At 43.1% G+C, this 166880-nt stretch carries 124 protein-coding genes, 4 pseudogenes and 2 riboswitches; of the genes and pseudogenes, 20 read left to right on the top strand and 108 right to left on the bottom strand.

All coding sequences use genetic code 11. From position 1 onward, the window contains the following. Positions 1-66: 66 nt before the first annotated feature. Together A8708_RS23435 and A8708_RS23430 are read right to left on the bottom strand one after the other, a co-directional pair. A pseudogene (locus A8708_RS23435) lies at positions 67-543 on the bottom strand (alcohol dehydrogenase catalytic domain-containing protein); the annotation flags it as partial. 150 nt (positions 544-693) lie between these two features. Next, positions 694-2331: a putative bifunctional diguanylate cyclase/phosphodiesterase gene (locus A8708_RS23430; protein WP_068667722.1), complete on the bottom strand. Its 1638-nt coding sequence runs from the start codon at positions 2329-2331 to the stop codon at positions 694-696. A 265-nt stretch (positions 2332-2596) separates the two neighbouring features. Between A8708_RS23430 and A8708_RS23425 the strand changes: the two genes are divergently transcribed. Both A8708_RS23425 and A8708_RS23420 read left to right on the top strand, forming a co-directional pair. Further along, entirely contained in the window at positions 2597-3361 is a 765-nt protein-coding gene (locus A8708_RS23425; RefSeq protein WP_068667721.1) for a phytanoyl-CoA dioxygenase family protein, read from the top strand. Positions 3362-3443: 82 nt separating this feature from the next. Beyond that, positions 3444-4274 (top strand): helix-turn-helix domain-containing protein, encoded by an 831-nt coding sequence (locus tag A8708_RS23420; RefSeq protein ID WP_068667720.1) that lies wholly within the window; start codon positions 3444-3446, stop codon positions 4272-4274. Between the two features lie 217 nt (positions 4275-4491). Here A8708_RS23420 and A8708_RS23415 read toward each other — a convergent pair whose 3' ends face one another. Next, positions 4492-6309 carry a heparinase II/III family protein gene (locus A8708_RS23415; RefSeq protein WP_068667719.1) on the bottom strand — a complete coding sequence of 606 codons (1818 nt, stop codon included), beginning with the start codon at positions 6307-6309 and terminating at the stop codon, positions 4492-4494. Positions 6310-6478: 169 nt separating this feature from the next. Continuing rightward, a complete protein-coding gene (locus A8708_RS23410) occupies positions 6479-7111 on the bottom strand; it encodes an SGNH/GDSL hydrolase family protein (RefSeq protein WP_068667718.1) in 633 nt (210 codons plus the stop codon). A 155-nt stretch (positions 7112-7266) separates the two neighbouring features. Between A8708_RS23410 and A8708_RS23405 the strand changes: the two genes are divergently transcribed. Genes A8708_RS23405 through A8708_RS23385 form a run of 5 tightly spaced genes read left to right on the top strand, consistent with a single transcriptional unit; the run spans position 7267 to position 12504 of the window. Beyond that, positions 7267-8883 (top strand): spore germination protein, encoded by a 1617-nt coding sequence (locus A8708_RS23405; protein WP_338044229.1) that lies wholly within the window; start codon positions 7267-7269, stop codon positions 8881-8883. After that, positions 8867-9958, top strand: a complete 1092-nt coding sequence (locus A8708_RS23400; protein ID WP_167355917.1) for a GerAB/ArcD/ProY family transporter — start codon at positions 8867-8869, stop codon at positions 9956-9958. The genes A8708_RS23405 and A8708_RS23400 overlap by 17 nt, the downstream gene beginning before the upstream one ends. Then, on the top strand, positions 9955-11157 hold the full coding sequence (locus A8708_RS23395) for a Ger(x)C family spore germination protein (RefSeq protein ID WP_082927740.1): 1203 nt from the start codon (positions 9955-9957) through the stop codon (positions 11155-11157). Before A8708_RS23400 ends, A8708_RS23395 begins: the two co-directional genes overlap by 4 nt. Further along, positions 11154-11381, top strand: coding sequence for a hypothetical protein (locus A8708_RS23390; protein ID WP_068667717.1), 228 nt, complete (start codon positions 11154-11156; stop codon positions 11379-11381). The genes A8708_RS23395 and A8708_RS23390 overlap by 4 nt, the downstream gene beginning before the upstream one ends. 19 nt (positions 11382-11400) lie before the next feature. Beyond that, positions 11401-12504 (top strand): GerAB/ArcD/ProY family transporter, encoded by a 1104-nt coding sequence (locus A8708_RS23385; RefSeq protein WP_068667716.1) that lies wholly within the window; start codon positions 11401-11403, stop codon positions 12502-12504. Positions 12505-12535: 31 nt separating this feature from the next. Here the strand turns inward: A8708_RS23385 and A8708_RS34990 are convergent, their stop codons facing one another. The 7 genes from A8708_RS34990 to A8708_RS23355 all read right to left on the bottom strand — a co-directional run bounded on the left by A8708_RS34990 (position 12536) and on the right by A8708_RS23355 (position 19544). Beyond that, on the bottom strand, positions 12536-12706 hold the full coding sequence (locus A8708_RS34990; RefSeq protein WP_082927738.1) for a Spo0E family sporulation regulatory protein-aspartic acid phosphatase: 171 nt from the start codon (positions 12704-12706) through the stop codon (positions 12536-12538). Between the two features lie 128 nt (positions 12707-12834). Continuing rightward, complete coding sequence (locus A8708_RS23380) at positions 12835-13632, bottom strand: polysaccharide deacetylase family protein (protein WP_068667715.1); 798 nt, start codon at positions 13630-13632, stop codon at positions 12835-12837. A 78-nt stretch (positions 13633-13710) separates the two neighbouring features. Next, a complete protein-coding gene (locus A8708_RS23375) occupies positions 13711-14781 on the bottom strand; it encodes a dihydrodipicolinate synthase family protein (protein WP_068667714.1) in 1071 nt (356 codons plus the stop codon). Between the two features lie 2 nt (positions 14782-14783). Beyond that, positions 14784-15800, bottom strand: a complete 1017-nt coding sequence (locus A8708_RS23370) for an NAD-dependent epimerase/dehydratase family protein (protein ID WP_068667713.1) — start codon at positions 15798-15800, stop codon at positions 14784-14786. A gap of 156 nt (positions 15801-15956) precedes the next feature. After that, positions 15957-17309, bottom strand: a complete 1353-nt coding sequence (locus A8708_RS23365; RefSeq protein ID WP_068667712.1) for a hypothetical protein — start codon at positions 17307-17309, stop codon at positions 15957-15959. A 369-nt stretch (positions 17310-17678) separates the two neighbouring features. Then, positions 17679-18578 (bottom strand): ribokinase, encoded by a 900-nt coding sequence (gene rbsK / locus A8708_RS23360; protein WP_082927737.1) that lies wholly within the window; start codon positions 18576-18578, stop codon positions 17679-17681. Between the two features lie 45 nt (positions 18579-18623). After that, positions 18624-19544 carry a nucleoside hydrolase gene (locus A8708_RS23355; protein WP_068667711.1) on the bottom strand — a complete coding sequence of 307 codons (921 nt, stop codon included), beginning with the start codon at positions 19542-19544 and terminating at the stop codon, positions 18624-18626. An 85-nt stretch (positions 19545-19629) separates the two neighbouring features. Here A8708_RS23355 and A8708_RS23350 point away from each other — a divergent pair, with 85 nt between their 5' ends. Together A8708_RS23350 and A8708_RS23345 are read left to right on the top strand one after the other, a co-directional pair. Next, positions 19630-20466, top strand: a complete 837-nt coding sequence (locus A8708_RS23350; protein WP_082927736.1) for a helix-turn-helix domain-containing protein — start codon at positions 19630-19632, stop codon at positions 20464-20466. Positions 20467-20485: 19 nt separating this feature from the next. Beyond that, positions 20486-21409 (top strand): AraC family transcriptional regulator, encoded by a 924-nt coding sequence (locus A8708_RS23345; protein WP_068667709.1) that lies wholly within the window; start codon positions 20486-20488, stop codon positions 21407-21409. Positions 21410-21512: 103 nt separating this feature from the next. On the opposite strand, the gene A8708_RS23340 is transcribed toward A8708_RS23345, so the two are convergent. The 33 genes and pseudogenes from A8708_RS23340 to A8708_RS23185 form a co-directional block, all read right to left on the bottom strand. Then, complete coding sequence (locus A8708_RS23340; RefSeq protein ID WP_068667708.1) at positions 21513-22421, bottom strand: fumarylacetoacetate hydrolase family protein; 909 nt, start codon at positions 22419-22421, stop codon at positions 21513-21515. Positions 22422-22467: 46 nt separating this feature from the next. Next, on the bottom strand, positions 22468-23241 hold the full coding sequence (locus A8708_RS23335) for an SDR family NAD(P)-dependent oxidoreductase (RefSeq protein ID WP_068667707.1): 774 nt from the start codon (positions 23239-23241) through the stop codon (positions 22468-22470). Between the two features lie 149 nt (positions 23242-23390). Continuing rightward, positions 23391-24146: an IclR family transcriptional regulator gene (locus A8708_RS23330; protein ID WP_068667706.1), complete on the bottom strand. Its 756-nt coding sequence runs from the start codon at positions 24144-24146 to the stop codon at positions 23391-23393. A 53-nt stretch (positions 24147-24199) separates the two neighbouring features. After that, positions 24200-24928: an MOSC domain-containing protein gene (locus A8708_RS23325; RefSeq protein ID WP_239696813.1), complete on the bottom strand. Its 729-nt coding sequence runs from the start codon at positions 24926-24928 to the stop codon at positions 24200-24202. Positions 24929-25100: 172 nt separating this feature from the next. After that, positions 25101-26873, bottom strand: a complete 1773-nt coding sequence (locus A8708_RS23320; protein WP_082927734.1) for a MerR family transcriptional regulator — start codon at positions 26871-26873, stop codon at positions 25101-25103. 159 nt (positions 26874-27032) lie between these two features. Then, entirely contained in the window at positions 27033-29321 is a 2289-nt protein-coding gene (locus tag A8708_RS23315; RefSeq protein ID WP_082927733.1) for a chondroitinase-B domain-containing protein, read from the bottom strand. A 261-nt stretch (positions 29322-29582) separates the two neighbouring features. Then, complete coding sequence (bglB, locus tag A8708_RS23310; protein ID WP_157264987.1) at positions 29583-30644, bottom strand: beta-galactosidase BglB; 1062 nt, start codon at positions 30642-30644, stop codon at positions 29583-29585. 15 nt (positions 30645-30659) lie between these two features. After that, the gene (locus A8708_RS23305; protein ID WP_082927732.1) at positions 30660-33263 is read right to left on the bottom strand and encodes a discoidin domain-containing protein; all 2604 of its coding nucleotides are present in this window, start codon (positions 33261-33263) and stop codon (positions 30660-30662) included. Positions 33264-33292: 29 nt separating this feature from the next. Beyond that, positions 33293-34306 carry a glycoside hydrolase family protein gene (locus tag A8708_RS23300; RefSeq protein WP_068667704.1) on the bottom strand — a complete coding sequence of 338 codons (1014 nt, stop codon included), beginning with the start codon at positions 34304-34306 and terminating at the stop codon, positions 33293-33295. 33 nt (positions 34307-34339) lie between these two features. Continuing rightward, entirely contained in the window at positions 34340-36136 is a 1797-nt protein-coding gene (locus A8708_RS23295; RefSeq protein ID WP_068667703.1) for an alpha-L-fucosidase, read from the bottom strand. A gap of 26 nt (positions 36137-36162) precedes the next feature. After that, positions 36163-37113 carry an aldo/keto reductase family protein gene (locus A8708_RS23290; protein WP_068667702.1) on the bottom strand — a complete coding sequence of 317 codons (951 nt, stop codon included), beginning with the start codon at positions 37111-37113 and terminating at the stop codon, positions 36163-36165. A 194-nt stretch (positions 37114-37307) separates the two neighbouring features. After that, a complete protein-coding gene (locus tag A8708_RS23285; RefSeq protein ID WP_068667701.1) occupies positions 37308-40439 on the bottom strand; it encodes an OmpL47-type beta-barrel domain-containing protein in 3132 nt (1043 codons plus the stop codon). A gap of 201 nt (positions 40440-40640) precedes the next feature. Continuing rightward, a complete protein-coding gene (locus A8708_RS36585) occupies positions 40641-41285 on the bottom strand; it encodes a discoidin domain-containing protein (RefSeq protein ID WP_275667929.1) in 645 nt (214 codons plus the stop codon). Positions 41286-41330: 45 nt separating this feature from the next. Further along, positions 41331-42500, bottom strand: a pseudogene (locus A8708_RS36580) (glycosyl hydrolase family 8); the annotation flags it as partial. A 163-nt stretch (positions 42501-42663) separates the two neighbouring features. Continuing rightward, a complete protein-coding gene (locus tag A8708_RS23275) occupies positions 42664-45987 on the bottom strand; it encodes a discoidin domain-containing protein (RefSeq protein WP_068667699.1) in 3324 nt (1107 codons plus the stop codon). A 184-nt stretch (positions 45988-46171) separates the two neighbouring features. Next, on the bottom strand, positions 46172-47002 hold the full coding sequence (locus A8708_RS23270; protein WP_167355916.1) for an AraC family transcriptional regulator: 831 nt from the start codon (positions 47000-47002) through the stop codon (positions 46172-46174). A 90-nt stretch (positions 47003-47092) separates the two neighbouring features. Further along, complete coding sequence (locus A8708_RS23265) at positions 47093-48751, bottom strand: ABC transporter substrate-binding protein (protein ID WP_068667698.1); 1659 nt, start codon at positions 48749-48751, stop codon at positions 47093-47095. A gap of 42 nt (positions 48752-48793) precedes the next feature. Continuing rightward, complete coding sequence (locus A8708_RS23260; protein ID WP_068667697.1) at positions 48794-49690, bottom strand: carbohydrate ABC transporter permease; 897 nt, start codon at positions 49688-49690, stop codon at positions 48794-48796. An 18-nt stretch (positions 49691-49708) separates the two neighbouring features. Beyond that, on the bottom strand, positions 49709-50674 hold the full coding sequence (locus A8708_RS23255) for an ABC transporter permease (protein ID WP_235550468.1): 966 nt from the start codon (positions 50672-50674) through the stop codon (positions 49709-49711). 166 nt (positions 50675-50840) lie between these two features. Next, positions 50841-52670 carry a cache domain-containing sensor histidine kinase gene (locus A8708_RS23250; RefSeq protein ID WP_068667696.1) on the bottom strand — a complete coding sequence of 610 codons (1830 nt, stop codon included), beginning with the start codon at positions 52668-52670 and terminating at the stop codon, positions 50841-50843. Continuing rightward, complete coding sequence (locus A8708_RS23245) at positions 52670-53695, bottom strand: response regulator transcription factor (RefSeq protein ID WP_082927729.1); 1026 nt, start codon at positions 53693-53695, stop codon at positions 52670-52672. The genes A8708_RS23250 and A8708_RS23245 overlap by 1 nt, the downstream gene beginning before the upstream one ends. 173 nt (positions 53696-53868) lie before the next feature. Further along, a complete protein-coding gene (locus A8708_RS23240) occupies positions 53869-54696 on the bottom strand; it encodes a carbohydrate ABC transporter permease (protein WP_068667730.1) in 828 nt (275 codons plus the stop codon). 67 nt (positions 54697-54763) lie between these two features. Then, a complete protein-coding gene (locus A8708_RS23235; RefSeq protein WP_068667695.1) occupies positions 54764-55720 on the bottom strand; it encodes an ABC transporter permease in 957 nt (318 codons plus the stop codon). A gap of 14 nt (positions 55721-55734) precedes the next feature. Beyond that, positions 55735-57534, bottom strand: a complete 1800-nt coding sequence (locus A8708_RS23230) for a sensor histidine kinase (protein WP_068667694.1) — start codon at positions 57532-57534, stop codon at positions 55735-55737. Further along, positions 57531-58547, bottom strand: coding sequence for a response regulator (locus tag A8708_RS23225; RefSeq protein ID WP_068667693.1), 1017 nt, complete (start codon positions 58545-58547; stop codon positions 57531-57533). Before A8708_RS23225 ends, A8708_RS23230 begins: the two co-directional genes overlap by 4 nt. Positions 58548-58550: 3 nt before the next feature. Continuing rightward, a complete protein-coding gene (locus tag A8708_RS36575; RefSeq protein WP_420848601.1) occupies positions 58551-59588 on the bottom strand; it encodes a glycosyl hydrolase family 95 catalytic domain-containing protein in 1038 nt (345 codons plus the stop codon). Continuing rightward, the gene (locus tag A8708_RS36570) at positions 59477-60718 is read right to left on the bottom strand and encodes a glycoside hydrolase N-terminal domain-containing protein (protein WP_068667691.1); all 1242 of its coding nucleotides are present in this window, start codon (positions 60716-60718) and stop codon (positions 59477-59479) included. Before A8708_RS36570 ends, A8708_RS36575 begins: the two co-directional genes overlap by 112 nt. 85 nt (positions 60719-60803) lie before the next feature. After that, positions 60804-62366: a type 2 periplasmic-binding domain-containing protein gene (locus tag A8708_RS23210; protein ID WP_068667690.1), complete on the bottom strand. Its 1563-nt coding sequence runs from the start codon at positions 62364-62366 to the stop codon at positions 60804-60806. A 118-nt stretch (positions 62367-62484) separates the two neighbouring features. After that, entirely contained in the window at positions 62485-63669 is a 1185-nt protein-coding gene (locus A8708_RS23205; RefSeq protein WP_068667689.1) for an alpha/beta hydrolase family protein, read from the bottom strand. Positions 63670-63885: 216 nt separating this feature from the next. Beyond that, positions 63886-65925 carry an alpha-galactosidase gene (locus A8708_RS23200; protein WP_068667688.1) on the bottom strand — a complete coding sequence of 680 codons (2040 nt, stop codon included), beginning with the start codon at positions 65923-65925 and terminating at the stop codon, positions 63886-63888. Between the two features lie 77 nt (positions 65926-66002). Further along, positions 66003-67619: an extracellular solute-binding protein gene (locus A8708_RS23195; protein WP_068667687.1), complete on the bottom strand. Its 1617-nt coding sequence runs from the start codon at positions 67617-67619 to the stop codon at positions 66003-66005. A 123-nt stretch (positions 67620-67742) separates the two neighbouring features. After that, positions 67743-68633, bottom strand: coding sequence for a carbohydrate ABC transporter permease (locus A8708_RS23190; RefSeq protein ID WP_068667686.1), 891 nt, complete (start codon positions 68631-68633; stop codon positions 67743-67745). A 30-nt stretch (positions 68634-68663) separates the two neighbouring features. Next, positions 68664-69587, bottom strand: a complete 924-nt coding sequence (locus A8708_RS23185) for an ABC transporter permease (protein ID WP_068667685.1) — start codon at positions 69585-69587, stop codon at positions 68664-68666. Positions 69588-69816: 229 nt separating this feature from the next. Here A8708_RS23185 and A8708_RS23180 point away from each other — a divergent pair, with 229 nt between their 5' ends. Both A8708_RS23180 and A8708_RS23175 read left to right on the top strand, forming a co-directional pair. Further along, the gene (locus A8708_RS23180) at positions 69817-71361 is read left to right on the top strand and encodes a response regulator transcription factor (protein ID WP_068667684.1); all 1545 of its coding nucleotides are present in this window, start codon (positions 69817-69819) and stop codon (positions 71359-71361) included. After that, the gene (locus A8708_RS23175) at positions 71358-73139 is read left to right on the top strand and encodes a cache domain-containing sensor histidine kinase (protein WP_068667683.1); all 1782 of its coding nucleotides are present in this window, start codon (positions 71358-71360) and stop codon (positions 73137-73139) included. The genes A8708_RS23180 and A8708_RS23175 overlap by 4 nt, the downstream gene beginning before the upstream one ends. A gap of 48 nt (positions 73140-73187) precedes the next feature. Here A8708_RS23175 and A8708_RS23170 read toward each other — a convergent pair whose 3' ends face one another. From A8708_RS23170 to A8708_RS23070, 21 genes and pseudogenes are all read right to left on the bottom strand, one after another. Continuing rightward, positions 73188-76940: an OmpL47-type beta-barrel domain-containing protein gene (locus A8708_RS23170; protein WP_068667682.1), complete on the bottom strand. Its 3753-nt coding sequence runs from the start codon at positions 76938-76940 to the stop codon at positions 73188-73190. Positions 76941-77705: 765 nt separating this feature from the next. Next, on the bottom strand, positions 77706-78257 hold the full coding sequence (locus A8708_RS23165; protein WP_338044224.1) for a GNAT family N-acetyltransferase: 552 nt from the start codon (positions 78255-78257) through the stop codon (positions 77706-77708). A 69-nt stretch (positions 78258-78326) separates the two neighbouring features. Further along, positions 78327-80420: a glycosyl hydrolase 115 family protein gene (locus tag A8708_RS23160; RefSeq protein ID WP_157264985.1), complete on the bottom strand. Its 2094-nt coding sequence runs from the start codon at positions 80418-80420 to the stop codon at positions 78327-78329. A 72-nt stretch (positions 80421-80492) separates the two neighbouring features. Further along, entirely contained in the window at positions 80493-81818 is a 1326-nt protein-coding gene (locus A8708_RS23155; protein ID WP_068667680.1) for an ABC transporter substrate-binding protein, read from the bottom strand. Between the two features lie 122 nt (positions 81819-81940). Continuing rightward, the gene (locus tag A8708_RS23150; RefSeq protein ID WP_068667679.1) at positions 81941-83497 is read right to left on the bottom strand and encodes a response regulator transcription factor; all 1557 of its coding nucleotides are present in this window, start codon (positions 83495-83497) and stop codon (positions 81941-81943) included. Between the two features lie 30 nt (positions 83498-83527). Beyond that, on the bottom strand, positions 83528-85231 hold the full coding sequence (locus A8708_RS23145) for a cache domain-containing sensor histidine kinase (protein ID WP_068667678.1): 1704 nt from the start codon (positions 85229-85231) through the stop codon (positions 83528-83530). 86 nt (positions 85232-85317) lie between these two features. After that, positions 85318-86154, bottom strand: coding sequence for a carbohydrate ABC transporter permease (locus A8708_RS23140; protein ID WP_082927744.1), 837 nt, complete (start codon positions 86152-86154; stop codon positions 85318-85320). Beyond that, entirely contained in the window at positions 86154-87113 is a 960-nt protein-coding gene (locus A8708_RS23135; protein ID WP_068667676.1) for a carbohydrate ABC transporter permease, read from the bottom strand. Before A8708_RS23135 ends, A8708_RS23140 begins: the two co-directional genes overlap by 1 nt. 188 nt (positions 87114-87301) lie before the next feature. Then, positions 87302-92650, bottom strand: a complete 5349-nt coding sequence (locus A8708_RS23130) for a carboxypeptidase regulatory-like domain-containing protein (RefSeq protein WP_068667675.1) — start codon at positions 92648-92650, stop codon at positions 87302-87304. A gap of 169 nt (positions 92651-92819) precedes the next feature. Continuing rightward, complete coding sequence (locus A8708_RS23125; RefSeq protein WP_068667674.1) at positions 92820-95075, bottom strand: right-handed parallel beta-helix repeat-containing protein; 2256 nt, start codon at positions 95073-95075, stop codon at positions 92820-92822. A 338-nt stretch (positions 95076-95413) separates the two neighbouring features. Then, positions 95414-97588: an EAL domain-containing protein gene (locus tag A8708_RS23120; RefSeq protein ID WP_068667673.1), complete on the bottom strand. Its 2175-nt coding sequence runs from the start codon at positions 97586-97588 to the stop codon at positions 95414-95416. A 16-nt stretch (positions 97589-97604) separates the two neighbouring features. Continuing rightward, complete coding sequence (locus A8708_RS23115; protein ID WP_068667672.1) at positions 97605-100094, bottom strand: chemotaxis protein CheW; 2490 nt, start codon at positions 100092-100094, stop codon at positions 97605-97607. After that, the gene (locus tag A8708_RS23110; protein WP_068667671.1) at positions 100087-100530 is read right to left on the bottom strand and encodes a chemotaxis protein CheW; all 444 of its coding nucleotides are present in this window, start codon (positions 100528-100530) and stop codon (positions 100087-100089) included. Before A8708_RS23110 ends, A8708_RS23115 begins: the two co-directional genes overlap by 8 nt. Positions 100531-100546: 16 nt before the next feature. Then, entirely contained in the window at positions 100547-102118 is a 1572-nt protein-coding gene (locus A8708_RS23105; RefSeq protein ID WP_068667670.1) for a methyl-accepting chemotaxis protein, read from the bottom strand. Between the two features lie 23 nt (positions 102119-102141). Beyond that, positions 102142-102546, bottom strand: a complete 405-nt coding sequence (locus A8708_RS23100; protein ID WP_068667669.1) for a hypothetical protein — start codon at positions 102544-102546, stop codon at positions 102142-102144. 437 nt (positions 102547-102983) lie between these two features. Further along, complete coding sequence (locus A8708_RS23095; RefSeq protein ID WP_204787620.1) at positions 102984-103340, bottom strand: response regulator; 357 nt, start codon at positions 103338-103340, stop codon at positions 102984-102986. An 18-nt stretch (positions 103341-103358) separates the two neighbouring features. After that, positions 103359-103805, bottom strand: a complete 447-nt coding sequence (locus A8708_RS23090) for a chemotaxis protein CheX (RefSeq protein WP_068667667.1) — start codon at positions 103803-103805, stop codon at positions 103359-103361. A 158-nt stretch (positions 103806-103963) separates the two neighbouring features. Beyond that, positions 103964-105688 carry a sensor histidine kinase gene (locus A8708_RS23085; RefSeq protein ID WP_068667666.1) on the bottom strand — a complete coding sequence of 575 codons (1725 nt, stop codon included), beginning with the start codon at positions 105686-105688 and terminating at the stop codon, positions 103964-103966. A gap of 929 nt (positions 105689-106617) precedes the next feature. After that, positions 106618-106761, bottom strand: a complete 144-nt coding sequence (locus tag A8708_RS36220; RefSeq protein WP_204787619.1) for a hypothetical protein — start codon at positions 106759-106761, stop codon at positions 106618-106620. A 28-nt stretch (positions 106762-106789) separates the two neighbouring features. Beyond that, a complete protein-coding gene (locus A8708_RS23075; RefSeq protein WP_068667664.1) occupies positions 106790-107047 on the bottom strand; it encodes a hypothetical protein in 258 nt (85 codons plus the stop codon). A gap of 1 nt (position 107048) precedes the next feature. Continuing rightward, positions 107049-107727: pseudogene (locus A8708_RS23070) on the bottom strand (recombinase family protein). Positions 107728-107932: 205 nt separating this feature from the next. Here A8708_RS23070 and A8708_RS23065 point away from each other — a divergent pair. Then, on the top strand, positions 107933-108154 hold the full coding sequence (locus A8708_RS23065) for a helix-turn-helix domain-containing protein (RefSeq protein WP_068667663.1): 222 nt from the start codon (positions 107933-107935) through the stop codon (positions 108152-108154). A 110-nt stretch (positions 108155-108264) separates the two neighbouring features. On the opposite strand, the gene A8708_RS23060 is transcribed toward A8708_RS23065, so the two are convergent. The 14 genes from A8708_RS23060 to A8708_RS22995 all read right to left on the bottom strand — a co-directional run bounded on the left by A8708_RS23060 (position 108265) and on the right by A8708_RS22995 (position 128583). Beyond that, positions 108265-109092: a replication initiation factor family protein gene (locus tag A8708_RS23060; protein ID WP_239696811.1), complete on the bottom strand. Its 828-nt coding sequence runs from the start codon at positions 109090-109092 to the stop codon at positions 108265-108267. Between the two features lie 305 nt (positions 109093-109397). Continuing rightward, a complete protein-coding gene (locus A8708_RS23055; protein ID WP_275667928.1) occupies positions 109398-109871 on the bottom strand; it encodes an HGGxSTG domain-containing protein in 474 nt (157 codons plus the stop codon). A gap of 164 nt (positions 109872-110035) precedes the next feature. After that, positions 110036-110551, bottom strand: a complete 516-nt coding sequence (locus A8708_RS23050) for an RDD family protein (protein WP_068667661.1) — start codon at positions 110549-110551, stop codon at positions 110036-110038. 77 nt (positions 110552-110628) lie between these two features. Beyond that, positions 110629-111048, bottom strand: a complete 420-nt coding sequence (locus A8708_RS23045; protein ID WP_204787617.1) for a hypothetical protein — start codon at positions 111046-111048, stop codon at positions 110629-110631. 106 nt (positions 111049-111154) lie between these two features. Then, the gene (locus tag A8708_RS23040; protein WP_068667659.1) at positions 111155-118222 is read right to left on the bottom strand and encodes a polymorphic toxin-type HINT domain-containing protein; all 7068 of its coding nucleotides are present in this window, start codon (positions 118220-118222) and stop codon (positions 111155-111157) included. 43 nt (positions 118223-118265) lie between these two features. Beyond that, entirely contained in the window at positions 118266-122546 is a 4281-nt protein-coding gene (locus A8708_RS23035) for an OmpL47-type beta-barrel domain-containing protein (RefSeq protein ID WP_068667658.1), read from the bottom strand. 201 nt (positions 122547-122747) lie between these two features. After that, a complete protein-coding gene (locus tag A8708_RS23030; RefSeq protein ID WP_068667657.1) occupies positions 122748-122951 on the bottom strand; it encodes a hypothetical protein in 204 nt (67 codons plus the stop codon). Beyond that, complete coding sequence (locus A8708_RS23025) at positions 122948-124306, bottom strand: CpaF family protein (RefSeq protein WP_068667656.1); 1359 nt, start codon at positions 124304-124306, stop codon at positions 122948-122950. The genes A8708_RS23030 and A8708_RS23025 overlap by 4 nt, the downstream gene beginning before the upstream one ends. Continuing rightward, positions 124307-125071, bottom strand: coding sequence for an AAA family ATPase (locus A8708_RS23020; protein WP_068667655.1), 765 nt, complete (start codon positions 125069-125071; stop codon positions 124307-124309). An 11-nt stretch (positions 125072-125082) separates the two neighbouring features. Beyond that, positions 125083-125817, bottom strand: a complete 735-nt coding sequence (cpaB, locus tag A8708_RS23015; protein ID WP_068667654.1) for a Flp pilus assembly protein CpaB — start codon at positions 125815-125817, stop codon at positions 125083-125085. A gap of 13 nt (positions 125818-125830) precedes the next feature. Beyond that, a complete protein-coding gene (locus A8708_RS23010) occupies positions 125831-126751 on the bottom strand; it encodes a type II secretion system F family protein (protein ID WP_068667653.1) in 921 nt (306 codons plus the stop codon). 16 nt (positions 126752-126767) lie between these two features. Then, a complete protein-coding gene (locus tag A8708_RS23005; RefSeq protein ID WP_068667652.1) occupies positions 126768-127667 on the bottom strand; it encodes a type II secretion system F family protein in 900 nt (299 codons plus the stop codon). A 9-nt stretch (positions 127668-127676) separates the two neighbouring features. Beyond that, positions 127677-128114 (bottom strand): TadE/TadG family type IV pilus assembly protein, encoded by a 438-nt coding sequence (locus tag A8708_RS23000; RefSeq protein WP_068667651.1) that lies wholly within the window; start codon positions 128112-128114, stop codon positions 127677-127679. Between the two features lie 25 nt (positions 128115-128139). Beyond that, the gene (locus tag A8708_RS22995) at positions 128140-128583 is read right to left on the bottom strand and encodes a TadE/TadG family type IV pilus assembly protein (RefSeq protein ID WP_068667650.1); all 444 of its coding nucleotides are present in this window, start codon (positions 128581-128583) and stop codon (positions 128140-128142) included. Between the two features lie 76 nt (positions 128584-128659). Between A8708_RS22995 and A8708_RS22990 the strand changes: the two genes are divergently transcribed. Then, positions 128660-129001: a DUF192 domain-containing protein gene (locus A8708_RS22990; protein WP_068667649.1), complete on the top strand. Its 342-nt coding sequence runs from the start codon at positions 128660-128662 to the stop codon at positions 128999-129001. A gap of 211 nt (positions 129002-129212) precedes the next feature. Next, on the top strand, positions 129213-129944 hold the full coding sequence (locus tag A8708_RS22985; protein WP_068667648.1) for a LytR/AlgR family response regulator transcription factor: 732 nt from the start codon (positions 129213-129215) through the stop codon (positions 129942-129944). Positions 129945-130210: 266 nt separating this feature from the next. Here A8708_RS22985 and A8708_RS22980 read toward each other — a convergent pair whose 3' ends face one another. The 6 genes from A8708_RS22980 to A8708_RS22955 form a co-directional block, all read right to left on the bottom strand. Then, the gene (locus tag A8708_RS22980) at positions 130211-130852 is read right to left on the bottom strand and encodes a prepilin peptidase (RefSeq protein WP_068667647.1); all 642 of its coding nucleotides are present in this window, start codon (positions 130850-130852) and stop codon (positions 130211-130213) included. A gap of 67 nt (positions 130853-130919) precedes the next feature. Then, entirely contained in the window at positions 130920-131993 is a 1074-nt protein-coding gene (locus A8708_RS22975; protein ID WP_068667646.1) for a hypothetical protein, read from the bottom strand. Between the two features lie 585 nt (positions 131994-132578). Next, positions 132579-132863: a hypothetical protein gene (locus tag A8708_RS22970; RefSeq protein WP_068667645.1), complete on the bottom strand. Its 285-nt coding sequence runs from the start codon at positions 132861-132863 to the stop codon at positions 132579-132581. Between the two features lie 484 nt (positions 132864-133347). Beyond that, a complete protein-coding gene (locus A8708_RS22965) occupies positions 133348-134106 on the bottom strand; it encodes a sugar phosphate isomerase/epimerase family protein (RefSeq protein WP_068667644.1) in 759 nt (252 codons plus the stop codon). A 144-nt stretch (positions 134107-134250) separates the two neighbouring features. Next, positions 134251-134463, bottom strand: a complete 213-nt coding sequence (locus tag A8708_RS22960) for an alpha/beta-type small acid-soluble spore protein (protein WP_068667643.1) — start codon at positions 134461-134463, stop codon at positions 134251-134253. Between the two features lie 71 nt (positions 134464-134534). After that, entirely contained in the window at positions 134535-136289 is a 1755-nt protein-coding gene (locus tag A8708_RS22955) for a sensor histidine kinase (protein ID WP_068667642.1), read from the bottom strand. A 264-nt stretch (positions 136290-136553) separates the two neighbouring features. Between A8708_RS22955 and A8708_RS22950 the strand changes: the two genes are divergently transcribed. Next, a complete protein-coding gene (locus A8708_RS22950; protein ID WP_204787616.1) occupies positions 136554-136886 on the top strand; it encodes a hypothetical protein in 333 nt (110 codons plus the stop codon). 120 nt (positions 136887-137006) lie between these two features. Here A8708_RS22950 and A8708_RS22945 read toward each other — a convergent pair whose 3' ends face one another. From A8708_RS22945 to A8708_RS22900, 10 genes are all read right to left on the bottom strand, one after another. Next, positions 137007-137924 carry an aldo/keto reductase gene (locus tag A8708_RS22945; RefSeq protein ID WP_068667727.1) on the bottom strand — a complete coding sequence of 306 codons (918 nt, stop codon included), beginning with the start codon at positions 137922-137924 and terminating at the stop codon, positions 137007-137009. A gap of 362 nt (positions 137925-138286) precedes the next feature. Continuing rightward, entirely contained in the window at positions 138287-139300 is a 1014-nt protein-coding gene (locus tag A8708_RS22940; RefSeq protein ID WP_068667641.1) for a hydroxyacid dehydrogenase, read from the bottom strand. A gap of 24 nt (positions 139301-139324) precedes the next feature. Next, positions 139325-140164, bottom strand: coding sequence for a sugar phosphate isomerase/epimerase family protein (locus A8708_RS22935; protein WP_068667640.1), 840 nt, complete (start codon positions 140162-140164; stop codon positions 139325-139327). 94 nt (positions 140165-140258) lie between these two features. Further along, positions 140259-141113 carry an AraC family transcriptional regulator gene (locus tag A8708_RS22930; RefSeq protein WP_068667639.1) on the bottom strand — a complete coding sequence of 285 codons (855 nt, stop codon included), beginning with the start codon at positions 141111-141113 and terminating at the stop codon, positions 140259-140261. Between the two features lie 109 nt (positions 141114-141222). Then, entirely contained in the window at positions 141223-143157 is a 1935-nt protein-coding gene (locus tag A8708_RS22925; RefSeq protein WP_157264979.1) for a glycoside hydrolase 5 family protein, read from the bottom strand. Positions 143158-143338: 181 nt separating this feature from the next. Continuing rightward, positions 143339-144307 (bottom strand): formimidoylglutamase, encoded by a 969-nt coding sequence (hutG, locus tag A8708_RS22920; RefSeq protein WP_068667637.1) that lies wholly within the window; start codon positions 144305-144307, stop codon positions 143339-143341. Further along, positions 144304-145608 (bottom strand): imidazolonepropionase, encoded by a 1305-nt coding sequence (gene hutI, locus A8708_RS22915; RefSeq protein ID WP_068667636.1) that lies wholly within the window; start codon positions 145606-145608, stop codon positions 144304-144306. Before hutI ends, hutG begins: the two co-directional genes overlap by 4 nt. 15 nt (positions 145609-145623) lie before the next feature. Continuing rightward, positions 145624-147297, bottom strand: a complete 1674-nt coding sequence (gene hutU / locus A8708_RS22910) for a urocanate hydratase (RefSeq protein ID WP_420848599.1) — start codon at positions 147295-147297, stop codon at positions 145624-145626. 33 nt (positions 147298-147330) lie between these two features. Next, the gene (gene hutH, locus A8708_RS22905) at positions 147331-148893 is read right to left on the bottom strand and encodes a histidine ammonia-lyase (RefSeq protein WP_068667726.1); all 1563 of its coding nucleotides are present in this window, start codon (positions 148891-148893) and stop codon (positions 147331-147333) included. 277 nt (positions 148894-149170) lie between these two features. Continuing rightward, a complete protein-coding gene (locus tag A8708_RS22900) occupies positions 149171-150031 on the bottom strand; it encodes a DUF421 domain-containing protein (protein WP_157264977.1) in 861 nt (286 codons plus the stop codon). A 263-nt stretch (positions 150032-150294) separates the two neighbouring features. On the opposite strand from A8708_RS22900, the gene A8708_RS22895 reads away from it, so the two are divergent. Both A8708_RS22895 and A8708_RS22890 read left to right on the top strand, forming a co-directional pair. Then, the gene (locus tag A8708_RS22895) at positions 150295-151167 is read left to right on the top strand and encodes an NAD-dependent epimerase/dehydratase family protein (protein ID WP_068667634.1); all 873 of its coding nucleotides are present in this window, start codon (positions 150295-150297) and stop codon (positions 151165-151167) included. A gap of 414 nt (positions 151168-151581) precedes the next feature. Further along, positions 151582-153861 (top strand): helix-turn-helix transcriptional regulator, encoded by a 2280-nt coding sequence (locus A8708_RS22890; protein ID WP_068667633.1) that lies wholly within the window; start codon positions 151582-151584, stop codon positions 153859-153861. Positions 153862-154183: 322 nt separating this feature from the next. On the opposite strand, the gene A8708_RS22885 is transcribed toward A8708_RS22890, so the two are convergent. The 11 genes from A8708_RS22885 to ehuB all read right to left on the bottom strand — a co-directional run bounded on the left by A8708_RS22885 (position 154184) and on the right by ehuB (position 163435). Next, a complete protein-coding gene (locus tag A8708_RS22885; protein ID WP_068667632.1) occupies positions 154184-155713 on the bottom strand; it encodes a glycine betaine uptake BCCT transporter in 1530 nt (509 codons plus the stop codon). A 209-nt stretch (positions 155714-155922) separates the two neighbouring features. Continuing rightward, entirely contained in the window at positions 155923-156339 is a 417-nt protein-coding gene (locus A8708_RS22880; protein WP_068667631.1) for a hypothetical protein, read from the bottom strand. 66 nt (positions 156340-156405) lie between these two features. Further along, positions 156406-156566: riboswitch (cyclic di-AMP (ydaO/yuaA leader) on the bottom strand. A gap of 5 nt (positions 156567-156571) precedes the next feature. After that, positions 156572-157087 carry a DUF2179 domain-containing protein gene (locus A8708_RS22875; protein ID WP_068667630.1) on the bottom strand — a complete coding sequence of 172 codons (516 nt, stop codon included), beginning with the start codon at positions 157085-157087 and terminating at the stop codon, positions 156572-156574. 62 nt (positions 157088-157149) lie between these two features. After that, positions 157150-158061: an ectoine hydroxylase gene (gene thpD / locus A8708_RS22870; protein WP_275667927.1), complete on the bottom strand. Its 912-nt coding sequence runs from the start codon at positions 158059-158061 to the stop codon at positions 157150-157152. An 18-nt stretch (positions 158062-158079) separates the two neighbouring features. Next, complete coding sequence (locus A8708_RS22865; RefSeq protein ID WP_068667629.1) at positions 158080-158466, bottom strand: ectoine synthase; 387 nt, start codon at positions 158464-158466, stop codon at positions 158080-158082. 12 nt (positions 158467-158478) lie between these two features. Continuing rightward, positions 158479-159783 carry a diaminobutyrate--2-oxoglutarate transaminase gene (gene ectB, locus A8708_RS22860; RefSeq protein WP_068667628.1) on the bottom strand — a complete coding sequence of 435 codons (1305 nt, stop codon included), beginning with the start codon at positions 159781-159783 and terminating at the stop codon, positions 158479-158481. Further along, positions 159780-160304, bottom strand: coding sequence for a diaminobutyrate acetyltransferase (gene ectA, locus A8708_RS22855; protein WP_239696810.1), 525 nt, complete (start codon positions 160302-160304; stop codon positions 159780-159782). Before ectA ends, ectB begins: the two co-directional genes overlap by 4 nt. Before the next feature lie 15 nt (positions 160305-160319). Beyond that, a complete protein-coding gene (gene ehuA, locus A8708_RS22850) occupies positions 160320-161198 on the bottom strand; it encodes an ectoine/hydroxyectoine ABC transporter ATP-binding protein EhuA (protein WP_068667627.1) in 879 nt (292 codons plus the stop codon). A gap of 12 nt (positions 161199-161210) precedes the next feature. After that, entirely contained in the window at positions 161211-161864 is a 654-nt protein-coding gene (gene ehuD / locus A8708_RS22845) for an ectoine/hydroxyectoine ABC transporter permease subunit EhuD (protein WP_068667626.1), read from the bottom strand. Between the two features lies 1 nt (position 161865). Next, the gene (gene ehuC / locus A8708_RS22840; RefSeq protein ID WP_068667625.1) at positions 161866-162528 is read right to left on the bottom strand and encodes an ectoine/hydroxyectoine ABC transporter permease subunit EhuC; all 663 of its coding nucleotides are present in this window, start codon (positions 162526-162528) and stop codon (positions 161866-161868) included. Between the two features lie 4 nt (positions 162529-162532). Next, entirely contained in the window at positions 162533-163435 is a 903-nt protein-coding gene (ehuB, locus tag A8708_RS22835; protein WP_068667624.1) for an ectoine/hydroxyectoine ABC transporter substrate-binding protein EhuB, read from the bottom strand. Between the two features lie 342 nt (positions 163436-163777). Here ehuB and A8708_RS35595 point away from each other — a divergent pair, with 342 nt between their 5' ends. Both A8708_RS35595 and A8708_RS22830 read left to right on the top strand, forming a co-directional pair. After that, complete coding sequence (locus A8708_RS35595) at positions 163778-164095, top strand: TrkA C-terminal domain-containing protein (RefSeq protein WP_167355915.1); 318 nt, start codon at positions 163778-163780, stop codon at positions 164093-164095. A gap of 24 nt (positions 164096-164119) precedes the next feature. Further along, positions 164120-164446, top strand: a complete 327-nt coding sequence (locus tag A8708_RS22830; protein WP_068667623.1) for a hypothetical protein — start codon at positions 164120-164122, stop codon at positions 164444-164446. Positions 164447-164540: 94 nt separating this feature from the next. Here A8708_RS22830 and A8708_RS35590 read toward each other — a convergent pair whose 3' ends face one another. After that, complete coding sequence (locus A8708_RS35590; RefSeq protein ID WP_204787615.1) at positions 164541-164702, bottom strand: hypothetical protein; 162 nt, start codon at positions 164700-164702, stop codon at positions 164541-164543. A 30-nt stretch (positions 164703-164732) separates the two neighbouring features. Beyond that, positions 164733-165198: pseudogene (locus A8708_RS34980) on the bottom strand (hypothetical protein); the annotation flags it as partial. Between the two features lie 268 nt (positions 165199-165466). After that, positions 165467-165605, bottom strand: a riboswitch (cyclic di-AMP (ydaO/yuaA leader). 390 nt (positions 165606-165995) lie between these two features. On the opposite strand from A8708_RS34980, the gene A8708_RS22825 reads away from it, so the two are divergent. After that, positions 165996-166880, top strand: an 885-nt coding sequence (locus tag A8708_RS22825) for an ArsB/NhaD family transporter (RefSeq protein WP_068667622.1), incomplete at its 3' end; no start/stop codon positions are given.

The raw sequence follows: 166880 nt of genomic DNA, 5'->3' as shown, positions 1-166880 counted from the left end.
TCAACTATGTACTTCCGCCATCTCGCGGTGTACTCGGGACTTTCACCCGTTAGCACGATGCGCTGCCAAGCGCACCAAAAGCTGACCCACACCGCCAGCAGCGGCATGGATCAGAACTTCATCTCCAGCCTGAATTCGGTAGCTGTCGTTCACCAAGTAATGTGCAGTCATACCTTGAAGAAGCAGGGCCGCCGCGTGCTCAAACGAAACATCCGCAGGTAGCGGAATTGCTCGGTCAACTGGAACCGCGACTAATTCCGCATTAGCAAACGGAACGTCGGCGAACGCGATACGATCCCCGATTCGAATATGTTGGATATGCGTAGGCACTTTCTCGACGAGTCCGGCACCTTCATACCCTAGGATATAGGGCGGTTTCCCTGCCACATGATAATTCCCTTTACGACGATAGACGTCTGCGAAATTAAGACCAATCGCTTTCGTGCGAACCAGAATCTGCTCCCCATCCAAGATAGGATCTGGCAACTCTTTATATTGGAGAACTTCGGGACCACCGAATTGTTCGAAATTTAATGCTTTCATAAGCAACCTCCCACGCATAATTGACCGTGGTTATTTTAACATAGTCGAAGGTAGAACCAAAATAAACGGCCGCATCGCCATCGTAGAATAAAAAAGTGCCTCCAAACACGCTCTTCAGCGAATCGTGGAGACACTTGGTATGTAGAGGCTCTAAAACGTAGGATGAGTAGGTAAATCCTGATATGGCATAGGTTTATTAATGTAATATCCCTGAATGCCCCAGCACTGCATCTCAGCTAGCATATGGAAATGATCACTCGTTTCAATACCTTCTGCAACAACTTGCAACTGCAATGCTTTCGCCATAGCAAGAATTGCCGCGATTAAAGGCACATTGCCATCTGCAATGAAAATGCGATCGAGCTTCAACTTGTCAATCGGCAGCTGCGTTAACATACTAAGTGATGAATAACCCGTCCCAAAATCATCCAACGCGATGGTGAAACCTGTCTTCCGCAGCTTGCCCAGAATGATTTGTACATCTTGCAGCGAGTGCAAGGTTGTACTTTCTGTAATTTCAAGCTCCATGGCGGTTGGATCCACACCTTCCTCTTGCAGAATCTGCAAGATTTGGTCAACAAAATTCATTTCGTTGAGTTGGATGCGTGAAATGTTGACGGATATTTTGAACAAAGGACCGTATATTTCTTTCAACTGTTGCCAATCCTTGCAGGCCTGACGAACAACCCAATAGCCGATCGGCACGATTAGCCCTGTTTTCTCCGCAACAGGAATGAAATCGACAGGCGGGATATACCCCACATTCTCACAATGCCATCTTAGCAGCGCTTCCGCACCAATCGCCATCGCTGAAGCGGGATTATAAATAAGTTGATAATGCAACTGAAGTTCGTCCTTATCCAGTGCTTGTGAAAGGCCTAACTCATGGATGAAATTTTCGACATGATCATATTTAGAAGAGGCTTCGTACAAATGATAACGCTTACGACCTGCTCCTTTGGCTGTGTATAATGCGATATCAGCTTGTTTAAGCAGATCTTGAATCGTTTCATCATGCTTCCGCTCAGCAATCCCAATGCTCACATTCACTTTCACTGCATGCTCATCTACACGGAAAGGTTGATGGAATAAGGCGCTCAACCTCTCCGCCGTCTCTATAATTTGAGAAGAAGGTCCTAAATCCACAACCACGAATTCATCACCGCCTAAGCGAATCAGTGAGTAACGACTATCTCCAAATACTTCAATCAGCCGACAAGCGACTTCAACAAGCACCGAGTCTCCAGCTTGATGGCCGAAGGTATCATTTATATTTTTGAAATTGTCCAAGTCCATTAAATAAATCGTTGGCGGCTCCAACACATTCTCTAACAAATACCTGCGATTGAAGAGGTTGGATAAATCATCTTGATAAGCGTAATTGTACAGGATATTCTCATGTTGTTTGCGCTCTGTAATATCACGTGTCACCGAAAAAATAAAACTAGCCTTCCCATGTTCATCCAAGATTGGCGTTAAGATGCTCTCGCCGCTTAGCATCCCATTTGGTAATAGAAGCCCATCCTCGTAACGAATCGTCCGACATTCATTGACTGCTCTTGCATATTTTTTATATAAGTAGTCTGCCATATGGCCCGGATTCGATTCAAAAAAAGTAGTCCCCATCTGTTCCATCGTAATACCACTAAATTTTGTTGCGGCATTGTTAACGTAATAGTACGTGATCTCCGCACCCGTTACTTTCATAATGTAAATAGAGTCTTCAATATCATCCAGCATCATTTGCAGTAAATTCAAATCTAATGTTGTCGTTGCAGGAAATGTCATCGGTTGGACTCCTTTATCCGAATACCCTAAGCGTTAAGCCCGTCGTGGGCCGTTTGTACTATCAATTCGACATCCTGTTCGCTTATCCCTGCTAATGTAGTTCTACAAACTCCACACTTAGCCCTATCCCCCAAAATAAGAAGTGTCTACAAAACAATCGTTTTGTGCTATTCATAATCGTTTTCCCTCCTTATTCGAAAGTACCGCGTAGCTTACAATTACCTTAAGCAAGTAAATAAACTAGCACAAACGGGAGGTAACACCCATGATAACAAAAGGAAATCCGTTCTCACTCACCCAATATGTCGACGAAGGTTATAGCGGGCCAATGCAAGGACTTTCGCTTGAAGAGTCCGATATGTATTATAATCGTTTCTTTGAGGTCATTGAACAGAATAAATATGAGCCTCGTCCTACCAAAATGAATTTGTCCGCTTGGCATCAGCGCCATCAATGGGCCTATACACTAGCTACGCACCCCAGCATTGTTAACGCAATGAAACAGATTCTTGGGGATGACTTGGTCTTGTGGGCGATGCATTTCTGGTACAAAGAGCCTAATAACGATACATTCATTCCTTGGCATCAGGACATCAATTATTGGCCAATGGAGCCTGCGATCAATGCAACCGCATGGGTGAGCTTAGGATGGTCGATACGTGAAAATGGTTGTCTTCGTGTCATTCCTGGCACACACAAATCAATCGTAAAGCATGTTTCAACAGGAACAGATCAAAGTGCTTTCGAGCAAGGTTTGCCCCCAGAGTCGATTGATGAATCGTTAGCGATAGATCTTGAGATGTCTCCAGGTCAGATTGCCTTCTTCAATGAAGCAACCTTTCATGGTTCCGAAAATAACAAATCGAATATACCGCGTGTCGCCTTTTCGGTTCGCTATACAACACCGGAGGTCAAGTTCAAGATTGACGAATGGGGCGGCGATACCACGCGCATTCGAACTTTTCTTGTCCATGGTGAGGATCGCTTCAAACAAAACGAAGATATTCAGGGCATTGTGCCTCAGGATTAGATAGGAAATCGTTGCCCCCTCTGCATCCAGGCATGTTAGAATAATAGGAACAGAAGAGATCCGTGGTGCGGAGGGATGGGTATTGAATTCTTTTCAGATGATGATCGAGTCATTAGTAATTCGCTTTCTGCATATTACACAATATCAATTAGATTATCGTTGGCAAGCCAGTGGGCGCAAGCTACGGCACTACGTGATGTGGTATGCGCATAAGGGAAGCTTCCAACTTGAAATTGATCAAATCTCTTATCGCTGCCAAGAAGGACAGGTCATAATTCTGCCTGCTCATAGCGCAATTAGCTTTCATGCCATTTCGAATGAAATACTGCTAACGAGCATTAACTTCGATGCCGAGATCTCCCTAGTCAGTAATCGGAGTTGGTTACAGCTATTGAATCTTCCGAATCTATTGGATGATAGCACTAACCGCGTTGAACAAATCGTTCAAGACATGCTCCTTCATGAAAAAGAAGCAACAGCGTATGTGCATGTACGGCATCAATCTTCCTTGCTTCGAATTCTCTATGAACTGCTCCGCAATGGCGGTGTGCCGGAGGGGAACTCCACTTTTTCGCAGATGGATAAGCGGATTCATACGATCATTCATTATTTACACACGCATCCGAAACAAATGCCTGAAATCAAGGAGCTTGCTGAACTTGTTCAGCTGAGTGATTCCCATTTGCGCAAATTGTTCATCAAACAAACGGGACAGGCTCCGCTCCATTTCGTGCACAGCATCAAAATTGAACAAGCCAAAAAGCTTCTCGCTACTAGTGTGAAGCCCATCTCGCAAATATCCTATGAACTTGGCATCGAGAATGCGAATTATTTCTCTCGCATGTTTAAACTCAAAACCAACTTAACTCCCTTGCAATATAGGCAGCAGTTTAGTCTATGGTTGAATGATTAGGATATGTTATCAGATCGTGGAAAGTGCCTTGTATTGAAAAAACTGAAAACCTACAGCTAATACCGGCTGATCCCTGCATGTACAGTAGAGATTCGGTAACTAGCTGTAGGTTTTCATCTAAACATATTTTACGTGGGTGAACCTGATCAATTACCGCTATCATCTATAGCTAGTTCCAGCAAATTAGCTGCCATAGGTAATCTAGGATGGAGCTAATCTACGCCATCTCCAACGTAACCCCTATCTTCCCCTGAGCTCCTACCTCATCCGCTAATAGATCAATCAAGTAGACAACCTCTGTCCCGCCTTCATGATTCTGATGCTCTACGGTTTGAATCGAGGCCTTCAGTTGTTGCGCATCATAGCGTAATAATTGTTGGTGATCTGTCCCAGACAACCGAATCTCGCCGTTCTTCACGATAACTGGCTTGTACAGGGTAACGAAGCGTTCTGTTATCGAACCACCTGACTCACGGAATGCAAAGGAATCCGATATCGTCAGCTTGCCTTGCACCTTATCGAAATCGAAACTGCGCTCAAGCTTCTCTAGTGTAGGCATAGCATAGGCTTGACTTAGTTCAAGCTTAAATCCGTCCCTAGCGTCGGTACATTCCGCTGCAAGTACTTGTGCACGATGCTGGATGCCCGCTTCCTGATAGGTACCATTGATGATCGGAACGCTATGTCCTGCAGAACTGTTACAAAGGATGGAATACCGCTCGTCACCAAAGTATTGCTTCGTATATAATCCTGCCCCCAAATCTTCAAACCATCTGACCCCATCCACGATCCATATAAAGTGTCCGATGTCATTGTGATTATGAGGCTCGTCGTTATGTCCGCCCTTGGCTGCAAAGCTAACGAGCTTGCCCGCTATCTTCGCCCGGCTCACCATCCACTGTGCTTCTGGCAAGTAATCCGTTTGCAAGGGCATTTCTTCACGTTCACGAAGCAAATCCTCATTCAACCACACGACGTTCCGTATGGCTCCAGCGAAACGACCGCAATGATCAATCAAAGCTGGCCGATTGTCCAATGTGGGTATGCGTATCTCCGTAAACTTCTCGCACAAACGACTGAAGATACCCATTTGAATACCATTATTCCGCGAGCAATCAGAGAAATTAGCAATATGATTGCCTTGCAAGAAACAACTTTGTGGAAATTGGGCAACTTTACGTGCTTTGGCATTTGATTGAAGAATATCTATTTTACCGCCTGTACGCTGCTTGAGAAGTTCGCTGAAATACACGTAATAGCCGAACCCATAGTACCAATAACCCAAGCCTTCCAGACAGGCACCTTCTTCCGAAAAGCCTTCAAGAAAGCAATCCATCGATGCTAGCACTCGTGCAAGGATAGGCATGAGTGCTTTCGAATCCTGAATGAGATAAATGGCCGTCATACCGATATTCCCTGCACAAACAGCAGACCAATTGATATCACAAGTTTCCCACCAATAGGCTCTCTTAATTGCCATGTAAGGTTCGAGAACCCGCGTCATTATCTCGCGTTGCGCTCTTCTCACAACAAGACCATTTAACTGGCCTCGGAAGATATGACAAGTCTCGCTTAGCGCATGTGCGGTTTCTGAAGCAAATAAATCAATATGTTTATATTCTTCACCCTCTGTGGCCGCATCATGATTCATTAAGTGCGCAGGCAGACACCATGTGTATTCATCGCAAATTGCCCAAATCGTATCCTCTAATGCGGGCAAATACGATTCAACACCATCCTTCAATGCTGCCACAACCAAAGCAGCCAACCGTCTCCGTCGATCGAAATAAAGTGCCTCGAATTCGATTCGGGTTCCCTTGGAACGGAACAAATCCCACTCTCTGAACGGTAATGCCGCGATTGGCTTGCTCGCGAATTCCTTCACCAGTGGCGAAATCTCATTATAGACAGAAGTAAGGAGTGAACTCTCCGTCCGTTTAATTGGTGTTGTTACCACCGCCAAAGCTTCGTGGAACAATTGGCCATGCTCTTGTTCAGCATCAAGTAAAGCATTTAACATATAGCGACTATTCATGGTACTACCTCCCATACATACGAATTTGTTTACCTTTAAATATAACCGTAAATGCTGACAACGATCTAGTCATTATCTTTACCTATATCGGTCATAATTTGACCTCTTTGCGGCTAATAAAAAAAGCCTCACGCATTAAGCGGAAGCTTTCCTCTTGAAACCATATCAATTACTCTGCTGCCCCGACTGCTTTCAGCCATGCATTGGCAATTAAGGCATGTCCTGCTGCTGATGGATGTACCCCGTCTGGTGCCCAGAAAGCGCTGTCAGCTTGGGTTGATGCTTGCGCAAATAAGCCATCTAAACATAATAAACGCGCGCCGAATTCTCTTGCTAATTCACGCACTGCTGTAATCTTCGGATCCAAATCTTCTCTCCACAACTTACGGTCCTCTGGTACAGGTAGAACAAACGGCTCAATAAGTAGCAACTTCGCTCCTGTGCTTGCTGTCTGATCTAGTAATTGACGGTATCCGTCTTTGAATGCCTCTGTAGAAGTCCCATCATTCTGATCATATCTGCGCCAAGTATCATTAATGCCAATATAGATCGAAACGAGATTAGGCTTCAGGTCCAAACAATCTTCTTGCCAACGCCCCTGAAGATCAGGCACACGATTGCCAGATATCCCTCTGTTTAAGAATTTAACTTGTTTCTCTGGGTATTTCGCTGAGAATTGAGCAGCTGTCATAAGAGCGTAACCTCTGCCTAAATCATTACCATTGTCACGAATACGTCCAGCATCCGTAATACTATCTCCTTGAAATAGTACAATATCCCCTTGCTCTAACCACACTGCCATTCGAACGAATCCTCCTTTAATTCTCCACTTCTGCCTCTACTAACATACCTATAATTTCCACACAAATTATACCATGTCTGAGGAAGTGAGTGTACAACTAATATCATTCAAAGTTGTGATGCATTTTACGCACCTGCGTTTAAATACTGACAAATTTGGACAAAAAGATACGTATTACCAAATTAAACGACGATGCCTTCCGCTTCGGACAGGTGTTTCTGTTTGGACAAGGAGACTTGCTATTGGATGCCATGTCTGCAGTCCCACCCACATTGGTTTCTAACCAACTTGAAGATAACTTACATGAACTTAAACTCATTTATCATAATTGTCATGACATTCACATTCACACGTTCAACATCGGTCAGACTACCAAAGCTTTTGTTATTTATGTCGAAGGCTTAATTGATTTGGAAATATTAAATAAAGATGTCCTCACGCCATTAATCAATGAACCTGAGGCCGATTGGAACTACTCGGTCAAGGATTTGTCTGCTCTTGTTTCGATCTCGAATATCACTGAAATGGTACATATGGACGAATTAATTTCCCATTTGTCTTGCGGTTGTGTTGGGCTTTTCGTTCATGGTGTTCCCACTTGCTTTGCTCTTGGCATTGCGAAATGGGAGAAGCGTGCGATTAATGAGCCAAGCGCTGAATCTGTCGTTCGAGGACCGCGAGAAGGATTTACCGAAACACTTCTTGTGAATGCCTCGATGTTGCGCAGGAAAATCAAAAGCCCAGCTATGAAAATGATCTCTTATACAATAGGTACCCACACGCAAACTTATGTTTATGTCGTTTATATGGACGGAATCGCCAGAGAATCTCTTATTGCAGAAGTTCATCAGCGAATGAGCGACATTCAAATTGATGGTATTTTGGAGAGTGGTTACATTGAAGGCCTAATTGAAGATAGTCCTTTCTCACCGTTCCCGCAAATTCAAGTAACTGAGCGTCCAGACGTCGTTAGTGCAGCACTTCTAGAAGGTAAAATCTCCATTCTTGTCGATGGCACCCCCTTCGCCTTAATTGCACCTGCGACTCTATTTTCCATGTTGCAATCGCCAGAAGACTATTACCAACGGTTTATCATCGGCACCTTAATCAGGTGGATGCGCTATGTATTTTTCTTTACGACGCTTTTATTGCCATCTCTCTATATCGCTATCTTGACTTTTCATCAGGAGATGGTTCCTACTTCGTTATTGTTGAGCATCGCAAAGTCCCGTGAGGATATTCCGTTCCCTGCGCTTGTAGAAGCCTTGCTTATGGAAATTTCATTCGAAGCCCTGCGTGAGGCAGGTGTTAGACTGCCCAAACAAGTCGGAGCAGCCGTCAGTATCGTTGGTGCACTTGTTATTGGTCAAGCAGCGACTTCAGCCGGACTGGTTTCTGCACCGATGGTCATGGTTGTTGCGATTACAGGCGTCGCCTCCTTCATGATGCCGCAATATGCCACAGGCATTGCGCTGCGTATGCTTCGCTTCCCAATTATGTTCTTATCAGGCATTTTAGGTTTATTAGGACTGATGCTAGGATTTATTGTGATTGTCATTCATCTATGTTCATTGCGATCCCTAGGTGTACCTTATCTTCAGCCACTGGCTCCTATTAAAGGAAGTGAACTGAAAGATGTACTCGTTCGTGCTCCGATTTGGTCAATGAGACGCAGACCTTTATTTACGGCCAGCACGAACTCTATTCGGCAACCTAAGGGGCAAAAACCAGAGCATTCCGAAGGAAATGATGCCCATGATCGAAAAAGTTAGAATCTCTCCTATGCAGATGGCTCTCATCATGCACCCGACGATACTGGCTACAGCAGCGCTTTCTGTCCCTTCTATTACAATGAAAGTAGCAGGAACAGATATGTGGATGGCGCCAATCCTGTCCTCACTTGTCGGCTTATTAACGATCTATATTGTTTATCACTTGCATATGAAGTTTCCAGACGATACTTTCGTGCAATACGTGCCACGGATTGTGGGACGATTTGCAGGCGCGTTAGTTTCCTTTATGTATGTCCTAGCTTTTCTATATTCCGCAAGCATAACCGTAAGAGAGTACGGTGAGTTTATTTCGGGTAATTTCTTGCTGAATACCCCGATGCTCTTCGTTGTAACGCCCATCATTGCTGTATGTGCCTATGCACTATATGAAGGTATTGAAGTTCTTGCTAGATCTACACAAATCCTGATTCCGGTAGCGATTTTGATAATTTTCGCAATGGTCATTGCCTTAATTCCGGACTTTCAATTAAAACAAATGCATCCTATTTTGGGGAACGGTCCGTTGCCTCCACTACTAGGATCTATTGTCCCGGCCTCTTGGTTCTCCCAATTTTTCATTCTGTCATTCCTATATCCATACTTGAGTAAAAAGGAACTCGGAATGAAATGGAGCATCTACAGTGTGTTGGCCGTCATGATTACGATGTTAGCAATTAATCTTCCCATTTTGCTAACTTTCGGCGCACTTACGCCAGCGATGAATTATCCGTTTCTAGTCGCTGTACGATACATATCACTCTCTGATTTTGCGGAGCATCTTGAATCCCTGCTTATGGCCATATGGTTACTTGGCATTTTCGTGAAAATTGCCATGGTTTATTATTTGGTTTTGCAGGGGACAGCCCAATTGTTTAAACTCTCAGACTATCGCCCTCTAATCATACCTATGGGATTCCTCATCATACTTTGCAGCATTTGGATTGCTCCTGATTTCCAGCAAATGAATCATGCGCTTAGCACGAGCATCCCTTTCTTTTCACTGTTGATGCAAGTGGTCGTTCCGGCCTGTCTGCTTGTTACAGTCGTAGTCAAAGGGAGGATACTTCGGCGATGAGTGCTCCTACACGTCACCGCGGATTATTGTTAACGCTAGCCCTAAGCATGATCTTACTCACAGGATGTTGGGATCGCATTGAAGTTAATGATGTCGCTTTAATAACGGGCGCGGCTGTAGATAAGATTGGCCCAAATACCATTTTGCTATCTGTCCAAATTTTCGTTCCAAGAAGTTCCTCTAACAATGCAATGAGTGATCAAGGAGCTAATGTAGGCAACCAAGCTTCTATCGTCACTTCTGCCACAGGGGAAAATATTGCTGATGCACTATCCCATATTCAAGAGAAGCTGCCAAGGAAGCTATTTTGGGGACATTCGGAAGTGTTTCTTTTTAGCGAGGATATTGCTAAGGATGGTATTCGGGATGAAATTGACTATTTAATGCGCGCTCCCCAGCCGCGGGAACGTGCCTATATGTATGTAGTCAAAGGCATGGCAAGGCAAATGTTAACTACACAGTCCTTCCTTGAACGAAATTCAGCAGAGGTTATGAGGGAAATATCAAAAGGTAAACTCTCTCTGAGTACAACCCTAGCTGATCTTGCTCGAATGCTAGTCGATGAGACTGGCGCAGCAGCAACCCCATGGATCAAAATGCTGCCAGTATCCGCACCAAACAATTATAATAACATCCCTACTCCAGTAAATGGAACGGCTGTTTTCCTCCATGGCAAACTGGTTGGTGTCGTCGATGAATTTACAACCAGAGGTGTTCTCTGGATTCGCAATGAAATTAATCAAGCAGTCGTTACCGTGAATCCAGAAGAAAATAGCCCCAGCTCTGTTTCACTCCGATTAATATCAAGTAGTACCAAGATTAAACCTGTCATTAAGAACGGTATCTGGTCGTTGGATATCCAGATCCGAACAGAAAATAGCGCTCTGCAAAACTCAACATCACTAAAGATTAGTGCGGATCTCAAAGATGTTACAATTATTGAAGCTGCAATGAATAAAGATATCGAAGACCGTGTCCGTATCGCTTTGAACCGCATTCAAAAAGAGCTAAAAGCAGACATCTTCGATTTTGGCGGCGCTTTTCATCGCGCTTACCCCAAGGAATGGGAACAAAATAAAGCACATTGGGAAGAAATATTTCCAAAAATAGAAGTTACGATACATCCACATGCCACGATTCAACGGCCTGGACTTACGAATATCAAAGAAGTCGAATTAGAGGAGAAGCCGCGGAAATGACATCGGAATCTATTCTATGGGTTATGTCTCTTTGTTTAGTCATCACAGGGGTACAATGGCATTGGATTCATAAAAAAACACCATTTAAAGAAAAAGTGACCTATTGGTCTATTCTTTGCTTGTGTTGGATCTTGGCTGTGATGCTCTTCCTTCATCCAAGTCTCCCAGGTCCTACGGATTGGGTGAACGTTGTTTTTCAACCATTAGGGAAGATCATTGATTGATTAATGAAGGAGAATGGACATGCGGATTAGCGGCAAACAATTATTTTGGATGATAGCAACGATGCAAGTCAGCATGACCATTCTGCTTACCATTCATCCTGCGCTAATGACAGCCAAACAAGATTCTTGGCTCTCTATGTTAAGCGCAACACTCATTGGCATGTTCATCGCCTTCATTTGCACACGAATCAATCGGAAATATCCAGGTCAAACTTTTGTTAACTATCTTCCCCCTTTAGTTGGCAAATGGTTGGCAGGTTTCCTATTTGTCATCTACGGGGCATTCTGGTTTTCTGTACTTGCCATGGTCTTACGGCAATATGCCGACTTTATCCTCGCCACTATCTTGCCACGAACGCCAATTTTCGTTCCCGTAATTGCCATGCTGCTTGTTGCTATCTATGTCACTAAAACGGGTATTGAAGGGATTGGACGTTGCAGTGAAGTAATGGGTCCGTTCCTATTGTTCATAATTATCTTAAGTTTACTGCTCAGTGTCCAAGATATCCAACTAAAGCAAATCCTCCCCTTCTATGTGGACTCTGGTTGGAAAGTTATTTTGAAAGGCTCGCTGCCAACCAGTACATTTCTAGGAGATTGTGTCATGCTTGTTTTTTTGCTTGCTTTCTTACGCCATCCAGACCAGGGTACGAAGCCCGCGATATTGGGTGTTGCAACAACCGGCTTGCTCACTAGTGCAGCCTCTTTCGTACTCGTTACACTCTTCGGTAGTCAAATGGCTGCAGGACAAACCTATCCTTATTTCAATCTCGTTCGTTATATCTCGGTATACAACTTCTTCCAGAACCTAGACGCTATCCTTATTCCGATCTGGATTATAGGGGTTTTCATGAAGGTATCCCTGTACTTGTTTGTCTGTACCTACGGTACTGCACAAATATTCAAGATTGCGAAATGGACGCGAATGCTATGGATTGTAGCGCCTATCATTCTGCTGATTGCCATGGTGCCACGTAGTTATTTTGATAGTTCGGTATTTTTCCCACAAAAAATCGCTGTTCCCTACATCTTCCCAATCCATATGCTCGGAATCCCGCTTCTCCTTTGGGGAATTTCTTCGTTTAAACATAAAAAAAACCGAGACGCACACTCGAAAGTGTGAACTCGGTCATTCTAATCCAATCTACTTATGCTTATGCGATTGTTCTGAGAAAAAGAGAATGATAATAGGTATTCAACAGTTCATCCAATTCGATAGAAAGTTTCAATACCGTGTCAGACAATAGGCCGTATGTTTGACTAGCAAGATTCAGTTCATTGCGTAATGCCTCAATCTTTTCTTCCAACTCATAACGATGTCCCATATTGATCCCTCCGATTTTGAAATTCCTACTGTGGATAACTCACACGTTTTGTTACCTACATCATAATTGATTATTGTTAAGAAAATGTTAGCAAAGTACATGATTTTACGAATTTTTACAGAAATGCGCTAAATTTTGATCAATTGTCCGCCAGGAATCTCCACTATTTCTCCTTCAGCACTTAGCCAAACCGTGATCGCTGACGGATTATGGATGATATGACAGTCGGCAGAGAAACGCAGACTGTCTAACGCTTTCATATAAGCCACAATTTCAGCATTGGTGGCAAACCAAATGTCGGTTCTTCCCTTTACTTTCTCACCAAATTGCTCAAGGATCTCCCAGTTGTTATCGTTCTCAAACTCGTAGCTGTGTCCCCATACATAGAATAACGCCAAGCGTGAAAATCTTTGTTCTAACTGTACGAACGTATCAGCTAGCTCTAGCATATTCTTGTGGTGACACGTTGGATGCCATTGTAAGAAATCTTGGGGCATTTGAAAATTGCCGTGACTCGCAACCGTCCGAGCGTACTCAATACCTAGAGTAGGAAGCGCCTGGATGACGCGGTCTGAATAGCTTCCGAACGGATAGCTCATGCCGCGCACAGGATAGCCAACTAACGATTCCAATGCTTCGCGATCTAACGAGAGTTCACGAACGATTTGATCCATTGGCGACTGCTCCAAAAAGGGATGATCAATGGTATGCGCAGATACCTCATGACCTTCGAACAACGATGCCACCTCGGATGCCTCAATATAGCCTTCTTTTCCCAGAAAACTGCTATTCAAGTGAAACGTTCCCTTAAGCCCGTATTCATTCAAGATACGCACGAGTCTGCGATCATGGTCCTTCCCATCATCGAAACTAAGTGTTAAAGCTTTGGTGACTCCTTGTGGAAACCGATCTAATCGTATACGCATAGCAAACCTCCCAGAATATATGACTATTACATTCTATCAATGTAACAGAAACTACTCTACTCGGCTATCTTTTCCTCATTACTCGGCTAACCAATTCGATAGGTTCGCTTTCACAAATGCATCATCATTTAGATGAGGATAGTCATTGTACATACGATCAATTTCTTCCGATTGTCCTGGGGACAATTCTTCATGCGGATTCAAACACCATGTTCCCTTCATCAAGCCCTGTCGACGAAGTACTTCATGAATGCCTGGAATGCATCCGGCAAAGCCATTTGCGGGGTCGAAGAATGCCGCATTCGCTTCGGTTACTTCGATATTACGGGTAAGCCATTCCGATGCAAGCGTAGGGTTCATTCTTATTCCCTTAATTTCGTCTAAGAGTTCTACCGCTTTCTGCGTCCAGACTGCCCAATGTCCAAGTAAACCACCAACAATTCTTTTCTCTATGCTCTTACCCGCGACTTGGAATTTATAAACAGTTAATAGATCAGTAATAATGTTATCATCGTTCCCTGTGTACAGGGCAATCTCATCGCGTCGCTCCGAATAGCAGACCGCACGCACAACATCGATCGTTTGATAACGATTGAAAGGGGCCATTTTGATCGCAACAATGCCAGGGATGTTCGCGAATTGCTTCCAGAAATCAAAACTGTATACCTTACCGCCAACCGATGGCTGAAGATAGAATCCAATAACAGGCATTTTCTCGGCAATTCGAGCTGTCCGCTCCAAAATTTGCGCCTCTGTCCAGCCGCTCAAACCACCCATAGATAATAAGGCAGCATCATAGCCAAGCGAGATTGCAATATCTGTCTCTTTCTCCGCTTGTTCCGTAGGACCACAAATCCCAGCAACCTTGATAAACGGTCGTGTGAGACCAGCACGATCCACTTCTTCCGCAGCCATTCGAAGCACTTTCTCGTACAAATTGTACTTGGGATCGCGGATTTCAAACTGTGTGGAATGCACACCAACGGCAATTCCGCCAGAACCCGCAGCCATGTAATAACGTGTCAATGCCCGTTGACTTTGCTCATCCAACTGACGATCTGCGGTTAGGGCTAATGGATGTGCAGGAATGACGAGCCCCTCATGCAACGCGATACGTTGCTCATTACTTAATTCCCTACGTTGTGTCATCGTTAGAATTTCCCCTCTCGCTCTTGGAAATGAGTAGGTTTATTAATCATGCTGCCCCCATGAAGGGTCCACTCTGCAACCCAGTCGAACATTTGGAGTAAAGATACTTGCGGGTATCCAAATAACTGCATGCTCTTCGCTGCATTGCTAAGCAACGCCGTTTCTGACTCTTGCCCTTTGAAGATTGGTTCAATACCAAGTCTTAGGCCAATCTGCTGTGCCGCATATTTCACGGATACGGTCTCTGGACCCGTTACATTCAAGAAATTAGCTGGACTTTGTGTAGCTGCTAGCGAACGGATTGCAATTTCATTCGCATCCCCTTGCCAAATGCAATTGAAATGCCCCATGGAAAGATCGATAGCACGCCCTTCCTTCAAGGACTTCGCAATTTCCAACAGAACGCCATACCGCAAGTCAATGGCATAATTCAAGCGATAGATCAAGACTGGCGTGCCGTTCTTGTGACTGTAATGCTCGAACATCCGCTCGCGGCCAAGACAGGATTGACCATATTCCCCGATCGGAGCTGGACTAATCGCTTCATGAGCTCCACCGTACGTTACTGGTGTGAATGGATACACATTCCCTGTTGAGAAGACGACGATTCGGGATTTGCTAAATTTCTCAGCAACGCGACCTGGCAGATAGGCATTCATCACCCATGTGAAATGCTCCTTGCCCGTCGTTCCAAACTTGGTGCCCGCCATGTAAATGACATTTGGAACCTCTGGTAAAGCTTGAAGAGCCCCATCATTTAACAGATCACAAGCAATCGTTTCTACCCCGAATGATTGTAGTTCTTCTTGCAAACCACTTTCGGAAAATCTCGAAACCCCATACACCTTCTTATCTACGCCTGCTGCCTGAATGGCATTCATCGCTAACTTAGCTAGACTCGGGCCCATTTTCCCACCGACACCAAGCAGCATAATATCTCCCTCTAATTCTTGCATAAACTGTATTAATGCAGGGGAAGGTGTTGACATGACTTTATCCAAATCTTCTAATGTTCTCATACTCGCAATCTCCTCACATGATCTAAATTTAAGCTTCCTGACTGTAGTATACGGACTCTCAAACATAAAAGACAAATCTTTATATTGTCTTTAAATAAAAGAAGAAACCGTTCCATTTCGCTAAAGCCAGCGCTGGAACGGTTTCACTTATTGCAATTAGACTCGGCTAGGATCCGCAGCCAAATTCTCTAGAAAGTGAAGTCGGAACGTTTGTTTCGGCCTTCCTTTCGGCACTTTGACATAACCAACACTCGAAATCAAGTTGTGATCCATCCATTGCAGCAGAAGTCGATGTGTACTCCTGACCGTAATTCCCAGGATGCTCGCCAACTCGTGCACTTCATAGTCCAACTTGCTCGTGCGTGCCACGGTCGTCATTAGACGACTCAAATATGTCGATGTCATCCCTGCATCCTCCGCACTCTTCAGGAGTTCGGGATCTGTCATCGACAAGTCTCTGCTAAGAGGATCTGCCATCTCCAATGGGCCGATTAACGTCTTATCCTCCCGCACGATAAAGCACGTGTTACCTCCCGCTTCTTTGCATCTTCGAAGGGCAAGGCGAGCATGGGTACCGGCTTCATTCGCACTGCGACCGAAACCGATTCCCATACTAAGAGACAAGCCTAGTGATTTCCATACTTCCCGTGCAAGCGGGACTGATTTGTACCCCACCGTCTCCCGCTCGAAAATCCCTCGTGTCGTAAAAAACAAATACTCGTCCGCACCCAGATGTGTTAAGTACCCATCTAGTGATTCAACGTAGTCAATCAGTTTTCTATGTACTTCCAGCTTAAAGCGTTGAATATCATGCTCTGTGCTTTGCAACTGCAGTTTTTTGCCGAATTCATCCACATTAATCATGCCTACTAGAATTTGCGCTTCTTTACTACGCCGAGTTTCCGTGGATAGAAGGGCACGTTCCAATGCAACCGTAATATTCTGATCGGTCGGTGTAATCCATTCGCACAGAATCCCCAACCTATTCAGCGTGTCAGCGACCTGAATATCTGTGGTAAGTGCCGCTTTCGTCGCTCCCCTACGGAAGGCATCCTCATGGAATTGCGTCATCGTCTCGACTTGCGGGTATGGTACGCCATCATAGATCAGGAAGTTTGATGAGGTTTCACCAATCTCCTTGACATGTCTACTTAACGTAGAGGACGTAAACGAATCAATACTAAAGATCGCATCTACCGCTTGAAGCTCCGGCTTGCTGCGCAACCGATATAACGCACTAAATAACCCGGTGTCCGTCAACGGGATCATATGCACGGGCAAATGTGTTAATACATTCTCTTTGACGCGGCGATAAAGTGTCGGTCCTGTTACTAGCAGCACTTCGACCTCTTGGAGCAGCTCCTCAGCCATCTCTGGTGCTGTTTCTGCCGAACATGCCCGTGCGATAGGCTCGAAGGATGGGAAAGATGTCGCAATCACGCTCAGTACTTTATTCACCAGAGCCTCTGGCCCTAATATCCCAATGGCAATTCGATTCGGAATATCCATATGTGACGGCTCCTTTGCATCATCATCAATATGAACAAGTATACCCCTGTTCACGACTAAAAGACAAATCGTTATTATGTCTTTTAATCAGGATATCTACCCTTAACACCATTTAGTCCGAAATACCCGTCTTAAATCAACCCAAACACCCCTCCCACAAGGGAGAAGGGGTAAATAGTTCGGCGAAATCGGACTACTGCTCATTTCCGATCAGCGAATCTTCAATTAGTTCGGCCAAATGGGACTACATTGCTTTCGTGCAGGACTGGAAGTCCTTGCAGCTCAACAAGTAAGCCCGCTCCCCGCTGGCTCAAAGTAACGCACAGGAAAAAGCCCGACAGCAGAATCACATGCGTGCCGAGCTTTTATTTAGTTTAATTCCGAAAGCAGAGGCATCCCCGCTTGCGCGCCAAAGCGCGTCACTGACAACGAAGCGGCCTTAACCGCTATCGTTGCTGCTTCCAGCACCTCTTTGCCTTGAGCTAGAGCAACCGTAAACGCTGCATTACATGCATCGCCTGCGCCCGTTGTATCCACAACTTGGACACGCGGTGCTGGAATTGTGGCCAGTTCCCCGCGGGCCACCATGGCAACGCCTTGTTCACCTCGTGTAAGCAACAACCGAGGTCCTTCAGTTTCCCATTGCTGCATGCCGGCCAGCAGCTCCTGCTCGTTCGCGTAAGTTCCCCCGCTAATCAGCTCAAACTCCGTTTCATTCGGTGTAATGAAGTCAACGAGTTGTAGCAACTCGGCAGGAAGCGCTACTGCCGGAGCGGGATTAAGTACGGTACGAACGCCCGCTTCACGTGCAATCTCAAGTGCCGCCTGCACCGCAGGCAGCGGAATCTCGAGCTGTACGAGCAATGCATCTGCTTCGCGAATGAGATTTGCATGCTGACGTACTTGCTCCGGTGTCACTTTACCGTTTGCTCCTGACACAATGACAATGCAATTGTCATCCCTTGTATGTAAAATGGTTGCCGTTCCCGTAGAACAATCGTCTCTACGAACTATGGCATCTGTGTGAATACCATGAGAGGCCATTTGAGCAAGGAGCACATCACCGAAACCATCTTGGCCCACCGCGCCAATCATGGACACTTGTGCACCAAGCTTCGCACACCCGACGGCTTGATTGGCCCCTTTGCCTCCCGGGATTGTATGTAATTCATCGCCTTGCAAGGTTTCGCCAATCTTAGGCATTCGGTTCATGGATACGACTAAATCCATATTGAGGCTGCCCACTACGGCTATGCGTACTGTCTTCATATAGGATAGATCCTTTCTTGTATCATAGTGTGATAAATTCAAAAACTAATTTGCACCCTTACTCAACTTCTGGAACAAATCGCGAAATACACCATCACGATCAATATAGGTAACATATCGAATGAGGTGACGTGACGGATCTTGGCTCCATCTTGCCTCTTCAGATACGATTGGACTTGGTAGAAGCACACTCGGAGTGCTTCGTTCATTCACAAGATAGGCAATCGTTGAAATATCCCAAATCACACGAGAATACGCGTAATGATCGGGGTGAACTTGTCGATACGTCTCGTACAGATATTCGCCAATCACGCCGGATTCCTTCACAAAGTCTCTCATTTCGGATAAGGTTGTTTTCAAATGCGAAGCGACGCCCATACATGGAATTAATACTAAGGGGACACCACTATCCAAAATAATGCGCGCTGCCGGAATATCTTGCTCCAAATTAAATTCTTGCGTATTGTGCCAGTGGAGCGCATGCCCTCCTAACCATACGATAACAATGTTCGCGATAATGCGAGGCTCCATCAGAATGGCAGAAGCCACGTTCGTAATCGCACCAATGGCTACAACGTATAAGGGATCCTCCGGCGAGGAAGCCATTGCTCGTTCAACCAAATTGCGGGCTGCTTCACTCTCGACCGGTGCTTCTGAACCTGGCAGATACGCATCAGACCCTTTGTAAATAGGAATGTCGGTGCGACCCATCAGTTTCAGAATTTTGTGCAACTCGTGATAACTCTTCTCCATCCCATCCTTCGGCCCCGTTGACAAGTCGTTAAAGAATGGCGCTGCATAGAATGCTTCTACCTGAAGCCTTTCTGGCGATTGCAAGGCATATACAACAGCAAACTGGTCATCAATTTCATTAAAGGTATCTGTATCCAATACCATTCTTATCCTACCCGTTCTTGAAGTCAAACGTTCCATTCGTTGGGCTTCCGTTATTGTTGGGTACAGCATGGGGCAACTCCTCACATTTTATATCATGAATTGGCTTACCTATGAACTCAACACATGAGAATATAGAGCTATTTTACCCTCATTCATGATATATTTTTATCATAGATTGGCTTACTTTTTATACGATTCGGCTATCTATCTCAAATCATGTGTGGAAGGGCGTTCTCCAATGAATGGACATTTGGATTTTCTTTTTCGAACAACAAGGCCTCAGAACTCAACAATCCATCCCCATAGACACCAGTGTTATGAATTGGTTTACTATATGCAAGGAAGTGGCTCAACTCGAGTAGGCGAGTATACGCACCTCTTCCACCCTGACACTTTCACATTAATTAAGCCACACACCCTGCATGAAGAAACACATACGACTGACAGCGAAGTTCTATTTGTCGGATTTCAAGCCGACCTAGGCAGATATCCCCTACGAGAAGGCATCTATATCGATCATTCGGAAGGAGCTATTCTTGTATTGCTGCAAAGAATGATTATCGAGATGCAGAATAAGCGCTCGTTCTACACGGCTAAGCTGAATCATCTAATTGGGGAATTAATTATTGAACTTCTTCGTTATGATGAATTCACGACCTCTGAGCTATCTGTCAATAAGGTGATTTATGCTAAAAACTATATCGATGAGAATGTCGGGCAGAAAATCAGTGTTAACCTATTAGCAGATTTGGTTGGCTACAGCTATGATCGTTTCCGCCATCTATTCAAAGAAGAATACGGTCTCTCACCTATGCAATACGTGATGTCCAAGCGCTTTGAACTGGCTAAACGGCTGTTGAAACAAACGGATCTCTCTATCTCCGCCGTATCTCATGCAAGTGGTTTCTCCAACGATACCCAGTTCTGTTCCCTTTTCAAACAAGCAACAGGAAACTCTCCTCGTCGATATCGCCTGCAACAATTAACATGAAGGAGCTGCATGAACACCTATGTCACAACAGCCTTATTTTGAGCAAAATAAAAACCAAAGTCGCCTAACCGACATCGATAGACCCTTCTATGTGGGTTCCCAAACCACGGTTCATGAGGGCTACCAGATTGCTTCGCATTGGCATTACCATATGGAAATTATTTATATCGCATATGGTAAAGCCTCGATTACAGTCGGAAATCATAGCTTTGAAGCGGAACAAGGTGCTTTCATTCTCATCCATCCGTGTGAGGTGCATAGCGTTACGGTTCAGCCTCTTCAACCTTCCAAGCATTATGTCATTGGCTTTGATCCTGACATGTTAAGTCCCTTGCCGCAACTGGCCTTCGAACTCCAGTATTACTTACCTTATACAACGCCGCTTCATGGTTTGACGACTTGGTTGACGCCAGGGGAACAGGACGGAATTCTCCTTCACACTCTTATTGAAGAGATGTACGAAGAGTATCAGATCAGAGCTTTCGGTTTCGAGCTTGCGGTATCCTCTTCTCTATTTAAGTTGATTCTATGGTTGCTGCGCTATCAGCGAACACGCCTTTCGTCTACCTTTACCGATGATGCCGTTGAAGATACGAAGAAAATGGCCGCATTTCGCAAGCTCTTAGTTACCATTAATGAAGAGGGCATGCTATCCATGTCAGCAGAGGAAGCAGCCAAACTGTGCATGATGAGCTACAGCCGATTTGCGAGCTTCTTCAAAGGCGTCATGCATACCTCGTTCACGCAATATGTCTTGTTTATCAAAATACGAAGAGCCGAGCAATTACTGCTCGACCCGACGAAAAGTATCACGCAAATCACCTTGGAAACTGGTTTTAATCATACTAGCTATTTCATTAAACAATTCAAGCGTATCAAGGGGGTATCTCCCAAACGCTATCGCAGAGAACGATTACAGGTGACATCTGATTATGAAGAATAATGTCATCCTATCCTTTCGTTGAAAAAAAAGACAACCCGCAGGTTGTCTCTTGCTCTCACTAGAGAGGGTATGCTTTTATGATACCAACGATCACCGAAAGCTGCTATACTTGCTCATCCACCATGCGATTTGTCAACGCGCCTAATTTCTCAATCGCAATCGTGACGACGTCGCCATCCTTCAGATACACACGCTGATCTACAGGCTTACCAAGCACAACGCCTTCAGGCGTTCCTGTCAAAATAATATCACCAGGCGACAACGTCATATGCTGGGAAATATAGCTGACGATTTCATCACAGTGGAAAATCATATCCGATGTATGCGAATTCTGTCTCGTCTCACCATTCACCGTGCAACTGATCGTCAACTGATTGGGATCCCCAACTTCATCCGCCGTTACCAAATAGGGGCCGAGTGGACTGAACTTATCGCAGGATTTCCCCAGCAGCCATTGTTGCGTACGCATTTGAAGATCACGCGCGGATAAATCGTTCACATTGCAATAGCCAAACACATGGCTTAAAGCTTGCTCTTTGGACACATATTTCGCCTGTTTCCCAATGACAATTACAAGCTCTGCTTCGTAATCAACCTGACTCGTGACACGATTCGGAAGCGGAATATCATCCCCGTGCGAAGCAATTGTATTACTGAATTTGTTGAACAGGATAGGATACTGCGGAATTGCCGCATTCGTTTCTTCAGCGTGCTTGCGATAGTTCAAGCCCACGCAAATGATTTTACCTGGATGGGTGACACAAGGACCATAGTTTACTTGGGATTCATCAAGAAGGTACGGATTTTCCGCTGTTTCCCCTTCAAGAACCCTCGCCACATAACGCTCGATCGCTGGAATTAATGTTTCTGAATGAGCGATAACGGACATGATGTCGGTTGGAATCCCATCCTCAGGGAACGCTTTCAATGCTTCTGTAATATCGAATACGTTGTTCTCCAACTTCACACCAAGATGAATACTTCCTGGATGGTTAATTGTGACTAGTTTCAAAATGAACATCCTCTCTTATCAATACTTAGGAAAATTGGTTCTTTATTTACGCATTCTTACCGAACACAGCGCCACCATCAATATACAAAGGTGAGCCCATCATGAATTTGGATTCGTCTGATGCAAGGAATAAGGCAGCTTGTGCTACATCCTCCGGTGTTCCGAGTTCGTTGCTAAGTTGTCTGCTTTTCAGCGCAGCAATTGCGGCCTCAGGATCATCATAAGAGGTTTTCAAATAATTCTCAACAAAAGGTGTCAAAATCGTGCCAGGCAGCAGCGCATTCACTCGAATTTGGTAGGGGGCATAATCAACCTGCATCGATTTCGTCAATGCAAGCACTGCTCCTTTGGTAGCTGCATAGGAGGCACGTCTAGCTAACCCAATCTCCGCTATGCAGGAGGACATGTTGATAATGGAACCGCTGCGCTTCTCCATCATGTGCGGAATAACGTATTTGGACGGCAGGAAAACGCCGCGAATATTGACACGAATAACACGATCCCATTGGTCTGGCTCAAGCTCATGCAAAGCACCAACACCGCTAATCCCCGCATTATTAAAAAGAACATCAATTCGTCCACACGCTTCAATTGCTCGGTCGACCATCGTTTTCACAGAATCAGGATCCGTCACATCAGCTTGCAGGAAGAGCGCTTCTCCACCGTTAGCTCGAATTTCGGAGGCTGTTTCCTCACCTTTGACCGCATCCAAATCATTGACGATCACATGTGCGCCTTCTTGACCAAAAAGTAACGCTGTGCTTCGGCCAATGCCTGATCCAGCACCTGTAATTAGGATTACCTTATGTTGTAATCTCATTTGGTTTCACCTCATAGTTTATTATAATAAACTTAGTTTATAAATTAAGACAAACTAAGTCTATCATCCGCTAAAGCTTGCGTCAATGCCAAATAAACCAGAGACAACCCGATGGCCGGATGTTAACTGGTTTACCGCGATTATGATGACTACAGTGGCATTATTGCAGATAACCCCTGTGCGAGAATTTGAATCTCTTCCCTCGCTAGATCTTGTTTGTGCGGCCATTGATGTACCGGCATCGAGCAACTTACAGCCGCAATCCATTGACCGTTACGATCAACAATCGGCATAGCCAAGCAGCAGAAGCCAAGCACGATTTCTTCTTGATCCACCGCGTAGCCTTGTTTTCTTATCATGCGCAGCTGTTCCAGCAGCTCTTCTCCACTTCGAACGGTATTCGGCGTGAACGCCTGATAACTGCCCTCTTCGTATAGGGCAAGCACCTGTGAATCTTCCAGCGCTGACAGCAATACTTTACCCATAGCAGTTGCGTAAGCAAGCAATCGCATGCCAGGTTCAGAGATAAGACGAACTTGTGCTGGCGCCTCTTTTTTGGCCAAATACACAAGCTCCCCCTTCTCCAATCTTGCCAGTTGAAAAGTTTCACCAAGTCGTTCTACGGAACGAGCAACCTTTTCCTCAAATAACTTCACCAGCGACATGCCAGCGAAATAAGCGTTGCCAATAACACCGAAGAAGGAGCCGAGCACATAGGTATCTCCTTTTTCTCTGACAACCCAATCTAACGTCTCCATCGTATGTAAAAGCGAGAACATTGTACTCTTATTAATCCCCGTTGCACTGCTCAAGTCCATTAACCTAAGTACTGAAGGCTGTTCCGCAATAAGCTGTAGAACATCCTGTGCCCTTTCCAGTGCGGGAACCCAATATTTTCTTTCCATGTGTATACCTCACTTAACCTTAACTGTCTATAACCGCTACAACGGATGCAGGATCACAGTAACTTTACCGAATCCCCCAGTCGAATTTGACCTGTTTTCACAACTGATGCATAGACGCCAAACTGCAAGTCAAAGCCTTCGTTTACTTTTTTGAGCAGGGAAGGATCCTTCTCCAGCGTTTCTGGGTCAATCGTGATCATGACACATCGTTGACAGTAGCTATCTACCTGCAATTGTACTTCGCCTATGGCAATCTGTCGACCTATCCAATCTCCTTCGGTGCAAGACTCATCATCTAACGCGACTACGAAATTGCCACGGAACCGACGATAATCCAAGTCCTTGCCATGCATGCTCTCTAGTTTTCTTAGGCTAGCATCGGTGACAAGAAGAATACTGGCGCCATCTACTGAAAGCAGTTGCGGATGTTCAGGATGTTGTTCTTTTAACCGCGACATGGTAAGGGGAGTTTTCGTTTGGCTTTGGATCTCCTTCAACAGTGCATCGTCCCAGCTGAATACTCGCCCATCCCCTGCTGTTATTTGGATATCTCCATCGTGATATCTTGCTTGATAGGCTAACATATTAGGGATATTACGTGCCGTCACATACCGCCGCCAGCCCGATTTGGATTCATCATAGAAGGACACGAACCGATCCCCTACCATTCCATAGTCTTCAATCTCGCAAGATGCCAATTGCTCACCTGCGAATGACTTCACAGGATACCGATTAATTTCACTTATTTTACCAATGGTCACTTGCACAGATAGTTCCTCCATCAATCTTATATTCCGTACACGCAACCATTTTACCATTTCGTACTCTAGAGAGCTAGGAGCTAGGAGCTAGGACATGCCTGTCACTCACAAATTTCGAGCAAGAATCATGCTTACTCAGTTAGAAAAAAAGAACGCCACGATAGTTCGTGCAACGTTCTTATTCTAACCTTATTTATATTCCCAAAAATTTGGCGAGTTTATCAAGCAACCGTTGTTGGGAAGACAATTTTATGGATATATTGTCAAATTGATTGTTCAGCACTTCATCATTGGAAACAACTAGTTTGTTAACTGCTTCTTCGATTAGTCCATTTAGTTTCTCCGTGTTGATCGCATAATTATTACGCATTTCTAGCTCTAATTCCGTAATACTTTCCTTATGCTGTTTCCGCATTTCATAGGTCACTGCTTGCATTTCATTGTTGAGATGTTGCTCCAAAATTTCTATAATATTGGGTTGAATCGTTTGAATTTGTTGCTCCATCTTCGAGACATCTTCATGAAGTTGATTCTTGAGCTCACTTGTCGTTGTCTGTAGATCACCCCTGAGTGTTTGTTCCAACGCTTCCGTCAACTTGGGCTGAACGGTATGAATTTCTTGGAGCTCTTGTTCTAACTTAAGGACACTTGCATGAAGTTGCTGTTGTAACTCACTTGTTGAAGTAAGCAGTTCACTTCGGAGACTTTGTTCAAGAGATTCCCTCAACTTAGACTGAACCGTATTAAGTTCTTGTTGTTCTAATTCTAACTTCGAGACACTATCATGTAGTTGCGCTTGTAGCTCATTCGTCGATGCGAGTAGTTCATTCTTGAAATTGTGTTCCAATGCCTCCGTCGATTTCGATTGGACCGATGTAAGTCCTTGGAGCTCTTGTTCCAATCTTGCGACACTTTCATCAAGTTGCGTTTGTAATGCTGTTGTCGAAGAAAGCAGTTCGACCTTGAGATTTTGCTCCAGAACTTTGGCCAGCTTGGGCTGGACCGTAATGAGTTCTTGAAGCTCTTCTTCTAACTTCGCGACACTTTCAAGTTGCTGCTCTTGCAGTTCCCTTGTCAATGCAGCCATTTCAGTTCTGAGATCGTGCTCTAGAGATTCAATTAACTTAGGCTGAACGCTATAAAGCACATGCTGTAATTCATTCACCTGTTCGGCTACACCTTTGAATTGTATATTTAGTGTATCCACGTTAGCGGTAATTTCATTGCTAGTATCTTGTTCAATCACTTCGGTTAGCTTGCAAGTAAAAATCTTGATAATATTACGCAGCTCCGCAACTTCAACGGTAATACCATGAAATTGCTGGTTTACGGATTCAGCCATATTCGTATACTTATCATCTTGAATAGCATCCTTTGTGACAACAATCATTTTCTCCATAAAGGTAAGCACAATGTTTCGAAGCTCCGCGACTTCATTGGTAAGCTCGTCGAACAAGACGTTTACATAATTTTTAGTTGGTGCTACTTGTCTACCACTTGAAAGGGAAGCTATACTAACCAATTGACTATCATCTACTTGCTCGTTTAACCGTCTAGGTGTTTTATTTGCTTCTATTTTCTGCGTTAACAACTGTACCAGGTTCCATAATTCCAAGGTTTCATCACTTGCAAGCGGATTAGATTTAGTTTCTACAAGAGGTACGTTGGGTTCTGGCACAATTGCCGGAGAAGTAGCCGTGACAAGGTTCTCTTCACTACTAGTCGTACGATTTCCTTTCTGACTCAACTCCTGTAAATGTTCGTGAATCATCTTAAGTGATTTATTGGCATCTTTCATTTTTGAAATGACACGGAAGATCTCGATTGCTTCATCTGTATATCGTAAGCTTCCTCCAACCGTGATGGTCGGAAGAAATTGAGTGTATTGTTTGGTCCATTCTACGACTGTTGCTTGTGTTCTTCTAATCATACGTGCGATCTCATTGACCTTATATGTCCTTTTCATCTGTTAACGATCATATCCTCTCTTCTTATATCCAGTAGGCTTAGGCATCTATAACATGGTATTCAAGGCATTATATAATTGACAATGAATACATGAAATAGTTCAAATGAGAAAGAGGCCGCCCTAATCGGACAGCCTCACATGATAGTATGGTATTATTTACGGTGCATTCGGTCCAACTTCTGTTGCTACCAATGGATGCTTTCCAAAGGAAGTGCTCGAAGAGCGCTCATCCGCTCCAACGTCATTGGTGGAACGTGCTTCTCCATCCATATCTTCGGTCACATAGGCGTAGGAACCCACAGCAGCGTTAATCGCCGGACTAGTTGAAGACAACTTCTGCAATCCATTGACTGTTGTGAGCAACGGATTCGTGCTCCATATTTGGGCAGTCGTCCTTGAAGCATTGTTGCTAACTGTGCTGCCACTACCTATGTTCCCCTCGAATACTGTGTTCGTGGTGCCAACTTCATAGTACAAAGTGCCTGTGGAATTTTTCACGATATTATTAGCCACTCTGCTGTCTTGAGGAGCTAAGGGTTTACCAGAACCAACAATAATCCCCGTCGTGCTATTCACAATCGTATTGTTAACGACCTGTGCTCGGTAAATTTTCCATTGTTCTCTCAAGTCATCTGCTGAAGGGTTGGAAGGGTAACCACCTGTACCACCGTCATAATCAGCATTATCAAGAATAATCGCATTGGCTGTTAGATTTTCCATGTAATTGTTATAAATCTTGTGATCATTTCCATAAATGCGAATACCCGCTTGTTCCGATTCTACACCATCACCGAGGAAGTAGTTGCCGTAGAAGGAGTTGTTATGCCCATGTCTGGAAGTAAGTCCCCCCTTGGAAGTTTTGAAGGTATTATAACGAACCGTGTTGTTACTGCTTTTCACAGAAACGATTTCCGGCTCGCCATCGCAGTTCTCAAACAGATTGTACTGAATCGTATTGTACCCATTGGACAAGGAAATTCCGGACAAGCCCAGACGTATTGTTTCTTTGCCATTTGCCACCCATGGACCTACATCATGAAAATAGTTATATTCAATTACGTCGTACTGAGAAATATTGCCGTTCCCATCGCCTTGATAAGCAATAAGCGGATCCGTATCGCTTTTAGGACCAAAATCATTATGGTCAATGCGGTTATGATGACTATTTACGCCACTAACCTGAAGCCAAATGAGGGTGCTGCCTGTAGCTTGCAGTGCAAATCGGTTACGAGTTACACGAATGTTATTGGAACCATCCAACAGAAGTCCCGTATTTCCTGAATTTGTGAATTTCAACCCCTCGATTACAACGTTGGATGAATTCTGTATTTGGAGTGAAGCACCTCCAGATATGATCGCCTGGCCTAAATTCGCTGCCTTAATCGTGATAGGGTTGCTCGCAGTGCCATTTTTGTTACTTAAGACGAAAGGTCCTGTTTGGGAGTAAGTCCCGTTAGCTAGCACGATTGTCGTACCCGCACTTGCGTTGCTTAACGCAGTTGCTAACTGTGCGGAAGTCGAAACAGAAACACCCGGTACTACTGGTGCATCACCATAAATTTCGACCTCGGTATAACTGTTCCATAAGTTGGCTGAGTTACCATGGCCAACAATTCGCACATAACGTGCTGACGCTACATCCGTAAAGTCGAACGTTTGTAGGCTTGTATTTAAACTGCTCGTCACGTTGGACTGAACCGTCGTGAAATTAACATTATCCGTGGACGTTTGAATATCGAACGTAGAAGTTCTCGTATCCCCGCTTACAAATGCCATCTTGATATAACCAACCCTGACGTTTGTGCCTAAATCGTACTTGATCCATTGACCGTTGCCGCTAGCTGACCAACGAGTGGTTAAGTTGCCATCCACTGTGTTAGCAGGCACGTTGCCATCATCCGCGCTTGCCGTTACGGAAGCACCAGCTATGGAGAATTTCGTATTTACGGAAGCGCTTGCAGAATTGTCCCCGTAAATTTCTACCTCAGTGTAACTATTCCATAAGTTCGCAGAATTGCCATGGCCAACAATTCGCACATAACGAGCTGGATCTACATCAGGAAAATCAAAGGTTTGCAAACTTGTATTCAAACTGCTTGTCACATTGGACTGAACTGTCGTAAAGGTAACGTTGTCTGTCGATGTTTGAATATCAAAATTCGAGGTTCTTGTATCCCCACTAATAAAAGCTATTTTAATGAAAGATACTTTTTTCACCGCGCCTAGATCATATTTGATCCACTGCCCGTCTCCGCTTGCGGACCAACGAGTTGTTAAGCTTCCATCCACCGTATTGGCAGGCACATTCCCATCATCGCTACTTGCCGTCACCCCAGACGCCGCGACCGTGAACTTAGCGTCTGCCGCATAACCAGCGAAAGGAATCATCGTCAGAAACATACTAATTAATAGCATAACAATACCTACTTTTTTACCATTCCCCATAAATACATCCTCCCTTGATTTTCGTTTGAACCCATGAATCCTAGTTTAATCTTTGAACTCCTTTCATTCATTTCGAGTGCGTGCACTCTTCTCCAATTTAATACAAATCTCGGAAAATAAGCATCATCATAATCGTGAATGCATCTTCAAAATCGAAAATGATTACCCTCATTACCTAAACTCGCTATTCAAATATGGATGTCAAGGCATAGGAAGAGGCCCATGCTCAATTGCATGGACTTCTGATGGACATACGTATGATTACTTACATGCCTCCACCATGAGCATCAGTGCCATGGACTGCCCATACGGCATCGGACATTGTTTGATATTGCGGTAATAATCAAGATTATCTTTTAACCCTGTACCGTAAGAAACACCATGGACAATACCTTCATCATCAATTTTGCTCAGTACACCTTCCAGTGCTTTCAGACCCACAGCGCGATAACGCTCATCAATAAAACCTTTTCGTACTGCCTTCAGGATGCCATAGGCGAACGCAGAAGAAGCCGATGTTTCCAAATACGAATCAGGTTGATCCAATAGTGTATGCCATAGGCCGCTTTCATGCTGGAGGGTGGCAAGCGTTCTCACCTGTCGTTCAAGCGACGAGATCAGGAACTGGCTTACACCCACTGGTAGAGGAGCGATATCCAGATAATCGACCAGTCCGGCTGTATACCAAGAATTGCCACGTGCCCATAAGGCTTGCGCATAATGATGATGCCCGAGAAATGTCCACCCGTGAAAGAATAGCCCTGTCTTCACATCCGATAAATATTTGAGATGAATTAAGAACTGTCTAATGCTCTCTTGGAAATAGGCATCATCTTGTAACAGGACACCCATGCGTGCAACGAACAAAACGGTCATATACAACGTATCATCCCACAATTGTCCCTCGTTCAAATTCCGAGTAACGCAATGTTGAAGTCCGCCTTCATCTGTTCTAGGCATAGCTTCCATAACATAGGTGACCCATTCTTTACAAAGCGCCACATATATTGGATTCCTTGTTTCCTCAGCCAAATAGCTTAACGTCAACATAGGACACATCGTGTTTACATTCTTGTCAGGTAAACCTTCAGCGATTCGTTTATCAAACCATTGAATGAGCTCATCTCTGATCGCCATGTTGCCTGTTTCCTTGTAATAGGCGTATAAAGCAAACAACCCAACGCCTTGCGGCCACTCCCAATTGTCCATCGAAACAATACCAATCGCGACACTTTCTTGAAATGCTGGCTGTAAATTTTTCATTTGTCGGATCAGCTTCAAAATGATGGGATTATACTTGTCAATCATCGCAGCGTTTGTCATGCTTCATTTCACTCCTTAGGTGAGAGTAGGCTGTATGAGCCGATCCACTAACTGTTGTGTATAAAGACTGCGTGGACTTACATGGCTCCCGAAGCTTTCCCAGTACGCATCCTTACGCTGCCGTTGATCATAGGGACTCGGGAGGAGTGGCTTGCCTCGACTTCCGATATGTCCGATCGCATAGTTTTGAGCAGTTGGAGGCTGCTGGGAGACCAACTCATGCGTGGTATTCCAAGTGACATAGTTTGCTCCAGACCACCCATGGCCGCTCCCCAACCACCCGCGATCCTGAATATGGATGCGGCCGTTTACATTGTCATAGAGACAGCCCACTGACCACCGATGATGGGGTTCACTCGAGTTGTAATCTTTTTGCGACTCGCAGTCGAGGAATACATTTGGCCCTGCAACACGCGCATCAACGACAAAAGCATGTCTCGCGGTTTCTGTGTAGGCTCGCTGCACAAGCGTTAATTCACCCATAAGATGGAATGGATACCGACGTCCTCCCGTAATCACGCTGATAAAGGCGAATACGGAGCAATCTTGAATGGTGATCCATTTCGTATCGCGCCCAACTTGGACCAATGCGTGTTGGAAATGGAAGCCAACCACCTTGCGGACCCATGCGTTTTTGACAAGATCAAGATGAATACAAGTAATCGCATGCTGCTCATCAGCCATGTAGGTTTCAGTGCCCTCATTGCCGTCGATTCTCGTGTCACCAATACTAGGATCATACGAAACAACCACCCGTATATCCTCGATGCCGATCTGTTCGATACGGCCTTTATCCTCGTATTTCATAAGTGCTCCGCCTCCCCAGCGGCTTTCAATCGCATTCGCGATAGGCGCATCCAATGTGATGCAATTGCCAACCATGTGGGTGATCACTCTGTCGAACTCCAGTTGGAACGGAGACCATTGAATGGTTCCGCCTGCAACTGGCCTCAAGCGAATCGCATCCATGCCAATAGCATGAATCCAGCGTTCATTTCCGTAACGAATCACCTTAACAGTGTCTCCTACACGATAACCAGAAGCATCCTGCACATGGATTATGCGTGCACCTGATGGTACATACAGATCACTAATAGAGGTCAGCGTATCTGGCAAAAGACTAGGAGAGGCTTCACCTCTAATGTCGATGAGATTCCGTTGTTTCGTCCCTGTTGCATATAATAAGGTGCCACCTTCTTCCTGTCCCTCACCACGCAAAACAATGCCGCTAGTCATAATCTGCAATGAACCACTGATGGCGTATACACCTTTACATAGAAGAACGCTTCCACGATAACCTGACGAAGATCGAGGCAGATCAGCAACCCGATCAATCGCCGACTGAATGTGCGTCGTATTATCTCCCTCAACGGGCTGAAGTGAAATAACAGGCGCGATATCTGGGATCGCTACGCCGCCTCCACCATATCCGCAATTGGAGAAATCGATGATCTGATTCCCCTTAAAATCAGGTACATAGACCAGTTTCCCATTCTCACCAATATGAACAATGCGACTCTGTCCCTCGGTCGAAATCAGAGGATTCTGGACTGTAAAATAAAACGCATCAAAGTAAGAGAATCCAGCTTCTACTTCAATCTCAATGTTTATCCTGTATTGCCCGGGCTCCTTTACTTCACCAGGAAATGTAAGAACCGATGCCTCGCCTGCTGCAAATTTCGTTGCTGGATGTGCGCATATCACTTGATCCCCAGTTACATTCAATAGAGTTACTTGTAAAGTCACAGCTTCAGCCGTTCGCACATGCAGTATGGGGAATGGGCTGTCCCTATCCAAGAAAGCAGGTTGACCCGACTCGCAGACTAACGTAGGATGTTCTAACGCAAGATCCACCAACCACTCTGTTGGGTCGTACACATCTGCGAAGAAACTAGTTTCCTTGATCACGCCATGTAAAGTTACAACACCATGAATCTGGGTAATGCCTGATTGATGACTGGTCAGTTTGCCACTCTCATTAACTGACATCACATTTTCGTTGCGGCTGCTGATTATGACTTCCGCTTTCGTCAAATCAGCGTCCGAACCGTCTGTCAGAATCCCTCTCAGCGCCAATTGCGCATAGTTGTTCACTTGCATGGCTAACGTATCATCTTGACTGTATACCCTGCCACCAACATCGAATACCAAGTGATCTAACAAGGGACCCGAGGGAATAGATACCTGCTCATATAGGCCGAAATCGATGAGTTGAACATCCCTTTCCGCATCAAATAGTATTAAATCCAGTGATACGTACCGTCCATTAACTACCGGGAAAAGAGCTCTTTCAATCGTTCCGATTCCGCCTATATCCGTCTGCCGACTATACGCATCCTGCCAAGCTACACCGTCATCAGAATAATGGATATGGTAACTACTTATGAAGCCTGACGCCAGCTTTAATTGGATTGTATTGAACGAGAAGTTTCGGCCAAGATCAACCGTTAACCAGACGCGGTTATCATCCTTCTGATCAACACTTAATGGTTGCCAATAGGTACTCTCGGAACCATCTACCGCTTGACTTCCAGCGCCATTCGCACTTTCAGAACTACATGTTACCGGACATGCTAGTGCGAGATTGGCTTCGCATACAGCTTCCGTTCTTGACATCATTTCTCAACCTCCTTATGTTGATCCAGTTGCTATTCATCTTGGCCTATCGGAATGACCATATTCCACGTCTGCGACGCATCATGAAAGCCCTTGGTACCATCCGATGTTGCTGCAAACAGATGCGTCGGCTTCCCATCCTGAAAGAATAAAAAAGGTCGTTCCAAATTGCCCATTGTACGTGTAACCCCATTATCCCAAGTCACATTTCGGGAATAGGCGAGTGAGTGAAGAATTCGCCAATTCATGCCATCCGTCGAAGACGCGTGTACACCGCCATACTTTTCACCACACAAATTGCCGTCCATATCCTTCGCAATCAATTCATATCCATCCTCAGTTCGCCAAATGAAAGGGTCTTCCAAATGAACGTCTGGCGGGAATAACGGTTCTTCACTCATCACCAGGTAAGGACCCTCGTAATGAGCCGCACGCGCAACGCCAAATGTCATCTTCCCATGGCCGTGACCTTCATATTGTCTAGCTTTGTAAATCAATAACACAGAACCGTCTTCCTCTACGCATGGTGCAGGATTGGACGTTAAGAAGCTATCGAACTTCCCTGGCCTTGTGGATACAATGGGGACATCGCGTCTTTCCCACGGTCCGTTAACACTGTTCGCCAGGGCTAATCCAATACGCTTGTTCGCTCGCGCTACGATACATCGCGGATCTTGGAGGTCATATCCATCACCAGCAATCGGATCTGGAAAGGGATGCGTTGATCCCATATAGAACAATAGGTACTTGTCTTTATGCTTAACGATATGCGGATTATGTGTACTGCGGCCATCCCAATACTCGGCTCCACGTGCAGGTAAGACTACCTCCTGAAATGTAAAGGGTCCTTCGGGCTGATCGGCAACAGCACGTACAATTTCCGACTGGACAAGCCAGCCCGGATGCATCGGAAGTGACTTCGGCCATCTCGAGGCAAATAGGTGAAATCGGCCATCTTCGCCTTGCACTACGGATCCGCACCAGACCCAGTAATTTTCCATTTGGAAGCCCCCGTTCACAGGTGCAGGCATGAAATTGTAAAGCATACGATCGCTCTCCTTCTATTGTTTATTCGTCATCTAGACACTCATTAATCTAATTTCTTTTAAGTTCATTAATACCGCACCGCAAATAGCTTGAGGCCGGACAGTCAGTGTATATTCACCTAAATGTTCAAAATAAAAAGGCCCAATCTCAAAGTTCTGGAATTCGTATTCCCCACCTGTTTGCATGACGCTAGCAACTAACTTATTGTCACCCGCTGCAATTTCGAAGATGCCTCCAACGGATGCATCACCTGCCCCATACACAGCAGCAACCCGATATGCGCCAGCCTTTATCACGCGAAACTCCCATGAGATTGAGTCTTGCATGGAAGACCAGTTTTTAAGATTGTCTCTCCCTTTTTTCCCCGTATCATAACGCACTGTCTCTCCGGTTAGTTCACCATCGAATACTCCAAATACCTGAGACACACCATTGGCAACTACGACTTGTTTCGGATTTGTTGCTATTTCTCCTTGAAATTCCACAGCTACTACGGAACAGATTGAATCAAGCGCTTCTGTAGGCAGGTCGATGATATGATCACCACAATCATTCAATAATTGATGGGGTAAGTTTCGTTCCGGCGAATCTCCCAAGAGGTAACACTTCTGAATTGAATTAAGCAAACCAGGCAGCAATAGCTTCCCTCCAGCAGGCCATTCCCAAACGTGCAGATATAACGTATTTCCTTTCAACGTACAGCGGCCCCATGGTGTTCTGCCGATCGGACTTCCTTGAGAACCGTATATGCTTTCGCCATTCACATGCAACCAAGCGCCGATGACGCCAAGTAACTCCAATGATTTCGCGTCAATCTCTCCATCTCCCGTTGGCCCTACATTGATGACGTAATTCCCCCCCATACTAACGACATGGATCATATCATGGAGAATATCTTCGGAACTTCGCCACTTTTGGTCGGTTTGGTTATAACCCCAAGAATGATTCAACGTTGCGATCGACTCCCAGTCTCTCCTTGGCGTTCGCATATGGCGTTGATTATCGCCAGTATTCTCATAATCGCCGAAACCCTCACGACGAACTCGGCGATTGACTAAACAGCCTGGTTGCACGTCATGAACCAAATCCACAAATTGCTTACCCTGTTCATCCGTAATTTTATGACCACAATCAAACCAAAGAATGCCGATAGGACCGTACTGTGTTAGAAGCTCCTTTACTTGGGGAAACGCTTTTTCTTGTAAGTATCGCTCATAGCGGGTGCTTTTGTTATCATCCTTCTCCCATGTGTGGAGAGCATCATAAGCGCCAATATTAGCTGGATAATCCAATGTGTTTCCTTGGGAATCTGGGTGATGCCAATCCATTGCGTGCGAGTAGTACAAGCAAAGAACCATGTCTTCGCGCTGACAAGCAGCCGCTAATTCCGCCACAGGATCTCTGCCAAAAGGAGTTGCTTTAACAATCGAATAATCGCTGACTTGCGAATCGTACATAGCGAAACCTTCATGATGCTTAGCTGTAAAAATCATATATTTCAAACCAGAATCTTTCGCAGCCCGAACCCACGCAGAAGCGTCAAATCGTGAAGCATGAAAATGATCGGCTATCTGCTCGTATTCGTGAATCGGAATTTGAGCCCTCAACTGCAAATGCTCCGCGTAAGCCGCATTCACAGACTCACCTTTCCAAACACCGCCAGGCAATGAATATAATCCCCAGTGAATGAACAAACCTACCTTTGCTTCGCGCCACCACGCGATTCGCTGCTCGCGCTGTTCAACTGCCAGCACATCTTCCTCTTGGAAACGAATCTGTTGTAGATTATTCGCTTCTGCGTTATCCATGAGATGATCCTTCGTCGACATCGTAGTTCCCCCTTTTCTGCAACAGCCTAAGCCTGTAATATCCGTTCAATATCCAATAGATCCGTTTCGGAAAGTTTGACCCCCGACGCCCTAACATTCTCTTCCACTTGTTGGGGGCGAGAAGCACCAATAATACAGCTAGCAACATTCTCTAACCGCAGGATCCATGCCAATGCTAACTGTGCCAGAGTTAATTCATTACGCTCTGCGATGGGTATTAGCTTCTCCACCTTACTTAGCTGCTCATCCTTCATCAGTTGAAAAATAGCGCCATTCTGCTCGGGATCCCCTGCCCTTGAATCGCTTGGGAACGGCATTCCCGGTTTATATTTACCCGTCAATATCCCTTGAGCTAGCGGCGAAAAAACGATCTGCCCGATTCCTTCTCTTGCACTTAAGGAAACAATTTCCTTTTCGATGCCGCGCCGAAACATATGATATTGGGGTTGATTTGAGATGATTGGATGTAATCGCAGCGCCTTGGCCATATGAACGGCATCAAGCAGTTGCTCAGATTTCCACATGCTAACCCCCGTGTAAAGGACCTTACCTTGCGCGACCAGATCATCCAAGGCGCGAAGCGTCTCTTCAAGTGGCGTATCCGTGTCATACCTATGGCATTGATACAGGTCAATGTAATCCACACCGAGTCTTAGCAAGCTGGCATCGCATTGTTCCCTAATATGTTTACGGGACAATCCGCGGTCATTAGGCCCGTCCCCCATGGGCACACATACCTTGGACGCTAGCACGTAGGAATCCCTTAAATACTTGGACAGTGCCCTGCCCACCACACGTTCTGCCTCTCCCTTATGATACACATTCGCTGTATCGAACAGATTGATGCCTAACTCGTAGGCTTTATAAATAATCGATTCCGATTGTTTGGCATCGATCGCACCACCATAGGTTAACCAACTGCCTAGACTGAGTTCACTTACTTTTAAGCCACTGTTGCCTAATCGTCTGTACTGCATGCTAGGACCTCCTTATCAGAAATTGCCAAAGAGTGAGAATACTCGACCTTCGATTCGATGTTACTATCGCTGTTCCCCTTTGTCATTGTTCATACTTATACCCCTATGTCTTTTTTTATGATGGAGCGTCGTTTATGACACAAAGAACCGCCTAGGTCATCCACCCGGACGGTTCTTGTTCAGTATCTTTACTACTAATTCCGTAAAGCTCTTAACCAGTCCAGCAATTGGGCTGCCAACGTTTCCTCAATGAATTTACCTTTTTGTGCTTGAATAAGTGCTTGTAGTGCATCTAGCTTAGGATTAAGGTCTAGTTTCGATGCCTTCTGAATGAGGTTAACCAAGGTCATTAATCCTCGATAGATGCCTTCATTTTTGATCCAACCTTTTTGTTTCGCAATCGTTAATACTTCGTCCAAGTGATCTAAGTCCATTTGAACTTGCAGGTTAAATTGCTGCGTTGATGTATTGCCTGCCCGATCTATCGCAGTAACAGAAACCAGGTGGTTCCCCCGTGTAAGTGACATCGGTTCAATGACATATGGCGAATCGATCGGTTTGCCGTCCAGTTGAATCGTTTGATTCGCAACGCCACTTAGGGCATCCGTAATGCCAAAGTCCAAGTGAATGGTGTCTGTTACGTAAACAGCCATGGAGACTGATGAGGTGATACGAGGACCACTTCGATCCAATTGAATCGTTGTTGATCTCTGATCTTCCTCGTTGCCAGCCCCATCAACGCTGTAATACCTGAGTACCGTCGTACCTTCGCCATCGACCTGTAACGTAGTTCCTTCTGCGAAGAGGCCGCCATTTACACTGAAATACGTATGTGCAACGCCACTTCCGCCATCCGTTGCAGCAAGGTGAATCGTTTGTGCATCTTTGTGCCATCCGCTTCCCGCATCATCTTTCGTAGTTGGCGCGGTCACATCAGAATCTCCGCCAATATAAATTTCATTGATATTGTTCCACGTATCCTTTGAATTGCCTTTCCCGTTGTATTTGACATATCGCGCATTTTCTTTCCCGAACTGAAAAATCTCTAAGCCTGCTGTTTTTCCGCTGCTTTTGCCACTATACACAGTCTTCCAGTTCATTCCGTCTTCTGAAACCTGCAAATCAAAATTATATTTGTCGACATCCCCTTTCAGGAATGCAAGAAGCACTGATCGAATCGGCTTCACTTCGCCAAGATCGAATTGAATCCAATGGGTAATCCCCTTTGCCGCATAACGGGTCGTCAAATCACCATCGATGGCACTCGCAGGCGGGAAGCTAGCATGATAACCTGCGCTTGCCGACACAGCCTGGATCGGATAGGTAATAAAACGATCTGGTACCTCTCCATAGATCGGGTATCCGGTCATTTGCACCTCATATTTCGCTTGCAAATAGGGATCTTGTCGATCTTTCACAGTAATGACAGCTGTTCCGAACACCTGCTGCGGCTGTGCAATCTCCACAATATGATCGCTCTCAGCGCTGATTGTTGGTATGACTTTCGTACCCAGCGGCAGAGCTACAGCATAGGTATACGTCGATGGTGAGAAATTATCAATCGATACACCGTTGACTTGAATACCCGTTAATCTCGGCAATAATGATTCAAGTGGCGGTGTGGGGCTCTTAGACAAAACGAGCTTATCCAGCCGGGCACCGTTTCCTTGCGATTTTATGTTAATCTCATGGAATCCATCTGTTAATGCAAAAGGCAGTTCGGCCGTCGTCCATCCCCAAGTCGATCCCGCAGCTGCAGGTAAATGGACATCAGTCCCTTCATCCACGGATACCTGGAGGCTTCCTTCAGCTGCACCACTTGAGGAGCCTAATACATGTAGATACACACTGCCGCCATGAATAACGTTCAAGGCATACGTTAGAGAGCCTGATGCATCTTCAGGAGATTGCATGAAAGCGCCTTTGGAGCACGTGTCACAAGCCCCTCTTTTAAAATAACCTTCCCTGCTTGAGTAACTTTCCGCTTCCCACGTTGGCGATAACTCAGCATCAACCTGACGCGTCCAGCTCATATGGTCTTTCACCCACATGATGCGGGCAAAATAGATGGGACTGGTTAAAACCGTACTCATATAATAGGGATTTGCAAGCAATTTATATACCGTTGGATCTGGATTGTACGGTGAAATATGAAGGTACTCACTCCAGAGATTCGTTAACGTGCAGTTCGTTGGGAGTCCATCCACTTTACAATAGAAGTTGCCTGTACCCGTAGCGATCACATAACGAATGGTATTGGAAAGTTTAATTAATGTGTCTTGCGTAACGCCGTACTTCCCGCGATCATACGCCCTCGTCATGCCCATGATATCATTCGCCGCATGAACACCGTCGGCATCCTCGACTTTACCGAAGTAGTCGGCCACATACCACCATTTATACACATCATGACCTTGTACTTGATAGGGTTCTAAGGAAGCTGTAAACCAATCGATCGATGCTTGGACAATGCGGTCATAGAGGTCTACTCTTGTCGGATCGTCGGCTAGAAGTTCATGACATTCCGCCAAACGCATAAAACCGTTATTGATCATCATTTGCTGATTCCATGGAATCGCTGAATTAGGAGCTCCACTTCCCGTTGTACTCCAGCGTGCATCGTTCGGCCAATACTGGCGCAAGGTATCTGGCTTCACGAAATTCGGGATCATATAGGTATCTATGGATTTATCTAACTCGGTGATGTAAGATTTCGCACGTTGCAAATACGTCTCACCGTATAGAGAGCCATTGCCATAAGGAACAACTTGATTCCACAATGACTTGTTCTTAAGAATCAGTTCCGCACTGTAAGCAATGTGTCCAATCACATCGCCATTCTCGCTGCCTGAATAACCATCAATGAGCAAACCATCACTATTAACTTCGCCAACCTTTTTGTTTGGCCATGCCAGCTCCCTGTTTCCATTCCATAAAACACGGCCGGTAACTGAATTATTCCTAGCAGAAAGCATATTCTCGCTAAATGAAATCATCCGATCGAGTATAGCTTGATCTCCACTAATTTCGTACATATAGCCCATTGCTTCAACATTCTGACCGCTTGGACCATATACGAAATCATTGCCAATATTACTAACTGGCAGACCGACAGAAGTAGATAAAATATATTGCTTAAACGAATGAATCTCCTCTTGTGTGACAGGACCGTCTAGGCTGCTAACCACCATAGGCACCCCTGTGGCAGCAGATGCGTTTGGCATTAAAGGAGCCCATATTCCGGAGCAACTTATCGTAATCGCCAAGCATGAGACCAGTAATTTGCGCCATCCTTTCGTCATTTTCGCTGGATTTGCAGCTAACATTATGTACCCTCCTTATTTTCGCATTATTGTAATCGCTTTCATTATTAATCATAGTTTTTGTGTCACTTGCTCGCATACTAGTTTTTTAAGCACCTATTCAACAAAATTATGATTCTCCATTCATCGTGGATCGTAATTAAGTTCCTATGTAAAAAAACGACCACATAACCTATTACGGCTTTGTAGTCGTTCATGTCTATATTAATTATACACTTCCATCTCATTAATCGTCGGTACAGCACTTGCCGTGTTGATGTACAGCCTCAGGTACCTGGAAGTCACCTGGGAGAAGTTCACTGTTTGACTAGCACCGATTGCGGTTCCCGATGTTCCGGCAATGTCCGAATAGGATGTTCCATCGTTCGAGAACTGCAGCTTGTAAGAAGTTACCCTCTGGAACGTGATTTCTTTCATCACTACTTGATTGAACGTGGCGGCAGCACCGAAATCGATGCTGATCCATTGGTTATTCAGGGAACCATTTGATGCGGACCAACGGGACGTATTGGAAATGTCTCCATCGAATGCATTTGCGGCAGGATAAGACGCATTCCATATGGTTGAGGCACTATATGTTTTGCCCAATGCAAGATTACCCCCTGCTGCCAACGTCGTTGCGCTGATCGTATTGCTAGCAGCAGAAACATTGCTTGCAGCGTCCTTTGCTTTTACCGTATAGCTGTATGTGGTCGATGCAGTGAGTCCCGTATCGGTAAACGAAGTTGTCGTCGAAGATCCGACAAGCGCAGCTCCACGAAATACATCGTAGCCCGTTACGCCTACATTGTCTGTTGATGCCGCCCAGCTCAAATCGATTTGACTGCCTGAAACTGGTGATGCCGTCAAATTCGTTGGTGCCGTTGGCGACTGCGTATCCGTAGTGCCTCCTGCTACTGGCTTCCACCAGTTCCCTGAGATGAAAAGCATGTTTAACAACGTATAGCTTTCGTCATAGTAGCCTGTTTTATGACTTTTCATCCAATCCCATCCCGCATTAATCCAGGCTTGATGGCTGCTGTTCGTAACGGCTGCTGCAATGAAAGGAGAGACGAAAACGCCTGCTGGTCCGCTAGCAGAACCGGTCACGGTTCCATCCAACTTATAACCGTCTTTCACATTGTTCGGATTACCGCCTGTTTTCGCTTTAATCCAAACAGCCATTTTATCAGCAATTGTTTTACCTCTCACATCTCCATAGAGCGCGTAATCCATAACGATTCGGAGCGGTACACGTGCCGCATTATAGTTATACTCGTTCGTTTCAGGAAACTCATCCAAATAATTAGTGGGAGCCGGTTGAGGCGGATTGCCAACAACAAAATCCGAAATCAGGCCTGTGCTTGGTGAATAGGAAGTGCTGAACGAACTGTAAACACTATACAGATTATTAATGACATTCAACCAGGTTTGATCACCAGTAACGTCATAATAGGCTCTTAAATGAGAGAGCATCCAATCAGACGGTCTCGTATTCAAGACACTTTTACCATCCCAATCGCCAAGGTTCAATCGGTTATTAGTCGTTACGTTACTGACTTTAATACCATCTGTAATCATCTTTTGGGCTTCCGCTAAGTAATTGATCGTTCCAGCTGAACCCCATTGATAATGAGCAAGAATTAGGGAGTAAGCAATATCCATATCGCCGTCAGTCGCGGAGTCAAAATGTCCCTGTGCGCCTGTGTTATCCGCTACCACCCACCCCATGAGGTTGGCATTTTGCACACTTTTATAAGCTCTAGCTGTTTTAAAAAGACCGTCATAAATCGTTTTGGCATTCTCATCATAGCCTGCCATTAACGCCGTAATAACCATGCCATATCCTTGACCCTCGGAAGAGCCTAGAGGTACATACCCATCAGTGTCTCCGGTTATTTCCCCTTTCACATAGTATCCACCGGGCAAAGAGGACAAGTTGTTTTTCAAATAGCTTGATTTCCATGAGGTATAGTACGCTGCGACATCAGCATTCATTTGAGTCTGTGTAATATGATCCGGTTTAATAATCCCAGGATAGTTGACTTGTTGTGGGAAAGGCTTTTGCTCACCTGCCGCATGGGCACTCTGCTCGAAAGCCGGCGAAAGAAGGGGTGCCATAAAAAGGGTAACGCATATCACAGCAATTGACCACTTGTTCCTCCTGTTCTTGACAGGTCTTACTCGGATCTCATCCATGCTACTACCTCCACTTCAAGTTTGTTCGCAGATAAAAGAGACAATTGACCTACTGATTATACATTTCCATCTCGTTTATCGTCGGAGTATCGCTTGCCGTATTGATATAAAGTCGCATATATCTGGATGAAATGGAGGGAAAGTTGATCGTTTTATTGGTACCGATTGCCGTTCCCGATGTTCCAGCAATGTCCGTAAAGGTAGTGCCATCGCTCGATGACTGGAGCTTGTAAGATGTTACTCGCTGGAACGTGACTTCTTTGATTACTACCTGATTGTACGTGGTGGCGGCACCCAAATCGACGCTGATCCATTGGTTATTTAGGGAACCACTCGATGCTGACCAGCGGGACGCATTGGTGGTATCTCCATCGAACGCATTTGCGGCCGAATAAGAGGCATTCCATATCGTAGATGCATTATACGTTTTGCCTAAAGCGAGATTCCCAATGTTGTTGTATACCTCTATCTCGTCAATTGTCGGTACAGCGCTGGCAGTGGTTACATATAACCGCAAGTATCTGGCGTTCACACCGGTGAAGTTGATCGTCTTACTAGCGCCGATCGTTGTGCCCGATGTACCTGCAATATCTGTATAGGTTGTGCCGTCACTCGAGGACTGAAGCTTGAAAGCCGTCACCCTCTGGAAGGTAATTTCTTTGATAACAACTTGATTGAACGAGGTGGCGGCACCCAAATCGACGCTGACCCATTGGTTATTTAAGGAACCACTTGATGCTGACCAGCGGGTAGCTGAGCTGCCATCAAACGCATTTGCCGCAGGATAAGTGGCACTCCATATCGTAGATGCGTTGTACGTTCTGCCCAACGCGAGATTGCCCCCGCCCGATTGCGTCGTTGCGTTCGCTGTATTGCTTGCTGCGGACAAATTTGCAGCTGCATCCTCTGCTCTTACCGTGTAACTGTAAGCAGTCGAAGCAGTTAGCCCCGTATCGCTGTATGATGGCGATGTGGAAGACCCAACTAATGTACCGTCCCGGTATACATTGTATTCCGTTACGCCCACATTATCTGTCGAGGCTGTCCAGCTCAAATTAATTTGACTATTGGATGCTGCCGTTGCAGTCAAGCCCGTTGGTGTGGTTGGCGCTTGTGTATCTGAAGGCGCTTGTGTCGTTGCACTAGCTGTATTGCTTGCCCCTGATACATTAGCTGCCGCGTCCTTTGCTTTTACCGTATAACTGTAGGCAGTTGAAGCACTGAGTCCTGTATCATTGTAAGAGGTTGTCGTCGAAGTTCCGACCAAAGTGGTACCGCGATAGACATTATAGCCCGTTACCCCCACATTGTCTGTCGAAGCTGACCAACTCAAATTAATTTGAGAGCTGGATGCCGCATTTGCTATCAAATTGGACGGTGCCGAAGGTGCTATAGTATCTGTTCCGCTTGTGCCGTAAACTTCCATCTCTTCGATATTGGGTATGTTGCTGGCTGACGTGATATACAGTCTTACATACCTGGAGCTCACATTAGAGAAACTAATCGTTTTATTGGACCCAATCGTCGTTCCTGTCGTTCCGGCGATATCAGTATATGTGGTACCGTCGGTCGAGGACTGTAGCTTGTAAGCGGTCACCCTTGGGAACGAAATTTCTTTGATTACTATCTGATTGTAAGAAGTTGATGCACCGAAATCGACGCTTATCCATTGATTGTTGAAGGAACCGCTCGATGCAGACCAGCGAGTCGCAGCATCTCCATCAAAAGCTTTATCCCCCAAGTAGGATGTGCTCCATGTGGTGGAGGCACTGTAGGTTTTGCCCAATGCGAGATTCCCTGATGAAACCAAAGTGGTTGCACTAGCAGTGTTGCTTGCCCCTGATAAATTAGCTGCCGCATCCTTCGCTTTTACCGTATAGCTGTAGGCCGTCGAAGCACTGAGTCCAGTTTCGGTGAAGGATGTCGTTGTAGATGTACCCACTAATGTAGCACCACGATAGACGTTATACCCAGTAACGGCCACGTTATCTGTAGAAGCCGTCCAGCTCAAATTGATTTGACTGCTAGATAGCGCGGTTGCGGTCAAATTGGTCGGTGTAGTCGGTGCTTGCGTATCACTGCCCGTGTATCTTTGGTTTTTCACATACATAAGACGGGCGAATGAAGCCATCGTTGTACTTGTCATATTAGGCATGGTCGCATTGGCCAATGTGTAATAAACATCCGGGCGGAGCGCTGCTAATTGGAGATTGCCGCTGCGAGGATAAGTCGTCGGCGCACCATGCCCAGTTCCGTCCGTTCCGTCAACTCGACCCGCGTAATCACCAGGTCCCCTCATCATTACATCAGCATACATGTTGGCAAATGGCGTCATCATCGACGCTGTAATGCCATAACGACCGATCAGAAACGCTCGATAAAAACCCGATATGTCTAGAGCGCCGTGATTAGAATCTTCGCCTCCCAGTAAGGTCGGATTATAGCCCCAGTTGTATGCGGTGTTTCCTTTACTGTCTGTATAGGTTTGTTTGGCTGAATTGTCGCTGAAAAACCAATTGAGATTCGTCTGAACAATTCCGTCGTATTGCGAAACCAGAGAAGGATTATCGCCTTTGATCGCATGAGCAGCAGCCAGATTCTGCAGGCCGTAAGTGATCATCATCTGCTGATTCCACGGGAATACGCCTCCGGGCATGTAAGGAGATTGCGTTTGAAAATACAGTTTATTCCCTCTAGAAAGATCTAGCAGTTTCGGAAAGAGGAATTGGCTAACCACATAATCGGCCTCTGTAATAAAGGTATTGGCCCGTTGCAAATAGGTCGCGCCATGTCCATAAGCATCGCCGATGGGCACCATCGTGTTCGCAATTCCCGGTGTCTGCAGGATCAGCCTGCCGCAGTAGGCAAGATGGCCAATGGAGTCGCCATTGGCTGAATCTGCAGAAGCCGTACCGGCGTTATTCCCCGGCCATACTGGCGCAATCGTGTTGGTCCACACGGTGCGCTGCCCATATGGAGCAGGGAGGATATCGTTACGCTGCGAAAGCAGCACGTCACAGAAATAGATCATTCGATCGAGGATTTCTGTATCATACGTTAACTCATACATGAGACCCATCGCTTTGATGTTCTCACCGCTTTTACCCTGCGCATATTCGCTTTGCATGGAGCCGGTATTGGGCCAGACAACAGGCTCCACCGTCTGAATATAGGATTTGAAGGAGTTTATCTCGTTCTGTGTGATGGGTCCATCGAAACTGTCAACCACCATGGGCCCGGCGGCCGAGGCATGGTTTCCCTGGAACATGCCAATGAGAAAAGCGAACATGAGTCCAAATAAAATCAGTTGTTTTTGGGAGAAAGTAAAGCCATATGGCTTCTTCTTGTTGTAAGAAATGATGGAAGCTGACATTATACAACCCTCTTTACACATCCCCATCGGCTGGGGTATTTGCTGACAATCATGCTCGACTTCTTGTCATGCCATTCAACATCATAAGTTGGAGATATAGCACCTCCTTATTCATTCCCCCACTCATATTAAAGCGTTTTCATTAAAATAGGAATAAGTGCTGCTAACTTCTTTTTTTGTTAAACTAACCTAATTGATAGACCTGCCGATAATCGGATGGTGACATGCCTACATGTTTTTTAAAGGAGGTTGAGAAATAGGAACCATCTTGAAATCCTGTCATATATGCGACTTCGGTCACAGAGAAAGATGAGTACACGAGGAGTTCTTTGGCCTTCTCCATCCTTCGATCGTAAATATACCGCATTGGCGAGACGCCGAAATGTGTTTTAAAATAACGAATAAAATAATTGGGATGAAAGTGTGCCATTTGCGATAGCTCCCCAATGGTTAATTCTTTGTCCAAATTCTCATCAATGTATTTGATTGTGTGAACCAATTTGTTCACGGATGATAACTTGATATTTATTTTTGTTTCCTTCCATCCTTCGTCGATATAAAAAGCCATCATTTCAAGCAAGACTGCCTGGATTTTAATAGAAGATGTCAGTCCAACATGACCTCGATTGATAATCAATTCCTCGAAATAACCCAACAATCGCAAACTATTTCCCACAGTAATGATAGGGGGGATTCCGATCGATCGAAAGAGTTGACTGAAACGGATATTGGATGTGAAATGGCACCAGTACATGGTAAACGGTGGAGCGTTTGTTACCGAAAAGGATTGGTTAACCCCCGCTGGAGCGAAGAACAATTGCCCAGACTTCGGTTGATACACCTTTCCGTCAATCTGGATCCATCCATCGCCTTCACAAATATAATAGAATTTATTGTAAGCGGGAATAAAATTGAGATGTTTCCAGTCCCGGGTACATACGGAATGCTTCGCATAGAGTAATTTCACTCTTAAATCCGAAAGCTGAAGATACAACATGGGATTTGTTATGGGCACAGCTTCCACATCCTTTATCGAATTGAGAAAAGCCCCACCTGCCATAAGGCAGGCGAAGCATAGTTCCATTCGTTATGAATGGTCTTACCCTTATTTTTTTTTGGCATCGAATGCTTGTTGGTAGATTTGCAAGTACCTCGGCAGTTTCATATTATCCAAATTTTTCAAATATTCATCCCACTTTTTATCAATATCCAAGTCCCCGATAATCATTCTAGCGGTTGATTCTTTCCGATAATCATCAATCGTTTTACTAATATTAGCAATTTCATCCGTCTGCTCATTTGTGAAGTTTAAAGCCGGAATCATCTTCTTAGGGTCCGGTTTATAAGGCTCATATTTCGTCAGCGTTTCTTTATACAGGATGTCTTCCAGTGGATTTTTCGGATCAGCCGTTTGCGCTAAACGCCACTCATTCGTTCGGAGCGAAGGACCCACTTGTCCCCAAGTTGCATTCTTTGCTCCAGGGGAAGTATTACCGATTAACGTATATTTGGCAGGCTTGCCATTGATACCAATCTCATTAGGAGCAGCTACTTTCCATTCCATATCCGGTCTGCCCAGTATGGCGCGATTAGTAGCTTCCTCCGAGTACAGGAAATCTGCTAAGCGCAAGGCAATTTCCGGATTCTTGGCTTTGTTCGTAATCACAAATGATCCTGATGTAATACTTTGCGGAATATATTTGGAAGCTTGGACGCCATTAGGACCTTTTAAAGGTGGCACAGCAACGTAATCCAACCAACGTGTTCCTTCCAATGTGTTGAAGATCGTAGGATGTTGTGCCGCAACTACACCCAAGATCACATTGTCCGGATTTTCACCTAATTTTCTTAATTGATTCCGGTCCTGTGTTAATGATTGGGGATCAACCAAGCCTTCTTTGAACAACTTGTTGATATACTTAAGCCCTTCCTTATATTCCGGTTGCGTAAAGGCCGCGTTAATTTTGCCGTCTTTCATAAACTGCATATTACGATCGCTGTCAATAAATGCTTGCAAGAGGAAAGTATCAATGTAAGAGTTGGCAATGTTGGCTCCGATAAACGGAATTTCATCCGCTTTTTTATTGCCGTTCGGGTCTTTCTCCTTAAATGCTTTCAATACCTGATAAAACTCATCTGTCGTTGTTGGCATCTTCATACCAACCGCATTGAGCCACTTCTGATTAATCCATAATTTGGTAGGCTGCGTACAGTGAAAGCACTCGTTAACGGACGGTAGACCATAAATGTTGCCATCTGGTGAAGTAGAAAGTTCTTTCGTGTACGGGAGTGCTGTAAACATTTTTTTGGATTCAACGCCATATTTATCGATGAGTTTGTTCAGCGGGATAAACACACCGTCTTTGCCATATAAGGTTAATTGGATTTGATCAATGTTGAACCCTAGATAAACATCCGGATAATCACCGCTGGCAAGAGAAATATTTAACTTCTGTTTCGGATCGCTTGCCACTTCCCATTCGAGATGAATGTTCGTTTTTTCTTCCAGCCATTTGGTAAATTCGTTCGTCGCAAAATTTTCTACCGCTGGATTCGTTCGCGACAATACCTTGAGTGTCGTTTTCTCCTTGGTAATCGGAAGCACACCAGGTGGATTCACGACTTCGTTCTGTGCTGCTGCTGTTGAATCTGGCTGTTTCGTAGCCTCAGAGCTCGTATCCGATGTTGTACTACAACCGCTTAGCACCACTGTTGCACTTAAGATGAGACTGATCGCTGGGCCCCACAACTTTATTCTTTGCATGTGAAAATCCTCCCTTATTTATCTGTAAAAAAGTATATAAGCTTACCCTTTTAGTGAACCGATCATCATCCCTTTGACGAAATGACGTTGAATAAAAGGATAAACAACTAAAACCGGAATTGTCGCAATAACAATTAATGAATACTTGAGAAGTTCTCTCATACCTTCTCGTTGTGCTGCACCTACGACATCCGTGATGATTTCTTCATCGAATGTGTTCTTCACGAGCACTTCACGCAGAATGATTTGAAGAGGAAACAGATCCGGTGATTTCAAATAAAGCAGAGCGGCAAAATAGGTATTCCAATGTCCTACTGCGTAAAATAACGAGAGTACAGCAATGATAGGTCCTGATAAGGGTGCCACGATTTTCACTAGAAATTTATAATCACTGCACCCATCCAGATGTGCGGCTTCTAGGATTTCATCGGGAATCGTCGTTTGGAAGTACGTCCTTGCAATGATAACACTCATGACGCTCATGACACCTGGGATAATCAATGCCCAGCGGGTATCTAGCATGCCTAGTTCCTTAATTAAGAGATAGTTGGGAATTAATCCTCCGCCAAACATCATGGTGAATACAAAGAGCGCCATTACCCCATTGCGAATATAGAAGTCCTTACGTGACAGAGGGTAGGCCGCAATCAGCGTCATCATTACATTGATGATGGTACCAACAACCGCATAGAACAATGAATTGGCAAACCCAACCCAAACGCGATTGTTCTTGAATACGGCTTCGTATCCCTGCAACGTGATATCGACAGGCCACAACCATACTCTTCCTGAAATAACCGCCGTTGATGAGCTGAAGGAAGCGCTTAACACATAAATGAGCGGATATAAAACAGATAGTGTAAAGAGGCAAAGCACCGTGTAGTTCACGACATTAAATAGTTGATCGCCTCTGGATTCTTGAATTCGGGTCGACTTCATTCTTTTTTTTGCACCTCTCTACCACAGGCTGGTTTGCCCTAATTTTTTGGCTGCTTTGTTGACGGTGTACAATAAAATAAGATTAATGACAGAGGTGAACAATCCAATTGCGGAAGCGTAGGAATATTTAATTCCCGTAGAGAGCAACCCTACCTTGTACACGTAGGTGTCAATAACCTCTGATGAACTGAGATTAAGTGGATTTTGCATCAGCAGCACTTTTTCAAATCCAACATCCATTAAATTTCCAACACTAAGAATCAATAATATAACGGCAACCGGCAAAATCCCGGGAATATCCACATGCCTCATGCGTTGAACTTTACTCGCACCATCCATGACAGCGGCCTCATGCAGAGAAGGATCAATGGCTGCCAGAGCGGCTAAATAAATGATACAGCCAAATCCTACATTTTGCCAAATACCTGACCAGACATACAGTGACTTAAAATTATCCGGATTTCCGAAGAAATCGATTTTCTCAAAGCCCAATTGGGCAATAATCATGTTGACGATACCGGTTTTGGGATCGAGGAGTTGGATGATTATCCCCATCATCACGACCATCGAAATAAAATGCGGGGCGTAGGTAATTAACTGCACCGATTTTTTGACAAAAGACCGATTCACGTAGTTTAAGCAAAGTGCCAGAAGGATCGGAAACGGAAACCCTGCAAGCAAGCTGTAGAAGCTTAAGCCCAGCGTATTTTTAATCACCTTCCAGAATTCATAGGAATTAAAAAAGTTTTTGAAATGCTTCAATCCAACCCAATCACTCCCAAAAAAACCTTTATGAGGTACATAATCCTGAAAGGCAATAACTGCACCGTACATCGGTATATATTTAAAAATGAGTATGTACAAGATGGGCAGTATGGATAGTAAATACAATTGAGGCACTTTTCTAATGTTAGCCAATAACTTACTAGCGAAATTCGCTCTGACCTTATGTTGTGAGCTAGTCACTTTACTGACAATTTCCACTCCAGGCTTCCTCCTCTCTTTTGTTATCTTCATGATACGTTTTCAAGAGAAGGCCAACATACTAGTTTTTTAAGCACCTAGATAACTAATTTATGGTTTTCATGTACCCTGTACAAACAAAAAATAGGATGTTGCCCCCCCATAGAAGGAACTTCATCCCATTGCTCTAAATCGCTACAACCACTGGGGCACAGCTCCGTTCTTCTCGCTGACTAGGCATGCGCAACGTAAGCTGAGCACCTGTCGCTGTCTCATTGTTGCTAATACTTAACCCATATTGCTCGCCAAAAACAATTTGAATTCGACTATGCACATTGGCTAATCCGATTCCACCCTCGCGCTCTATACGAACTGGCAGCTGTGAGGTGCTCTCGTGCTGTTCTGCCATCTTAGTCTGCAGCTCCTCCAGTCTTTCTGGCGTAATACCCACACCATTATCCGTAACCGTTACGATGAAATCATCCTCTTCCATTCTGGCATCAATACGGATCTGATGGTGGCTCTCGATGCCATCGGGAAATGCATGCTTAAACACATTCTCGATCAAAGGCTGTAGGGTGAGGCGCACCATTTTTTTCAATAGAAGCTCTGGCGGAACCGTAACTTCAATTTCGAATTCGTGGCCTAATCGATAATTCATAATGTTCATAAAATGCAGCACATGCTTCAACTCATTGGCAAGCGTAATCTCCTCCAAGTCGGCACGCACTGAATAACGCAGCATATAGGACAGAGAGCGTACAATCTCTTTGATTTCTTGCGAATCCTGCACGACAGCGTAACAGACGATCGTTTCAAGCGTGTTGTAGAGAAAGTGAGGATTGATTTGCAATTGCAACGCTTGGAATTCGGCAGACTGCCTTTTCAGCAAATACTCCTTATTCTTCAGCTCCTCAGCATACACTTGCTCCATAAGCTCTTGAAGTCGCGAAACCATCATATTGTAGCTAATCGTAAGACGGTCCATTTCATCCGTTCTGCCACTAATGGCAACATGTGTCCAATTTCCTTTTTCCGTTTTGCGCATGCCGTTTTCCAGCATTTTGATGGGCCGAATGATGGATTGCCCGAATCGGTAGGCAAGAATCAAAGCGATTATTAACGCAATCGCACAAGTGTATACCGTCGTTTTACGAATATTTAATGCAGGTGCTCTAAGTTCATCTAGGGGCATGGAAGCTACCAATGTCAAGCCCGTATAGTCCGATCTTCGGTTAAAATGGACACGTTCAACATCATCTTTATAATCGAAAATCTGATTTTGATTTTCGCGGAGTTTGGTAAACAGCTTGATATCCAGCTGCTTGCCTATCATACCGGACATTGGATGATAGATAATTTTCCCCGTGTCATTCACAATATAGAAATAGCCGGTCTCCCCCAGACGGATACCCTTCCACAACGATGTCAGCTCTTCAATATTAAGTTCAATACCAAGTATCCCTTTAAAAATTTTGGATGTCTGGCGATCTGAGATTTTCCGTGTTAGTGCTAGCTTCCCATCTAGAAAACTCCAATCCATAATCGTTAACTTGCCGTCCTTATCTGTAATTTCCTTCAAGGAGTCCAGCTTATCCAACAGGAGCGAGTTGCTGAAATCTGACGTATCCGCATTATGATCATAGATGCTAAGCCCGTTATATCCGAGCAAATACACCATACTAATTTCAGGATTATTAATAAAAAGTGGCTGAAGGACCTTCTCTTTCATTGGCCTGATGGATAGAAAATAGGGGATGAAATTATTGCTGTCCAAATTCAAGAATTCTTTCACATTGGTGGAAGTCATCATTGATACGGTCGCTCGATCGTATTTCTTCAAATACATATCCGTATGATTCATGGCATTATCGACGATTTGAGTTAAGAGCTCATTGGTTTGCTTATCCACTTCCTTGGTGGATTGAACATACAGGACTAGGCCGACGATAGAGGAAGATATCACAATGACGATCACGAAATAAACGAACATACGCAATGCCAAGCTAGATCTCATTATTTAATCCCCAACATACTGCGGTATTCCGTCGGCGAGCAGCCGGTCATCTTCTTGAAAATCTTAGTGAAATACGGATAGTTCTGATAGCCAATCGTCACACCGACGTCAACAACTTTATAGTGTGGCATTTCGAGGAGTTTCTTAGCCATTTCGATCCGCTTCTTCATACGATATTGCACAAATGTTTCTTTCGTCATTTTCTTGAAAATATAACTGAAATACGTTGGCGCAAGTCCCATCTTCTCTGCCACTTCTTCGAGGCTCAACTCTTCGGAAATGTTATTGTCAATGTAAGTTTTCGCTTCTTCAAACAAGCTCTTCTGATTCCCACCCCGCCATTGAAATAACTGATGATACAAATAGACGAACTCGGACCGTAAATAGTCCATAGCCTCCGTCAAGCTATTTAATTGTACTGGCGAAGCCTGCGTCGTAAAGGTCACTAAGCCACGAGAGTTCAGTTTTTTCACTACACTCTTCAACCCATCTGCCATCATCTGATCCAACTGCTGAACTTGAATCCCTTTCAACATGTCGCTTTGTGTCCACTCATCTAGCAGGGCATGGAGGGCATCCAAATCCGCAGACCAAATCGTTGCTTCAACGCGTTCCAGCCACTCCTCTATTTGAAAGAAGGAGATTGGCTTCACCTGATCCTGTTGTACGAGCAATTTATTAAGCACCGGATACAACTCATGTTCCGTAAGCGGTTTCAGTAAGTATTCTTTAACGCCGAAAGTAAGGCATTTCTGCGCGTAAGAGAAATCATCATAACCAGAAATAACAACAACAGGGAAATTCACTTGCAGCTCTTGAATGGCTTTGCACAAGGCCAGACCATCCATCTTCGGCATACGAATGTCGGTGAGAAGCAAATCAGGGCGTTGCTTGTTGATTTGTTCAAGTGCCTCGATGCCATTCGCTGCGACAACCGTGCGAAACAAGGGGCTGCACTGTCTGACGAGTTGGGCCAGCCCCATCCGAACCATCGGTTCGTCATCCACTATGAGGATATATTTCACTTTGCAAGCACTCCCTCTGTACGCTAGGTTATAAAATCCTTGTGCATATTTTACCACAGTGATAATTCATAAGTAACTTTTTTTCTACACTATACGTCTCTCCGTCACCTCCGTGTATTATGTTTTCTTACGATCCTATTCCTTATTTTACTATATCCCATCCCCAGCTCAACCTACGATTTAATAGACCCAACCATCATTCCCTTCATGAAATGCTTTTGCAAGAACGGATACACCAACAGAATTGGTAATGTAGCAACGACGATAACAGCCATTTTCAATCCCTCGGGTGAGACCAAGAGCATCAAGTCTGAGGTTGTATCCGATGATCCCATATTATCTGTAATAACAATCTCGCGTAACCGCACTTGGAGCGTAATCAGCGAGCGTTTATCAATATAATAGAGGGCTTGTGAATACATATTCCAATTCGATACCGCATACATAATCCCCATTGTTGCCATGACCGGTTTGGACAGTGGCAGTACGACCTTCCATATCATCCGCATCTCGCCACATCCATCAATACGGGCAGAATCCAACAGCTCAATTGGAAGATGGATAAAAAAAGAGCGCATAACGAATAGATTAAAAGCGCTGATTGCGGATGGAATCATTAACACCCAGAGTGTATTCAGCATATGCAGATTTTTCAAGAGCAGATAATTCGGAATCAGAGGTGCATGGAATATCATGGTTATCAAAACAAACACCAAGGCAGGTTTCCGAAATACGTATTCTGAACGGGATAGCGGATACGCTAAACTTGATGTAGCGGCTAAGTTAATCAACGTTCCGAGTATCGTTATTGTCACACTATTCCGGAATGCCATCCAGATCGTGGAATCCTTCAATATCATATGATAATTCTCAAGTGTGAATCCCACCGGCCACAGACTGACCTGTCTGTTATTGATTGCAACAGCGTCGCTGAAGGATTGAGCGATCACATGAAGAAGTGGAAGCAGCATCGTAAGTCCAATCATCAACAGTAACATCATGTTAACTACCTGAAAAGCTCGCTGACTAGTTGTAGAAATCACATACCTGACCTCCTTTTGACGAATGTTAGTATAGGCTCTCTCCCGACGTTTTTTTACTCAGGGTATTACCGATCATGATCAATGCTAAACCAACAAAAGACTTAAAAAGTCCAATCGCGGTGGTGAAGCTATATTGTCGGTCAATCAGACCAGATCTGTACACATAGGTATCCAAAATTTCTCCGTTTTCGCTATTCAGAGGGTTCAAAAATAAATACACTCGTTCAAAACCGAAATCCATAAAATGTCCGATTTGGAGAAGCAGTAGAATGGTGATCGTAGGGAGAATGGAAGGTAAGGTAATCGACATCACCTGACGAAACCTACCCGCTCCATCGATCTCTGCCGCTTCATATAAATCTGGGTTAATGCCTGCAATGGCAGCAAGATATATAATGGTTCCCCATCCGCTGTCTTTCCATATCCCAGATCCTATTAGAATAGAGCGGATATAACTGCTCTCGCCCATAAAATAAATGGACTCGATATGAAACCAACCCATCACTTGATTTACAATCCCCGTTGTCGGAGACAACAACCCAATAATAATCCCACCGACAATGACCCATGACAGAAAGTGCGGCATGTAGATGACGGTTTGCACTAACCGCTTATATCCATTGAACCGAATTTCATTCAGCAATAATGCAAGAATGATAGGTACTGGAAAGGCAAATATCAGGTCATACATGCCGATTAACAGCGTATTTTTCAGAATGATCAGAAACTCTGGATACGTAAACAATCGTTTGAAATGTGCCATACCTACCCAAGGGCTGCCGGATACACCCTTGAAAATATTATAATTTTGAAAAGCAATGGAGGAACCGAACAAAGGGATATACTTAAACAAGGCAAAATACAAGAGTCCTGGAATGGAAAGCACATACAAAGGCCAATATTTCTGAACAAATGCCCGCTGAGCTCGCGCATTCGCAAACTGGAACTGTTTTTCGCCAGAGATGTCCGTTTTCGAAGCCATTCGATTAGCTCCTTTCATTTTTTTGGCATCAACATCATAATCTTCGTTCCTTGGCCTATCTCGCTGACGATCTGCAACCCATACTGCTCGCCGAACACCATCTGAATGCGACGGTGCACGTTAACGATACCAATACCACCGATCCCTTTCGTCCGCCCGCTCTCAGCAAGCCGGTTTTCACTAAGCTTTTCGCGCAATTCTCGCAGCCTCACTTCTTCAATCCCTACTCCGTTATCCTCTACGCTGATCCAAAAAAGCGCATCGTCTTCACCCGCGTGAACACGTATATAATGGTGGTCCTCCACTCCGTCCGCAAAAGCATGCTGAAACGTATTTTCTACTAACGGTTGAAGTGTTAACCGCACCATATGACGCAGCAAATACGCCGGATCAATGTCCACTTCCATATCAAACTCTCGTCCGATTCGATGTTTCATCACGAGTAAGTAGTGCAGGACATGTTTAAGTTCATTAGCTACCGTGATTTCTTCCAAATGGGTTTGTACAGAATAGCGAAGCATATAGGCCATTGCCTTCACGATCTCATAGATTTCCTTACTATCCTTAATAACCGCATAGCAAACAATCGTTTCTAACGTGTTATACAAAAAGTGAGGATTAATTTGAAGCTGCAGCGATTGTAACTCAGCTTTCTGACGTTCAATTCGATTTTCCTGATCCCTTAACTCGGCCTGATAGACTTCATCAACAAGCTCTGCTAGTCGACTGACCATCAGATTATAGCGATTAATTAGCTCTACAATTTCATCACGGTGATTGGGAAGCGGCAGCATGACCCAGTTTCCTTTCTCAGTTTCACGCATCGCACTTTTTAGTTTGCGTATCGGGCCCGTGATCGACTTGCCGAACCTGATGGCAAGCCATAGGGCGAGAATGAGTGTAAAACCACCAACGATAAGCGTTGTCGTACGTATCGTGTCTGTTGGTTTATGCAATTCATCTACGGACATGGATACGACAAGCCGCCAATTGCCATATTGGGAGCGTCGACTCATAAACATGCGTGATTTCCCATCAATCGTAGAGGTAAATGCATGAGCTCCAGCTTCGACAACCTGTTGATGAATCGCTTCCTGCATCCCTTTGCCGATCTGCGCAGCATTCGGATGGTAGACATAGTTCCCATTGCCATCGGTAATAAAGAAATAACCGTCGCTCTCTAAATCAATACCCTTCCATAACTCAGAAAGCTCCGAGGCTCTCAACTCAATGGCGAGAACACCCTTAAGTTCAGTCGAAGAAAGTCCGCGAATACGGCGAACCAGTGTCAGTGTCTGATTGGTTTGCTCCGGTAAAATACTATGATTAAGTACGACCAAACTCCCATCCGTCGTCGTATTATTTCGGAAATAGTCTAGCTGCTCTTTTACTTGCTCCTTCGTAAACGAACCCGCGTTAATCCCGTTGTAAACATACATGGCGTTACCATTGAAATTCATCAAAAAGATGTCAGTAATTTCTGGATTTCTTATAAAAATAGGTTCGATGCCAACTTCTTTAACCAGTTTACGAAGTTCGTAATACGGATATCCAATCTCCCCTTCTGGTAAATCAATGAATCGTTTGACATCATTATTGCTGAGGAGAGACACCATTGCGCGCTCATAGGCGCGAATATAATAGTCCGTATGATACACCGCATTACCTACGACTTGTGTTAACTGTTTCTCAACAATGTGTTCCAACTCACGCGAAGAGGCTATATACGAAAAGTAACCAACACTGGTTAACGAAATTAGAATAACGACGAGGTAGGATAGAAACAACTTTTGATATAAATTGAAATTTCTCATTTAATCCCCATGGAGCTACGGTATTCCGACGGAGACACGCCATAAATCTTCTTAAACGTTTTTGTAAAATGCGGATAATCTTCATAGCCAACTTCAATGGCAATATCAAACGTTCGTTTATGTGGGATGGACAACAAGTCCCTCGCTTTCTCCATCCTTTTATTCATCCGATAGCTAACAAACGTTTCGCCCGTCATCTTTCTAAACAACGTACTGAAATAGGAGGGAGAAATTCCGATCAAATCCGCTACCTCCGCTAGCGTGACCTCCACAGATAATCGCGTATCGATGTAGACCTTCGCTTCTTCCATCGGATCCTTGTAATTTCCTTGTCGTGAACATTGCAGTTCCTTCATCAACGCTCTCATGCGACACTCAAACAGGATATATAGATCCTCTCTTGTAGCAGCACTTAACGGTTCTTGCAAACCTGGCATGTTAAATTGTTTCTTTTCTTGAAAATAGTTATCCAAAAGATGCAATACTTCATCCAATAGATGTTTTATTTGATTGATAGTTAACAAGCTGCAGCTTTCTCGCCACTCCGCCAGGAGTCGAGACATTTCATCCATCTGCAGCGACCAAACGCTCCCTTTTATACGTTCAATCCACGCTACATATTTTGAAATCGATAGGCAGCTTTGCGCATGCAGCTTGAGAATCTGATCGAATATATCGTGTAAATCAGGCGGTGTAACTGGTTTCAACAAATAGTGCTTAACCCCGTAAGACAAACACTTCTGTGCATACTCAAAATCGTTATAGCCGGAAATGACAATCTTTAGTAAATTAGGATGACTAGTATGCAGGATTCGACAAAGCTCCAATCCGTCCATTTTGGGCATACGGATATCCGTAATGAGTAGGTCCGGCTCAAATTGGCTAAACCGATCGATTGCCTCGAGTCCGTTATTCGCTGTCTCAATCGTTTGAAACGGTTGCGTATATTGTTGTACCATTTTCATCATCCCGCTGCGAATTATCGGTTCATCATCCACAATCAGTACTTTCATCCTTCATGCCTCCACACGCTTAAGTATGACTGATAAATGAAGTGGAGCTTCCGAGACCGCTACTTGCCTCAGCTTCAATTCAAATGGGTCCGAGCTGTCTCTTAGTCCCTCAGCCGCTTCAGGCAATACTAGATCTATTGGTTTGCATCCATTGGTTGAGCGAAGCATGATATCGAGCCGCTGCTTCGAAACGTCCCACTCTAAGGTGCACTCGACTCCACCACGCGCAAGCAATGGACCCGCTTTTCCTTTTCTCCAACGAACAGGCAGCGCAGGCAAAATATGAAGCTCACCGGGAATCGAGAAGAGCAGCATCTCCTGAATCGCTGAAGTCCATCCCATATTGGCATCGAGCTGTACGGGTGCCCAATCCATGTCAACACCAATTCCCATACCGCGCCAGTCATTATGCAGGGTAATTAGATTGTTCATGACGCAGGATCGGGCTAATGTTTCCAAACATTCGAGTGCTGAATCGCCTTGACCCATTCGTGCATAATTGTTCGCCATATGCGCCAGTGACCAGCCCGATTGTTCTTTCAGTCCCAATCCTAAGCGTTTCTCAATAGATGTAACGAAAGCTTTGTAAAGAATAGGATCGCTCTCGCGCGTCACCTCTGTTCCCGGAAATACAGGGTATACATGCGATTCATGGCGGTGATGATCATTTTCCTCAAAATAAGGATGCATCCATTCTCTAACGGCGCCATCCTCTGTTAGCTGGTATGGTGGGATTCGTTCAAGCATTTGCCGCCAGGTCGAAATGTCTTCCAGATACATCCCAGTTAGCTGCGCCCCTTCGATGAGGTGTGTCAGAAGTTCCTTGGCAATGGCAAAGTCCATCGTCGCATTCATCGTGGTTCCCATTGAGCTGCCAGGGCCCTTCCAATAATTTCCCGGTGTATTTTCCGGTGAATTGGAAGGGGAACTCATCCAGTGTCCATCATCATCCATCGTAAAAAAGTCTTCATAGAACAAAGCCGCCTCCCGCATAAACGGAAGTGCCCTCTCTCGCAAAAATACCAAATCTCCCGTATGCAGGTAATAATCATAATAATGTTGGCTGACCCATCCCGCTCCACCGGTCCAATGAATAATGTGGCCCAAACAGCATCATAATCGCCAAACCATAAACCATATAAATGACAGGGTTGCCCTTCCGCACGTGAGCTAGAAATGAGCAAATATCGTCCATACGCCCACATTTTCTCAATAAGTGCATCTGGTGTTTCTCCTTGATAAGCTTGCATCAGCAACTCTTCGTTGGAGAGTTCCCTTCCTAAGGCTTCAATGTCAAACTCCATCGCGTGAAACAAGCGGCCATGTTCAAGCACATGCGCTGAAAGCAAGGTATCATAGCACATTGGAAGCTCGTTCAGCTCTTCATCCAATCTGCGCCATTCCTCTTGTCTATTTCCCCCAGTAAATAGCTTGATTACCACCAACACTGACTCCGCGTTCTTAACAGTTATACCTTCCTGACGATAATCTAGGCGTCCTCCCTGATGGATGACGCGGGCTACCCCTCCGAAATCACCCCCGTCCGGATGTTGAGCGGCATAATATAGGGTGTCACCCTCTGATTTCATTTCTTCTCCTTCGGGGAACACAATGCCTGACTTCCGATAATCTCGTTTATCATGAAGCTGCATGCGTAACCTTGCTTCAATCGAATGCGGCCCCCATTTGCGAATATCCATAACGACGGCATCCGCTGTTCGAGATACGAACAATCTTCGCTTATAACGGGTATCCCCATCTGTCCAACTAACGGACACTTCTCCGCTCTCCATTTGCAAGGTTCGTTTATACGAGCGAAATGCTCGTCGCGTGGGCATGAATATCTTAAGATCTCCAAGTGGCAGAGGGGAAGCTAGTTTGGGTTGGTAACCGAGATCTTTTAGCGAATTTGACAATAATTTGTCTGCCTCATGAGCCTGACCTTCATTTAGTAAGCGTCTTGTCTCAGCTAACCGTTCACAAACATCCGGCAGCGGCATCGTTACACCACCCCACCACAGGTCCTCATGATTCAGCAGAACTGTCTCTTCATGAACCCCTCCATAGACAGCCGCTCCAATCTTACCGTTACCGGAAGGCAGTGCTTCCCGCCATAATGAACGCCACCAGGAAGCCGGATAGTTCATTGAGATGAGATGTTTCGCGTTCATGATGTATCCTCCTTGTCTTTGGGCATTAAGAACGAAAAAGCACTTGCTCGGAAGACCAAACAAATACTTTCCATCATTTTGGCAGCTATTTTCGATTGCTTGAAACGATCACACCTGAACCCTTTTTATAACGCTCGTTAGCTTCTTTAAGAATCTCGTTTCCGCCTTTGCTCTTGTATTCTTCTATGACTTTCGGCCAGTCTGAAATCGGCTCTTTGCCATAAATCATTTTGATCATATGGTCAATGATCTGTTTAGGACCGACATCATCTCCGATTGGCGCCAAATCTGGATATCTGGAGAAGGTTTCAAGCCCCGGTACAAAACGAACTGATCCTAGACCTTCTTTGGAGACAACCGTATCTAAATATTGAATCATATCTCGACCTTCGGGCGTCAACTCTTCTCTTGCCTTATTGTATTTCGCGTCATGGACGAACCAGAACATGCTTCGGAATCCATCCTCATCGATCTCTTCTGGTTTGGTTGGCGGCGTAAACTTCACTTTGCCATTCTCCATCGTGTACGTTTCGCCTTCAATACCGAATGAGAAATATTTTTCAGCTTCCGGTGTCGTCATCCATTCAAAGAATTGAATGATTTTAATCGCTTTCTCCTTCGATACCTTACTATTCAAGTAGTAGGATGTGTTAATACTTGAATACAGCATGTGGCCTCCCCAATTCTCAGGTCCGCGCGGCGATGAAATAATGTCAATTTGAGCAGTCGGAACGGCCGTTTTCACTTTATTGCGATAATTGGATAGTCCCGCCGCGTTGGCGGACCACATCCCGACTTTTCCGGCATCAATGTTTTTGCCATAGTCCGTAGAGGAAATAGAGGCAAAATCCTTCGGTATTAATCCTTCATCGAACATGGCTTTGTACGCTTGAAGCGCTTTCGACATATTGTCTACATCAAAAAATTTGGGGACCACTTGGTCTCCCTGTACTTCGAATTGGGACGGTAAGACATCATAAGCTCCCAGTATGGTATCCGCATATTTGAAGTTCTCACGTAGTTGGTAGGGATTTTCAACCCCAATCTTTTTAAAAGCTCGCATGACATTCAAGAATTCATCAACCGTTTTCGGCGCCGCTAAACCCGTTTGGGCTAACAGATCAGCTCGAATGAATGTCGCACGCCTGGATGGATTGGATAGCCAAGAGGGTATGCCGTATATTTTCCCATTGAAGCTCGTTTCCTGCCACGCCTCTTTCGGTACCGCTTTCATAATATTCGGTGCATATTGTTTCAATAGATCATCAAGCGGCATGAACACACCGGCTTCCACAGAACCGGACATGCCTTTTGTGGTGGCACCTCCAACATTCTGGACGACATCAGGAATATCATTAGATGAAAACATCAAGGACATTTTGGAATCAAAATCTTTGAGTGGAATCATGCGAAGGTCTAAGTCCGCTTTGGTCAATTCTTCGAGCTTCATCACCCACTTTTCTTTATTGACATCTGCTGATTTCTCGGCGTATTTATTCCCAGATGTTGTTATTGACATGGAGAATTTCAACTTCTCATTAACCTTTGCAGTCTCTTCACTGCTCTTCTGTGTAACCTCACTACTGCATCCTGAAATAACGCTAATCGCCAAGACACCGAGCCCTACTTTACCCCATATTGGTTTCACATGCCCACCTCTTTTTCAAAATTTCTCAAGTTTCACTTGGTTATTCCCATCTTAATCTTCCAAATAACCGAAGGACATGTATTTTTTTACACTTAACTTGTGTTTGTTTTGAAAATGGTTAGTTGAGGTGTGTAAAGATATGCACAGGAGTACTCACGATGTAACCGCGTTCATCTGTAATTTGAATAAAATACGCAGACGTATTTTCCTCAAGATATGCGCGAATTTCATTGGGACCACATGCGATGTGTGCTTCCTTCGTAAGCCATTCCATCTCAAACCAGTCTGATTTCTCTGTCGCATATCGCAGCTCTGCCTTCACAATGGGAATCTCTGACCTAAATACGACTACTACTTCTCTCACGGTCACTTCTTCTCGTAGAATTTGTGGCAGTGCGCGCCCGCCCTTCGTTATGTGATCCGCAAAGGCATATATCTCAGCAGGTTTCCATCCCGCTGCATGCGAGTGTCTTAGTCCGAAATGAATGCTAAGGCTGGACTTCATGTTGCCATTACGAGATGCTTGATACGATTTGCTAAATAAGTGAAGCGGAAAATGAGGATCATGGCTCCAATTCACCCATAGCATGGGAATCTTAATACGATCGAAATATGCTGAAGGGTCCCACAGTTGCTTTATCTTCTGAGCATAAGAAAGCGGCATTTGCTGGAAGCTCTCCCCATACTTATTGCTCGATTCGAATAAATAACCGCACCCATAGACGGGAATAGCAAAAGAGAATCGTTCATCCACACCTGCAACAATACCGGTCACGATTCCTCCCCATGATATCCCATGCAAACCGATTCCATCCGTTGCTACGCTTTCGAAGGAACGCAGGATCGAATGGGCAAGAATCACGTTGGCAACGGCATGGAACATCCACTGATCCTCCACCGGGCTTTCATAATCGGCAAATTCGCCTTGCCGAGAGGGTCCGCTCCATGCGTGGACTGGCCTTACACCTTCCTCATCCTTGGATAATGGAAGGTGTCCTTCCAGATCCATGGCGATAGCGGCGTATCCCCGGTCGTTCCAAAGCTGTACCCATTCTTTGAATGCAGTACCCCCGCCTCCATGTACGAGAACTACGCCTGGTACCTTGGTCCCTGTTGGTGTATCGGGTATCCCGTAATATGCGAATACGCGTGTCTGCTTTCTTTGGTACGGCAGTGCTTCATACATGATGGCTTTAATCTTGTCCTCTTCCATTTCGGGCATGGAAACTTGAATCGGCACCTGATAGAGGGCAGCAAGGTCCCATGGGAGAGATGGCGGATTACTGACGTTCTGATAACTCATGTCTGTGTTTCTCCTTCCAAAGTAAAATACTTCCAACTAACTTTATTGAAATTATAGTACTGAATCTCAAAAAAGCGAAGACCTTCCAACAAATCATTTTGGAAAATACCTTGAAATTACGTAAAAAGACTGTATCTCTCGGTAAAACATCTACGAGAGATACAGCCTTGCCTGGCTTTCCATATATTATCTTTGCTAATGATGCAGCTCTATCCGCTACTGAACCAACTTAAAAATCTTCGACTCTGCCGGTTTCAAGCGCACGCTTATATCCCCTTTTGACTGAAGGACGGTTTCCTCCCAAAGATCATGCAGCCAATACGTTGTATTTCCAGGTAAACCCAAGCGCTCAATCGATATACGTTTCTCAACCGTTTCATCTTTATTAAAGTTAAACACGGCTATCCAACAATTCTTATCTGTCATTTGGTAAAACACATGGTCAGAACCAGCATCTGTATTTCCTTCAACCGGAACAAAACTTTTTCCTGTCTTGGCAATCGTAAGCAGCTCCGGACGGCTCAACCAGTCCCCTGCCCTCGTTCTCGCTTCCTCATGTCGGAAATCATCTCCCATGAGAAGAACCGTCCCGGCAATAAGCGAAGCGTTTAAACGACTCCTGCCTTCTGATAGCATCGTCGATGCCTGATTGAAGCTCTTGTAAAGCACGGTATGGTCAGGATCGTTGAAAGGAAATAGGGTGCCATTCATCCACCAACCATATGTGAGTGAATTCAACATATACGCCGTATCTTCGAGTGTACCAAAAGCATCGCATGACATGCGCCTGCTATGCGCGTATTGATGTGGAAACATCGGCGCAATGGACAGATTTATAAAGAATGGACGCCCAATAACCTTAGGATCAAGCCTAGTCTTGATCAACGCCATACCCAGATTGTACGCTTGTAGTCCTGTACGAATTCCTTTATCGAAGTGCATGCCTTCCAAAGCACCGTGTCCTAGAAAGTCGAGTTTAATGTATTCAAAGCCCCACCTGACAAAACGTTCAAGGTGCCATTCCGTCCGCATCAAATTGCCAGGGTGGGTAGGATCAATTGCAAGCCCGCCATCCAACTCGGGTAGAATGTGTCCCCGTTCATCGCGCAGCAGAAGATCTCGGTACGTATACTTGCCATCGGTGCCTTCCACAACCCCATCGAAATCTTTCCCCCAGAAAGCAAAAGGTGTCCAATAAATGCCGGGTTTTTGTCCATTGTCACGAACATGGCGCACCGCGTCTTGGAGCTGCTCCTGCGATAAGTTCGTCCAGAAGGAATCGAAGTTGATATAGACCGTACCCTGATGATGGAAACCGCCATCGTACAAACTTTTTAAGAAATCCGACGTATGGGTATAAAGCTCGTAGTCGAGCTCACCACCTGCCGCTGACCAGCTATTCCACCCGAAGGGAACACCGTGCTCCCATTGAAGTGGTGGCACGATTACAGCATTCGCTTTCCCGTATTCCTCCAGTCCAGTTCTGTAATCTTCATACATGCCCACAAAGATTCGCGGTGAAACAACTGTATGGCCGATCAGCGAACCATGAGGCAAGGAATCGCGTGTGTACTCCCCTGCCGCACCTCCGTATACCTCCAGCTGATGTACAGCAGCTCCTTCACATCCGACCACTTGCAGACCGGTTTTCCAAGTATCATGTGTAACAGAGCCAAGAACTAACCCTTTTCTCGATACTGGTTCAAAAATAGCCGTTACTTCGTAGCTTTCCAATTTATTCGGCATAGCCATTGATTGGTAACGTACCCACTTGTCATTATCGAAAGGGATCAACAAAGCACGTAGTTCATGTACCTCTCCGTCCAAATAAATCGCTGATGATCCGCTGGCTGGATTCACCGTTAATGGAGACAAATAGTTCGTCTCCAAAGCCTCCGATTTACTCTCCAACTCGACTTGAACGAAAAAATGGGGCGCTTCTTCATAGAGCCAGAACGTCTGCTTCATAATCGGAAGAGATTCAGCTGAATGAACCACAGAGAAGCGGCAGCCTGTGCCGAAATCATCATGGATCATGTGGGTGTCGCTTACGGCTAGTTTGTGCGCTGAATACTCGGTCGAGACAACGTATTGTTCTTTGAACCGGGCTGCACTGTATGCGCTGCTCAAGCGGCTTCCGGAATTCCATTCAAATTCGGTTAGTCCGCTTGCCAAATCGACGATTATTCGGCACAACCCATTATCTACAACCACTTGCCCATTCAGTTCTTGAAAGATAATTGTATTGGATATCATCAAGATTCTCTCCCTCATGCTTATTTCATAAAGAAGGAAGCCGAACAGTGCATCGGCTTCCTAATTTGCATCCTCTCTTACTTCCAGAGATCCATACGTTTCTTGTAGTTGTCGGTCATGATCTTCTCTACTTTCTCATCACCTGCTGCCTTCATATCGGCAAGCATTTTATCGAACAATGCTGAGGCATCCGCTTCAGTCTTGGAGATGATCACTTTCGTAATTGTTTGGCTCATGATATCTGAAATTTTCTGACTGACGAGCGCATCCGGGGTGCCGCCGGCAGGCCCGAGATTATCATAAGGAGCTGTTTCCCACACCGTGTCGGACAAGTTCTTCAGTGCCATCTGGTCGATCTCGTTACGTTGGTAACGTCCTGGCAAATCAAACGGTGTACCATCGGAGCCTTTACCGTTTTTTACGAACCAAGTCCATTTGCGAATGCCTGTTTTTTTCGCATAGTTGTCCCAATCATCTTTAAATCCTTGAAGAACCTCTGGACGCGGTGTATGCTTACCGTCCTTCTTATCCCAGTGCACACCCTCTATCCCCCACATGAGAAGGTATTGACCTTCTTCACTAGCAAGGAAGTCAATAAGTTTCATCGTTCTTTCTGGGTTCTTATTCGTTTTTGTGATCGCTATCGCATCCCAACCTAGCGAACTTTTAGGTCCTAATGTCGTTTTTGCAGGATCGACGCCAGGTCCTACAAGTTTATACGGATACAGCTGTTTTTCAGGTCCGCCTGCTTTCTTAAGCACACCGTTTGGCGTACCGAAATCCCAATAAGCGCCTGGCGATGCAAACACGAGTCCGTTAGAAATCTTTTGCTCCCACGTTTGCTTCTTGTTGACTGGCCATTCCGGATCAATCAATCCTTCGCGGTACAGTTTATTCAAGTACATAAGCATTTCCTTATATTTAGGGTCTTTCACATCATACTTCAAGCTTCCATTTTCTTCGAAGTACGTTCTCATTCCCCACATGCCTTTAAATGTTCCGAGTACAGCGCCCATGTTTTCACCGTTGAAACTCATCGGGAATACGTCTTTACCGTCCACTTTGCCAAGCTTTGTTTTAAAATCCTTCAGCAGCGCTTCGAACTCATCTGCCGTGAACGCTTTGCCGCCTTCAGCTTTGTCCGGAGCAATCTGCTTAAGCCAATCCTTGCGCATACTAATACCGAATACAGGCTCATTCTCCGGTCCGTACCAGTTCGACAGATAATAGTTTTTCCCGTCGGTAAACCGCGTCTGTTTTAACGTATCCCCATACATTTTCTGCACGTTGGAACCATATTTCGCAATGAGATCATTCAGGGGAATAATTGCCCCTGCAGCAATGTACTTACTTACAATATCTCCACGGTCCATGAGTACAAGATCCGGCAGATCGCTGCTGGCGAGCATTAGATTCAGCTTTTCCGAAGGATTACCCGTTGGCTGCTGAATTTCGATCGTAACACCCGTCCGTTTCGTAATTTCCTTCGCAACATCGTTCGTGAATGCATCTCCCGTATTTTTATCAAAGAATGTCATTTTAATCGGTGTCGTATCGTTTGCTTTGTTATCCGTTGCAGCAGCTGGCTTATCGCTTGTAGAGGCTGTGTTTTCCTTTGTAGAACAACCCGCGATGACTGAACCCATAAGGAGCGTTGAAAGCAGCACATGGAACGACTTCTTGGTTTTGAACATGGAATAAAATCCCCCTTGACTAATTGAATTAGATACATCTGATTACTTTAATTATTAGGGTATCGTCCTATCCCGTGTGGATTGGGTTCCCAACCACCGCCTTTCATGAGTGAACACGTTGGGTTAGGCCTTAACTGCTCCCACGGTCATGCCTTTGACGAAATACTTTTGCAAGAACGGATAGACGATGACAATAGGTAACGTTGCGACGATCGTTGCAGCCATACGGATCGAATCCGACGATACAGCGAGGCGTTTTGCTGAATCTGCCATTTGCTGCGCATCCGACACCATAGAGGAGGTCTGATATTGATTCAAAATTTTCACAAGAACAGCTTGCAGTGTCTTCAGCTCCGGCTTGTAGGTGAACACGTAAGAATCAAACCAAGAATTCCAATGGCCAATCGCCGTAAACAACCCGATCGTAGCAAGTACCGGAGTCGTCAATGGCAACACGATCTTGACGAAAATTTGCAGATCGTTCGCGCCGTCCATTTTCGCGGATTCATCTAATTCTCCAGGAAGCTGTTGAATAAATGTGCGAACGAGAATCATAAAAAATACATTCATCAGACCTGGTGCAATGTACACCCAAAAGGTATCTATTAGATGCAGACTCTTTAAGATCATATAGTAGGGGATTAACCCCCCGCCAAAGTACATCGTGAAGATGAAGAAAAGAGTGATGAATTTCCCACCGACCAAATCACGTTTGCTGAGCGGATAGGAAAGTAGACTGATGACCAGCACAGCGAGAGGTGTGCCGACCAGTGTGCGCGCTAGCGTCACTTTGACCCCATTAATAATCTCTTGATCGCCTAAAATTTGCACATAACTTGTTAAGGAAAACACTCTCGGCCAGAAATAAACACCGCCCCTTATCGTGTCTTCCGCACTATTCAGTGACAGCACTAATATGTTCCAAAAGGGATAAAACGTTGCAATGAACACCAGAAAGAGGAATGCATAAACGAACCCGGTGAAGGCAATATCACCACTCGATTTTCTTCTCATTCAAACCCACCTTTTCCTATTTAAATCGTATTAAAACAGTGATTGCTGATTCATTCGCTTGGAGAACGTGTTGACGCTGACCACTAGGATGAAAGCAATTACCGATTTGAACAACCCTACCGCAGCTCCATACGAAAACATGCCATTCTGCAGCCCATATCTGTACGTATACGTATCGATAACGTCTGAATATTTCAATATGGTGTTGTTTTGCAACAAATACTGCTGATCGAACCCTGCGTTCAAGATACCTCCTATGGATAAAATGGCCAGAATGACAATCGTGGGACGCAGAGACGGAAGTGTGACATGAAACATTTGGCGTAAGCGGTTAGCACCATCAACTCTCGCTGCTTCATATTGTTCGGGATTGATAGCGGATATGGCGGCCAAATACATGATTGCGTTAAACCCCATATCCTTCCACATATTAGATACGGCGATAATCCCCCAGAAATAATGGCCATTTTGGAAAAATTGTATCGGTTGTTCCGTGATGTTCATTAGCATTAACAACTTGTTAATTAGCCCTTGCGAAGATAGCAGCGTTATGATAATGTTTGCAGCGATTACCCATGATATAAAATGAGGTAAATACGATACCGTTTGTACCAATTTTCTGAAGACACCAGTTTTTACCTCATTGATCATAAGAGCCAATAGAATCGGTGCCGGAAATCCAACCAACAGCGATAAGATGCTTTGTGCAAGCGTATTGCGCATGATGATATAAAAATCACCGCTTGTGAAGAAGTACCGAAACCACTCGAAACCAACAAACTTGCTCGTAAAAAACTGGTGAAAAAAAGAACCTCCGCCGGGCGAGTAATTAATAAATGCCATGTACAGGCCGAACATTGGACCATATGAAAATAAGATGGTAGAGATGAAGGCCGGCAAGATCATGAGGTACAAATACTTTTGCCCCTTCATCCTTTTAAGTTGCGCTTCCATATGAATAACCCGCCTTTTCCAGGCTGCGGCGGCGTGTGCCACTCCGTCACAACCATAATCGTTTTGTATATTCTCATTATAGGAATGGGCAAAAGGAAATTCTATACAAGTTTCTTCAGAAACATATTCCAAAAGAACGATCCTTTTGCGAAGTCATTGTTTATTTGAGCTATACGTTTTACAATACATGGGGTAAGATTAAGCGTTCAGAAAGGTGGTAACGCTTTCTATGTACAGCATTCTACTTGTAGACGATGAAAAAATTGAGCTCGAAATGTTGGCCGATTACGTTCGTTGGGGAGACATGGGCATTCGTGTCGCTGGGACAGCGAAGAACGGCAGAGAAGCGCTTCAACGCATGGAAGAGCTGCGACCTGATATTATATTAACGGATGTCCGTATGCCAATTATGGACGGACTGGAATTCAGCAGGCGAGCTAAACAGATCAATCGCAATGTCCAAATCGCTTTCCTAAGTGGCCATGATGAGTTTCACTATATTAAAGCAGCACTATCTGTGGAAGCGATCGGCTATTTGTTAAAGCCTCTCGACATGGGAGAGCTCCAGCATTTAATGGAGAAAATCAAACAAAAGTGCGAGGAATTCCGGATTTCATCCCAGACTTCGGAAATCATAAAGGAATCCTATCTAAGGGAGCTGCTCCTGGAAAATAGTCCCTTGATTAGATCCCAATGGATCGAGAAACTGTTATTGCTGCCATCTCAGTTACCATCGAGCTCGAGCAGTCTGTATCAAATGATCTACATAACGGTTGACCCCGTTAGCCATTATGGCGTGGAACTCGTAACGCTTATCCGCAATTACGCGCAGGCGAAGATCCCCCATTCCTTCCTCTGTCCCATCAAAGAAGGAACATTCGTACTGCTCTGTCACAAGCTAGATGGATCGTCATCAGAGCTTTACCTTGCATCAGAGCAACTAATTCGGTATGTGAAAGACAGGAACGACGCCATCATTTCAATCGGTGTATCCGACGTTCGCATGGGATTGGATAGCCTGTACGAATTATCAATAGGCGCCAAACGAGCGAATGAAAGCAAATTTTATTATGGCTTGGGATCTTGCATAATGGCCGATCAAGCTGTGGAGTCGGTGTACAAAGAGGTGAATACTGAACCAGTCATCGCCTCACTATGTCATGCTATTTCCCATTTGCAGGAATCTACATGTATCTCCGTGATTCAAGACTTCTTTGAAGAAATGCGCAGCTCGAAAGTCGACCGGGATCTGGTTAGCTCTAGCTCGTTGCGCCTTATTACAGCTATAGAGCAGCATTTTGCCAATGTAATCGGAGGTGACTCCGTCAATTCCATGTATGTCGACGATTGGAAGCGTATAGCCAATTATTTAACCATAGATGAAATCAAAGATCATATCCTTGATGTCTGCCATTCCATCCTCTCCTTGATGAAGGACAAGGACAAAGACAAGAATCTTCATATCGTTCATCAAATCGTTAGTCTGATCGACCGCAGCTTCAGTAGACAGTTAACCATTGAGGATATCGCGAAACAAGTGTATCTGTCACCCAATTACGTACGAACCTTATTTAAGGAAAAAACAGGAGAAACGATATTGGAATATTTGACTCGTGTACGGATTCATCACGCCGCTGAATTGCTGAAAGATAAATCCAAAAAAATCCATGAGATTGCTGTATCCGTTGGATACGAAAACGTCTCTTATTTTTGCTCCGTGTTTCAGAAGTTCAAAGGAACCACCCCTAATGAATATAGGAAGAAACTTTTATGATACAAAGAAGATCGCCTTGGCCCTTCCGGTTTATAGCCAGAACGTTTCTTAATCTCAGTTTACACCGCAAATTATTCGCCGTCTTTTGCATCGTTTCGATCTTGCCATTATTATTCTTCGTCAAATATTCCTATGACACGACTAAACGGGAGTTAACGACACAAATCTACGCCAATATGATTGCAACAACCGATCAAATTAACACAAACTTGGAAACGAAGCTTGATTCCTATTCGAAAATATCAGCTTCCATTTATTTGGATAATACGTTACGCCTGCTCTTGATCAAAGATTACTCCGAAAACGAAACAGAGTACTTGGATTCCTACATATATTTCAATAATGTAATGAAAAATGTATTAGCAACGAATCCCGATATTCGAGCGGTATCCATCTACATAAGCAATACTACATTTCCTGCGGATAGCGTATTTATTAAACGAATTGATGCTGCAGCCAAAGCGACCAATTGGTACGCGTCTATTGCAAACTCTCATGGCAATGTGACGTACAGCGTTTCTGCACATACGGATGCCACTGAGCCTGTATTCACCCTGGCGCGATTGCTAAATAACAACAGCCTTAACTTTCCTTATGGTATCCTTACGTTCGATATTGCCGAAGCCGACATTTATCGGTTGATGGAGAAAGAAGATAAACACAAAGATATTTATATCGTCAATGAGAACGGCACTATTTTATCCAACCGCAATAAAGCCCTTCTGAATCAAAATATCACTACTTTAATCCCCGGTACTTTCGGTGAGAACCAATCAGGAAGCTTCGACAGCATTTACAATAGTCAGAAGTCGCTCGTCGTGTACAATACAATTAAAAATGGTTGGAAAACGATTTCCGTTATCCCCTACAAGAGCTTCATCACGAACGCTCAAAGGGCATCCAAGCGAGTTCTACTCATGGCTTTGAGCTCTATAGCGATTTCCGTGGTTTTGATTTATATCACCTCACGGTTCTTCACCAAACGCATCGAATCCCTGCTTCAAGTCATCCGGCGGGTCGAAAGAGAAGATTTCAATGTCAACATGACGTTTATGGGACATGACGAAATTGGGCAGCTATCTTTTGCCTTCCAGAAGATGATAGGTCGCCTCAAAGAATTGATCAATGAGGTCTACAAGAAGGAAATTGCCAAAAAAGAAGCGGAAATGAACATGTTGCAAGCCCAAATCAATCCTCACTTTTTATATAACACATTGGCTTCAATCTCTTCATTAGCCATTAAGCATGGGGATAACCGAATTAACGAAATGGTCTCGCACCTGGCTAAGTTTTATCGGATTTCATTAAACAAAGGAAAAATGATATTGCCCATTAGTGAAGAAATCAAACTCACGAAGTATTACATCGCCATTCAACAGAATAGGTTTGAGGGACTGCTTCGAATCCATTATGACATTGATGATGCTGTCCTTGTTTATCAGACGGTCAAGCTAGCCTTGCAGCCATTTGTAGAGAATGCCATTAATCATGCTGTTTGGGACGACGAAGTCGGCATCAATATCATCATTAAGGTGTATAGAGACGATTGCGATATTTATCTGCAAGTGATTGACGATGGGATGGGTATGCGGGCCGATACAATGGCATGTGCGCTAAATAAAACCGATAGCATCTCGGGGTATGGGATTACCAATGTTGACCAACGGATCAAATTAGCTTTTGGAGACGAATACGGCGTGACTCTGTATAGTAAGTTTGGGATCGGAACGAAGGCCCAGATACGTATTCCTCTGCATGGTGTTAGTTCTCAAGTATGATTGAAAATGTGAAACAAAGGGGCTCTCGCGAGAGCCCCTTTGCTATTCCTATTTACTGGCTTGTTGGATGAAGTAATCAATGTCGGCAATCAGAATGTCAGAGAATTCTTTGGTGATTTTCTTACCTACGGTTACAACTTGCACAAAGATTCGCAGCGCTTTTAATTGCAGCACAGTCGCTTCTTTATTATGGCTGCGCACAATCGCTTCCACTTTGGCAAGCAACTCCTTGCCTTTGTCTGAAATGGTGATTGAACCATTCGCAACACCGATGTTGATGAGATCCATGAAATGTTTGGTATCAATCTGTACTTGAAGCGTATACGTGCTCGCCGTCACATTGCCGGCCAAATCCGTCCCGACGATCTCGATAAGATGGTTTCCAACAGCTAAAGCGGCAGGAGCGACTTGAATGGGATTTCCTGTGTTTTTCTTATCCAGTTGAATGGAGCTGTTACTTACGCCGCTTAACGCATCCGTAATCTGAACTGATAGGTTCAAGGGATCTGTCTGCCACATGGTTAATGGCCCGTAGACTTGGACAGCGGGTGCTGTCCGATCGATACCTGCTGTCACTTGCTTGGCTGCCTCCACATTGCCGTATCGATCCCTTGAACGATAATGAATGGTGTAAACACCTTCCGTGGATAGCGTCACCGGTCCATTAACCGTTACCCAATTTCCGCCATTTAACTGGTATTCCGTCAACAGTATGCCAGTGCCTCTGGGTTGATCCGCTGCGTTAAAGGTCATCTTGATATCACTCTTGGTAAAAGTGCCTGACCCACTCAACCCATCCAAGATGATATTCGTCTTAGGAGGTACCGTATCTAGCTGAAGCTTGAATAGTTTAGACTCGGCAGGCTTCAGGGTTACGTTCAACATACCACTTACCTTATCTTCGGATCCTGTCCATAGATCCGTTCTTAGATAGGTACTGACACCATTCAAGCCAGCACGGGTCAGATCGATGGACTTCGTCGAAGAGGAAGATCCGCTGTAATTGAAGACAGCCACGTAGTAAGTGCCATTGTGATTCAGTACGAAAGTATCGGACGCATTCGCTCCCGTATTCCCTTCCACTGCTTGGAAGGCCTTACCTAGTAAAGCGACTTGGTTGACTGCCTCGTTGGTCAACAGTTCGTTCATGTAAGCTTGAGCAGTTTCATTATGAACATCATCCGAATTCAAGAAAACCGTGCCCGAAATAACGGCGGAATTAACTCTGCTCCGCGCCTCGTCCATGGAACTTGCCCTCGACAACGACATGTGATCTGGGTCGGTGTAAGGGTAAATCGTTCCATTCTGCCACCAACCATATGTGAGCGAGTTCAGCTCGTATTCGGTTTCACTGATTTTGCCATACACATCACAAGATATACGACGGCTGTGCGCATATTGACTAGGAAATAACGGCGCAATGGATTCGCTAATGAACATGCTGCCATTAATGACATGATTCACGTACGCCATCCCTTGATTATAAGCTTGAATACCCGTGGTGACCGTCGGATCGGCATGCTTTCCTTCCAACGAACCGTGCGTTAAGAAGTCCAATTTAATATACGTGAAGCCTAATCCTTTAAATTTGCCCAAAAAGTAATCCATTCGTGCCTTCGTGCCTGGATGAGTTGGATCAAGTGCATAAGCACCATCCAGCGTCGGCAAAATCTGCCCCGTGTTATCTCTCAATACGATGTCGCCGTATGTATATTGATTGTTCGTCCCCTCAACTATCTGACTCATATTCGTGCCCCAGTAGACGAAAGGTCCCCAATAAATACCGGCTTGCTGACCATTCTGGTTAATAGTTGTCACCGTGTTGTGCAGCTGAGTATCCGTTAAGTTATCCCAATAAGAGTCTAAGTTGATGTAGAGTGACCCCTTGTTGTTAAAAGATTTGTTCTGTAGGTGCTCCTTGAAGTAGTTCGACGTATCGATGACATCTTGGTAGGTGAGATCGCTTCCGTAGGCTCCCCAACTGTTCCAGCCTATCGGCACTTCTTGGGCAACAGAGCCCTGGAAGCTTAATGGCGGAGTAAACACGGCATTCGCACGCCCATATTCTTCGAGACCATCACGGTAATCCGCAAAGTAGCCAACAAACATAGTAGGTGAGGTTACTTCCGTACCCGAAATGCTTCCGTGAGGCTCAGTGTCGTGCGTAATGTTAGAAGATGCTCCGCCATACACGGCGAGGTTATTCAATTTATGGTTAGACCCGTTCCAAGTAATACCTGTCTTCCACGTATCATGCGTAGCGGAGCCGATCACAAGACCATTCCGATTCGCGTTATTATAAATAGCCGTTACTTCATAACCTGTATTCGAAGTGTTGATCGATTGAGCCTTATACCGAATCCAATTATCATTATCAAAAGGGACGAATAATGCTCGGTTATCCTCATAGCTTCCAATGTCCACCCCGCCAGTATTGTTCACAACGATAGGAGCTATCATATTCGTCGTCATAGATGAGGAATTAACGGCTTTTAACTGAGTCAGGAAGAAGCTCTTTCCTTCATACAAAGTATAGACTTGATGAAGCGTAGGTTTGCCTGGCGATTCATTACTAACGGTGAAACGAAGTCCTACACCGAAACCGTCATGAACGGGAACGATGGCTGCGTCCGATAAGAGATGCTGTGGATAACTCTTACTGGTGACGAGCTCGCCCACTTGTAGGCTGCCGTATACACCTTTTACAATTTTGGCACCCTTCCATGCATAGTCTGCCATGCCGCTATCCGTATGGTACGTAATGGTCGTGTCACCGTTCGAAAACGTCGCGCCATACGTATAATGCGTTACGGTAATGGTGCCGTACTGTTTGGACTCGCCGGCATCGCCAAGGTTGCTATCGACGTTCTCGTCGTCTCCAGGATTCGGTTCAACCTTAGGACTGACTTCGATTTTGTCCAAATCCGGGGAGTAGCCGTTGCCATCAGCAAACTGGATTGTGTTGTTGCCTGCTGTTAAATAAAGATCTACGTCATACGTGCCGATCGTATTCCAATCCGCCGTCTTCGGCAGATCATACAACTCAGACGTCCCTCCGTTCGCACTGACTTGAACAGATCTGGGATCACCTGAGATATAGTATAGTTTCACCGCGTAGATACCAGAAGCATTCACTTGAATCTGATTGAATTGTAAGGAGCTGCCTTCGTACAAATTACCGACTTTCTGGCCTCCTGAACACTTCCCGCAATTGGACACCGAAGCTTTGCCAGTAAGTATATTTACAGCAGACTCAGCTTCATAATTATGTGCCAATGGCGGTTCTGTTCCGCCTCCGTCACCGCCACCAGGATTTTGAATTACTTTGGAAGCGATTACTATTTTGTCAATGTCCGGCGAATACCAATTTCCATCATCAAACACGATCGTATTCGTACCGGCATTCAGCTGAAGCGTCACATCAAATGTGCCAACCGTGCTCCAGTCAGCCGTTTTGGGAAAATCGAAGTTTTCCGCACTACCTCCATTTACACGGATGTTTACCGAACGAGGATCGCCGGATATGTAAGAAACCGACACCTTATAACTTCCAGCTTCGTTCAAGGTAATGTCATTGAATTGCAGTGAGCTACCTTGATAGAGACCTCCTACCTTCTTTCCTCCCGAGCATACGGTGCATTCGGCTATTGAAGCGTTACCACTTACAACATTGCCCTGGGCTTCTGCTTCATAGCTTTGACCTTCCGCATACGCAGATTGAACGCCCATTCCCGCGTTGGCTGGTAGCGCCACTAATAAAAGCATGAACACAACGAGCCATTTCGCCATCCGATCTCGCATAAAATCTCTCCTTCTACAATGTAATTACATTCATATCCATTATAGGAATGAAATCAAGGAGATCTCTACACGATTATGTTCAGAAATATAACGTTAATTAACGATCTTTCTAAATCTTCAGCTCAAACAGATGTTGGCACTAAAAAAAGGATATCCAATTCCCTATCCAAATTTCAGTGTTTGCACACTTGTAATTGGTAGGGAAGATACCCTTTTCTACGATAAGCGGAACCATGTATCTACGGATTACAGAATCGGATTCGAATTTCCTACTAAATCCATCCCTTTAGAAGCTCGCTGGTCCCGTATTGGAGCGGCGGCGGCGACTTCCTTCTGTTATGTACTTACCCATTACGAGCCGTCTCACTTGTGCATATGCGAAAATTCAGATTGCCTAGCCGATTTGTTTAGCGTAGTAATGTGAAGTGAGAGCTTGTATGGTTGCATAAGGGCTATGGGGCTGTCAGAGTGTTAAACGGAAAATATACAGTTATTTCCAATAAATCCCCTCTAATTCTCAATTTAACTGGAAAAACTGATATTAATTCTGCCTATTTTGATTAAATCAGGTAAAATGGATAAAATTAACTGTACATTTTCCATCTATTCTTCATTAAGTCGGAGTTTTCAACAATTTAACTACAGAAAATCCATCTATTCTCCATGAATACTTTTACGGCTTTCACGGCTTTTCCTATGCTGCTTTTTCAGCTCTAGACTTTGTAGAAGTCTAGAGCTACCGCTATATCGCTTAAGTATTATCTTTTACTTCCCCAAATAATCCTCAGCCAACATCGCGAACACGACGTGATCCTCACGCACGCCATTAATTTCCAATAACTTACGAGCGAGTCCTTCACGCTGGAAGCCAGCCTTTTCCAAGACGCGCATCGATCCCACATTTCGTGGCATGACACCTGCTTCTACGCGCAGTAAGCCGACTTCTTCAAAAGCAAACTTCATAACCAGTTGAATTGCTTCTGACATGTACCCCTTTCCATTATGCGCCTGGTCCATGCTATAGCCTAGAATACACTTCTGGTGCGGCCCTCGTTGCACCTCAAAAAGTGAAATATCACCAATGAGTTGCCCTGTTGCATTCAGAAAAATTCCGAAAGCGTATCGTTTATCTTCTTCCTTTTGCCGGACACCATTCTCAATACTCTTCGCTTGTACTTCTCTTGTATAATAAGATTCATTCCGGGCAGGACTAACGCCCTCAAATAATTCACGGTTGCGCAGCATGAGGTTCAGCATATCCTCTGTGTCACCAACATCCAGGAATCGGATTGAAACTCTTCCATTAATGTCGCTCATCATTATCATCATCCTTTAATCTAGAAGTCCTGTTATTATACGTCGGATGAAAGAATGGATCAAACTACACTATTTTTGTTTTTGAAAATAGTGCTGCAATTGGTTAGCAAGCTCATCATCCGAAAGTGGATTCCGATGTGTATTTTCCAAGTAAATATATTTCTCTGTTTCTGGCATGAGGTATTCTTTGTACCAGTGGAAAAAGTCGGGACTGTCCCCCTGCATGCGCAGGAAGCGTCGCAGCGTGTCTACATTATTAACGGTACTTGCGATGTTCGTTAGCCAGTCGGCTCGATAGAAATCTGCCCATTTGCCGTGCTCAGCCAAGCGAAGTGCTTGTAATCCTCGGTCATAGCACCACATAGATCGGGAAGCAAATACGAAGGCTTGCGCATACTCCTTACTACGAGCAGCTGCATAGGAACGACAGAGCCAGAGCAAGCCTTCCGAACCCGTCTGGTGAATGACGCCTGGCAGCCACAAATGGTCTAGAACACGTTGCTTGTCATCTCCATCCAGCTTGCCCAGCAGCTCCTCACATTTCTGAACCCATTTCGACCAAGATGCATGACCCTCCTCACCTCGCTGCTCGAACCACTGCATTTGCTCAGCAAAACTTACTTCTCCCGTGGCCCACAGCAACCCGCGATCCGCTTCACTTGTCCGCCCTTGCAGCCAATGCCCAATTAATCTTCTCGCGGGATGATGATAAAACTCATCTCCAGCCAAGTCATCTGCATGAGGCCCATATGCGATGGATGCTTCTGTATAGGTACGATACAAATCGGAAATTTCTTCCTGATGATTCCGGTAATAATGACCAACAAACGTATGTAAATGAGTCCCCGTATCCATCGTTCCACGAAGCCACAGCTCACGAATGATATCTAGCATATAGACATGCTGACGAATATTCCCGCAATTAAGCAGTAGATAATCGGAACAACCCGCTTCAAAAGCGCTCTCCACTTCCTCCTTTACAAAAGCAGCCGAACCTTGAAACATCGTCAGATGATTCGACGCTTGAAGATCATGGAAGGTCACGTGGTAATAGATACCATGCCTACCACCATCTTCGGCATCAGGGAGTGCTGGCATCCGCAAGTTCAAATTCCCATGCCGGCGGGACACCATTTTGCCATACCCATTATCGGCCCAAATTTTGATCACATCGCGAGGCAAATCAATATAACCGCCTTTGTATAGCTCAGCAATTTCTCCATATAACGCTACACAATAGACGGGATTCTCTACGGCTTCTTTAATCATCTCATATTGGCGATAAATGACGCGGGAAATCATTTCCCCACGCTTTGTTGGCGTGTCAAAGGAAGGGTCATTCTCCCAAAAAGGCTTATCCCCCTGCCCCCTAAATGAGAGGACCCACAGGATGTTTTGATCCTTTTGCTTCTCAATCGCTTCCAACCATAGCTTTTCAAATAATTCAGGTGCCTCTTTATAGCTGGCTGATCTCCCTGTATAAGCTCTTAGGAACATTTCTGCTCCCAAAGGTTCCGCATGATGATGCGTTAGCCAAAGCCCCATTTCTGCAGCAAGCTCCAAATGAATGCCTGTCTTCGGGAGATCCGTCCCTGGGATCACCATATTCCCACCGCAGCGAAGCAGCGCTTCAAAAACTGGCAGCCATACTTCACGTGAAGGCGGGTAAGCCTCTTTCCATCCGATAAGGCATACCTCATCGTTGACGAACCAACCTCTGAATTTAACCTTAGCAACAGGTGAGTCATACGGCTCACAACCATGAACATCAATTACAGAACGCTGCTGAATCGGCTGATCCATCCAATACCAGAATGGATGAATCCCCAAAACCGTTTCACTCACATGCAAGATACCGTAAACGAGCCCCAAGTCATCATGAGCAACGATATGCAGCTGCGACTTCTCACCATCGTGCGTATATCGCAGAGCGAAAGCTTCTGGATGAACTGCACAGCCATCACTGGCAGACCCATAACGAATGACGATCTCAGCGTTGGCCTGATCTTTAACGACTCTTGGCTCCGTACCAAGCACATGCAGGATATCTCTCGTCAGCATATTCATGGCATGACGAACTGGCGTTGCCAAGTGATCTGGCGGGCATAGGGAAATTATCCCCTCCAGCCGTAACGTTGCTTTACTATTAACATGTAAATGCATGTCTACACCCCTATCGAAGGAAAAAATCATGGCGCGTCGAGAAGCGACTACGCCATGATTCTATGCCTTCTATTATTTTTTTACAGCTGTATCGTATTCTTTGGCTTTTTTCATTAACTCTTCGTAAGCTTGATCAGCTGTTGCTTTGTCGAACATAACTTTCTCTACGATTGTTTTGTAGTCTTTCTTAAAGTTACCCCAGCCTTGCGGTTCCGCGACGAATTTCTGAGCTGCCGGTCCTACTTTGTTAATAAAATCTACGGAAGTTTTGTCGGACGCGCTGAAATTCGGAGCAAGCGTCGTTACGATTTTCGCATTTCCTGGAATACCACGTGTTAATGATAATGTTTTCCCTGCTTCTTGGTCGTTTATGAACCAATCAACGAATTTCTTCGCTTCTTCTTGTTGTTTGGATCCTGCGTTCACACTCCAGAACATACCTGGTTTCAACCAACCACCCGTTTGTGTTGCTTTGGGAAGTGTTGTAAACCCAAATGAATCTGGTTTAAGACCATTAATGGCACCAACTTGGTTGGAGAAAATGTGACGAGCAAGCGCTGTTCCATTGACTACACTATCCATTTTCGGATCAAGTTCTTTGTCTGTAACCGTAATATCAGCAGGCGTGACGATGCCAGCTTTGCGCATTTCGGATTGCTTGTTCATGTAGGTAATCCACGTATCTTTATCAATGGAAAGCTTGTTATCTGTAAAAGACTGCCCTTTGCCTCGGCTAAGCTGATACGCTGTATAATCAACTAAATCGGAGCTTTGATCAACGAAAACGTATTTATCTTTCCCAAGTTTGGCCTTGGCATCTTGACCGAATTTATAGTAGTCATCCCAAGTCCAGTCCCATGCAGGAGCTTTTAAGCCTAACTTTTCGATCACCGTTTTATCGTAAGCCATACCAAGTGCAGCAGTTCCTAACGGCATTGCGAAGAGCTTGCCATTCACTTTACCTGATTCGATAAGCGCCTTATCCATATCAGCTACATTAATACTTGCTAAGTCAGCGACCAAATTACGTCCCACATACTCATTCAAGTAAGCAGCGTCCATTTGAATAATGTCAGGGGCATTTTTCGCTGCGAACTGAACGCCGAGTTTATCAAAGTAGCCGTCCCAACCCGAGAATTCGCTTTCAAAAGTAACATTCGGGTGAAGCGCTGTATACTGCGTTAGTGCCTTCTGTGTCGCATCGTGACGTTCTTGTGCACCCCACCAAGCAATACGAAGTTTAACCGGTGTTGCGGGTTCAGCTTTTGGTGTTGCAGCCGCTGCCGCTGATGGTTGAACCGAAGCCTTCGCTGGCGCTTCCTCTGTTTTGGATCCACAAGCTGATACGGATGCCATGACAACAAGTGTTAGTGCAGCAGTCATTAATTTGGTCTTCATTGTATAATTACCCCTCTCGCATATGTCGATCTCACACACTTATCGTATCGCTGAAAGGCTGAACGGTATAGGAGAGGATCGAACTGATTTCTTTCAGTTTTTGAAACAAGTGGGGAAAACCTCTACTTTCTCAGCAAATCACTCGGGTTAATTCCGCAATATTTCTTGAAAAGTGTACTGAAATATGGCACATTTTGATATCCAACCTGTTCCGAGACTTCATAAATCAACAAATTCCCTTCCAAGAGAAGAGCCTTCGCTTTCTCAAGTCTGACACGAATAACGTAGTTCATAAAGGTTTCCCCTGTCACCTTTTTAAATAACTGATTCAAATAATTTTTCGAGATAAATAACTGTCCCGCCAACTCATCCATCGTAATGTCCTTCGCATAATGTTCATGAATGTACCCCAGCATGAAATCAACTGCCGCTTTATGCTTCTGGTTAATACTTGGCTGTCTTTTGAGTCCAATGCTCTTCACCTTCGCTTGCAGGAAACTCTCCACATCCGCACGATGAATAATCGTATCTGTTGATGTCACCAATTCATTCTCATCCGTAGGAGTGATCGTCATGTCCGCTTGTTGTGCTGCGTATTGCAGCAGCGTCCAAATTTCCGTAGCCAAGACGCGATAGAATAACTTGCGGTCTCCGCCTTGTGCAGAAGCCTCTTGCCTATTAATGAAGCGCTGAATATGCGACCATAACTCTTCCTCACTGCTTTCTTGCAGGGACTGAGAGAGGTAACGGACGAGCTCTAACGCGCCTTGTCCTTGTTCAAATGCTTGCAACGATTCAAAAGCTACGTCTGCTGACTCCTTCAAATCTTCCCATGTAGTGATGCGGTGACCAAGGGCAGCTTTCACCGTTAAGCCTAAATATCGGAGCATACTGCTAGTTAAAGTCTCTAGGAAATCAGCAGTTCTTGCAGTAGCTATCTCTTCTGACTCGCTGCGAGGAATATGTAGAACAAGTGCTGAATACGGTCCGAATAGCCAAACAAATGCTGATTCCGGCCATTCCTGCTGTGTCAGCTCCCTCGTGATATTAGACATGGCAAACCGAAATAAATGCCAATCGGCCACGGAGATATCAGAAATTCGGTCTGTCTTCACCAATTCCAACACGACGACCTGCTGATCATAGTCTGTCCAATACGTTTCGACACTCGGCAGCTTCATGTCCGCTGCATTGGCCTGAAGAGTACCATTAAGCAGAGCTGCAAGCTGCTCATCTGCCATTTGCTTCTCATAGTTTTGAACAAAACGAACAAGCCGCTTCTTTTCCATTTTCTCCAGATAGAAATCCTCTAGTTGTCCAATCGTACGAAACAAGACTTCGCGAATCTGCTCGATCGTAATTGGTTTATTCAAATAATCGTCGACATCTAGGCGAATCGCTTGCCTTGCATACTCAAAGTCGGTATAACCACTATGAATAATGAACCTGCCCTGAAAGCCTTCCCCCCGCAGTTTCTCGATCATTTCAATCCCGCTAATGCCTGGCATATATAGATCTGTAATGACAATATCGGGCTCTACTTCACGAATTAACTCTAGTCCACTTTCCCCATCAATCGCATCTCCTGCGAACTCAGCATCTAGCTCAGCCCAAGGTATACTATGTCGTAAACCACGCAAAACCTGGAAATCATCATCCACTATAGCTATTTTCCACATGCTTATTACTCCCTTATGTTGTGAATATGGTTATTGCTCGGATAGCGGAAATCGAATATCAACTTGAACGCCGCCTTGCTCTCGGTTGCTCATTTGTAAGCTATATTGATTGCCGAATAAGGCGTCCAGTCGTTCCTTTACATTCCGCAGTCCGTAGCCACCACGCTTCCTAGGTTTGTTCTGCCAGTTAGCACTGAGTCCTTTGCCATTATCCATAATCGTTACATATAAGTTACTCTCATCTCGATAGATGTCTACACCTATCTCAGCTTCGGAAGCACCATGAAAGCCATGCATAAAAGCGTTTTCCACGAACGGCTGTAGAAAAATCTTCGGCATTAGTAGGTTCTTACAGCTTTCATCCACAGTAATTATATACGACATTTTATCTTCCCAACGCACTTGCTGAAATTTCAAATAGTGTTCAATGTGCGCAACTTCTTCTGTTACAGCCACGAGACTATTCGTATTAGAGAGCGCTAATCGAAACATACTCGCTACTTGCGCGAGCATCGAGCTGATTTTATTCTGCCCCGCCTCGATCGCCGTCCAGTTAATCTGATCAAGCGTATTATATAGGAAATGAGGATTAATCATCATTTGCAACGATTTCAGCTCCGCTGCTCGCTGCTGCACATGCTGCTCCCGCAGAGATTCATAGAGATCTTCGATCCGTTGCGTTAACTTACGATATCCATGAAATAATTTACCAAACTCATTCTTATAGTCGGTAGGTAATCCTTGATCTTCCCCAAGCGAATATTGCCCCATGGCCCGAATTAATTGATTCATCGGTCTCATGAAACGGCGTGACAGGAATAGAGTAAGTAACAACACGAGCACAATCGAGGTCGCTCCGAGAAGAAGGAAGAGCTTCGCCATGCTTTTACTGCCTTTAGTCATTTCACTCCAAGAGCTTGCTTCGAAGAGTGTCCACTGGGAATCTGGTGATTTAGCCCAAACGAAGAAATCATCCTCCACACGTAAGGAACCGCTTGGCTTATCCATCTCCCCCTTCAATGTCAGTGTCGCTTGCTGCAATAGGCTGCTATTGCCAGAATGTGTAATTAGTCTGCCTGCTGCATCAAGTAACGCCATATTGGTGGTATCATCTTCTGTTGAAATCAAATGCCGAATGCTCGATACTTTAATATTAAAAACCATTAAGCTGTAATATTGATTACTATTATTGATGACCTTACGGGCAAAACTTATTACCGATTCTTCACGTCCATTAGACATAATTTTGTGCTCGCCAAGCCAGGCGCTATCCGTTTCTAGAATACTTGGATACCAAGCTTCCTTATCTAATTGCGACATGGGGAAGAACGTAACAGGACCTTGGGTATCCGATGTAAATGGGTAATCCGAATAGACATGGATCGATTGCAGAATCGGTGTACCGAAGACCAGATAGTTCAATTGACTTTGTAAGTCCGTCTCGATTTGAAGGCGCTCATAAGCGTCTTTATCTTTCAAACGACCGTAAAGAAGATCTACGTTTTTGGCCGAGGTTCCTGAAGTCTGCTCAATGCCAATTAAGCTTGTGCTCATCTTCTTGCTCAACTCATTCAACAAGCGTTGCTGATAAAAAGAAGTATTGGAAGCAATTTCGCTTGAAGTCCCCGAATAACTAACAGCAATAACAATCCCGATTAACATAGTAATAATGACAGCTGAGCTGAAGAAATAAACCGCAATAATGCGATATGTTTTGAATGGATTTTGCAGCATGTGTCTGCCCTCCGTATGATTCAAACTAAGCTCTTATGCAAAGAAAGCCGCGGCAAATGCAGCAGCTTTCCTGGTCATTCTTAAGCTTATCCTTTTAAGGCACCCGAAGCAATACCCTCGACGAAATGCTTCTGAGCTATGAAGAAAATGATCACGGCAGGCAGAACAGAGACCAATGACATGGCTAACATTTGCCCCCATGGAACCGTTCCCGCAGAATCAATGAACAGCTTCAGAGCTAAGTTAACCGTATATTTATCAACGGAATTGATATACAATAATTGACCAAAGAAATCATCCCAATTCCAAAGGAAACAATAAATAGCAACAGTCACCAGCGCAGGCTTGGTCAACGGAATAATGATGCGCCAGTAAATACCGAACCAAGAACATCCATCTATTTTCGCCGACTCATCCAACTCTTTCGGTATGGAACGAATAAATTGCACGAGCAAATAGATGAAGAAGGGGCCTCCCACACCGCCTGCGAGCAAGTGAGGAACATAAAATGGTAAATACGTATTAATCCAATCGAATTTACTAAATAACACATACTGAGGTACGATAGTTACTTGCGTTGGCAGCATTAACGTTACAAGCAGAATGCCGAACCACAGCTTACGAAGCGGGAAATCCAAGCGAGCAAATGCAAAGGCAACAAGGGAACAAGAAACGATACTTGTAAATAAAACACCTGAAATGAGTTGCAAGTTGTTGATATAGAATACGCTGAAGTCATAGTTAGGAACGGAGACCCAGCCTTCGGTATAATTCGCCCAACGGAATGTTTCGGGAAATAAATTCGGTGAGCGCATCTCATCATTCGTCTTGAGTGAAGCTCCTAGCCACCAGAAGACGGGATACATCATGATGATGCTTGAAATCAGTAACAAAAGATGGGTCAAACCTTGGCGTCTTGCCATCATTTCCCCTTCCCTCCTTGCGTCTCATAGTAAACCCAGTATTTAGAGGTAGCGAAAATAAGCGCTGTTACGGCTGCAATAATAACCAGTAGAATCCAAGCTAACGCTGAGGCATAGCCCATTTGAAACTTGGAGAAAGCTCGCTCATACAAGTACATGACGTAGACATAGGTGGAATTCACAGGTCCCCCATTGGTGATGATAAACGCCTGCGTAAACATCTGGAAAGAATTAATCGTAGATTGCACAAAGTTGAACAAAATGATTGGAGATAACATCGGCAATGTGATCGTGAAAAATTGTCGTACCTTGCTAGCGCCATCTACAGAAGAGGCTTCATACAAATCCGTTGGAATTTGTTTAAGTCCTGCAAGGAAAATAATCATCGCCGATCCGAATTGCCACGCAATGAGAAGCACTAGTGTCCCCAAAGCAGTGTCAGGGTCAGCAATCCATGACTTCCCTTGAATGCCGACAAGCGCTAAGGCTTGGTTAATAAAGCCGTCTTTGCTGAAAATATTTTTCCACAGAATCGATACGGCGATACTCGTCCCGATCAAGGATGGGAAGTAGATCATGGTTCGATAGAATGAGATCCCTCTGATCTTCTTATTCAGCAGCATCGCCACCAAGAGAGCAGTAACGAGCTTCAGTGGGACGGAGAATACGACGAATAGCAAAGTTACTTTGATGGACTCGCGGAAGGTGTCATCTTCCATCACGATATGCTTGTAGTTCTGTGCGCCTAGCCAATGCGGAGCGTCCAGCAAGGAATAATCCGTAAACGAGTAATACAAGGACATTAGGATTGGCCCTAGTGTTAACAGGAAGAACCCTATTAACCAAGGGGACAAAAAGAGGTAACCAGCCATGGGAGATTCCCATCGGCTCAGAAATGGAATTTTCTTTTTCTTCGATTTTGCAAGTAAACGGTCTGTTTGCTCCACGGTGCTTTCCATTAATCATTCCACTCCCTGTTCAAAGCGCTACGTGATTCGCTTGTTATCTTATAGTTTTATTATAAAAGGCCTCACAGGTTAGTTACATTGCGCATCGAATGAAGTTCTTTCACTATTTCACAGTGATGAAAATTGATAAGAAAAAAAGACCCAGAGCAATTGTCGCTCTGGGTCAAGCCTTTATAGGATTACTTATTCATTACAATCCGATGAATTAACACAGCCGCTTGTGCGCGGGAGAGGTCCTGCTTCGGATGAATGCCTGTTTCATCGCCTTGAACAAAGCCTTTGGCAGTAAGGGCTGCAATACTACCTAGGGCATAGTCGGAAATGTCAGATGCATCTTTATACGCTAGTTGTGCCTCTATTGAACTTGTACTACTAAGAAGTTGCTTACTTACTTGAAGCGCTCTTGCCGTCAGAACCATCGTATCCTCACGTGTAATCGGTTTGTTCGGTTCGAATAGGTTATTTCCTGTACCTGTCGTAATGCCATATGCCTTGGCATTGGTGAGCGCATTGGAATAATAGTCATTACTGGAAACATCCGTGAAGGCATCACTTATACGTGCTGGAAGATCCAAAGCTCGCATTAGTAGAATAATGAAATCGGCTCGTGTAATGCTGCTTTGTGGGTCGAACTCGTGTATGTTTCTACCTTCAATAACTCCCTTGGCTGCAAGTGTTTCAATTGACGATTGTGCCCATTTCACAGAAGTTAGATCAGTGAAAGTCGGACTCTTGTACATTATGGCATACTGGCTAAAATGTTTGGTTGTAAAGATGACTTGCCCTGCCCCCGCGTCATAATGCCCATTCGGTACAGGTATCCGCTGTCCTTGTGGATTGATGTAAAAGACAGCGATGTGATCAGGATTCTGCTTTTCTTCTTGTGAAGGCAAATATGGAATCTGAATCGTAACCGGTGCGTCTGGATTATGCCATTCAATCGTCTTCCCATTCGCAAGCAGCTGAATGTCGTATACAGGACGATTATCAATCGAAGTAGCTTTCGTTAAACGAATTTCCAACATGTCACCTAGAGTACCCAGACCATTCAGCATGTGATCAGAGATTACAATAGTGCCTAGCTCCGATTGAAGTTTAAGTTCAAATGCGTGCTCCTTCGCGTTCAACAGATCTGCAGGAAGCAGCAGACCAAATTGTTCTAAGGACGAGTTAGATTTCAAATTTACAACGATTACTTTTTTGCCATTTTGATCCTCTTGCGTCGCTTGAATAGCGCTTTCTAAATTAGCTTTTGTAAGCGTAGCGGTTCCTTGGTCGTTCGACTCTAGCAAGAGTTGGGACGGATCTTTCGACGTGTTCGTTCCCGTGTCTGGCTTAGTGACCGGATCAGGATCTGATGTTGGTGTTGGGTCTGTTGTTGGGTCTGTTGTTGGATCTGTTGTTGGATCAGGGTCTATAATCACTTCTCGTTTGATGTCAAACGAATGTTCTGAAGCCGTCGCTTGAAACAGATCCCCTCGACCATTCATTAAATCTGATTTCGATAATCTAACCACTGTTTCACCTGAAGGAGCTGTGTCTTTCACCTTCCAATTTATGACGAATAGATCGGTATCAGGCAGGATAGCTAGGCTGTCATCCACCATCAACACCTTTATTGCAAGTGATCCCTCCGATGTTGAATCCCCTTGTATAATTTGCAATTGGGATGAGCTTGGAAGTGTGGATATCCACTGTAACTTCGTCGAATCAAAGTTAACGATGAGGTCAACTGAATACACAGCCGAGTACACACTGCTCGATACATTGTTAATTTGGAACGTGGATAGCATCGATTTACCCGGTTTCGCTTCTGCGGCGCCTGTTAAAGATGCTATTGCGCCGTGTGCTTGTAAGGACAATGGGTTCACTAACGTAGTCTGTCCAACCGTCACCGTGATATGGCCCATCGTCGCTTCGTCATAGCCTGCTTTTTGTGCTGTGATCGTAATATCCGTATCTGGCAGTACATCAGAGAAGGTAAATGCACCATAAGCATCTGTTATCGTAGTTCTTGACTCACCAAGCTTAGTAAGCGTTACATTTGCTCCATATACGGGATGATTACTTTGATCCACGACAGTTCCTGATACTTGACCATATGGACTATTTTCCCTGTGGACGGTAATCTCATAGGTTTCATTTGCAGTTCCATCAGGTGAAACTACATAAACGACAATACTATTTTGCCCTTCCAATAAAGGAATTGATTCTGAAGTCGAACCACTTTGCACCACTTTCCCATTAATCGTAATATCCGCAAGACTGTTGCCTGCCCTCGGAACGAGAGTGATGTCATGAATGTCATATGGCACATGGATTTGATATTGCGTTATGTTAGAATCAAATTCCGGTGATAACGTACCACCATTCACAAGCAGACTAAGTAAAGAGGCATCAACTTGAGCGGAGATTCGATGAATCGAAACCGTATAGGTGACCGTTGTCAGACCATCCTCTGCTGTTACAACTACTGTAATATCCGTGTCATCTCCAGTTAAAGCAATGGAATCAGAGCTATTACCACTTACCACAGGTACGCCGTTTACAAGAAGTGATTTTACATTAGGAGAATTAGCTACAGGCGTCAGTTTCACATGCTCTACATTACTTGGCACTTGCATGGAGTAATGAGTACCATCCACACGTGTTAATAGGCCTGCATCACTTGATAACTCTGCTAGGGTTGCGTCTGTCTTAGAATAACCAATCCCTTGCGTGACACGGACATTATCGATATACACACTGCCATAATTGGTGCTGTTCGCATAAAAATCAATTTTCTTAATATCATTCATAGCGATTCGGTAGGGGGCACGGTCTACCATTTTTTGACCATCGATATAGAGATCGAAACTTTGAGCAGCCATATCGATCACCATTCGCATGTTATACCATTGGCCTACAACATATTTCATAAAGTCAGTCGTCGTTGTACCTTTATATCCCTTGATCGTACCTTTATCAAAAGCAAAGCTAATGCCAGGGTTCGTTAGATTCGTACTGCCATATACATAGGGCAAACTAATCCAGTTATTCCCACTGACATACGAGTCTTTTCTTCTCAAATCGGCTTCAATGGTGACAATCCCCGTTAGTGGTGTAGCAAATGTTTGAGAAAGACTCGTATTTCCAGAGTTGCTGCTCCTCGTTAAGAGGACACTTTTATCTGACGCACTAGGAACTTCAGCAACCTCAACACTTCCGCCACTGGCGCTTATTGTTAAATTATTACCTGAGCTCAATGCCCCTGTCGAAAGGCCATTAAATGTATGATTGTAAAGCACTTGCGGTTGTTTGCTCGATAGCAATACTTTGCCAATATCCGTGAGACTCTCCGGGGTAATGGTTACGTTACCTTTGGAAACAGGTAAATAGCCTGCTTTGGAGAGCATTATTGTGTAATTCTCACCGATTGGCACCTGACCTAATTGCAAAGTACCCGTACTATCGGTTGTACCACTAACGATTTCCTCTCCATCAAACATAACTTTGGCAGTTACTCCTTCTAGCGGGGACATCTTCTCGTCCAAGATGCTTCCGCGTAAACTGCCATAAGGACTATTGGAAGTAATGACGATATCCAACGTCGTCATATTCGGTGGTTGAATGGCGATTGTCGAGGTCGTCGTCAAATAACCCGTTTTTTCAGTTTTGAGCTCCACCCCTGCAGCTAATGGTACATCGGCAATTACGAACGAACCTTTCGCATCAGTGGTTGCCGTATAACTTACTTCATTAACAACCATGGATACTTTTGCCCCAGCAACTGCTTTGCCAGAACCATCTTTCACTTTTCCGTTCACGGATTCAGTTGTACTGTTTGCCTCTGTGTAATATTCAAATGCCCCGATATCCGGGCGCCCGTTATACAGCGTATGACCCGCATAGTCTTTTGATCCATTATTTGGCATTACAATTCCGGCATTAATCATAGCTGAACCTGACTTTGAACGAAAACCTAGCGCAGAATCTAATCTTGGGCCTGTTTCAATGGTTCCAGAGGGGCCAGTCACTGTGCTAACAAATTTAGGATCTACCTGTAAAGCCTTGGTATCACTAGTAGGAATCATTAACCCAGAACCAAAATAGTTGTTATTCTCGTAGAATGTTGTTCCACTTGTAGTAATCGTCGCACCTGCACGTGTCGTGTACAGATTATTATTACGAATGTTATAGGTTGCATCTAAGGATGAACCATAGCCGTAGATCAAATAATTACTTTTATCATTATAAATGGTGTTGTTGTACACCTCAGCTACTGCCTTTTTATCTGAATGTAAATAAATGGGGTATCGTGTGTTGCTTTTAATCACATTATTACGAATCACGGTATCGCCGAATACAAATTGGCAAATGAGAATGCCATCCCCATTATCATGAACATAGTTATATTGAATAAGTATTTTGGTTGTCCCTTTATCTGGATCGATCCCGTTGGAATCGGCTCCGCCCGCTTTTTGCGTGGTCTCATACACCTCGTTGTACTGTACCACGATATCATCTGCATAGTACATTTCAATACCTGATGTCCCTGCCTTATAGACGACATTATTTTCAACAAGTCCGCCTCTGATATCTGTTAAATACATCGCATTACAACCATAGGCCGTATCTTTTTGCGTTATATAATTGTCTCTAATAATAATATTAGTATGCGGTGTGAATTTCGGATCGGTCCCATTGGCACGTTCACCCCAGCCCGTCGATACGGCAATGGTATTCCCATTCGCGTCCTTCCCATCCCCTGTGTATTGTTTAAACGTAATACCTGCAAAAGAAGTATTCGTAATTGTGGATTGTTCCACGATGACATCATTGATAACAGTCGCTTGACTAGGAGGACTAAAAATATTCGGAACAGTCGTGTCGAATACGATGCCTCCCGTTTTTTTGGAGCCGTCCCAACCCGTCTTGAAACGAATACCCGGTTGAGGTGGATTCGGCTGAGTACCGCTAATCCAGTTAATTTGCCCCGTCACATCATGTACATCGACAGCAACGATCCGGAAGTAATCCAAGGTTGTACTATTATCACCAGATATATGAATGCCCCTGTAATCACCAAGGTTCTCACCCGGTGTTGCTGTTGCTGGCTTGGCATTGGATACATCTAAATGATGAATCTCCCAATACTCCTGATTGAACAAACGTACCGCATCTTCTACCAAGCCTTTCCCTCGAATGGCTGGCTTACTTCCGCTGCCATATTGATCAATGATAATCGGCATGCCCGGGCTACCTGAGCCCTTAGGCCATAACTGACCATCCCATACTTCACCTGATTTCAGCAAAATTCGATCGCCAGGTTGAAAAGTGGTAGCGTTTACTTTTCCTAGCGTTTGCCAAGCAGTTCCTTCACTCGTACCTATATTCGAATCATTACCTCCTGTCGCATCTAAGTAATAGATGCTCCCTGTAGCTGCATGAACACGAGCTACTGGAAGAAGTGAACTTACAATTCCAAACACTAATGTAATAGCTAGGAACATGGACGACCATTTCAATCTTTTTTGCTGGAACAACATGTGTAACCTCCTCTTAATTTCAGTATGACACATTATAAGATCGATTTTCGACTTAAAACCAGTAGGTAAATGAACAATTCTCTTTCACTATTCCAAGCATTCCGCTTCACTTCGCACAAAAAATCCCAAATCGCCGTCTCCGGCGATTTGGGATTTTCAGAAGACATCGTTACTGCGTATAAACCTTCACATTATCAACATGGGTAATACCCGTTTGCGAGTTATCTGCATAGAATTCGATTTTGGACACATTGGAAACAGCTGCTCTCATTGTTGCCTGGGATAGTTTCAACGTGCCATTGACATAGAAATCAAATGTATCCGTATTCGTATTTAGAACGACTTTGAAATCATACCAAGTATTCGCTGTGAAGGCTTGAATGGTCGTCCAAGTCCCGTTAACATTCGCCTTGATATTCCCTGTATCCATAGCGATGGATTCAGCAACGACACCTGTGCTGTCATAGAGGTACGGCAAGCACCACCATGACGTTGTTTCACTTCGTTTAACTCTTGCCTCGATCGTGATGATACCGCTTGTAGCTCCAAACGATTTGGACATCGAAGTTTTCGCCGATGCAGTCGGTTTGCTTAGCTGTACGCTCTTATCGGTTGAACTTGGAACGGCTTGCACAGTAATCGCATTCGGACTGGTGCCGTTGGCAATTGTCCAACCTGTCGGGGCACTGCCAGTAGTCACCGTATCAAACGTATCATTTACCAAGTAAGTAGGTCCCGTACTGCCTCCCGTAACCTGCGTTTCATCAGCACCAATATCTGCTGCGCCTGTGTATAACGTATCTCCCCAGAAATCAAGCCCACCGTTGGAGGCAATCGTAACCCCTTGATTGATGATAGGCGAGCTTGTTTGAAGCTTATAGCCGCCTAATGTGCTCATAGCAGGTCCACTCGCTTCTGTTCCCGTTCCGCCAGTTCCTGGGCTCACTAATTTCGGATCACCTGTTTTCGGATTGGTATCTCCTGCAGGAACGGTAAGACCAGTGCCATAGTAACTATTCGTATGATATGTAATACCACCGCCTGTTGTAAGTACAGCTGAACTTCGCGTGGAATCCAGAATATTATTTCGAATATTGTAGCTGGCATTTATATAAGACCCGTAGCCATAAATCAAATACGTGCTATTCGTATTATAGATCGTATTATTATAAATTTGTGAGGTTGCAGCTGAATCTGAATGGAGATAAATTTGATATCGTGAATTGCCTGTAATCACATTGTATCGGATAATGGAGTCGCCGAAGCTGAATTGACACAACAGGATACCATCCCCATTGCCATGGACATAGTTATACTGGACGACCTGTTTGGTCGTTCCTTTATCCGTGTCGATGCCGTTAAAGTCGGCGCCACCGGCTTTTTTCACCACACCATAGGTTTCATTCTTCTGTATAACAACATCATCAGCATAATAGGTTTCGATCCCCGAGGTTCCCGCCGCCGCAACGACATTACTCTCAATCACCCCTCCTTTAACATCAGTCATATAGATACCATTACAGCCATAGATCGTGTTCGCTTGACTAATGAAGTTATTTTTAATCGTAATATTCGTAAAAGGATACCAATTCGTATCCGAAGCTGAGCTCCGAACACCCCAACCGACCGAAACGGATGGATTCCCGTTTTTGTCGCGCCCATCCCCCGTATATTGCTTGAAAATGATCCCCCCAAAGGAAGTATCCTTAATAGAACTATTGGAGATAACCACATCATTGAACTTGCTCTTTACAGTCGCTGCTGCTGGCGCTAGCACGTTCGTTGACATATCGAATACAATGCCGCCCGTTCGTTTGGAACGATCCCAACCTGTCTGGAAGTTGATGCCTGTTGCATTATCTGCCACATCGCCGCCAATCCAGTTGACTTCACCACTCACGTCATGAACATTGAGCCCATCTAAACGGAAGTAATTGAGCGTACCACTATCTGCTCCTGTAATATGTACGCCTCGAAGATCACCTACGGAACCTGTTGTTTGGTTACTAATATCTAGATTGTGAATCTCCCAATACTGCTGATTATACAAATAGACCGTAGCCTTCACCGCTCCTTGCCCTTGGAACTTTGGTTTGGCTCCTGTACCATACTGATCGATGATGATGGGGTTCCCTGAGGTACCCGAGCCTTTCGGATATAACTGACCCACCCAGGTATTTCCTGCTTCAAATAAAATGCGATCGCCAGGCTGGAAGGTTATGCTGTTCACTTTCGTCAATGTTTTCCAAGCTGTTGCAGAACTTGTGCCATTGTTGGAATCGCTGCCGTTGCCAGCATCGACATAGTAAGTGGTATTAGCAGCAGACACAGTTGCGGGTAGAAGCATTATTATTAATGAGAACATCATCATAGTAGTTACGACGAAAGCACTACATCTCTTACTTTTTTTCCAAAATAATCCCATCATTCCAGCCTCCTCTTAAATGTAAGCGCTTAATTTTCTTTGCAATAATCATACGACTTACTTGCATTGGTGCTCCATGACAACCCGGACTTGCTTCCTGCTCATCCCTCCCATCGTATTAAACAGCCTGGCATCTCACTTGGACATCTGCTCATGTTGTATGTGCCCGCCTATTCAATTTTTAGTTCAGTATAGTTGACAATTGGGGGAGAACATAGGGGACGAATGAACAAATTTCTTTCATTATATTAGGAAATAAATGTATATTTTATCGTTTCACCTTTCAAACAATGAACTAGATGGAATTAGTCCAATTTCATAAAAAAAAGCGATTGCCACTAGGCATCGCTACTTTGTACAGATTCTCTTGCAAACTTTGCAAAAATCTCAGGCACTTCACTTGCTCCCACTGGCCGGCCAAATAAATACCCTTGTACGGTATCGCATTGAAAGTCTTGCAGAACTTTTAAATCTGCCTCATTCTCTACCCCTTCTGCAATCACATTAATTTTTAGATTACGAGCCAAGGTGATAATCGTGTTGACAATAGCTGCGTGTGTCGGGTTTACTGAGATATCCTTCACGAAAGATTGGTCGATTTTGAGATGATGAATTGGGAACTCTTTCAAGTAACTCAATGAACTGTAGCCTGTCCCAAAGTCATCCATAGCAATCTGTAAGCCCATATTATTAAAACTATTTAATGTCGCAAGCGCGACTTGAACATCCATCGTCATGCTTTCTGTAATTTCCAACTCCAAGTACTGTGGCTCAAGCCCCGTTACTTGCAGGATATTTGCGATTTGCTCACAAAGGGATCTATCGTAGAATTGTTTCGATGATAAATTCACAGCCATGGAGACTTTCGGCAATCCTAGGTTCTGCCAGTGCTTATTCTGAGCACAAGCCTTCTCGATCACCCATTTGCCAATGGAATAAATAAGACCTGTTTCTTCCGCAATCGGAATAAATTCTAGGGGAGACACTCGTCCTAGCTGTGGGCTATCCCAGCGTATTAAACTTTCAAAACCGACAATTTCATTGGCTATCACGTTGACTTGCGGTTGGTACATCAGGACAAACTCATTTTTCTCCAGCGCTTTTCGCAAATGTTTTTCAAGCATCATTCGTCGTACAGTTTTGGCATAGATGTGTGGGCTGAAAAACTGAACTTGATTCCCCCCAAGCTCCTTCGCGTAATCCATCGCGATATCTGCAAAACGTACGAGTGTTTCAGGGTCTTGATCATCTTCTGGAAACTGACTAATTCCAATGGATGGTGACATGTAAATCTCATGTTCCTTGATCCGAATTGGCTGATTAATACTCTTAGTAATATTCTGCGTGTAGGCATCCAACTCATTCTTAGATTTATGCTTTACGAGTCCGATGAATTCATCACTGCCAACTCGGAAAACATTCAAGTTCTGGGTGAGAAAACTATTCTTCAACCTCCGCGCGATGACCTGGAGAATACGATCGCCAATATCGTGTCCTAATGTCTCATTTACCAGCTTGAATTGGTCCAAATTAACAAATAGTACAGCGAAGCATTCTTTATGGAAGATGGCGTCCTCCATCCATTTCGTTAATACTTGTCGATTAGGAAGACCTGTTACGGAATCATGAAGGACCAAATAACGGATCCGTTCCTCCATGCTGCGCGACTCCGTAATATCAACGGTTAAGGAGATTACCTCACGAATGACACCATTGTCTTTGATTGGTCGAAGAACCGTTAAGAAATAATAGCCATGCCATTCCGTTTCAAAATCGACAACCTCCTCCCTGGACCAAGCAAATTCATAGTATTGTTCCATGTGATTAGCCATGTATGGGGGGAAGATGGCATGGAGATCCTTACCAATTGCATGCTTCTCTTTGATCCCCATTCGATCGAACAAGCACCCCTGCCATGTTGTATAAATAAATTCATCTTGATCTTTTCGAAATTTGATTAACAGTCCGTTTTGTTGGCTAATTTTCTGATGAAGCTCCTTTTGAAATTGAAACAGATCTTCTTCCATTTTTAACAGAAAAGTTAGCATTTCAATATGACTTTTGACGGATTGTTCGTTCCCGAGCATGTTGGTCTCATTGCGTAGGAATACCTTTTTATTCATAGCCGTTTTGCATCTTAACAGAAACTCTTCTTCCATCAAAATATTGCGCGTGCTCTGAAAAAGGGTTTCCTTTTGAAAAAAGTCCATCGCTCCGTACTCCAGAGCCTTCATCGCTGCGTTCGAGCCTTCTTCCGTGTAACTGCTCAGCATGATAACGGGTACCGGATGAAACGTCATGATTTGATTCAATGCCGTTAATCCATCCATCTCTGGCATCTCAATGTCAAGTGTAACTAAATCTGGCTGCAGTTCGACGATTTTGTCCAATGCATTAATGCCATTCACCGCAAATCCTACCACCCTGAATTGCGGATCTTGATCGAAGAGTTTGGCAATCATATTACGCATAACGATGGAGTCATCGACGATTAGGACACGAATTGTTCTCATACTTGTCACCTAATTCTTATGTATTCGTCTTCAACTGCAAGAGGAGCTGCTCTCGATCGAAAACTTGGATTAGCCGTTCATCTTTCTTATAAATACTCCGAATCGTAGAAAGCGAGGCTCTACTATGAACAATCTCTTCATTGGTATCGTGCTCAAACACAGTGACTATTTCGGTTACGGAATTTACAGCTATTCCAATGGATTGTTCATCATCCCGCACAATGAGAACACGAGATTTAGAAGCACTGGATTGTTTTGACAACCCCATGCTGCTTCGCAAATCATAAACAACCAGCAATTCTTCTCGAATGTTCATGATGCCTAGTACGTTAGGGTCAGATCCGGCAATCTTCGTCAGAGACGGCATTGCCACAATCTCTTGCACATGTTCAAGATGAAAGCCGTACCATTCATTATCAAAGTGAACAGTAACCAGCTCACGCTTTGCCGTATGCTTACCTTTATTCGCCCGATCCTTCATACCAAAACGAACATGCCCAGACGAGGATTTCTGCATCATCGCATTCACGTCTAGTATGAGTGCAACCAAACCATCTCCAAGAATGGTCGTTCCAGCAATGTACGGAATGTGGCCAACGATCTCGTCTAGGGATTTAATGACAATCTCTTGGTTCGCAATTAATTCATCCACAACGAGGCATATTCGTTTCTCCGCCATCCCAATCATAAGGATGGACTGCTTAGACTTCATCGTTCCATCCGTTCTATTGTTCTCAGGCGAAAGCAATGAATTTAACCGCAGCAAGGGCAGAATTTCACCACGCACATGACAAATCTCTTGACCGTGCAACCATTGAATTTCTTGTTCGTTATATCTGAAAATTTCAATGATATTCGACAGTGGTACAGCAATCGTCCGCTTCCCTTGCTTAACTAATAGTGAGCGAATGATCGCAAGAGTTAAAGGCAATTTCAACGTAATCGTTGTTCCTTTGCCAATTATCGTCTCGATGTCGATAAGCCCATTCAGCTTCTCAATATGTGAGCGCACGATATCCATTCCAACACCACGGCCTGATAACTCGGTTACTTGCTCTGCTGTCGACATCCCCGAATGGAAAATGAGCTTAATAATCTCCTTCTCTGTCAGGTCTCGAGATTCTTCTTCCGAAATAAACCCCTTATCCACGGCCTTCAGACGGATACGTTCCGGATCAATACCTCGGCCATCATCCCTCACTGTAATTACAATGGAGTTCTCTTCATGCGCCGCCTTCATCCGGATATGCCCTTTACGAGGCTTGCCTGCTGCTTCTCGCTGGTCAGGAGTTTCCAATCCGTGATCTGCCGCATTGCGGAGGATATGTATGAGTGGATCGCTAATTTCTTCAATCAACGTGCGGTCAAGCTCCGTTTCTTTCCCTTCAATCGTCAAGGCAATCTCTTTATTGGCAGTTTGAGATAAATCTCGGATTAAACGCGGAAATCTGCTAAAAAGCTGCTCGATCGGGATCATCCTTGTCTTCATCATGCCATCGCGCATATTAGAGACGATTTTCCCCAAATGGTGCGTAATATCTTCAAGGAGATGAATATCAGCATCTTGTTTATATTTATCTTGCAACCTCTTCTTCACATCAGCGAGTCGAGTATTATCAATGAGGAGTTCCCCTACTAAATTAATTAAATGCTCTAGTCGCTGTACATCCACACGTACCGTATGAGATACGGCAGCAGCTTCTTTCACAGCTGTAGAAGCCGGTTTAACTGGTTTACTCTCCGCAGTAGATGTTGGCACCGTTGAAGCAATCCGCTCTGGTTCAGTAACCTGACTCGGAAGTTGGCTAGTGAACGGCCCTACAATGACTTCCGTCAACTGTGAAATGCGATTGAGTCGCTCTTGCACTTCGCAGCATTCATGCGCAGTTGATACCAGGAAGTGAATTGGAGCACCTAATTCTTCATCCGTACTCGATGCATGAAAGTTCGGCTGCGTCGATAGCACGTCGCCTATTTCCTGAAGCTCGCGAAGGACGAGCACCGCTCGAACGGCCTTCATCACGGTTTCTGGTTCGATGACAATACGAATCGATATGAGCTCTGGGCCCGATGTCACGGATTGCTGGGCAACCGGAACTGTCTCTACTGGTATGGATTCCCCATGAGATAATCGCTCAAGAACAATAATAAGGTGATCTACAGCTTGCTCTTCATAATGACCTCTCAAGAAAAGCTCTCTTTGCCCCTTCATATAATCAATGCTCTGGAATATTACATTCATCAGGTCTGTATGAACTTGGATCCGATTGTTGCGAAGGTGATCGAATATATTTTCCAGCTTATGCATCATCTCTTTCAACTTGTCAAACCCCATTGCAGCGGCAGAGCCTTTGAGCGTATGAGCGATACGGAAAATGGTTTGAATCGTTTCTGGCTTGGATCCGTTCTCCTCAAGCTCCAATAAACTTTTATCCAGAAGAAGAAGTTGCTCACTTAATTCATCCAGAAACACACCCATGTATACTTCCATTTGAAAATCACTCATTCCCTCTTACCTCCTGAAGAAACAGCTCGCCAATATCCAAAATCCCCACATAACTGCCTTCGAATTCACCAATGGCTTGCAAATAAATGCTGCCTTGTTTGCCAAATTCCTCTGAAACTGGCTTCACTTCTGTAAACCCGATCACACGACTAACACAATCTACAACTAGACCGAGTGTCTTCCCAGCAACGTGAACAATCATAATACGTGTATGTTTCGTATCCATCACGGGTTTCATCTGCAGCATGGCGCGTAAACAATAGATGGGGATAATGATACCGCGCAAATTAATGACCCCACGCAAATTCTTCTTATTTCCTGGTAAAACCGTGATGTCATGCATCTTTATTATTTCCTGAATATACGCGATAGAGAAGGCATAGTGTTCTTCTCCAATCTGACCTTCAACATACAAGGGAGTGACCGTCGTTGTCATGTGCAACCCTGTCCTCTCACACTTTGAAATTAGAAACGGATTGATTCAAATCATCTGCTAAGGTTGCTAGCGATTGGGAGGAGCTTGCCGTTTCCTCGGCAGCCGCCGCAGACTGCTGGCTAACAGAAGCAATATTCTGAATGAAACTTAAGACTTCTTCCGATTGAGCGGATTGTTCCTCGCTAGCGGCAGCGATTTCCGTTACTTGCTGTGCGGTATTCGCAACCATGCGAACGATATTATCGAACTGGGTTCCCGTGCGCTCGGACAGATCAGCTGCTTCTGAAACTGCTTTGACACTCAAATCCGTATTGGTTTGCATGCCCTTAATAATAATGGCAATTTGTTTCGTCGCCTCGCCGCTGCGTTCAGCTAATTTCCTAACCTCTTCCGCAACAACCGCGAAGCCTCTACCCTGTTCTCCTGCCCTAGCCGCCTCAATCGCAGCGTTAAGGGCTAATAAGTTCGTTTGATCTGCGATATCATCAATGACCTCGATAATTTGACCAATCTTCTGTGCATCTTGCTCAAGCAAAGACATCTGCTTCGATACGTTCCCCATGGATGTTATAGAAGCTTGTACCGCGACGCCTCCTTCTTTGGCACCTTTTCTAGTTTGTTCGGATAGCTCAGCGACGACTTCCGCATTCTGAGCAACAGAGTCAATGGCAAGCGAAAGTTCTTTAAACAAGCTGTTTACGGTTTGCGTTGACTCGGCTTGGTGCATGCTTCCTTTGGCGATTTGCTCCGTTGTCGCAGAAATTTCTTCCGCAGCAGCTGCAACATTCTGTGAAGAAGATACCGTTTTACTAATAAGCACACGGAGATTTTCCAGCATATCATTAAAGGCCTCGGCCAATGAGCCGAGCTCGTCCTTTGTTTTCGAAGTTGCTTTCTCTCTCAAATCGCCTTCTGATGCTTTCGTAACGACGGATAAAAGAGATTGTACTGTTCTGGAGATACTGCCTGATAAATACAGCGCGACACTAATACCGATTAAGATTGCAAATATACCCAATAAAATAATGGTCAATGTACCTGAATTATTCTCAGAAATAGCTGTATCTACTTCTGCCTTGGAACCTACCTCATTATATTGAATCCATTTGTCAAACAAATCCGTTGTCTGTGCCCTTGCAGGTCTTACTTGTGTAATCGCATCATAGGCCTGTTGATCTTCATTCTTCGTAGCTAATTGAATAATCGTATCCGCTGAATTCATATAAGCAGTCATTGAAGCCAGTATCTCGTTGTAAATTTTCGTCTCTTCCCCTGGGTTTACCAATTCCTCGTAGGCCTTCATTTCTTTCAAGGTATTTTCTTTGTTTTGTAGGATAGTTGTCTTGGCACTTGCCATTTTTTCTGGATCTGACTCAAGGATAATTTGATGAAAAGCCACTCGAACTTCGAAGAAATCCGTTTTAATTTGATCAATTTTAAGAATACTAGGCAGCCAATTCCCCTGAACATTTACAGCCGATTTTTGAATCGAATTCATACTAAGAATAGCCACTAGACCTACTGTAAACGTAAGCGCGAGCACAAGAATAAATCCTGCTAATAATTTCATTCTAATTGTTGCTTTCATTACAAAATCCCCCTAATTGTCGGTTACATGTCTTTTAATTGAATCGCTGAGAACACAAGATCAATGATTTCGCCACGTGCTTGATTTAAAAAACCTAACGAAGTCTGTTGCAAATTCTCAATGGATACACAGGAAATTAAGAGAATCTTTGATGAGTAGTAATACATGGAGAGCTCATAGCAAGAAGATTCCTTCTTAACAACTTCACTGATATTCGTATTCTTGTATTTCTCAGGAAGTTCAAGTGCATACATTAAGTACAAGGGCTCGTCTTGAACTTGAGTCATCTGAAAAAATTCTTTGTACACCTTGGACGTAATTGCGTTCCATCGGAACCCATACTTATAGAATGGATCCTCCTCCCAGGTAGGCTCGAATAGTGATATCAATTCGATAAATTGCTCGCGGTAGTAGTGGATTAGATTCATAGTTGTGGGTCCCTCGCAATTCCATAACATAATTTGTACTTCTCATTATCTTTATCTTATCGATGAATTGTTGTGAAACTTCTATCGAGGATTTTAGATAAACATGTTTTTTGCTAATAATTAGCTAACGTTTACTAAAATTTCAGTAGAAATGGTGATACAGAACCTAGTTTGTAAGTTTTCTATCCTAATTGTAAGTCTTTATGCCTATGGACCACTTGTGATTTCATGACTCCTATCCTAAACATCTATGAACATGTGGATCTACCCAATGGATGCCCTCAAAATAAACGGCTACGCCGTCCTTTGAAGGACAGGAGCGTTTATCTAGAAATTCAGCATAATTAGTAAGTAAAACTTATAAATTCTGATATTTGAACAAAAAACGCCCGTCCGCGTGCTAGCTTCAGCACTGGACGAGCGTTCTTCTATATGTATTATATAGCTCTTCGAATGGCATCCAAAACCCGATCACCCTGGAAAGGCTTGACGATAAAATCCTTAGCTCCTGCTTGAATCGCTTGTACAACCATCCCTTGTTGCCCCATTGCTGAACACATCACAATTTTGGCATTCGCATCTTTTTTCTTAATTTCTCTAACCGCTTCTACGCCCTCCATCTCGGGCATCGTGATGTCCATCGTAACAATATCCGGTTTCAGCTCCTGATACTTCTGGATGGCTACTTTGCCATTTTCCGCTTCACCAACAACTTCATGTCCACCTTTGGTCAAAATATCCTTTAGCATCATCCGCATGAATGCTGCATCATCCACGATTAATATTTTTGCCATCATCAATCACTCCTCTTATCAATGCTCTTTCAATAACACCACACGGATATCTCCAACCGTTTGAATGGATATGGGCAACATCAGCTTGTTAGCCTGATTGTTGAAATGGTAATTTTCCTCTAATAAAGAAGGTGGCGTAATATCGAGGGCTACACCTTGTTCCCCAAGGATCGTAGTGGTTCTGCCGGCAATAATGTTGGCAATTTCACTCACACAGCTATCCAGCATCTCACCTTCCATATACATCCCGAAAATTGCTTCACTCATTCGGCTAAATACGACACGCTGTCCATCTAAAATCATACAATACTCACTATTCGTGAAATTGATAGAGACCCCGATTTCATCCTTTCGGATCGGTTCATTGCTTGTAAGCACTTCAGTCTGATCTAAAGTTTGTGGCAGCATGTTGCCAATCGATGCGCGTACACTATTCAGTAATAAATTTTGCAAATTCTGAGTCATCCTTTTCTCCCCTATTCAGTTGGTAATAACCGGTTATGACTTCCTTCAATACACTCACTTTAGCCTATAATTGTTAGGTAACTACACTCCTAATTGTTAAAGATGTATGTGAATGAAATAAACGGAGCTCGCTAATCGCGCCGCTCCGTTTATTCACGCTAAATATGTAATTGCATAGTAAATTGGATACCTTCATTTTTATTAACTACTTTAATATTTCCATTATATTTATCTACTAGCTTCTTAACTATCGCAAGGCCCAACCCTGAATTCTTCCCGGTACTTACTTTTGTAGAAAACCCGTAATCAAAAATTTTATCTTTAATCTCATCAGGAATCGGCTTCCCAGTATTATAAATACTCATATCCAATTGACGACCATGTATCGAACCTTGTATATGAACCATTTTCTCTTGATCTTCAGCATCTACAATTGTTGCCTCAAACGCATTGTCGAGTAGGTTACTTATTATTTTTACAATGTCACTTGACTTCATGGCACTATTGTTGAGTTCCGCCATATTGAACAGATTATGTTCAAATACAATATTTTTATCCGCAGCTTGTGCAGCTTTTGCCTGAACAATAGCACATATTGCTGGATTGTCTATATTAATAATAGCATTCATAGCAACTGTTTCACCTATAATCTCACTTGTGTAAGCTTTTAAATCATTAATTTTTCCTAACTCCATAAGAGATTGAATCGTACTAACGTGATTGTTAAAATCATGCCTTTGTTCTTTTATTGAGTTAAAGAGTGTATCAATATTACCCGTATAAACCTCTTGTACATTAAATACCGCTAATTCCTTAGAACGTTTTACCATCCTATTTATTAAAATTATTACAATTAGGCTGATCGTAGTAACAACAGCAATAATAATTAATAGTTTTAATTGTTGTTTGAGCAACGCGTCTTTTATCTTTTTATAATCTGTTACTATACAAATTAATAAATCCGAATGATACGCGCCTAATGCAATATTTTTGAGTGGTACATACGTTCGCATAATTTCTTTGCCGTCAATGACAGAAAATGAATTCTTAACTTTACCATCTTTAATGCCATCAAGTGAAATATTCTTTTCATTATCATCAGGATAAGAATATTGTCCATATAATACTTTTCTTTCTTGATACCATGCTTCAGTAGTTGGCGTTATAAGACCTCCAATGAGTTCAGGGTTCAGAACCCCAATTTCAACAATCCACTTATTTTTTTCAACCACCTGTTTAATTGTCGAATCTACCCCTGTAGTCTCTCTAAATTCAAGAAGGTGCTTATCATGTACATAGGGGTCAATTATGTAATTCGTTCCACCGTCATTATAATAACCCCATTTATCAATATTTGTTGTATTCGTAGAAGAGGTATCAAATGGGCCACTCCAATAGTGTGGAAGAAACTGTCCGAAAGTTAAATTGGCACCAACTTGAGCATTATGATGATCTAATAATTGATTAAATGCATGAAACCATCCAAATGTCCATCCCTTTGTACTCATTCCGATTTCCTTAGGATCTGAAGATCGATAACCAATGATATCATCATCTACCCGCTTTAGAAGGGTAATACCGTCAATCATCAATTTTTCTTTAATTTCAACAAGCTTTTCATTTTGAACCTTTTCAATATCAGCAGGAAGTGCATACTGTGCAGCAATTGAAGCAGACCTTAAATTGATGCCAATCATATCTTCAAATAACTGTTCTCCCGTATTTGAATTTTGAATAGCTACGGTTATGCTATTTACTATAGTTGAAACTTTCTCCTCTTGTTCCTTTACAAGGGCGTTCTTGGTTGAATAGTAATAAGTCATATTAATACCAGAAATAAGTAAAATAAGCAAAATCAAAAGCGATGCCCACAATCTTTTCAAGAATTCCCCCCCAGTTTTTTAAAACAAATATTACTTACCATGTTTCTTTCGAGAATTTAGGCACCGAATTACGCCTTTTCCTTGTAGCATTTTCGTCATAATTCGACTTTTCTCTTTATAATAATACACAATCCAACTATATAACAATAGACATAAATATTTATAAAAGTGCTACATATCCTTGCCATTATGCTCGGCACTAGAATAATACCAGTCCCAAACACATTGACACTTCTTGAAACAAATAATATGAATCTAGCTAAACCGCTGCCTGTTTATATTGCCATAATTACTGCGAGTATATGTATAAGGGTTATTAACTCAACTTGCTTGCAACTGCTATTTCTTAAATTTGATTTTAAAAATGTTCTGTTTCCTTTCGCATAACAATCGCTAAACATAGGCCTAACACACCATTCTTTGAAAAAGCCAATATCCACAATCCGATATTCGACGACCATTGTGTCTGTCAAATAAATGCTAACCTCCATTGACGCCTCATTTACAGAAGATATTTTACACCCCCGCGCTAAAAATTTAACACTTAACCGACTGATGCTTAGTTATATTCCTGAGGTCGTCATCCACTTCAAAACGCAAAAAGACACCTGAAATCCCCAAATGGTTTCAAGTGTTTAAAGTTTACTGTTTACAAAGTTGCTCGCAACCGTGGATAGGCTATCCACTGTATGACGATTATGACTCTTAGTTCCAGCTGTATACAATTCTCAAAATTCTCATCTGTATTCTTGTCAGCGCATGCTCTAATCGAATCAGATCATTAAAATTTTCTGTTCATATCTTTATCTCGTTTATTCAGCGTCTTGGCAATCTAACTTCACGAATAAATTCCCTTACTACCAGAGCGTCGATGCGCTCCTAGGATTCAAGCCTGTTTAGCTCGGTAAGCCATTCTCTCTCCTTACCAGTCAACCTATCCCATGTGATCGTTCAAATTCACCTGTCAACAGCTTGGATTTGGTTCCTGTAGCATTTTGATTATCCTGTAGCTTGACAGGATTGTTTGGCCCTGTGCTTTTCCGGCCGTGCATACGGCATCTTCCATTCTTCATCGGGATATTACCGCAGCAATTCCCTACTCTATTCCTTGCCCCACATACCTTTACTTGACAATTCATCTTGTTCATGCTTCGCAAGCACATTTCTACACAACACCAATTGGCTTAGAATCCAGTAGTTATCCTGCGGACTAGCATCAGGCAATCCATCCCACTCGTCAAGCAATAACTTGGCATCACATTCTGCATCCCAGTGATCGTTCATCTGAATATAAAACAAAACTATTGAAAACATTAAGCGCTCGGCAAAAATATTTTTCAATTTCATGGCTTGCTTCATCCTAAATGATGGCTGTATGCTTGCCCTCCGCTTCAATATTCCCATAGCGGTATGTACCTCTGTAGAAATTCTCGCGTTCTAATATCCGGCTCACTCAATCAGTCGCCTTACTACAACCGCCTGAACAGGGTCAATTTCAATTACCTTCGAGCCTTTCTTCGCTGTATAGCCAAAAACACTCCGCCGCCCTCGTATCCACCTTGTTCAGCTTTCTTTTTTCTACCACGACTTAGCTTTAGTGCAATTTCCAGACGTTGGTACTGGTCTAACAATTGCAACATGCCATTGACCAAGAAATCGTTCGGGTCATGCGCATATATGCTTTAGTTCGGCTGTTTAATTGCTTTCACATCAACATTATTTCACTTCAATTCACGTTGGATCAGCACTTTCGCCATGTCTGACCGCCACAGTCGTTACGTATTCAGCACAATTATACGTTTCACTTCGTTCTGCTTTAGGTCAGCGAGCATCTCTTGCAAGCCCTCCCGTTCAATGCTCAAGCCTTCTTCATCAACTGTCGCACCGCTAATGCCTTTGTCCTCATACACATGGAGCAGTTCGTAGCCATTTCGCTCACAGTATTGTTCAATTTCCTCAAGTTGGTAGGTCAAACTATACCCGTCTTTCATCTGTCCATACGTTGAAACCCTGATGTACCCGACGACCTTCTCCCTCAAGAAAATCCCTCCCACCACAACAATTGTAGTCCATGTCTCGTTCACCCGTTTTCTGCGGATAACTCGCCGCTTGTAACGGTCGACCGTTGATGCGTAGTATACGATCCGCAACCCAATCTGCACAACCCGCAAATTTGTAGTCGTTTTCTTAACGGTGAAGGTTGTATAGTATGCATGACCATCATAATGGAGGGAGGAAAACTCTATGTTTCTTAATGCTCAAATTCGTCTAAAAGACATTTTGAAAGACCAAGGCATGTCCCAACAGCAACTTGCCGTACTTACGGACCTGCGCCCATCGACAATCAGTGATCTATGCAAACCGAACATAAGCCGTATTTATCTAAGTACCATTGCCATCATTTGTGCAGCGCTGAACATAACTGTCAGTGATCTCAGCGTGTTGGAGCCATCCGACCCCTGTTAGCCCGTTTCTCGCATTCGCATTACCACTTGCGCACCCGTTCAACAGGATTCTCGGTAATTTCCCCTTGTTCAACTGTTGAACCCTGCAAAACCCATGCGCGTCACTTACGTCTATGTCGCAGTATGTCCAAGTATTGCGGCGCATGGCTGCTTCAATATCTCTTTCCATCGTTCACTTGCTAACCGGTTGAAGTCTATTAACCGCTCGGCAAGTGTCTTTTTTATGGTTTCTCTCACGTGTCTCGTATAGGTTTCTTCTCCAAGTTGCCAGTTTCGTATACGTTCTACTAGCTTAGCTGTGAACACTGACCAGTCCTCAACCACACTTGCAAAGTAATGGCGGTTCTGCTCTGGCGGGTATCTTCCCACGTCCGCTAATTCTATTCTGGTTTCAGGTTTGTACACCATCTCAATGCGAGTCAAGCTACCCATATACTCAATACCATGACGCTGCCACAGTTCCAGCGCCTTATCATATACCCGACAATAGCCATTCTGCTTCCGCTGATGGGGAAGTCCAAAATATCGAGTATCGTTATGCTTCCGTAGCTTTCGCCGCATATCGTTTGGTGCTACAAATACATCCCCCAGCGCATAAGGAACATCATAGGCTAAATCACAGCTAACAAAATCTATTCCGCTTGCCACATGCCGAAGTTCTCCTAATATATCTGTAAACCGCTCAAAGTGTTCGGGTCGCGTTTCCAGTCGTAACGTATACAAGCCTCCATCAATCTCCCTAAAATTCCGATAGAATACATGCAAGTACACGCCTTCTTCAAGTCTTACATGCATCTGATACACATAAATCTTACGCTCAGTCCGTCTTATCCTGTAACGACCTCTTAACATAAACCGCATACACCATCCTTTGAAAAAACCAATAGGCACATCCCGATATTCGACAACCATCTTATCCGTCGATACGCTAATCTCCATTGGCGCTCCCCCTTTACAATAAGTACTTTCCAGCCTCGCGCACGAGAAATTTAACACTTAACCAACTAATACTTAATTATATTCCCACGGTCGCTATCTCCTTTGAAACGCAAAAAGCACCTGAAATCCCCAGAAGGTTTCAAGTGCTCAAAGTTTATCGTTTACCAAGTTGCTCGCAACCATTTACAGGCTGTCTGCTGTATGACGATTATGACATACGCTCGTTCAGGGGTCAACCATAATGTTTGAACCACGAGTGTTTCGTCTTAACGTTGCTCATGTTCGTCCGTTATATTCTTACTCACTTATAGGTTGCGTTTCATCGCACCCGGTTCTCGTTGGTTTGTCGTTATTTTACAACGCTTCCCTGTAATCATTCTCGCTATTCTCATCTGCACCCTTGTCAGCGCATGTTCTAATCGAATCAGGTCATCAAAATTCCCATTCATATCTTTGTCCAGTTCATTCATCCGTCCCAACATTCTTGCTACACGGATAAATTCCATTTCTAATGGATCGTCGATAAATTCATTGGGTTTAAGCCTGTATTGCTCGGTAAGCCATTCCTTTTCAGTGTCCGTCAATCTATCCCATGTAATTATTTCAAATTCACCAGTGGACAGCTTAGATTTGTTGCCAACGGCATTTAGATTACCGTGTAGTTTGGCAGGATTGTTTGGTCCTTTGCTTTTTCCGCCATGCATGCGGCATCTTCCGTTCTGCATCGGAATATTGCCACAACAACTGCCTTTTCTATTCCTTGCCCCGCATATCGTCATTTGACCATTCATCTTGTTCGCACACCTCCGTTACACTTGCATAGACTTCGTGGATGAATATTTTATATTGTTGGTTTCCATGAACCATTCCTATACGAAATGAAAGCTGCCTGTTTGCACTAAGCAAATCAAGCAGCTTTCTTTGTTATTAGAATATGTCTCTCTTAAGTTAATTCAGGCTCTTTAATGCTACGTACTACTTCAACAAAACTTGGCAATGCATCTTCTGTTTTTTCAGGAGGCGTGATCTTACTTACATCTTCACGCTTCACAACATATGTCTTTGCGAGCATATCACCAATGCGATGACGTTTCTTAGATATAAGTGCTACGATACCAGCTATTCCGCCACCGAACATCATTGGATTAGCTTCTAATACTTTTAGTAATGTACGGATAAATGCTTTAACCAAACCTGGAGCTTTACCTTCCACATTCACCACACGAATACGGAATAACCATTTACCAATTGTCCAGCCTAGTAATCCTTCCATCAGGAAGATATACGAGAAGAGAAGGGCTACCCATAGCCAAAGAGTCTTTTGATAGACTCCTTCACCTAAAGTAAATACAGGAATTGCTGGGAGAATCCATAGGATGACTCCATCCACCCATAGTGCTCCCCAGCGCCGCGCGATCATGCCGAAGCGGTATTGGGATACGATTTGTTCGATTGTCATTATTCAATACTCCTTTATCTAGAGCATCATTTATTGCACCGTGACTCCATTGATTCATAAATTTAAGCAAACTCAAATTAATCTGTTATATACATTAACAAGTAGTAATACATATTTTCGACCTTGAACAACAATTCCTTTTGATAAACTCCCCAAAACAAATCAGAGGTTATTTGCCATACACGAAGTGTATTGTTTTCAATGAAATCTTCAAATAGGCTAAGAAATCTCGATAAGTATTCTTCATTCAAATCAAATTCACCAAGACTAACAGAAAGCACAGTCTGCCATTCTAGTTCTTCATTTAGAACAAAATGGAAGTCAGCGGATTTATTTGCAAGGTATACATTTCTAATATGATTCTTTAGCGATTCGATGATATTATTATCAACACTAAAGTGATCAAAGTTAAAACTATAACTTAAATGATCGTTTAAAGCACTACCTGATAGTAATTTCAGGTAACTCTGAACTTCTCCATATCTCGACAATTTCATCCCCCTCTTCTTGTTATATTTTGAGGGAGGAGCATTTTCCTCCCTCTTTCCTCAGTTCAATCTTCAAAATTTATTAGAACCTTATTACAGACGTCCATTAAGTGAATTAGAATATAGGATAAGCTGTAGTAATCTCGCCGTTTAAACCAACCCAAAACTCAATCTTCACACCACTCGAATGTGTACCCTGCCATTTTTGAATAAACTCCGTACCATTTTGTTTAATTGCAGGCTGAGCATTTGCGTAAACTTCGAAAATGGCATTTAGAACATCATCAGAAGACCAGCTTTTCGGGAAAAATGTTGAGGTAGCTTTTTTTCTAACATAATTTGTACCATCAAAAATTTCTACCGTCGCTTCATATACTCCGTAAGCATTGACAGGGGTTGGAGTGCCTACTATTCTAGCAATAGAAGAACTTCCCTCATGATGGAATCCTACTGCGTCACCCTTTGAATTTATTTCACCCTCTAAAATATGCTTCTTTGTGTTCGGGGCAAAATATTTTGCCATCTGTGACCAGTCACAATTAATTCCATTACTATTATGCGTCAAAATCTTCAAATTTGAAACATAATACGTGTGGAAGTCCTTCACACGGAAGTTATAAACGGTCGTATGCTGCTCTTTAACCTCGATCTTGTCAATTGCTAGATACGAACCATCGCTCGTCTCAAACAAGTCACCAACAATAAGGTCCTTCGCAACAACCCAGCCCTTACTGTGAATCCAGAACGGATGCTCATCCGTAGTCGTAATTAGCTCACTACCCACGGTAATGTTCCACGACTCCGTGATCTCCTTCTGGAACAGCAAGTCAACTTCTTTGTAGGCCATCTCGCCAGTGTCTGGATTCTTCGCTAAGACATAATCACCTAGTTTGACCTGTTCAATCGAAAGTTCACCGTCTTGAGTCAATACCTTGGTACCTGCTGTGAAACAGTGACAGATACCGCCCACATCTTCAAGCGCTTTTACCACTTTAAAATCTTTCACTTTGGACATAATCTGTTGAACTGCGCTGACTCCACTTAGAGCACCACTTGCATATCTTTGTATCAGTTTTCCTACAAGCTGTCCAACCAGCCCCCCTAAGGTCTCCGTAAGGGCATATTTAGCACCAGTTTCTGATCTCAAAGCATATACGGTATCGACAATTTGATCTTTTAAATCAATCAGATCGCCAACTAGTAAATCCAACAATTCCTGAATATTAAGCTTACCTTGAATAGCGTCCAGTATCGGTTGTACCAGTTGCTTTAATCCTTCAAATGTATCTTTCCAATTTTTAAGCATGTTCCACATGTCTTTTAATGAATTAACAAAATCCGCGATTAGTGTATTGTATACGCCTTCTCCAAGACCTTTAAGGAAACTTAAAGCGAGCTTAACTGGATCATCATTGCTAGATGTCTGTACATTACTTAAGACAACGTTAGGAGTTTGTCCTGTAACAAAGTTATAGTCGCTTGCATAGGATAAATCAGCCTGAGCAATTTCACGACAGAATGTTCCAGAGCCTATGCCTTCTAGACAATCTTCATACTCTTTCGTAGTAAAAGATTTTGTTCGATCATACTGCTCAACATACATAGCCGCGGCCATCTTATCGACTGCTTGACGGCAACCGCTGTCCTTACAAAAGTCGCTATTAATAGAAGTTGATATACTAGCTGTAATAACTTGAACATGTTTCCCATCCATCTCATCTAAATCATCTTGTGCTTGATCCCTTTCAGCAGGAGTTCCATGCTCAATCAGCTCCAGCAAACCCCAACGTTTTCTAGCCCAGTTCTGTTCTTCCTGTGTGCCGTGTAGAATCTTATTTACCAAATCAGCTCGACTTTGCGCCCATCTGACGGTATCAAGATCCAGGTTCTCGTTAATGCGGTGTTGTAGGTAATCCTCTTCAACTAACCAGTTCCAACGATCCAAAGCCCACTCTTTATTGGGTGCATTCGGATCCTTTAACACTGCTGTTACATCACGTCGTTCTTCTACCCAACTATTACTAGGATTTTGATTCAACAAATTCTGATAATAATTAAATAAGTTCTGCCAATGTATGAGATCCAATGCCCATTGCTGTTGCCCATACGTTCCATTTAAAGCAAGATTAACGATAAATAATTGACTATCAGCCCACGATTGTTGCCCTTCTGTTCCGGTTAACATTAATTCAATAAGGAAAATTCGTTCATTCTCCAAATCATACCGATTCTGAGCCCATTCCTTCAAACCACTAGACCCTGTATTAATCAGGTTCAAAAGATACTCTTTCTGATTCTCCCAGTACTCATGTAAATCATTCAATTCACCGGCAACACCGTCAACCGCCTGCCACTCTGTATCAATCCAATCGGAACTTTCACTAAACTGCGACTCATCCCATTTCGTGTGACTTGTCAGCTTCGTACTTTCCAAGTCCGTAACCCATTGATCTACAGTGGTATTAGGAGCTTGGCCAATTGTTAATACATATTTATCTAACAAATTAGCACTGTATGAGTGACCGTTTCCTATCGATGCTCCATATAATTTGACATAATAATTAGTATTTGGCTGAACGGGAAAGCTAATCGTTTCTGTGGCATTTCCTTTTAAATCCGATGTCCAGACTCTAGAACTTGATCCCTCATAAACTTGCAATTCATAATCTTGACCGGCAGGTACAGCCATGCTCACGTTCATATTCCCTACAAGCAGCTTGGACCTTACTTTGTAGTAATCAACATCCCCATCGTAGAAAAGATATGAATTAATCGTTCTTCCATCTTCAACGAGCGTAGCCTGATCACGGGTATTATTGACCTCATAGGAATCGACGGCATTGTCGTTCCCACCAGTTGTTCCTTCTCCGTACTGATCCGTTCCAACACTAATTGTATAGGGGAGTTCTTCACTGTATTGCGCTGGTAACCCTTTCCCTAATGCACCGTACACCTTCATGTAATAGGTGGTATTCGGACTCACTTCCATCAAGACGTATTCGTAGTCGTTGTTGTTATTATACGATCCCTTCATGAGACTTGTATCATATCCACCAGCTGGATAAACTTGAAGTTCATAATCGCTTCCCGAAGGTACTTTCATACCAAAAACTTTAGTTCCCGTTTCGGAAGCGCCAGTACGATACATCCAATAATCCACATCACCAGCTTTGTATAAATAAGATTCAACAACACCACGCGGCGGTAAATTCTTAGCCGTGCCTTCGGTATCGTTTCCTTCTCCATCATGTGGCAGTGCAGCTACATTTAACTGATAGGTTTCAGGTGAAAAACCAGTTCCGCCATTATAGATTTTGATGTAATATTTCGTATTCGGCACTACTTTTACTTCGATTGTAGAAGAACGGTCCTTACTTGTAGAATAACCTACTAAATTAGCATCACTTTCCGAACCTTTATAAACTTGGAATTCATAATCAGGTTTAAAATCGTCCGCAAAAGGTTCTGGATCGGTTAATCCAATATTCATGTAGCCAACAGAAGTCGCATCTGTCATGAAGTAAAAATAATCTGCATCTGACATAGATGAAATGTAAGAACTAATAGCTGTACCAGGTGTAAGTACCGTTGCTTGGGCCGCAGTATTGTTAGATTCATAGGAGTCTGGTGCCACAGGTAAGCTTCCGATCGAAACCGTGTACGGAGATGTACTATGATATTGATTTCCTTGGCTATACACCTTCACATAATATTTTTTGTTCGGCTTTACTTTAAAGGAAATCAATTCTTCTGCATTCAATAAATTCTTGGATTCAGCAATTTGATCATTATCAGTACTGCCTTCGTAGACTTGCAGTTCATAATTAACACCCACAGGAATGTTAGTTAATCTAGCCTGCATGGAGCCTATATTCGAAGCGCCTGTCTCAAATTTCCATATATCCCCATCTGTATCGTAGGAAATGTAGGAATTAATCGGAACCCCGGGTGATATTACCTTGGCATCCTCGTCCGTGTTATTCATTTCATAGTTATCGATAACCGTTGGCAACGAACCTACAGACAGAGCATAGGGATTGGCGCTTCGTGATGCATTTCCTTTGCTCCAAACTTTAAGATAGTAGTTTTTATTTGGCTTCACCTGAAAACTGATAGACTCAGAGACGCCATTGCCAGTATTCTTAGATTCTTTTAGTGCATTACTCGATGCATCATCCCCTTCATATACTTGAAGTTCGAAATCTGCATCGTTTGGAACGATTAGCTCCGCCGTCATTGTGCCACTATTATAAGCTCCTGTGCTGAATTTCCAGATATCCCCATCATTAAATCGGGAAATATAAGAGCTTATTGTACTTCCCCCTGGTGTAATTGGTTTGGCATTTGTGTAAGTGTCGTTCTCCTCATAATTATCCTGAAACACACCACTTAATATCAAACCATAGGGTGAAGTTGAGCTGTAAGTGCCTTCGGTTTTGTAAACTTTGAAATAGTATGTCTTACCACCGGTTGCTGTAAAGTCTTTGGACTCTGTGGTATTCCCGGCATTCTTTGACTCTATTATCATTGTCCCGAGACTTGATGATGTCCCTTCGTATACCTGTAAATCGTAGTCTAACCCCGCAGGAACTGAAGGAACAGTTAATTGAACGTTAACTTCCCCTGTAGCAGAAGGTGTATACTTCCAATAGTCAAAGTCTGTAGGAGTGGAAAGGTACGAACTAGTCGTACTACCTGCTGCGACACTCTTTGCATCTGCGATAGCATCGTTCGGCTCACTCAAATCGATCGGCATGTTTCCTACAGATAGCGTATATGCCGAAGCACTTCGAGATGCGTTATTTTTACTCCATACTTTAATAAAATAGTCTTTTCCTGGATTTACAGGGAAAGTAATAGATTCCGGTACACCGTTACCTGTCTTTGTGGAATCTGCTAATTGATCACCCAATGTATTAGTTTCATACACTTGAAGCTCATAATCTGCGTCAGATGGAACTGTGAGTTGTGCTGTCATCATGCCAATGTTATTGGCTCCCGACGTAAACTTCCAAACATCCCCATCTGCTAAATAAGAAATATAAGAGCTTATACTGCTTCCACCAGGTGTAATCGGTTTGGCATTTAGGTAGGTGTTGTTATCTTCATTATTATCTGGGAACAAGTTACCTAAGATCAGTGTATAAGCTGATGTCGCACTAAACGTTCCTACGGTTTTGTAAACTTTTAAATAATACGTCTTGCCCGCGAATGCCATAAAATCCTTAGACTCTGATGCATTTCCAGAATTTGTAGATTCTTCTATCTTTGATCCCAGGCTTGATACTGTTCCCTCGTATACCTGCAAGTCGTAATCTAAACCGGCAGGATCTGTGGGAACGGTTAATTTAACATTAATACTCCCAGTAGTAGAAGGTGTATACTTCCAGTAGTCATAGTCTCCCGAAGTAGAAAGATACGAACTGGTTGTGCTGCCTGGAGTGACACTTTTTGCATCTGAAATTGTATCATTCGGTTCATAAGTATCATCCGGCGTAACTGAGAAGGTTACAGAGTTACTTGAATCCCCTGACCTTGGATCAGTCTCAATGTAGCTTCTTGAATAAACGGTTACTGTATATTGACCAACTGTTGATGGAATAAAACTAGCTGAATAATTGCAAGAGTTTTGTTCACCTAGCCACGTATCTACACCATTAACCGTGTATTTTGCAGACATCCTATAACATGGCGTGCTTGAGCTTGCACTGACAGATACAGCCTTGCCTGCCGTGGTAGTTGGAATGCTTGATACGGTCACAGTAGGATTTACAACATATGGATATACTGTAAACGTTGAAGTACTGCTAGCTGTCGCCGACCTAGGGTCACTTTCGTTATAACTCCTCGAGTATACAGTTACTGTATAGTCACCAGCCGTAGACGGTGTAAAGCTAGCTGAATAATTGCAAGAGCTCTGCTCGCCTAACCACGTATCTACGCCATTAACTGTGTACTTTGCTGACATCCTATAACATGGTGTGCTAGAGCTTGCGCTCACAGATACAACCTTGCCTGCCGTCGTATTTGGTATGTTGGATACGGATACAGTAGGAGTTACCACATTCATGTCAGGTGTAGTAATAGTTAACTGATAATGTGTTGTAGAACAAGTTGACAATGCTGTAGAAGAACATGCATAGATGCGGACCGTATATCTTCCACTTGTCAATGTAACATTTGCTTTATTTGTGTTAGGTGTTGTTGTCAGAATGGTTCCATCATGTTTCTCTAGATTCACGTGATAATAATTAGCACCATTCCCGTTCCACAAAATGACATAGTTGTACGGAGAAGCATGATCGTTCGTATAATAGAACGGTTCGCCAACTCCCGGATAAGGAAATTCACTTGAACCACCACCTGTGTTTCCTCCACCTCCGCCTGTGTTTCCTCCACCACTAGAAGCGCTTGTCGTAAAGGTGTATGATCCTGCTGGATACCACAAGCCGTTTTTTGCTTGCACCGCTCCATATACTGTGTAAGATGTCCCTGGTACTAAACCACTAAGACTCCCCCAACCTGAAGTGTACGAAGTTCCAGCAGTCGGTGGATAAATAAATGAACCGTCGTAATAGCGATAGTTGGCAATTCCAGTAGCGCCATTATTCGGAACGGGGTCACGTGTTAAGGCTAAATTTGCATAATAGTTGTCATCCCATGGACTACTTAGATTTGTGACATAATACTGAGCCCCTGTTTGACCGATACTAACGATCTGTAAACTAGCGCTATTTGTCGCACTTGTCGTAAAGGTGTATGATCCTGCTGGATACCAATAGCCATTTTTTGCTTGAACGGCAGCGTAAACGGTATAGCTTGAGCCCGGTGTTAAACCACTTAGATCTCCCCAGCTAGATGTATACGAAGTTCCATTAGCAGGTGGATAAATAAACGTACCGTCATAATAGCGATAATTGGCAATTCCAATACCGCCACTGGACGGGACTGGATCTCGGGTTAAGACCATCTGTGCATAATAGTCGTCATCCCAATAAGAACTAAGACTAGAAACATAATATTGAGCCGCTGTTTGACCAATACTTGTAATATTCAAACTAGAAGCGGCAAATACCTTACCTTCTGGTACAAAAGCCAATAGTGAGTTAAATAACATCGTCAAAAGCACAACAAAGCTTATGAGACGTTTTCTGTTTCTTTTTAGCCTATATTTTAGGCTCATGGCTGGCCCCCCTATGTTTTTATTAAGTTATCAAAGAGCAGTCTTATTGTTGTGTAATGAGCAGGACATACGGTTCCGTTCCGTAGTTTCCGTCGGTGTCTTTATATCCATAGACTTTAACGTAATATTTCACATTAGCTTGCGCCGTAAACATGAAATCCTCATTGACACCTGCATTTCTATTGTCTCTAGTGAGTATCGTTCCGTTCTCGTGGTAAACTTTAATATCGTAATCCTTAAACGAAGATACACGGGAAACATCTAATTGCACACGAACTAGCCCCGTATTTGAACGTACAAAATAATAGTAATCCTCGTCACCAGGCACTGAAATGTAAGAGGTTATCGGAACACCAAGTGCTGCATTCTTCGCTTCTGGCCAACTGTCATTAGACTCATCATCCGGTACAATTGAACTAACATTTAACGAATAAGCGTTAGTTGCATCATAATCAGTAGATGAATTTCCGATCACCGCTACATAGTACACATGATCCTTCTCAACCTCGAACTGTACCTGCTTTAATGGAGCAGTCCCAGATATTTTACTAGGATCTAGGCGATTGCCTACTCCGCGGAATACATGTAACCCATAGTTTTTACCACTTACTCCATTCAGTTTGATAACGATCTTTCCGCTTATATTCGCTGTGAATCTGTAGTAATCCTTATCTCCGCTAGTTCCAATTGTATAGCTGCTGTAGGTATTTCCTGGGGTTATTTTTGTGGCTTCTAAATGTGAATCGTTAGGCTCTGTTGCGATTACTTCAATTGATCCTATAGAAAGCGTATAACTATTGCTACTTACAACACTTCCCCCAGAATTCACCACTTCAATATAATAAGTTTCTCCTGCATCAAAAGAGAGGTAAACCTCTTCATCAATACCTGTGCCCGAGTCTGGAATAGACAGCATGGCATTTTTTTTGTAAATATTTAAATGGTAATTTGCATCGCTTGGCATATCTAGCTTCACTTTTACTTTACCGGCATTTGTTCCTGTTTCAAATTTAAAATAATCATGATCACTTACAGATCCAATAAATCCAGAAATAGCTGATGAAAACCCAATGCTTGGTGCCGTGGTTGTAGCATTATTATCAGGTTCATAAACATCCGGATCCGCATCACCAACAGATAATGTATAGGAAGCAATACCATAATCAGCACTAGTCATCCCGCTAACCTTTACATAGTAAGTGTAAGCGAGAGATACATTAATGAATGCACTATCAGCTCCACCTGGAGATATAGCTCCAATTTTTTCAAGATTTGAGTTATAAATCTCTAACTTGTAATTCTTAGTAGTAGGTGATGCAAAACCAATCTTAACTTTCCCTGCTGCGCTTGCTGTCCAACGATAATAATCCACATCACTACTTGTCGAGAGATAAGATTTCTTTATCCCTACAATTGAGGCTGCCGACGTAAAATCATCATTAGGTTCATCTGTATCAGGGTTAGATGTAGGCGGCACTGTAGGTGTATTGATGTAGACTATTGAACTCACTTCTGCACTAATGTTGCCGGCAAGATCAATCGTACGAGCATAAACCGTTGTTTGACCTATTAAACTAACCACAAATGAGTTGTTATACTTACTCCAGGTTCCATTTCCTCCTATCTTGTATTGGGTCTCCTTTACTCCACTTTCATAATCATTTCCTGGTAGCACAGTAACCGTAACTGGAGTATTGGACCAACTCATGCTACTTAATGAGATACTTGGAGTCGTTGGTATTTGGTTGTCAAATTTATTTACCTTATATGAGCTAACTTCCGAAATATTTCCCACTTGATCAATTGTTCGAGCGAAGATTGTTGTTTCACCTATATTGGAAATCGATACTGGACTTTCATAATCAATCCAACTTCCATTTGAATTAATTTTATACTGACTTTTTCTAACTCCCGTTCCAGTATCTACTCCAGAGGTAATCGTTACAATAATCGGTACATTAGTCCACGCTGTCGTACTAGGAAGTATTGTAGGGGCTGATGGCGCCGTTACATCTGTTGTAAATGTTACAGAATTACTCTCTGATGACACATTACCAACCAAATCTTTCGCTTTCACTGTAAAGGAATAGGTTTTATTGGGCTCTAACATGTTAATTGAGTATAAGGTCCCTGACGTACTTCCAATATAAGTTGGGCCTTTATACACATCATATCCGATAACACTTTTATTATCTGATGATGCACCCCACGATAAATCAGCAGAAGTTTCCGTAATATTGTAAACTGTCAAGCCTTGTGGAGTTGTTGGAACTACTACATCTAACACCGTATTCCCTTCTGTAAACCTCATATTGTCTAGATAAATTGTTCCCGTTCCAGTCCCCTCATTTGCGCTTAATATTATATAGACAATAGAAATAGCTGCATTTGATGGAACTTCTCCGGTTACCTTTAACTCTACAAATCCATTTGTTGTTTCTTCATAACTTGTATAATTTGAGCCTAACCCATTATACTGATTGTCATAAAACTCCACATACAATTTCACATTCGTGTTATTTAATGCATCAATCTTCACATTTCCTGCTAATTCATATGACTTCCCTGGTTCTACATTTAACCCTTGACGAATATGCATTGAAGTCCAAGGTGATAGATTTGTTGCAGTTAATTTTATAGCTTTGCTTCCCTCCGAAACAGGTGAATCGACAGTTTCAACTTTTCCTGTCTCTCCACTTGGAATGCTGTTATCCCAACCCAATTGTGCATTTTCATAACTCGCATTCTTAAGTAAGTTATTACTTGACCTATAAGCAAAACTTAAATTATCAAGATAAATTGTCCCCGATCCAAGTGCTTCGTTAGCCCTTAATATCCCATATACAATCGCATTTTTAGCATTTGCGGGGGTCATCCCTTGCTTAAAAAGTCGTGTATACTCGGTCGTAGTCGCATCATAACTTGTTTGAATCGAATCAATAAAATTATATTGATCATCGTAGAATTCCACACACAAGACAACATATGATTTATTCAATGTTTCTATTTTATAGTCTCCAGATATTTCAAAGGGTTTTCCTGGTTCTACAGTTATACTTTGATGTATACTAGCTGAGTCCCAAATTGGCAAGTTGGTTGCAGTTATCTTAGCCGCCTTACTACCACGTGCAACTGGGGTTGCTACAGATTGAATTAAGCCTGTTGCACCGTTCGCTACACTCTTTTGCCAAGAATAAAGAGAAGTACCTATAACATTTTCAAAGCCTGGATTTGTCATTAAATTGGTACTTGGACTATAAGTAAATGCCAAATTATCTACATAAATAGTTCCCGATCCAGATGCATCGTTTGCACATAAAATCGCATAAACTTTGGCATAATTCGCATTTTGAGGAATTATGCTGACTTTATTTAATTTGACAAATCCATCAGTTAGTTGTTCATAGTTAGTAGAAATATTACTTATAATTTCATCATTATGATTATAAAAAACCACATTCAATTGTACAAAAGCGTTATTCAGAGTCTCTACTTTAAAATCCCCTGTTACTTCAAATGGCTTACCTGGCTGCACATTAATATTATTCTGACCAAGTCTAACGAATTCCCATGGTTGAAGACCTGTTGCTGTCATTTTAATAGATTTGCTACCTTCGGAAAATGTTGATGACACAGATTCAATATTTACAATAGCGCCCGTTGCAATTTCTTTTTCCCACCCAATTGGCAAAGTACCAACTACATTCTCATAATTCGCATTCGTAAGCAAATTGCCGCTCGTCTTGTAAGTAAAGAGTAAATCATCGACGAATAGAGTACCTGATCCTATGCCTTCTTTTGCACGAAGAATAGAGTAAACGATTGCTTGTTTTGCGTTTTCTGGTGTTAAACCAGATTTCTCTAATTTAATGTAGCCATTGGAAGTACCCTCATACTTGGAATGAGTGCCATTAATCCAATTCCCCTGAGCATCATAAAATTCTACATACAATTCTGTGTTAGAGTTATTTAGTGTTTGGATGTAATAATTTGCTGACAACTCAAAATATTTACCTGGCTCAACATTAATCGTTTGATGAACATTCGCTGAATTCCAAGATTGCAGACCTGCAGCTGTAATCCTGATTGCTTTATTCCCTTCAACAACAGGAGTTTGCACAGTTTCAATCGTACCTGTTGCTCCTGTGGCAATCTCATTAAACCACCCCGTAGGATTGTTACCAACTGCATCTTCAAAACTGGCATTTGATAAAAGATTGGTATTTGAGCTAGCGGAAATACTTGTTGGTTTTATAAGAAGGATCGCAATTACTGCAACGCTTAATAAAACCGCTAGCATATGTTTTGGGCTTATAAGTCCCACTCCAAACGCCTCCTGCATCTATTAATATCACGCGAGAAACCAGTTCTAGCTATAAAAATGTAAAACTAATATTTACAAATCTTCGTGTTTCTTGACACATTGAGTTTTTACTCGTAGTCTTAATATTAAGCTGGAAGAGACCTAACTCAGTCCTCGCCAAAGTACTCGGGTTAAGCGTTGCTTCTGGCTCCTTGTTTTCAGTTAAGTAACACCGTTCATATAGGTAATAATGCGTGTAAACATGTTTGTAAGTGCACCTCTGAAGAGCACCAGAGTTGCAATAATAATAACTGCGACAACGCCAATAACAATGGCGTATTCGCTTAGTGCCTGTCCTTCTTCTTTTTTTCTAAAATCTTCAACGAAGTTACAACATTTGAAATACGCATTATAAATTAGATTCATCCTTGTTCACCCCCTTTCATGCAAGTTGTCAATTCCATTCCCGATGCATGCCACTTATCAATTGAAAGAACTTGAGCACCTGTTGCAGTAAGCTTACTGACGGCGTTATCCCATTTGTATATGCTTTGCAACTGAATATTTCCTTGATCCATGCTTAGAACCTCAACAATCTCCGTTACTCTTCTTTTTCCATCCCTTAATTTCCCAAGGTGAATGATAAAATCAACTGCAGATGAAACTTGCTGTCTAATCGCTGCAATTGGAAGCTCGAAGCCTGACATTAAGACCATGGTTTCAAGCCTGCTCAACATATCAACTGCCGAATTAGCATGTCCTGTTGATAAAGATCCATCATGCCCTGTGTTCATGGCTTGCAACATATCTAATGCTTCCCCTCCCCGAACCTCACCTACAATGATTCTATCAGGACGCATCCGTAGAGCTGTGCGAAGCAGCTCACGAATTTTAATTTCACCTTTCCCTTCAATGTTAGGAGGGCGTGTCTCAAGTCGAATAAGATTCTCAGCGTTACTAAGCTTTAGTTCAGCAGCGTCTTCAATAGTAACTACACGATCTTGTCGTGGAACTGACATAGCTAATGCATTTAGAAAGGTTGTCTTACCCGACCCTGTTCCACCAGATATAATTATGTTGTACCTGGCTTTAACCAAGTTTGCTATCCAATTAGCAACTTCTAGGGGAAGCGTATCAAATTTAACCAACTGTTCCATCGTGTATGGTTTTTCAGGGAATTTCCGGATAGTAACAGCTGGTCCGTCCAAGGAAATGGGGTTGAGTACCACGTTTACCCTTGACCCATTTGGTAACCTAGCATCAACTATCGGTTCACTTTCGTTCACTTTTCGATTAAGTGGTGAGACTATTTTTTCAATTACATGCAATAGCTCTTCTTGCCTTGAAAAGACTAAAGGTTGTCCCTTTCGATCCCGAGCTAATTGGAGTAATCCATCTTTCTCGATATAAATTTTATGAATTCCATTTACCATAATTTCAGTAACTTGAGGGTCGTGGATTAAAGAATCAAGAATGCCATAACCAAACATAGTGTGCATTAATTGCTCTAAGATTTCGGATCGATCATAGGAACTTAACAGCCACTCTTTTTTTTGCATATCAATTTCATCTTCAATAATTCTCCAAATAGCATTTCGAATATAGGGTAAGTCATTTTTATTATCATTCGAAAATAATTCTCTGTTATCTGCGATTTTTTGCCTTACACTGGAGAATATTTCAGCTTTATTATTTATTACATCTATTACTTCATTAGCAACAGCTGCTTCCTTAACGAACATTCTTTCTTGACGGCGTTTTATTAAATCTTCAATGCTCAACTAGATCACCTGCGCTACTATTTTTTGAGCTAACTGTTGGAATATTCGCGATACTTTTCCTATACCTGCTAAGTCCATTGGAATTCCAGAATTAATATGTTTTTGTACCTTCTTCGCAATATCAGGTATTTCATAAAGCAAAGTAAAACCAATTTCCTCTTCAAGTTCCTTATTATTAAATCCAGAATATTTCGTAACCCTATTAGCAACTAGGAATATTTTTTCCTTAGAAATATGAAGACTTGAGAGTATTTCCTTAAGTAATATTATTTTCCAACCTGATGCAACATCTTGTAGAGTTGGCATAATGATTAAATTTGCTATTTCCATACAAGTAATATTACGCTCACTTAATTCCGAAGAAGTATCAATTATGATTACACCATAATCAGCTTTTCTAGCTGCTTCAATTAAATATTCCGTAAATTGACTAGATAATTTTTCCATTTTTAAAGGTGATGCGCTTAATAATATATGGAAATCTTTGAATTCCTTATACTGCACAATTGCGTCTTTAAAATAACCCTGAAAATGTTCATAATGGGGTAATTCACTACTCTGCTCAAGTACTGTTATTAAACTTGACATTCCATTGCCACGTATAGGGATTTTACACATTGCCGGTACCCCCCCGTACCCTGCCATATCTATTAAAAGCGTCTTTCTTCCTTGCTTGACATATTGCAATGCTAAGTTTAAGGCTAAAGTCGATTTGCCAGATCCCCCTTGAGGGGAATGTATGGCGATTATTAGCGAAGTATTCATTAGTATTCCCCCTATGGATTAAATTTCTGAGCATTACTAGGTTTTTGGGGTTTATTAGATACTTCCCCCACTCTAGATGAGTCAAGAATCAAATCGAGTTTTCCTTTTCGTTTCGCAAATGCAAGATCTTGGGCAGCTTGCGCGCTAACGAGCATAGTAATATTCTGCCCAACTGTTCGATTTGCTCTGTCTTTTTCATTTATTGCTTCAACTTCAAAAACCTCAACACCCTGTAGAATTGTTGCAGAATATGAACTTTCTGAATCAGTGCTTGAGCTTGTAAAAATAACATCTACCTTATCACCCTTTTTTAAGCTATATCCTAAACTTCCTTCTGCATCTAAGCTTACAGATATAGCCTTTTTGTCTGAAGGTATATAAAATGAACGGCCTAAATCACTCACATTAATTTTGCTTCCATCAGTAGTTGTTTGTTGTCCAGGGATAACTTTTTTTACGTCATTTACTATAACGTCCCCTTTTTTAAAGCTCTCCATCGCTATTGCACCAGTCAGATCCATAGGATTATTTAGTGCATTTGGTACTAATAGCTTTTGACTTGAAGTATTTACCTTAATCACTGTTAACATCTCTGACGTAATTGCAGTTTGAACTGGAATATCTACTGCTGCTACAACTACTTCAACCTCATCTCGCAATGACTTTAAATAAGCATTAAATACGAATGCGATTACTATAGATAAAAAAGCTCCTAGTATTGCTCTAAACCATGTTGATTTCGCCATAAGTCACCTCTTATTACACATGAATGTCTACAATTTTTCTGCTAATAAAGTAATTAATTATTATGAAAATGAATCCAATAAACAATAATAATTTTCCAATCCAAGAATCGTACATTGCCTCCATATATTCTGGAGAAAGTATGGTAAGGCATCCTACTATAAAAACTGGCATTAAAGATAGCATTTTCGCTTCCATTTGTTTTCCAGCAGTTAAAACTTGTATTTCATTACTTATCTCAATCTTTTCAGATATTACTTTGGATATATTAATCAAGATTTCTGTTAGATTCCCTCCCCTTTTTTTTGCTATCAAGGTTGCATTCACAAAGTCCGTAACATCTTCCAGATATACTCTCTCTCTAAAGGCATAAAGAACCTCATCTACCGTATATCCCATTTGAAGCTCTTTTGACATCTGATCAAACTCCCGAATAATAGGAGCATCCTTTTCATTATGAAATATATTCTTCAAGTCGAGCACACATCGTTCAATTGCTGTCTGTAATGAAGCGCCTGCTCGGAGAGATGAAACCATAGAAAACATGGCTTCTTTCAATTGATTATTTAATAATCTTCGTCTCTTCTTAATTATTCCTAGAATAATAATTCTTGGGTATAAAAATCCTGCTAAGCTAATAACAAACGCAAATGAGAAACTTCTAAAAAAGAATAGCATGAACAAAAAAATACATATGCAGATTGGAAGTGTATACATTAAATATTTTTTTGTATTTAACACATAATATCGTTGTTCTTTACTAAGACGAAGAATTCGGTCAGTAAAGGTCCTCCTTTTATACACCTCACCTTTTAGATGCTTATAATATTTACCCAAATAATTTTTTTCTGGAATTTCACCAAACCATTTATCCATCAATAGACCAAATAATATAAATACTACATAACAAAGAAGTAAGGTTAAAACAATTAGCATATGGACTCCTATTAAATCAATAATTAAAAAATCTCATAATTGAAAACACAGCTGGTACAATGAGGAAAATCATAAGTGCTGGTAGAACTAGGCCGATCATCGGTAAAAACAACTTAATTGACGCCTTGCCTGCTAATTCTTTCGCTACCCCTTTCCTTTTCATCCAAGACTCATTGGCTTGTTCACGCAAAACATGCGTAATTCCTGAAGATCCTTTCTCAAGTGTTTGAATAAGTACAGAGACAAAAAGCGTTATTTCATCAATTCTTACTCGATTAGCTAAGTTCTCAAAGGCTTCCTTTTGTGGAATACCTACAGAAATTTGCTGCAACGTTTTTTTTAATTCTTGAGAAAAGGCTCCTTTCTTCATCAAACATATCTCTTCCAATGCCTGATTTAATGAAAGGCCAGCATCAGTAGTGACTGCAAGTGATAACAAAACCGAGGGAATTTCCCTATAAATCTCCCATCTCCTTTGTTTTATCTTAATATTTAATATTTGTTCAGGTATGTAAAAAGAAACGATTGATAACAAAAGACTTAAGAACAACATTAAGACTGAAGGCTGGGCAAAGTTTAGAATTAACATATACAAGCTGACAACAGTTGAAGCAACTATTTTAATAGCAATAAATTGTTGGATTGATAATTCATTATTTGAATATAGAACTCCAAGCATATCTCGCTTTTTATCCCATCTTATTGAATCTCCTTTTACATTAAAGATTCTGACTATATAATTTAAGAATGGAACTACCTTATTTAATAATTTATTGGATGTAAACTTGCTAACTTCTGACTTTAGTTGAACGCTACTTAACATCTTTCGGAATGGGCGGCCTATGAATGTATAATGCATGGGAACGAATATAATTAAACATAAACAACATACACAAAATGATATAATAATACTCATGCTTTCCTCCTATGATTGACTAAGGTCATACCCTATAGATCTTGCATTTGCATGTATCGTGAAACTACTTTTATTAAAAATTCTGAGAAAAAATAGTGGTACTTGTGCTTCTACATCAATAATACACATGTTGGGTGATTCGCTTGGTATTTCCATTTTAGTCAACTTAGCACCAGGCATATTTACACTCATAAGTTCATTAACCATTTGAAATGCCTTATCACTATTCAATACAACCTTTCTTTCCCCATACCATTTGGATAAATCCAGAGAGTGAATTGCTGCTCTCGCCGCCGAGTCGGCAACCATATCTAACCGAATTCTGTTATATATGATATAGGAAGCATCTACAGCAATACCCATGATTGTTATAATAACTGGCATACTAATTGCAAAAAACGTTGCTGTGAACCCTTCCTCTGTTTTTAGCTTAGATACAAACTTCATTAGCTCACCGCTTACTATTTTATTTTTATTGTTCTTTTGGTGGTGCGAAACGATAAACTGCTTCTGAATTGATTGGATAACTATTATGTCCAGTAAACTCGCTGACAAAAGGAATATTTAATTTAAAATAGTAAGTAACAGAAATACTGATGAGGCCTGTATTTTCATTCTTTAAAGTTTGCACTTCAGGAGGACTGGCCCCTGACGGAAGCATCTGTAATACTTGCAGAGAAGCATTCTTAATAAATTGCTCTTTTTGTTGGTCAGAGTAATGGAGATCTGTTCTAAAATTTAATGCTTCTCTTCCTCCTTGATGAGCAGAGAACAATACTACACTTTTACTGAATATAAATAACCCAAAATAAATCATTGCCATAATAATAAGCAAGATGAGTGGCATGATAATGGCAAATTCAACAACCGACTGCCCTTTTTCATTGCGTATAAACTTAAAAATTCTTTTACACACTTCAATTTCTTCCTTTCTCTTTCAAAACACATTTTATACTTAGAACCTACTTTAAAATATTTGGAGGTCATTTTTAATGGAGTTAACTATAAAATCAAAGAACATTACACTTGCAAATCAAGTTCGAGTCGCGGATAAATTCGCTACCAAATTAGTCGGTTGGATTGGAAAAAAAACCATTCATGATGGAGAAGCATTGTTAATTAGACCATGTAACTCTATTCATACCTTTTTCATGAAAGTGAAAATAGATGTATTATTTCTTAATAAACAAAACAAAATCGTTTCTATTAAGGAAAAAATGAAACCCTACTCGATAAGCCATGTCATCTCAGAGGCATACATAGTAATCGAATGTAAGAGTGGCACAATAAGCAAATATAATATTGAAATTGGAGATATCGTAAGTGTAGTGTAACATCTTCTTACCAAGTCAGTTCTTAGAGTAATGTTTAGCCTGAAGTCATTGTCATATTTAGTATTATATCTTGAATAATTAATCATTCTATAGTCCTACTAATGAAAGACCATAAAACCAAAGAATTAGTCCACCAAGAGAAACTATTAATGTATTTTGTCGTATTTTGTAATATAATATTTAATATTAGTAAACAAGGTGGAGAACAAATTTGAATTCATATAATGTAATTATTGCAGAGGATAACGAACACATTGCCGAGTTGATATGCAAATTATGCATGCAGAATGGCTTGCATGTGCTTGAGATTGTCAGCTCAGGAGGCAGTTTAGTTAGTTCCTGTATAAACAATCCTCCTGATATTATTGTACTTGACATCTCTTTAGTTGGTTTGGATGGTATCACTGCTGTAGAACTTCTATATCAAAAAGGAATACGACCAAAGATAATAGTCGTTAGCGGTACTCACGATATGAAAATTGTTGTGGCCACTTTAAATAAACTAGAGGCTGCTTTCTTTGTATCAAAGCCTATATATGTACCAGAGTTTAAAAAAGCTATTGAACGAGTTATTTCACTTCTTACCCAAAATACGGAAACAAACGAAAAAAAAATCACTCTTAGAGTGAAAGGTTTGCACGAGACTTTAGTCCTAGCCGAAAAAGATATCTTATTTATAAAAAGAGAAATAAATTATTCTAAGGTCGTTCTAGTAAATGGGGAGTATAAAGAAGTTACATCAAAATTAGAAGAGATTGAAGCACAGTCCGATCTATTATTAAGTCCATATCAATCTTATTTGGTTAATAAAAACTATATTGAGGATTATAAAAAGGAGTTTTTTAAAACACGCGGATATTACCTGGTATTAAAGAACTCCCTAGAGAAAATTCCATTAAGTCGACAAAAACTGAAAATGATAAAAAGTGAAGTAAAAGTATGAACTTGTAGCAATTCCCCTTTGACAAAATACAACGTATTACGATTGTATCTGCATACACTAATAGCCAGCGTACTCGACTGGAAACTAACTTCTCCTTTTTTCGTGAGTAACAAGCTGGGTTTAATGCGCGTTTAAGATTATGAAGTTCACTCTTTTTACAAATAAATATAGACTGTAAATAAACATGATTAAAAAAAACATATAGTGTCATTGAATTTACCAATAACTCTACATGTTTTTATTGTTTGAAATATGTTCACCTTAAATTAGTAGTGCCAATATGCTGAAATTAATTCCGTTCCAAAAAAGAATGCCACTAAAGTCCCAATTCCTAAGAATGGTCCGAATGGAATAAGTTGCTTCTTCTTAAGAATTTTTAATAATAATAATAATATACTTACAATGCTACTCAATATGCTCGCTACGATTAGTGCAATTATTGTATGGTCTAGACCTATAGCCCACCCGTATACAAACAGAAGTTTAGCATCTCCCATACCCATTCCACCACGTGTCAAAAAAATAATTAGTAAAACAAAACCAGCCCCTGTAAATGCACCTAGAGGGTAATTCCACCATCCTTCAGGATTATAGAGTAACCTCAAACCAATGAATATCGGTAAAAACACAACTAAGACCTTATTGGGAATGATCAGAACAAAAATATCAGTATGAGCAATTATTACGGATAAACTAGCAAGCAACAAGCCAATAAGAAATTGCAAATCCACACCGAACTTTAAATAAACACATAAATATAGAAGCCCTGTCATTAAACCACTAAATAGACATAAAAATTTAGATCTACGCGAACCAGAATCTTCTTTTTTTTGTTCAATTATTTTAAATGCCACTTTATTAAATACCAGGCCAAATAAGATACCAATAAAAAACACAACACTGCTCAAAAGAATACTAGTACCCCTTTCCTACAAGTAACAGTAACAAATTACATCTTTCATCCTGTTAGAGTTATCATGGTTTATTGAAAATAATACTCACCGAATCATCATAATCATACATTGAAGAATTTAGAGTTATTGTACTTTGTTCATCAGCTGTGTCGCCCTTAACCCTACTACTTGTATAATTGGCTGACCATTGGCTGGTGATATAATTATTATAAATATAAACATTGAACCAATGAGAGTTTAGATAATATGAACCATTCGTAAGATCACCTTCGCCACTACTGTATGCTAGTGCATGTTCCCGTTTAATCGAAACTCCTGATCCTGCTTTGTTAAATCCTCTATTGGGGGCATAATAACTTATAGCCGATAAAAGCTCAAATGAATAACCGTCGTATGTTTGAAGTTCTACCTCATTATCATTAGTTTTCCATATCAGATATAATGTTGGAACACTAGCTTTACTGATATGTACTGTGGATTCATACCAACCTCCATCCCCACCCCAGTTAGTCCCCCCCATATTAATACAAGGAGTCCAAGTAAGGTCATCTTTAGAGTATAGACCTAGATCAGCTCCAGAATTAGAAGTATAAATCCCACCAATAACATAGGCAGTCTCAGTATTTCCTACTGTATTAGTAGTTGGTAGAGTAAAATAACCCGTCGCTTTAGCATATCCTGTATTAGAGCTTACAACATAATGTGGTCCGGTGCCAGTTAAATATGTATTTGATAAGGAGCTTATTGGTTCAGTCTTTCGCCCAGAAAACGAATCTTGCGACTGTAACTTCGGTACTGCAATCTCTTCACCCTTACTAGTTATTACTTTACCATTATTAATTTCGCGCTTAATTCCAACATCTTTAAAGGTTTTGGCTTTTATTAAACCAGTAACCAGATTTCTTAGTTTCTCACTAGAGATATTTTTTTCTTCTTTAATAACATTTGCTACTATGTCAGCATCGTCGCCTAATTGAAATAACAAGCTTTCAGATATACCTTTTTTAAAAATAATTTGCTTCTCATCTTTAATTTTAATTTGTTGTAGACTCTGTTCATCTGTAGCACCATAAGTGATGCTGCTAGTTATACACAAGTTTAAAAATATGAATGAGACTATTAACTTTTTTTTCATTTTCGATTGACTCCCCCAATAGAAATATTTTCCTTTACATAAATCTACTAAAATCTAACATAACATCAAAGAATTGTACATATAAATATGTCGAATAATGTTGTACATACTCAATCTAGTTAACTTATTAAAACTGGACAGTAAGTAGCTTTCACGTGATGTGGCCGTGCTTTGGAGGATGGGATGAAGCAGACCAATGAAACTTGACGGATGTAATTAATTTGTTGATTTCTCTTGGAATACCAACTAAAAGGGGGGAATCGGAGACTTGATTTGAAAAAACAATTATGATGTACGAGGCTCAACACTAGTAGATGACTAATCTACTATTCAAGGACATTCTAGAGAATTAGACTCTGAAGTTACACTACATACGTAACTATAGCTAGACAACATCCTTGGGATCTTCTCCGATATCTTGAAAACAAAGAAGCGAATAGTAAACTACCAAGTCAATGCGCTTTCTTTCAGAATGCATTCAGCTCTCTGAAAGAAAGCGCATTGACCTAATTTTAAAATAGATAATTTGAATTTTTTCATTAATGTTAATATATATATTACATTTTCTAAAAAAAATATAAAAGACTAATTATTGATATCATTTAAACGCTTTCTTTTCAACATTGTCTGCCACATCGACTCAACAAAGTTATAAAATATCCAAAGAAACAGATTGTTATGTATGACTGCTATTCTGTACGTAGGATACTTCCCACGAATCAACGATTTATGCAACTCATCTATTACCCCAATATCATTTAATACGAAAATAGTATCTTCAGTTTCTTTTACAATCTCATAGATTTTGTATGCAGTGAAATGATTTAAATCGTTATATGTTATATCTTGTGACGGTGTCACATAAGACATGTTTCTGCACATCCTTTCTTTTCACGTATTATAGCAGATATTTCGAAAGAATTGTATAATATTTCCTTCACTGATTCAAGTGTTTGCAGTTTGACCTCTTTGGCCACCCAAGTTAGTGCTACTCATTTTTTACAAGTAACACTTTCTTAATGAAGTATCCATATGGACACGGTATCCATAAAGGCGAATGTATCTTCTTACCCTTTAAGACATACACTTAGCACTTCTCCCAACTTTTACATCAAGTGTTAAATTGAAGATAACACTCTAAAGTGCGAATGTTTTGATCATATGACTTGGCATTAACGCTGGCAAGTATGGGTTGAGAAGCTAGGCGCTCTTTATTTGGTATTGACATTAAGAGACACACTGCATTTAGATCATCCCCATGGCCATTTGTATGATAGACGTCGATGTGCTTATATATTTACTTGCTCCTATTAGTTTCATTGAATGTTTAGTTTAGTGAAGTGCAATGAATATTTCAGGTTAATAATTTGTGTAATGCTGCGACATCTTGTTTCAATTGTTCAACTGTATTATCCATGACAAACTCCATAAGCAAGTAACGATCTTCACGAGTGTCCATCTGCGCCAAGTATTGCGACCACTCATGAATCCCTTCAGAGAACGGTCGGCGAAGATCCCCTTCCCAATAATAAGCATGAAGGTTTAACAGCTTCTTTCGCGCCGCTAATTCATGGAGTCCTTCACAGCGTTCTTTCACAGAAAGCTCGGGCGTTGGCTGCCACAAGCAATATAGATTGGCATGATCTGCCTCTTCCAACAATCGCATAGCAGATTCGTTCGTGTCCGTTAGCGTGCCTCTGTGCCACTCAAGTGCAACTTTGATACCTTCTGCTCCAGCCATCTCAGCCACATGATTGGCTTCTAGTGCTATACGAGTATAATCGTCATTGGTTGCTGCTGAAGAGGGCAATGCTCCTGCCCATATGCGAATTAGCGGCGCGTGCAGCGCTTTCGCAGCAATCAGGCTCTCGCGGAAAACTTCCGCTGGATGTTGGTTCGCAAGTAGTCGAAAATAGGAGCCATACGCGGCGATTTCCATACCAGCATCAATTGTTCTTACGTATAGATTGTGTGCCCCGTCAACATCCCCTGGCCTGACATGTGCGTTCTCCGACCATTCAATGGCTTTCAACCCACACTCACTGCTTAACTCAATAATCTCAATTGCTGATCTTTCACGAAATGTGACGGATACAAGTCCAGGTATAATCATCGTTGTTTACGCTCGCTTTCACATAGTCTCAACTTACATAATTCCCTAAACCAGTAAGTTTGTAAAGAAAAAAGACTCCAGTCACCCGAGTAGGAAGAGTGATTGGAGTCTTTTTGAACTTGCCTATAACCGATGAACAATGAACTAGCGTTTGAATCCTTGAAGCTGTTGTTCAGCAATTTGTACTAATCTCTTCGTGATTGTACCACCGATTGAACCAGCATCGCGGGTGAGGAGATTTCCGTTGTAACCGTTAGGTTGCAGCGCAATTCCTAATTCCTGAGCAACTTCGTATTTCAATTGATTTAAAGCGGCTTTCGCCTGTGGAACTAGCAATGTATTGTTGTTGTTAGCCATTCGTAAATCACTCCTTCTCGTGGTGTAAACTTAGGATGTGAAGTGTAAGGAAATCTTATACATTCTTTTTATCATTTTTCATGTTTTAATGGAATGATGATCGAAAAGGTAACTCCAGCCTCTTGCGTAGTGAAATCAATCTTTCCTTTATAGCGCTCAATTAACTGTTTAATGATATGAAGTCCAAGTCCTTTATTGTTCTTACCTTTTTTAGTTGAGAAGCCTGAATCAAATATTCGGGTTTGAATGTCTGGGTTAACAGGGTTACAAGAATTCTGCACTTGAATCGTGAGTTGGTTGGCTTGAACGATACCTTCCACATTGATTTTCCTTTCGGTGGCAGGCAGCTCGATCGTCGCGTCAAACGCATTATCGATCAAATTACTTATTATACGAACTAAGTCCGTGGTCTTAATCGTCGTAAGACGCAAATTTTCCATATTTTTGAAATCAACCTGCATGTCAATGTTGTGGAGTTCGGATTGTGCCAACTTTGCTTGGATAATTCCACTTAATGCAGGAATATTAATTTCAACCGCTTTAATTTTGTTATCCATCATTTTCGCTTCTTGAATTAAAGGATCTATGTAGTCTTGCAGACTTTCATATTTCTTGAGTTTAATCATCCAAGAGATAGTCGTAATATGATTGATAATATCATGACGTTGTTCTTTTATCGACTGAACAATCGAATTAATATTTGCAAGGTACACATCTTGAACTGTTTTCACAGCTCCTTCATTCTTCTTCCGCGTAATTGAATACATCACGATAATAACAACGCACACGAGTAATGTGACAATGCTCATGAATATAAAAACCTCACGAAACTGATGATGCAAGGTTTTCTCGATCTGGCTGTAATCGGTTGCAACCATAACCACCTTAGGTAAGCTATCACGTTTATACTTCAGATTCGTTGTGACCATTGGTGTAAAGCTTTTCAGTATGTTCGTCCCATTCAAGTTCACATTGTAAAAAACCGTACTGTTTTTGGCTAAAGCTTCCTTGATCTTACTCTCTTCAATACCATCTCGATACTTGTAGCTACCGTTAAGCAGGAATCGCTCCGAATACCAGCTGGATCTATTATTAGGTGTTGGCGATTTATCGAATATCTTTTCCGGATTTAAGACACCTATCTCAATTAAATTTCCTTCGTTATTTTCAAGAAGCTCTTGGATACTAACATCAACACCTACTTTTTGACGATAATGCTCTAGACTACTTGATACGTTCAAATAGGGATTAATAAGATAATTGGTCGTTCCATCGTAAAATTCTCCCCATTTCCTAATGTCTGCTTCATCCGTTGAAGCCGTATCAATGGGGCCGCTCCAGAAATTTTCAAGAGTCAAGCCAGTACCTACATCTACACTTTTACGATCTGTTAACTGTAATTGTGCTGAATATACGATCCCCCACGTTTTGGAACTAGCGTTGATTTCTTTGGGATCCGAGGATCTTACCCCAATGAGGTCATCTCCCTGTCTCTCGAATAACGTAATCCCACCTATGTTCAATTCCTTAGCCAACGCGACGAGCTGTTCGTTCGTGACTTGGTGAAAATCAGGATGAAGGGACTTCTTAATGACAATCGAAGCCGTCCTAAGTTCATGCCCAAGCATTTCATCATAGGTTGCTTCAACTTCACTTTGCTTACCCATTTCGGCTGAAATCGTCGAGGTCACGAGTTTGATTTTCTCTTTTTGATGATTGTTTAAAAGAACTTTGGAATGTTGAAAATACGTTAAATTCATACTTAATATAGCGATTAAGAAAATTAATATTGTTTTTAATGGGAACTTATCTAGTGATGAAAACATGCTTACGATCTCCCTCAACAGCATATAGTATCCTTATTATAAAGCAATTTTGTCGAATTTTGCAGTTTTTTCATAAAATTTATCCCTTGCATGTTTTCAAATAATCAAATATGAAATTTAGAATTTCTCTGATATCCTTATACTTCCTTAAAAGGGTCTATCTCTCAAATTTCTCAGCTGAAGTTATGTTCCAGTTCACCTTAATTAGGCTATCGAGTCGTTATCGCCTCGCCAGTATCACCGTTGTCTCACTATCCTGTGGCTATGTGGAAAGAACTTGGTATTGAAGTAGGCAGGCTTCCACACGCAGCGTATTATCAACTTTTATCTAAGGCAACAGCAGCTTTCTCTGTGACGATTGGCGGTAGTCTCACCTTAGCGCTCTACGAAGCTCAGTTACTTGGCGCTACCCCAATTGCACCCAAAGGACGAGCAGATCTGCCACCGTTCACTGAAATGTATAGCCCTAGATATGATCTGTTGAATCCAAGAGAAGCCATTGCAATGGTAGAAAATAAAGTCTCTGTTACCATAGATACGCGTTGGTTTAGTATTGAAGCTTATGTCCGAACCCTTCTGGATACAATCTCCAATTAATTTAGTTTAAAGCAAACGTTTCCAAATACAACTGGGAGATGTACAGAATATTTTCGGTTCAGGTGACAAAAAAAGCGTTCACTCCCGTCGGAGTGAACGCTTTGAATCAAACTCTGACGACTAGGGAAGAACATTCCCTGCCGCGCAATAAATCTCATACCATTCTTGACGCGTCAATTGAATATCGCCAGCTTTGGCGCATTCGATTAATCGATTGATACTCATAGTTCCGGTAACAGGCTGCATCCTTGCTGGATGACGCAAAATCCACGCAATCGCAATCGTCGTATTGGATACATCATATTTCGCCGCGATTTCATCAATCTTCTTATTCAACTCTGGGAACTTCTCGTTATCTAGAAATACTCCTTCGAAGAATCCATATTGGAATGGTGACCAAGGTTGAATCGTAATGTCATTCAAGCGGCAGAAATCAAGAATACCGCCATCACGATCCACTGCGAAATCATTCTGCATATTCACATTGATACCGTTCGAAATCATCGTTGCATTAGTAATACTTAACTGCAATTGATTCGCGACTAGCGGCTGCTTGACCGATTTCTTCAATAATTGAATTTGCAGAGGCGTCTGATTGGAAACACCGAAATGTCTGACTTTGCCTGAGCTTTCTAACAAATCAAATGCTTCCGCCACTTCCTCAGGCTCCACTAAGGCATCTGGACGATGTAGAAGCAGAATATCCAAGTAATCTGTTTTGAGCCTTTTCAATATATTGTCCACGGATTCCAAAATATGTTCTTTGGAAAAGTCGAACATCCCTTTTCGAATCCCACATTTGGATTGTAGAATAATTTTCTCACGCACATCATCGTTCATATGGATTGCATCGGCGAAAATCTCCTCACACGTACCCCCGCCGTATATATCTGCATGGTCAAAGAAATTAGCTCCGATATCCAGTGCACCTTGGACAAAGCGTTCTGCTTCAAGCTTGTCCAGCGAATTTATTCTCATACAGCCTACTGCAATAACTGGAACTTCTAACGAACTGGTTCCAAGCTTCATCGTTTTTATCATCGAATACATCCTCCTTCATAGCTGCGTTGTGTTCTTCATGCTCCTGAGTAACCTCTCCTATTGTCACACATCGCTAAGGCATATTCAAGATTCGTGCCTAACACTCCACTAGCATACAGCGAATCTGGAGGAGAGGATCCTGCTTCGTAGGCTCGAATAGTCATAAAATCAAGAATCAGGTCACATCCCCCAATAGAGCGTTCTTTACCACTGCCCTATACTTGAGAGTGAATACACTAAGTTCTGGTAGTTTACTTAACAAGGAGGCACGGAGATTATGATTCACCAATCCGTTTACGAGCAGTTGGCCGATGGCATCCCCCGGATCGGTAATTGGCTCTATTTCTGTTTCTCATTTATTACAAATTAATCGTTGTCATACGTCCATACTCTTCCAGAGAGACTACACCAGGAAGTTCTTTTTCCCCACGTGTAAAGTTGTGTAAGTTGTCCACAACAAACTCACCCATCGATCTTTTGAACGTCCTAGCAAACCCACCGATGTGTGGCACACATAGGACATTATCCAACCTGTGAAGGGGGTGATTAACAGGTACAGGCTCCTCGTGAAACACATCTAAAGCTGCGAAGAAACGACCAGACTGCAACTCGTCCATCATGGCGATTTCATCTACAATTTTGGCACGTGCGGTATTGACGAACAGTGCACCATCCTGAATGAGGGCAAGTTCACGTTTGCCAATGAAACCTACTGTGGAGGGAGTTAGTGTGCTGTGTAACGAGATAATCTGGCTCGTTTGCAACAACTCGTCTAACGAACACAACTCCACACCTAACGCCTTTGCTTGTGCTTCCGAACAATAACGAGAGGCCAACTTAATGCGAACTGGAAATCCGCTTAGCATGCGGATGACGTTCTTGGATATTTCACCCAGTCCAATCAAGCCAATTACTTGGTTCGATACACCCATAACGGTGTCTCTGCTGTTATTTCCCCACTGGCCGCGCTTCAGTCTCGTACTATACCCATACAAGTCCCAAGCCCCCGCCATCATCAAGGCAAAAGCAGCTTCAGCGGTTGATTTAGCCAAAACGGTATTCGCAGTAGCAACGGTAATGCCTTGATGGAATGCACGTTCATCAACGACAGACGTAGGTGAGCCAGCCACATGACCAATAAATCTCAGTTTTCTTGCATTCGCAAGTATTTCCTCTGTAAAAAATGGCGTCCCCCATGAAGTCAGACAGGCATCATACTCGCCGATCAGGCGAGCTAATCCATCCTTCCCCCACTCTTCTCCCGTAGATTCGTACCAAGTTACATCGGAGAATGCCTGTAATTTTTCGATAACCGCGTCGTGGAAAAAAAGTTCTTTCAAATAGGGATCCTTAATTGCAAGTAGTGTTTTCATATGATGTTGCTCCTCTTCAATCGTTTATTGGCAGACTGCAAGTTGCTTCATATAAACTACATAATCAGCTAGAACCGATGGAACTTCCAGTTGGAGTTCTTTTAATTCTGGGCGCCACTTCGGCTCCCACTCGAATGAAAAGTAACCGTCATATCCACGCTCAAGTAGAAGGGTAACGATCGCGTGCAGCGGCAGTTGACCTTCACCTATCGGCGTGTACTTCCATTCATGGATCTTCGCATCCTCAAATGGTACACCATCCTTCATGTGTACATGTGCACAGCGATCTCCAAGAAGTCTAATCGTATCTTCAGGTTTTTCTCCAAATTCATAGGGATGAATGATATCATAGATCACTTTGCAATTCGTTCGATCAACGCGCTGAAGAAATTGATTTAGAACTGCTCCCGTTGAATACTCATTATGAGTTTCGAGCCATATCTCAACACCATACGCCAAGGCATAATCGCATGCTTCCTGTACGTATGCAATAATTTGCACTTCATCCTTGGGCTGTACGCGTTGCTCCACAAGGCGGAGGAACGAACCTAAGAAAATTCGCACGCCTTTTGCCCCAAGTATGGATGCCATCCCAATGATTTGTTTAAGTTCTGTGAGCGCTCTCTCTTCATTCGTTTGCATGCCATTAAAAATAATTTTGCTTCCTATATTCGTAATTGTAATGCCAGCCTCGCGAAACTTCGCAGCAATCTGGACTAATTCAGCCTCAGGCGTAGCTAAACTAACGGCATTTAGTTGGTCCTCTTTCAGCTCTATTCCGTTATAACCAAACTTCTGACAGCTTGCAATGAGTAAATCGACACTCCACCCTTCACAGGGCAGCGTGCTAAAGGATAATTTCATATGAAAATAACCTCCAAGTGTAGTTGACATACGTCTACTATACCTCGAGGTTATAGGCATTACTTGCAGTATCTTACGAAAAAACACACCTTTTTTAGGATTGTACGTCCGATTGCTGACGATATTTCAGAGGTGTCATTCCCGTCACTTTTTTAAACATTCGATTAAAATGACTTGCATGGTTAAAGCCTGTTTCAAAGCAAATTTGCAATACACTCATCTCGGTCATTCGCAGTAAATCAATCGCTTTGCGAATGCGCACGTCATTGACGTATTGAACGAACGGTTGACCCTTGAGCACTTTGAACATATAACTGAAATAGGTCGGAGACATAGCCGCTCGCTGCGCGATATCTTCCAGTTGGAGATTCTCTGCGTAATGCTCTTCAATATAGCTAACCGCTTCATGAAACAACCTTCTTCCAGCTGTATCCTTCGATTTCGATGATGGAGCTTCCTTCGTACCTTCTCTAAAAATGGTCACTAGCAATCGAATTAAATCGGCTTTAATCAAGTAGTGGTAGCCGGATTGCTTCTGCTCATTCTCTCGTCTCATGCTGGAGATAAGCCCCTCAACAACGTCTTGCGTGTGGGCAGATATTTGGATTTTCGGGAAAAATTGATTCGAGAGTGCGGATTCTGAACCTGTTTCCGTCTCGTCAATAACCAGCGGCATGAAATCAATCTGTACAAGCTCGACCTTCTCATCTTTGTAAGGTTCAAAATAATGAGGTACGTACGGCGGAATCGCTAACATGTCCCCTTTGGTCATCATAAAGGTCTGATTATCCGTATAATGAAAACATGTCCCGCGCATAACATAGCAAATTTGGACATGCTCATGGGCATGAGCTTGCTGATTTAAAGACGTTTCAAGACGGAAATCCACTTTGAATGGGAAGTCCTTCTCCATGAAATCACGATAATAATAGATGTGGTGAGTGCTCATTCTCGTTCCCGTCTCTCCCTCTCTAAGTTAAGCGTATCGTATGGAAATTATAACATTTCGCCTCATTTGAAAAAAGCCCGACATCCAAATTGGATGCCGAGCTTATAGGTCAATTATTGCTCAAAGTCACAATTACAGCATCATTCGCAGCTACATGTACGTTCAAAGTCCCCTTAACATCCTGCGAACTCTGCCCATATAAGCTCTCCTCGACATGCCAACCCGCCTTCAACTCTAAGGAAACTTCTTTATCCTCCTCAGAGTAATTGATCAAGACTGCAATCGTTGTGTTCAGATTCGTTGGATGTTCTGTAATCCCGATATGCGGCTCATTTATATGTAGAACACGAGCATTCCGCGACGCTAGGGAAATGGTTTCGTACATCTTCCAATAAGGGAATTGCTCCGGATTGTAGCTGACACCTGGCTGTTGGGACATCGCGAGCTCGACCGGCAAGGCACAGAAGTATACGGTTCCTTTGCCATATGTAGCTTTCGTCAGAACGGGATTGCCATCCGCTTCTGCTGCCAATACTTCAGCCCGATCGTTGCGGAAATCCAGCTTAAACGTACTTGGTATTGTAAGCGGAATGTCACCGCTATCCCCTTGTAAGTAAGCAACCGCATCACTTGCACGGCGACGGCGATTCTGTACGGTAAGCCCTGTAAGTTCAGCAAAATTGAGCATGTACCCGTTATTGGAGGACATGTACAATGTCGCTCCGTCGCGAACTTTAGTCAGCAGTTGCTCCCAGCGCTGCTTCGCTACACCGAAGACGCCTGTCACACAAGGGAGCATATAGAAATTCGCATCTGGCAGGGGCTGATCTTCAAATCGGAAGTCGAGATCAAAGCCAGCTTGCTTCGCTAATAGAAAAGCACCGATGGCTGTAGCCCAATGATCCTGTGTAGTATTGAGAATACACACAGCCTCAACTCTACGCGCCGGCAAATTCTCAAACGGCATAGCTTGAATAACTTTCTTGAGTCGTCCCATTTCTTGAAGAGCAGGCTTCATGCGCCCTTCCTCTGTCATGAGACCAAGCTCGCCTTCACAAGCGACCCAATCATACGGTGCATGGTTAAGTTTCGTTTGATCATTCGCACACCACCACAATAGACCAGGAAGACCATGTGCCCACTGTGAGATCATGCTTGTACGCGCAAATGCCGCAGCGACTTCTTCACCGCAAACCATCGGCCCCATCGTTCCCATTTCTTCTGCGAAGCAAGGCTTTTCTCCAATTTGTGCGTACAGTAGACTTTCCATCGTGGCATGTATCGTTGGTCTCATCGAAGTCAATGGATCGAAATCCATGTAAGTTGTCCAGAACGGATACGGATGTGTTGTCAAAATATCGGTGAGCTCGCCTTGATCTTGCATGGTCCATTTCCCTTTGGGCTGCAGGCTATGCATGCCTGAAATGAGCGGGCGTGTCGCATCCTTCGCCTTAATTGCATTCGCAATAGAGGCTGTCCACACATAAGCTTCTTCTTGGGAATCAACTTTTCCCATTACATTACACTCGTTCCCGAGATCCCACGCGATGATGGATTCATTATGCTTCATCTGTTTGACAAAATACTGAACGAAACGTACTTGCCAGCGGATGGCATCTGGATCGGTCAGAATCGCCTTGCCCCGCAGCGCTGGGGGAACGAATAAGCGACCGCTCATCCAACCCGTGACTAATCCGACAATGAGCTTGATATCATACTTCTTGGCGATGTCCGTGAAAGCTTGGAAGCGTGCCATCATTTCTACAGACATACCCGCTTTACCCGCTTCGGTATCTGGCAATCGTTCTTCACCGAACCTATAGCCGAAATGCTCGCCTTCTCCTGCATACATATTCTCAATGGGCTGAAAATCCGGCCACAAAGGGAATACGCGAATAACCTCAATGCCCGCTTCCGATAATCTACGCAAATCAAGATCAACCTGCCCGGGATTCCAATCGGACCACATCGCGGTTCCTGCATGTGATGCCCAATAGTTACAACCTACAAAAAATGTGCTTGGCAAATGTAATAATTGATTCAAGATACGTTCCTCCTAGAAGTTGCTAACTATAACGTATCTCAAGCGTACATAATTTCAGACGCATACACTATAATAGAAATATCAAAAAGTATAACGATTCTACTTTTTATACTTGAAGAATATTCTCCTTCCGCACTCAAACAAACGCCGCCAGCTCCAACAATATGGAACTAGCGGCGTTTTATTTGGAGCGCGCAGCGACCCCTGCCAAGAAACTAAGCATGAACTGTACCGCAAGACGCGAGGTCACATTCCGCACATCGACCGTCGGATCGATACAGACGAAGTCCAATCCTTGCACCTGCGGTAGTGTTCCTAGGCGATAGAGGGCATCCAGCGCATCCCATGGATTCACCCCGCCAGTGCCAATCGCTGGACATCCTGGCGCATAGGCCTGATCAATCACGTCAACATCGAAACTCACATAGAGCACATCCGTACCCTTGCCCACAAGTTGGAGCGCTTGCGTGAGCACCTCATCCATGCCTATTCTTCGTATATCCCGCGATGTGTACACATGTACGCCTTTACTTACCACATAGTCATGATAGGGTTTGGCATTCATGAAACCTCGAATACCAATCTGAACAATATGATCGCCCTGTACGGCACCAGATTCAAGAATTCCGCGGAAAGGTGTACCGTTAGTGACGCCACCATCTTCAAAATTACGGACATCATGATGCGCATCAAAATGTAGAAGACCTACTCGTTGACTAGGGTGACGACTCACGAAGGCTTGAATGGAGGGGCAGCTCGTCGAGTGATCACCCCCGAAAATGATCGGAATGATGTCCGGCTGAGCGTTATAAAGCGCACGTAAACTTGCTTCAATACGTCGATGACATTCGGCGATATCCGTTACATGCATGTGAATATCGCCGAGGTCACGAACGGCTAAGTCTTGCAGGTCAACATCATACTCCATCGAGTAGGTAGTAAACGATTTGAATGCGGCACGCACAGCCGCTGGTGTCGTCGAAGCACCTGAATGCGAGATCGACGCCTTCGATAGCGGAATCCCGATGATCCCAGCAAGCAGTTGCTCTTCACCGTCCCATTGGCGAATCCAATGGGCAACTTTGGTTTCCATATGATCTCTAAACACAGCTTGATCAGGCGGTTTGAGAAAGGGAATCTCATGGCTCATCGCCCCCCCTCCGTTCCGGCTTCGTCCGTCACAAGGGTGCGGTTCCATACGATTACATGGCCGTTTTTAATAACCCCATACGTGTGGTTAATCCCGAAGTGATAGGGCAAATAAGCGAGATTCGGCGCATCGAATATCGTTAAATCCGCACGTTTCCCAACTTCGATCGAGCCGATATCTCCTCCTCTTCCCAGTGCATTCGCCGCATTGAGGGTGCATGCAGTCAGGATCTCCTCCGGTGTCATTTTCAAGTTTAGAGAGGCCAGCATCATGACGATCTGTATCGACTCCGTCGGACAGGATCCTGGATTATAGTCCGTTGCGAGTGCCACTGGCAGTTCATAGGTATCAATCATCTCGCGCGCACGAGCATGTTTAGCCAAGCCAAGGTTGAATGATGTGCCGGGTAAAAGCACTGGAATCACGCCATGTTCGGCCATTGCAGCGAAACCTTGATCTGTTGCAGCGAGCAAATGTTCAGCGGATATTGCTCCGATTTCGCCCGCAAGCTCTGCTCCGCCTAGTGGTTCTATTTCGTCTGCATGTATTTTGGGATGCAAACCGTACTCCAAGCCTTTCAACAGAATCCGGCGTGATTGTTCGATGGTAAAAACACCCAATTCACAAAAAACGTCGCAAAACTCCGCCAGACCCGCTTCCGCCACCTCGGGAATCATTTCTCTGACGAGGAGATCTACATAAGCCTCAGCGCGCCCTTTGTAGGCCAGCGGCACCGCATGCCCCCCCATGAACGTAGACACAATATCGAGCGGATGGGTGTCATTTAAACGTTTGGCTACACGCAATTGCTTCAATTCGTCTAGCAAAGTAAGACCGTAACCGCTTTTCGCCTCAACTGTCGTAACACCATTCAACAGCATCTCATTGAGGCTTCGCCATGCCTTCGTAATTAGATCCTGTTCACTTGCTGCGCGAGTACTTTGCACCGTACTGTGAATGCCGCCTCCCTGTGCCAAAATGTCCAGATAGGCGACGCCAGACCGCTTCAACGCCAGCTCATGCTCACGAGAACCGCCATGTACAAGGTGAGTGTGTGGATCGACCAGACCTGGTGTGACCATGCGTCCGCCAACGTTGATGGTTGCTGTAATTTCTACGTTGGCAAGGAGGCTCATGACTTCTTGAGCTGTACCAACGAAGAGGATTCGTCCCTCGTGAATCGCTATCCCCGCATCCCGAATCTCATGAACTTCCTTCATCTGATGCCCGCAGCGCGGTGCATCGCCAGGAGGGGTAATCAAACGGCCAATCCCGGTAACGAGCAAATCGATCCGATCCATCTCCTCATTCCTCCTTCACTGTCCTTGCTCACGCATGGGGATACGAATGCCATGTTTCACTGCTGTCTCTATTGCTTCGTCGTACCCTGCATCCACATGGCGGATGACCCCCATGCCGGGATCTGAGGTAAGTACGCTGCGGAGTCGCTCTTCTGCTGCATCGGTCCCATCAGCAACGACCACCATGCCAGCATGTAGTGAGTAGCCCATCCCAACACCACCGCCATGATGGATAGAAACCCATGATGCGCCCGCTGATGTGTTGATCAATGCATTCAGAATGGCCCAATCGCCAACAGCATCGGAACCGTCTTTCATCGCTTCCGTTTCCCGGTTTGGCGACGCTACCGAGCCGCAATCCAAATGATCGCGGCCAATCACAATGGGTGCTTTCAATTCGCCATTTCGCACCATGTCATTCAACGCCAGACCGAATTTCTCACGTTCCCCGTAGCCAAGCCAGCAAATGCGCGCTGGGAGACCTTGAAATGCGACGCGCTCACTCGCCATCGTGATCCAGCGACGCAGGTGATCATTGTCTGGGAACAGCTTCAGTACAAGTTCGTCTGTTTTGCGAATGTCTTCTGGATCACCAGATAGTGCTACCCACCGGAAAGGGCCCTTGCCTTCGCAAAAAAGCGGCCGGATATACGCTGGAACGAAGCCAGGAATATCGAATGCATGTGTAACGCCTTGGTCAAAGGCAACTTGACGAATATTGTTACCGTAATCGAATACAACGGAACCCATTTGTTGCAGGTCAAGCATCGCTTGCACATGGGTTGCCATACTGCTATTGGCTAGCTTCACATAGTGCTCAGGATCTTTCTTACGAAGTCGCGCAGCTTCCTCCAAGGAGAAGCCGGCCGGGATATAACCGATCAGCGGATCATGCGCTGATGTTTGATCCGTGACGAAATGCGGCTTGATGCCGCGACGCACGAATTCGGGGTATATCTCCGCTGCGTTGCCTAATAGGCCGATGGCCAATGGCCTGTTCTCTTCCATTGCTTTGTCCGCAAGCAATAAGGCCTCATCCAGTGTTTCCGCTATTACATCACAGTACCGCGTTTGGATGCGACGCTCAATACGCGTTCGATCAATTTCAACTGCGATGACGACGCCCTCATTCATGGTGACGGCTAACGGTTGAGCACCGCCCATCCCACCAAGACCTGCGGTCAACGTTAACGTACCTTTGAGCGAACCGCCATTATGTTGGCGTGCCGCCTCGGCAAAGGTTTCATACGTACCCTGCAGAATGCCTTGCGTCCCGATGTATATCCAACTGCCCGCTGTCATTTGCCCGTACATCATCAGCCCCTTCTGCTCCAGCTCGCGAAAATGTTCCCAATTCGCCCATTTGGGGACGAGAACAGAGTTAGAAAGGAGTACACGCGGTGCTCGTTCATGCGTTTTGAAAACACCGACCGGTTTACCTGATTGGATCAGCAGTGTTTCATTACTTTCTAATCGCTGCAACTCGCGGACGATGGCATCGAAAGAAGGCCAGTTGCGAGCCGCTTTACCGATACCGCCATAGACGACGAGATCTTCCGGTCGCTCTGCGACTTCCGAGTCCAAATTGTTCATTAGCATGCGCATAGCAGCTTCCTGAACCCAACCTTTGCAGATCAGCTCTATACCGCGGGGGGCACGAATGACTCTTTTGAGAGGATTCGAATCCATCATAAGCAATCTCCTTTTGAGTTACTCTTCTAGTCAAAATAGCTTACCAGCTACTTCCTCAACTGCCTGCAGCCACTCACCTTCCAGCAATGCAGTCGCCACGTTTTCGATATCACGAGATGTTGATCGATCCTCTATGACGGGGGGAACGAGCGTCCGCAACTTGTCGTACAGAACCCGAGTCGCAGGCGCAAGACCCTCAGCCCCCACGAATTCAGCCCCTTCCGCGGCACAAATCAACTCGATTGCCAGCACCTTGGACACGTTGTCGATCACCTGTGAGGCATGACGCGCTGCAGTTGTCCCCATAGATACGTGGTCCTCTTGATTCCCCGAAGAAGGAATCGAGTCCACGCTGGATGGATGGGCAAGCACTTTATTCTCGGAAACGATAGAAGCACTTACGTATTGCATGATCATCATGCCAGAATTCACCCCTGGATGATGGCTTAGAAAAGCAGGAAGTCCCCCAGATAGCGCTGGATTGACCAGCCGTTCGGTACGGCGTTCCGAAATGTTAGCGAGCTCGCTCATACCGATTTTCAGAAAGTCCATTGCAAATGCGATCGGCTGCCCGTGGAAATTGCCACCGGAGATGACGAGACCTTTATCCACGAATAACAACGGATTGTCCGTCGCTGCATTCATTTCTATCTCAATCTTATCTTGGACATAGGCAAGGACCTGACGTGTTGCACCGTGCACTTGTGGCAGACAGCGCAGCGAATAAGCATCCTGCACGCGAAGCTCTCCTTGACGTGTAGTCAACTTGCTGCCTTGCAACAGTTTGCACAAGTTCTTCGCTACACCAATTTGCTCAGGATAAGGTCTTACTTGTTGGACCTCATCGGCAAAAGCATCGGGAATGCCGCGCAAGCATTCAACGGTTAGAGCCGCGATCACATCGGCGATTCTCGCAAGTCGCAGCGATTTGATAAACGTCAACGTACCAATCGATGTCATGATCTGTGTGCCGTTGATTAGCGCAAGACCTTCTTTGGCCTGTAAACTAATCGGTTTCAGTCCCGCAATGGCAAGCGCTTTCTCTCCTGACAGGCGTTCACCGCGGTAAAATGCCTCCCCCTCGCCCATTAACACGAGGGCCAAATGAGACAGCGGAGCCAAGTCCCCGCTAGCTCCAAGTGAACCTTGCTCCGGGACGACAGGGTGTACGCCACGGTTAATGCAATCGATCAACAACTGCAGCGTTTCTGGACGGATGCCGGAATACCCCTTGGCCAGCGCGTTTGCGCGCAGCAGCATCAATGCACGAACCGTAGGCTCCGGCAGCGGTCTGCCAACTGCGCAGGCATGGCTGCGGATTAGATTAACCTGCAGCTGAACAGCGTCTTGCGGTGAAATCGTTACGTCGCTAAATTTCCCGAACCCTGTCGTGACCCCGTAGACTACCTGACCCTTTGTGACTAGTTCCTCCACCATGTTGCGACATGCCATCACGCGCCTCAGTGCCTGAGCATCAAGTTCGATTGGCACGAGATCATACACAACCGCTGCTACTAACTCTGGTATCAATTGCTCTCCGTCTAGGACAATCGGAGTCGCTTCTAGGCCGTTTTCTTGCTGCTTGTATACCATCGCCATGTCTACACAGACTCCTTTCCTTTCTCGCTTTACCAAAAGAAAGGGACCATACGGAAGTTGTTAACTTCCATACGGTCCCTTTTTGTTTAAAAAGAGGGTAGTATGCGATTGTCCGGTATCAAACTCCAGTCGATCCTTCATCGCGATCACCACTTTATCGTTTATTATGTTAGGGCCTAATCTTACCTAATCCTATTTTCACACGCTGCTTCGCGAGCTGTCAAGATGGCTGAAAGCCCAGTTGTTGCCACTTCTTTTGTCGAAAGTCGCATCACCGTTTCAAGATCGGTTTCAATTGTGCAATAATCTCTTCCATTTGCTTCGAGCATTGCTCGTACATGTCTTTGGCCTTTTTATTGTTAGTGGACAATCCATACAACATTAAATCGCCTTCACACTGTTTTAACGTTGCAAATAGGGCTGCTTTTTCCTGTGGGACAGGCACAGTAATCTTGTCATCATACAAATCAACAAACAATTGGCCATAAGAATCAACTTGACCTAAGAATACATTTTCGATCGTGACACCTATTTTTTCTAATTCCGTATTCAACCAACCTCGGCTGAAGCCTAAGGTCGCCAATGGTTCATCCATGATGACACCATCCATGATGACTGCCTGCGGCTCTTTCTCGGGTGCGACCTGGATGCCTAAATGTTTGGGCGTCAGCGGTTGATTCTCACGGGTTAACAGAACATTAATTTCTCCGCTAGGTTCCATTATGGCAAATTCCACATCGGCCACTTTAAATACCGACCTTTTGCGCAATTGCTCCATAAGTTCATCCGTGGTTAAGCGTTCTTTCTTTAAATTATCTTCCATGAGCTTGCCATCTCTAATGAGGATTGTTCCTTTGCTATCGATGAAATCCCGCGCTTTTTTACTTTTCATCTGCAGAAATTCAATGCCTAACGTACACGTTACCCATACCCCTATAGAGACCAACCCAAGATACCATTTCGTATCCGTGTCCAACGATATATACGCCGCAAGATTACCAATGGAAATCCCGGTTATGTATTCGAAGAAGGAGAGCTGAGTAACTTGCCTTTTACCCAATAACTTTGTCATAAGGAAAAGCACCACAATTGATAAAAATGTGCGTAAAACAATTTCAACCCAATCTACCACGATGAATCCTCCTCTTAATCAAACAACATGACAATTGTATTCAATTGTTTGTAGATTAGCCGAAAATTATACAATTAAATGGAAAATACTCCAGTAACAACCTAAGCATCTTTATCGAATGTATCTTTTCTACAAGTCCCTACTTACTCTAACGTTACTAACTGACAAACTTTTCAGCTCTTATGCATTTTATTGTTACCCTGTATACTAGCTGTGAAGCAAACCATAATTGATGAGTGGCTAATTGGGCCTTAGGAGGACTTATGGAGAAGAAACGCATCATTATAACTGGCGGCAGCGGTAAAGCGGGTCAGTGGATTGTAAAACATTTTGTTCAAAATAATTACGATGTCATTAATTTGGACGTTAAAGCTCCAGCGGAGACCATCTGTCGGACGATTATTACGGATCTCAATGATTTGGGACAGGTACATAATGCGCTATCGCAGTATAGCACTGGGAGCCGGCAAGAAGTGGCGGGTATTGTGCATTTTGCCGCTATTCCTCAAGCTTATACACACACGAACGATGTATGCTTTCGCAACAATGTCATGAGCACTTATCATATTTTGGAGGCAGCCGCAAACTTGGGTATTGGGAAAGTCGTTCTCGCTTCGAGTGAGTCGTCTTATGGCATATGTTTTGCCAGCGAATTTTTCGAGCCTCAGTATTTACCTATCGACGAAGAACATCCACAGTTACCGGAGGACAGCTATGGCTTGTCCAAGGTTGTGAACGAAGTAACAGCGCAGACTTTCAACCGCCGTACCGGTATGCAGGTAGTTAGTTTCCGACTAGGGAATATTCTTGTCCCCGAGAGCTATGCACAGCTAAAAGCCAACTTCGATGATACGGCTGCGCGCTTGCGAATCCTTTGGTCTTATATTGATGCAAGAGACGTTGCTACAGCATGTCTGAAAGCCATTGAAGCGGAAGGGCTTGGCGCGGAGGCATTAATTATTGCTGCCGATGATAGTTCGTCGAACCGGCTTACCCTAGAGTTAGTCGAGCAATATCTTCCTGGAGTCAAAGATATTCGCTCTCCGCTAGATGGAAGAACATCGCTTATTTCCAACGCAAAAGCGAAAAGACTCTTAGGATGGGAACCTCAATATAAACTGATGGAGCAAGAATAGAAGAAATTCATAGCACAAAAAGAAGATTCCGGATCGATACCGGAGTCTTCTTTTTGCGATAATAGAGGTTTCAGCGTCTTTCACATACGCTTAATTTAATTGAAGACTAACTCCACTAACGGCCATTTTAATTATTTCCGCCGGTGATTCTTGCCTACGCCAACCAAATGCACCATGTCCAACTTGCAACGCCCTGGATCATTTCCCCTCATGCAATCTTTTTCTGACATCAAAAGTTATGGATACTAATTACGTAGTCCAACACTTTTATGTAAATCCATAATTGTGTTAATCAGTTATAAAAATGCATATTCCTTAAGCTGCCTAAGACCGTTCTATTCCATAGGCAATTGCAAATTCAGATGTTATAATTTATTTCTCTACAACGAACAGACGCAGTGAGGGGGAGCCGAATTGCCACAATTTGCGCACGTATGGAAAAATAAAAGTAACTCATTATTTTTCAAATTGCTGACAAGCTTTGCCATCATTATCCTATTATTAGTCTCATTCAACTTTCTCTCTTATACATTCTTCCGGACGAACATCCAGAATGAAATTATTAACAATAACCAATTGAACTTAAACTCAGCTGTTAATAATTACGAGAAACAACTTGTTCTCATTAAAAATTTGGGCTTCAGTCTTTATTTCAACGAGAAAACCGAAATCATGAAGAGCACATCACCGAAGTTGAACTATGAATTGATAGCACAAATTCGCAAAGAATTACAGTCGACATTAACATCCCCATTTCTCTATCTGCACAACATTATCTATTTCTTCAAGGACAGTTCCTATGTCATTGAAAAAGAAGGCACAAGCACGGCTGACATCATGTTCTCCAAATTTTATTATAATGAATCTTATAGTTTGGCCTTTTGGAAGGAACAACTTGAGAAACCAACCAGTTTCAAAACATATCCAAACGCGAATTTTATTGAAAAAGGCCCTGAGAAGCCCATTCTAAAGGGCGATTTCATGCCCATTCTGATTAAGAATATTTATAATCAAAACTTCGGCATTATCGCATTACTCAATAGCAGTAAAATGTATGAAGCGCTTAAACCTCCAGGTAGCAGCCACTTCCTCATCTTAGACGAAGATCAGCACCCGATTTTTTCTTCTAGTGGAGATATCACAAAGACTGTTCTACCGCTAGATCAAATGACGGACCAACAAGGATACCGTCAAATGGATCAGAGTTATGTCTTTTATCAGAAAGGATCCGAAACAGGCTATACATATATACATACGATTCCATTAGAGCGAATTGCCTCACAAATTGTGAAGCTGAACTGGATATTAATCGGGTTGCTTGTTGTGTCCGTTGTGATTGGCATTGCAGCTTCGATATTCTTTACGATTAAATTGAATCATCCCATCGCAAGAATCATTGAGTCGATCAGCCAGATAAACGGCCCCACCTCGCCACGCAGTCAGATTAAGGAATTTGATCTCATTAGTGATAAGTTGAACGATTTACAACGCATGAACCGAGACATTCATGACGATTTGACGAGCAAGAACTCAGTTCTTCAACACTACATGTACATGAACAAACTGAAGATGATTCATGGCGGCGGGCAACAGGTAAAGATCCCCATGCGCAGTGATAAACCTTACCAACTAGTTCTGTTCCAGATGCAAATGAAGCAAGCCTTTCATGAACAGTCCGACATGGAAAAGAATAAGGCCATGTATTATATTCGGGAATACATCCATTATCATTTCACGAGGTCCCTAGAGGAATCACTCACTTTTCAAATAGAAAAAGATCAAATCCTGTCCCTTCTCTTTATCGAGCCCGGTAGATCGTTTGATCTGGACGCAAGCTTACATAGTCTGAAACAGGTTTTTGACCTGGACTTGGCCTACTGCTTAATTACAATTGCTACAAGTCCCCTACAGCATGAATCGGTTGATTTAGCAGAAGCTTATGAACAAGTTATAGCGCGTGCTTCCCAGCGAAGACTTGCTAATGAGACACTCATTGTAACTGAAGATGAACCTGCACCTAACAGTTTCGCACTGAGTGTTGCCGAAGAACAAGAATTTACGGCTAATCTAACTGCCGGCAACAGCGCTGCTGTCATCACTATCGTAAACCGTATATTTATCCAAATGCACAAGAAACGAGCAACCGCCTTCCAATTCACTGAATTCGCAAAGGACATTGCAGCTCGTGTAACCAAGCTACTCCAGTCTTCGGGCATTGAAACAGATCAGCTGCTTGGAGAGCAGCCTGTATCTGAACAACTCAGTGAATGCTATACCGTGGAACAATTTCAGCTCTTGTTTGAGAAACTGCTGACTGCAGCCTCCGAGCGGAACAAACACAAAAAATCGCAATCCGATTACTTCACCGACTTTGTCACTGAATATGTGGAGTCTCACTATGGGGAGGATATTTCACTCGAGCTGATGGCGGAGAAACTGAATATTACAGGCGCCTACTTATCTACCTATTTCAAAGAGAAGAACGGTATTAATTTCAGTGATTACATCAACAATTATCGTATGGACAGAGCCAAGGAAATGCTCGAAAAGACCCCATTGAAAATCCAAGAAATTTCCGAACGAGTCGGGTATCATAATGTGAATTCATTTATCCGCATGTTCAAGAAAGTAACAGGCATACCACCCGGCGAGTTTCGTAAAGGGGATGCTCAAAAGACAAAATCATCGCCATAAATTGGCGATGGTTTTGCCTTTTTGTGTGTACTATGTTACCTTCAATTTGAATCTTTGCTGTAAAAACATAACCAGTATCCTAGCCGCTTCTAACGCAAATGCAGGATCTCAGCGACATCTGCAAAAGATAATGCTGATACATGTAAATGGTTTTGTCGTTTTATCTACGCGTTTATCGCTTCTTTTCGAAATGAACACATGGCACGCGACTATCATGCTTATTAGGCATTCCATTCCTCTTTTATTGGCGAAGAAAAATATACGGAGAGATTGGCGGAAATTCATTTTAACATTCAATCCGAAAGAAGGAACAATTTCCATTTTATGAATCACTTTCCATTAATAGTTCGTCAATTTTCTTCATTCGTTTCTGTTCTCTACTTCTCAGTGTCCTTTCCTCCTGCCTTAGGGAAACGATTAAGGAAACACACATCCCGATAATGATAATCGCAAATGGAAGGGCTGCTACAATGGATGCTGTTTGTAAACCGCTTAAGCCACCGCTAATTAGAAGAACAATAGCAATAGATGACTGAAGAACTCCCCACACAATTTTCACTTTATTCGACGGGTTTGGATCTCCTTTGGTCGAGAGCATGCCCAAAACAAAAGTGGCTGAGTCAGCAGATGTTACAAAAAACGTAATAATCAATAAGGTGGCAATAAAGGCAATTATCCCCCCCATAGGCAACTGCTCTAATGTTAAAAACAAAGCAGATGTAACATCCTTTTCAGCCGCTGCAGCAATCGGATAATGATCAAACAATTCTAAGTGCAACCCTGTACCTCCGAATACAGAAAACCAAACGAAGCTAAATAAACTTGGTATTAAGAGAACACCTAATACAAACTCCTTGATTGTTCTGCCTTTGGAAACACGTGCTATAAAAGTACCGACAAAAGGACCCCAGGCTATCCACCATGCCCAATAAAATAACGTCCAGACACCGACCCAGGTCCCCTGTGTAAATGGAGTCATTCGTAGGCTCATGTAGACAATATTTTGCAAGTATCCCCCCAGCGTAGAAGTAAATAAATCTAGAATGAAGGAGGTTGGGCCAACTACAAATACGAAAGTCATTAGCAAGACAGCTATAATTAAATTAGTATTGCTCAATATTTGGATCCCTTTGTCCAATCCTGTCGTGGCCGAGAGCAAGAATAAAACCGTAACCACCGCAATAATGACCACTTGAACAAATGGACTTATTGAAAAACCGAACATATGATTTAATCCGCCATTAATCTGAAGTGCACCTAAACCAAGCGAAGTAGCAACCCCAAATACAGTAGCAATGATGGCAAGGGTATCTATTACACCTCCAACCCATCCCTCTGATATCTTGCCAAGAATGGGAGAAAAGACGGCGCTAATTAGCCCTCTCTTACCTTTCCGGAATTGAAAGTAAGCTAAGGCAAGCGAAATGATGGTATAGATTGCCCATGGATGAACTCCCCAATGGAAAAAGGAATAACGCATGGCTAGTCGTGCCGCTTCTATGGATGCTTCCGAAGCTCCTTCGGGTGGTGATAAAAAATGGGATAATGGCTCAGACACCCCCCAAAAAACAAGCCCAATCCCCATTCCGGCACTAAACAACATAGCGAACCAAGATGCTGTTGAATATTCAGGTTCATCTTCATCTTTTCCGAGTTTAATCCTTCCGTACTTACTAAACGCAAGATAGAAAGCAAAGACTAAGATACTAAAGGTTGAAATTAAGAAAAACCATCCAAAATTATTAATCGAAAAATCGAAGAGTGACGTCGCGGTATTAGCCAGTTTATTCGGGGCAAGAGCTCCCCATAAAACAAAAGCCAAAATAATAACAATTGAAACATACAAAACCATATTTATACCATCCCTATATCCTATTTTATAATAATATTTACCTTATCAGGAAATATAATGCATAAAATCCCTTTTCATATGATCCAAAACAAAATAGAGCCCCTCAAACACAGCTATTGTCATAATAGCTATGGTTTGAGGGGCTCTTACTTTTTTTACTCTCTATTATATATCTCTAGTAAACAACTTAGAAATAAACAACGCCTTCTTTAAAGCAAAAGAGATGCTACCTCATTATTCGTGTTTATGTACGTAAATTGGTTAGCACCCAGGCTTCTATATGCACTCCTTGACTTGTCCCTTTTTGTTACTACATGTATCGACTCAGAGCCCCACTCTTTACAGATTTGAATATACCTGCTACAAAGATTAAAACTGATTTCGAATAAATAAACTTTACTAATTTTGATGTCGGGAAGCACCCAAGTTGCAGCATTTTCTGTGTCAACCATGATAATTGAATCCACACCCATAGCTTCCAACTTTTTCTTTCCATACTTATTATTCGTGAGAGCATAATATTGAATTCCTTTTGAACGCAATAAATGAATGAAATCTTTTCCCGCTCGGTTAGGAGCATTGACTAATACATACTCAGATGAATTGAACTGTTCCTTGTTTTTCAATACACATTTCCCCCTTTTAGATGCAAGAGAATTAGCCTTTAATTGCCAGTCCAGCCAATCCTCGTTACCTCTACACAATTACGCTTACGAAGTTAGCTGTCGGATTCGGACCTGAGAATAGCCCTACTCAATACATCTGAGATTCACCCCAACTGTGCATGCTGCCATACACCTGCTTACTTGGTTCCCCCGCTCTTGCCTCGTGCAAGACTCAGCGTTTACCCATGCCTGCTTATTTCCTAATCATTTTCAACCAAAACCCACCATGCAAGCTCTTGGGTTCCAGCGTAATAATGAACGCTTTCGAATCTACGTTGCGAATACAGGCATACAAATACTTTTCATTTTTTCTCCGAGCCAATACTTCCAAAACCAATCTTTCTCCATCTCGTCCCCATCCAAGCCAAGAAGTAACACCAAATCCTTCTCTACGAAGGTGATACGCCATATCACTCTGCAATTCATTTGTGATGACTTTAATCGTAACATATCCAAGAGCAAGTTTCTCCTCAATCCATGAACCCACTAACACACCTAAACCATAGCCAACGGCATAAACAACTAGACAAGCCGGTTGATTAACATATTTGAGAACCAAATTAAGTCCCATTACATAGATAAGAATTTCTAACATGCTAATCGCAGCTGCTGTATATTTCTCCCCTTTTAATGTCAGGATCATACGGAGTGTGAAACAAGAAACGTAGACGATTTGAATCGCTAGAATGCTGCTTAATAGGGATAACACACCGCTTCACCTCTTTGGTTACCGATGAGGACCATCCACTAGGAAGGTCCTTAAACATCATGTCATGATAAGCGTTCAGCGATAAAATTGGGTCTAGGTCCCTTACCTGAGTAAGGCGCATTGAGTTTATTCAGCACACTATTGTATACAATGAAAACATTGCTGCGTGGGTCAGGGGTAATATTACTATTTGAACCGTGCATCAAATTACAGTCGAATAGGAGGATAGAGCCAGCTTTCCCAGTAGGAGCAACAATACCTCCTTGTTTGGCAAGCTGTTTTAGACTCTCTTGGTCAGGAACACCATATTCTTGACGGCGAAGTGAGGATTTATAATTCTCATCCGGCGTTTCCCCTACGCAGGAAACAAACGTACGATGTGAGCCTGGTATAACCATAAGGGGACCGTTGTTGGCATGATTATCTTCTAACGCAATGGAACAGCTAAGCGCTCGCATTCTCGGCATCCCATCTTCTACATGCCAGGTTTCAAAATCCGAATGCCAATAAAATTCTTTACCTGTAAATCCTTGTTTAAAATTAATTCTGGATTGATGAATATAGGTTTGACTGCCAAGAATTTGATTAACGATGCCTTGTAAACGTTGATCCGAAGCCATTTGTTTGAACACTTCATCATCACGATGCACAGCGAATATAGATCTAATTTCATCATTCCCTGGTTCTCTGATCACTTCTGGTTTCTGCACTTCTTTACTTTGCTCCCAAAGTCTTGTTAACTCTTGTTTCCAAAATTGAACATGCTCCTCGGTAAAAAAAGATTTCAAGAACAAATAACCATTTTCCTCGTAAAATGTAAGCTGCTCCTTACTAATTTCTGTCTGATTAATTGTAGGGTTATAAACCACGGGATCCTGCCGCTCTAGCAGCTTTGGTTCCTGATAGATTCTGGATGGATAACTGTCTTGCATGCTCGATCGATTTACCGTAATTTGCCCTTTAGATGTCAACATGGATTGCCACTCTCCTTATTAGATTAGGTCTAATGGGTATGTCCCCTCAGCATCATGAACTTCTCGACCTGTTGTAGGCGGATTAAACACACAAATCATACGCATATCCGTTCTACCGCGCAGCAGATGTTTCTCGTGACCGTTTAACACATAGAGGGTTCCTGCGGAAATAGGATAAACCTCTTCGCTTTCGAGTACTTCAATCTCACCTTCTCCTTGAATACAGTAAACGGCTTCAACATGGTGTTTGTACCATATCTCTGTTTCGGTACCGGCTTTAATCGTCGTATCGTGCAAAGAGAAGCCGACCTGGTCACTTTTCACAAGCAATCGTGTACTATACCAAGTATCTGTATCTACATGGAATTCAGTGCCAACTCTTTCTGCTAATTGTCTTACAATCATAGTCTCCTCCTCCTATGCCTGTTTACTTGTCAACTTTAATTCTGCAGCAATTTCTTCCATACTTTCTCGTAAAATGTCCAATCCTTGGACTAAGCCTGCTTCATCAATGATTAACGGCGGCATAATTTTGGCAACTTCACTGTCGGTTCCTGAGGTTTCCATGATCAGTCCCTTCGAGAAGGCACGTTCGCATATTCTCTCTGCTAGGCCACTAATTTCAAAGACAATACCTTGCATAAGTCCTCTTCCTCTGACCTTCCCTATTAATTGTGGGTAAGAGGCTACCATTTCTTGCAGACGAATATTCAGCAGCTTACCTTTTTCCATTATTCTCGTCGAGAATTGCTCATTCTCCCAATACCGAAGTGCTTCCGAGGCTGTAATGAAGGCCAAATTGTTGCCCCGGAAGGTGCCATTATGTTCACCAGGCTCCCAAATATCCAGTTCAGGTTTAATCAGTGTCAAAGCCATCGGCAATCCATAGCCACCGATAGACTTAGACAGACAGATAATATCTGGTTTAATTCCTGCCTCTTCGAAGCTGAAGAAAGTTCCTGTTCTTCCACAACCCATCTGTACATCATCGACGATGAGTAGAATACCTTGTTCTTTACATAACGTCTCAAGACTGCGCAACCATGAAATGCTCGCTTCGTTGATTCCGCCTTCACCTTGAATCGTTTCCACGATGATCGCTGCCGGCAACGATACACCGCTTCCCGTATCTTGAATATAATTTTTCATGTATTCAATTGTATCGACGCCATCACCCATATACCCGTCATATGGCATAGATACCGTATGATGTAAGGGAACACCTGCACCTCTTCGTTTGAATTTATTTCCTGTTACGGATAAAGCGCCGAGTGTCATCCCATGGAAGGCATTCGTGAAACCAATAACCGTTGATCTCCCCGTCACCTTACGGGCAAGCTTTAATGCGCTTTCTACAGAATTAGCACCCGTTGGTCCAGGAAACTGAATTTTGTACGAAAGCCGCCTAGGCTCCAGAATAATTCTTTGAAAACGTTTAAGGAACTGTTCCTTCGCTTCTGTTGCCATGTCTAAACTATGCGTAACGCCATCCCCTTGAATATACTGAATCAGCTTTTCCTTTAAATATGCGTTGTTATGTCCGTAATTTAATGCTCCAGCGCCAGCAAAGAAGTCAATATATTCTTCACCTGTTTGATCCCACAACTTATACCCTTTCGCTTTTGTAAAAATAGTTGGAAAAGAACGGCAGTAGCTGCGAACCTCAGACTCCAGCATGTCAAAAATATGTAGGGATGGTTTACTCGGATCTAATACTTTCATGAGTTAATTCCTCCAAATTTATGATTTATAGGTCCAATTTGTATCAATCGTTCATCCTCGTGTATATCTCCTGGAAATAGGTGCGAAGAGAAACCTTCGCTTTCCAAGAGAGGTGCGTCTATTTCCACCGCAAATTTACGAAATAAACGATTTGATGCTGCATTGTTAGGTGAAATTGTTGTTTCTATATACCGTACTTGGGTGCATGAAGCTCCTGTTATTAAATCACGTAAAAGAGAATACGCGATTCCCTTTCCTTGATATTCTGTTGAAACAGCAATTTGCCAAACAAAGAGTACCTCAGGATTGGATGGGCGAATTAGCGAGGTCACGAATCCAACAATTTCCTTATCAATTTCCGCTACTAAACAAGTATCAGTAAAATACTCACTCAACATGATGTAGCAGTAAGTTGAATTCACATCAAGCTTCTGACTATCCTTAACTCGCTGCCACATATACCTGCCATCCTGTACAGTTGCTTTTCTAATTACACAGTTATTCGTATCTAAAAGAGTCAAGAGGAATCCTCCTTCTTATTGGATAGATGTCGATACCTGCCCTACACCGCCCATATACCAGGTTTGTCGAAACCGACTTAGAAATGATTGCAATCTAGGACTTTGTGGATTTCCGAAAATCTGGTCCGACGTTCCCTGCTCAACGATCGATCCGCCATCTGTGAAGAGGATGCGATCTGCAATGTCCCTCGCGAAATCCATCTCATGCGTGATTAGCATCATGGCCATATCCCGTTGCGCTGCAAGATCCTTAATGACGGAAAGTACTTCCCCCACAAGCTCGGGATCCAGCGCAGATGTCGCTTCATCGAACAGCATAATTTTCGGTCGCATAACAACAGCTCTTGCTATCGCAACTCGTTGTTTTTGTCCACCTGACAAGCGAGACGGATACTCCATCGCCTTATCGGCTAAGCCAACTTTCTCTAGCATCGCCATGGCTCGTTGTTCAGCATCCGCCCGTTTCAGACCAAGGACATGAATAGGGGCTTCGGTAACGTTACCGAGTACGGTCATGTGAGGAAATAGGTTAAAATGCTGAAATACCATGCCAATATGACTGCGAATTTGATGCAAGTGTTTTTCATTTGCCGGGATTAACTTGCCCTTCATTGCTTGGTGCCAAAGCATTTGTCCACCCACCTCTATGGTGCCTGTTGTTGGTCGATCTAACGTCATGAGCATTCTTGCCAATGTCGTTTTTCCAGAACCACTTGGTCCAATGACGGCTACTTTTTCACTAGGGAATATATCTAGATTAATGTCTTTAAGAACTTGAATATCTCCATAAGACTTACTAACACCGCGATATTTTACAATGGGATTCCCATCTTGTGAAGCAGGTGTATTGAAACGTTCAATAGGGTTGCCGACTGACTTCTCTACTGCATCCATGTAAATACCCCTCTACTTATTTCTTTGGTAATATCTCTCTAACCATCCAACAAACAGTGATGAGGGATAGCTGAGCAGCAAGAACAACAGCCCCACTAGCGTAAATGCTTCCAAATATCGAAATGATCCGGAACCAATCGCTTTTGCTGTCTGTAAAAGCTCTACGAGTGTGATGGCAGACAGAATCGGTGTTTCTTTGAACATAGTAATTAAATAATTTCCCATCACAGGAATGATGGGTGGCAGCGCTTGGGGTAATATAATACTCCCCCACGTATGCTTAACGCTGAAGTTAAGTGCCCTAGATGCTTCCCACTGTCCCCTTGGAACAGCTTCAATACCAGAGCGAAACACTTCGGACATATAGGTACTATAATGAATACCTAGCCCAATAACACCTGTGGTAAATGGTGAGAAGGAAATACCGTACAAGGGAAGTGCATAAAACAGGACAAACAATTGGACGAGCAATGGTGTACTTCGTATAAACTCCACCCACGCTAGTGCAGTTCCAGCAAGTACCTTACTTTGTGATCGGCGAGCCAGTGCTAGCGGCAATCCAAGTACGATGGCAATGAAAAAACCTACAAGCGTCGCTCCGATCGTGATCGGTAATACCTTCAAGAGTTGAGGAAAAATATGCCAAGCATAGTCCCAATCCCACATGCTAATACCGCCCCCTAATTGTCCTACGCTCCATGTAACGAATAATTAACGTTAACGCATAGGAAAGGATAAAGTACAGGATCAGCATGCTGGTGAATATTTCAGTCGTCTTGGAGCTGTCGAACGTTCGCAATATCATACCTTGATAGGTAAGGTCTGTGAGTGTAATTAAATAGACCAATGAAGTTCCCTTCAACAACTCAATTTGCAAATTGCCGAAGGAGGGGAGCATTCGAACAAAGGCTTGTGGAAGAAGGATACGACGCATTCTTCCATACGGACTCATGTTCAACGCAATGGCTGCCTCATATTGCCCTTTGGGAACTGAAAGAACTGAGCTTCGTACAACTTCAGAACCGTAAGCCCCATAGTTCAACCCAAGTGCAATAACTGCGGCTGTCATGGCTGGAATCTGGATATCCAGGAGCATTGGAAGTGCAAAATACAACCAAAACAATTGAATTAACAACGAAGTGCCCCGAAAAACTTCAACATAAACCGTAGCTAAAATACGTACGAACCTAAAACGAGATAAGCGCATTAAACCGAAAGTGAACGATATAATTGCTGACAGTATAATTGCAAGCAAAGTAATTTCAAGCGTAACAAGTGCTCCACTTGCCAACAAGGGGAAAAAGGAAAAGAACGTCTGTGAACTAAACATGCGATTAACCTTTGGACAGCTGTTCGGCCGTCATATCACCGGGTAGTTCCTGATCTGTAAATCCAAATGGCTTCAATATTTCTAGTAATTGTCCTGACTTTTTCAACTTATCCAATTCTGAGTTGAAGGCTTCTCTAAATGCTGTATCCTCCATACGAAATGCCGCCGCGCCGTAACCTCTAATGCTTTTTCCATCGATTTCTGGTTGTGTAAAGTCCATCACCCGCTCTATCTTACTATCTTTGGCTGAGGTTAGTGATGCTTGTAAGGAAGGTCCTGTCATCGTTACTGTCTGTACACGTCCCGCTTGTAAAGCAGAAATAGCCGAAGGTTGATCTGGTACTGTAACGATTTGATCTTTGGCCACGCCAGATTTCACCAAGTATTCATTCTCGATAGCGCCTACCATGACAGCTACCTTGACATCCTTATTAGCAGCGATATCTTTATAGCTATGTAAATTGTGAGGATTTCCTTGTTTAACAGCAATCGCTTCGCCAATACTGTACTCTGGATTTGCAAATGCAACTTCTTTGCTTCGCGCTGGGTTAACAAACATACCTGCCGTAATGATATCGAACCGTTTCGCCTTCAATCCGGGAATTAAAGACCCGAATTCGGTTAAGACGCCATTCATCTCATTAATCCCCATATTTTTCAAAATAACACGTGCCACTTCTACGGCCTCTCCCGTTAACTTACCGTCTGGCGTTGCATAAGCATACGGATTTTCATTCGCAAATCCAACTGTAATGAACCCTTGTTTTTTGGCTTTCTCAAGTGTATTCTCCTGGGTCGTTGACTTTTCATCGTCTGCATTTGTTTGGCTGCTTGTACTTTGGGATGTACAACCCACCACTGTCAGCACGAACAGTAAACATAGCGCGTACGAAAACAACTTATTCATTCAAAAACTCCTTTTTTCCATTAATTTGGGGCCCTACACAAGTGTAACATGATCCTTTATGTATCACACCCTTGGTTAGACTGCCTCAGAGTCGCTCAGCCCCTCTGTCCCTCCTTAAGCGTAAATAAGATGACATATGCAAGAAAAAACTCGCTTATCCCTCCAAATGCTCAATTATACGCAATATTCAAATTATATCGTTAAAGGAGAGAAAAACGGCAATAATGCTCATTATCACGTGATTATTCTATATTTGTTTGTATAAATGGCGATTTTTCGCTAAAATTATGTTAATTAGATCATTTACGGCATATTTTCGAAAAGTTTAGGCAGCGTGAAATCGTGAATGAAGGATTTGAAGTATTCTCCACCCACTATGCAGCGCGAACTGTATTAAGAGCTCTTATCGATAGCCTTGGTGCCCTGAAGTTACTATCTGAAGAAGAAGGAACGATATTTGAGGTATCTATTCAACACCTGCCCTATCGCTCCACTCACCTTCGTCAGTTACCAAAATTAGAAAATTTGTTGATTTTACGTGTATACCTCGGCCAATCATATCTGATACCACATTGGAAATACAGAATAAGGTTAGGAGATCGTTTATTGGTTAGTGGCCCGCCAGAGCAAGTCGAAGCATTTCGAGCAGTTGTAAGTTAACCAACTAATTTAGGAGGACTCATATTGAAGCAACGTATTTCTTACACCCATTTACAAAAACTTGATGCGCAACAACAAAATAAATTGCGCGAGCTGTGGGAGCCGCAAGAAGGCGAATACATGGCCACAGGTGACCATGAAGAAATGATTTATTTTTTAAATGGGGTACAAAAAAAGAAGTCACTTCCCTTACTGTCTCTTGGTCAAATGATGGCTTGTTTATCTCAAACTGGAGACAAGTTCTCTGTGAATTTTTCTGAGAATACTTGGGAAGTTTCGTTAGATGGTAGAACCTTTCTAGACGTTGAATTATGTTCTGCTCTCTTCGAAGCGCTCATCGCTAAAATATAAGCATTTATGTTAAATGCCAATAGCCCGCCGAACAAATCCTGCTGTCTGCAGTAGGGTTTGTTCGGCGGGCTTATCCCTATTATCAATAGTATAATTACTTTTCTCGCTTCTTAGATTTCTTACGCTTCGTATTAACTTCCAATCTAGTTGGTATTGTTAGCTCATTTATTGGCCTTTTCCAACCATCATCACATGTACAAAAGCCATTCTCATCTTTAAAAAGTATTTCAATGACCTTACCATCGCTTGTTTTCATTATCATAATGAAACTGCTCTCCCCTCTAAGTTAAGTGGCTTGAGGCAATTCCGGAAGTTCATTAACAGAAATTACGTCATGCACAATTTTCTGCGGTTTTTCCCAAAGCTTTTCACTTCCTGGCAAATCATCAAACCAAGCTGCTTCACTAGGTCAATCTAGCACCATAAATTTGCCATACTGGTTATCCCTTGATTGATGATACTTCAAGTAAGCCTTACCATTTTCAATCGCTAGAATTTCAATTTTGCCAGAGGTATGACTCATTGACAATCTTACTCGCTTACCAAGACCAGATGTTTGGGATTTGCTCAGCAGTCGAGTAGCTTCGAATCAGCTCGAGTAATTCTTTATCCTCAGAAATCCGCATCGGATTAAAGACGGGTATTTTGGAGCCCAAACGAATAATCTTCACATGCTCGATCTTACGCAGTTCTTCAATAATTTTTCTTAGGCGACTCGTCGATAGAATTAAACTATCTCCACCCGTCAGAAGTGTGTATCATTAACTCGAAACACAAACTTCTCCGTGATTGCTTTCAACTTTCTCCGTTCCGCTTCAGGAATATCCAAATTAAACTGCTCAGACCGTTTATATGCCTCCTTTTATCATAAATTATGGATGGGTAGCTATAAGCAAACAAAAAGACCCGTATTGCAAAGAAATCGCAGGAAATCTACGAGTCCCATTGCTGTAACGGGTCTTAATACATATAAAAACCCGTCAATACGGGTCAAAATGCAATTATTTGCATCATAAAAAAACTTGACCCATCCACTGCTGACGAGGTTAGCTGCCGGGCTCGGGAAAGATGGTTCCCTACTTCAAAGATTCGCCCCAAAAAATTGGTTCCCCCGCTTTCCGAGCTTACGTAAAAGCTGGAAATTAAGCGTAGGTCTATCTTACACAATGCTTATTCATCCGTCAAACCAATTCAGTAATACAAATGATATCGACAAATACCTATATGGCCAAGTATTACAACCCCAATTACATTTATTTTCGTATTGACATATATTCGAAAGCAGTTTAAATTTAAGGCATACACGGTATACGATCAGTAACTTATTCATATTTACAAACTAACAATATATTATTGCGCTATGGAGGAGCCTGTCACCAAGGGCTCCTTTTGTTCTTTTTTCGACACTTGGAGTCCTTGATAGGACTCTTTTTTATACAATGAGTAGTTGATTTCTTTTTGTAAGCATACATTTTTTTGGAATTTGCTCTCTAAGCACTTGTTATTTAGGGAATAATACTAACAAAAACATGAACATTTAGGAGGCATTATGGAACAGCAAGCAATCTTGGCAATTGGAATCTTTCTTCTTACTTATGGCATGATCATTTCTGAAAAAATTCATCGCACCATTGTTGCAATGATCGGTGGCGTCTTGATGGTTGCACTTGGTATAGTTGATCAAGAGTCAGCTCTACATCACATTGATTTCAATACACTTGGACTCTTAATTGGTATGATGATCATTGTAAGCATCACTGCTGAAACTGGATTATTTAAGTATATTGCGCTAGTTGCAGCAAAGAAAGCAAAAGGTGATCCTGTCAGGATTTTAGTTTCGCTCGTCCTTATAACGGCAATTGGATCAGCATTTCTTGATAACGTTACAACCGTGCTTCTCATGGTCCCTGTTACTTTCAGTATCACACGGCAATTGCGCGTTAATCCCGTCCCTTTCTTAATTACTCAAATTCTTGCATCAAATATCGGTGGCACTGCAACGTTAATTGGGGACCCACCTAACATCATGATCGGAAGTGCTGTTAAGGAATTGACCTTTATGGCCTTTATCAACAATCTTGCTCCAATTGTCGCGGTCATTATGGCTGTCACAATTCCGATCTTCGTATTCATATTCCGCAAGCACATACAGACGACACCTGAGTTAAAGATGAGTATTATGCAAATTGACGAAAAAGAGGTGATCGCAGACCGAAAACTACTGGTCAAAAGTCTTTCCATCTTGGGTCTTACAATTATTGGTTTCTTTCTCCACCAAATGCTACACCTTGAATCAGCGACTGTAGCCTTAGCTGGGGCTTTCCTGTTACTACTCTTAACTGGGGAACACTCGATGGAAGAAGCTTTTACCAAAGTTGAATGGACTACGATTTTTTTCTTTGTTGGACTGTTCGTCTTAGTTTCAGGTTTAGTG

The organism is Paenibacillus oryzisoli (assembly GCF_001653565.1).
GTDB classification, from domain to species: domain Bacteria; phylum Bacillota; class Bacilli; order Paenibacillales; family NBRC-103111; genus Paenibacillus_E; species Paenibacillus_E oryzisoli.
The sequence above is the reverse complement of the archived record's forward strand: the minus strand, read 5'-3'. Positions and strand labels throughout refer to the sequence as shown.

Bases quoted from the DNA above. Each gene is read 5' to 3' on its own strand.
- A8708_RS23430 (WP_068667722.1), bottom strand. From the start codon at position 2,331: ATGACATTTCCTGCAACGACAACATTAGATTTGAATTTACTGCAAATG.
- A8708_RS23425 (WP_068667721.1), top strand. From the start codon at position 2,597: ATGATAACAAAAGGAAATCCGTTCTCACTCACCCAATATGTCGACGAA.
- A8708_RS23415 (WP_068667719.1), bottom strand. From the start codon at position 6,309: ATGAATAGTCGCTATATGTTAAATGCTTTACTTGATGCTGAACAAGAG.
- A8708_RS23410 (WP_068667718.1), bottom strand. From the start codon at position 7,111: ATGGCAGTGTGGTTAGAGCAAGGGGATATTGTACTATTTCAAGGAGAT.
- A8708_RS23400 (WP_167355917.1), top strand. From the start codon at position 8,867: ATGATCGAAAAAGTTAGAATCTCTCCTATGCAGATGGCTCTCATCATG.
- A8708_RS23395 (WP_082927740.1), top strand. From the start codon at position 9,955: ATGAGTGCTCCTACACGTCACCGCGGATTATTGTTAACGCTAGCCCTA.
- A8708_RS23390 (WP_068667717.1), top strand. From the start codon at position 11,154: ATGACATCGGAATCTATTCTATGGGTTATGTCTCTTTGTTTAGTCATC.
- A8708_RS23385 (WP_068667716.1), top strand. From the start codon at position 11,401: ATGCGGATTAGCGGCAAACAATTATTTTGGATGATAGCAACGATGCAA.
- A8708_RS34990 (WP_082927738.1), bottom strand. From the start codon at position 12,706: ATGGGACATCGTTATGAGTTGGAAGAAAAGATTGAGGCATTACGCAAT.
- A8708_RS23380 (WP_068667715.1), bottom strand. From the start codon at position 13,632: ATGCGTATACGATTAGATCGGTTTCCACAAGGAGTCACCAAAGCTTTA.
- A8708_RS23375 (WP_068667714.1), bottom strand. From the start codon at position 14,781: ATGACACAACGTAGGGAATTAAGTAATGAGCAACGTATCGCGTTGCAT.
- A8708_RS23370 (WP_068667713.1), bottom strand. From the start codon at position 15,800: ATGAGAACATTAGAAGATTTGGATAAAGTCATGTCAACACCTTCCCCT.
- A8708_RS23365 (WP_068667712.1), bottom strand. From the start codon at position 17,309: ATGGATATTCCGAATCGAATTGCCATTGGGATATTAGGGCCAGAGGCT.
- rbsK (WP_082927737.1), bottom strand. From the start codon at position 18,578: ATGAAGACAGTACGCATAGCCGTAGTGGGCAGCCTCAATATGGATTTA.
- A8708_RS23355 (WP_068667711.1), bottom strand. From the start codon at position 19,544: ATGCTGTACCCAACAATAACGGAAGCCCAACGAATGGAACGTTTGACT.
- A8708_RS23350 (WP_082927736.1), top strand. From the start codon at position 19,630: ATGATATATTTTTATCATAGATTGGCTTACTTTTTATACGATTCGGCT.
- A8708_RS23345 (WP_068667709.1), top strand. From the start codon at position 20,486: ATGTCACAACAGCCTTATTTTGAGCAAAATAAAAACCAAAGTCGCCTA.
- A8708_RS23335 (WP_068667707.1), bottom strand. From the start codon at position 23,241: ATGAGATTACAACATAAGGTAATCCTAATTACAGGTGCTGGATCAGGC.
- A8708_RS23330 (WP_068667706.1), bottom strand. From the start codon at position 24,146: ATGGAAAGAAAATATTGGGTTCCCGCACTGGAAAGGGCACAGGATGTT.
- A8708_RS23325 (WP_239696813.1), bottom strand. From the start codon at position 24,928: ATGGAGGAACTATCTGTGCAAGTGACCATTGGTAAAATAAGTGAAATT.
- A8708_RS23320 (WP_082927734.1), bottom strand. From the start codon at position 26,873: ATGAAAAGGACATATAAGGTCAATGAGATCGCACGTATGATTAGAAGA.
- A8708_RS23315 (WP_082927733.1), bottom strand. From the start codon at position 29,321: ATGGGGAATGGTAAAAAAGTAGGTATTGTTATGCTATTAATTAGTATG.
- bglB (WP_157264987.1), bottom strand. From the start codon at position 30,644: ATGACAAACGCTGCGATGATTGACAAGTATAATCCCATCATTTTGAAG.
- A8708_RS23305 (WP_082927732.1), bottom strand. From the start codon at position 33,263: ATGATGTCAAGAACGGAAGCTGTATGCGAAGCCAATCTCGCACTAGCA.
- A8708_RS23300 (WP_068667704.1), bottom strand. From the start codon at position 34,306: ATGCTTTACAATTTCATGCCTGCACCTGTGAACGGGGGCTTCCAAATG.
- A8708_RS23295 (WP_068667703.1), bottom strand. From the start codon at position 36,136: ATGTCGACGAAGGATCATCTCATGGATAACGCAGAAGCGAATAATCTA.
- A8708_RS23290 (WP_068667702.1), bottom strand. From the start codon at position 37,113: ATGCAGTACAGACGATTAGGCAACAGTGGCTTAAAAGTAAGTGAACTC.
- A8708_RS23285 (WP_068667701.1), bottom strand. From the start codon at position 40,439: ATGTTAGCTGCAAATCCAGCGAAAATGACGAAAGGATGGCGCAAATTA.
- A8708_RS23275 (WP_068667699.1), bottom strand. From the start codon at position 45,987: ATGTCAGCTTCCATCATTTCTTACAACAAGAAGAAGCCATATGGCTTT.
- A8708_RS23265 (WP_068667698.1), bottom strand. From the start codon at position 48,751: ATGCAAAGAATAAAGTTGTGGGGCCCAGCGATCAGTCTCATCTTAAGT.
- A8708_RS23260 (WP_068667697.1), bottom strand. From the start codon at position 49,690: ATGAAGTCGACCCGAATTCAAGAATCCAGAGGCGATCAACTATTTAAT.
- A8708_RS23250 (WP_068667696.1), bottom strand. From the start codon at position 52,670: ATGAGATCTAGCTTGGCATTGCGTATGTTCGTTTATTTCGTGATCGTC.
- A8708_RS23240 (WP_068667730.1), bottom strand. From the start codon at position 54,696: ATGATGTTACTGTTGATGATTGGACTTACGATGCTGCTTCCACTTCTT.
- A8708_RS23235 (WP_068667695.1), bottom strand. From the start codon at position 55,720: ATGGCTTCGAAAACGGACATCTCTGGCGAAAAACAGTTCCAGTTTGCG.
- A8708_RS23230 (WP_068667694.1), bottom strand. From the start codon at position 57,534: ATGAGAAATTTCAATTTATATCAAAAGTTGTTTCTATCCTACCTCGTC.
- A8708_RS23225 (WP_068667693.1), bottom strand. From the start codon at position 58,547: ATGAAAGTACTGATTGTGGATGATGAACCGATAATTCGCAGCGGGATG.
- A8708_RS36570 (WP_068667691.1), bottom strand. From the start codon at position 60,718: ATGAACGCGAAACATCTCATCTCAATGAACTATCCGGCTTCCTGGTGG.
- A8708_RS23205 (WP_068667689.1), bottom strand. From the start codon at position 63,669: ATGAGTTATCAGAACGTCAGTAATCCGCCATCTCTCCCATGGGACCTT.
- A8708_RS23200 (WP_068667688.1), bottom strand. From the start codon at position 65,925: ATGATATCCAATACAATTATCTTTCAAGAACTGAATGGGCAAGTGGTT.
- A8708_RS23195 (WP_068667687.1), bottom strand. From the start codon at position 67,619: ATGTTCAAAACCAAGAAGTCGTTCCATGTGCTGCTTTCAACGCTCCTT.
- A8708_RS23190 (WP_068667686.1), bottom strand. From the start codon at position 68,633: ATGAGAAGAAAATCGAGTGGTGATATTGCCTTCACCGGGTTCGTTTAT.
- A8708_RS23185 (WP_068667685.1), bottom strand. From the start codon at position 69,587: ATGGAAGCGCAACTTAAAAGGATGAAGGGGCAAAAGTATTTGTACCTC.
- A8708_RS23180 (WP_068667684.1), top strand. From the start codon at position 69,817: ATGTACAGCATTCTACTTGTAGACGATGAAAAAATTGAGCTCGAAATG.
- A8708_RS23175 (WP_068667683.1), top strand. From the start codon at position 71,358: ATGATACAAAGAAGATCGCCTTGGCCCTTCCGGTTTATAGCCAGAACG.
- A8708_RS23170 (WP_068667682.1), bottom strand. From the start codon at position 76,940: ATGCGAGATCGGATGGCGAAATGGCTCGTTGTGTTCATGCTTTTATTA.
- A8708_RS23165 (WP_338044224.1), bottom strand. From the start codon at position 78,257: ATGAGCGACATTAATGGAAGAGTTTCAATCCGATTCCTGGATGTTGGT.
- A8708_RS23160 (WP_157264985.1), bottom strand. From the start codon at position 80,420: ATGCATTTACATGTTAATAGTAAAGCAACGTTACGGCTGGAGGGGATA.
- A8708_RS23155 (WP_068667680.1), bottom strand. From the start codon at position 81,818: ATGAAGACCAAATTAATGACTGCTGCACTAACACTTGTTGTCATGGCA.
- A8708_RS23150 (WP_068667679.1), bottom strand. From the start codon at position 83,497: ATGTGGAAAATAGCTATAGTGGATGATGATTTCCAGGTTTTGCGTGGT.
- A8708_RS23145 (WP_068667678.1), bottom strand. From the start codon at position 85,231: ATGCTGCAAAATCCATTCAAAACATATCGCATTATTGCGGTTTATTTC.
- A8708_RS23140 (WP_082927744.1), bottom strand. From the start codon at position 86,154: ATGGCAAGACGCCAAGGTTTGACCCATCTTTTGTTACTGATTTCAAGC.
- A8708_RS23135 (WP_068667676.1), bottom strand. From the start codon at position 87,113: ATGGAAAGCACCGTGGAGCAAACAGACCGTTTACTTGCAAAATCGAAG.
- A8708_RS23130 (WP_068667675.1), bottom strand. From the start codon at position 92,650: ATGTTGTTCCAGCAAAAAAGATTGAAATGGTCGTCCATGTTCCTAGCT.
- A8708_RS23125 (WP_068667674.1), bottom strand. From the start codon at position 95,075: ATGGGATTATTTTGGAAAAAAAGTAAGAGATGTAGTGCTTTCGTCGTA.
- A8708_RS23120 (WP_068667673.1), bottom strand. From the start codon at position 97,588: ATGAGAACAATTCGTGTCCTAATCGTCGATGACTCCATCGTTATGCGT.
- A8708_RS23115 (WP_068667672.1), bottom strand. From the start codon at position 100,094: ATGAGTGATTTTCAAATGGAAGTATACATGGGTGTGTTTCTGGATGAA.
- A8708_RS23110 (WP_068667671.1), bottom strand. From the start codon at position 100,530: ATGACAACGACGGTCACTCCCTTGTATGTTGAAGGTCAGATTGGAGAA.
- A8708_RS23105 (WP_068667670.1), bottom strand. From the start codon at position 102,118: ATGAAAGCAACAATTAGAATGAAATTATTAGCAGGATTTATTCTTGTG.
- A8708_RS23100 (WP_068667669.1), bottom strand. From the start codon at position 102,546: ATGAATCTAATCCACTACTACCGCGAGCAATTTATCGAATTGATATCA.
- A8708_RS23095 (WP_204787620.1), bottom strand. From the start codon at position 103,340: ATGGCAAAAATATTAATCGTGGATGATGCAGCATTCATGCGGATGATG.
- A8708_RS23090 (WP_068667667.1), bottom strand. From the start codon at position 103,805: ATGACTCAGAATTTGCAAAATTTATTACTGAATAGTGTACGCGCATCG.
- A8708_RS36220 (WP_204787619.1), bottom strand. From the start codon at position 106,761: ATGAAGAATGGAAGATGCCGTATGCACGGCCGGAAAAGCACAGGGCCA.
- A8708_RS23075 (WP_068667664.1), bottom strand. From the start codon at position 107,047: ATGAAGCAAGCCATGAAATTGAAAAATATTTTTGCCGAGCGCTTAATG.
- A8708_RS23065 (WP_068667663.1), top strand. From the start codon at position 107,933: ATGTTTCTTAATGCTCAAATTCGTCTAAAAGACATTTTGAAAGACCAA.
- A8708_RS23060 (WP_239696811.1), bottom strand. From the start codon at position 109,092: ATGGAGATTAGCGTATCGACGGATAAGATGGTTGTCGAATATCGGGAT.
- A8708_RS23055 (WP_275667928.1), bottom strand. From the start codon at position 109,871: ATGACGATATGCGGGGCAAGGAATAGAAAAGGCAGTTGTTGTGGCAAT.
- A8708_RS23050 (WP_068667661.1), bottom strand. From the start codon at position 110,551: ATGACAATCGAACAAATCGTATCCCAATACCGCTTCGGCATGATCGCG.
- A8708_RS23045 (WP_204787617.1), bottom strand. From the start codon at position 111,048: ATGAAATTGTCGAGATATGGAGAAGTTCAGAGTTACCTGAAATTACTA.
- A8708_RS23040 (WP_068667659.1), bottom strand. From the start codon at position 118,222: ATGAGCCTAAAATATAGGCTAAAAAGAAACAGAAAACGTCTCATAAGC.
- A8708_RS23030 (WP_068667657.1), bottom strand. From the start codon at position 122,951: ATGAATCTAATTTATAATGCGTATTTCAAATGTTGTAACTTCGTTGAA.
- A8708_RS23020 (WP_068667655.1), bottom strand. From the start codon at position 125,071: ATGAATACTTCGCTAATAATCGCCATACATTCCCCTCAAGGGGGATCT.
- cpaB (WP_068667654.1), bottom strand. From the start codon at position 125,817: ATGGCGAAATCAACATGGTTTAGAGCAATACTAGGAGCTTTTTTATCT.
- A8708_RS23010 (WP_068667653.1), bottom strand. From the start codon at position 126,751: ATGCTAATTGTTTTAACCTTACTTCTTTGTTATGTAGTATTTATATTA.
- A8708_RS23005 (WP_068667652.1), bottom strand. From the start codon at position 127,667: ATGAGTATTATTATATCATTTTGTGTATGTTGTTTATGTTTAATTATA.
- A8708_RS23000 (WP_068667651.1), bottom strand. From the start codon at position 128,114: ATGAAGTTTGTATCTAAGCTAAAAACAGAGGAAGGGTTCACAGCAACG.
- A8708_RS22990 (WP_068667649.1), top strand. From the start codon at position 128,660: ATGGAGTTAACTATAAAATCAAAGAACATTACACTTGCAAATCAAGTT.
- A8708_RS22975 (WP_068667646.1), bottom strand. From the start codon at position 131,993: ATGAAAAAAAAGTTAATAGTCTCATTCATATTTTTAAACTTGTGTATA.
- A8708_RS22970 (WP_068667645.1), bottom strand. From the start codon at position 132,863: ATGTCTTATGTGACACCGTCACAAGATATAACATATAACGATTTAAAT.
- A8708_RS22965 (WP_068667644.1), bottom strand. From the start codon at position 134,106: ATGATTATACCTGGACTTGTATCCGTCACATTTCGTGAAAGATCAGCA.
- A8708_RS22960 (WP_068667643.1), bottom strand. From the start codon at position 134,463: ATGGCTAACAACAACAATACATTGCTAGTTCCACAGGCGAAAGCCGCT.
- A8708_RS22955 (WP_068667642.1), bottom strand. From the start codon at position 136,289: ATGTTTTCATCACTAGATAAGTTCCCATTAAAAACAATATTAATTTTC.
- A8708_RS22950 (WP_204787616.1), top strand. From the start codon at position 136,554: ATGTGGAAAGAACTTGGTATTGAAGTAGGCAGGCTTCCACACGCAGCG.
- A8708_RS22940 (WP_068667641.1), bottom strand. From the start codon at position 139,300: ATGAAAACACTACTTGCAATTAAGGATCCCTATTTGAAAGAACTTTTT.
- A8708_RS22935 (WP_068667640.1), bottom strand. From the start codon at position 140,164: ATGAAATTATCCTTTAGCACGCTGCCCTGTGAAGGGTGGAGTGTCGAT.
- A8708_RS22930 (WP_068667639.1), bottom strand. From the start codon at position 141,113: ATGAGCACTCACCACATCTATTATTATCGTGATTTCATGGAGAAGGAC.
- hutG (WP_068667637.1), bottom strand. From the start codon at position 144,307: ATGAGCCATGAGATTCCCTTTCTCAAACCGCCTGATCAAGCTGTGTTT.
- hutI (WP_068667636.1), bottom strand. From the start codon at position 145,608: ATGGATCGGATCGATTTGCTCGTTACCGGGATTGGCCGTTTGATTACC.
- hutU (WP_420848599.1), bottom strand. From the start codon at position 147,297: ATGGATTCGAATCCTCTCAAAAGAGTCATTCGTGCCCCCCGCGGTATA.
- hutH (WP_068667726.1), bottom strand. From the start codon at position 148,893: ATGGTATACAAGCAGCAAGAAAACGGCCTAGAAGCGACTCCGATTGTC.
- A8708_RS22895 (WP_068667634.1), top strand. From the start codon at position 150,295: ATGGAGAAGAAACGCATCATTATAACTGGCGGCAGCGGTAAAGCGGGT.
- A8708_RS22885 (WP_068667632.1), bottom strand. From the start codon at position 155,713: ATGGTTTTGTATGTTTCAATTGTTATTATTTTGGCTTTTGTTTTATGG.
- thpD (WP_275667927.1), bottom strand. From the start codon at position 158,061: ATGTTGACATCTAAAGGGCAAATTACGGTAAATCGATCGAGCATGCAA.
- A8708_RS22865 (WP_068667629.1), bottom strand. From the start codon at position 158,466: ATGATTGTAAGACAATTAGCAGAAAGAGTTGGCACTGAATTCCATGTA.
- ectB (WP_068667628.1), bottom strand. From the start codon at position 159,783: ATGAAAGTATTAGATCCGAGTAAACCATCCCTACATATTTTTGACATG.
- ehuA (WP_068667627.1), bottom strand. From the start codon at position 161,198: ATGGATGCAGTAGAGAAGTCAGTCGGCAACCCTATTGAACGTTTCAAT.
- ehuD (WP_068667626.1), bottom strand. From the start codon at position 161,864: ATGTGGGATTGGGACTATGCTTGGCATATTTTTCCTCAACTCTTGAAG.
- ehuC (WP_068667625.1), bottom strand. From the start codon at position 162,528: ATGTTTAGTTCACAGACGTTCTTTTCCTTTTTCCCCTTGTTGGCAAGT.
- ehuB (WP_068667624.1), bottom strand. From the start codon at position 163,435: ATGAATAAGTTGTTTTCGTACGCGCTATGTTTACTGTTCGTGCTGACA.
- A8708_RS35590 (WP_204787615.1), bottom strand. From the start codon at position 164,702: ATGAAAACAAGCGATGGTAAGGTCATTGAAATACTTTTTAAAGATGAG.